The organism is Methanofollis tationis, from assembly GCF_013377755.1.
Lineage (GTDB): Archaea > Halobacteriota > Methanomicrobia > Methanomicrobiales > Methanofollaceae > Methanofollis > Methanofollis tationis.
This window is the reverse complement of record NZ_JABXWR010000001.1, coordinates 1,168,905-1,395,972: the sequence shown is the minus strand read 5'-3', so window position 1 is coordinate 1,395,972 and position 227,068 is coordinate 1,168,905. Positions and strand designations below refer to the sequence as shown.

Annotated in this window: 213 protein-coding genes, 2 tRNA genes and 7 pseudogenes (1 of these 222 running past the window's edge); 115 read left to right on the top strand and 107 right to left on the bottom strand. The window is 61.4% G+C overall.

Annotated elements, in window-relative coordinates:
* The 10 genes from HWN36_RS07220 to HWN36_RS07175 form a co-directional block, all read left to right on the top strand.
* On the top strand, positions 1-575 hold the 3' portion of the coding sequence (locus HWN36_RS07220) for a permease (protein WP_176788733.1). 352 nt of this gene lie to the left of the window's left edge; only the last 575 of its 927 coding nucleotides appear in the window; the start codon falls outside the window, past its left edge; it ends in the stop codon at positions 573-575.
* A gap of 48 nt (positions 576-623) precedes the next feature.
* Positions 624-1,697, top strand: a complete 1,074-nt coding sequence (locus HWN36_RS07215) for a permease (RefSeq protein ID WP_176788732.1) — start codon at positions 624-626, stop codon at positions 1,695-1,697.
* Between the two features lie 7 nt (positions 1,698-1,704).
* Positions 1,705-1,965, top strand: coding sequence for a hypothetical protein (locus HWN36_RS07210; protein ID WP_176788731.1), 261 nt, complete (start codon positions 1,705-1,707; stop codon positions 1,963-1,965).
* Positions 1,962-2,195, top strand: coding sequence for a thioredoxin family protein (locus tag HWN36_RS07205; protein ID WP_176788730.1), 234 nt, complete (start codon positions 1,962-1,964; stop codon positions 2,193-2,195). Before HWN36_RS07210 ends, HWN36_RS07205 begins: the two co-directional genes overlap by 4 nt.
* 5 nt (positions 2,196-2,200) lie before the next feature.
* Positions 2,201-2,659, top strand: a complete 459-nt coding sequence (locus HWN36_RS07200) for a putative zinc-binding protein (RefSeq protein WP_176788729.1) — start codon at positions 2,201-2,203, stop codon at positions 2,657-2,659.
* Between the two features lie 11 nt (positions 2,660-2,670).
* Complete coding sequence (locus tag HWN36_RS07195) at positions 2,671-3,057, top strand: DUF2703 domain-containing protein (protein WP_176788728.1); 387 nt, start codon at positions 2,671-2,673, stop codon at positions 3,055-3,057.
* On the top strand, positions 3,054-4,133 hold the full coding sequence (arsB, locus tag HWN36_RS07190) for an ACR3 family arsenite efflux transporter (protein ID WP_176788727.1): 1,080 nt from the start codon (positions 3,054-3,056) through the stop codon (positions 4,131-4,133). Before HWN36_RS07195 ends, arsB begins: the two co-directional genes overlap by 4 nt.
* Positions 4,130-4,996: a universal stress protein gene (locus HWN36_RS07185; RefSeq protein ID WP_176788726.1), complete on the top strand. Its 867-nt coding sequence runs from the start codon at positions 4,130-4,132 to the stop codon at positions 4,994-4,996. The genes arsB and HWN36_RS07185 overlap by 4 nt, the downstream gene beginning before the upstream one ends.
* Positions 4,997-5,066: 70 nt before the next feature.
* Positions 5,067-6,065, top strand: a complete 999-nt coding sequence (locus tag HWN36_RS07180) for a bile acid:sodium symporter (RefSeq protein WP_176788725.1) — start codon at positions 5,067-5,069, stop codon at positions 6,063-6,065.
* 342 nt (positions 6,066-6,407) lie between these two features.
* Positions 6,408-7,826 carry a transposase gene (locus HWN36_RS07175; RefSeq protein WP_176788724.1) on the top strand — a complete coding sequence of 473 codons (1,419 nt, stop codon included), beginning with the start codon at positions 6,408-6,410 and terminating at the stop codon, positions 7,824-7,826.
* A gap of 748 nt (positions 7,827-8,574) precedes the next feature.
* Here HWN36_RS07175 and HWN36_RS07170 read toward each other — a convergent pair.
* Complete coding sequence (locus tag HWN36_RS07170) at positions 8,575-9,525, bottom strand: IS5 family transposase (RefSeq protein ID WP_176787388.1); 951 nt, start codon at positions 9,523-9,525, stop codon at positions 8,575-8,577.
* Between the two features lie 109 nt (positions 9,526-9,634).
* Here HWN36_RS07170 and HWN36_RS07165 point away from each other — a divergent pair, with 109 nt between their 5' ends.
* Positions 9,635-11,797, top strand: coding sequence for a C25 family cysteine peptidase (locus tag HWN36_RS07165; protein WP_176788723.1), 2,163 nt, complete (start codon positions 9,635-9,637; stop codon positions 11,795-11,797).
* 183 nt (positions 11,798-11,980) lie between these two features.
* Here the strand turns inward: HWN36_RS07165 and HWN36_RS07160 are convergent, their stop codons facing one another.
* The 4 genes from HWN36_RS07160 to HWN36_RS07145 all read right to left on the bottom strand — a co-directional run bounded on the left by HWN36_RS07160 (position 11,981) and on the right by HWN36_RS07145 (position 14,522).
* The gene (locus tag HWN36_RS07160; protein WP_176788722.1) at positions 11,981-12,448 is read right to left on the bottom strand and encodes an Hsp20/alpha crystallin family protein; all 468 of its coding nucleotides are present in this window, start codon (positions 12,446-12,448) and stop codon (positions 11,981-11,983) included.
* Between the two features lie 226 nt (positions 12,449-12,674).
* On the bottom strand, positions 12,675-13,154 hold the full coding sequence (rlmH, locus tag HWN36_RS07155) for a 23S rRNA (pseudouridine(1915)-N(3))-methyltransferase RlmH (RefSeq protein ID WP_176788721.1): 480 nt from the start codon (positions 13,152-13,154) through the stop codon (positions 12,675-12,677).
* A gap of 118 nt (positions 13,155-13,272) precedes the next feature.
* Positions 13,273-14,085, bottom strand: a complete 813-nt coding sequence (locus HWN36_RS07150; RefSeq protein WP_176788720.1) for a hypothetical protein — start codon at positions 14,083-14,085, stop codon at positions 13,273-13,275.
* A gap of 2 nt (positions 14,086-14,087) precedes the next feature.
* A complete protein-coding gene (locus tag HWN36_RS07145; RefSeq protein ID WP_176788719.1) occupies positions 14,088-14,522 on the bottom strand; it encodes a nucleoside deaminase in 435 nt (144 codons plus the stop codon).
* A gap of 285 nt (positions 14,523-14,807) precedes the next feature.
* Here HWN36_RS07145 and HWN36_RS07140 point away from each other — a divergent pair, with 285 nt between their 5' ends.
* Positions 14,808-15,683 carry a PEGA domain-containing protein gene (locus HWN36_RS07140; RefSeq protein WP_176788718.1) on the top strand — a complete coding sequence of 292 codons (876 nt, stop codon included), beginning with the start codon at positions 14,808-14,810 and terminating at the stop codon, positions 15,681-15,683.
* On the opposite strand, the gene HWN36_RS07135 is transcribed toward HWN36_RS07140, so the two are convergent.
* Genes HWN36_RS07135 through HWN36_RS07125 form a run of 3 tightly spaced genes read right to left on the bottom strand, consistent with a single transcriptional unit; the run spans position 15,680 to position 18,049 of the window.
* Positions 15,680-16,186, bottom strand: coding sequence for a hypothetical protein (locus HWN36_RS07135; protein WP_176788717.1), 507 nt, complete (start codon positions 16,184-16,186; stop codon positions 15,680-15,682). The genes HWN36_RS07140 and HWN36_RS07135 overlap by 4 nt on opposite strands.
* Before the next feature lie 13 nt (positions 16,187-16,199).
* A complete protein-coding gene (locus tag HWN36_RS07130) occupies positions 16,200-16,790 on the bottom strand; it encodes a hypothetical protein (protein ID WP_176788716.1) in 591 nt (196 codons plus the stop codon).
* A gap of 11 nt (positions 16,791-16,801) precedes the next feature.
* Positions 16,802-18,049, bottom strand: a complete 1,248-nt coding sequence (locus HWN36_RS07125; protein ID WP_176788715.1) for an AAA family ATPase — start codon at positions 18,047-18,049, stop codon at positions 16,802-16,804.
* Positions 18,050-18,140: 91 nt separating this feature from the next.
* On the opposite strand from HWN36_RS07125, the gene HWN36_RS07120 reads away from it, so the two are divergent.
* A complete protein-coding gene (locus HWN36_RS07120; protein WP_176788714.1) occupies positions 18,141-18,380 on the top strand; it encodes a DUF5654 family protein in 240 nt (79 codons plus the stop codon).
* Between the two features lie 12 nt (positions 18,381-18,392).
* On the opposite strand, the gene HWN36_RS07115 is transcribed toward HWN36_RS07120, so the two are convergent.
* The 6 genes from HWN36_RS07115 to HWN36_RS07090 all read right to left on the bottom strand — a co-directional run bounded on the left by HWN36_RS07115 (position 18,393) and on the right by HWN36_RS07090 (position 22,865).
* Complete coding sequence (locus HWN36_RS07115) at positions 18,393-19,100, bottom strand: hypothetical protein (protein ID WP_218133211.1); 708 nt, start codon at positions 19,098-19,100, stop codon at positions 18,393-18,395.
* Between the two features lie 59 nt (positions 19,101-19,159).
* A complete protein-coding gene (locus HWN36_RS07110; RefSeq protein ID WP_176788712.1) occupies positions 19,160-19,846 on the bottom strand; it encodes a small multi-drug export protein in 687 nt (228 codons plus the stop codon).
* Positions 19,847-19,922: 76 nt separating this feature from the next.
* On the bottom strand, positions 19,923-20,576 hold the full coding sequence (locus HWN36_RS07105; protein WP_343044947.1) for a DUF2284 domain-containing protein: 654 nt from the start codon (positions 20,574-20,576) through the stop codon (positions 19,923-19,925).
* Between the two features lie 35 nt (positions 20,577-20,611).
* The gene (locus tag HWN36_RS07100; RefSeq protein WP_176788711.1) at positions 20,612-21,034 is read right to left on the bottom strand and encodes an adenylyltransferase/cytidyltransferase family protein; all 423 of its coding nucleotides are present in this window, start codon (positions 21,032-21,034) and stop codon (positions 20,612-20,614) included.
* Positions 21,031-21,402, bottom strand: coding sequence for a Mov34/MPN/PAD-1 family protein (locus HWN36_RS07095; RefSeq protein WP_048103886.1), 372 nt, complete (start codon positions 21,400-21,402; stop codon positions 21,031-21,033). The genes HWN36_RS07100 and HWN36_RS07095 overlap by 4 nt, the downstream gene beginning before the upstream one ends.
* A gap of 53 nt (positions 21,403-21,455) precedes the next feature.
* On the bottom strand, positions 21,456-22,865 hold the full coding sequence (locus HWN36_RS07090; RefSeq protein ID WP_176788710.1) for a dihydropteroate synthase-like protein: 1,410 nt from the start codon (positions 22,863-22,865) through the stop codon (positions 21,456-21,458).
* A gap of 99 nt (positions 22,866-22,964) precedes the next feature.
* Here HWN36_RS07090 and HWN36_RS07085 point away from each other — a divergent pair, with 99 nt between their 5' ends.
* From HWN36_RS07085 to HWN36_RS07050, 8 genes are all read left to right on the top strand, one after another.
* Complete coding sequence (locus tag HWN36_RS07085) at positions 22,965-23,630, top strand: PHP domain-containing protein (RefSeq protein WP_176788709.1); 666 nt, start codon at positions 22,965-22,967, stop codon at positions 23,628-23,630.
* On the top strand, positions 23,627-24,433 hold the full coding sequence (gene truA / locus HWN36_RS07080; RefSeq protein WP_176788708.1) for a tRNA pseudouridine(38-40) synthase TruA: 807 nt from the start codon (positions 23,627-23,629) through the stop codon (positions 24,431-24,433). Before HWN36_RS07085 ends, truA begins: the two co-directional genes overlap by 4 nt.
* A 118-nt stretch (positions 24,434-24,551) precedes the next feature.
* Positions 24,552-25,433, top strand: coding sequence for a thiamine pyrophosphate-dependent enzyme (locus tag HWN36_RS07075; protein ID WP_176789596.1), 882 nt, complete (start codon positions 24,552-24,554; stop codon positions 25,431-25,433).
* Positions 25,427-26,533 (top strand): pyruvate ferredoxin oxidoreductase, encoded by a 1,107-nt coding sequence (gene porA, locus HWN36_RS07070; protein WP_176788707.1) that lies wholly within the window; start codon positions 25,427-25,429, stop codon positions 26,531-26,533. Before HWN36_RS07075 ends, porA begins: the two co-directional genes overlap by 7 nt.
* Entirely contained in the window at positions 26,533-27,060 is a 528-nt protein-coding gene (locus HWN36_RS07065) for a 2-oxoacid:acceptor oxidoreductase family protein (protein WP_176788706.1), read from the top strand. Before porA ends, HWN36_RS07065 begins: the two co-directional genes overlap by 1 nt.
* Positions 27,057-27,302, top strand: a complete 246-nt coding sequence (locus HWN36_RS07060; RefSeq protein WP_176788705.1) for a 4Fe-4S binding protein — start codon at positions 27,057-27,059, stop codon at positions 27,300-27,302. The genes HWN36_RS07065 and HWN36_RS07060 overlap by 4 nt, the downstream gene beginning before the upstream one ends.
* Positions 27,303-27,528: 226 nt before the next feature.
* Positions 27,529-28,701 carry a DUF362 domain-containing protein gene (locus tag HWN36_RS07055; protein ID WP_246269868.1) on the top strand — a complete coding sequence of 391 codons (1,173 nt, stop codon included), beginning with the start codon at positions 27,529-27,531 and terminating at the stop codon, positions 28,699-28,701.
* A 61-nt stretch (positions 28,702-28,762) separates the two neighbouring features.
* On the top strand, positions 28,763-29,080 hold the full coding sequence (locus tag HWN36_RS07050; RefSeq protein WP_176788703.1) for a DUF2769 domain-containing protein: 318 nt from the start codon (positions 28,763-28,765) through the stop codon (positions 29,078-29,080).
* A 19-nt stretch (positions 29,081-29,099) separates the two neighbouring features.
* Here the strand turns inward: HWN36_RS07050 and HWN36_RS07045 are convergent, their stop codons facing one another.
* The 6 genes from HWN36_RS07045 to HWN36_RS07020 form a co-directional block, all read right to left on the bottom strand.
* Positions 29,100-30,029: a cation diffusion facilitator family transporter gene (locus tag HWN36_RS07045; protein ID WP_343044990.1), complete on the bottom strand. Its 930-nt coding sequence runs from the start codon at positions 30,027-30,029 to the stop codon at positions 29,100-29,102.
* Between the two features lie 208 nt (positions 30,030-30,237).
* Complete coding sequence (gene argB, locus HWN36_RS07040; protein ID WP_176788702.1) at positions 30,238-31,107, bottom strand: acetylglutamate kinase; 870 nt, start codon at positions 31,105-31,107, stop codon at positions 30,238-30,240.
* Positions 31,104-32,255, bottom strand: a complete 1,152-nt coding sequence (argJ, locus tag HWN36_RS07035) for a bifunctional glutamate N-acetyltransferase/amino-acid acetyltransferase ArgJ (protein ID WP_176788701.1) — start codon at positions 32,253-32,255, stop codon at positions 31,104-31,106. The genes argB and argJ overlap by 4 nt, the downstream gene beginning before the upstream one ends.
* Entirely contained in the window at positions 32,252-32,743 is a 492-nt protein-coding gene (locus HWN36_RS07030; RefSeq protein ID WP_176788700.1) for a CBS domain-containing protein, read from the bottom strand. Before HWN36_RS07030 ends, argJ begins: the two co-directional genes overlap by 4 nt.
* Before the next feature lie 13 nt (positions 32,744-32,756).
* Positions 32,757-33,743 (bottom strand): N-acetyl-gamma-glutamyl-phosphate reductase, encoded by a 987-nt coding sequence (argC, locus tag HWN36_RS07025; protein WP_176788699.1) that lies wholly within the window; start codon positions 33,741-33,743, stop codon positions 32,757-32,759.
* A gap of 60 nt (positions 33,744-33,803) precedes the next feature.
* Complete coding sequence (locus HWN36_RS07020) at positions 33,804-34,715, bottom strand: ADP-ribosylglycohydrolase family protein (RefSeq protein WP_176788698.1); 912 nt, start codon at positions 34,713-34,715, stop codon at positions 33,804-33,806.
* A 180-nt stretch (positions 34,716-34,895) separates the two neighbouring features.
* On the opposite strand from HWN36_RS07020, the gene HWN36_RS07015 reads away from it, so the two are divergent.
* From HWN36_RS07015 to comE, 6 genes are read left to right on the top strand one after another with little or no spacing between them, the layout of a single operon-like run.
* Positions 34,896-35,675: an ATP-binding cassette domain-containing protein gene (locus HWN36_RS07015; RefSeq protein WP_176788697.1), complete on the top strand. Its 780-nt coding sequence runs from the start codon at positions 34,896-34,898 to the stop codon at positions 35,673-35,675.
* Entirely contained in the window at positions 35,672-36,379 is a 708-nt protein-coding gene (locus HWN36_RS07010; protein WP_176788696.1) for a GTP-binding protein, read from the top strand. Before HWN36_RS07015 ends, HWN36_RS07010 begins: the two co-directional genes overlap by 4 nt.
* Positions 36,380-36,982 carry a (Fe-S)-binding protein gene (locus HWN36_RS07005; RefSeq protein ID WP_176788695.1) on the top strand — a complete coding sequence of 201 codons (603 nt, stop codon included), beginning with the start codon at positions 36,380-36,382 and terminating at the stop codon, positions 36,980-36,982.
* Positions 36,979-38,205, top strand: a complete 1,227-nt coding sequence (locus tag HWN36_RS07000; protein WP_176788694.1) for a methanogenesis marker 16 metalloprotein — start codon at positions 36,979-36,981, stop codon at positions 38,203-38,205. Before HWN36_RS07005 ends, HWN36_RS07000 begins: the two co-directional genes overlap by 4 nt.
* A gap of 12 nt (positions 38,206-38,217) precedes the next feature.
* The gene (locus HWN36_RS06995) at positions 38,218-39,489 is read left to right on the top strand and encodes a cysteate synthase (RefSeq protein ID WP_176788693.1); all 1,272 of its coding nucleotides are present in this window, start codon (positions 38,218-38,220) and stop codon (positions 39,487-39,489) included.
* On the top strand, positions 39,482-40,606 hold the full coding sequence (comE, locus tag HWN36_RS06990) for a sulfopyruvate decarboxylase subunit beta (protein WP_176788692.1): 1,125 nt from the start codon (positions 39,482-39,484) through the stop codon (positions 40,604-40,606). Before HWN36_RS06995 ends, comE begins: the two co-directional genes overlap by 8 nt.
* Before the next feature lie 8 nt (positions 40,607-40,614).
* Here comE and HWN36_RS06985 read toward each other — a convergent pair whose 3' ends face one another.
* The gene (locus HWN36_RS06985; RefSeq protein ID WP_246269867.1) at positions 40,615-41,532 is read right to left on the bottom strand and encodes an AEC family transporter; all 918 of its coding nucleotides are present in this window, start codon (positions 41,530-41,532) and stop codon (positions 40,615-40,617) included.
* Positions 41,533-42,244: 712 nt separating this feature from the next.
* Between HWN36_RS06985 and HWN36_RS06980 the strand changes: the two genes are divergently transcribed.
* From HWN36_RS06980 to HWN36_RS06955, 6 genes are all read left to right on the top strand, one after another.
* Positions 42,245-43,219 carry a glycosyltransferase family 2 protein gene (locus tag HWN36_RS06980; protein WP_218133209.1) on the top strand — a complete coding sequence of 325 codons (975 nt, stop codon included), beginning with the start codon at positions 42,245-42,247 and terminating at the stop codon, positions 43,217-43,219.
* Positions 43,220-43,271: 52 nt separating this feature from the next.
* Positions 43,272-44,447, top strand: coding sequence for a glycosyltransferase family 4 protein (locus tag HWN36_RS06975; protein ID WP_281361641.1), 1,176 nt, complete (start codon positions 43,272-43,274; stop codon positions 44,445-44,447).
* A 43-nt stretch (positions 44,448-44,490) separates the two neighbouring features.
* Positions 44,491-45,678 (top strand): glycosyltransferase family 4 protein, encoded by a 1,188-nt coding sequence (locus tag HWN36_RS06970; protein WP_176788689.1) that lies wholly within the window; start codon positions 44,491-44,493, stop codon positions 45,676-45,678.
* Positions 45,650-46,810, top strand: coding sequence for a glycosyltransferase family 4 protein (locus tag HWN36_RS06965; protein ID WP_176788688.1), 1,161 nt, complete (start codon positions 45,650-45,652; stop codon positions 46,808-46,810). Before HWN36_RS06970 ends, HWN36_RS06965 begins: the two co-directional genes overlap by 29 nt.
* 88 nt (positions 46,811-46,898) lie before the next feature.
* Positions 46,899-48,689 (top strand): hypothetical protein, encoded by a 1,791-nt coding sequence (locus HWN36_RS06960; protein ID WP_176788687.1) that lies wholly within the window; start codon positions 46,899-46,901, stop codon positions 48,687-48,689.
* Between the two features lie 209 nt (positions 48,690-48,898).
* The gene (locus tag HWN36_RS06955) at positions 48,899-50,125 is read left to right on the top strand and encodes a glycosyltransferase family 4 protein (protein ID WP_176788686.1); all 1,227 of its coding nucleotides are present in this window, start codon (positions 48,899-48,901) and stop codon (positions 50,123-50,125) included.
* 111 nt (positions 50,126-50,236) lie between these two features.
* On the opposite strand, the pseudogene HWN36_RS06950 reads toward HWN36_RS06955, so the two are convergent.
* The 7 genes and pseudogenes from HWN36_RS06950 to HWN36_RS06925 all read right to left on the bottom strand — a co-directional run.
* Positions 50,237-51,124: pseudogene (locus HWN36_RS06950) on the bottom strand (RNA-guided endonuclease InsQ/TnpB family protein); the annotation flags it as partial.
* Entirely contained in the window at positions 51,081-51,344 is a 264-nt protein-coding gene (locus HWN36_RS12325) for a helix-turn-helix domain-containing protein (protein ID WP_176789248.1), read from the bottom strand. The gene HWN36_RS12325 and the pseudogene HWN36_RS06950, both read right to left, overlap by 44 nt.
* A 50-nt stretch (positions 51,345-51,394) precedes the next feature.
* Entirely contained in the window at positions 51,395-51,667 is a 273-nt protein-coding gene (locus HWN36_RS06945; protein ID WP_176788685.1) for a carbohydrate-binding protein, read from the bottom strand.
* Positions 51,668-51,670: 3 nt separating this feature from the next.
* Entirely contained in the window at positions 51,671-57,145 is a 5,475-nt protein-coding gene (locus tag HWN36_RS06940) for a carbohydrate-binding protein (RefSeq protein ID WP_176788684.1), read from the bottom strand.
* 631 nt (positions 57,146-57,776) lie between these two features.
* Complete coding sequence (locus HWN36_RS06935) at positions 57,777-59,030, bottom strand: nucleotide sugar dehydrogenase (RefSeq protein ID WP_176788683.1); 1,254 nt, start codon at positions 59,028-59,030, stop codon at positions 57,777-57,779.
* Positions 59,031-59,208: 178 nt separating this feature from the next.
* The gene (locus HWN36_RS06930) at positions 59,209-60,507 is read right to left on the bottom strand and encodes a DUF2334 domain-containing protein (protein WP_218133207.1); all 1,299 of its coding nucleotides are present in this window, start codon (positions 60,505-60,507) and stop codon (positions 59,209-59,211) included.
* Between the two features lie 126 nt (positions 60,508-60,633).
* A complete protein-coding gene (locus tag HWN36_RS06925; protein WP_176788681.1) occupies positions 60,634-61,740 on the bottom strand; it encodes an ATP-NAD kinase family protein in 1,107 nt (368 codons plus the stop codon).
* 277 nt (positions 61,741-62,017) lie between these two features.
* Here HWN36_RS06925 and HWN36_RS06920 point away from each other — a divergent pair, with 277 nt between their 5' ends.
* On the top strand, positions 62,018-62,914 hold the full coding sequence (locus HWN36_RS06920; RefSeq protein WP_176788680.1) for a glycosyltransferase: 897 nt from the start codon (positions 62,018-62,020) through the stop codon (positions 62,912-62,914).
* Positions 62,915-62,939: 25 nt separating this feature from the next.
* On the opposite strand, the gene HWN36_RS06915 is transcribed toward HWN36_RS06920, so the two are convergent.
* The 6 genes from HWN36_RS06915 to epsC form a co-directional block, all read right to left on the bottom strand.
* Positions 62,940-64,022 (bottom strand): right-handed parallel beta-helix repeat-containing protein, encoded by a 1,083-nt coding sequence (locus HWN36_RS06915; protein WP_176788679.1) that lies wholly within the window; start codon positions 64,020-64,022, stop codon positions 62,940-62,942.
* 99 nt (positions 64,023-64,121) lie between these two features.
* Positions 64,122-65,285: a glycosyltransferase gene (locus HWN36_RS06910; RefSeq protein WP_176788678.1), complete on the bottom strand. Its 1,164-nt coding sequence runs from the start codon at positions 65,283-65,285 to the stop codon at positions 64,122-64,124.
* Entirely contained in the window at positions 65,282-67,636 is a 2,355-nt protein-coding gene (locus HWN36_RS06905; protein WP_281361640.1) for an NAD-dependent epimerase/dehydratase family protein, read from the bottom strand. The genes HWN36_RS06910 and HWN36_RS06905 overlap by 4 nt, the downstream gene beginning before the upstream one ends.
* A 283-nt stretch (positions 67,637-67,919) precedes the next feature.
* The gene (locus tag HWN36_RS06900) at positions 67,920-69,401 is read right to left on the bottom strand and encodes an MOP flippase family protein (RefSeq protein WP_176788676.1); all 1,482 of its coding nucleotides are present in this window, start codon (positions 69,399-69,401) and stop codon (positions 67,920-67,922) included.
* A 160-nt stretch (positions 69,402-69,561) separates the two neighbouring features.
* On the bottom strand, positions 69,562-70,320 hold the full coding sequence (locus HWN36_RS06895) for a polysaccharide deacetylase family protein (RefSeq protein WP_176788675.1): 759 nt from the start codon (positions 70,318-70,320) through the stop codon (positions 69,562-69,564).
* The gene (epsC, locus tag HWN36_RS06890; protein ID WP_343044946.1) at positions 70,310-70,933 is read right to left on the bottom strand and encodes a serine O-acetyltransferase EpsC; all 624 of its coding nucleotides are present in this window, start codon (positions 70,931-70,933) and stop codon (positions 70,310-70,312) included. Before epsC ends, HWN36_RS06895 begins: the two co-directional genes overlap by 11 nt.
* A 730-nt stretch (positions 70,934-71,663) precedes the next feature.
* Between epsC and HWN36_RS06885 the strand changes: the two genes are divergently transcribed.
* From HWN36_RS06885 to HWN36_RS06875, 3 genes are all read left to right on the top strand, one after another.
* On the top strand, positions 71,664-72,965 hold the full coding sequence (locus HWN36_RS06885) for a glycosyl hydrolase family 28-related protein (protein ID WP_343044989.1): 1,302 nt from the start codon (positions 71,664-71,666) through the stop codon (positions 72,963-72,965).
* A 686-nt stretch (positions 72,966-73,651) separates the two neighbouring features.
* Positions 73,652-76,378 (top strand): carbohydrate-binding protein, encoded by a 2,727-nt coding sequence (locus HWN36_RS06880; RefSeq protein ID WP_176788672.1) that lies wholly within the window; start codon positions 73,652-73,654, stop codon positions 76,376-76,378.
* 476 nt (positions 76,379-76,854) lie between these two features.
* Positions 76,855-78,147 (top strand): phenylacetate--CoA ligase family protein, encoded by a 1,293-nt coding sequence (locus HWN36_RS06875; protein WP_343044945.1) that lies wholly within the window; start codon positions 76,855-76,857, stop codon positions 78,145-78,147.
* Between the two features lie 84 nt (positions 78,148-78,231).
* On the opposite strand, the gene trpA is transcribed toward HWN36_RS06875, so the two are convergent.
* The 8 genes from trpA to HWN36_RS06835 are packed head-to-tail and all read right to left on the bottom strand — an operon-like array spanning position 78,232 to position 85,993.
* Positions 78,232-79,038 (bottom strand): tryptophan synthase subunit alpha, encoded by an 807-nt coding sequence (gene trpA, locus HWN36_RS06870; protein ID WP_176788670.1) that lies wholly within the window; start codon positions 79,036-79,038, stop codon positions 78,232-78,234.
* Entirely contained in the window at positions 79,035-80,207 is a 1,173-nt protein-coding gene (gene trpB, locus HWN36_RS06865) for a tryptophan synthase subunit beta (RefSeq protein WP_176788669.1), read from the bottom strand. Before trpB ends, trpA begins: the two co-directional genes overlap by 4 nt.
* Positions 80,204-80,776 carry a phosphoribosylanthranilate isomerase gene (locus HWN36_RS06860; RefSeq protein ID WP_176788668.1) on the bottom strand — a complete coding sequence of 191 codons (573 nt, stop codon included), beginning with the start codon at positions 80,774-80,776 and terminating at the stop codon, positions 80,204-80,206. The genes trpB and HWN36_RS06860 overlap by 4 nt, the downstream gene beginning before the upstream one ends.
* A complete protein-coding gene (locus HWN36_RS06855; RefSeq protein ID WP_176788667.1) occupies positions 80,767-81,531 on the bottom strand; it encodes an indole-3-glycerol phosphate synthase TrpC in 765 nt (254 codons plus the stop codon). The genes HWN36_RS06860 and HWN36_RS06855 overlap by 10 nt, the downstream gene beginning before the upstream one ends.
* Positions 81,528-82,544: an anthranilate phosphoribosyltransferase gene (trpD, locus tag HWN36_RS06850; RefSeq protein ID WP_176788666.1), complete on the bottom strand. Its 1,017-nt coding sequence runs from the start codon at positions 82,542-82,544 to the stop codon at positions 81,528-81,530. The genes HWN36_RS06855 and trpD overlap by 4 nt, the downstream gene beginning before the upstream one ends.
* On the bottom strand, positions 82,541-83,122 hold the full coding sequence (locus tag HWN36_RS06845) for an anthranilate synthase component II (protein ID WP_176788665.1): 582 nt from the start codon (positions 83,120-83,122) through the stop codon (positions 82,541-82,543). The genes trpD and HWN36_RS06845 overlap by 4 nt, the downstream gene beginning before the upstream one ends.
* The gene (locus tag HWN36_RS06840) at positions 83,119-84,624 is read right to left on the bottom strand and encodes an anthranilate synthase component I family protein (RefSeq protein ID WP_176788664.1); all 1,506 of its coding nucleotides are present in this window, start codon (positions 84,622-84,624) and stop codon (positions 83,119-83,121) included. The genes HWN36_RS06845 and HWN36_RS06840 overlap by 4 nt, the downstream gene beginning before the upstream one ends.
* A 10-nt stretch (positions 84,625-84,634) precedes the next feature.
* On the bottom strand, positions 84,635-85,993 hold the full coding sequence (locus HWN36_RS06835; RefSeq protein WP_176788663.1) for a TrpB-like pyridoxal phosphate-dependent enzyme: 1,359 nt from the start codon (positions 85,991-85,993) through the stop codon (positions 84,635-84,637).
* A gap of 134 nt (positions 85,994-86,127) precedes the next feature.
* Between HWN36_RS06835 and HWN36_RS06830 the strand changes: the two genes are divergently transcribed.
* The 10 genes from HWN36_RS06830 to HWN36_RS06785 all read left to right on the top strand — a co-directional run bounded on the left by HWN36_RS06830 (position 86,128) and on the right by HWN36_RS06785 (position 96,503).
* On the top strand, positions 86,128-86,463 hold the full coding sequence (locus HWN36_RS06830) for a hypothetical protein (RefSeq protein WP_176788662.1): 336 nt from the start codon (positions 86,128-86,130) through the stop codon (positions 86,461-86,463).
* Entirely contained in the window at positions 86,456-88,408 is a 1,953-nt protein-coding gene (locus HWN36_RS06825) for a V-type ATP synthase subunit I (protein WP_176788661.1), read from the top strand. Before HWN36_RS06830 ends, HWN36_RS06825 begins: the two co-directional genes overlap by 8 nt.
* A complete protein-coding gene (locus HWN36_RS06820) occupies positions 88,408-89,853 on the top strand; it encodes a V-type ATP synthase subunit K (protein WP_176788660.1) in 1,446 nt (481 codons plus the stop codon). The genes HWN36_RS06825 and HWN36_RS06820 overlap by 1 nt, the downstream gene beginning before the upstream one ends.
* 6 nt (positions 89,854-89,859) lie before the next feature.
* Positions 89,860-90,459 (top strand): V-type ATP synthase subunit E, encoded by a 600-nt coding sequence (locus HWN36_RS06815; RefSeq protein WP_218133206.1) that lies wholly within the window; start codon positions 89,860-89,862, stop codon positions 90,457-90,459.
* Entirely contained in the window at positions 90,446-91,630 is a 1,185-nt protein-coding gene (locus HWN36_RS06810) for a V-type ATPase subunit (RefSeq protein ID WP_176788658.1), read from the top strand. Before HWN36_RS06815 ends, HWN36_RS06810 begins: the two co-directional genes overlap by 14 nt.
* Positions 91,627-91,938 carry a V-type ATP synthase subunit F gene (locus HWN36_RS06805; RefSeq protein WP_176788657.1) on the top strand — a complete coding sequence of 104 codons (312 nt, stop codon included), beginning with the start codon at positions 91,627-91,629 and terminating at the stop codon, positions 91,936-91,938. The genes HWN36_RS06810 and HWN36_RS06805 overlap by 4 nt, the downstream gene beginning before the upstream one ends.
* Positions 91,935-93,692, top strand: coding sequence for a V-type ATP synthase subunit A (locus tag HWN36_RS06800; RefSeq protein WP_176788656.1), 1,758 nt, complete (start codon positions 91,935-91,937; stop codon positions 93,690-93,692). Before HWN36_RS06805 ends, HWN36_RS06800 begins: the two co-directional genes overlap by 4 nt.
* The gene (locus HWN36_RS06795; RefSeq protein WP_176788655.1) at positions 93,689-95,077 is read left to right on the top strand and encodes a V-type ATP synthase subunit B; all 1,389 of its coding nucleotides are present in this window, start codon (positions 93,689-93,691) and stop codon (positions 95,075-95,077) included. Before HWN36_RS06800 ends, HWN36_RS06795 begins: the two co-directional genes overlap by 4 nt.
* Positions 95,074-95,724, top strand: a complete 651-nt coding sequence (locus HWN36_RS06790) for a V-type ATP synthase subunit D (RefSeq protein WP_176788654.1) — start codon at positions 95,074-95,076, stop codon at positions 95,722-95,724. Before HWN36_RS06795 ends, HWN36_RS06790 begins: the two co-directional genes overlap by 4 nt.
* 161 nt (positions 95,725-95,885) lie before the next feature.
* Positions 95,886-96,503: a LysE family transporter gene (locus HWN36_RS06785; protein WP_176788653.1), complete on the top strand. Its 618-nt coding sequence runs from the start codon at positions 95,886-95,888 to the stop codon at positions 96,501-96,503.
* Here the strand turns inward: HWN36_RS06785 and HWN36_RS06780 are convergent, their stop codons facing one another.
* The 6 genes and pseudogenes from HWN36_RS06780 to HWN36_RS06755 form a co-directional block, all read right to left on the bottom strand.
* Complete coding sequence (locus tag HWN36_RS06780; protein ID WP_176788652.1) at positions 96,504-96,752, bottom strand: eS24 family ribosomal protein; 249 nt, start codon at positions 96,750-96,752, stop codon at positions 96,504-96,506. It lies immediately after the preceding gene.
* A 232-nt stretch (positions 96,753-96,984) separates the two neighbouring features.
* Positions 96,985-97,650, bottom strand: a complete 666-nt coding sequence (locus tag HWN36_RS06775; protein WP_176788651.1) for a ribonuclease III domain-containing protein — start codon at positions 97,648-97,650, stop codon at positions 96,985-96,987.
* 442 nt (positions 97,651-98,092) lie between these two features.
* Positions 98,093-98,425 (bottom strand): cupin domain-containing protein, encoded by a 333-nt coding sequence (locus HWN36_RS06770; protein ID WP_176788650.1) that lies wholly within the window; start codon positions 98,423-98,425, stop codon positions 98,093-98,095.
* Positions 98,426-98,499: 74 nt separating this feature from the next.
* Positions 98,500-100,404 carry an anaerobic carbon-monoxide dehydrogenase catalytic subunit gene (gene cooS, locus HWN36_RS06765; RefSeq protein WP_176788649.1) on the bottom strand — a complete coding sequence of 635 codons (1,905 nt, stop codon included), beginning with the start codon at positions 100,402-100,404 and terminating at the stop codon, positions 98,500-98,502.
* A 70-nt stretch (positions 100,405-100,474) separates the two neighbouring features.
* Positions 100,475-100,735 (bottom strand): annotated as a pseudogene (locus tag HWN36_RS06760) (transposase); the annotation flags it as partial.
* Positions 100,736-100,805: 70 nt separating this feature from the next.
* Positions 100,806-101,933: pseudogene (locus HWN36_RS06755) on the bottom strand (IS256 family transposase).
* A 165-nt stretch (positions 101,934-102,098) separates the two neighbouring features.
* Here HWN36_RS06755 and HWN36_RS12030 point away from each other — a divergent pair.
* From HWN36_RS12030 to HWN36_RS06710, 10 genes and pseudogenes are all read left to right on the top strand, one after another.
* A complete protein-coding gene (locus HWN36_RS12030; protein ID WP_246269864.1) occupies positions 102,099-102,239 on the top strand; it encodes a helix-turn-helix domain-containing protein in 141 nt (46 codons plus the stop codon).
* 39 nt (positions 102,240-102,278) lie between these two features.
* Entirely contained in the window at positions 102,279-102,929 is a 651-nt protein-coding gene (locus HWN36_RS06750; protein WP_246269863.1) for a TrmB family transcriptional regulator, read from the top strand.
* A 9-nt stretch (positions 102,930-102,938) separates the two neighbouring features.
* Positions 102,939-103,276, top strand: a pseudogene (locus tag HWN36_RS06745) (cupin domain-containing protein).
* 74 nt (positions 103,277-103,350) lie between these two features.
* The gene (locus tag HWN36_RS06740) at positions 103,351-103,788 is read left to right on the top strand and encodes a spore germination protein GerW family protein (RefSeq protein ID WP_176788648.1); all 438 of its coding nucleotides are present in this window, start codon (positions 103,351-103,353) and stop codon (positions 103,786-103,788) included.
* A 9-nt stretch (positions 103,789-103,797) separates the two neighbouring features.
* A complete protein-coding gene (locus tag HWN36_RS06735; protein ID WP_176788647.1) occupies positions 103,798-104,457 on the top strand; it encodes a DUF2953 domain-containing protein in 660 nt (219 codons plus the stop codon).
* Positions 104,454-104,723, top strand: coding sequence for a hypothetical protein (locus tag HWN36_RS06730; RefSeq protein WP_176788646.1), 270 nt, complete (start codon positions 104,454-104,456; stop codon positions 104,721-104,723). Before HWN36_RS06735 ends, HWN36_RS06730 begins: the two co-directional genes overlap by 4 nt.
* A gap of 91 nt (positions 104,724-104,814) precedes the next feature.
* Positions 104,815-105,261: a formylmethanofuran dehydrogenase subunit E family protein gene (locus HWN36_RS06725; RefSeq protein ID WP_176788645.1), complete on the top strand. Its 447-nt coding sequence runs from the start codon at positions 104,815-104,817 to the stop codon at positions 105,259-105,261.
* Entirely contained in the window at positions 105,258-105,998 is a 741-nt protein-coding gene (locus tag HWN36_RS06720; RefSeq protein WP_176788644.1) for a metal ABC transporter ATP-binding protein, read from the top strand. The genes HWN36_RS06725 and HWN36_RS06720 overlap by 4 nt, the downstream gene beginning before the upstream one ends.
* Positions 105,991-106,818: a metal ABC transporter permease gene (locus HWN36_RS06715; RefSeq protein WP_176788643.1), complete on the top strand. Its 828-nt coding sequence runs from the start codon at positions 105,991-105,993 to the stop codon at positions 106,816-106,818. The genes HWN36_RS06720 and HWN36_RS06715 overlap by 8 nt, the downstream gene beginning before the upstream one ends.
* Before the next feature lie 76 nt (positions 106,819-106,894).
* A complete protein-coding gene (locus HWN36_RS06710) occupies positions 106,895-108,448 on the top strand; it encodes a metal ABC transporter solute-binding protein, Zn/Mn family (RefSeq protein WP_176788642.1) in 1,554 nt (517 codons plus the stop codon).
* Here the strand turns inward: HWN36_RS06710 and HWN36_RS06705 are convergent.
* Entirely contained in the window at positions 108,445-109,275 is an 831-nt protein-coding gene (locus HWN36_RS06705; RefSeq protein ID WP_176788641.1) for a class I SAM-dependent methyltransferase, read from the bottom strand. The genes HWN36_RS06710 and HWN36_RS06705 overlap by 4 nt on opposite strands.
* 105 nt (positions 109,276-109,380) lie before the next feature.
* Between HWN36_RS06705 and HWN36_RS06700 the strand changes: the two genes are divergently transcribed.
* Entirely contained in the window at positions 109,381-109,560 is a 180-nt protein-coding gene (locus tag HWN36_RS06700; protein WP_176788640.1) for a hypothetical protein, read from the top strand.
* A gap of 119 nt (positions 109,561-109,679) precedes the next feature.
* On the opposite strand, the gene HWN36_RS06695 is transcribed toward HWN36_RS06700, so the two are convergent.
* From HWN36_RS06695 to HWN36_RS06660, 8 genes are all read right to left on the bottom strand, one after another.
* A complete protein-coding gene (locus HWN36_RS06695) occupies positions 109,680-110,834 on the bottom strand; it encodes a COG1361 S-layer family protein (protein ID WP_176788639.1) in 1,155 nt (384 codons plus the stop codon).
* Positions 110,835-111,482, bottom strand: coding sequence for a YIP1 family protein (locus HWN36_RS06690; protein WP_176788638.1), 648 nt, complete (start codon positions 111,480-111,482; stop codon positions 110,835-110,837). It lies immediately after the preceding gene.
* A 42-nt stretch (positions 111,483-111,524) separates the two neighbouring features.
* Positions 111,525-111,890, bottom strand: coding sequence for a DUF2703 domain-containing protein (locus tag HWN36_RS06685; protein WP_176788637.1), 366 nt, complete (start codon positions 111,888-111,890; stop codon positions 111,525-111,527).
* Between the two features lie 105 nt (positions 111,891-111,995).
* Positions 111,996-113,750: a PAS domain S-box protein gene (locus HWN36_RS06680; protein ID WP_176788636.1), complete on the bottom strand. Its 1,755-nt coding sequence runs from the start codon at positions 113,748-113,750 to the stop codon at positions 111,996-111,998.
* Positions 113,751-113,765: 15 nt separating this feature from the next.
* The gene (locus HWN36_RS06675) at positions 113,766-114,908 is read right to left on the bottom strand and encodes a pyridoxal phosphate-dependent aminotransferase (protein WP_176788635.1); all 1,143 of its coding nucleotides are present in this window, start codon (positions 114,906-114,908) and stop codon (positions 113,766-113,768) included.
* Positions 114,905-115,312 (bottom strand): 6,7-dimethyl-8-ribityllumazine synthase, encoded by a 408-nt coding sequence (ribH, locus tag HWN36_RS06670; RefSeq protein WP_004037081.1) that lies wholly within the window; start codon positions 115,310-115,312, stop codon positions 114,905-114,907. Before ribH ends, HWN36_RS06675 begins: the two co-directional genes overlap by 4 nt.
* 53 nt (positions 115,313-115,365) lie before the next feature.
* Entirely contained in the window at positions 115,366-115,827 is a 462-nt protein-coding gene (gene ribC, locus HWN36_RS06665; RefSeq protein ID WP_004037082.1) for a riboflavin synthase, read from the bottom strand.
* Positions 115,824-116,957 (bottom strand): pyridoxal-phosphate-dependent aminotransferase family protein, encoded by a 1,134-nt coding sequence (locus tag HWN36_RS06660; RefSeq protein WP_176788634.1) that lies wholly within the window; start codon positions 116,955-116,957, stop codon positions 115,824-115,826. Before HWN36_RS06660 ends, ribC begins: the two co-directional genes overlap by 4 nt.
* 123 nt (positions 116,958-117,080) lie before the next feature.
* On the opposite strand from HWN36_RS06660, the gene purE reads away from it, so the two are divergent.
* The gene (gene purE / locus HWN36_RS06655) at positions 117,081-117,470 is read left to right on the top strand and encodes a 5-(carboxyamino)imidazole ribonucleotide mutase (protein ID WP_004037084.1); all 390 of its coding nucleotides are present in this window, start codon (positions 117,081-117,083) and stop codon (positions 117,468-117,470) included.
* A gap of 168 nt (positions 117,471-117,638) precedes the next feature.
* Here the strand turns inward: purE and HWN36_RS06650 are convergent, their stop codons facing one another.
* On the bottom strand, positions 117,639-118,796 hold the full coding sequence (locus HWN36_RS06650) for an ISH3 family transposase (RefSeq protein WP_176788633.1): 1,158 nt from the start codon (positions 118,794-118,796) through the stop codon (positions 117,639-117,641).
* A gap of 110 nt (positions 118,797-118,906) precedes the next feature.
* Between HWN36_RS06650 and HWN36_RS06645 the strand changes: the two genes are divergently transcribed.
* Positions 118,907-119,401, top strand: coding sequence for a GNAT family N-acetyltransferase (locus tag HWN36_RS06645; RefSeq protein WP_176788632.1), 495 nt, complete (start codon positions 118,907-118,909; stop codon positions 119,399-119,401).
* 57 nt (positions 119,402-119,458) lie between these two features.
* Here HWN36_RS06645 and thiC read toward each other — a convergent pair whose 3' ends face one another.
* A complete protein-coding gene (gene thiC, locus HWN36_RS06640) occupies positions 119,459-120,739 on the bottom strand; it encodes a phosphomethylpyrimidine synthase ThiC (protein WP_176788631.1) in 1,281 nt (426 codons plus the stop codon).
* A gap of 25 nt (positions 120,740-120,764) precedes the next feature.
* Here thiC and HWN36_RS06635 point away from each other — a divergent pair, with 25 nt between their 5' ends.
* From HWN36_RS06635 to HWN36_RS06615, 5 genes are all read left to right on the top strand, one after another.
* Positions 120,765-121,364, top strand: a complete 600-nt coding sequence (locus HWN36_RS06635; RefSeq protein ID WP_176788630.1) for an MBL fold metallo-hydrolase — start codon at positions 120,765-120,767, stop codon at positions 121,362-121,364.
* Positions 121,361-121,816: a DUF123 domain-containing protein gene (locus tag HWN36_RS06630; RefSeq protein ID WP_176788629.1), complete on the top strand. Its 456-nt coding sequence runs from the start codon at positions 121,361-121,363 to the stop codon at positions 121,814-121,816. Before HWN36_RS06635 ends, HWN36_RS06630 begins: the two co-directional genes overlap by 4 nt.
* Positions 121,817-121,839: 23 nt before the next feature.
* Positions 121,840-122,364, top strand: coding sequence for a flavodoxin family protein (locus HWN36_RS06625; RefSeq protein WP_343044943.1), 525 nt, complete (start codon positions 121,840-121,842; stop codon positions 122,362-122,364).
* Between the two features lie 285 nt (positions 122,365-122,649).
* Complete coding sequence (locus tag HWN36_RS06620) at positions 122,650-122,949, top strand: YunC family protein (RefSeq protein WP_176788627.1); 300 nt, start codon at positions 122,650-122,652, stop codon at positions 122,947-122,949.
* 182 nt (positions 122,950-123,131) lie between these two features.
* Entirely contained in the window at positions 123,132-126,218 is a 3,087-nt protein-coding gene (locus HWN36_RS06615) for an ABC transporter substrate binding protein (RefSeq protein WP_176788626.1), read from the top strand.
* A 4-nt stretch (positions 126,219-126,222) separates the two neighbouring features.
* Here HWN36_RS06615 and cofH (HWN36_RS06610) read toward each other — a convergent pair whose 3' ends face one another.
* The 3 genes from cofH (HWN36_RS06610) to HWN36_RS06600 are packed head-to-tail and all read right to left on the bottom strand — an operon-like array spanning position 126,223 to position 129,133.
* Positions 126,223-127,305 (bottom strand): 5-amino-6-(D-ribitylamino)uracil--L-tyrosine 4-hydroxyphenyl transferase CofH, encoded by a 1,083-nt coding sequence (gene cofH / locus HWN36_RS06610; RefSeq protein WP_176788625.1) that lies wholly within the window; start codon positions 127,303-127,305, stop codon positions 126,223-126,225.
* A 47-nt stretch (positions 127,306-127,352) separates the two neighbouring features.
* Entirely contained in the window at positions 127,353-128,441 is a 1,089-nt protein-coding gene (gene cofH / locus HWN36_RS06605) for a 5-amino-6-(D-ribitylamino)uracil--L-tyrosine 4-hydroxyphenyl transferase CofH (protein ID WP_176788624.1), read from the bottom strand.
* Positions 128,438-129,133 (bottom strand): signal peptidase I, encoded by a 696-nt coding sequence (locus tag HWN36_RS06600; protein WP_176788623.1) that lies wholly within the window; start codon positions 129,131-129,133, stop codon positions 128,438-128,440. The genes cofH (HWN36_RS06605) and HWN36_RS06600 overlap by 4 nt, the downstream gene beginning before the upstream one ends.
* A 106-nt stretch (positions 129,134-129,239) precedes the next feature.
* Here HWN36_RS06600 and HWN36_RS06595 point away from each other — a divergent pair, with 106 nt between their 5' ends.
* The 3 genes from HWN36_RS06595 to HWN36_RS12320 all read left to right on the top strand — a co-directional run bounded on the left by HWN36_RS06595 (position 129,240) and on the right by HWN36_RS12320 (position 130,985).
* Positions 129,240-129,428 carry a hypothetical protein gene (locus HWN36_RS06595; protein WP_176788622.1) on the top strand — a complete coding sequence of 63 codons (189 nt, stop codon included), beginning with the start codon at positions 129,240-129,242 and terminating at the stop codon, positions 129,426-129,428.
* 21 nt (positions 129,429-129,449) lie between these two features.
* On the top strand, positions 129,450-130,400 hold the full coding sequence (locus tag HWN36_RS06590) for an IS5 family transposase (RefSeq protein WP_176787388.1): 951 nt from the start codon (positions 129,450-129,452) through the stop codon (positions 130,398-130,400).
* A 138-nt stretch (positions 130,401-130,538) separates the two neighbouring features.
* Positions 130,539-130,985, top strand: a complete 447-nt coding sequence (locus tag HWN36_RS12320) for a DUF3267 domain-containing protein (protein WP_176789593.1) — start codon at positions 130,539-130,541, stop codon at positions 130,983-130,985.
* A gap of 97 nt (positions 130,986-131,082) precedes the next feature.
* Here the strand turns inward: HWN36_RS12320 and HWN36_RS06580 are convergent, their stop codons facing one another.
* From HWN36_RS06580 to HWN36_RS06565, 4 genes are all read right to left on the bottom strand, one after another.
* Positions 131,083-131,892, bottom strand: coding sequence for an iron chelate uptake ABC transporter family permease subunit (locus HWN36_RS06580; protein WP_176788621.1), 810 nt, complete (start codon positions 131,890-131,892; stop codon positions 131,083-131,085).
* Positions 131,889-132,665 (bottom strand): metal ABC transporter ATP-binding protein, encoded by a 777-nt coding sequence (locus HWN36_RS06575; protein ID WP_176788620.1) that lies wholly within the window; start codon positions 132,663-132,665, stop codon positions 131,889-131,891. The genes HWN36_RS06580 and HWN36_RS06575 overlap by 4 nt, the downstream gene beginning before the upstream one ends.
* Positions 132,662-133,534, bottom strand: coding sequence for a metal ABC transporter solute-binding protein, Zn/Mn family (locus tag HWN36_RS06570; protein WP_176789592.1), 873 nt, complete (start codon positions 133,532-133,534; stop codon positions 132,662-132,664). Before HWN36_RS06570 ends, HWN36_RS06575 begins: the two co-directional genes overlap by 4 nt.
* A gap of 73 nt (positions 133,535-133,607) precedes the next feature.
* Complete coding sequence (locus HWN36_RS06565) at positions 133,608-134,039, bottom strand: metal-dependent transcriptional regulator (RefSeq protein WP_176788619.1); 432 nt, start codon at positions 134,037-134,039, stop codon at positions 133,608-133,610.
* A gap of 100 nt (positions 134,040-134,139) precedes the next feature.
* Here HWN36_RS06565 and HWN36_RS06560 point away from each other — a divergent pair, with 100 nt between their 5' ends.
* From HWN36_RS06560 to HWN36_RS06550, 3 genes are all read left to right on the top strand, one after another.
* Positions 134,140-135,552: a DNA-directed DNA polymerase II small subunit gene (locus tag HWN36_RS06560; RefSeq protein WP_176788618.1), complete on the top strand. Its 1,413-nt coding sequence runs from the start codon at positions 134,140-134,142 to the stop codon at positions 135,550-135,552.
* A 173-nt stretch (positions 135,553-135,725) separates the two neighbouring features.
* Positions 135,726-137,768 carry a sodium-translocating pyrophosphatase gene (locus tag HWN36_RS06555; RefSeq protein ID WP_176788617.1) on the top strand — a complete coding sequence of 681 codons (2,043 nt, stop codon included), beginning with the start codon at positions 135,726-135,728 and terminating at the stop codon, positions 137,766-137,768.
* A gap of 103 nt (positions 137,769-137,871) precedes the next feature.
* Complete coding sequence (locus HWN36_RS06550; RefSeq protein ID WP_176788616.1) at positions 137,872-138,816, top strand: magnesium transporter CorA family protein; 945 nt, start codon at positions 137,872-137,874, stop codon at positions 138,814-138,816.
* Here HWN36_RS06550 and HWN36_RS06545 read toward each other — a convergent pair.
* Entirely contained in the window at positions 138,813-140,270 is a 1,458-nt protein-coding gene (locus tag HWN36_RS06545; protein ID WP_176788615.1) for a hybrid sensor histidine kinase/response regulator, read from the bottom strand. The two genes, HWN36_RS06550 and HWN36_RS06545, sit on opposite strands and share 4 nt — an antisense overlap.
* 101 nt (positions 140,271-140,371) lie before the next feature.
* Between HWN36_RS06545 and HWN36_RS06540 the strand changes: the two genes are divergently transcribed.
* Entirely contained in the window at positions 140,372-140,551 is a 180-nt protein-coding gene (locus HWN36_RS06540; RefSeq protein WP_246269860.1) for a hypothetical protein, read from the top strand.
* 20 nt (positions 140,552-140,571) lie between these two features.
* Here the strand turns inward: HWN36_RS06540 and pdxT are convergent, their stop codons facing one another.
* The 6 genes from pdxT to HWN36_RS06510 are packed head-to-tail and all read right to left on the bottom strand — an operon-like array spanning position 140,572 to position 144,650.
* Complete coding sequence (gene pdxT, locus HWN36_RS06535; RefSeq protein ID WP_176788614.1) at positions 140,572-141,141, bottom strand: pyridoxal 5'-phosphate synthase glutaminase subunit PdxT; 570 nt, start codon at positions 141,139-141,141, stop codon at positions 140,572-140,574.
* The gene (gene pdxS, locus HWN36_RS06530; protein ID WP_176788613.1) at positions 141,131-142,027 is read right to left on the bottom strand and encodes a pyridoxal 5'-phosphate synthase lyase subunit PdxS; all 897 of its coding nucleotides are present in this window, start codon (positions 142,025-142,027) and stop codon (positions 141,131-141,133) included. The genes pdxT and pdxS overlap by 11 nt, the downstream gene beginning before the upstream one ends.
* Before the next feature lie 20 nt (positions 142,028-142,047).
* Complete coding sequence (gene cbiB, locus HWN36_RS06525; protein WP_176788612.1) at positions 142,048-142,968, bottom strand: adenosylcobinamide-phosphate synthase CbiB; 921 nt, start codon at positions 142,966-142,968, stop codon at positions 142,048-142,050.
* A complete protein-coding gene (locus HWN36_RS06520; protein WP_176788611.1) occupies positions 142,950-143,456 on the bottom strand; it encodes a hypothetical protein in 507 nt (168 codons plus the stop codon). Before HWN36_RS06520 ends, cbiB begins: the two co-directional genes overlap by 19 nt.
* A 4-nt stretch (positions 143,457-143,460) precedes the next feature.
* Positions 143,461-143,643, bottom strand: a complete 183-nt coding sequence (locus HWN36_RS06515; RefSeq protein ID WP_176788610.1) for a methytransferase partner Trm112 — start codon at positions 143,641-143,643, stop codon at positions 143,461-143,463.
* Positions 143,640-144,650 (bottom strand): adenylosuccinate synthetase, encoded by a 1,011-nt coding sequence (locus HWN36_RS06510; protein WP_176788609.1) that lies wholly within the window; start codon positions 144,648-144,650, stop codon positions 143,640-143,642. The genes HWN36_RS06515 and HWN36_RS06510 overlap by 4 nt, the downstream gene beginning before the upstream one ends.
* A gap of 164 nt (positions 144,651-144,814) precedes the next feature.
* Between HWN36_RS06510 and HWN36_RS06505 the strand changes: the two genes are divergently transcribed.
* Complete coding sequence (locus HWN36_RS06505; protein ID WP_176787304.1) at positions 144,815-145,942, top strand: IS256 family transposase; 1,128 nt, start codon at positions 144,815-144,817, stop codon at positions 145,940-145,942.
* Positions 145,943-145,970: 28 nt separating this feature from the next.
* On the opposite strand, the gene HWN36_RS06500 is transcribed toward HWN36_RS06505, so the two are convergent.
* The 4 genes from HWN36_RS06500 to HWN36_RS06485 form a co-directional block, all read right to left on the bottom strand.
* On the bottom strand, positions 145,971-146,291 hold the full coding sequence (locus HWN36_RS06500; protein ID WP_176788608.1) for a DUF4405 domain-containing protein: 321 nt from the start codon (positions 146,289-146,291) through the stop codon (positions 145,971-145,973).
* A 280-nt stretch (positions 146,292-146,571) separates the two neighbouring features.
* Positions 146,572-147,732, bottom strand: a complete 1,161-nt coding sequence (locus HWN36_RS06495) for an aminotransferase class I/II-fold pyridoxal phosphate-dependent enzyme (RefSeq protein ID WP_176788607.1) — start codon at positions 147,730-147,732, stop codon at positions 146,572-146,574.
* A gap of 8 nt (positions 147,733-147,740) precedes the next feature.
* Positions 147,741-148,232 carry an Lrp/AsnC family transcriptional regulator gene (locus HWN36_RS06490; protein ID WP_048103555.1) on the bottom strand — a complete coding sequence of 164 codons (492 nt, stop codon included), beginning with the start codon at positions 148,230-148,232 and terminating at the stop codon, positions 147,741-147,743.
* 5 nt (positions 148,233-148,237) lie between these two features.
* A complete protein-coding gene (locus HWN36_RS06485) occupies positions 148,238-149,521 on the bottom strand; it encodes an ORC1-type DNA replication protein (RefSeq protein ID WP_176788606.1) in 1,284 nt (427 codons plus the stop codon).
* Positions 149,522-150,197: 676 nt separating this feature from the next.
* Between HWN36_RS06485 and HWN36_RS06480 the strand changes: the two genes are divergently transcribed.
* Positions 150,198-150,686, top strand: a complete 489-nt coding sequence (locus tag HWN36_RS06480) for a MogA/MoaB family molybdenum cofactor biosynthesis protein (protein WP_176788605.1) — start codon at positions 150,198-150,200, stop codon at positions 150,684-150,686.
* Between the two features lie 5 nt (positions 150,687-150,691).
* Here the strand turns inward: HWN36_RS06480 and cgi121 are convergent, their stop codons facing one another.
* Positions 150,692-151,201 carry a KEOPS complex subunit Cgi121 gene (cgi121, locus tag HWN36_RS06475; RefSeq protein ID WP_176788604.1) on the bottom strand — a complete coding sequence of 170 codons (510 nt, stop codon included), beginning with the start codon at positions 151,199-151,201 and terminating at the stop codon, positions 150,692-150,694.
* A 128-nt stretch (positions 151,202-151,329) separates the two neighbouring features.
* On the opposite strand from cgi121, the gene HWN36_RS06470 reads away from it, so the two are divergent.
* The 5 genes from HWN36_RS06470 to HWN36_RS06450 all read left to right on the top strand — a co-directional run bounded on the left by HWN36_RS06470 (position 151,330) and on the right by HWN36_RS06450 (position 156,517).
* The gene (locus HWN36_RS06470; protein ID WP_176788603.1) at positions 151,330-152,442 is read left to right on the top strand and encodes a glycosyltransferase family 4 protein; all 1,113 of its coding nucleotides are present in this window, start codon (positions 151,330-151,332) and stop codon (positions 152,440-152,442) included.
* Between the two features lie 243 nt (positions 152,443-152,685).
* Positions 152,686-153,675: an SDR family NAD(P)-dependent oxidoreductase gene (locus HWN36_RS06465; protein WP_176788602.1), complete on the top strand. Its 990-nt coding sequence runs from the start codon at positions 152,686-152,688 to the stop codon at positions 153,673-153,675.
* Positions 153,665-154,390 (top strand): nucleotidyltransferase family protein, encoded by a 726-nt coding sequence (locus tag HWN36_RS06460; protein ID WP_246269859.1) that lies wholly within the window; start codon positions 153,665-153,667, stop codon positions 154,388-154,390. The genes HWN36_RS06465 and HWN36_RS06460 overlap by 11 nt, the downstream gene beginning before the upstream one ends.
* 4 nt (positions 154,391-154,394) lie before the next feature.
* Entirely contained in the window at positions 154,395-155,537 is a 1,143-nt protein-coding gene (locus HWN36_RS06455; protein ID WP_176788601.1) for a DegT/DnrJ/EryC1/StrS family aminotransferase, read from the top strand.
* A 2-nt stretch (positions 155,538-155,539) separates the two neighbouring features.
* Positions 155,540-156,517: a GNAT family N-acetyltransferase gene (locus tag HWN36_RS06450; protein ID WP_176788600.1), complete on the top strand. Its 978-nt coding sequence runs from the start codon at positions 155,540-155,542 to the stop codon at positions 156,515-156,517.
* Positions 156,518-156,523: 6 nt separating this feature from the next.
* Here HWN36_RS06450 and HWN36_RS06445 read toward each other — a convergent pair whose 3' ends face one another.
* The 6 genes from HWN36_RS06445 to HWN36_RS06420 all read right to left on the bottom strand — a co-directional run bounded on the left by HWN36_RS06445 (position 156,524) and on the right by HWN36_RS06420 (position 163,761).
* Positions 156,524-158,011 (bottom strand): flippase, encoded by a 1,488-nt coding sequence (locus tag HWN36_RS06445; protein WP_176788599.1) that lies wholly within the window; start codon positions 158,009-158,011, stop codon positions 156,524-156,526.
* Between the two features lie 115 nt (positions 158,012-158,126).
* Positions 158,127-160,307, bottom strand: coding sequence for an ATP-dependent DNA helicase (locus HWN36_RS06440; RefSeq protein ID WP_176788598.1), 2,181 nt, complete (start codon positions 160,305-160,307; stop codon positions 158,127-158,129).
* A 107-nt stretch (positions 160,308-160,414) separates the two neighbouring features.
* Positions 160,415-160,957, bottom strand: a complete 543-nt coding sequence (locus HWN36_RS06435) for a KH domain-containing protein (RefSeq protein ID WP_176788597.1) — start codon at positions 160,955-160,957, stop codon at positions 160,415-160,417.
* 6 nt (positions 160,958-160,963) lie between these two features.
* On the bottom strand, positions 160,964-161,755 hold the full coding sequence (locus HWN36_RS06430) for a serine protein kinase RIO (RefSeq protein ID WP_176788596.1): 792 nt from the start codon (positions 161,753-161,755) through the stop codon (positions 160,964-160,966).
* Positions 161,756-161,763: 8 nt separating this feature from the next.
* A complete protein-coding gene (locus tag HWN36_RS06425) occupies positions 161,764-162,705 on the bottom strand; it encodes a tyrosine--tRNA ligase (protein WP_176788595.1) in 942 nt (313 codons plus the stop codon).
* Between the two features lie 36 nt (positions 162,706-162,741).
* Complete coding sequence (locus HWN36_RS06420; RefSeq protein WP_176788594.1) at positions 162,742-163,761, bottom strand: type II glyceraldehyde-3-phosphate dehydrogenase; 1,020 nt, start codon at positions 163,759-163,761, stop codon at positions 162,742-162,744.
* 76 nt (positions 163,762-163,837) lie between these two features.
* Here HWN36_RS06420 and HWN36_RS06415 point away from each other — a divergent pair, with 76 nt between their 5' ends.
* From HWN36_RS06415 to HWN36_RS12010, 15 genes and pseudogenes are all read left to right on the top strand, one after another.
* The gene (locus tag HWN36_RS06415) at positions 163,838-164,869 is read left to right on the top strand and encodes an acyltransferase family protein (RefSeq protein ID WP_218133205.1); all 1,032 of its coding nucleotides are present in this window, start codon (positions 163,838-163,840) and stop codon (positions 164,867-164,869) included.
* Positions 164,870-164,951: 82 nt separating this feature from the next.
* Positions 164,952-167,057 carry a polyphosphate kinase 1 gene (gene ppk1 / locus HWN36_RS06410; protein WP_176788592.1) on the top strand — a complete coding sequence of 702 codons (2,106 nt, stop codon included), beginning with the start codon at positions 164,952-164,954 and terminating at the stop codon, positions 167,055-167,057.
* Complete coding sequence (locus tag HWN36_RS06405) at positions 167,044-168,837, top strand: CHAD domain-containing protein (RefSeq protein WP_176788591.1); 1,794 nt, start codon at positions 167,044-167,046, stop codon at positions 168,835-168,837. The genes ppk1 and HWN36_RS06405 overlap by 14 nt, the downstream gene beginning before the upstream one ends.
* Positions 168,824-169,414, top strand: a complete 591-nt coding sequence (locus HWN36_RS06400) for an HD domain-containing protein (RefSeq protein WP_176788590.1) — start codon at positions 168,824-168,826, stop codon at positions 169,412-169,414. The genes HWN36_RS06405 and HWN36_RS06400 overlap by 14 nt, the downstream gene beginning before the upstream one ends.
* Positions 169,415-169,461: 47 nt before the next feature.
* Complete coding sequence (locus HWN36_RS06395) at positions 169,462-169,980, top strand: solute carrier family 23 protein (RefSeq protein WP_176788589.1); 519 nt, start codon at positions 169,462-169,464, stop codon at positions 169,978-169,980.
* A gap of 153 nt (positions 169,981-170,133) precedes the next feature.
* Positions 170,134-171,426 carry a LytS/YhcK type 5TM receptor domain-containing protein gene (locus tag HWN36_RS12270; RefSeq protein ID WP_176788588.1) on the top strand — a complete coding sequence of 431 codons (1,293 nt, stop codon included), beginning with the start codon at positions 170,134-170,136 and terminating at the stop codon, positions 171,424-171,426.
* A 39-nt stretch (positions 171,427-171,465) separates the two neighbouring features.
* Complete coding sequence (locus tag HWN36_RS06385) at positions 171,466-172,242, top strand: 4Fe-4S binding protein (RefSeq protein WP_176788587.1); 777 nt, start codon at positions 171,466-171,468, stop codon at positions 172,240-172,242.
* A 123-nt stretch (positions 172,243-172,365) separates the two neighbouring features.
* Complete coding sequence (locus tag HWN36_RS06380; RefSeq protein ID WP_176788586.1) at positions 172,366-173,289, top strand: DNA adenine methylase; 924 nt, start codon at positions 172,366-172,368, stop codon at positions 173,287-173,289.
* 285 nt (positions 173,290-173,574) lie between these two features.
* On the top strand, positions 173,575-173,853 hold the full coding sequence (locus HWN36_RS06375) for a hypothetical protein (protein WP_176787291.1): 279 nt from the start codon (positions 173,575-173,577) through the stop codon (positions 173,851-173,853).
* On the top strand, positions 173,850-174,149 hold the full coding sequence (locus HWN36_RS06370) for a hypothetical protein (protein ID WP_176788585.1): 300 nt from the start codon (positions 173,850-173,852) through the stop codon (positions 174,147-174,149). The genes HWN36_RS06375 and HWN36_RS06370 overlap by 4 nt, the downstream gene beginning before the upstream one ends.
* Positions 174,146-176,869 (top strand): hypothetical protein, encoded by a 2,724-nt coding sequence (locus tag HWN36_RS06365; protein WP_176788584.1) that lies wholly within the window; start codon positions 174,146-174,148, stop codon positions 176,867-176,869. Before HWN36_RS06370 ends, HWN36_RS06365 begins: the two co-directional genes overlap by 4 nt.
* 696 nt (positions 176,870-177,565) lie before the next feature.
* Positions 177,566-178,084 carry a winged helix-turn-helix domain-containing protein gene (locus HWN36_RS06355; RefSeq protein WP_176788582.1) on the top strand — a complete coding sequence of 173 codons (519 nt, stop codon included), beginning with the start codon at positions 177,566-177,568 and terminating at the stop codon, positions 178,082-178,084.
* Between the two features lie 8 nt (positions 178,085-178,092).
* Complete coding sequence (locus tag HWN36_RS06350; RefSeq protein WP_218133204.1) at positions 178,093-178,512, top strand: hypothetical protein; 420 nt, start codon at positions 178,093-178,095, stop codon at positions 178,510-178,512.
* Between the two features lie 32 nt (positions 178,513-178,544).
* Positions 178,545-178,697 (top strand): annotated as a pseudogene (locus HWN36_RS12150) (ATP-binding protein); the annotation flags it as partial.
* Between the two features lie 124 nt (positions 178,698-178,821).
* On the top strand, positions 178,822-179,064 hold the full coding sequence (locus tag HWN36_RS12010) for a Fic family protein (protein ID WP_246270012.1): 243 nt from the start codon (positions 178,822-178,824) through the stop codon (positions 179,062-179,064).
* 314 nt (positions 179,065-179,378) lie between these two features.
* Here HWN36_RS12010 and HWN36_RS06340 read toward each other — a convergent pair whose 3' ends face one another.
* The 5 genes from HWN36_RS06340 to HWN36_RS06320 all read right to left on the bottom strand — a co-directional run bounded on the left by HWN36_RS06340 (position 179,379) and on the right by HWN36_RS06320 (position 190,709).
* Entirely contained in the window at positions 179,379-180,518 is a 1,140-nt protein-coding gene (locus tag HWN36_RS06340) for an IscS subfamily cysteine desulfurase (RefSeq protein ID WP_176788580.1), read from the bottom strand.
* A gap of 214 nt (positions 180,519-180,732) precedes the next feature.
* Complete coding sequence (gene brxL / locus HWN36_RS06335; RefSeq protein WP_176788579.1) at positions 180,733-182,220, bottom strand: BREX system Lon protease-like protein BrxL; 1,488 nt, start codon at positions 182,218-182,220, stop codon at positions 180,733-180,735.
* Positions 182,221-182,232: 12 nt separating this feature from the next.
* Entirely contained in the window at positions 182,233-184,473 is a 2,241-nt protein-coding gene (gene pglZ / locus HWN36_RS06330; RefSeq protein ID WP_176788578.1) for a BREX-4 system phosphatase PglZ, read from the bottom strand.
* A 1-nt stretch (position 184,474) separates the two neighbouring features.
* Positions 184,475-188,629, bottom strand: a complete 4,155-nt coding sequence (locus HWN36_RS06325) for a hypothetical protein (protein WP_176788577.1) — start codon at positions 188,627-188,629, stop codon at positions 184,475-184,477.
* The gene (locus HWN36_RS06320; protein ID WP_176788576.1) at positions 188,622-190,709 is read right to left on the bottom strand and encodes a phosphoadenosine phosphosulfate reductase domain-containing protein; all 2,088 of its coding nucleotides are present in this window, start codon (positions 190,707-190,709) and stop codon (positions 188,622-188,624) included. The genes HWN36_RS06325 and HWN36_RS06320 overlap by 8 nt, the downstream gene beginning before the upstream one ends.
* Positions 190,710-190,876: 167 nt before the next feature.
* Between HWN36_RS06320 and HWN36_RS06315 the strand changes: the two genes are divergently transcribed.
* Complete coding sequence (locus tag HWN36_RS06315) at positions 190,877-192,004, top strand: IS256 family transposase (RefSeq protein WP_176787304.1); 1,128 nt, start codon at positions 190,877-190,879, stop codon at positions 192,002-192,004.
* On the opposite strand, the gene HWN36_RS11810 is transcribed toward HWN36_RS06315, so the two are convergent.
* Both HWN36_RS11810 and HWN36_RS06310 read right to left on the bottom strand, forming a co-directional pair.
* Complete coding sequence (locus tag HWN36_RS11810) at positions 192,005-192,334, bottom strand: hypothetical protein (RefSeq protein ID WP_218133203.1); 330 nt, start codon at positions 192,332-192,334, stop codon at positions 192,005-192,007.
* A gap of 2 nt (positions 192,335-192,336) precedes the next feature.
* Positions 192,337-193,836 carry a hypothetical protein gene (locus HWN36_RS06310; RefSeq protein WP_176788575.1) on the bottom strand — a complete coding sequence of 500 codons (1,500 nt, stop codon included), beginning with the start codon at positions 193,834-193,836 and terminating at the stop codon, positions 192,337-192,339.
* 441 nt (positions 193,837-194,277) lie between these two features.
* Here HWN36_RS06310 and HWN36_RS12005 point away from each other — a divergent pair.
* A pseudogene (locus HWN36_RS12005) lies at positions 194,278-194,477 on the top strand (DUF4277 domain-containing protein); the annotation flags it as partial.
* Between the two features lie 52 nt (positions 194,478-194,529).
* Here the strand turns inward: HWN36_RS12005 and HWN36_RS06300 are convergent.
* Complete coding sequence (locus tag HWN36_RS06300) at positions 194,530-195,657, bottom strand: IS256 family transposase (RefSeq protein WP_176787304.1); 1,128 nt, start codon at positions 195,655-195,657, stop codon at positions 194,530-194,532.
* 270 nt (positions 195,658-195,927) lie between these two features.
* Here HWN36_RS06300 and HWN36_RS06295 point away from each other — a divergent pair, with 270 nt between their 5' ends.
* Complete coding sequence (locus HWN36_RS06295; protein WP_176788573.1) at positions 195,928-197,487, top strand: IS1634 family transposase; 1,560 nt, start codon at positions 195,928-195,930, stop codon at positions 197,485-197,487.
* A gap of 78 nt (positions 197,488-197,565) precedes the next feature.
* Here the strand turns inward: HWN36_RS06295 and HWN36_RS12265 are convergent, their stop codons facing one another.
* Together HWN36_RS12265 and HWN36_RS06285 are read right to left on the bottom strand one after the other, a co-directional pair.
* The gene (locus HWN36_RS12265) at positions 197,566-198,399 is read right to left on the bottom strand and encodes a transcriptional regulator FilR1 domain-containing protein (RefSeq protein ID WP_176788572.1); all 834 of its coding nucleotides are present in this window, start codon (positions 198,397-198,399) and stop codon (positions 197,566-197,568) included.
* Positions 198,400-198,696: 297 nt separating this feature from the next.
* On the bottom strand, positions 198,697-199,791 hold the full coding sequence (locus HWN36_RS06285; RefSeq protein ID WP_176788571.1) for an RNA-guided endonuclease InsQ/TnpB family protein: 1,095 nt from the start codon (positions 199,789-199,791) through the stop codon (positions 198,697-198,699).
* A 106-nt stretch (positions 199,792-199,897) separates the two neighbouring features.
* Between HWN36_RS06285 and dps the strand changes: the two are divergent.
* Positions 199,898-200,431, top strand: a pseudogene (gene dps / locus HWN36_RS06280) (DNA protection during starvation protein); the annotation flags it as partial.
* Positions 200,432-200,527: 96 nt separating this feature from the next.
* Positions 200,528-201,340: a ZIP family metal transporter gene (locus HWN36_RS06275; protein ID WP_176788569.1), complete on the top strand. Its 813-nt coding sequence runs from the start codon at positions 200,528-200,530 to the stop codon at positions 201,338-201,340.
* 13 nt (positions 201,341-201,353) lie between these two features.
* Here the strand turns inward: HWN36_RS06275 and HWN36_RS06270 are convergent, their stop codons facing one another.
* Both HWN36_RS06270 and HWN36_RS06265 read right to left on the bottom strand, forming a co-directional pair.
* Positions 201,354-202,763: an MATE family efflux transporter gene (locus HWN36_RS06270; protein ID WP_176788568.1), complete on the bottom strand. Its 1,410-nt coding sequence runs from the start codon at positions 202,761-202,763 to the stop codon at positions 201,354-201,356.
* A complete protein-coding gene (locus tag HWN36_RS06265) occupies positions 202,735-203,220 on the bottom strand; it encodes a MarR family winged helix-turn-helix transcriptional regulator (protein ID WP_176788567.1) in 486 nt (161 codons plus the stop codon). Before HWN36_RS06265 ends, HWN36_RS06270 begins: the two co-directional genes overlap by 29 nt.
* A 435-nt stretch (positions 203,221-203,655) precedes the next feature.
* Here HWN36_RS06265 and HWN36_RS06255 point away from each other — a divergent pair, with 435 nt between their 5' ends.
* Positions 203,656-205,470: a dipeptidase gene (locus HWN36_RS06255; protein ID WP_343044940.1), complete on the top strand. Its 1,815-nt coding sequence runs from the start codon at positions 203,656-203,658 to the stop codon at positions 205,468-205,470.
* A 240-nt stretch (positions 205,471-205,710) separates the two neighbouring features.
* Here the strand turns inward: HWN36_RS06255 and HWN36_RS06250 are convergent, their stop codons facing one another.
* The 4 genes from HWN36_RS06250 to HWN36_RS06235 form a co-directional block, all read right to left on the bottom strand.
* Positions 205,711-207,003, bottom strand: coding sequence for a serpin family protein (locus HWN36_RS06250; protein ID WP_176788564.1), 1,293 nt, complete (start codon positions 207,001-207,003; stop codon positions 205,711-205,713).
* A gap of 122 nt (positions 207,004-207,125) precedes the next feature.
* Positions 207,126-207,917 carry a substrate-binding periplasmic protein gene (locus HWN36_RS06245; protein WP_176788563.1) on the bottom strand — a complete coding sequence of 264 codons (792 nt, stop codon included), beginning with the start codon at positions 207,915-207,917 and terminating at the stop codon, positions 207,126-207,128.
* 139 nt (positions 207,918-208,056) lie between these two features.
* Positions 208,057-208,779, bottom strand: a complete 723-nt coding sequence (locus HWN36_RS06240) for a class I SAM-dependent methyltransferase (protein WP_218133201.1) — start codon at positions 208,777-208,779, stop codon at positions 208,057-208,059.
* Between the two features lie 204 nt (positions 208,780-208,983).
* A complete protein-coding gene (locus HWN36_RS06235; RefSeq protein ID WP_176788561.1) occupies positions 208,984-209,565 on the bottom strand; it encodes a flavin reductase family protein in 582 nt (193 codons plus the stop codon).
* A gap of 219 nt (positions 209,566-209,784) precedes the next feature.
* Here HWN36_RS06235 and HWN36_RS06230 point away from each other — a divergent pair, with 219 nt between their 5' ends.
* On the top strand, positions 209,785-210,744 hold the full coding sequence (locus HWN36_RS06230; protein WP_176788560.1) for a nucleoside recognition protein: 960 nt from the start codon (positions 209,785-209,787) through the stop codon (positions 210,742-210,744).
* Positions 210,745-210,845: 101 nt separating this feature from the next.
* On the opposite strand, the gene HWN36_RS06225 is transcribed toward HWN36_RS06230, so the two are convergent.
* Positions 210,846-210,920, bottom strand: a tRNA-Glu gene (locus HWN36_RS06225).
* A gap of 169 nt (positions 210,921-211,089) precedes the next feature.
* Between HWN36_RS06225 and HWN36_RS06220 the strand changes: the two genes are divergently transcribed.
* From HWN36_RS06220 to HWN36_RS06185, 8 genes are all read left to right on the top strand, one after another.
* Positions 211,090-212,202, top strand: coding sequence for an OBG GTPase family GTP-binding protein (locus HWN36_RS06220; RefSeq protein ID WP_176788559.1), 1,113 nt, complete (start codon positions 211,090-211,092; stop codon positions 212,200-212,202).
* Between the two features lie 160 nt (positions 212,203-212,362).
* The gene (gene zupT, locus HWN36_RS06215) at positions 212,363-213,166 is read left to right on the top strand and encodes a zinc transporter ZupT (protein WP_176788558.1); all 804 of its coding nucleotides are present in this window, start codon (positions 212,363-212,365) and stop codon (positions 213,164-213,166) included.
* A gap of 1,164 nt (positions 213,167-214,330) precedes the next feature.
* Positions 214,331-214,567, top strand: a complete 237-nt coding sequence (locus tag HWN36_RS06210; RefSeq protein WP_176788557.1) for a FeoA family protein — start codon at positions 214,331-214,333, stop codon at positions 214,565-214,567.
* Entirely contained in the window at positions 214,551-214,784 is a 234-nt protein-coding gene (locus HWN36_RS06205; protein WP_176788556.1) for a FeoA family protein, read from the top strand. Before HWN36_RS06210 ends, HWN36_RS06205 begins: the two co-directional genes overlap by 17 nt.
* A complete protein-coding gene (locus HWN36_RS06200) occupies positions 214,781-215,422 on the top strand; it encodes a FeoB small GTPase domain-containing protein (RefSeq protein WP_176788555.1) in 642 nt (213 codons plus the stop codon). The genes HWN36_RS06205 and HWN36_RS06200 overlap by 4 nt, the downstream gene beginning before the upstream one ends.
* Positions 215,419-216,636 carry a ferrous iron transporter B gene (locus HWN36_RS06195; protein ID WP_176788554.1) on the top strand — a complete coding sequence of 406 codons (1,218 nt, stop codon included), beginning with the start codon at positions 215,419-215,421 and terminating at the stop codon, positions 216,634-216,636. Before HWN36_RS06200 ends, HWN36_RS06195 begins: the two co-directional genes overlap by 4 nt.
* 1 nt (position 216,637) lies before the next feature.
* A complete protein-coding gene (locus HWN36_RS06190; protein ID WP_176788553.1) occupies positions 216,638-217,093 on the top strand; it encodes a hypothetical protein in 456 nt (151 codons plus the stop codon).
* 89 nt (positions 217,094-217,182) lie between these two features.
* Complete coding sequence (locus tag HWN36_RS06185; RefSeq protein ID WP_176789589.1) at positions 217,183-217,644, top strand: metal-dependent transcriptional regulator; 462 nt, start codon at positions 217,183-217,185, stop codon at positions 217,642-217,644.
* Here the strand turns inward: HWN36_RS06185 and HWN36_RS06180 are convergent.
* Positions 217,628-218,746 carry a tRNA (guanine(10)-N(2))-dimethyltransferase gene (locus HWN36_RS06180; protein ID WP_176789588.1) on the bottom strand — a complete coding sequence of 373 codons (1,119 nt, stop codon included), beginning with the start codon at positions 218,744-218,746 and terminating at the stop codon, positions 217,628-217,630. The two genes, HWN36_RS06185 and HWN36_RS06180, sit on opposite strands and share 17 nt — an antisense overlap.
* 66 nt (positions 218,747-218,812) lie before the next feature.
* On the opposite strand from HWN36_RS06180, the gene HWN36_RS06175 reads away from it, so the two are divergent.
* The 4 genes from HWN36_RS06175 to HWN36_RS06160 all read left to right on the top strand — a co-directional run bounded on the left by HWN36_RS06175 (position 218,813) and on the right by HWN36_RS06160 (position 222,486).
* Positions 218,813-218,887: transfer RNA gene (locus HWN36_RS06175), tRNA-Arg, on the top strand.
* A gap of 67 nt (positions 218,888-218,954) precedes the next feature.
* Entirely contained in the window at positions 218,955-221,159 is a 2,205-nt protein-coding gene (locus HWN36_RS06170) for a DUF3160 domain-containing protein (RefSeq protein WP_176788552.1), read from the top strand.
* Between the two features lie 27 nt (positions 221,160-221,186).
* A complete protein-coding gene (locus HWN36_RS06165; RefSeq protein ID WP_176788551.1) occupies positions 221,187-222,023 on the top strand; it encodes a geranylgeranylglycerol-phosphate geranylgeranyltransferase in 837 nt (278 codons plus the stop codon).
* Positions 222,024-222,063: 40 nt separating this feature from the next.
* A complete protein-coding gene (locus tag HWN36_RS06160; protein ID WP_004038071.1) occupies positions 222,064-222,486 on the top strand; it encodes a hypothetical protein in 423 nt (140 codons plus the stop codon).
* Here the strand turns inward: HWN36_RS06160 and HWN36_RS06155 are convergent.
* Genes HWN36_RS06155 through HWN36_RS06140 form a run of 4 tightly spaced genes read right to left on the bottom strand, consistent with a single transcriptional unit; the run spans position 222,461 to position 225,946 of the window.
* Positions 222,461-223,132: a DUF116 domain-containing protein gene (locus HWN36_RS06155; RefSeq protein WP_176788550.1), complete on the bottom strand. Its 672-nt coding sequence runs from the start codon at positions 223,130-223,132 to the stop codon at positions 222,461-222,463. The genes HWN36_RS06160 and HWN36_RS06155 overlap by 26 nt on opposite strands.
* A 24-nt stretch (positions 223,133-223,156) precedes the next feature.
* On the bottom strand, positions 223,157-224,182 hold the full coding sequence (gene mtnA, locus HWN36_RS06150) for an S-methyl-5-thioribose-1-phosphate isomerase (RefSeq protein ID WP_176788549.1): 1,026 nt from the start codon (positions 224,180-224,182) through the stop codon (positions 223,157-223,159).
* Complete coding sequence (locus HWN36_RS06145; RefSeq protein ID WP_176788548.1) at positions 224,179-225,462, bottom strand: FAD-dependent oxidoreductase; 1,284 nt, start codon at positions 225,460-225,462, stop codon at positions 224,179-224,181. Before HWN36_RS06145 ends, mtnA begins: the two co-directional genes overlap by 4 nt.
* Positions 225,455-225,946: a gamma carbonic anhydrase family protein gene (locus HWN36_RS06140; protein ID WP_176788547.1), complete on the bottom strand. Its 492-nt coding sequence runs from the start codon at positions 225,944-225,946 to the stop codon at positions 225,455-225,457. The genes HWN36_RS06145 and HWN36_RS06140 overlap by 8 nt, the downstream gene beginning before the upstream one ends.
* Before the next feature lie 30 nt (positions 225,947-225,976).
* Here HWN36_RS06140 and HWN36_RS06135 point away from each other — a divergent pair, with 30 nt between their 5' ends.
* The gene (locus tag HWN36_RS06135) at positions 225,977-226,435 is read left to right on the top strand and encodes a phosphopantetheine adenylyltransferase (RefSeq protein ID WP_176788546.1); all 459 of its coding nucleotides are present in this window, start codon (positions 225,977-225,979) and stop codon (positions 226,433-226,435) included.
* A 141-nt stretch (positions 226,436-226,576) separates the two neighbouring features.
* Here HWN36_RS06135 and HWN36_RS12315 read toward each other — a convergent pair whose 3' ends face one another.
* Complete coding sequence (locus HWN36_RS12315; protein ID WP_369334316.1) at positions 226,577-226,753, bottom strand: ferredoxin; 177 nt, start codon at positions 226,751-226,753, stop codon at positions 226,577-226,579.
* Between HWN36_RS12315 and HWN36_RS06125 the strand changes: the two genes are divergently transcribed.
* Positions 226,752-226,970: a V-type ATP synthase subunit D gene (locus HWN36_RS06125; protein ID WP_176788544.1), complete on the top strand. Its 219-nt coding sequence runs from the start codon at positions 226,752-226,754 to the stop codon at positions 226,968-226,970. The genes HWN36_RS12315 and HWN36_RS06125 overlap by 2 nt on opposite strands.
* Positions 226,971-227,068: the final 98 nt, after the last annotated feature.

Below are 227,068 nucleotides of genomic sequence, written 5' to 3'. Positions count from 1 at the left end.
CGGCCGTATATGCCGTCATCACCTTCTTCGCGGCCCTCGTGCTCGCCACCCTCCTCGCGAGGCTCGGCTTTGCCCGCTCTGTGAAGGAGGTAACCGTCGAGGGGATGGCGGCGGCGCCGGCGTGCGGGTGCGAGGGGGGCACCTTTGCGGAGCGTCACGGCCCGCGGCTCTCCGCCGCCCTGAACTTCGCCGTCTCGCTCTTCCGCCAGGTCTTCGCGTACCTCGTCCTCGGCGCCGCCATCGGGGCCTTCATCTACGGTTTCGTCCCGGCCGACCTCATCGTTTCGGTCGCCGGGCCTGACAATCCCCTCGCCATCCCCGCCGCCGCCCTGATCGGCATACCAATGTATATCAGGGCCGAGACGATAATTCCGATCAGCGCCGTCCTCCTCCAGAAGGGGATGGGTGCCGGGGCGGTGATGGCCCTGATCATCGGCGGCGCCGGGGCGAGCATCCCGGAGATCACGCTGCTCTCGGCGATCTTCGAGCGGCGCCTGGTGGCGGCCTTCGTCGTCACCGTGCTCGGTATCGCCGTCCTTGCCGGGTTCGCCTTCGGCGTCATTCTCCCGGCATAAAAAGAGAAGGAACACACCTCACCTACCAACAGCACAAGAGAGAAGATCATGATAGACATCCTCATTGATTCGCTCCTCATGGGGTGGGAGACCCTGCTCGGCTACCTCGCCGAGCACGTCCTCACCTGCCTGGTCCCGGCGTTCTTCATCGCCGGCGCCATTGCGACGTTCATCAAGAAGGACGCGATCCTCAAATACTTCAGCCCGGACGCGAAGAAGAGCGTCGCCTACGGCCTCGCCTCGGTCTCGGGGACGTTACTCGCCGTCTGCTCCTGCACGATCCTGCCGATGTTCGCCGGGCTCTTCAAGCGGGGCAGCGGGATCGGGCCGGCGACGACCTTCCTGTACGCCGGGCCGGCGATCAACATCCTGGCCATCGTCTATACGGCGAAGGTGCTCGGCTTCGACCTGGGGCTGGCGCGGGCGGTCTTTGCAGTCATCCTGGCGATCGTCATCGGTCTTGTCATGGCGGCGCTCTTCCGCTCGCACGACGTCGAGACGCGGAAGAAGATGGCGGCGATGCCGCAGGTGCCCGCAGGCGGCGGGGAGGAGCGCCCCCGCTGGGTCGTCCCGGCGTTCTTGGTCATGCTCGTCGGGATCCTGATCGCCGGCACCGCCCAGGCCGACTGGCTGATCAAGTTCCCGGTCATCTACGCCCTCACCCTGGGCACGGCCTACCTGCTCATCTACTTCTTCGAGCGGGACGAGGTGACTGAGTGGGGCTGGGAGACCTGGGACCTCACGAAGAAGATCTTCCCGATCCTGATCGTCGGCACCTTCGCCCTCGGCATGCTCGCCTATTTCCTCCCGCCCGAGACCTTCGGCCCCTTCTTCGGGACGAACTCCCTCCAGTCGACCCTGCTCGCCTCGGTCGTCGGGACGATCCTGTACATGCCCACCCTGCTGGAGGTGCCGGTGATCGGCACCACCTTCGGCTACACCTCGGGCGTGATGGCCGGCGGCCCTGCGCTCGCCCTCCTCCTCTCCGGGCCGAGCGTGAGTCTGCCCTCGCTCCTGGTGATCTCCCGGATCATGGGGCCGAAGAAGACCGCCGTCTATGCAGTGCTCGTGATCGTCTTCTCGGCCCTCGCGGGGTTCGCGTACGGCCTGATCCTGGGGTGAAGGAGATATGGCAGAACGCACAAAACCATGCTGCGCCGCCGAGGCGATGCGGCGCATCAGGCAGATCGAGGTCGGCGGAATCGTCGTCGGCCTCGCCATGCTCGACGACGCCATCGACGAGGTGCGGGGGATGCACCTCGCCGGCGCCGACGCAATCGCCGAAGAACTCATGAAACAGATCAAGGTCTACAACTACGTCCCCCGTGCGGCCGAAGCGGCCTACCGGACGGCCCTGCTCGGGGAGTACGAGAAAAAGGTGAAACCATGAAGATTGAAATCCTCGGAACCGGATGCATGAAATGCAAACGCCTGGCAAAGAACGTCGAATCTGCGGTCGCGGAGCTCGGGATCTCCGCCGAGATCGAGAAGGTGGAGGATATCACCGCCATCATGGACCGCGGCGTGATGCTGACCCCGGCACTGATCGTCGACGGCGAACTGCGGGTCTCGGGCCGGGTGGCCGACGTGAAAGAGCTCAAGGAGATCCTGCAGGGGTGACGGGCATGGCAGATCAACCCACCTGCACCTGCGGCGGCGGCGAGGCGGCCGGGCAAAAGCGGATCATCTTCGCCTGCTCGGGCGCCTCGAATGTCGGCGAACTCTCGAACGCCGCGGCGGTCGCCCTCACGAATGAGGGCTTTGGGAACAAGGCCTGCACCGCCTCACTCGCCATCAGGACGCCCTCGGTGATGAAGAAGGTCGAGGACGCCGACGAGATCGTCGTCATCGACGGCTGTCCGGTCGAATGCGCCGGGAAGATCGCCGCAGGGGCGGGCATCGAGCCCGACCAGCACATTGTGGTCACCGAACTGGGGATCAAGAAGATCGGCGATATGACGGTCCATGAGGACGACCTTGAGAAGGTCGTTTCGGCGGCCTGGGAGGGGAAAGGAGAGAAGAAGCCCGCCCCTGAAGAGAAAAAGCCGGGAAGCGGTGGCTGCGGCTGCGGCGGGGGCTGCTAGAGGAGGGGAGAATGGCCGGCACCCTTCTCGTGGAATGGCGGCACATCGGCGAGAGCGTGGATGCGACCTGCGAACGGTGTGCGGCGACCGGGCGCACGCTCAATGAGGTCGTCGCCGCCATCCGCCCGGTGCTCTCGGCCCGGCGGATCAGGGTGCGGGTGACCGAGACGGTCCTCCCGCCTGAACGGATCGCCGAGTCCAACACGGTCCTCTTCAACGGCATCCCCATCGAGGACCTCCTCGACGAGGTGCGGGTGGAGATGACCCCCTGCGCCTCCTGCTCCTGCATCACCGGGACCGAGGCAGATTGTCGGGCGATCGTCTGCGGGGACGAGACCCACGAGGCCCTCCCCGCCGACCTGATCCTGAAAGCCGCACTGCGGGTGGTGGAGCCATGACCGAGCGCCGCCTCTCCACCTTCGAGAAGTATCTCACGGTCTGGGTGGCGCTCTGCATCGTGGCCGGGATCGCCCTCGGCCGCGCCGCCCCGGGCGTCGCCGTCGCCCTCGACTCGTTTTCGGTCTACCAGGTCTCGATCCCGATCGCGATCGCCCTCTTCTTCATGATGTACCCGATCATGGTGAAGATCGACTTTGCCGAGGTGCTCAGGGCGGCCCGGACCCCAAAACCCGTCGCCCTCACCCTCTTCATAAACTGGGCGGTCAAGCCCTTCACGATGTACCTCCTCGCCACCTTCTTCCTGGGATACGTCTTCGTCGGGTTCATCCCGGGGACCGAGGTGCTCGCCGACGGGAGCACCGTCGAACTCTGGCGGAGCTACGTTGCCGGGTGCATCCTCCTCGGGATCGCCCCGTGCACGGCGATGGTCCTGATGTGGAGCTACCTGGCGAAGGGCAACGACGGCCTCACCCTGATCATGGTGGCGATCAACTCCCTCACGATGCTGGTGCTCTACGCCCCGCTCGGCGGTTTTCTCCTCGGCGTGAACGCCATGCCGATCCCCTGGGAGACGATCCTCCTCTCGGTCTCGGTGTACGTCGCCCTCCCGCTTGTCGCAGGCTACTTCACCAGGAAGTGGATCATCGCAAAGAAGGGGATGGCCTGGTTTGAGACACGGTTTTTGAACCTGCTCACCCCGGTCTCGATCGTCGCCCTGCTCGGCACCCTGGTCCTCCTCTTCACCTTCAAGGGCGAGGTCATCGTCGAGAACCCCCTGACGATCCTCTGGATAGCAGTCCCGCTCTTCATCCAGACGGTGCTCATCTTCACCCTGGGGTATTTCGTCCTGGCCCCGAGGATAGGCCTCCCCTACCGGGAGGCCGCCCCGGCCGGGATGATCGGCGCCTCGAACCATTTCGAGGTGGCGATCGCAACGGCGACGATCCTCTTCGGGCTGGGGTCGGGGGCGGCGCTTGCGACGGTCGTCGGCGTCCTGATCGAGGTGCCGGTGATGCTGATGCTCGTAAAAATCTGCCTGCGTACGCAGGGAATGTTCAGGAGTGAACCAACATGAAGATGGACTCAATGCTTGTCCCGCTGGAGATCCACGGTGCGGCCGCCGCGATGGCGCCGGCTGTGGAGGAGATCGCCCGTCTCGGTGTGGAGCGGGTGGAACTGCTGTACGTGATCAACATCCGCGAGACGGCGGGCGATCCCGGCATTCATGCGCACGACCGCGAGGTGATGGATGGGTGGAAAAAACGCCTGGAGACCTGCGGCGTTCCCGATGTCGGGGCCGAGGTCGTCGCCGGCATCCCCTGGATCGAGATCCTGGAGCGGGCAGAGGCGAACCCGCCGTCTCTCATCGTGATGGGCTCGCACGGCCGTTCTCTGATCCCTCGCATGCTCCTTGGGAGCCAGACTGAGAACGTCCTCGCCCATGCAGCGGTGCCGCTCCTGATCCTCCGCCTGGCCGTGATGAAGGAGGGGGACCCGACCGCCTGCACCCTCACGACCGATCGGATCTTCCGCCGGGTCCTCTACCTGACCGACTTCTCCGGGGATGCAGAGCGGTGCATCCCGTTCATCGAGTGGATGGCCCGGGCGCGGCCCGAGCGCCTGGTGATCATGCACGTCCAGGACACCCGCCGCCTCTGGACAGCCTCGCAGGAACAGATCTCGGAGTTCAACCGGAAGGACGCCGCACGCCTCGCCGACCTGAAGCGGCACTTCGAACCCCTGGGTATCCCGCAGGTCGTCACGATGCTTGTGACCGGCAACGCCATCGACGAGATCCTGGGGGTCGAGGAGACGTTTGAGCCGACGCTCATTGTCATGGGGGCGAAAGGGCGACACAGCGCAATTCGGTCCCTCCTCGGCGGGGTGACCGGGGCGGTGGTCCACGGCGCACGGGCGCATGTGCTCGTGGTGCGGTAACAATCGTCAACGACCGTATGGTGGCGGCACTATGACCTTAAAAAGAGCAGTCATGAGATATGCGGAGTTCGTGAGAGAACACTACGCGATTATCATCATCTCCACCCTTCTCATTGCGATCGCGGTCGGCCTGGTCTCTTCCGCACCGGGCCGGTTTCTCCAGCAGTACAGCGTGCTGTTCATCGTGATCATGATCGGGGCAATGGGCTTTTCCATCACTTTCAAGAGCCTCAGCGCCTCGCTCAAGGAATGGTGTGCACGCTGCCTCTCGCTCGGGCTGGTGTTGAATTTCCTCTTTGCACCGTTCCTGTGCTGGCTCCTTGCACTCCTGTTTCTCCAGGAATATCCCGATTTTGCCGTTGGCCTCGTCCTTATCGGTGCGGTCCCCTGTGCCGGTATGGCCATGGTGTGGACCGGGCTGCTAAAAGGGGATCTCCCGCTCGCGACGGTCATCAATGCGGTGACGATGGTTCTCGCACCCTTCCTCATCCCGGTGATCATGCTCCTCTTTGCCGGCAGGTTCGTGGTTATTGATACGACTGCCATGTTCGTCCAGGTATTCCTCACCGTCCTCCTGCCCCTCCTTATCGGCATATCCCTGCGGGAGATCCTTGAATGGAGATCCTGTGCTCTGAAAGGCCATGATAAATCGCGGGGGCCGCAGCACGACCGGGAGAGAGCAATAAACGTGCAGCACATCCTCCCTGTCATGTCTGCCGTCTCCGCGACCATGGCCGTCCTGCTCATGTTCATGGCGATCAACACCAGCGTCCCGCTCATGGTCAGGAACGTCGCCGCCATCGTCCCGCTCGCCGCATCGACCATCCTCATCTTCCCCATCCTGTTTGTCTCGGCTTATCTTCTGAGCGTGCGGCTCTTCCCGCATTCCCAGAACATTGCCCTCACCTATTCGGCCGGTATGAAAAATCTCCCCATCGCCATCGGGATAGCGTCGGTCAGTTTCGGGGGACTCGCGATGCTCCCGGTCGCGGTCGGGTTCGCGTTCCAGATGCTGACCGCGGTCGTATTCTACCAGATATACAGGAGATCGGCCCCGAACGTCGGGTGAGTGGAAGGCAGAACAAATGTATATGAGTGCAATAACCGTTCCCGGGAACGACGGCGATGTAGCCCGTACATCGCAATCCGCCCCTCGTATCTCACGCCATGCATGATCTCCCCCGGTCAACGCAACACGATCCGGGATCTGGCGAGGCGATATGCCGGGCTCCCTGTCCGATTCCGCCCGGGGGCCGCCTCTCCACCCCTTCAAGACGATTGCGTTACAATTCTTTTTGAACCCAAACACCGCATGATTTAGGGCACATACTCTCCCCTATCCGCTTCTTTTCCAGAACGCCCCCAGCAGGATGGAAAGATCTATATATTATATTCCCTAATATTGTATCATATGGACGAGTGGGCTCGCGGGTGGCTGGAAGACCAACGCCGGAAGGGCGAGAAGTGCCTTGAGATCAAGTACATCCAGGACAAACCCTACGTCTACCGTTCGACAAGCGTCTACGACAAAGCGAGCAAATCCCCCCGGAAGGTGAGCACGTACCTCGGCCGGCTCACGAAAGATCATGGCCTGGTACCCAAAGGTGCGCGAACGCCAACCATCCAGCCCTGCACCATCCACGAATATGGCAACGCTGCCCTGCTGGAAGAAGAGTCCAGTGACCTTCTCCCCATCCTGAAAGACGCCTTCCCGGGCCACTGGCAGGAGATCGTCGCCCTCACCTTCACCCGGATCTCCGGGTACACGCCGCTCTCCCGGGTCAATGATGCCTGGGAGAAACTCAATAACGGCCTTGAGATCGCGCCGTCCTGCGATCCCCGCGCTCTCTCGCGTACGCTCACCGCGATCGGCGGCGATCGTCATGCCCAGCAGCAGGTGTTCCAGTACCTCTCCTCACAATCGAACCGGCTCATCTACGACCTCTCGTTCATCTTCTCTTCCTCCGACACCGTAAACCTGGCAGAGTTCGGCTACAACGCTGAAGGGGTCTGGCTGCCCCAGGTGAACATTGCACTCTTCAGCGCCATGGATACCGGCCTTCCGGTGATGATCCGCGCCCTGCCGGGTTCGGTCAGGGATGTCTCGACTCTCGTTGGATCCCTCGCCGAGATCGCAGCACCAGGAGGCATTCTTGTCCTCGATCGTGGATTCGTCTCGGAGAAGAACGAAACAGCCCTGATCGAGGCGAAGATCCCGTTCGTCCTCCCGCAACGCCGCAATAGCACCAGGTACGAGATCAGGATCCATCTCACCGACCACTTCTTCTACCACAAACGGCTGATCCATGCCGGTAAAAGGGAGATCGACGGACTGACACTCTATCTCTACGAGGATGCCGACCTGAAGGTCGAAGAGGAGAAGACCCTCTACCGCCTGCTGGAGGAGGGAGAGATCGATCGGGAAGCGCTGAACGTGAGGCTGAAGCGTGCGGGCCGGATCCTGATCCTCTCCTCGGTGAAGGCGGAGCCCCAGGAGATCTACCAGATGTATAAGTCGAGAAACCTGGTCGAGGACCATTTTGCTGCGTTCAAGAGTTTGATCCAGGCAGACAAGCTCTACCTCCGGGACGCAACGGCGGTGTTCGGCCATGTCTTTGTCGGGTTTCTCTGTCTCTATCTCTACTGCCGGATCCTGAACCGGATCAAGAGGGCGGGGATGACAGCGCACCTGTCACCGCAGGGGCTGCTGCTGAAACTCTCAAAGGTGTACGCGGTGGGAGCGGGGGAGGAGAGACGGATCACCGAGGTGCCGAAGGGGGTGCGGAAGATCGCGGAGAAACTGGAACTCGATATATTCCCTAATGCTTGAGGAGTTTGGGTTATATATACTCCAATCACGAGTGTCGGTGTACGGACGGCCCCATCGTTTGTTCTTTGGCATGAGGGAATGACGGGGCCTCCGGCATATTCTATCTTTGGGTGCGGTAGTGGCACTTATGCAACACAGCAAAAATTAGCGAAGTACTGGGCCCAGTTTCAGAAATGAAAAGAAAATATCAGACCGAACGCCATGAAACCTGGCCAAAATCTCTATCTGCCGACCAAAAGGAATGGCCGGCACCCTCACCGGCACCTGAAGGCGCCTTCAGGAACTCGGAATTTAAACCGGGCGCCTTCTCCCGGTGTACCGGTCTCCCTGATATCGATACCCGTGATCGCCAGGATCTCCCTGGAGAGAAACAGCCCAAAGCCGGTGTGGGCGTAGTGCTCCCGCGTGAATGCTCGATCTGCCCGCCCACATCAAGGACCAGGAGAGCGAAATCCACATGATCGAGAGAGAGAGGGCCATATCATGGCCGGATGCTCCGGCCTCCCGGCCGGGGTCAGACATATCGAGAGGTAAGACGAACTGCTGCATCGTATGCCGGAGAAAAAGTTCACACGGCCAGGGAACAGGGGCATGCGCCAGAGAAGCATGGATGATAAACACCAGAGAATTGCGATTAACTCCTCCCTGCCATCAGATACTCGCTCCCGACTGCCCTCTTCCCCTCGCTGTTCAGCCGTTTCCTTCCTGAACCCCTGCATTTAGAGGGTTTTTTGGATTTTCTCGAGAGCTATCGCTCGGCAGCTTGCGCTTTGAGGGTAAGAAGTTGCCTGAAGTTGAAATTCATGCAGGAGAAGATGTTCTTGACGTGCACTCTGGCAACCGTCGTGACCATGAGGTGGCCTGCATGGAACACCCGCTTGATCACGGCAAACGGTCGTTCCACCAGCGATCGTGTTCTGCTGATGGCCTTGTTCCGCCGGTTCTCCTTGATGGAGAGGGGATGGTTGCGAACGGCCCGGTGCATGGTCTTGTCCATAGATGCCTGCGGTTTCACCCCAAAATAGCCTTTATCGCGATAGACCGTCTCACCTTCCCGGGAGAGATCGATCCTGCTGTCATGGAGTGACGCCGTGGTGGTCTCAATCCGGCGGATCAGCTGACTGTCCTTGTCGAGCAGGATGTGAAGTTTGTACCCGAACTGTGACTTCGAGCCCTTCTTGGCCCAGGTGCCGTCGCGGCTGCGCCGCGTCTCTGCCTGATCTCCCCGGGGCGTGCCGGCAGGAGCATGCCCGGGATCGGCGGTGATGAACGTCGCGTCCTGCATGACACCGCGTTTGATGGCGAGCCCTTGTACTTCGAGTTGCCGCTGGAACTCATCCCAGATCGCGGTATCCTTCCCGGTTTGCGCCAAGCGTTCCCGGAACAGCCAGACCGTCGACCGATCCGGAATGGTTTCCGGATATCCCAGGAAGTGACGGAACGAGATCCGGTCGGTCGCCTGACGCTCCAGTTCGGGGTCAGACAGGCCATACCACTGCTGAAGCACCAGCAGCCGGATCATCAGAACGACGTCATAGTTCGGACGGCCGCCTCGCCCCTCGGCGTTGGTGTAGAGGTCAGCAAGGAGAGGGCGGAAGGCATCCCAGTCGATCAGACCGCTGACCTCACCCAGCCGATCACCCAGAGCTGCAAGGCTGGCATATTCGTGGTGGATCGCGAAATTGGTAAACGTGCTCATGGGAAAAAGGTCGATCCGGGACTATAAAGTACTTTGGGTGAGGTGGGGTTGTTCGAAATTCTCTGAAATCATGAAGATAACAATTCTGAAATCAGGCAGTTTATGGATAATGATCATCGCGGGCATCCTCCTTTTCGCCTTCTCCCCGGTGTCCAGCGCCGTCACCGGGAGCCAGCCCATTGTCCAGGAAAGGAGCGAGTCCGCAATGTTCAACGACAATGAGTCTCTGCCCGACCTTATGGTAACAAACATCTCCTGGCTGCCGGAGAACCCGCGGGCCGGCGACAGCATCGCCTTCGCCGCGGTCGTCAGAAACAACGGACCGGGATCCCTGGTTCCGGCCCGCCTCGGTGACATCTGGTTCTTCATGCTCCCGGGGATCGAGTTCTCCATCGACGGCGGCGATGCAGTCTACGGCGGGGGCTACGCCATATACCGGCGTGACCCGGTCGACCCGGGCGAAGAGTTCACCATCGGGGCGGCCGAGTACTGGAACGCCACGGCCGGGGTGCACTCCGTCACGGCAACCATCGATTACGCCGAAACCTTCGAGGAGGCCGACGAGACGAACAACGCCTTTAACGCCTCGCTCACCGTCGACAGCGGCATCCCGACTGAGGCGTTCGACCTCCTGATCCTGACGCCCGGTGAGTTTGTCGATGCGCTGGAGCCGTTGAAGGAGCATAAAGACCGGACCGGCATTGCGACGGCGATCGTCACCCTCGAAGAGATCGAGCGGCAATACACAGACGGGGACCAGCCCGAGCGGGTGAAACGCTGCATCGACGACTACTGGAAGGGAGCGGGGATCGTCTACGTCATGCTCGTCGGGGACTGCGACCGCTTCCCGGTCAGGTACGTCAAGGCCTACAACACCGAATGGGGAACGAAATGGTACCCCTCTGACCTCTACTACGCCGACCTCTATGATGAAACGTATGACTTCGACGACTGGGACAACAACGGCAACGGCATCTATGGAGAAATGGACTTCGACGGCTTCTCGGAGCAGAACCTCACGAAACTGAACCTCGATGGGATCAACATGTACCCCGACGTCATGGTCGGGCGGGTGCCGGCCTCGACGGCCGACGAGGTGGCGACCTACGTGGAGAAGGTGATCGACTACGAGTTTGCGGCCTACGGTTCTGACTGGTTCGAGCGGGCCCTCTGGCTCGTCGACGGCGACTTCGGTGACGCTGACAAGAAGGACCGGCTCGACGGCTATCTCGCCGACTTTACGATCGTCAAGCCCTACGAAGACCCACAGTGGTTCTCGCATGCCGATATCAGGGACTACCGGGCCGGCGTGATCAACGCCACGGTGAACGAGGGGGTCGGCTTCGTCAACTACTTCGGCCACGGCAGCCCGCTCGCATGGAGCTGGGTCTTCGACCAGCAGCAGGGGTGGACCGACGTCACGAACCTGACGAACACCGACCGGCTCCCGGTAGTGTTCGCCGTCTCATGCTATACGGGCAGGTTCTATTTCGACAACGGGATCAGTTCCTGCATTCCCGCAGACTACTACCGCACGGCAGCCGACACCGAGTGGAGCAGCACAGCGAAGGTGGCCAACCGGCCCGAGCCGATGGCGATCCAGCCCTCCGGGTACGACAGAGAGTCTCTGGCCGAAGAATTCCTGGTGAAACACCGGCAGGGGGCGGTGGCGTACGTCGGCTGCGTCGATCCCATGGAGTACGGCGGGCAAGACCTGGACAAATACTTCTTCGAGGCCTATTCGGTCGGGTGGAAGCCGCCGAAACTCGGGTATATGTGGTACTATGCCCAGAGGCAGTGGATGGACACAGTCGACCTCAGGTCGTACTACGCCTATATCCACATGCACAAGGTGATGCTCTTCGGTGACCCCTCCCTCAGGGTCGGCGGGGTCTCCTCCTTCCAGCCCGAGGACTTCGCCGGCACCTATGCGATGAACCATGACGGCTGGAAAGGCACGCTGGTGCTGACCGGACCAGGCGGGGACTACATCGAGGGGATGCCGAATATCAAGGGGACATACATGGGCCAGGACGGCGCGGAGCACGAGGTCTACGGCTACGTGCGGACCGACACCTATCCCCTGTCAGCCGAGTGGGGGCCAGACTACAAAATAGAGTTCTCCATCGACTTCGCCGACACCTTCGACGAGAGTGACGACCAGCGGTTCGAGGGCCTCCTCTTCACACAGACAAAAGAAGCGATCGCCGGCACGACCTGGTGGCACGACCGGCCGTTCGGGTTCTACGCGATAAAGAACGGGTCTGAATGAGTCCTGGACCCGGGAGATCTTTTTTTACCGGCGGCGTCCGGAGAGCAAGGAGAAGAGGTCCCGCAGGAGGCGGGACCGACACGAGCAATAAGAGAGAACAGCCGGTGCGGACCGAGGGAATCAGAACGCCCCGGGCCGGAAAGAGCCGTTCCGGGGGAGAGGGAGGGAGAGACGGGCTCGACCCTACCCGTACAGGTCGCCGGCCTCCATGTCCGACTTGAGTCCAAACGAGATGTCAAGGACACCGTTCCTGAACGAGGTCGCCTCCACCTCGAGGGGAACCTCGGGGAGGGCGACGGCCCGCCGGTAGCGCCGCAGCCCGTCCAGGGCGTTGATGACCAGGGTGGAGCCCTCCTGCCAGGTGCGGACGTGCTCCCGGGACATGCCGGGCAGTTCGGCGGTCACCACGATCCTGCCGCCGACCTCCACCACCTCGACCACCGGCTCGCTGATCTCCCCGGACTCCTCGCCGTCGATGGGATGCGCCGGCGCCCAGGTCGGCGGGAGGACATGACAGTGTCCGTCCCTGACGAGCAGGCGCACGCCGATGGCGACGGGTTTGTCCTCGGTGTCTTCCAGCGCCCGAAGCACCATGCTTTTCAGGTAATCGGTGAGCGCCCGGAAATCCTCGTCTGGAATTTTGTCGATCATGTGCTTACCCCGTCCAGGGTGCGTGTATTCACAACGTCCCCAGGTACAGGTTTTCGGCATCCCGGTAAAACCATTGTGGTGGAGGCACTCCGGGCCGGGAAAAGAGAACGGGCCGGAGGGCAGCGATGGTTGGACGGAGATTTAAGACATCCCGGATAGGATTAGAATTATAATATGGACGTAATTTTATTACGAAACCCCGGATATCCAGGATTCCCCGATCGGATCATTTATGGTAGGGCTCCCCGCGCATGATCCGAAAGGCGCGGTAGACCTGCTCGAGCAGGATCAGCCGCACCATCGTATGCAGGAATGTCATTCTGGAGAGGGAAAGACGTACGTCGGCCCGGGAGAGCACCGCCGGCGAGAGCCCGAGCGGGCCGCCGATGACGAATACGATCTCTCCTTTTCCAGCGATCTCCCACCCCTTCATCCGGGAGGCAAGGTCCTCGCTCGACCACATCTCGCCGGCGGCGTCGAGGGCGACGAGGAGGGCGCCGTCTGGAACGGCGGCAAGGATATGGTCGCCCTCGGTCACCTTCACCTGCCCTTCTTCGGCCGCCGAGGCGCGGTTCGGCACCCGTTCGTCCCGCACCTCGACGATCCTCAGGTCCGCATAGGGACGGAGGCGTTTTTCGTATTCGGCAATTCCCTCGTTGATATACCGATCCTTCACCTTTCCCACGGCAATGACACTGACCTGCATCCAGCCACCTCAAGGAGGATAGGACTCCCCCTCACCTGTATAGGTCATCTGTCCTGAAATAGAGATGGGCCGCCGGTCTGAAGAGGAATGATTCAATAGCGGCTGGAAAGCCAGAATATCAGATCCGCCCCTTCGTGCACCAGATCCAGCCGTCTTCGTCAGACCTGAAGAAATGGTTCTCGCTGCAGCGTGCCCGTTCCATCGCCGCCATCGAGTAGTGAGCGTCCACCCGCCCTCCGGCGTCCCTGATCACCGAGGCCATTGCTCCTGGCGTGTAGACCGAGAAGGGCGCAAGCCCACAGGCCTCCCTGATAGAGCCAAAGACGCTGCGGGGGAGCGAGCGGCGGCGTGGGGCGACCATCTGGCAGGGGGCGAGATACTCGACGACAACGACATTTTTGCCGTTGCCCGAACAGAACGAGCTGATCATCCCGCCCAGCTCCTCCCGCCCGAGATAATAACTCACTCCTTCCACGACCAGGATCACCGGCTCTCTCCCGCCATAGCGGGCCAGGGAAGGCGCCGTAATATCAGCCCGGACGCAGGCGATCCGTCCGGCAAGGTCAGGGGCGACCTGCTCGTAGAGGGCGTGCTTCTCCTCCATACCCGAGATATCGATCTCCACCACGTCGGTGACGCCGTCGGGATACTCTTCGAGGACCTCCAGGGCAAGAGGGCTCATCCCTGCCGCAGGGATCACGATCCGGCAGGGCTCGGGCGATCTGGCCAGTTCCCGGCCAACAAGACGGGAGATCTGATGTTTACGGTTGAGGATCACCTCGCCGTACCACGGGCAGACCTCGTCGCATCGTCTGAGCAGATCCTCACCCTTCGAGAGGTCGAGTTCATCAAAAAAATCTCTGATCCTGCCGCCGTCGTACAGCGGGGACGCCCATGCCATCACCAGTGCAGCAGTGGCGTCGAGTTCCATCCTCAGAGTTCTCCGATATCCTCGTTCCAGAGGTCGCCGTGCCCGGCGATAAACGCGGCCATCATCTCGTAGCATTCGGGCAGGTCGAGGTCGACCACCTCGACGCCGTGCTCCTGCAGAAACGAGCGGGCGCCGGCGAAGTTTCTGGACTCGCCGGCCACCACCCGCGATATTCCGAACTGCACCACCGCCCCGGCACAGAGATAGCAGGGCATCAGGGTGGAGTAGAGCACGGTGTCGGCGTACCGCCCGACCCGCCCGGCATTCCTGAGGCAGTCGATCTCGGCGTGGAGCACCGGGTCGTCCTGCTGCACCCGCCGGTTATGCCCCCGCCCGATCACCCGACTGTCCCTGACCAGCACCGACCCTATCGGGATCCCGCCTTCTGCGAGCCCTATCTTCGCTTCAGAGAGCGCCGCCTCCATGAACCTATCCATATGCATACCCTCCAGAAGACTACTCGTAGGTGATCCGGCAGAGGACGAAAGCCCGCACCCCCGTCCGGGACGGAGTACACAACCGGGGCTTATCCTCGCCCCTCTGCGGATAAAAGGCGAGATTCCCAGGACTATATATCCTCGCCCGAATACCAATTCACCTATCCAGCCTGATCGCACAAGAATTTATACTCTTGGAATTGTCTCCGCACACATGAATAGAAAACTATCTAACCTCCAGGATCAGATCGCATACTGAGTGATATCATGCGGATGAATTACGCCATGATTCTTGGTATCATGCTCGTTGCGGGCATGATTCCCCTTGCAAGCGCCCAGATCGGCGGCGATATCGGCTATTACGCCGTGCACTGCAACGTCGACGGGGCGAAGGTCTACTTCGACAACGACCTGAAAGGCGAGATCAAGGACGGCCGCCTCCTCGTGGAGGTCTATGTGACAGGCACGCCGTACACCACGATCAGCGTCGAGGCCGACGGATACGAGACCTACACCACCAGGATCGTCGAGCACCCGGCGAAGGGCGAGACCATCGACATCACGGCCACCCTCCAGCAGGCGCCGATCGGCGGCGACATGGGGGCGTACCTCGTGACGTGCAACGTCCAGGGGGCGCAGGTCTACTTCGACAACGACTACAAGGGTTCGATCCAGAACGGCGAACTCCTGGTGAGCGTCTACACCACCGGCACGCCGTATAAGACGATCAGCGTCCAGGCCGAGGGATACGAGACCTACACCGCAGCGATCACGCAGTACCCGGCGAAGGGCCAGACCGTCACCATCGCCGCCACCCTCCAGCAGTCCCCGATCGGCGGCGACATGGGTGCATACCTGGTGACGTGCAACGTCCAGGGAGCGCAGGTCTACTTCGACAACGATTACAAGGGCATGATCCAGAACGGCGAACTCCTGGTGAGCGTCTACGTGACAGGCACCCCGTACCAGACGATCCGCGTCCAGGCCGACGGTTACCAGACCTACTCTGCATCGATCACCCAGTACCCGGCGAAGGGGGAAACCGTCACGATCGCCGCCACCCTCACCCCGGTGACACAGAAGGCCCCGCTCTCGCCGCTCTCTGCCCTCGGTGCGCTCGGCGTCCTCGGTGCGCTCCTCGTGCTGCGCAGGAAGAACTAACTCTTTTTTTCAAAGATACGTCCGAGCAGGGGGCGCCCGAGCCGCTCGATCTCGGCGTCGAAATAATCGATCCACTCGGCGACGAGGGCTGCCTGTTTCTGTTCCCGCATGAGCGCCCCCTCGAGGGCGGCGATCCGGTCGAGAAGGGCGCGTTCCCGCGCCTCCATCTCCCTGCGGAGGGCCTCGATCTGCTGTTCCTGTCTGGCGACGACGTCCTTGAGGTCGCGGGCATCAAGGTAAGCCTGCGTCACCGGCGACGGCGCCGGGGCCTCCACTGACGCCGTTTCCTCGACCGTCTCCTCAGGCCGCCTGCCTTCACGGGCCGCCTCGGCGCATTTTCTGGCGGTCTCGACGGCTTTCGGGGCGTACAGCCTGACCGGCCCGATGCTGCGGTACGGGAAGAGGTCAGGGTATTCGGCGATATATTCCCTGACCTCGTCTTCCTTGAGGCCGGCGAGATCGGCGATCTCTGAGGGTTTGAGATGGTCCTTTCCTGGGGTCATGGCATCCAGCAGATCATCCTATGCCCCGGCAACTGGAAAAATCTGGTGATTTCTCTCCTCCGGCCGTCAACCGATCGCCGTCAACGAACCAGTCCATGAAAAAACGAAACGAACGGTTCTTTTTCCGCGCCAGGGCGACGTCATACTCTTCCAGGATCGCCTGCATGAACTCGATCCTGGAGATCCCCTGCGGGATGAGGGATCTGAACACCTCCTTCGTGATCCGGTCGGTCCGCCATGACGGGACACAGACACCGAGGCGGGCGGCCGCACCCTCAGAAACCCCGGCAAGGTACCACCCCTCGATCTCCGGGACGACGATGACGACCATCTCCGCATCCATCGCATGCCCGAAACGGTCCAGGGTCTCCTGCACCCTGAGGCGTGCATAGGGCGTCCGGTCGAGATCCCTCACGAAGATATAGGCGTGGCCACCTTTTCTGACCGCATGGATCAGGTTTATCGTCAGCTGCCGTTTTTCGCAGGCATATTTCCATATCCGCATCTCATAACCCCTTTCGGCAAAGAGGGGGCGCACGATCCTGGAGAAAAAGCGCTCGTCGTCAGGGCCCTCGAGGAGGACGTACAGGGGGGAGGCGGTCATCCTGATCAGCCTCAGAGGAGATCCTGAACATAGAGTTCGTCGATCCCCATCGTCTCCAGGAAGACCTCGAGCTCCTCCCGCTCTGCCGGGCGGGTGACGGCCGAATATCCGTCAGGGTCCCGCCTCAGGAGGAGAATGTTCTGCATGCCGGCGTATTTCACGACCTCGGGGTGGTGGGTGGTGATGAGGATCTGGCGGCCGCGGTGCTCGGCGACGTCCTGCATCATCGATACGAGTTTTGCGATCAGGTTCGGGTGGATGTTGCGTTCGGGCTCCTCGATGATGACGACCGGTTTGTCCTCGAAATAGAGCAGGGCGACAAGCGCCGTCAGGTTGATCGTGCCGTCCGAAACCAGGAAGGAGGGGATCGCCCTGCCGGCGTACTCCTCCTTTAAGGTGGTGATGAGTGATCTATCGGTGACCCGCTCCACCCCGATCTCCCTGATGAAGGGGAGGAGTTCCTGCACATGCGCCCAGGCCCGGCGCCGCCGTTCAGGGTCCGAGAGGATCGCCCTGAGCACCACGGCCAGGTTGCCGCCGTCGCGGTCGAGGTCGGCGCGGCCCGAGATCTCGGCCGCATGCTTTGCAAGGCGTGGGTCGATGTCGTAGTGGCCGATGTCCCGGAAAAAGTTCCTGATCTGGTAGACGAGGGGCGAAAATGACGGATATATCACCGGGTTCTCGAGCATCGACTCGTCCAGGGCGAGGGGAGCGGTGGCGAGAGGGGTGCAGTCGGGCTCAGGGGCCATGCCCTGCGGCGCCACGGTGCAGCCGACGCCGCCGTCCACCGACCGGGACAGCCTGATCTCCCCCGCACCCAGGGAGGAGGAGAAGCCGTTGCCGTCCACCAGGTGGTAGGTGCAGGCGGCGGCGATCTCCTCAGAGGCGATCGTGCAGGCGGCGGCCGTGCAGTGGAGGGAGAGGGAGTAGGTGCATGAACCGACGACCGCCTCGACCACACGGTCCCCGTCCCGGAAAAACCTGACCCGGATCGGTGCTGCGCCGGCGTCAAGGGAGACGGCGATCTCCGTCGTCTCCGCGGGGGCAGCCCTCAGGTTCCTGACATATTCCCCGCCCCCCTGGAGAGAGACGGCGTTGGCAAACCCTTCCCGTGCACAGTCGGTGAGGAAGGAGAAGATATCGACAAAGTTCGATTTTCCCGCGGCGTTCGGGCCGATGATCACGTTGAACCGGCCGAGTGTGACCGTAGCGTTGCCAAAACTCTTGAAATTCCTTATATCTACCCCTGCAATCCTCATCAGACACCCTCGATCGAATATAGGGGTCAAAGAATAAGAGGGCTTGGGCGCACTGAAAATATATTAATAGGAGGATATTGTATCCTGCCATATGACGTTCTACGAAGAAGTGCTTGAAAAAATTGCGGCCCTGATGGCCGCAGCCTTTGGACTGGTTGCCGCACTGGCATGGAACGGAGCAATACAGGAGTTCTTCAAGCAGGTGTTCGGAACGACTGAGAATCTCTCTGCACAACTGATCTATGCGATCATCGTGACGATCATCGCTGTCCTCGCCACCATTCTGATCGCGCGCGCGGTGTCAAAGGCGAAGGGAGAGAAAACGGAGTGAGGGACGTTCCCCTCACTTCCATATCCATCCAAAAAGCCCTTTTTCCGAGATCTCTCCCTCGGCAAGCTCCCTGAGCCGCTCCTGCTCCTGCTCCATCGCCCTGATCTGCTCCATCAGCAGGGCCCCGGTCTCGTTGTCGCAGGTGCAGTTCTCAACCAGGCGCTTCATCTCCCTGACCTGTTCCCGGCTCCTGTTGAGGTCTGCAAGGATCGTCCCGGCCGCTTCAGTGTCACCGCCGAAGAAAAAGCGCCCCAGCCCGGCATTCTGATGGATCTGCTCCTCGGCCTGGAGCCTGGTCGCAAGCGAGTTGTTGTACTCCCGGGCGATCGCCGAGACGTTCTTGCCGATGCCGCCGTCGAGGTCGCCGAGGGCGAGGAAGGCGTGGACAGCGGTACGAACGGCGTTCTGGTTTTTCCACGCCGCCTGCGCAGGCCCGCTGAGGCCTTCGGCCCTGGCTTCATCTTCGGCCGAGGTCTGGTTGATCCGGTCTCGCACCTGCTCGTGGAGATGCTTCTGCTCTTTTTCAGCCGTCCGGTTCTGGACCGGCCCGGCCGCATCGTCAGGAGTCGCTCCGCCGTTTCCGCCCGCACTGCCATTACCGTCCACTATACGTCCGCTCTTGCCCTGGTCGCCCGCCGCTGCCGCATATGCAGGGCTCGCCAGGAGGAGGACGATCAAAATCAGCGCCGCTGTCCGCTTCATCATCTCATCACCGAACATCTCTCTGAGCCCGGGGAGATATGAATATTCTGAACCCCGGAGTTCTCCATTCGATCGGCTCAAAGACGCATATACTGCAGATACCGCCGCCAGATCTGCACCATCACGACGATTGCCAGCGCCACCGCCGCCAGCGCACCGGCGCCCAGGGCCGGGCTCTGCCTGAAGAGGGCGAGGACGGTGCCGGCGCCCAGGGCGATCCCGAAGCTGCTGATGGCGCTGCCGATCAGGACGCACCCCACCGCGCCCGGGATGCCCATGCCCAGGATCCGCCCGAGTATGGTGGCGTTTACCCCGCCCGATCCCTGGAAGGGGACGATCACAAAGATGATGAGGCCGACGAAGGAGAGGCGTTCGAGCCAGGGGCGCGCCTTGACGAAGGCCTGGCCTCCCTCCATGAAACGGCCGACGAACGGCCCGAGAAGCGGGATGCGGAGGACAAGGTCGAGGTTGAGGGCGACGAAGAGGGAGCAGCAGAGGTCCATGACGAGCGTGCTCGATGCGATCAGCCACCAGGGTTCGCCCAGGAGGAGCCCTGCCGGGATCACCGATTCCTTGCCGGCCGGCGGGAGGAGGTAGGCGAGGATCAGGCCGCCGAGCAGGAGGAACTCGGGGTACGGCCTGGTCAGGAACAGGGCGAGAAAGAAGAGGACGGCGAGCCCGACAGGAATACCGAGCCTGGCCGCCCGGTCAAGCGTGGGGTCGGCATGGAACAGGGTTTCCTGAAGGGCGGGGGGTCTGATCATCTCAGATGATTTTTCGCTTCGTTCCCATATCAAGCAGCGTATCCGATGCCGTCGATCTGGGAAAAAGCGGCCGCTTCTACTCGATGAGGACCAGAGCCACCGAGGTGATCTTCCCGTGGACGATCTTGCCGTAGGCCATGTTCTCGCAGGGGATCGTGGAGAGCAGCCATCCGACGCTGCGGGCGGTCGCAAAGACGTCCATGCCCGCGGCCTCCATGCTCGGGCGCATCACGTCCGCATGCCTGCAGAAGCGTTTCGCGGCGGCGTCGACCGGGCCCTCGGTCTCCTCGGGGATGCAGGTCTCGCAGAAGATGCAGGGGTAGGCGCCGAACCCGAAGGCCTTGTAATAGCCGTCGAAGAAGGCGACCTTCTCAAGGGCGTGGACGGTGCCGTTCACCCAGACGATCAGGTCGCGGAAAAAGGCGTGGAAATCGTCAGGGATATCGCCCGGCCCCAGGTCAGGGTGCGCAGGGTCGCCGTCGAAGCGAAGGAGGAGCCCGGTCTCGTAGCCGGACAGCATCTTTCGCGTCTCGTCGGGCGTCGGGGCATAGGGCGGACAGGAGAGATGTTTACCATACCCCTTGCAGCCGTAACGGCACTTGAACCTGACCCAGTCGGCGACCACTACCTCTGACGCACGGATCGGCGCCGCCGCCGCACCTCGCCCTTCTGCACACCGCGTGAGTTTCTCGATCTCAGCCTTCAGCCCCTCCCCCATGTCAAACCACACCGCCCTTACGGCAGAGGAGAGGATAAGATTTTGGATCAGGGCTGACGGCGCCGGGCGAGGATCTCCGCCACGATCCTGGACGAACTCGAAAGAGGGCCTTCGTAACTGCCAATCCTGACCACCCCGGCGCGAAGGCCGCGTATCTCCAGGGCACGCCGCAGGTCGTCCTCTCCAAAGAACTGGTTGAAGCCCAGGGTGATCACGTCCGGGTCGATCTCCCGGATCGGCGCAAAGATGTCGGCACTGTCGCCGAGACGGGCGTGGTCAACGGGTTTTAAGGCCGCCACCATGGCGAGGCGCTGCTCCTCGGGGATCACCGGCCGCGGTTTATGGCGGACATTGGCGTCCCGCGCCACGATCACGTGGAGTTCGTCGCCGAGTTTCTTCGACTCCTCGAGGTAGAAGAGGTGGCCGGGGTGGAGGATGTCGAAGGTGCCGGTGGCGACGACCCGCTTCATCCGATCACCTCGATCTCGTAGGGCTCGCCGTTCGCCGTAAAGCAGGCCCAGTCATCCGGGCCGTAGGGCGCCCCGATGATCAGGTGGTAGCGCCCGGTGCGGGGGAAAAAATTGAGGTCGGCGTCCGATGGCCACAGCACGCCGTTCGGGTGCGAGTGGGCGCTGCCGGCTTTGTGGGTGCCGAGCGGGAGCATGTCGACAAAGATGCTCGCGCTCTCTTCGGTGCTTGTCGTGCCCGGGACCAGGTCGATCTCGCTGATGACGCCGTCCACCTCCCTGAGGATCGCCGCAAACTCGTACGGGTGGTTTTCTGCCCCGAGCCTGAGGAGGAGGTCGAGGAGGTCGGCGGAGATGCCCCTGATCTTCATGTGTGCATCCATGTTGTGGGCCATGCGCAATGAATGATTGGATCGCACCCCGCTCAGAACCGGCCGTCCTGCACGTAACTTCGCCCGAGGAGGAGAGCGGTCTCGGCGCGGGCGAGTTCCCGGCCCAGGTAGGCGGCGTGGTCGAGACGGGAGACGCATCCGTTCTCGATGAGCGCCGCAGCAAGATCGGCCGCCGTCCGGCCCCAGAAAACCCTTCCTTTATGCCCGACCAGGATCCAGCCGCCTTCGATCGCGATCCTGAGGTTTCCTGCCGGGTCGGGAATGAACCCCTCCGGCGCCGGGAGGACGTCCAGGCGTTCCCCTTCGGGACCGGGCTCGCGGCGGCGGCGTTTCTCCTTGAGCACGAAGAGATCGATCCCGAGGTCTTTTGGGTACGGGTGGTCGCCCATCACGGCCATCATCTCGGTTGCCCGCCGCATCTCGGCGACCGAGCCCCGCGTCTTGTCAGAGTGCTCGCTTGTAAAGATCACCGCCGCCCCGACCTCATGGGCGCAGGCGGCGAGAAGGGCGTTCGCCCCGACCGAGTCGGCGTCCAGGAGTTCGACGACGTTTCCGGCCCCGAAGAAGAGGGGGCGGGAAGCGCCTGAGAAGTTCCCGAGAGAGGCGACAAATCCCGAGCCCGCTGGTTGGAGGAGCGGATCGGCAATCAGGGCGGCTATCCCGGCCTTCTCGGCCGCCTTCAGGTTGGCGTCAAGCCCGGCCTCGCCCGGGACGATCACCGCCGCGGCGCCGGCCGCCGCCACGTCATGGCCGATGGCGGGGATGTTGCCCTCGTGGAGGGAGAGAATCAGGTCGGCCCGGCAGAGGGCGGCGCCGATCAGGGCCGGGTCCTGAGTGTCGGCCGCAAGGGGCCGGTCGATCCCGTCGAGCGCCGCAAAACACCGTTCCACATCTTCAGGGGTGGCGTCGAAGCCGAAGCCCAGGTCGACGATGTCGGCGCCCCGCCTGAAATACGCCTCGACCGTCTCCCGCAGGGCCGGGTGGCGGTGGGCGTCCATGATCTCGGCGAGCACCTTGATCCTGGACCCGCCGCCGATCTTTGTGCCCCTGATCACGAACTCTGGCTCCACCTTCTCCTCGACTTCGGCAAGGCGCCCGAACGCGGCCTCGCGCCGTTCGGCGGCGAAGAGTTCGTCGGCCGGGACCGTCCTGGAGAGCGGGACCTTTCCGGCGAGGGGGAGAATCATCCCGAGGTCGGCGGCGTGCCTGGGCCCGCGGTAGACGGGCACCCCGGTCTCCTCCTCCACAGAGGCGAACGAGGCCGTCGACATCCCGGAGACGATCACCATGTCGTAATCTCCCATCGAGATCATCCTTTTCAGGTCGGCCGGGGTCAGAAAGGCGGCGATCTCGCCGGCGACCACAACCTCGGCATCATAGCCTGCGGCGGCCTTTCTGACGATATCGGCGGTCAGGGAGCCTGTAGGGAGGAGGATACGCATGCAGTTTCCTTCACCGGAGAGGGCATAAGTCTTGGGGGACCGGGGTGGCATCCGGATCCGTCAACCTCTTCACCTTCTGAGGCTGAATGTCTATCCAGAATGTTGCGGTGCGATCTCCATATCCACACCTCGTTCTCCCGCGACGGGGAGAGCAGTGTCGAGGACGTGCTCAGGAGAGCCGAAGCGGTCGGGCTCGACGCCATCGCGATCACCGACCACGACACCACCGACGGGGCCCTGCACGCCCTCGCCTGCAGGAGCCGGGTGATCGTCATTCCGGGAACGGAGATCTCGACAAAACAGGGGCACCTCCTCGCCCTCGGAGTCACCACGGCCTTCCCGAAAGGGCTGGACTTTTTCGAGGCAGTGCGGCGGGCGCGATCAGAGGGGGCCGTCCTCATCCTCCCCCATCCCTTCCACATGTGGCGGCACGGCGTCGGGCGGAAGCTGAAGGCCGGGCTCTCCATGGTCGATGCGATCGAGGTCTTCAACAGCCGCTACATCACGGGAACAGCGAACCAGAAAGCGGCGCTGGTCGCCCGAAAACTCGGAAAACCCGGCGTCGGCGGGAGCGACGCACACCACGCCCGCTTCGTCGGCTACGGCTACACCCTGGTCGATGCCGAACCGGACGCAGCCTCGATCCTCAGGGCGATCAGGGAACGGCGGACCTCGGCCGGCGGGCAGATGACGCCGATCAGTTCGTACACCAGGCAGTCCCTGAAGAGTTCCTGGAAGAGGATCCAGGCGCGGATGCCGAAATGAGGCTGGCGTTTCGGCTCGGCTACTACGGGGAGAATTTTTTCGGCTCACAGGTCCAGGCCGAGGTGAGGACCGTCGAAGGCGAGGTGATCGCCACCTGCCGCCGTGTCGGGCTCTTCGACGATCCAAGAGCTGCCCGCTTTGCTTTTGCCGGGCGGACCGACCGAGGGGTCAACGCCGTCGGGCAGGTCTGCGCCTTCTCGACCGAAGAGCCCGAACGGGCGGTGACCGCCCTGGGGTTCGAACTCCCGGGCGATATCTGGACTACCGGGTGGGCGGCGGTCCACGACGGGTTCAGCCCGCGAAAAGAGGCGCGGTCCCGGACCTACCGCTACTATTTTTCCGAAGAGTTCGGGGACGTCCCGGCGATGGACGAGGCCGCACAGGAGTTTGTCGGGGAGCACGACTTCACGCGGTTCTCCAGGCAGAGCGAGCGCAGCCCGATCAGACGGGTGATCTCCGCCGGTGTCCGGGAAGAGGACGGTTTCTGCGTCTTCGAGGTGACCGCGGAGAGTTTTCTCTGGAACATGGTGCGGTGCATGGCCTGGAGCCTTGCGGCGGTCGGGCGGGGTGAGATGAGGGGGGAGGAGATCGGGATCCTCCTCCAGCGTCAGGGAGAGCGGCGGGTGCCGGCCGCACGGCCGGAGGGGCTGATCCTCACGGATGTCGATTACGGCTTCCCCTTCACTCCGCTCCCCCCCTCGCCGAAGGCGACGTCGGCCCTCGAGGCCCGATGGGAGGAATTCAGGCTGAAAGAGCGCGTGAACGGCGCCTTGCTCGAGCTGAGCCGGGATTTCCAGAAATGATCAGGGGACCGCCGGACCAACAAAGCCAAGTCTCTCTGGTTACATAGTAATCTAGAAGAGCACATCGGCAAATGTAATGATCGATAATGATTAATTTACACCCGAGGAGTTGAGCACCATTTCTGAAATTCCAAAAGAGGAGTACCTCAAACCGTGCACAGCGGCGTGTGCGGGGTGCAGTTCGTCTCTCTGCCTCCGCTACGTCCTGAAAGCTGCAGGACCCGACACCGTGCTGGTCATACCGGCCTGCTGCACGAGCGTGATCCAGGGGATGTACCCGAACACCGCCTTCAACGTGCCGGTGTACAATATCGCCTTTGCAGCCGCCGCCGCGTGCGCCTCAGGCATGAGCAGGGCGTTCCGGAGCCAGGGGAAGAAGACGAACGTCATCGCCTATGCCGGCGACGGCGGGACGATCGATATCGGCATCCAGGCGCTCTCAGGCGCATTAGAGCGGGGTACCGACTTCCTGTACATCTGCTACGACAACGAGGCCTATGGGAACACCGGCATGCAGCGCTCAGGAGCGACGCCGCTCGGCGCGCTGACCACGACGACGCCGGTCGGGAAGACCGAGTTCAAAAAGGACATCGACGCCATCGTCGCCGCCCACAACCCGCCGTACATGGCGACGGCGTCGAGCGCCTATCCCCTCGACCTGTATAAGAAGGTGAAAAAAGCCCTCTCCATACCGGGCCCGAAGTTCATCCACATCCTGGCGCCCTGCCCGCCGGGCTGGCGCTATGACTCGGACCGGACGATAGAGATCGGGAAACTCGCCGTGAAGACCGGGATGTGGGTGCTCTGGGAGCGCGAGTACGGGAAACTCACGGTCTCCGGCCCGTCGAAGACCGCCATGAAGAAACCGCAGCCCATCGACGAGTACATCAGGGCGCAGGGACGGTTCAAGGCCGCAACCCCGGCACAGATCGCCGAACTCCAGCAGGCGGTCGAGAAGAACATCGAACGGATCAGAAAGGAGGAGGAAGGGATATGCTGACGATCGCAACCGGAAACAAGGCCGTCGCCGCGGCGGTAAAGGAGGCGAAGCCTGCGGTCGTCGCCGCCTACCCGATCACGCCGCAGACCGAGATCATCGAGCAGATCGCAAACTACGTCGCCACAAAGGAACTCGATACCGAGTACATCCCGGTGGAGAGCGAGCACTCGGCGATGGCCGCCTGTATCGGGGCGGCGGCTGCGGGGGTGCGGACCTTCACCGCTACGAGTTCCCACGGCCTGCTCTACATGCACGAGATGGTCCACTGGGCGGCCGGCGCCCGCCTCCCTATCGTAATGGCGAACGTGAACCGCTCCCTCGGGCCCGGCTGGAACATCTGGGCCGAGCACACCGACGCCTTCTCGCAGCGGGACACCGGCTGGCTCCAGGTCTTCGTCGGGACGGTGCAGGAGGCCTACGACGCCACCCTGATGGCCTTCCGGATCGCCGAGGACGAGCGGGTGGTGCTGCCGGTGATGGTGAACCTGGACGGGTTCTCGCTCTCGCATATCATGCAGTCCCTCGAGACCGTCGAGATCGGAGACTTCATCCCGCCGCACCACCTCACGCACGCCCTCGACGTCGAGAACCCGATGGGCTACGGCCCGATGACCGGGCCGAAGGACTACTTCCGCTTCCGCTGGGACATCGAGCGCTCGATGCGCGATTCGAGAGCGGTGATCGAGGAGACCGAGGCCGAGTTCGCAGCGCGGTTCGGCCGGAAATACGGCCCGACCGAGGACTACTGCTGCGAGGACGCCGAGGTCGTCGTGGTCTCGATGGGCACCCTGGGCAAGGAGGCCGAGGTGGCGGTCGACGTCCTGAGAAAAGAGGGCGTGAAGGCCGGGTCCATGCGGCTGCGCTGGTTCAGGCCTTTCCCTGACCTCGACCTGAAGGGCAGGGAAGTCGTGGTCATCGACCGCGACTACTCCTTCGGTTTCGGCGGCGTGGTGGCGGCCTCGATCCGGGCGAAGACCGGGGTCGAGTGCTACAACGTGATCGCCGGGCTCGGCGGGCAGGAGGTCACCTACGACGATATTGCGGAGTTCGTGCGGACCCGCCGGATCGGCGAAGAGCAGTGGTTCGGGGTGAGCGAATAATGTACGAGATCAGGATTCATTCCCGCGGTGGACAGGGCGGCGTGACCGCAGCCCGCCTCCTCGCCCTCGCCGCATTCAGGGACGGCAAATACGCCACTGCGTGCCCCTTCTACGGGGCCGAACGCCGGGGAGCGCCGGTCGTCTCGTTCGTGCGGATCGACGACGTACCCATCAAGGTCTACTCGCAGATCAGGAGCCCGGACATGGTCGTCGTCCTGGACGCCACGGTGATGGACACAGTGGACGTCCTCCAGGGGCTCAAGCCAGGCGGCACTGTGATCATCAACAGCGAAAAGCCGCATGAGTTTCCGGGGTTCGCCTCCTATCACGTCGATCTCACCGGGATCGCCCTCGCGGAGAACCTCGCCATCGCCGGGACGCCGATCGTGAACACGCCCTTCCTCGGGGCGGCAGCAAAGATCGGGCTTGTCTCGGTGGAGTCGGCGAAGCAGGCGATCAGAGAGATGTTCTCGGACGAGCGGAACGTGAAGGTGGCAGAGGCCGCCTACGAGGAGATGGTCATATGAGAGAGAGGCTTGCCCTGAGCAAACCGACGAAAGGCGCCTGCGGGTTCACCGGGACCTGGCGGGAGTTCCGCCCGGTCGTGGACCGGGAGAAGTGCAACCAGTGCGGGATCTGCCAGATCCACTGCCCGGACGGCGTGATCGACGAGGAGCTCAATATCGATCTCGACTTCTGCAAGGGCTGCGGCGTCTGCGCGAACGTCTGCCCGAAAAAGGCAATTGCAATGGTCAGGGAAGAAAAATAACCTCTTTTTGTTCTTCACTCTCTGAGGCGGGCAATCTCTGGAGGCCGGGGCGATCTCCCCACGCTAAGCCGCTAAGAAAGAGAGTCAAGATTACATCTTCGCCTCTTTTCGCGGCTTCGCGTGAAATTTTTCCCTGAGAACCACGAGAACATCCTGAAATGCTCCCCGCCCCCGATTGCGCCCCATCGCATATATCAGAGCGGCGCAAAAACAGGGAGGGATGATGATGGAGAAACAGGTGGGTCTCGTCCACTGCCGCCGCTACGACCCTGAAGAGGTCGACCGTGCGGTGGAGCGGGCGATCGGGCTCGTCGGCGGGATCGGCGCATTCGTCCGGCCAGGCCAGCGGGTGCTCCTCAAGCCGAACATGCTGATGGGGGCCGAACCTGCAAAGGCGGTCACCACCCACCCGGCGGTGCTCGGCGCCGTCGCCCGCCTCCTCTCGGCCCACGGCTGCACTGTCGTCGTCGCCGATTCACCGGGCGCCGGGACGCGTTATACGGAGAAAAACGTCCGGCGGGCCTACGAGAAGTCCGGGTTTGCGGCGCTCTCGGCGATCCCGGGGGTCACCCTCTCGACCGACACCGCCTCGCGCACCGTCTCCTACCCACAGGGAACGGTGATGAAACGCTTCGCCATCATCGAGGAGGCGCTTGCGGCCGACGCCGTCGTCGTCGTCTCCAGGGCGAAGACGCACCTCTTCACCGGCTACACCGGGGCGACCAAAAACCTCTTCGGGATCGTGCCCGGGCTTGAAAAGCCGGTCTTCCACGCGAGGTTCAGGAACCCCGCGGACTTCGCCGGGATGCTCCTGGACCTCAACGGCTGCGTCACGCCGGCGCTCCAGATCATGGACGCCGTCGTCGGGATGGAGGGCGACGGCCCGATGTCAGGAGAGCCGCGGCCGATCGGGGCGATCCTCGCCGGCGCCGATCCGACCGCCGTGGACGTGGCGACGATCAGGCTGATGGGCATGGACCCCGCATCCATCCCCACGGTGGCGGCGGCGGTGGAGAGGGGACTGATCAGACCGGACTTCGGCGACGTTCTGGTCGTCGGCGACGACCCGGCGGCGGTGACCGTCCCGGACTTCAGGCGCCCGTCCACCGGGAAGGGGCCGATGAGGGCGTCGTGGATCAACAGGATGGTCCTCAGGTTCATGCAGCGGAGGGGCACAGACCTCCGTCCGCTCCCGGTCCCTGACCCCTCCCGCTGCACCGGGTGCGGGCGGTGCACTCTCACCTGCCCTGCCGCCGCCGTGCGGATCGAGGGGGGAAAGGCGGAGATCGACCATACGAAGTGCATCCGCTGCTACTGCTGCCACGAGATGTGCACCTTCGGGGCGATCGATCTGCGGCAGGGGCCGGTGGCGAGGGTGCTCTCGGCGCTCCTCAGGTAAAGGCAGGCATAGGGAAACAATTATATTCGACCATGAATGTTTCTCTTCCGGGGGAAAGAAAGTGGACACCTTTGAGACGACGCTCCAGGAAATGAAGAAGATGGCCCCGGAAGAGCAGAAGGCGGTCATGGAAGAGAAGAAAGCGATGTGCATCTGCCCGACCTGCCCGTCCTACACGACCTGCGCAAAGAATGGGAACGAACTGATGTTCTGCGCCACCGGGAAGAGTTTCATGTGCATTCCCTACGAGAAGGAGTGCATCTGTCCGACGTGCCCGGTGGCAAAGGACATGGGCCTTAAATATTCGTTCTTCTGCACGAGAGGGGCGGAGAAAGCGCAACGCTACGAGAACACCCTCTGGGGATCGAAGATGGTCTGATCGACCGTCGAAATCCCGTTCATCCTTTTTCTCTCCGGGCGTCCTCCGGCCCGTTCAGACGGCAGATCGAGGAGCAGTGCGCACACTCGGCCGTGCAGGGTTCGACCCGGATCGTCACGTTCGCTCCGGTAAACTCGGTCCTGATATCGGACTCGAGATGTTTTACGATATCGAAGGCCCCTTCAATGCTCGATCCCTTCGCCACGACGAGATGAAGGTCCACGAAGCGGTCAGAACCCGAGCGGCGGGTCCGAAGGGCGTGGAAATCGACGCACTCCGAATAATGCTCGCAGATGATCTGCCTGATCCGCTCCTCCTCCTCGGGCGGGAGGGCGTGGTCGGTGAGGTCGGCGAAGGCCCGCCGCGTCAGGTCCCACGCCGCCTTCATGATGATGAAGGCGACGCCGAGGGCGACGACGGCGTCGAGGTAGACGAGCCCGGTGATCCTGATCAGCAGGAGCCCGCCGAGCACGGCGAGGGAGGTGTAGACGTCGGTCCGCAGGTGCCAGGCGTCGCTTTCGAGAGCGATGGACCCGGTCTCTTTCGCCACCCGCATCAGCCTCGCGGAGACGTACCAGTTCACCGCGGCGGAGAGGCCCATCACCGCCATGCCGATCCCGAGAGACTCGACTGCAAGGCCTCCTTCTCCACCGAGGAGTTTTCCGAGCGCTTCCCTGACGATCAGGGCGGCGGCGACGAAGATCAGGATCGCCTCGACAAAGCCGGAGAAGTCCTCGAACTTCCCGTGGCCGAACCGGTGGCAGTCGTCGGCCGGCTCTTCGGCCTTGCGTATCGAGATGAAGGCGATACCGGCGGCGAGGAGGTCGATCCCCGAGTGGATCGCCTCGGAGATGATCCCGACCGAGCCTATCGCAAGGCCGACGGCGAGTTTCGCCACGACCAGCACGGTGTTCGAGAGCACCGAAAGCCGGGCGGTGCGCTGTTTTATCGAATCGGATCTGTCGGTTTCCCTGCGAATGATATCACCAGGATGGGGCGGGCGCCGCCCGTCGATAACCGTTATGATATGCTCCCTGAGGGGAAAGGATTTGCGATCCTCCCGAACCTGACCGGCAACGTCTCCCGCCTAATATGATGCAGCCCGATGCCCAGGAAGAGGCAAACGCAAAAAAAGGGTGGGGATCTCCCCCCATCCCTCACTCGGTGATCATCGTCCCGACGCCGGCGTCGGTGAAGAGTTCGAGGAGGATCGTGTGGGGCTTGTTCCCGTTGACGATATGGGCGTGGGGCACCCCGCCGCGCACCGCCCTGACGCAGGAGCCGATCTTCGGGATCATCCCCTCGGAGATCGTGCCGTCGGCCATCAGGTCCTCGGTCTCGGTGACGCGGAGACGGCGGAAGACCTGCGTGCGCTCCTTGTCCATCACGCCGTCGACGTCGGTGAGGTTGATCAGTTTGAAGGCGCCGAGGGCGACGGCGATCTCGCCGGCCGCCGTGTCGGCGTTGATGTTGAGGCTGCGGCCGGCCCGGTCGATGGCGATCGGGGCGACCACGCCGATATAGTTGTTCTTCAGCAGGGTGTCCAGGATCTCGGGGTTGATCCGCTCGATCTCGCCCACATAGCCGAGATCGACCTCGTGCTCCTCGTCGCCGATCACCACCCGCTGCATCCCGATCTTCTTCGCCATGATCAGGTTGCCGTCGTTGCCCGAGAGCCCGACGCCAAGGGCGCCACACCGGGCGACCAGGGAGACGATGCCGTCGTTGATCTTGCCGACGAGCACCATCTGGGCGATCTCCAGGGTCTCGTCGTCGGTGATCCGCAGCCCGCCGACGAACTTCGGCTCCTTGCCCAGGGCCTTCATCTTCTCGGTGATCTCAGGGCCGCCGCCGTGGACCAGGACGACCCGCATCCCGACGTAGTGGAGGAGGATCGCGTCCTTGATCGCGTTCATCAGCACCTCCTCGTCGACCATTGCGTGGCCGCCGAGTTTGATCACGATCGTCTGCCCGTGGAACTGCTGGATATAGGGCAGTGCCTCCATCAACACTTCTTCGCGCTTCATGTGGTGTACTTCCCGTTGATCTCGACGTATTTCTCGGTGAGGTCGCAGCCCCAGGCCGTGGCCGAACCCTCGCCCTCCCCGATCGCGAGGGTGAAAACGACCTTGCGCCCGTGCATCGCCGCCTTCGCCCGCACCAGGTCTGAAACGATGACGCCGTCCCTGACAAGGGGCGTCTCGGCCTCGCCCTCGCCGATGGTGAGGGAGACCGTATCGGGGTCGAAGCGGACGCCGGCGCGCCCTGCCGCGGCGATCACGCGGCCCCAGTTCGGGTCCTCGCCATAGATCGCCGTCTTCACGAGGGGCGATCCCACAATCGTCCTGGCGACGGCCTCGGCCGCCTCCTCATCTGACGCACCCGAGACCCGCACCTCGAGCATCTTCGTCGCACCCTCGCCGTCGGCGGCGATCTGCTGCGCAAGCGAGGCGCAGCATGCCTGGAGAGCGGCGGCGAACTCAGCCTGCGGCACCCTGCCGGCGGCACCCGTCGCTGTGCAGAAGGTGCAGTCGTTCGTGCTCTCGTCGCCGTCCACCACCACCCGGTTGAAGCTCCGCCGCACCGCCAGCCGAAGGGACGCCTGCAGGTCGGCGGCGCCGACCTCGGCGTCGGTATAGATGAGGCCGATCATCGTGCCCATATTCGGGGCGATCATCCCGCTCCCTTTGCAGATCCCGCCGACCGAAAAGCCGTCGGCCTCGATGAGGGCGTGCTTCTCCACCAGGTCGGTGGTCATGATGGCGCGGGCCGCCGCTGTCTCGGCCGCGGCCGAGTGTTCAAGGAGCGGGACGACCTCTTTGCACTGTCGCCCGATCCGGTCGAGGTCCAGGTACCGGCCGATCACGCCGGTGCTGGCGATCCCGATCCGGTCGGCCTCGATCCCGAGGGCGCCGGCGGCGATCCGGCTCATCTCGACAGCGTCCTCGTAACCCTTCTTTCCGGTGTAGGCGTTTGCACACCCGGAGTTCACGACGATCGCCTCAAGCCGCCCGGCCGCAATACGCTCGCGCATCAGGTTCACCGGGGCGGCAGAAACGAGGTTTGACGTAAACGTCGCCGCAGCCGTGCCGCTCGCACGGATGATGGCGAGGCCGTACTTCCCCTCTTTGACGCCGGCCGCCTCGACGCCCTCGATGGCGCAGATACTCCTCATTCCGCCCCACCTTCCTCTGAGAACGAGGCGCCGAGACCCTGCACGATGTCCCGGCGGGCGACGATCCCGACAAGGCGGCCTTTTTCGACGACTGGGAGGCGGGCGACGCCCTCCTTCAGCATCAAGGCCGCCGCACGGTCGATCTCCTCCTCAGGGGAGATGACGATCGCCGGCATCGTCATCACCCTCCGCACCTTCACCTCGCCGACATCTGAGAGCGCCGCCCTCGTCTTCTCCCAGTTGATCGCCTCCCGGATCGGCACCTCGATGAACTCCAGGGGGGAGGGGAGCCAGAGATCGCTGGAGAGATCGCCGGTCTTGAGCAGGGCGAGGATATCGGCCTCGGTGACCATACCGACCACCCCGTTCTCATCGACGACAGGGAGTCCGCTCACATTGTGCCGCCGCAGGAGCGACGCCGCCCGGCGCACCGTGTCCTCGGGCGAGACGGTGACCGGGTCTACAGTCATGATTTCACGCACTTTCATCTAATTCATCTCCTTACGGGAGGCACGGGGGCACTTTCAGCCCGTCATTTTCGGTATAGCCGCACATGATGTTCATATTCTGGATCGCCTGTCCTGCAGCGCCCTTGACCAGGTTGTCGATCGCCGAGACGACGACGACCCGTTCGCCCTCACTCTCCACCCCGATGTCGCAGAAGTTGCTCCCCCGCACCGCGGAAAGCGTGGGCTTCTGGAGGCGGACGAAGTACTCGCCCTGATAGAAGCGGCGGTAGAGCGCCTCCACCTCTTCCTGCCCCATCGGCTCTTTCAGGATGATGTGCGCCGTCGTCAGGATCCCGCGGTTCACCGGGACAAGGTGCGGCGTGAAGAAGCAGTGCGCCGTCGATCCCAGGGCTGCGAGCTCCTGCTTCATCTCGGCGAGGTGCCGGTGCGTCGTCCATTTGTAGGCGTTCACGCCGTCGGCCACGTTCGGGTAATGGGTGGTCGCCGAGGGGTTGTCTCCCGCGCCCGAGACACCGGTCTTGGAGTCGTAGATCACGTAGGCCGCCTGCCTGGCGAGCGGCGCGGCCGCAAGGATCGCACCCGTAGGGAAACACCCGGGATTCGAGACAAAACGGGTCCCACGCACCGCGTCGCGGCGGAGCTCGGGGATGCCGTACGGCGCCTCGAAGTAGTCGGTGTGGGGGACGCCGTAGACGGCCTCGAAGGTCGCCTTTGGCAGCCGGTAGTCAGCCGAGAGGTCGACGACCCGCGCCCCACCCTCAAGGAGAGCGCCGGCGTAGTTCATTGCGGCCGTGTGCGGAACCGCCAGAAAGACGAAGTCAGCGTCGATATCCCCGGGCGCGGGGTTTGAGAAGGCGAGATCGGTATAGCCCCGCAGGTGCGGGTGCTGGGAGGAGACGGGACGGCCCTCCAGTGCACGCGAGGTCGCCGTGACCACTTCAGCCTCAGAATGAGTCTGGAGGAGGCGGATCAGTTCACCGCCGGCATAGCCCGACGCCCCAACGATTGCGACATCCATACAGGAGATATACCGGAGAAAAAACTTAATGCTTTGCCGGTCGGGGGGGGAAGACCCACCTCAGGCAGGTACGGGATGCGATGCGGCGTCGAAGAGCAGGCCGGCCAGGCGATCGATCCCCTCCCTGTTCTCAAGCCCTGCGAGCAGGTCGGGAGGGAGCGCGCTCACGCCGAATTTCGCACCGATATAGGCCCCGCAGATGAAGGCGATCGTGTCGGTGTTCCCGCCGATGTTCGCCGCCACGTACAGGAGGTTTGCAGGGTCGCTGTACCGCCCCATCAGGAAAAAGGCAATCGGAACGGTCTGGTAAATGGAGACATCGCTCCCGATGGAGGGAAGGGCGCCTTCAAGGCTGATCCCCTCCTGTTCGAGCCCGAGAGCACGACCGATCCGCCTCCCGAGTTCGGGGTCCTCGGCCGCCGCACAGCGCACCGCCGCGGCGAAAGGTTCCCGTTCGCCGTGGACGGCGCCGGCGAGGAGGGAGGCCACTGTCACCGCCCCGGCGTGGGCGACCGGGTTCGTGTGCGTGACCGAGCAGGCCTTCACCAGGCGGCCGGAGCGCTCCACCGGGTCGCTGTACCGGAGGGCGAACGGCACGGCAAGGGGGATGCACCCCGAGGTGTCGGAGCTGACGCCGCTTTTTTCGATCCCGCAGGTGAGGAGATGTTCGCAGGCCGACATCACCGAGCCGTCCGGGAAGCGGAGGTCGTCCTCCATGCAGAGCCTCGCCAGATCGGCGGCATAACGCTCCTCCGAATATTCTCCGGCGGCGAGGAGTTCTGCGACCAGGAGCATGATCTGGGTGTCGTCGGTGTACTGTCCGGGCTCCAGGCGGGCGTTCGGATGCCATTTCCAGGCCCGGCGATAGCCCTGGTACATGTGGGAGAGGTTCATCGCCGCACTCTCTCCCGGCATGCCGAGTGCGTCGCCGATAGCGGCCCCGAGCATGCAGCCCCTGAAGCGGTCCAGCATTAATCCCGTATGGAGTGGAGGAGAAGATAAGCCCTTCGAAAAACCGGGAGGGAAACCACCATACATAATTTGAGATTCAATTCCCCTTTTTGTCCAATAATAGTGAATACTAAGCACAAATGTATCGTAAAAATATGACAAAAAGATACACTTATCTGCAGAGGGCACGCATCCGCGTGCATGTACCCGGAGATCACCGAGATCACCGTTCTCCCGGGGAGGGACAAGAACGGCATGCAGGAGACCTTCGATCGGATCGTGATCAGACCCGGTGAAACGCTCTCCATCGTCGGCCCCACCGGATCAGGCAAGAGCGCTCTTATCGGCGACATCGAGATCTTTGCCAGGGAGGACACGGCCACCGGCAGGACCGTGCTGGTCAACGGGGGGATGCCACCCGAGGACCTTGTGCGAGATCCATCAAAAAAACCGGTCGCCCTGATCACCCAGAATACGAAGTGCCTCGCGGATCTCTCGGTGCAGGAGTTCCTCTCGATGCATGTGCGGTCGAGACGGATTGAGCGGGAGGGGATCGTCGCCGAGACGATCGCCCTCGCAAACGAGTTCACCGGCGAAGAGATCACCGCCGGTGCACGGATGACCGCGCTCTCGGGCGGCCAGACGCGTTCGCTGATGGTTGCCGACGCCATCACGATCGGCAACACCCCGATCATCATCCTGGACGAGGTCGAGAACGCCGGTATCTTCAAGCACCGGGTGATCGAGACGCTCAGGGCATACGGAAAAGCGGTCATCTTCGTCACGCACGACCCTCTCGTCTCCCTGATGTGCGACCGGCGGATCGTGATGCGCAACGGCACCGTGGCAAAGATCATCGAGCGCGACGGAGAGGAGGAAAAGGCCCTTGCCGCCATCAGAAAAATGGACGGGATCCTCTCTGCCCTGAGAGAGCGGATCCGCGCCGGCGAGTCGATCACCGAAGCCGCATTCGCCTCATGAAGCTGATCGTCATCGCCGGTCCCCCCTCGGCGGGCAAGACGGCGGTCGTCAGGCAGATCGTCCGCAACCTTCAGGCGACGGCGGCGATCGCCTACCTGAAGATCGATGTCGTGCGCGCCTTCGAGGACGAGGAACTCAGGAAGGAGTTCGGCATCCCGGCGCGGAAGGTCTATTCAGGCGACCTCTGCCCCGACCATGCAGGCATCATGGTGATGCGGGACGCGATCGCCTGGGCCGCCGGCGAGGGCGCCGATATCCTGATCGTCGAGTCGGCCGGGCTCTGCCTCCGCTGCTCGCCCTACCTCACGCAGTCCCTCGGAATCGTCGTCATCAGTGCGGTCTCGGGCACGCACGCCCCCCTCAAGATGGGCCCGATGATCGCCCTCGCCGACGTGGCGGTGGTCACCAGGATCGACCTGGTCTCGCAGGCCGAAAAGGAGGTCTTCCGCGAGCGTATCCTTGAAGTGGCGCCGGGGATCGAGATCGTCGAGACAAACGCCCTCCAGGGCACCGGCATGCGCTATCTCATTCGCCGGATCGAGGAGACCGGGGATATCGAGGACGAAGATACGATCGAGGTCCGCGGCGTCCCGCCTCTTGGAGTCTGCACGATCTGCGTCGGGAAGAAGGAGATCGGGTGGCAGCGCCACTTCGGCGTCGTCAGGAAACTCGACGGCGCCGACTGGATCTTCAGGGGGGAGTGAATGGCCTGGCATCCCCCCGGCAAGAACTGCGGGCTCTGCGGTGCAAAGACCTGCCGGGCGTTTCTGGAGATGGTCGCATCAGGAGAGCGGTCGTATCCTGACTGCCCGTTCTATCAGGAGATGGGCGGTGAACAGGCGGCACAGGACCATCGCGATATCCTCGGCAACGCCTATGACTTCGTCCTCGATCCCGTCCCTGGCGAGCCCTCGGCGCGGAAGATCGTCCTGCCGTTCCGCCCCGACCTCGTCGAGAGATGGGGGATCGCAGAGGGCGAGATCGTGCTCGGGCGCCCGATGGGGGCGGGGTGCCCGGTCCAGCACGTCCTGAGGGTGATCGACGCCAACCCGGTGACCGGCGTCCTGACGACCCATGTCGTCGGCCCGGCCTTCTCGCGGGGCGCCACCTGTCACGACGTCCAGGCCTACCATATGATCGGTTTTGAAGGGATTGCCCGGACCGTGCGCCGCCCCCCGACCTTCGGGATGCGCCAGCGTTTTCTCCCGGGGTTCTGCATGATGGCCCTCACCCACACCGGCGTTACCAATATGGTGATCGAGCGCCCAGAAGGGCTCTTGATCCGGGTGGAGGATATCAGACTATGAAGACAGTCAGGGAGATCGGGGAGCGGATCAGGGGCGGAGACGCCGTCGTGCTCACCGCCGCTGACCTCAAGAGACGGATCCGGGAGGGGGAGCGGTTGACGCCCGGGGATGTGGACGTGGTCACCTGCGGCACCTGCGGGGTGATGTCGGGCACCGCGGCGATCTTCTCCCTCCCGGTGACCGAACCAGGAGTCTTTTCCCGCGCTGAATCAGTGCGCCTGAACGGGGTCCCGGCGTTTCCCGGCCCCTGCCCGAACGAACGGCTCGGCCTTGTCGACCTGATCGTCTACGGGACGGCGCAGGCCGGGCCCCGCTATGGCGGGGGGCATCTTTTCGCCGATCTTGCTGCGGGAAAGGCGATAGAGGTCGAGGTCGCCGCCGGTGGAGCAGCGTACGCAAGAACGGTCACCATCGACGAGTGCAATGCCGCACGGCTGTTTACCACGAGGAGCGCCTTCAAGAACTATACCGCCTACGTGAACCGGGAGCACTCCGTTGTCAGGACAATCTTCTCGACCGGGGGGCTCCTTGGTCCCTGCAGGGAGGCCTCGGTCAGCGGTTGCGGGGAGATCAACCCGATCGAGAACGATCCCGCCCTGCGGTTCATCAGGCCCGGGAGCCGCGTGCTCGTGAACGGCGCGCCCGGCTTCGTGATGGGAGAGGGCACGCGTTCGTCGGTGGAACGCCCGAACATCATGGCCTTCGCCGAGATCAGGGAGATGGATTCCCGTTACTGCGGCGGGTTCGTCACCTCGGCAGGGCCCGAGTGCATCACGGCGATCGCAACGGCGATCCCGGTCCTCGACCGGGCGGCCCTCGATGCGCTCTCCGTGCTCGACGAGGGGATCCCGTTGCCGGTGGCCGACATCAACGACCGCCGGCCCTTCGCCCTTGTCGATTACGGCCAGATATGGCAGGGCACCGACCGTCACGTAGCCTACGATATCGCCGCCTGCGCCTTCTGCGAGCACTGTGCGGCCGGGGCGGTCTGCCCGACCGGGGCCTTTGTGACCGGGAAGGGGATCGATCCCGGCCTGTGCGTCTCCTGCGGCGCCTGCGCCTCGTCCTGCACCGGCGGGGCCGTAGAGGCCGACCTCGGCGGGATCACCGTTGACGGTGTGAGGGTCCCGATCACCCTCCGCCAGTCAGACCGGAACCGCGCCGAGGCACTCTGTGCAGACCTCAGGGAGAGGATCCTGGACCAGAGATTCCCGATACCATGATGGAGAGATGATATGCGACCCTATACCCTGCTCTGCCCGGACTGCGGGCAGAGAATGGAAGACCACTACACCCTGTCCTGCCCGGCCGGGTGCAATGCCCTGGTCCGCACCGTCTACCGGAGGCGGACCCTCGACCTCAGAAACGAACCCGGCATATTCCGCTTTGCAGACTGGCTTCCGGTCGAGGGGACAATCGCCTCGCCGGCCGGACCGGTCACCTACCGCTCGGAGGGGCTTGCCCGGGACCTCGGGATGGAGAACCTCTGGATCGGGTTTTCCGGCTACTGGCCAGAGCGGAACGCACAGATAGCGACCTGCTCGTTCAAGGAGCTCGAGGCCCTGCCGACGGTGGTGCGGATGAAGGAGACCGGGAGGGGGACGCTCGTCATCGCCTCGGCCGGAAACACCGGGCGGGCCTTCTGCCAGACCGCCGCCGTCACCGGGATCCCGGTCGTGGTGGTGGTGCCGTCGGCCGCCGCGGAGAGGCTCTGGACGACGAGAGAGACGGAGAAAGTCTGCCTGGTCACGGCGGACGGCGACTATTCCGACGCCATCGCGGCTGCAAACGATCTCTGCACGCATCCCGGCCTCGTCCCCGAGGGCGGGGCGAAAAACGTCGCCCGCAGGGACGGGATGGGCACGGTGATGCTCGACGCCGCCGTGACGATCGGGCAGATCCCCGATCATTATGTTCAGGCGGTCGGGAGCGGGACCGGCGGAATTGCCGCATGGGAAGCGGCGATGCGGCTGATCGGCGACGGGAGATACGGCAGCGCCCTCCCCCGCCTCCACCTCGCCCAGAACGCCCCCTTCATCCCGATGGTCAGGGCGTGGCGGGCAGGACGGCGGGAGATCATCCCTGAGACCGACATGCGGGATGCGCGAACGGCGATCGCTGCCGTGTACGCTGATGTGCTGACCAACCGGAACCCGCCGTACGGGGTGGGCGGCGGCGTCTTCGACGCCCTCACGGCGACCGGTGGGGCGATGTATGCGGTGGAGAACCGGGATGCCCGCGACGCGGAAAAGAGGTTTGTCGAGGAAGAGGAGATCGATCTCGATCCGGCCGCCGCCGTTGCGGTCGCCGCCCTTATTCAGGCGGTGGAAACCGGGGAGATCGATCCCCATTCGACCGTCCTGCTCAACATCACCGGCGGCGGCTACGAACGGGCGGCCGAGGACCACGATCAAGTCGTCGTCAGGCCCGCTTTTCACATCGCCGCAGGAACAGGGGCAGACGATATCGTCACCGACGTTCTCTCGTGGGTGAAGCGCCATGCATGAAGAGCGCGTATGCGACCTGCTGAAGGCGTCCGGGATCGACCTCGCCCTCACCCTCCCCTGCGACCGGGCCGGCGACCTCTGCTTCCTCCTCCCCGGGCGGATCCGCACCGTCGGGCTGAACCGCGAGGAGGACGGGGTCGGCATCGCCGCCGGGGCCGTCCTGGCAGGGCTCAGGCCGGTCGTCGTCATCCAGAGTTCAGGCCTCGGGAACATGCTCAACGCCGTCATGTCCCTTTCGGTCACCTTCGGTCTTCCCCTGCCGGTCCTTGCGAGCTGGCGGGGGGTGTACAGGGAGCAGATCCCGGCGCAGGTCCCGTTCAACAGCCGCCTGCCCGCCCTGCTCGACGCCCTCGATATCAGGCACACCGAGATTATGGATGCCGCGGACCTCGGGCGGATAGAAGAGGTGATCGAGGACGCCTTTGCACACGGGAGGCCGCATATCGCCCTGATCTCGCCGCGGGTCTGGGAGGGGGAGAAGTGCACCGCAGGCTGCAGGGAGGGGCCCGGCCGGGCCAGGACCTCGGCCCTCACCTACCGGCGCGAGATCCCTGAACCCTCGATAGCGAGGTACGACGCAATCCAGGCGATCGTCCCGCACCTTGAGGATGACGCCGTCGTCGCCAACATCGGCGTCCCGAGCAAGGAACTCTATGCGGCCGGCGACAGACCGCTCGCCTTCTATATGCTCGGCTCCTACACCCAGGCATCGGCCGTCGGCCTCGGGATCGCCCTCGGGACAGGACGGGGTGTCGTGGTGCTGGACGGCGACGGGAGTCTCCTCGGCAGCGCCGTTCTCCCGGTGATCGCCGCCGAAGCGCCTGAGAACCTCACGGTCGTCTGCCTGGACAACGGGGCCTTCGGGTCCACCGGCAACCAGCCCACCTGCGCCGCCGCCGGGGTCGACCTTGAAATCATGGCGCGGGCCGCGGGATTTACGAGGACATGGAAGGTATCAGACCAGCAGGGCATCGAAGAGGCGATGGCGGCCGCAGCAGGGGGCGGCCCGAACTTCATCCATGTGATCATCAGGCCGGGAAACGCCGCCGTGCCAAACATCCCCCTCTCCCCTGAGGCGATCAGGGACCGGTTCATGGCGGCGATGGAAAAGCCCTGACCTTTTTTTCAGACCAGCACCGTCGTGATCAGCGGAATCGTCACGAGTGAGCAGATCGTCGAGACAAAGACGACCTGCGACGCCAGCCGCGCGTCGGCGCCGTATTCCTCCGCGAAGATCGAGGTGTTTGCGGCGGCCGGCATGGCGGCCAGGGTGATCAGCACGCCGAAGATCAGGGGGTCGGCGACAAAGGGGTGGAGAAGGAACCAGAATACCACCGGAACCAGGAGGAGGCGGACGAAACTCGCAAGAGCCGTCCGCCAGTTCCCGATCATCTCGCTGGCAGGGAAGGTGGCGAGCAGCGCCCCGACGATAATCATCGCAAGGGGCGTGGTGACGTTCCCCAGGATCTCGATCGAGTCGATGAAGGGAGAGGGGATCTCCACCGATCCAAGAAAGAGAAGAAACCCGATCACCGACGCCACGATGCCGGGGTTGAGCAGCATCCGCGGGTCGAACCCCTCGCTCCGCCCTCTGGTCATCATGGCGATGCCCACCGAGAAGACGAGGATGTTGAAGACCAGATTGAAGATGGCGACAAAAAAGAGCGCATCGCGCCCGTAGATGGCGCCAATAAGGGGGAAGCCCATAAACCCGACATTGCCGAAGACGACGGCGAACAGGTATACCCCCTGTTCGCGTGGTGATCTGGAGAGTGTCCGCGAAACAAGCCAGGCAAAGGAGAAAGAAAAAATATAGAGAATGCCGGTGAGGATCAGCAACTCCCCGGTTTCAGCGAGGCGGGTCGAAGAGAAGGGCACCTGCATGGAGGCGATGATAAGGGCCGGAATGGTGACGTTGATGAGGAACCCCGAGATCTTCCTGGTTGAGTGCCGGTCCAGGATGCCGGCGGCAAGGGCGATATAGCCGGCGGCGATGAGCAGGACCAGAACAAAGATCTGGTCGGCCACGGTCAGAAACTCCATCAGCATCCCGTCCATCCAGAACAACCCCGTCTGTCCTCAAAGATGAGCCCTCATCACCCATTACCCTTCTGCCTGAAGGGAGGAGGGGGCAGGGCTCTGGAGCGTTCCACTCTCCAGAACACGAAGTGACAGAACCCGGGAAAACTCCCCAGATGAACCGTACAGGACGATGGACAGGGTGAAAAAAAATACAAAATGTTTGCAGCGAACGGATCAGAGCAATCAGAGCAGAGATGTCGGATTAATCAAATAAGAGAGTTAAAACATTGCATCAGCACACAAATGAGAGATTGTCTAAAAAAGCAGCGGGTAGATGCGAACAAGGAGCGGTAGAATCGAGATCCTGGAAATTTCAACCGTTATCGCCATTGATCGAGATATAATGAGGCATTATTTATATTATTAATGATTTAATCCCAATGCGGCTCCAGAACCGATTTTTAGATTCAATAACGTGCAAATATTTATATACGAGATGGTCGATTAGGGTTCAGGCTCTACACCTTACGGCTGAGATCGTCCGGGGGGGACAGATCATGCTGATGAGCAGAGGCAGCAGTTCGCGCCTTATGAGGAAAATAAGGACCTCTGCTGTCGGAATACGGTTTCATGCGTAGATATACCGCAGGAAAACCCTATCATAGCGCATCATCCGCCAGTACCCCCGGAAAATCGTCAAATCATTGATTGGTATCATGTCGGGGGATCACGAATGATGAAAACAGAAGCGACAATACAGTTTCATAGGGACAGCATACCCATAGACCTGGCGACCTACAAATCATCTGCCTGGGAGGGCCCAAAACGTACGCTTGCGGCGATTCCCTGTTACAACGAGGCAGTCACCATCGGGTCGATCATCCTGAAAGCCCGGAAATATGTCGACGAAGTCCTGGTGGTCGATGACGGTTCCTCCGACGACACCGCCGAGATCACCAGAGCTGCCGGCGCAGTTGTCGTCTCGCACGAGAAAAACAAGGGCTACGGAGCGGCGCTCAGGTCCTGTTTCCAGTACGCAAAAGAGCACAACATCGACCAGATGGTGATCCTGGACGGTGACGGGCAGCACGATCCCGCCATGATACCCGGGTTCCTCGCCTCTCTTGCCGGGGAGAATGCAGACATCGTCATCGGCTCCCGTTTCATGCAAAAGAGCCAGAACATACCGGGCTACCGCGTTCTGGGAATGAAAATCCTCGATCATGCCACGGCAATGGCCGGGAGCACCGGGGTGACCGACTCGCAGAGCGGCTACCGGGCGTACAGCCGCAGCGCGATCGAACGGATCAAGATCACCGGGGGCGATATGAGCGCCGGATCGGAGATCCTGACACAGATGGCGGAGAAGGGCCTGAAAAGCGTGGAGATCCCGATCACCGTCAGATATGATCTCGAAAACACCTCTTCACAGAACCCGGTCGTGCACGGTATCGGCGTGCTCACCAACCTGATGGGAATCATCTGTTACAAACAGCCGATGCTCACGTTCTGCCTCTTCGGGCTCATACTTGCCGGCGCCGGCATCGGCGTGGGAGCGTGGGCATACTCGACGTATTCGGCGACCCTGATATTCCCCTATCTGCAGTCGGTGCTGAGCGTATTTTTGAGCATCACCGGGCTGCTCCTGATCACCTCAGGGCTCACCATCAATACGCTCGTCCAGATGATCAGGGCAAAGGAGTCATGATCTCTTTTTGAAAGTGGCTTTGTGACCAGAACAAAAGAGGGGGGGGGAGTACATGGAGATATTACGGGTTGCAAGCGACCTCTATCCATACATAACAGGAGGAAATGCGATTCATGCCCATGAGATGTCTGCAATGCAGGCTGAAATGGGACACCGGGTGACGGTATTCACCCTGCCGCCGCGCCAGAAAGCGGCACCGGAGCTGGCCGAAGGCTACGTGCGTGTCGAGTACCCCGTCTCCTTCAGGGTGCTGGGCAACTCATTCAACCCGCGGCTCTTCGTCGACCTGATGAAGGGGAGAAAACATTACGACATTATCCATGCGCACTCGCACCTGTATTTATCAACCAATTTCTGTGCGGCCGTCAAAAAGTTCGGGTCCGCCCCGCTGATCATCACAAATCACGGCATCATGTCCAGCAGCGCACCGGAGTGGGTGAACAACGGCTACATGAGAACGCTCGGGCGGGCAACCCTCAATGCCGCCGACCGGATCATCTGCTATACCCCGCTTGAGAAGCAGAGGTTCGTCGATGAGTTCGGCATAGACCAGGATAAGATCGAATTGATCCCGAACGGGATCGATCCCGGGATGTTCTCCCCGGCACCACACCCGGCCGGCGACGGACGGACGGTCCTCTTTGTCGGACGCCTTGTTCCCGGAAAGGGGGCTCATTTTCTCATCGAAGCGGCGCATATCCTGAGAGAGCGCTACCCGGATCTGAAGTTCGTGCTGGTGGGGGACGGCCCGGGAAAACCTGAGATAGAAAACCTGATCGCACACTACGGGCTGCGGGAGAGCGTTTCGCTCAGAGATTTCTCCCGGTACCATGAGATGCCCGAGATCTACCGGCAATCGTCCATATTCGTCCTGCCGAGCCTGTACGAAGGTGTGCCCAAGACGATGCTCGAAGCGATGTCCTGCGGGCTGCCGGTGATCCTCTCGGATTTCCCTCACCTGAAAGATATCGTCCAGAACGCCGGCCTGATGTTCCCGAAGGGAGACGTCCGGGCCCTCGTCGAGGCGGTGGCAACAGTTCTCGAAGACGAGAACATGGCAAGAGATTTCGGCAGAAACGGCAGGTACAAGGTCATTAACAACTATTCATGGAGAAAAACCGTTGAGTTGACCTGCAAACTCTACGAAGACACCCTCGAGTCGATAAACCTGAGGAGAAGAAGGAAGTTGCCGGGAATCTTCGGGTACCACGTTCCTGAACACGAATGATGGAACCGCTCCTGTCAGTTCATCCTATCCGGAGGTTGCAGAGATGAGAATCGGATATTTCACCCAGACCTTCCCGTACAAAAACCTTGAGACCGGGGATCTGACAGAGCCCTATATCGGGGGCGGCGTCGAGATGGTGGCCTACCATCTTGCCCGCCAGATGGCGGCACGGGGGCACGAAATCTCGATCTTCACCACCGCCATCGGGTCCGATACGGTCGTCGAGGACTACCCCGGCATCACCGTCATCAGGTACGGCAGGCGTTTTTCAATCGGGCACAGTCCATTCTCCCCGGGAATTCTTTACAGGCCGTTTTTTTCAGGGGTGAGGCCGGACATCGTCCACGCACATATGGGCAACCATCCTGCACCCCTGATCGGATGCCTCTATGCCGGGAGAGAGACGCCGTTTGTCGTCACCTATCACGGGGATTACTCGGGTGGTTTTGGCGGTCCAGGCCGCCGCCTCGGCGTGTACCTGCAGAACACAGTCCTCTGTAAAAAACTGCTCACCAGGGCCGACGCGATCATCGCCCTTTCAAAGGAGCAGTCAGGCCAGTCCGATTACCTCAGGGATTTCCACAGCAAGATCAGGCATATCCCGAACGGTGTCGCCATCGAGGATTTCTGTACGCCGTACTCGAAGGCCGAATGCATACAGCGTCTCGGACTCCCGGAAACAGGCAGGATCGTCCTTTTTGTCGGAGGACTGACACCGGTGAAAGCACCTGACGTGCTGATTAAGGCGATGAAGTATGTCGTTGAGGAGTTCCCCGACGCATACCTGGTCTTCGTCGGAGACGGCCAGATGAAAGGAGAACTCGTCAGGCTATGCCGGAGTTCCGGCGTCGAGGACCGTGTCAGGTTCGCGGGGTTCGTCACCGAAGAGGAGAAGACCCTCTATTATAATGCAGCCGAGATATTCGTTCTTCCGTCTGTGCTGACCTCGGAGTCGTTCGGCATCGTTCTGCTCGAAGCGTCGGCCGCATCCCTCCCTCTTGTCGTGAGCGATCTCGAATGTTTCAGGGCGATCGTTGAAGAAGGGTATAACGGGGTGTGCGCACATTGCGGTGACCCGGCAGATCTTGCCGATCGGATCCTCTCTCTCCTGAAAAACGATGAGGTGCGTGATCGCATAGGAAAAAATGCAAGGGAGAAAGCAGAGGCGTTTCGCTGGGAGAAAGTTGCGGAGATGACAGAGGATGTCTATTCAGGACTCATCGGCGGGTGAAGCAGTGGAACGCCGCACCATCGGTGTCCTCACCTTCCCGATTGCACAGGCCGGCACCATTCCGCTCTCGCACCTCATGGAGATCACCTGCTCCCTCTCAGGGGGTCGGCCCTCCCTGATCACCGGCAACGACGGCTACACCGCATTTTCCGGCGATGAACGGTTCAGAACATTCGGTATATCCCACGAAGAAGCGAAAGGACCGATCGCAAGGACGATCGGATTTCTCACGACCCAGATGAAGATCTCGCGCAAGGTTATGCAGATCAGGGACGTGGACGTATGGATCTTCTTTATCGGCGGCGATCTCCTGCTGCTGCCGATGCTGACCGCACGAATCCTCCGCAAAAAAGTGCTCCTCATGTTTGCGGGATCGGCGATCGAAAAGTCCCGGAGCTCGGGAGGCAGATTCGGGCATACGATCAGGGCGCTGACCTGCCTCACATCGACGCTCGCCACCGGGGTCGTCCTGTACGCCCGCGGCCTCATCGAGGAATACCACCTGGAGCCCTTTGAGGCAAAAGTGCATATCGCCCACGAGCATTATATCGACTTCGGGAGGTTTCACCTGGAAAAAAGTATGGGTGGGCGCGAACCGCTGATCGCATTCATAGGAAGGTTCAGCGAGGAGAAAGGGGTGAGAAATTTCGTCCTGGCCGTTCCGTCAATTCTGGAAGCACTCCCTGAGGCCAGGATCCTGATCGGGGGGAGCGGCCCTCTCGAGAGCGAACTCCAGGAGCAGATCGCGGCCCTGAACCTCCAGGACCGGGTGCGGCTCGAGGGATGGATCCCGCATGAGAGACTTCCGGAATACTTAAACAGGATCAGGCTAATCACTCTGCCATCCTATACCGAGGGGCTCCCCAACCTGATGCTTGAAGCGATGGCGTGCGGAACGCCGGTCGTTGCCCATGCAGTGGGCGTGATACCCGAGATTGTACAGGACGGCCGGACCGGTTTTATCATGAACGACAACTCCCCCGCGTGCATCGCAAAGAACGTGATCAGGGCCTTTCGCCATCCCGACCTCGAAACAATCGCAGCAAAGGGCATGCATCACATAGAAAAGGAGTTCGGTTTCGAAGCCGCAGTCCAGAAATGCTCCATGGCACTGGAACGAATGTGCGGGTGATATCACGGCGCTCGATCTCTCTCGATTCATCAACCATGTTGACCGGAACCTGGCGATCCTTGGTGTCGTCGGCTCGATCCTCCTCATCGTGTACGTCATGGAGAACATCGGCAGGGTGATTTACGGACTGGTCGGCGTATTCACCCTGATATCCTGCCTGATATGGCTGGTGATCCGAAAGCGCGCCGCCCTGCCCGTGCACCTGGAGGAGCATCGCCGGCCTTTGATCGTCCTGTTCTCCCTCTTCTCGATCCTTCTGGCGGCAAGCATCCTGGCCCTGCATTTCAGGCCTGAACTCTATGAAAGACCGCTCCTCTATTTCATCGTGACCGCGGCGATCGCCGGCATCATCGCCCTCGAAGCGCTCATCGCCCCGGAACGATATACGGCTCCGATACTGATCCAGACAGTTCTTCTGGGCCTGAGCATCGCATGGTCTCAACTCCTGATCTTTCCCGGCCTTCTGGGCGTCGATCCCTGGTTCCACCGTTATTTTACCCTGGATCTGATAGGATCGGCGTCCATACCCGCGGGGTTCAGTTACTCAAGCCTGCCGGTCTTCCACCTGATCATCGGGACAAATGCCATCCTCACCGCCACAGACTACAAGATCGCGACGATGCTCTCTGTCGGGCTCGGACAGATCATCTGCATACCGCTTTTTCTCTTTCTTCTGGGCAAATCCCTTTTCTCCAGCAGTAAGGTAGGTTTGATGGCGGCACTGCTGGCGACGCTTGCGAATCACCAGATTTATATGAGTTACTGGTCCATCCCGAACGGTCTCGCCGCGATATACGTCCTGACCATCCTTTTTCTGCTCTTCAAGACGCGGAGGGAACAGTCGAAAGTTCCCTATCTTCTCTCGATCGTGGCAATGGTCCCCCTGATACTCACGCATACGATCGGGGCGCTCGGGCTGGTGATCCTGCTGCTGCTCGGGGAGGGATTGTACTATCTCTATAACATTCTCAGACCGGAGGACCGCGGCCCCGTATTTTTGCGTATCGCATGTGCATTCACCATCGGAATGTTTTCATGGTGGATGTACGCCTCAAAAACATTCGGCACTCTCGTAAAACTTCTCGAGTGGGGATTTAACAGGGACGTTTTTGTCGGTGAGATCAGTGTGACAACGAATGTCGCCATGGTTCCGCTCTCAGAACAGATATTCAATAATATCGGGCTCTTCCTCTTTTTCGCCCTTTCTTTCATAGGCATCTTCTATATTATCTCAAGAAAAAGCCATCATGCCTGGATATTTGCTTTTATCGCACTCACGCCACTCTTCATAGGTTTTATCTCCCTTGTATCGGGCCATTCGGTCATAGAGCACAGGTGGTGGTATCTCTCCCAGATCCTGCTCGCCGTACCCCTCGCCGTATCAGTGCTGCTGGTAGCGGCCGGGACAGAGAAGAAAGGGGGGGGGATCGTCGGGAAAACCGTCATGTTCGCACTGGTCTGTGGACTGGCATTTATGATGATACTGAGCCCGCCAGCAAACGTGGACAACAACCTGTTCTCCCCGAACAGTGCCACAAGAGCTGCGTTCACCGATTCAGAACTTCAATCGACGATGACGATCACCGGCATGGCTGAGGGGAGGATCGGCACGGATTTCTACTGGAACAGTATCTGTACTCTTCTTCTTGACGCCCGCACCATCTCGATCGACCGTGCGCTGCAAAGCAGCGATTTCCTCGTGACCGGCCTTCACCTGATCCTCATCAGGGACTACATCGTCCACGAACCATTCATCCTTTACAAGTATCCCTATCGGATCACGTATGATCCCGGCCCCAGACTCAGCCAGCAGGGCTTCGACATGGTCTATGACTCCCGTTCGGTCAGGCTGTACCATTCAGAAAAAACCGGTTCCTGAAATACCTCAAGAACGTAACTCCAGGATATGTACGGGGTGAGGGGGATCATCAGATCAGCCATCTATACGATGGACTCACCATTGCAGGACTTAGAGGGCTGAGAAGGAGAAAATTGGCCGAAACATGCTGATTAGTTCGTCGGGAGAGACGTGCGAGAGAAGGCAGAGATAGAAAGACATATATGTCACTAAGGGACGATACCGGGAGTATGCACCTGCACGTGTGCATGCTGCTGGGCTTTAGATATAGCAGGATCATGAGGGTCGTCCCCCAGATCGAAATCGCCAGTTATATTACTCACTTCGGGCACCATGTCACCTGGATCCTCCCTTCTGAGGAGAGCGACGAGTTCCAGGAACGTTCCTACCATAACATCAGGCTCTTTGTGATCCCATGCCGGTTCAAAACGGGTGTGATGCATCCTCTATCGAAAGTGCTGTACGCCCTCAGGATCGTCAGGTTCGTCCTGCAGAATGTCAGATCCAAAAATTATTCCCTGATATTCGTCCGTGACGGCACATTCAATGGCCTCCTCGCCCTCTATCTTAAAAGGAGACACCATATTCCACTCGTTTTTGAGATGTCAAACCCGATAGAGCAGAGAGCGCTGATCCACAGGACCTATTCCAGGTTTCCGCATTTCAGGGCGGTCACAGGTATCCTTGACCGGCATCTCACGATGCATATCCTCAAGAATGCGGACCTGGTGCTGCCGACGACAAAATGGATGGCAGATGATTTTTCCGCGAAGGGCATTGCGAGAGAGAAAATGCTGCCATACCCGAACGGCGTCGATCTCGAACGGTTTTCTTGCGGTGCTGGAGAGAGGATCAGGGCAGAGCACCGCCTCGGCGGGCAGGCAGTATTCGTCTATGTCGGGACGATGGACCGGGAGCGGGATCTTACTATCCTGATCAGGTCGTTTGCGCGTGTGCAAAGGCAGATAGCCTCGGCAAGGCTCCTGATGGTAGGAGACGGAACTGACAGGGGGCGTCTCGAGGAGTGCGCGTGCGATCTCGGTGTTGACGGCGGGATCGTCTTCACCGGGAGAGTCCGTCCTGAGGAGATCCCTGACTATATCGACGCCGCAAATGCAGGAGTCTCCATCATTCCCCCGCTGGACGTGTATAAACTCAGCTCCCCGATAAAAATGCTTGAATATATGGCGATGGGCAGGCCTGTCGTGGCGAACGAAGAGATACCCGAACAAAAAGAGGCGGTTGATGCAAGTTGCGGTGGCGTTCTGGTGAAATACGATCCCGAATCGATCGCCGCCGGGATGCTGAGGTTGTGCGAAGACCCCGTGCGTGCAGGAGAGATGGGAGAGAGGGGGAGGGCGTGGGTGGTGAAGAACAGGTCGTACGAGGCGATGGCACGCCACCTTGAGGAACGGTATCTGGACCTGAAGAAAGGGAGTGCGACGTTCCCGGATTGAACCCAAGAAAGAACAGGGACGGGAGGGGCGTGAGGGGTTTGAAAGCCCAGCCATGCAGGATCTTCACGAGATGGTGACTGCTCCCCCTCCTCTCGTCGGGGGCATCCTGGGTTACCCCTGAGATTGCAGCCCCAATCTCATAATGTTGATCGCCGCGTTCTGGTCGCGATCCATCACCAACCCACAATGCGGGCAGGAATGAACACGATCAGAAAGTGTCTTTGCGACGATCATCCCACATCTGGAGCACATTTGAGACGGGTTTCTGGGGTTCACCAGGATCACGCGTGAGCCAGCATCCTCCGCTTTGCTCTCTGCGATCGTGATAAACAGATTCCAGGCAACATCTGCAATGCTTTTTGCCAGATAGTGGTTATTCTGCATATTCTTGACGTTTAGATCCTCAAACACAATCGTGCCAAAACGATCCACCACCTTCCGGGAGGTCTGATGAGCAAAATTGAGCCGTCTATTGGCGATCCGTTCGTGGACGTGTGCGACGATCTTCCGGGCTTTCTTCCGTTCAGGAGTTCCTTTCTCTGCCTTCGAGAGTTTCCTCTGTGCTTTCGCAAGGGCCTTCTCGTCGGTGCGGAAGAACCGCGGGTTTTCGATCTTCTCTCCGCTTGAGAGTGTGGCAAAAGACTCAAGCCCGACATCGATCCCGACTGTGGTCTCCTTCTGCGGTGCAGGCGTGGGATCGTACTCGACCGAGAAGCAGGCATACCACTTTCCGGTTGCTGAGCGTCGGATTGTAAGGGTCTTGATCGTCCCTTCGACCGGACGGTGGAGGACGATCCTTACATCTCCGATCTTTGAGAGATGAAGACGATCGCCATCGAGTTTGAATCCATACTGCGGATACGTGATACTGTCGTATCGGCCTTTCCCCTTGAACCGCGGGTATCCCGGGCTCTCCCCTGCCTTCACCCGCCGGAAGTACGCTTTGAACGCAAGATCAACGCGCATCTGGACATTCTGAAGAACCTGAGAGTGAACCTGGTTTAGATCGGGTCGTTCTTAGATCGGGTCGTTCCTTTTTCCATTGGGTCAGGATCTTGTTGGTTTCATAGAGAGAAATGGAATGCTGTTCCTGTTCCCACGCCTTTTTTCGCAATGCGAGCGTATCGTTATAGACCCATCGACACATCTCAAGCGTCTGCTCAAGGAGAGGAGCCTGAGACTTTGTGGGATAGAGTCGATACCGATATGCCTTAAGCATTGGGCGGTTATGTGTCTTAATACGTAATAATGGTGTCGGGGGGACGGCATTCATCCCCCCACTGAAGTGGGGGGCATTCTGCCTGTTTTCTTCGTAAAGTAGTTGAGGTCGGGATCGCCGGTGAATACGAGGGTCAGGACATGGACGCCGGCGGAGAGCGTGCACGTCCCGCTCACGGTCGTATAGGTGTTCCAGGATCCCGTGGCCGGGATCGGGATCGTGCAGGCGTCGAAGCCGTCAACCCGGAGTTTGATCGAACTCCCACTATAGCGCGAGGCGGCCCGGAACGAGGCGGTATAGGTCCCGGGCGTCTCGACATTCACGGTTTAGCGCAGCCATTCCCCGGTTGCAGTCCATCCCACATTGTAGCCTTCTTCTGATTTGCACACCTGGACGTCCACGTCGTCAGTCCGGTAGGCCCCGCCAGAGTTCCCGGACGTCGTGTCGTAATACCCGACGCCAGAACCCCCGGTGTTATAGTCCTCGGCCTGGATACGGCCGGGGAGAGACGGGTAGGGGCTCGGGGTCGGAGTCGGGGTCGGCTCAGGCGCCGGAGTCGGAGTCGGCTCAGGCGCCGGAGTCGGAGTCGGCTCAGGCGCCGGAGTCGGGGTCGGCTCAGGCGCCGGAGTCGGGGTCGGAGTCGGAGTCGGCGTCGGTTCAGGCGTCGGCGTCGGGGTCGGGGTCAGGGTCGGCGTCGGCGTCGGCGTCGGCGTCGGGGTCGGAGTTGGAGTCGGGGTCGGTGTCGGGGTGCTGGCAGCTACAAAATCCATATAGGAGATATCAGGGTCGCCGGAGAATACGAGGGTCAGGACATGGACGCCGGCGGAGAGCGTGCACGTCTTGCTCACCGTCGTATAAGAACTCCAGGAGCTCGTGGCCGGGACCGCAAACGTGCAGGCGTCAACACCGTCAACCCGGAGGGTCATGGAATTCCCGGTATACGGGGAGGCGACCAGGAACGAGACGGTGTAGGTACCGGACGTCTCGACATCGACGGTGTACTTCAGCCACTCGCCGGTCGCAGTCCAGCCCACGCTGTAACCGCCGTCAGCAGAGCACACCTGGAGGTCCACATCGTCACTCCGGTACACGCCGCCGCGGTTGCCGGATGTCGTGTCGTGATACCCGACGCCCTCACCACCGCTGTTATAGTCCTCGGCCTGGATACGGCCGGGGATGGAGGGATAGGGGACCGGCGTCGGAGTGGGCGTGGGTGTGGGTGTGGGTGTCGGGGTCGGGGTCGGCGTCGGGGTCGGCGTCGGCGTCGGCGTCGGGGTCGGAGTTGGAGTCGGGGTCGGTGTCGGGGTGCTGGCAGCTACAAAATCCATATAGGAGATATCAGGGTCGCCGGAGAATACGAGGGTCAGGACATGGACGCCGGCGGAGAGCGTGCACGTCTTGCTCACCGTCGTATAAGAACTCCAGGAGCTCGTGGCCGGGACCGCAAACGTGCAGGCGTCGACACCGTCAACCCGGAGGGTCATGGAATTCCCGGTATACGGGGAGGCGACCAGGAACGAGACGGTGTAGGTACCGGACGTCTCGACATCGACGGTGTACTTCAGCCACTCGCCGGTCGCAGTCCAGCCCACGCTGTAACCGCCGTCAGCAGAGCACACCTGGAGGTCCACATCGTCACTCCGGTACACGCCGCCGCGGTTGCCGGATGTCGTGTCGTGATACCCGACGCCCTCACCACCGCTGTTATAGTCCTCGGCCTGGATACGGCCGGGGATGGAGGGGTAGGGGGCCGGCGTCGGAGTGGGTGTGGGTGTGGGTGTGGGTGTCGGCGTCGGGGTCGGCGTCGGGGTCGGCGTCGGCGTCGGCGTCGGGGTCGGAGTTGGAGTCGGGGTCGGTGTCGGGGTGCTGGCAGCTACAAAATCCATATAGGAGATATCAGGGTCGCCGGAGAATACGAGGGTCAGGACATGGACGCCGGCGGAGAGCGTGCACGTCTTGCTCACCGTCGTATAAGAACTCCAGGAGCTCGTGGCCGGGACCGCAAACGTGCAGGCGTCAACACCGTCAACCCGGAGGGTCATGGAACTCCCGGTGTACGGCGAGGCGACCAGGAACGAGACGGTGTAGGTACCGGACGTCTCGACATCGACGGTGTACTTCAGCCACTCGCCGGTCGCAGTCCAGCCCACGCTGTAACCGCCGTCAGCAGAGCACACCTGGAGGTCCACATCGTCACTCCGGTACACGCCGCCGCGGTTGCCGGATGTCGTGTCGTGATACCCGACGCCCTCACCACCGCTGTTATAGTCCTCGGCCTGGATACGGCCGGGAATGGAGGAGTAGGGGACCGGCGTCGGGGTCGGGGTCGGCGTCGGTGTCGGGGAGCTGGCAGCCACAAAATCCATATAGGAGATATCAGGGTCGCCGGAGAATACGAGGGTCAGGACATGGACGCCGGCGGAGAGCGTGCACGTCTTGCTCACCGTCGTATAAGAACTCCAGGAGCTCGTGGCCGGGACCGCAAACGTGCAGGCGTCGACACCGTCAACCCGGAGGGTCATGGAACTCCCGGTGTACGGCGAGGCGACCAGGAACGAGACGGTGTAGGTACCGGACGTCTCGACATCGACGGTGTACTTCAGCCACTCGCCGGTCGCAGTCCAGCCCACGCTGTAACCGCCGTCAGCAGAGCACACCTGGAGGTCCACATCGTCACTCCGGTACACGCCGCCGCGGTTGCCGGATGTCGTGTCGTGATACCCGACGCCCTCACCACCGCTGTTATAGTCCTCGGCCTGGATACGGCCGGGAATGGAGGAGTAGGGGACCGGCGTCGGGGTCGGGGTCGGCGTCGGTGTCGGGGAGCTGGCAGCCACAAAATCCATATAGGAGATATCAGGGTCGCCGGAGAATACGAGGGTCAGGACATGGACGCCGGCGGAGAGCGTGCACGTCTTGCTCACCGTCGTATAAGAACTCCAGGAGCTCGTGGCCGGGACCGCAAACGTGCAGGCGTCGACACCGTCAACCCGGAGGGTCATGGAACTCCCGGTGTACGGCGAGGCGACCAGGAACGAGACGGTGTAGGTACCGGACGTCTCGACATCGACGGTGTACTTCAGCCACTCGCCGGTCGCAGTCCAGCCCACGCTGTAACCGCCGTCAGCAGAGCACACCTGGAGGTCCACATCGTCACTCCGGTACACGCCGCCGCGGTTGCCGGATGTCGTGTCGTGATACCCGACGCCCTCACCACCGCTGTTATAGTCCTCGGCCTGGATACGGCCGGGGATGGAGGGATAGGGGACCGGCGTCGGAGTGGGCGTCGGAGTGGGTGTGGGTGTCGGGGTCGGGGTCGGGGTCGGAGTTGGAGTCGGGGTCGGGGTCGGGGTGCTGGCAGCTACAAAATCCATATAGGAGATATCAGGGTCGCCGGAGAATACGAGGGTCAGGACATGGACGCCGGCGGAGAGCGTGCACGTCCTGCTCACCGTCGTATAAGAACTCCAGGAGCTCGTGGCCGGGACCGCAAACGTGCAGGCGTCAACACCGTCAACCCGGAGGGTCATGGAATTCCCGGTATACGGGGAGGCGACCAGGAACGAGACGGTGTAGGTACCGGACGTCTCGACATCGACGGTGTACTTCAGCCACTCGCCGGTCGCAGTCCAGCCCACGCTGTAACCGCCGTCAGCAGAGCACACCTGGAGGTCCACATCGTCACTCCGGTACACGCCGCCGCGGTTGCCGGATGTCGTGTCGTGATACCCGACGCCCTCACCACCGCTGTTATAGTCCTCGGCCTGGATACGGCCGGGGATGGAGGGGTAGGGGGCCGGCGTCGGGGTGGGCGTAGGCGTCGGGGTGGGCGTAGGCGTCGGGGTGGGCGTGGGCGTCGGGGTGGGAGTCGGGGTTGGCGTGGGTGTCGGCGTCGGGTTCGGCGTGGGCAGCAGCGTCTTCAGCGCCTGATACCATTTCCCCGAGATCAACTTCTCTCCCGCGGTGTTCGGGTGGCAACCGTCGAAGGTGTGCACAGAAGGATCAAAGCCGGTCCACTGGTCAACCACGATCACCGGGGATCGGGACGTCGATTTTTCCGCCGCCATTGTGGGTATCCGGTTATTGAAGACGATGACATTGTTGTGGCCGGCCTCGTTCGCGGCAGGATCATCCTGATTACCCGGGATGATCTTTGCTACAAATATCTTCACATCCGGGTTGTCGGCCCTGAGAACGTCGATGATCTCTTCGACTCCGTCGATGAGCTGATCAAGGTACCACTTGTCCTTCACCGGATCGATCGACCATGTCTTCCAGAGGAGATCGTTCGTGCCGATGTGCAGGAGCACATAATCGGCCTTATACTCCAGAACCCAGTCGGAAAGATCCCCGACAGCAGGGTGACCGGTATCGCCGTACAGGATCTCACCGATGCGGTATCCCCCATGGCCCTCGTGATCAGAGTCGAAATCCGAGTACAGAGGTGGATGGCACTCCATCGTCACACCGTAGCAGGTGCCGACCATCACGTCCTCGGTCGGGCTCTGCGTATATCCCCCATTATAGAGCGCATGGCAGAGCCAGTAGCGGTAGCTCGCGCTCCCGTCAAGGGCTGCGGTGATGGAATCGCCGAGCGGCAGGATACGGTATGAGACCGTGGACGTCGCAAGAGTGGAACTCAGGGAGAGCGTCGAGGTTTCGGACACATCGGAGGATACCCCGGCATCATAACCGGCACGTTTCGGGATGTCGTCCTCCCAGACCCGGCCAGGCACTTTATACATCTTCGAGGGAGCCATGAGGGCCACTCGATCATAGGCGGGCGTGTCGCCGACCTGGACAGGCGTGTCGCGGATCCCGTCGCCGTCTTTATCCTGACCACGGTTGCTCTCTCCCCAGTAGTTGCCGATATGGCCGGTGTAATCAGCGCCGGCATACCTGTACACGATCTCATCGGGAGATTCCCACTGGTCTTCTGGGCCTTTATCTCTGGCTTTGGCATTCAACGTATCGTCGGCGGAATCGTTCATGAAGATCCGGTCCAGGGAATCATCATTATTATCATCATCGTCGTCTGAGTCTCTACCTCTGGAGCCGGCGTTCAGGGTATTGTCGGTGAAATCGTTCATGAAGATGCGGTTTTGAGAATCCCCCACCACGATCCCGACGCGGCAGTTGTGGACGGTATTTCCAACGATCCGGTTGCAGGAGGAAGACCGGGCATCGATCCCGGCTCCACCCTTGTTTGCATCAACCGTATTGCTGTAAATATAATTGTCAGCCGTTTTTACAACAGATATCCCGCCCCCGGTAACGGCGTTATTCTCTATGATGTTATCATAGGACTCTGAAAGGACAATGTCGCCATCCAGTATCGTATTCCCGGAGATGACGATCTTTGTCCCGCGGAATACCCGGACACTGCTCTCCTCCAGCGTGTTGCCGGTGATCTCTGTTCCTCCGCTTCTGACACCAAGATTGATATCACCGCCTTCAATGATGTTGTTCCTGATCACATTCTTGCTGGAAAGCACCTTTATTGCTGCATTCGAGGTCCCTGAACCGGGTTTTCGAACGGAAAAACCCTCGAAGGTAACGCCGTCTGAGAGGATGGTTACAACACTCCCTTTTCTTCCACCATCGATGGCAGGAAGACCACCCCCGCTGTCCACGCCCCTGAGCGTCAGCGGAACGGCGATCTGCAGCGGGCCCCTATAGGTGCCGCTCTTCACCTCGATGACGTCCCCGGGGGACGCCGCATCCACAATATCCTGGAGGTTGTCACCGTCAGAGACAACCCGGGCGTCCCATCCCTGTACTCCCGAAGAGAGCAATGCCAACAAAAGGATAGACACTATTGATAAAAATCTCCCATTCACACTCATCCGCACACCTGCCCGACAAAATACGAATATATCCGAATATACCGCCATAAAATCCACGGATTTTCCTGTAAATTATTTCATACGCGCTCATCGACGACAATACACATACACCCCGCATCCACTGTGCAGGCCCTGAAAAGCAATTCGTTCGGGATTTTTCTCTGCATATGCCCCCTCCTCAAAAAGAACGGGAATCGTCAGGCAAAAATCTGCAAAAAAATCCACCCTCAGGTAGCGATCTTCTCCTTTTCTTCATACTCCCCCCCCATCTACACCGGGTAACTCTATACAACAATATTTAAATATATCGCTGGGTCCGGGCAGGAGGACAATATGCAAAAATGGCTCTGTTGAATGCTTCCTACAACCCGTAGATATTGCCCAATTATCGACGGAAGTACTTGATATGACCCCTACCAAGAGCTTTTCAACAGAGCCGCAAAAATAGCATTCACCCGCGTGACTGCAATGACCACGGGTCACTTACCCCCGCAAGATAAAAGAGTATTCACGGACGATATTCCCCCCACTAAAAGGGGATGAGTTTCTGCCTGCTCTCTTCGTGAACAGCCGCTACAGGAGAGAACTACAGCCTCCGGTAATACACCTTCTGCATATCGGGATCGCTCTCGTGGAAGAGGCCCTTGAGATCGATCAGGACCGACCGACCGTTCAGATAGATGCTGAGGTCCTGGACAGTCATCTTCCTGAACTGCTCGTGGGCGACCGCAGCGATCACGCAGTCAAATTTCCCCTCCATCTCGTCCAGCGCCCTGACCCCGAAGGCTTCCACCTCTTTCCTGCTCAGCAGAGGGTCGTAGCCATAGACATTGACGCCGAAACTCTTCAGTTCCTGCACCACCTCGCGGACCGGGCTCTCGCGGGTGTCTGGAACATCCTCCTTGTACGTCAGGCCCATGATAAGGGCATCAGATCCCTTTATCAACTTTCCAACATCATTAAGGCCCCTTATCGCCATATCAGCCACATATTCGGCCATATGATCGTTGATCGCCCGCCCGGCAAGGATCACCTGCGGGTGATACCCGAGTTCTTTCGCTTTATACACAAGGTAATAGGGGTCGACCGGGATGCAGTGCCCGCCGACAAGACCGGGATTGAACCTGATGAAGTTCCATTTTGTGGAAGCGGCTTCGAGAACGGCCTGCGTGTCCATGTTCATTTTGTGGAAGATGATCGTGAGTTCGTTCATCAGGGCGATGTTGAGGTCCCGCTGGATGTTCTCGATCACCTTTGCGCCCTCTGCCGTCCTGATGTCCTTCGCCCGATAAACATTGGTGATCAGTCCGTATAACGCTGATAGGGAGGCCGTCGTTTCTTCATCCATACCGGAGACGATCTTGGTGATCCGGTCGAGCGAGTGGGCCTCGTCGCCCGGATTTATCCGCTCAGGAGAGTAACCGATCTTAAAGTCGACACCGCACCTGAGCCCTGACTCCTTTTCCAGGATCCCGCAGACCAATTCCTCGGTCACACCCGGATACACTGTCGATTCGAGCACCACGATCGCTCCCGGTTTCAGGTTTTTCCCGACAATCGAAGCAGCGGACTCGACATAATAGAGATCCGGTTCTCTGGACTTTTTCACCGGCGTCGGGACGCAGATCAACACAAAATCGGCCTCCCTGATAAGAGAGGGGTCGGTCGTGAAGGTGATGGCGTCGTTCTTTTTCTTGAGTGAAGCGATCTTCGCTCCGTCAACGTCGTAACCGATCGTCTTTAAGTGTCGGGAAAAGGCTTCTGCAAGAGGAAAACCTACATATCCCAGTCCGACTACGCAAACAGTTTTGTCTCTGATATCATCTGGTACGTGAACCATATCGTCCCCCCGGACCAACAGGGAGATACTCAAATTAATATATAAATATTTGTATTATGTGGTGGCCGGATGCGGCAAAACTATGCCTGATAAAACATCCTGCAGAACATATACCCGAATCTAAACTCCTCTAAGAGTTCAATAGAGGCAGGGATGATAAAGAACCCTCTTTATTCATTCAGTATCCCACGGCGTAGAGATGGCCGCGCTCACCATAAAATCTATATAGAGGGCCTATCTTCTCCACGGCGCACCTGACCTCAGTCTCTCCCGGGGAGAGATCGATCACCACCACCGCTCCGTCATCGGCCCGGTCAGATCTGAAGGTGAGGGTATGGTTGTACCGGCACGCCTGCAGGTCGACATAATAGGTGGTCTCGTCGATCTGTCCGGTCCTGATCGCAGGTCCGTCGAGATGCCAGGCGGACGCCTCCCCGAGGGTCATAAACGCTACCCCTTTGTCCCCGAGGTATTCTATCACCCTCTCGAACTGCTCTGTTCTGGTGGTATTGAGAGTCCCGTCATCGTTAAGAAATGTCCAGTCATGCAGGTACAGGAGATAATACTCCTCAGAAGAAGACTCGAACTCCTCGAAACTCCGGGTGAACTCCTCGAAACTCCGGTGGGACACCATCGTGTATCCGGTCTCATACTCGAAACTGCTGATAAAATTGGTCAGATAACACGGATAACCAATCATATCGGTGATGGAGGTATAGCCAAGCATTCTGGCGGCACGGGAGGTGTCAGCATTCCCGCTCCCCTGTGGGGGCACGAAGGATACCGGGCGGTAGTCCAGCGTCTCCGTCATGATGGTGGTGCTGCATTCGATCAGCCTGTACTGCTCATCATACGGCAGGGGAAAGAACGCCTCATGCGCATACCCGTGGGTCGCAAATTCCACACGGTTTCGATCGAGCGTATTCAAAAAATCGACAGTATCAGGGTTTTCAGAGAGGTGCGCCGGGATTATAGAAAGGGTGATGCTGATGTCTTTCTCCTCTGCAAGATCGGCAATCCACCGGAGAGAGGACAGGGAGGTATCGGCACCGATATCGTCGTCCCGTATGATGACTTTCTTCGCATAAAAGGGGTTGTCCTGGTCCATGGAGGCCATCATCAGATACCCGGTTTCCAGATCCTCGCTCCATTTCGTATGGAGCAGGGCCGTCTGGTGGATCAGTGCATACGAAGTGAGGGTCAGCATGCCGGCAAGAGATACCACCAGAAGGATAAGAATCACGGCTTCCACCTTTCTGAGGCCGGCCGGCCCCTGCCCCAGAGATCTTTTCCTGGCAGCGATGAGCAGGAGCCCGAGAGCGAAGAGGATCGTCCCGGGAACCAGCAGCAAAACAACGATCCCGCAGAGATCCAGGTGCGGGAAGGTGCCGGCAAAACCCGGGGCTATACCGGCGACGGCAATGATGAAACCCGCCAGAAAAAACCCCCGATAGAATCGGCGGCGATCACCCATCATCCTCCCTCCCTGTTTTCGCCAATATATATGCTTTTTGAGGCATGCAGATCCTGCATGAGCCAGACCGAAAAACAAGAAAATTGACAATATTCAACGTTTTTTATTTTTTCATAGAATATGGACAGTTCACCTCAGGCCGCGCCGTCCTCCCTGGCCGGCGAGGGGCAGGCGGCAGGCGGCATGGTAGCCGCAGATCACCTGTATGCTCTCACCAAAGGCGGCGTCGAGCGCCGCATCCCCGGTGTCCACAAAGAGAAGAGGAGTGGCTGCACATTTCTGCGGGGTCGCCACCACGATCACGTTTTTGGGGCCTGCGGCACGGACGACCGCAGGGCTGATCTGCTGGGTCCCCCGCCCCAGCACCGAGCCCTGAGCCCCTATGGGGCTGACGATGATCCGGCAGCGCCCGGCCCTACCCACATGGGCAAGAAGGGTGCGTTCGTCTGCATCTGCGGCCACAACCCGGCCGTCCCTGATCACATCCACGCCGAGGAGCGTCTTTGGAAGGCCGAGGGCCCGGGCGATCGCCGCGGTGGTGCTGCCCGCACCGAGAACGGTGGTGCCGCCGCTCAGGATCAGGTCGGCCATAAACCGGGCGATGCCGTCGATGGCCGCAGACTCGTCCCCGGAAATAACCATCTTTGAACCCTGCACCAGCCCTCTCAGGGTCGGAGTGCGCACCACGGCATGGAGGCGGGCCCGCAGCTCTCCCCTGCGGTAGGCATCCTCGTCGATATCCATCACCTCAGCCTCCCGCAGATCGAAGGCGCCGGTGAGGATGGCGGCGACCTCCCCGGGCCTGAGCGCAAAGACCCCGGAGAACATCTTTACACCGGCAGGAATGCCCAGGATCGGGGTCTCACCCGCGGCTGCCGCCACGTCCCGTGCCGTCCCGTCCCCGCCGCAGAAAAGGATGATATCAGCGCCATGCGCCACAAAGGCACGGACAGCGCCCATGGTATCGGCGGCAGTGGTCCCGTCGGCTTCAGGCCGATAGACGACCTGATAGTCGTATATCCCGGCCTGCTCAAGGGCGTCGGCACCCATCGGCGCGGCAGAGGTGACAAAGCGGATGCCTGAACCCCGCAGAGGAGCCAGCGCTTCGACCGCACGCTCACGGGAGACCGGCACGGCCCCGCGGCGGGCGGCTTCGGCGACCATCCCGTCGGTGCCCTTCAGGGCGACCGTGCCGCCGAGACCTGCAACAGGGTTGAGGAGAAAACCGACCAGCATACCTATCTCTCTCCCGGGGGAGCGATGAAGCCTTCGCGGCAGGATCGTCGGGCCTGCCCTCTCCTCTTCGTGCAAAAACGGGCCGGTTGAAAGTCTGCGATATGGTTATATAGTGGCACTGTCCTATCCGGGGAATTGACCGTTGATACGCGATATGCCGCCAGAAATCGGCGGGCTCCAGCAGTCGGAGAGGGAAGATAGCATGTGTATGGAGGGGCACAGTGCAGGGTGCGAGAATGCGTTATCGGATCTTTCAGAAACGTCGTTAAAAGTCTCTGTGGTCATCCCCCTCTACAACAAACGCCCCTATATCGAACGGACAATCCGCTCCGTCCTCTCCCAGACCATTCAGGACTTCGAGATCGTCGTCGTCGACGACGGGTCGCAGGATTACGGCGCCGATATTGTCAGAGCGATCGACGACCGGCGCATCCGCCTGATCAGTCAGGAAAACCGCGGCGTCTCCGCCGCAAGAAACCGCGGGGTGCACGAGGCAACTTCAGACTTTATTGCATTTCTGGATGCAGACGACGAGTGGAGGCCCACCTTCCTCGAAACGATCCTGAGACTGCGGATGCGCTATCCTGGAGCAGGGATCTACGCAACCGACCGCATAAACTGCAGACCTGACGGCAGGATGAAACCCTGCCGCTATATCAGGATCCCGCCGGCTCCTTGGGAAGGATTGCTGCCAGGATATTTCATCACCGCAGGGTCTTCAGATCAGCCGATCTGCTCCTCTGTGATTGGCATACCAAAACAGGTGCTCGAAGAGGTCGGAGGGTTCCCGGCGGGGGTCAGGATCGGGGAAGACCTCATCACATGGTTCAATATCGCCCTGAAATACCCGATCGCCTTCAGCAGGGAGATCGGTGCGGTCTACCACATGGAAGCTGAAAACCGCACCGATAAACAGGCCAGGGACAAAACGTGGAGACTTAACCTGATAACGAGAGTAGAGGAGGCGATCAGGAACGGCGAGGTGCCCGTGGAAAAAATAAGCGAGGTGCAGGAGTATCTGGCCGTCTACCAGATCGGCATGGCATGGCACTATATACGCTCGGGCAAGACCGGAGAAGCGCGCACTATCCTATCCAGGTGCAGGACTGAACTGCTGAAAAGGGATAGGAGGGTGATGTATTTCCGCACATTTCTACCGTCACCGTTCAGATGATCCACCGGAGCGCCGGATCACGCCTTCACGGGCGTTCATCGGCATATGTGACGGTATACTCCTCTCCTGGATATGCAAGCGGGAATTGATCGACGCCTGATGATTCTCCTACCATATAGGCATCTTCAAGAACGCCGTCCCCGTCCATGTCAGTGCCGGTGTGGTCATCCCAGTAATTGCCAGGAGTGCCGACAAATGCGGAGCCGTTGAAGAGGTACGTCACCGGATCCGGAGACGACCAGAGATCGCAGCCTCCGGAGAGATCAACCGATGCAACGTGTAGCGTATTATTAACGAAGGTGTTCAGATAGACCTGGTTGGCAGACTCACCTGTCCTGAACCCGCACCCGCAGCCCCTGATGACATTGCCCGCAATGATGTTGCAGAACGATCGCCGCACATCGAAAGCGCACCCGTCAGGGTTGTCCGAGATCGTATTGTTGAAGAAGGCGCCGTCAACGACGTTCACCAGCGTGAGCCCCCCCCCGGCGACTAGATTGTCCCTGACCATCAGGTCATAGGAGCGGTAGAGTGCAAAGCTCCCGTTCAGGAGGGTATTCCCGCGAACGGTCAGGACCGTACCGGACATGATGGTGATATTTCCGCCTTCCAGGACGTTGTCGCAGATCGAATTGCCCCCGTTGCGGACCGGCAGCATGATATCCCCACCGATGATCGTGTTGTTTGAAATGACATTCCTGTCCGAGAGGACCGTGATGCCAGAGCCGTTCATCACAAACCCGTCCAGCGATATGCCGGTGCCCGAGAGTGTGAAAAGACTCCCGGAACCGTTGCCGCACACCACCGGCATTCCACCGCCGGTATCGATCCCGCGGAGTTCCAGCGTCCTGTCCACATCCAGGGTCTCATAATAGGTGCCGCTCTCTACCAGCACCCGATCGCCGGGGTTCGCCCGCGCCACCGCCTCTCCGATACTCCCGCTCTCGTTGACGATGTGGACCGTGGGGGTACGCACCACGATCTTCTCCTCAAAAAGAGCCGGGTCCAGAGTTTCATCGACAATCTGAAGATCCTCTGCATATGCCGCCGGTGTCAGGCAGAAGAGCAGCATCACACCGACAAGAAGCAGTCCCCCAATTGCTTTCATGCTTCCTCCTCATCTCCGAGGATACACCTGTGCATCACATTATTTATACCCATCGCGCAGCCGGCGAGGAGAGAGAAGCGCCATTCTCTGCCGTTACAGTCAATTGAAGCGTTCAAACACGTTTTTAAGAGTCAGTGCGTTCGCATCGTACGAGAAACACTCGTTGAATTTTTTTCTGGCCGAAATACCCATCTTCTTCGCGATATCCGGGTTGTCCACGATGAAACGGACGGCGTCAGCCAGTCTGTCCGGGTTTTCAGGCTCCACAACCCACCCGCACCCCTCAAGGATCTGCGGGAGCGACGAGACCGCTGTGGCAATGATGCTCTTCTCCATCGCCATCGCATCAAAGATCTTTGCCGGAACCTGCCCGGCCGTCGCATCGTTTTTCTGCTGCGGGATCACCGCCATATCTGACATCGCAAGAAACTCCGGGATCCGTGCAAAGGGTTGCATGCCATATGCCAGAAATCGCGGGCCGAGGACCTGGCTGGCGTGCTCGGCCAGCGCCTGGCAGTACGGGGTGGCGTCCATCCCGACGATGGCGAGCGTCACATTCCGGTCATCGAGACGGCGAACCGCTTCGACAAGAGTCTCCATACCTTTATGCGGCCTCGGACTCCCGAGAAAGAGGAGGACCGAGGTGTCGGGATCGATCCCGAGGCCCTCCCTGATACGAGCCCGGTCATACCCGGACGGCTGGAACAGATCAGCATCCCTGGCGTGCCAGACGATCTCACCGCCGTATTTTTCCTGAAGAAACGGACTTGAGACGGTGATGCTGTCCGCAGCTCCGATCAGGCGCTCGCAGACGCCGCGCCCGAGGACTGAACCTATCTGAAACGGGTAGAGGGCGGAGTAGCCGAGAAGCCGCGCTCTTCCGCCCACGGAGAGGGCGCGGATCTCCTCGTTCATCAGCCCCGTGTCCCAGTCGTCGATGTCGAGGACCAGCGGCGTCTTTCTGGCGATCCTGGCCAGAAGGCCAGCCCCGAAACTCGTAGAAAGGGGTTTGACCGCATAGACGACGTCGCCGTCGGCCATCTCCCCGAGGGTGCGGAGATGGGTGCGGAGGTGTACCGCACCCCTGACCGGGAGCGCTCTGCGGGGGACGCTTGTATCATCGGCAAGCGGCTCCCAGATCCCGCCGTCGAGGACCGGACCGACGATCTCAACCTCATAATGGCGCATGAGCATCTTTCCGAGCAGATGCGCACGTGAAAGGACGTTCTGCGACAGGTTCGGCACCAGTATCGAGATCTTCACAGGAATACCCCCGGGCGTGCCGTCCCCATCATTGCCGTTTCTCCCCGCCCCCTGCAACAGATCTCAGGATCTCTCATGATGCCCTCCAAAACCGGTGAATTCCAGCCAGCGCTCCGTGAGGTCCATCCCCTCGGCGAGTTCGAAGACCGGGACGTAACCGAGGAGTTGCTGTGCCTTATCGATCGAAACCTCGGTCTTTGCCTGATAATACCTGATCTCCTTCTCCGAAAGCGGCACCACCGGCAGATCGCGGCACACAGGATCGCCGGGATCAGGCCGTCGCCTCTCTGAGGCGAGTTTTCCCCGCGTGTTCTGATGGACCGGGGGAGGAAGGGGCGGCACCGACCGGTCAGGCAGGCGGTTGCAGGCGAAGAGATCAGATCGCGGAACAGGCCGGGATGCTTCGTGAGGGCGGTACCGATCTCCCCGGGAACCCTCAATGCCAGCCTGACAGGATTCTGGTCTTTCCGGGATTTATTCAGGTAGCGTCCGGCCTCTTCGGCGGTCATGGAGACCGTTGCCGCCGCACCGATCATCTTCTCGTAGAACCCGAAAAAGTCCTTCCAGGTGACGGGACGCCGGGCAGAAACGAGAAACGCCTCACCTGCCGCCTCCTTCCTGACAGCCGCAAGGATCATCGCCTGTATGACATCGTCCACATACACCGCATTGCAGAATCCGTCGCCGTTGTTCACCAGGATCATCTTCCCCCTGGAGAGTTTCTGGATCGGCCCGCAGGTCCATGCCGGGGCGCCCGGACCGTAGACCACCGCAGGCTGAACAACCGATACCGAAAGACCGTGCCTTCGTTCATGGTCAAAGACCAGACCCTCGGCCTCGCGTTTTGAATCGGCGTAGACCTCATCAGAGCGTTGCCTGGGGGCTCGTTCGTCAAGTCTGCCGTCAGGGGTCTGGCCGTACACCGAGAGGGTGCTGACATGGACCACCCGCCCGACACCCCGCTCGCGCGCCGCCCTGAGCACATGCTCGGTTCCCTGCACGTTCACCTGCCGCCGCTGTGCCGGCGTCCCCCCCTTTCCCTTCGCGCAATGGAAGATCCCATCAAAGCCCTCGGCGGCCCGAAGAACGGCCTTGTAATCGGTGACATCGCCGGGGACCATCTCGATCGGAAAGCGTGCGATATGCGATGCCCTGGTGAAATTGCGCACAAGAGCCCTGACATCGGCGCCGCAGTCCCGGACCAGGCACTCGATCAGGCGCCCGCCGATAAACCCGGTGCCGCCGGTGACCAGAACTTTTTTGTTTTTAAGGAGGCAGGCATCTCCGGCCCTCAGGAAGACCTGCGGCGCCCAGGGGAGATCGAGGGGTTGCCGGCGGAGATAACACTCTTCGATCAGCGCAACAGACCGGCGCCCCTCCTCGCCGGTCACCAGCGGTTTATGCCCGTTTCTGGTCGCCCCGACCCAGTCTGAGAGCTGGTCGCAGAAGAGGCAGTGCGGGATCGGGAGGGCGGCGGACGCGGCGGGATCCTGCCTGACCGTTGTGCCGGATACGCCGATATCATCCCCCTCAGGGAAAAATGAGAGACGGTTGCCTTCCAGATCGATCTCCACCCATCCCTTCTCGCCCCTGATGATCGCGGTGTTGCGAAGATTGCGCGTACGGCTAATTTCAACCGTTCCTTCGGCACCGCACCTCATCTTCAGGTTGAGCCTGCAGTTGGCCTCCACCCCACCATAGCAGTCATCGTGGTACTCCACCGATTCGTAATCCCCGAGCCACCAGAGGAGGGAGTCGAGCGTATGAACTCCGACATCCATGAGCACGCCGCCCCCTGCCGCCTCCCGCCTGAAGAAAAAGTCCGATGCGGCAGGCCAGCCAAAGACATGCCCCTCCCTGATGTCGAACGAGGTGATCGTTCCCAGGGCGCCGTTGTCGATCAGGTTTTTCACCAGGCGGTGCGAGTCGAGAAAACGGCGCATCAGGCCGACGGCGAGTTTAACGCCGTTTTCCTGTGCGGCCGCGATCATCAGGTCGCATTCGGCCGCGGTGAGGGCCATCGGCTTCTCCACCAGGACGTCCATCCTCTGACTCATCAGTTCGACAGCCGCACGGGCATGGAGAGCGTGAGGCAGAGCGATGATCGCCGCATCGGCCTTCCCCCTGATGAGGCGGTAATCGTCCATCACCTCACCGACCCCGAATTTTTCGGCCAGGCTGCGGGCACGCTGAAGATTTCGGTCCACCAGCACCGTCACCTCGACGTTCCTGCACCTGGACACCGCAGGAAGGTGGTTCAACTCTGCAACAGCACCGCACCCTATGACTGCTAGTCTCAATGGCGTGAATACCCCCCTGTATGGTATATGGTGTATCGGTGCTCCTGCCATTGCCATTTCTCGTATATGAACGTTCTTCTCCTATCCGCTCCCGTCATGAAGCAGGAGCCGTTAAAAGATGGGGTGTTATCAGAAATACTCCAGAGTGTCCGGGAAAAATCTGATCGCCAGCGGCGAGGGGACACATCCTGCATGCGGTGCCCGAAAGGAGGCAGCCAGGAATACCCTGCCGCACAGGATATAGGGCCGCCAGATGAACAGATGTTAAGAGGACGCATTTTTACCTCAGGGGCCGCGTACGCCGCAATCACCCGGGAGAGAAGGTGAGAGAGATTCATTTCGGCGCCCTTATCTGGTTCGGCCCGACAGAGGCGCCGACGATATGCCGGATGACCGATTTTATCTCTTCTACAGACCTGCTGTCCACCACCATGATCACAGCGGTGTAGACCATGACCCCGAGGACGATCGACGAGACCAGGGAGACGCTCTCTGACATATACCGCCCGCTGAAGCTCAGGAAGAGCCAGACGGCGGCGACCATCACCCCGGAGCCTATGGCGGCCGGGTGGACCGCACTGACAATAGCGGCATATTTCAGCCCGATGAGACGGTTGGCAATGGTCTGAATGACAAAGAAAAGACCGCAGAACGCCAGCGTGATGGCGGCGGCAACACCGGTGATCCCGAAGGTCATCCCCAGATATATCGCAAGAGAAATGATGGAGACAGAGAGGATCTCATATCTCACATAGAGGTCGGGCCGGCCCTTGCCCATCAGGACCGGGTTCGCGTTGGCTTCAACGGACTTGAGGATCCCGTACACGGAGAGGATCTGCAGGGGCAGCACCATCGGGACCCAGTTCTCTCCGATGGCGACCGGGATGAAGACCGGTGCGACGACGGCAAGGCCGGCGAGCATGGGAAACGTCATCAAGGAGGTGTAACTGACCGTCTTGAGATAGCCAAGCCTGATCTGTTCGTTGTCGTCCTGGATCGCCGAGAAGGCCGGGAAGGTCACCCGGCCGATGATCCGCGATATCCGCCTGAACGGAAAGACCGCCATCTGGAAGGCAAGAGTGTAGAGGCCAAGAGAGGTTGCGTCAAGAAACTTTGCGATGAGGAGGTAGTCGATATTCGTGTCGATGTAGCCGAGGATCTGCGATCCCATCGCGTTCTTCCCGTAGCCGAAGAGATCCAGGAAACTCTCCCGGTCCAGGGTCCTTGACGGCCGCCAGGGGCAGAGCACCCACAACAGAGCAGAACTGCCAAGGCTCGCCATCACCGAGCCCAGGACAAGGCTCCAGACACCATAGCCGAGGACGGCCAGGATCAGGGAGGCGATCCCGGCTATGCCGGCCGTCCAGATCTCGGTGATGGCGACCTTCTTGAAATCGATCCTCTTCATCAGCATGGTCCTGTGGACGATGCCGAACGAGCCGAAGATAAAACTCAGGGAGAGGACGACGACGATCGACCGCAGCAGGGGTTCGCCGAAGAACCCGGCGATGAACGGAGATGCGAGTACGGCCAGGGCAAAGAGGATGCCCCCCAGCATGAGGCCCACCCAGAAAGCGGTGGAGAGGTGCTTCTCTGTGATCCCTTTTTTCTGGATGATGGCGGCGCTCAGACCGATGTCGTTGACGGTCTCGATGAACATCGTGAAGACGAGCGCCATGCCGAGGAGGCCGAAGTCTTCAGGAACGAGAAGGCGGGCCAGCAGGATCTTTACGAGAAACTGTAATCCCTGGGATACCACCTGCGATACGCCTGACCAGCTGATCCCCCTGACGGTCTGGATTTCAAGACTTATCAAAACCCCCCCATGCACCATTCTTCCGGCACGCCGTCCAGAGAGGGGTCGGCGCCGGCAGATAGGTTTCGAGCAGAGTAGAGAGGATGATGATATTTAAGTGTTGTGCCATTGCCGGAGTGGCAGAGGAACGGGGAGAAGATTATTTTGCTTTGAGAGAGGGTTAGTTCCTGATTCCAGACAGCATACGTGCTTTTCTGGAGAGACGGTCACTGAGCGGCGGGGCGATCATCCGGGAAAACGCCTTTGTGTCCTGATCTCTTGTAACCCCGAACCGGCTGATCCCGTAGAGATCCGACCCTGCGGCAGTGCGGGGATTTACTTCCAGGGCACAGGCATACCCTGCCTCCCTGGCGGCGAAAACCTCTCGTGGAGAATATTTTCCCCAGGGGTACGACAGGGAGAGAAAGGTCTCTCCAAACCTGATCAGCGTCTCTCTTGAATCGTCCAGCTCCCTGCGGAGCGCCAGGGTGTCGAGTGTGGGAAGGTTTGCATGCGAATGAGTGTGACTCCCGAGCCCGATCCCACGGGACCGGATGGAGAGCACGTCGTCTTCATCCATCAACCGTGTATCGGGCGAGTGCTCGTTGAACCTCGCCTTCTCCCCGAGCATCCCGGTGACGAGGAAGACGGTGGCCGGGACACCGAACGCTTCCAGCACCGGGAGCGCCTCCTCGACAAAGTCCAGGTAACCGTCGTCGAAGGTGATGACCGCCTGCATCCTGACACCCGGATCGCTGGTTTTAAGCCCTTCCACCAGCGTGGGGAGCGGGACGATATCGTAGCCCGCATCCAGAAGCCACTCGATCTGCCCGGAGAAAGCCTGCCGTGAAACGGCAAAAGGATCAGAAGGGGGGGTCCCGGTGATCGAATGGTACATGATGACGATCGGACCCGGGAGGTGCCTGATCTTAAAATTCATCGGATTTTCTCCCTATTTTATCGCCCGAATGCTCGAATGCATGCTGTCGCTCCTTTTTCAACAGGGTCGGATAATTGTCGTGCACCCTCCCGACCACCCGCGCCGGGACGCCGGCGGCGACGGCGTTTTCAGGGATGTCAGAGAGCACAACGGCGTTTGCACCGATCATCGCATTGTTCCCGATCGTCACCGGACCCAGGATCTTCGCACCGGCCCCGAGCATCACGTTGTCGCCGATCGTCGGGAACGTTCTCCCGTTCTTTCTCTTCCCGGGCACCTGCCCGAGGGTGACGCCCTGGTACACGGTCACATTTCGCCCGATCTTCGAGGAGTAGCCGATGACGATGCACTGGGCATGGGGGATGAAGAGACCGGCACCGATCTCCGAACCTGTGGAGATGGAGATCGCGTTTAAGATGCGGTTGAGTATGTTCAGAAGCGGGAGGAAGAACCCGGGATTTTTTTCTCTGGTCTTCCTCGCCAGGCGGTAAAAGAAAACGGCCCTATAGCCCCTGTGCATGAGGGCGTATCTGAGTACGATATACCCGGACCGTATGCGCCCATAGGAGGCGGCGGTTTCCGGTCGCCTGAGATAGGGCAGGAGATCCTGCATATAAATGGACCCCGGGCACCTCTCCACCGTCGCGGTACCCCCCTCATGAACCCATGCTGCCGCAAAACCCTGAGAGGTGTCCGGGTAGCCAGCACACTCTTCCTCCATCTGCGGAGCACTGCCACGCCTCAAAACCATAGAACTCGGTCTCCGTATCTGCTCAATTATCAGCCATCATCCACTTTTCAGACAGATGGGGCGACAGGGATTCCACCCCGCCCCATCCTATGATGCCGCTGGACGATCCTTTGCGACCCTGTTTACCTTCCGCCGGCAACCCGACGATCGCCGGCATCGTAGCCACCGACAGACGCCCGCGTGTCAGTGCAGGCATCCAACATATAATAGTTTCCCATGTGCCCGGAGTCCGGGAAGATAGAACCGGACAGAAAGGGAGAGAGACCGTCCAATCTCTCCCCCAGCCAGAGTCTCTGCGTTTCTGTTTTTCCGTTCATCCCCGACCCCTTCTCTGCACAGCCGGTTCAGACGACGGCCCCGAGGGTCTGGGGTCCGATCTCCCGACCGATCCCGGGAGCGACCTGAAAAGCGGGATTATCCGCCCACCTATCGCAATCAGGCAGGCGAACCTGTGGAGAAGGGCCGTTCCACCACCAACCGGATATATCAGGACATGAGTATAGGGAGTCATACCAGAGAGACGGCACCCATGACCCGGTCGATAGCAACCGTTATATTTCTCGTCGTCACGGCAGGCATCTGTTTGATCCAGGTGACAGGCGCCATGACGCTCTACGTAGCCACCGCTGACAGTTCGCCTGAAGAAAAACGATATGCAGATCGTCTCTGCGACGGGGCCGGGGATCAGATCGAGATACAGAAAGCGATAAACGATCTTCCTGGAGAGGGAGGCGAGGTCGTTCTCCTCTCCGGACACTTCAGGTGCGATGAGACCATCAGGCTCCGCTCCGGCACCGTGCTCTCGGGGAAGGGCGCCGGCATCACCGTGCTCAACTTTACCAGAGGAACGATCTATCTCAGGGACATCAGGGGCGTGGTGGTCAGGGACCTGGGCACGACCGGTAGCGGAGCGGTATGGATCTACAACAGCAACGCCGTTCGCGTGCGCAACGTCTCCGCTACCACCGATACCTCTGCACACGGGGCATTCTGGATTTATGCGCACAACGCCGTCGTCGAAGATATCGAGTTCGTCAACTGCACCGCCCTCAACTGTTCACGCCACGGTTTCATCAACAACGGCGAAGGGACGACGAAACTGGTGAAAAATGTCAGGTATATCAACTGCACAGCCATAAATTCCGGGCTGTTCGAGCGTTACAACCCCTGGTCCACCGGATTCGATCTTGCAGAGAACAGTGATCTCGAGGACTGCGTGGTCAGCGGGTGCCTGGCCGAGGGATCCTGGGAGTCGGGGTTCCATATCGAGAACAACCCCACGAAGATCAATGTTCTGATCGAAAACTGCATCAGCCGCAACAACGGACAGAGGGAAAACGCCGATTTCGGTGCCGGTTATCTGATATCGGGCGATGTCACCCTGAAGAACTGCATCTCCGAGAACAACAGACGGGGATATTATGTGGTAACGGCCCGGACGCCCGGACATCCGGTGATCACAGACTGCATGGACCGGGGTTCAGGCCAGAGTTATGTGCTGAAAGATACGGCAGAGATCCGTATCCAGAATAGTTCAAGCATAGATGCCTCGAACATGGGCATTTCAGTCATCAGATCAAAAAATATCACGATAAGCAACTTTACCCTTAAAAACGCCGCACACGAGAATATCATCTGTCATTCCCTCGGGATACCCCTGCAGGAGTCCGAAGCCGGATATTATGAACTTCAGAACATTGGAGGGATGTACAGTTGCGGCATAAGCGTCGAAATGAGCAAAAATGTGATGTTTTCTGGAACCATCGCAGGAAACGAATCTGAAGAGCCAGGGACGCCGGGATCCGTGATCAGAAGGGGCGTCATCGCAACCATAATCGGCTCAATAGTGCTTTATTTCGCGTACCGCACATTAAAAAAGATTAAAAATATATGATTACCCATTTAAATTCCCAAATAACAACAGATGGCCTAAATTTAACTGCTTATTAGAATGTATGATATCCTGAGAAGCGAAAAGAGAAACAAAAATCCAGAAATGGTCAAAATATACTAAAAACATCATAACACGAAAAAGTGCTATTTTCGTCATTGCAATGATTTGTGAGGGCATATCAGAGATGCAACATTAAAAAATAAATTCAAATATATAAATTATATGCAGACCGCATTATAGCACTATAGGCGAATTATATTAAATGAAAAAAAAAATATGAGATAGATTCTATTATCCTGCGCGAGAGGATACAAGAACGGTTGGTACCATAACGCATTCAAATAGATAATATCAATTTAATTAACTAAAATGACCTTAAAAAAACACATATCAAGATAATAGAACATTAATAAAAATTTTTAAAGGATTAAGACATCAAAAACCAATAAAATTTCAAATCATATGATTAAATCGACAAATTAGAGTTAAAAGACCATATTAAACAATATTTTTGTAAAACTAAATTGTTATTGGCCTTTTATCTGTTAAAAAATCAAAATATAATGCTAAAATCAATGAATAGAAATAGAAATATTTAAATCAAGATTGTATGAAAATAAATGTGCACGGGGGGGGAGGATGAAAATAGAGGAATTGATATGGGGATCAGGCCAACGCTAAAACTGTTGTTTGCAGCACTCATGCTCGTCTGTCTCGCACAGGCAGCCAGTGCGGCAACGGTCCATGTCGCTGCAAGCGACAGCACGGCTGAACTGAAAAGTCAGGCTGATTATATCTGCGACGGGTATAATGACCAGGTAGAGATCCAGGCGGCAATCAACGCACTGCCAGCCAGCGGCGGCGAAGTGGTCCTGGCAGAAGGCAAATTCAGCCTCGGATCATCTGTCACGTTAAAGTCGAACACTGTTTTGAGAGGAGCAGGAGAGGAAAAAACGATCCTGACATTCTCATCAGGCAGAGTGGATATCTCAGGCGTGCAGTATGTCACCGTCGGTGACTTCAAACTCCTCGGGACTGGAGCAATTTTCATCAAGAACGCAAAGCACATCACGGCCGAGCGGATCTATGCGTATGACATCTCCAATGTCCAGTGGGGCGCCTTCCAGGTAAGAGCGGACGGTTATGTCACCGAAGACATCAAGCTGATCGACTGCACCGCCGATTACATTGCACGTCACGGATTTGTGAACGACGGGACCAACGGTGGCCTGATAAAAGATATGCAGTTTATACGCTGCAAGGCGCTCAGCTGCGGTCTTCACAACAGGATCGCGTCAGAGTACGGCACCTGGGTGACCGGCTTCGATATCACGGAGACCGTCGACATCGAGAATGTCCTGCTTGACTCCTGCGTCGCGGACAACAACTGGGAATCCGGTTTCCACATCGAGTACTTCCCCAAAAAGACCAATGTAACATTCAAAAACTGCCTTTCCACAAACAACGGCAGGGTAAAGCAGTACTCAACCGATGAGAAGATCTGGATGGCCGGCTACACCGTCTCCGGTGACGTCACCCTGATCAACTGCACGGCCGAGAACAACATGAAGGGGATCTTCTTCAACACCGGCCACTGGGTATCTGGCGGCGTATTTGTCGACGTCCCTGGCACTCCGAAGTTCTTCAACTTCCATGATGTCGGCTCCAACATCGGCCTCTACATGCTGGGTGCACGCAGAGGCGTGCTGGAAAACTGTGTATTTGAAAACTCGGAGACCTACGCGATCTATGACTACAAGTCGTGGGGCATCACGTTCAACAACTGCGATTTCGTGAACCCTGCGGGGGTCAAGGGCGTCTACATCCAGAATGTTGTCGCAAACTCACAGGACTGGAGCGGCGTGAACCTCATCTTCGATGAGAATTACCAGTACAACCCGGGTCAGGAACCAACCCCTGTACCAACCCCTGTACCGACGCCGGAACCAACGCCGGTTCCAACCGAGCCCCTGGCAGTGCCGGGGATCGTCGCTGTAGAGCAGTATGACGCCGGCGGCGAGGGCGTCGCATACCACGACACCACCGCAGGCAACCAGGAAAACACCCTCAGGACCGATGACGTCGATATCGTCACACGGCCATGGGACGACGGTTACCTCATCGGATACATCGACGAGGGCGAATGGATCAACTACACCGTGAACGTCGAGGAGGCAGGCGTCTATGACGTCGAGTTCCTTGTCTACGCAAAGAACGCAGGAAGAACCCTCACCCTTGCGATCGACGGTGAAGAGGCATGCACCGTCGAGGTCCCGGCAGAAGGGAGCTGGACAATTCCGCTGAAACCGACCGCACAGGTGACCTTCCCGACCGCAGGCGAGCACGTCGTCACCCTGACATTCGCAGGCGGGGACATGAACGTCGGGTCCATGTCGTTCGCACTCGCAGGACCGGTCCCGGAGCCGACGCCTGAACCAACACCAGAACCGACGCCTGAACCGACGCCGGTGCCAAAAGACGAACCGGTTTCTCTTTCGACACCCCTACCCGGCATCGTCGCTGTAGAGCAGTATGACGCCGGCGGCGAGGGCGTCGCATACCACGACACCACCGCAGGCAACCAGGAAAACACCCTCAGGACCGATGACGTCGATATCGTCACCCGTGCATGGTACGACGGCTACCTCATCGGATACATCGCCGAGGGCGAGTGGATCAACTACACCGTAAACGTCGAGGAGGCAGGCGTCTATAACGTCGAGTTCCTTTTCTACGCAAAGAGCCCAGGAAGGATCCTCACCCTTGCGATCGACGGGGAAGAGGCATGCACCGTCGTGGTCCCGGCAGGAGGATCCTGGACGACACCCCTGAACCCGACCGCACAGGTGATCTTCCCGACCGCAGGCGAGCATGTCGTCACCCTGACATTCACCGGCGGGGACATGAACGTCGGGCCCATGTCGTTTGCACTCGCAGGGCCAATCCCCGAACCGGCGCCAGAAGGTATGATGGTACTGCCCGGCATCGTCGCGGTCGAGCAGTATGATGCCGGCGGCGAGGGCGTCGCATACCACGACACCACCGCAGGCAACCAGGAAAACACCCTCAGGACCGATGACGTCGATATCGTCACCCGCTCATGGAACGACGGCTACCTCATCGGATACATCGCCGAGGGCGAATGGATCAACTACACCGTATATGTCGAGGCGGCCGGAACATATGACGTCGAGTTCCTCGTCTACACGAAGATCGGAGGCAGAACTCTCAGCCTTGCGATCGACGGAGAAGAGGCATGCACCGTCGAAATCCCGGCAGGAGGAACCTGGACAAAGCCGCTGAAGCCGACCGCACAGGTGACCTTCCCGACTGCAGGCGAGCATGTCCTCACCATGGCGTTTGCAGGCGGAGACATGAACGTCGGTCCCCTGACCTTCGAACGCAGCAATTAAAGCACCATACCGGCCTGCACCCGGGACAGCAGGCCGGTCCAGACCAATTTTTTTCTGCCTGAGAGGGCCGGGCATGACTGCAGAGCCGGGATGCCGGGAGCAGTTACGCCCCGAAATCATGGCCAGCCCGATTTTTCTCCAGTATTCTTCTGATTTTCCCCGGATACCCGGAATATATCCAGACTATAATCCGGCACATGAGATACCTTTATATATTCATTGCATATTACTGCTCATCGTCTGGCGGGGGGGACGCGGGGCCGGGGAGGTATGATTGAGAGTGCCGAACGCATCTCTGCCGACGGGCGGCAGGTGCGAGCACGGCCGGACATGCTCCTGAAACGGCAGAAGATATCGTCCTGATAGACCCAGAAGAAACCATTCCAGGTTATGTCGAAATGAGCATTCGGCGCAGGACGGTTTTTCCCCCCACCACGCAATCCTGGCGGCATCGGGGCCGGGAAGAGGTGATCAGCGTGAGCAATGTCAGAAAACTCCTGTATCTCAGACGGGCGATGCGGAATCAGTGGCTGAAACGGAAGGAGATCGAAGAGATCCAGAGGCGCATGATGCGGGGGATGATCGTGCACGCCTATGACAACGTGCCCTTCTACCACAGGAAGTTCAGAGAGGCAGGAGTGATCCCCGATGATATCCGGACCGTTGAAGATCTCCGGAAAATACCGATAACCACAAAAAAAGAACTCAAAGAGAATTTTTCCGACCTGATCGCCCGCGGGGTCGATCCCTCCTCGTGCTGGATGCCCAGGACCAGCGGATCGACAGGGATACCGCTCAAAGCGGCCTATGGGAAGAGAGACGAAGATTATCAGAAGGCGATTGCACTCAGGCCGAACCTTGCGTGCGGCCAGAATCTCCGGGATCCCTGGGCGGTGCTCACGGCGCCCCACCACATCCTTGACAAAAAACACTGGTTCCAGAAGCTCAGGTTTCTCTCACCCTCTTTTGTCAATATATTCGCAGACCTGCAAGAGCAGATCAGGCTTCTCGAAGAGATGCAGCCGCGGGTCATCGACGGATATCCCTCGGCGCTCTACCTGCTGGCACGGGAGATGAAGCGGACCGGCAGAAAGACGATCAACCCGGAGATCATCTTCAGCACGGCCGAACACCTCTCGCCCGAGATGCGGGAGGGGATCGAATCCACATTCAGGATCAGGATGTACGACCAGTTCGGGTGCGTCGAGATGGGGCGGACGGCCTGGGAGTGTCCCGAACATGCGGGCTACCACATGGACATCGATGCGGTGGTGATGGAGTTTCTCCGGGACGGCGAGCCGGTCGCTTCGGGCGAGCGGGGAGAGATCGTGTACACCGGGCTCTACCACTATGCGATGCCGCGGATCAGGTACGCTGTCGGCGATGTCGGGGTCCCGACCGACGAGGAGTGTCCCTGCGGGCGGGGACTGCCCCTGATGAAAGAGGTCGAAGGGCGATCGGACTCGTTCATCCAGACGCCTGACGGGAGGATCTATCCCCAGATGACCTTCTGGGCGATCATGAGGACGTTTGCGCACGCCGAAGAGATCGCACAGTTCAGGGTGATACAGGAGAGAACAGACGCCATCACCGTCCCGGTCGTCAGGGGCAAAAATTACCGGGAGGGGATCGACGAAGAGATCAGGAGGCACATCGTCGGCGTGCTGGGCGATGACGTGAGGATCACGGTCAGCCCGGTCGACGAACTCCCGCGGGATCCCACCGGCAAGGTGAGAACGGTGATCTCCCATGCGCAGATCCAGTGGTGACCTGATCCCGACACCAATTTCTCTTTTAGAACGATGGACTCTTCTGCATCTTCTCTTGCGTGGATCCGATCACCATAAATGCATCTAAAGCGCCCCAGATCGCCGGGCCGCCACAGCCATTCCGGCCACATACGCCCTCAAAGCCGCCTGCATCGCCGCCGCGTCGCCGCCGTGCTCCCCGATGATCCTGACGACGGCGCTGCCCACGATCGCGGCGTCGGCCCCGGCGTCGGCGATCGCCCGCACGTGCTCGGGCCTGGAGATACCGAAGCCGACGGCGACCGGGAGTGAGGCGGCCGAACGGACGGCAGCGATCCGCCGGGCGATCGCCGGGTCGAGGCTCTCCCGCACGCCGGTGACTCCCTGCACCGAGACGAGGTAGAGGAACCCGCTCGCCAGACCGGCGATGAGGGGGAGGCGCTCAGGCGGGGTGTTGGGGGCGACCAGGAAGATCCGGTCGAGAGCGTGCTCCCGTGCGGCGGCGTCGAAGGCACCGGACTCCTCTGGCGGGAGGTCGGTGATCAGGACGGCGTCCGCCCCGGCGTCCCGCGCCTCATGGCAGAAGCGTGCGTCGCCGCGGACATAGACCGGGTTGTACGAGGTCATCAGCACGATCGGGACACCGGAGCGCTCCCGGATCGCCCGCACCAGGGCGAATATTTTATCGGTCGTCATCCCGCCGGCGAGCGCCCGCACGTTCGCCTCCTGGATCACCGGGCCGTCGGCGATCGGGTCGGTGAACGGGATGCCGATCTCCAGGATATCGGCCCCGCCTTCCACGATCGCCATCGCCGCCGCCAGGGAGGTCGCGGGATCGGGGTCGCCGCCGACGAGATAGGCGACCAGGAAGGGGCGCTTCGCCCCGGCGAAGGCCCCCGCGATCCGGCTCATCGCCGGCCCCCCATGATCGCCGCCACCCCTTCGACGTCCTTGTCCCCCCGGCCCGAGAGGTTGACGACGAGAATGTCGTCCCTCTCCATCTCCTCCGCCGCCTTCACTGCCTGCGCCACCGCATGCGACGACTCCAGCGCCGGGACGATCCCCTCGCGCCTGGAGAGGAGGGAGAACGCCGCCAGGGCCTCGTCGTCGGTGACGGCGGTGTACGCCACCCGGCCCGCGTCCTTGAGCATGCTGTGCTCCGGCCCCACGCCCGGATAGTCGAGGCCGGCCGAGACCGAATGCGTCTCCAGCACCTGGCCGTCGGCGTCCTGCAGGAGATAGGAGAGCGCCCCGTGGAGCACTCCTTTCGTGCCGGCGCAGAGGGTCGCCCCGTGCTCTCCGCTCTCGAGCCCCCGCCCGCCAGCCTCGACCCCGATCAGCCTGACGGGGTCGTTCAAGAAGGGGTGAAAGATCCCGATGGCGTTCGAGCCGCCGCCGACGCAGGCGATTATGGCGTCGGGCAGGCGCCCTTCGGCGCGGAGGATCTGCGATCTCGTCTCCTCCCCGATCACCCGCTGGAAGTCCCTGACGATCGTCGGGTACGGGTGCGGCCCGACCACCGAACCCAGGCAGTAGTAGGTCTCCCCGGCGTTCGTCACCCAGTCGCGGAGGGCCTCGTTGACGGCGTCCTTCAGGGTCCGCTGCCCGGTCGCAACCGGGATCACCCGCGCCCCCAGCAGTTCCATCCGAAAGACGTTCAGCCGCTGTCTCGCCATATCGGTCTCCCCCATGTAGACCTCGACCGGGATGCCGAGGACGGCCCCGGCGATCGCCGTGGCGACGCCGTGCTGCCCTGCCCCGGTCTCGGCGATGATCCGCCGCTTTCCCATATGCTTCGCAAGGAGGGCCTGCCCCAGGGCGTTGTTGGTCTTGTGCGCCCCGCCGTGGAGGAGGTCCTCGCGCTTCAGGTAGACCCGGCACCCCAGGTCGGCGGAGAGGTTCCGGCAGAAGGTGAGCGGGGTCGGCCTCCCGGCAAACTCCGCAAGATAGGTCTGCAGCTCCTCCTGAAACCCGGGATCTGCCTTTGCCGCTTCGTACGCCGACGCCAGTTCCTGCAGGGGGGCCATCAGGCTCTCCGGGACGAACTGCCCGCCAAACCCGCCAAACGATCCTGCGTTCACAGGGGGACCCCCCTGCACGCCATGACACACGCCTTCATTTTATCAACGTTTTTTATGCCGGGGCTGTCCTCGACACCGGACGAGACATCGACGGCGTACGGCCTGACTGCCGCAACCGCCGCACCGATGTTCTCCGGGTTCAGCCCGCCGGAGAGAATGACCGGGAGGGGCGAGGCCCGCACCAGGGCCTCTGCCTCCCGGAGGTCGCAGTGCATGCCAGAACCCCTGCTCCCGTCGAGGAGGAGGGCATCGAACCGGCCCGCCGGGATACGGGCGTCCCCGACCCCCCTGATCACCCGCACCCAGGCCGGGACGTCGAGGTCGCAATAGACCTGCACGGCGGTCGGACGGAGAGCGAGCATCGCCGCAAGATCGGCCTGGTCGTCGGTGGCCGAGACGCAGACGCGTGCGGTGAAGGGCCCGAGTGAGGCGAAGATCGCCGCCGCCTCCGCCGGTGTGACCGAGCGGGGGGAGTCCGAGAACATGACAACGCCCACGGCGTCCGCACCCGCCGCCTCGGCGGCGAGGGCGTCACGGACACTCGTGATCCCGCAGATCTTCAGGCGCATACGAGCCTCCCGAGCCGCCGGGCCGGATCGCCCGAAACCATCACCGAGGAGCCGATCAGGAAGGCATCGCAGTATTCCCTCAGCGCCCGGATATCGCAGGGCCAGACGACACCGCTCTCCGAGACCAAAAGCCGTTCCTCGCCCGCAAACAGGGGGGAGAGACGGACGGTGGTGTTCAGGTCGATCGTCATCGTGGCGAGATCGCGGTTGTTGATCCCGATCAGCCCGGCCCCGGTGGCGAGCGCCGATCTCGCCTCGGCGGCGTTGTGGACCTCGACGAGGGGTTCGAGCCCCAGGTCAGAGGAGAGGTCGATGAATGCCCCCAGTTCCGGGCCGAGCACCCCGGCGATCAGGAGGACGGCGTCGGCGCCGAGTGAGGCCGTTTCGTATATCTGCCGCTCGTCGACGATGAAGTCCTTCCTGAGGATCGGGACATCCGCGACCGGCCTGATACGCTCGATGTTCTCCGTGCTCCCGCCGAAATAGAAGGGCTCGGTCAGCACCGAGAGGGCGACGCAGCCCCCCCTGATCAGGTCTCCGGCGAGAGTCTCCGGCGGGTCGAACCGCCGGATCGCCCCGCGGGAGGGCGAGGCGTATTTCACCTCGGCGATGATGGCGTTGTGCTCGCCCGCCGACCTGATCGCCCCGGAGAGGCTGTGGTGCGTGCGGTGCCGGGGAAGAAGATCCATCTCCTCCACCGGCCGCAGGGCGGCGACCCGGTGGCGGGTGCGGGCGACGATCTCGTCCAGGATCATAGGGCGCCCCCGCTCGCCCGCACCAGGGATTGGAGTTTCCCGAACGCCCTTCCCGAGTCGATCGAGCGTTCCGCAGCGCTGACGCCGTCGATCAGCGTCCGGCTCTTTCCGCCGAGATATATCGCCGCTCCGGCATTGAGGAGAACGGTATCGCGGGCAGGGCCATGGGCCCCGGCCAGCACCTCCCTGAGGATCGCCGCATTCACGGCGGCGTCCCCGCCCCGCAGGTCGTGCAGGGAGGCCGGGCAAAACCCGAAGTCCTCGCACCGGACTTCATAGGTCAGGACCGTCCCGTCCCGCAGTTCGGCGACGGTCGTCGGCCCCGTGGTGCTGATCTCGTCGAGCCCGCCGCCGTGGACGGCCATCGCCCGCTCCACGCCGAGATCTCTGAGCACCCCTGCCACCGTCGTCACCAGTTCCGGGGCGTACACCCCGACGAGCTGCGCCTGTGCGCCGGCAGGATTTGCGAGCGGGCCGAGGAGGTTGAAGATCGTCCTGATCCCGATCTCGCCCCTGGGCCCGGCCGCCCGGCGGAGGGCCGGGTGGTAGGTGGGGGCGTAGAGGAAGACGATCCCGATCTCCTCCAGGACGGCCTGCGCCCGCCCCGGCGTGAGAGCGAGGTCGATGCCGAGCGCCGCAAGGACGTCGGCGGAGCCGCACCCGCTCGATACGCCCCGGTTGCCGTGCTTGACGACCGGGACACCGGCGCCGGCGGCGACAAAAGCGGCTGCCGTGCTGATGTTGAAGGTCCCGGCCCGGTCGCCGCCGGTGCCGCAGGTGTCGACGAGGGGAGAGGCGGCCCGAGGGGCGATGGCGACCGAAGCCGCCCGCATCGCCTGCACGCATCCGGCGATCTCGGGCACCGTCTCGCCTTTCATCCGCATTGCCGTGAGAAAACTCCCGATCTGCGCCTGGGTCGCACCACCCTCAAGGATCTCGCGCATCACCGCACCGGCCTCTTCGGCCGTGAGATCGCGGTGACCGACCAGCGCCGTGATCGCTTCGGCGATCATCGGGCGACCCCCTGGCTGAAGAGGAAATTTCCGATGATCCGGTCCCCCTCCCTGGAGAGGATGCTCTCCGGGTGGAACTGGATCCCCTCGACGGGATAGTCCTGGTGGCGCACCCCCATCACGTAGCCGTCGTCCAGGCTCGTCGCCGTCACGGCGAGAGCGTCGGGCAGGCTCGCCTGATCGACGATCAGGGAATGATAGCGCGTCGCCACAAACGGGTTCTCGACGCCGCTGAAGATCCCCTGACCGTCATGGCGGATCAGTGAGGTCTTGCCGTGCATCAGCCGATCGGCCCGCACGACCCGGCCGCCGAAGGCGGTGCAGATCGCCTGATGGCCGAGGCAGACCCCGAGGGTCGGGATATCCCGGCAGACCGTCCTGAGCGCTTCGAGACAGAGCCCTGACTCCTCAGGAGTGCCCGGGCCGGGCGAGAGGATGATCCGATCGGATTCGATCTCGCGGAGCACTGATGCCGGGGCGTCGTTCTTTACGACGACCGGATTGCCTCCGAGCATTCCGACCTGCTGGAAGAGGTTGAAGGTGAAACTGTCGTAGCAGTCGATGATCATGACGTTCATGGCGATTGCCTCCCGATCTCGATCGCCCTGAGCATGGCCCGGGCCTTGTTTTCTGTCTCTTCCCATTCTCTCTCGGGGACGGAATCGGCGACGATCCCGGCACCGACCTGCACGGAGGCGGTGCCATTCTCTACGACCACCGTCCTGATCGCAATGGCGCATTCGAGACTCCCGTCAAAGCCCGCATACCCCACCGCACCGGCATAGACGCCGCGCGGAGAGGGTTCCACCGCCTCGATGATCTGCATCGCCCGGATCTTCGGGGCGCCCGAGACCGTCCCTGCGGGAAAACAGGAAGCGAAGGCGTCGAAGCAGTCGTAGCGGTCATCGAGCCTCCCCTCGACGACCGAGACGATGTGCTGGACATGGGAGTATCGCTCGACGTCCATGAACGAGACAGGCCGCACCGAGCCGTACCTGCAGACCCGGCCGAGATCGTTTCTCGCCAGGTCCACGAGCATCGTGTGCTCGGCCCGCTCTTTCTCGTCGGCGAGGAGTTCTCGGCCCAGTCGGTCGTCCTCATCGGGTGTTTTGCCCCGCGGCCGGGTGCCGGCGATCGGCACCGTCGTCACCGTCCCCTTCTCCACCCGGACGAGCATCTCCGGGCTTGCGCCGGCGATCTGCATCCCGCCGAAGTCGAGGTAGTACAGGTACGGCCCGGGGTTCATCGCCCGCAGGGCGGTGTAGATCGCAAACGGATCGGCCGGGTAGTCGCAGTCGATCCGCCGCGAGACGACGCCCTGGAAGATCTCGCCGGCGGCGATCTCCTCTTTCACCCTGACGACGGCAGCCTCGAACGCCGCCTGCGTCATCGAGGACGAGAAGACCGGAACAGCGCCAGGGATGGAGAGAGGAGGCGGGGCGGACGAACGGTCACGGGCAGCGACTGCCGAGGCGATCCTCCTGATCCGCTCCTGCCCCTCCTGGTACGCATCGGCCGGTTCCCGGCCCCCGCCCGCGATCAGATGGGAGACGATGAACATCCTGCCCTCAAGGTGGTCGAAGACGATGGTGTCCCGTACGAGCATGCACCTGATCGCCGGGGCGGACCTGCCCTGGCGGCGCTTCACCTGCGGGTAGAGGTCGTGGACGAGGTCGTAGGTGAAGCAGCCGACAAAACCGCAGGCGTAGCGCGGGACGGCGACAGGCGTCGGGGAAAGCCGCTTCAGGGCCGAACGCATCTTCTCGAGAGGCGTCGATCCTTCGGGCGAGCGGGCGACCCGGAGATAGGGCTCGTCCCCGCGGATCACGTCCTCCTCCCCGAGCGAGAGGGAGAGCACCGGGTCGATCCCGATCACCGAGAAGCGTGCGGTCCGCTCGCTCCCTTCCATCGACTCCAGAAGAAATCCCCGCCCTTTGCAGAGCCTCGAATAGAGATCGGGTGGGGATATTCCAGGGAGGGCGTGCTCGCAGCAGAGCGGGACGAGAACCGGGCCGTCCTGGCGCTCTGCAGTGACGCAGAACTCCTCAAAAGAGGGGGTTATGGTGAAGGCATCATCCATTCCACCGGCATCACCCCACCTTCGGCAGATGTGAGAGCGATTCCCGGATCAGGTCGGCCGGGTACTCGTAGTCGATGAGACGCCCTGCAAAATACGCCTCGTAGCTGGAGAAGTCGAAGTTGCCGTGGCCGGAGTTGTTGAAGAGGATCACCCGCTCCTCGCCGGTGCGCCGGCACTCGAGGGCGGCGTCGATCGCCGCTTTGACCGCATGGGCTGATTCGGGGGCGACGATGATCCCCTCGGTCCGCGCAAAGGTGACGGCGGCCTCGAAGACCTCGTTCTGGTGGTAGGATGAGGCGCCGACAACGCCGTCATGAATGAGTTTTGCCACGAGGGGCGAGACCCCGTGGTACCTGAGGCCGCCCGCGTGGATCGCCGGCGGGACGAAGTCGTGGCCGAGGGTGAACATCCGCATCAGCGGCGTTAAGCCGGCCACATCCCCGTAGTCGTAGGCATAGAGCCCTTTCGTCATCGTCGGGCATGCGGTGGGTTCGACGCCCAGGATCTCGGTCTCAGGGTGCTTCCCGGTGATCTTGTCCCCGGCAAAGGGGAAGGCGATCCCGGCGAAGTTGGATCCGCCGCCGACGCACCCGATGACGGTGTCCGGGTATTCGTCGACCATCGCCAGCTGCTCGCGGGCCTCGAGCCCGATCACCGTCTGGTGGAGGCAGACGTGGTTGAGCACGGAGCCGAGGGCATAGTTGGTGTCAGACCGTCCTGCAGCGTCCTCCACCGCCTCTGAGATGGCGATGCCCAGGGAGCCCGGGGTGTCGGGATGCTCCGCCAGCACCTTTCGCCCGGAGGCGGTGCGGGGGCTCGGCGAGGGGAAGCACTCGGCGCCGTAGACCTGCATCATGCTCTTCCGGTAGGGCTTCTGGTCATAGCTCGACCTGACCATGTAGACAGTGCACTCCATGTCGAAGAGAGCGGTGGCGAACGCAAGGGACGAGCCCCACTGCCCGGCCCCGGTCTCGGTGGCGAGACGCTCGACACCGGCCTTCATGTTGTAGTAGGCCTGCGGGATGGCGGTGTTGGGCTTGTGGCTGCCCGGCGGGGAGACACCTTCCCACTTGAAGTAGATTTTTGCCGGCGTCTTGAGGTGCTGCTCCAGCCTTCTCGCACGGTAGAGCGGGCTCGGCCTCCAGAGACTGAGGATCTCCCGCACTTCGTCCGGGATCGGGATCGAGCGCTGCGTGCTCATCTCCTGCCTGATCAACTCCATCGGAAAGATCGGAGCGAGATCCCCGGGCACCACCGGCTTTCCGGTTCCAGGGTGGAGCGGCGGGTCGAGAGGCGAGGGCAAATCGGCCTGAATATTGTACCACGCCTTCGGGATTGCATCCTCGTCGAGGAGGATCTTGGTCTGCATACCATAGCATGGGCGTTGTCTAAATATATACATTGTTGCATCATGTAGCACATTGAAGATCGCCGGATATCGTGCGAGCCGAAGAGAAACACATAAATGACCTGACGGTTCAGGCTCGTTAGGGTGTTATAGAGATGCCCTTCCATGAGATCGAACTCGTGAAGCGGGCTGAAGAGGAGGCCTTCGCCCGCATCGCCAGGGCGCGGGAAGAGGCCGGCGTCAGGCTGGAGCGGGGGCGCGAACGGGCGGCAGCGTCAGCGGCAGCAGAGCGCCGCCACGCCGAGGCTGAGGCCGCCGCCCTCGTCGCCGCCGCCAGGGCCGGGGCCGCGGAGGAGGCAGAGCGGATCAGGGCTGGGGCGGAGAAGGAGGCGACGAGGATCCAGAGGGCGGCGGCCGGACGCCTCGACGACGCCGTCGCCTTCCTGGTGCGGGAGGTGACCGGCGGTGTTGAGACCGGCACGGATGCGTAGGCTGACCGTCGGGGTGCACACCGGGGCGTACGAGCCATGCATCGCCGCCCTCCAGGAGGCCGGGGCCGTCGAACTGGAGGCGGCCGGCGATGTGGATGGACTGCAGGGGCTCATCAGCCCCCGCCCGCGGTCTGAGCGGATACCGGCGATCGCCACCGAGCGGGCGCGCCTTGAGCGGTGCATCGAGGCGCTTGAATCCATCCTCCCGGAAACAAACCCGATCAGAGAGATCTTCTTCCCGACGACGCCGTCGCGGGTGCCGGTCGCAGTGCGCGGTGCGGACGCCGTCCTTGCAGACGCCGGAGGGCTGCACGGGGTGATCGAGAGGGTGCTCGCCCTGAAGACAGAAGACGGGGCGATCGCCGGGAGACTCGAACGCATCGATGAAGAGGAGGAGATGCTCGGATACCTCCTCCCCTTCGGGATCGACCTCGCATGGCTCGGATCCTCCCGCTTCCTCGAGGTCAGGGCCGGGACGATCCCGGCCGGCGAGTGCCGGGAGATCGAGGCGTACCTTGCCGGGCATATGCCGGATCTTGCCGCGTGGTTCTGCCTCTGCGGGATCGGCGAAAACCCCACCGTCGCCCTCACGACCGCCCATCCGACGGCGGCGGCGCAGGTCGACGCCGTCCTCAGGAAACTCGCCTTCAGGGAGTTTGCCCCGGGGATACAGGAGGGGGCGCCCGAAGAGGGGCTGGCCAGGCTTGCAGGGGAACGCACGGCGCTTCTCCGGAAGCGTGAGGAGATCGTCGCCGACCTCACGGCGATCGCCGCCGGGCACCTCACGGCCATGCGGGCCCTTGCCGAAGAACTCGCGTTTCTCAGGGAGCGGGAGGAGGCCGCCAGGCTCATGGGCGGCACCGCCGGTATGACCGTGCTCCACGGGTGGGTCAGGGAGGACGAGGCCGACGGCGTCGCATCGGTCTGCGAGCGGGCGACGGACGGGCTTGCCTTCTGCATCTTCGACCCGCCCGGCGAGGATGCGCCGGTCGCCTTCGACCATCCCGGCTGGCTCGCACCCTTCGGCTTTCTCACCGCCACCTTCGGGACGCCGGCATACGGCAGCGTCGATCCCACCCTCTTCCTCGCCCCGGTGCTCGTGCTCACCTTCGGGATCATGCTCGGCGACGCCGGCTACGGCATCCTCCTCGCCCTTCTCGCCGCTCTCGTCCTGAGAGGGGCCGGACGGACGCCGGGGACGGTGCGGGATCTCGCCCTTGTACTCTTCGCCTGCGGGATCTCCGGGACGATCTTCGGCGTCCTGATGGGCGGGTTCTTCGGCGATCTCCTCCCCCGCCTCTTCGGGATACAGGCGCCCTTCGCCGTCATCGAGCCGCTGAAAGACCCGATCGCCATCCTCCTCCTCGCCCTTGCGATCGGGATCGCCCACCTCAACCTCGGGCTGGCAATCGCCGCCCGCGAACACCTGCGCACCGGAAACCTGCGGGAGATGGTCCTCTCCGAGGGAGTCTGGTTCGTCATCCAGCCCTGCGCCGCCGTGATCCTCCTGACCTTCTTCGGGTGGGGCACCTTCCCCGGGCCCGCCGTCGCCCTTGCATGGGCCGGGGCCGGGCTCGGCATCGCCGGGGTGATGATCGGCGAGGGGCCGCTCGGGTTCTTCTCGCTCACCGGTTTTCTCGGGGACTGGCTCAGTTATGCCCGTATCCTGGCCCTCGCCCTCGCCACCGGCGGGATCGCCATGATGATCAATATCCTCGCCGGGATGATCGCCGCCGTCCACCCGGCCCTCGTCGTCCTCGCCGTCGTCTTCGCCGTGGCCGGGCATGCGGGCAACCTGGTGCTCCAGGCCCTCGGCGGGTTTATCCACGCCCTCAGGCTCCAGTACGTCGAGTTCTTCGGGAGGTTCTTCAGGAGCGGCGGCCGGCCTTTCAGGCCGTTTGCGGCCAGGCGGACTTTCACCGAGGTCACGGGAGGGGATGAGTGATGGCGGTCGATGCCGGGCTCGTCCTTGCCGTCATCGGGGCCGGGCTCGCCGTGGGGCTTGCCGCCATCGGCTCAGGGATCGGTGTCGGGATCGCCGGGGCGACCGGCGCAGGCGTGATCGCCGTCAGGCCGGAGAAGTTTGGAAAAGCGATCGTCTTCCAGGCGGTGCCGCAGACCCAGGGGATGTACGGCCTCCTCGTCGCCGTGCTCATCCTCCTCTCCACCGGGGTGATCGGCGGCGGCACCGAGGGCGTCCCCCTCCCCCTCGGGCTGGCGGCCCTGGGCGCCGGTCTGGCCGCGGGGATCTCAGGGCTCTCGGCGATCGGGCAGGGGATCGCCGCATCGGCCGGCATCGCCGCCACCGCCGAGCGCGACGAGGCGATGGGGAAGAGCCTGATCTTTGCGGTGATCCCGGAGACACAGGCGATCTACGGCCTTCTCGTCGCCATCCTGATCATGGCGTTCACCGGGCTCCTGACCGGATCGCCGGTGGCCACCGAGGCGACCGGGCTCGCGGCGATCGGCTGCGGGCTTGCCGTGGGGATCGCAGGGCTTTCGGCGATAGGGCAGGGGATCGCCGCAGCCGCGGGAACGGCAGCGGCGGCCGAGCACGAGGGGAGTTTTGGAAAAGGGCTCGTTTTTGCAGTGATCCCGGAGACGCAGGCGATATACGGGCTCCTGGTCGCCATCCTGATCATGGCGTTCACCGGCATGATCGCCGGCGATCCGGTCGGCGACATTGCGATCGGTTTCGCGGCGATCGGGTGCGGTTTTGCCGTGGGGCTCGCCGGCATATCGGCGATCGGGCAGGGGATCGCCGCCGCTGCGGGATCGGCGGCCAGCGCCGAGCACGAGGGGTCCTTCGGGAAAGGACTCGTATTCTCGGTTGTCCCTGAGACGCAGGCGATATACGGCCTCCTCGTCGCCATCCTGATCATGGCGTTCACCGGCATGATCACGCGGGACCTCACCGCCACCCTTGCTGCGGGCTTCGCCTCGATCGCCTGCGGCTTCGCCGTCGGTTTTGCAGGGATATCGGCGATCGGGCAGGGGATCGCCGCATCGGCCGGGATCGCAGCCACCGCCGAAAAAGAGGAGATGTTCGGAAAAGGGCTTGTCTTCACCGTCATCCCTGAGACGCAGGCGATCTATGGCCTCCTCGTCGCCATCCTGATCATGGCGTTCACCGGCATGATCACGCGGGACGTCACCGCCACGGCAGCCGCCGGGCTTGCCGCCATCGGCTCAGGTTTCGCCGTCGGTCTCGCCGGGCTCTCGGCGATCGGGCAGGGCATGACCGCAGCCTCCGGGATCGGGGCGACTGCGCAGCGTGAAGGGGCGATGGGGCCGAGCCTGATCTTTGCCGTGATGGCCGAGACCTTCGCCATCTTCGGGCTGCTGGTGGCGATCCTGATCATGTTCGGGATCGGGCTCTTCGGGGGCTGAACAGGAATGGGCGTGGACGAGATCATCGAACGTATCGGCGCCGACGCCGCCGCGGAGGCGGAGGGGATCCGCAGGGAGGCCGAAGCCGGGGAAGAGCAGATCCTCAGGGACGGGCGGGCGGCATCCGAGAGAGAGACCGCAGAGATCATGGCCGAGGGAAGGCGTGAGGCGGCCAGGCAGCGGCGAAAGGAGATCGCACAGGCGCGCCTCTCGGCCCGCGCCCGCCTCAGGGCGTGCAGGGAGGCGGGCATCGACCGCGCCTTCGAGGAGGCCGAACGGCAGATCGCCGCCCTCAAAGACTCAGACGACTACCCGGCCGTCCTCAGGAGGCTCATCCTCGAAGGGCGCGAGGTCGTGGGCGGCGGCCCCATCACCGTCCTCTGCCGTGAAGAGGAGAGGGGGGCAGTCGTCGTCGCCTGCAGCCGGATCGAAGGGGTCACCATCGCACCGCTCAAGGACGACGGCCCGGACGGCGGCGTTGTTGTGCTTGCCGGACGGTCCAGGTGCGACCAGCGTTTTTCTTCCAGGATCGCACGGATGCGGGAGGGCCTGACCGGAAGGACCGCTGCAATCCTCTTCAGGGAGGATCGTCATGACCGCCCTTGAGGAGATCGCCGTCGCCGTCCTCTCCGGGGCCAACGGCAAAGCCATGCTCGTCGCCGGGCTCTCCATCGCCGTCATGGTGGCGGTGATCCTGGCGGCGTCGGCCGGCTATTTCAGGATGATCCTGAACATCGCTCTCTTTGCCCAGCCCGACGCACGGGTCCGGGCGATCGGCAACCCCATGATCGGCAGGGAAGGAGTGAGGGAGGCGCTGGAGGCCGGAAATCTCCACGACCTCTTCGAACGGTTTGCCGCCCTCGGGCACCGGATGCCGGCCGGTACGGGTCTCGACGGCCAGGAGGCGGACCGGCTCGTCAGGGTGCACCACTACGAGGCCGTCATGCGCCTGATCGAGAGCGTGCCTGACGGGGTCAGACATTTCTTCGTGGCATACGCGGCGATGATCGGCACCGGGGAGGCGGCGGCGATCGTGGCGGCGAAGGGGCGCGGCCTCTCCCCCGCCGCCATCGAAGAGCGCGCCGTTCCTATCGGGGCCCTCACGCCCGAGCGCGTGAGAAAGGCGGCGCATGCCGGGAGCGAGGAGGAGGCGATCAGGAGGATGGCGAAGGCGCCGTTCGGCCCCACCCTCGCCCGCGCCCATGCCGCCGCCGCAGGAGACACCGCCGTATTTTCAGCGCTTTCTCTCGCCGCCGCCCTCACCAAGATGGGCGTGGCCGCACGCGGGGTGGACATCTCTCTCTCGCCGCCGGTGGTGGAGACCGCCGGCAGAATGGTCGACGCCGCCAATCTCCGCGCCCTCGTGCGGGCCAGGGCATCCGGCACCGGGCGGGAGGCGGCGGCACGCCACCTGATCAGGGAGGGCGGCTTCGAGGTCACCGGGGAGCGGCTGCTCCATGCCGAACGGGCGGGAAACCTCGCCGACCTGGTCGCCGCCGTCGAGGGGACGCGCTACCACCGGTATCTCGCCGCCCTTCCCGGGGCGGTGCAGGATGGCGACGCCGCCGCACTGGAAACGGCCCTCGACCGGTGCATCCTGGACGCTGCCCGGGGGATCGCCAGCCAGTACCACCTGGAGAGCGGCCCCCTGCTCCGCCATCTCGTCGCACTCGGCTACGAGGCGCGGAATATGAGAGCGATCGCCGTCGGCGTGGCGGCCGGGGCGCCGACCGAGGAGATCGAACGGGTGCTCATCGTGGAGGAGACAGAAGCATGAGGATTACAGCAATCGGAGACCGCCCCATGGCACTGGCATGCAGGGCCGGCGGTATCGCCCGGGCGGTCGCCTGCGCCGATGCAGAGGAGGCCGAACACGCACTGACAGGAGCACTCGCAGAGAAAGATATCGGCGTGATCCTTGTGCTCGACCGATACCTCGCCGCCATCCCCGGGCCGCAGATCCCCGGGGTCTACCCGGTGGTGATCGGGGTCCCCGGGCCTTCGGGCCCGGTGCACGGGGAGGACACTGTCGCCAGAGCGGTGAGGAGAGTAGCAGGCAGGGGTCTACCCGGGGTGAGCGGGTGAGCGGGCGGATCGTCAGGATCACGGGCCCCGTGATCGAGGCCGACGGGATGCGGGGCGGACGGATGTACGAGGTGGTCAGGGCAGGAAACGCCGCCCTGATCGGGGAGATCATCGGGCTTTCCGAGGACGTCGCAACGATCCAGGTCTACGAGGACACCACCGGGATCGCACCCGGCGAACCGGTCGAGCGGACCGGCGCCTCTCTCTCGGTCGAACTCGGCCCCGGCCTGCTCGGCAGGGTCTATGACGGCATCCAGCGCCCCCTTCAGGTGCTAAGGGACGAGATGGGTGATTTCATCATCAGGGGGGCCTCCCTGCCCGCACTGGACAGAACGCGGCGGCACGAGTTCACACCGCAGGTACAGGCCGGAGGGACGGCAACGCCGGGCACCCGGATCGGCACGGTCCCCGAGGGGCGGTTCACCCATGCCGTCCTGGTGCCCCCGGGGGTCGAGGGGACGTTTCTCAGGATCGCACCGCCCGGCGCCTACACCATCGACGAGGGGATCGCATGCGTCAGGACCGCAGGAGGCGAGGAGGTGACCCTTTCCATGCTCCAGCACTGGCCGGTGCGGGTGGCGCGGCCGATCCGGGAGAAGCTCCCCCCCACAGAGCCCCTGATCACCGGGCAGCGGGTGATCGACTCGTTCTTCCCGATGGCCAAAGGAGGGGCGGCCGCGGTGCCCGGGCCCTTCGGAGCCGGGAAGACCGTTGTCCAGCACCAGCTCGCCAAATGGTCTGATGCCGACATCATCGTCTATGTGGGCTGCGGGGAGCGGGGGAACGAACTCGCGGACGTGCTGCGCCAGTTCCCGGCCCTCGAAGACCCCAGGACCGGCGAACCCCTGATGGGGCGGACGGTGCTCATCGGAAACACCTCGAACATGCCGGTGGCCGCCCGCGAGGCCTCGGTGTACACCGGGATCACCATCGCCGAATACTACCGGGACATGGGCTACGACGTCGCCCTGATGGCCGACTCCACCTCCCGCTGGGCCGAGGCGATGCGGGAGATCTCGGGGCGGCTCGAGGAGATGCCGGGCGAACACGGTTATCCGGCCTATCTGGCCTCCAGGCTTGCGGAGTTCTACGAGCGGGCCGGAAGGGTGCGGCCCCTCGGCCCCGCAGAGACGACCGGATCGATCTCGGTGATCGGGGCGGTCTCGCCGCCGGGCGGCGACTTTTCAGAGCCGGTCACCCAGAACACCCTCAGGATCGTCAAGGTCTTCTGGGCCCTCGACGCCGATCTCGCCCATGAACGACATTTCCCGGCGGTGAACTGGCTTCTGTCCTATTCCCTCTACCTCGACGCCGTCAGGGAGTGGTGGGAAGAGCACGGAGGGCCGGACTGGGACCGGGTGAGAGCCGACCTGATGGCGATCCTCCAGAAAGAGAGCGAACTCGAGGAGATCGTCCACCTCGTCGGCCCGGACGTCCTGCCCGAGGAGGACAAACTCACCCTCCTCGTCGCCGGGATCGTCAGGGAGTCGTTTTTGATCCAGTACGCCTTCGACCCGGTCGACACCTATTGCCCGCCGCAGAAGCAGTACCTGATGATGAGGCTGATCATGGATTACGCGGCGGCAGGACGGGCGGCGGTGGGGAGGGGCGTCTCAGCCGCAGAGGTGGGGGCGCTGCCCGTGACCGGCATGCTCTCCCGCCTGGGTTCGGTCCCGGCCGCCGATTTCCCGGCGTTCTTCGGGGAGGTGGAGCGGCGCATCGAGGAAGAGTTCGGCAGGGGGGGGAGACCATGACCTCGCCGTCACGGGAGTACACCTCCGTCACCATGGTCGCCGGGCCCCTGATGGCCGTCTCGGGCGTCGGTGACGCCGCCTACGGCGAGGTGGTGGAGATCCGCCTTCCGGATGGGGAGCGGCGCCTGGGGCAGGTGCTCGAAAGCCGCCCGGACCTCGCCGTCGTGCAGGTCTTCGGGGGGACGCGGGACCTGGACACCGAGGCGACGTCGGTCAGGTTCACCGGCGAACCCCTGCGCATGGCCGTCTCGCCCGAGATCCTCGGGCGGGTCTTCGACGGTGCCGGAAGGCCGGCGGACGGCGGCGGCGCCGTCATCCCGGAGGAGGTGCGGGAGATCTCGGGCGCCTCCATCAACCCCACGGCGCGGGCCTTCCCGCAGGACTGCATCGAGACCGGGATCTCGGCAATCGACGGGATGAACACCCTGGTGCGAGGGCAGAAACTCCCGATCTTCTCGGGCGCCGGTCTCCCCCACTCCCGCCTCGCCGCCCAGATCGCCAGACAGGCGCGGGTGCTCGGGGATGCCGAGGAGTTTGCGATCGTCTTCGGGGCGATGGGGATCACGAGCGAGGAGTCCAGGTTCTTCCTGGAGGCGTTCGAGGAGACCGGGGCCCTGGAGCACGCCGTGATCTTCGCCAACCTCGCCGACGATCCCGCCATCGAGCGGATCGTCACCCCGCGTTGCGCCCTGACGGCGGCCGAATATCTCGCCTTCTCGGAGGGGATGCACGTCCTCGTGATCCTCCAGGACATCACGGCCTACTGCGAGGCGCTGCGGGAGGTCTCGGCGGCCAGGGAAGAGGTGCCGGCCCGCCGGGGATACCCGGGCTACATGTACACCGATCTCGCCTCGATCTTCGAGCGGGCAGGGCGGATCAAGGGAAAGAAGGGCTCCATCACCCAGCTCCCGATCATCTCCATGCCGGACGACGACATCACCCACCCGGTGCCCGACCTCACCGGCTACATCACCGAGGGGCAGATCGTCCTCTCGCGCGACCTCCACCGGAAGAGTGTGTACCCGCCGATCGACGTCCTTCCAAGCCTGTCCCGCCTGATGCCCGGCGGCATCGGAAAGGAGAAGACGCGCGAGGACCATGGCGCCGTTTCGGACCAGGTGTATGCGGCGTATGCAAAGGGCAGGCGGCTCGAAAGCCTGGTGGCGGTGATCGGGGAGGAGGGGCTCACGCCAACAGACCGCCTCTACCTCGACTTCGCCACACGCTTCGAACGGGAATTCGTCGGCCAGGGGGCGGCGGCCGGGCGGACGATCACCGAAACCCTCGACCTTGCATGGGGTCTGCTCTCCCGGTTCCCGGACGACGAACTGAAACGGATCGATCCGGCCCTGATCGCCGCCCATGCGCGGAGGGAGAGGACGTGAGCCGGCGGATCATACCGGGGACCCGCCCCACCCGGATCGAACTGCTGAAGATCAGAAAGCGGATTGTCGTCGCAGAGAAGGGGCACGAACTCCTCCAGGAGAAACTCGACGCCATGGTGCTGGAGTTTTTCCGGCTGCAGGAGGAGCGGGAGCGACTGAGGAAAGCCGCAGAAACGGCGTTTGCAGATGCGTATCGCCCGCTTCTCCGGGCTGAGATGACCATGGGGGCCAGAGACCTCGAAGACGCCCTCGCCCTCACCGCCTCCATCGGTGAGATTGCGATGGGGCGGCGGACGGTGATGGGCACGGCGGTGCCGGCGATCCCTCTCCCGGAACGCCTGCGCACGGCCGAAGAGCCGGGTTATCCCCTTGCGGCGCCGGGCGCCTCCCTGGACGAGGCCTGCCGCCGCTGCGAGGAGGCGGTTGCGGCCGCCCTGGTCTGCGCCGAAGCAGAAGGGGCGATGACCCGGCTTGCAGACCAGATCGTCACGGTCAGGAGGAGGACGAACGCCCTCGCCTATATGCTCATCCCATCGCTCCGCGATACGGCCGCCTATATCGAGGACTACCTGGAGGAGATGGAGCGGGAGGACCTCTACCGGCGGAAACATACCAAATCCCTCCGCAGGGAGGAGATGAAGGTATGAGCGGGGAGGACCTCTCGCGCATCTTCCTGCTGGTCCAGGCCGCCGGGGCGATCGCCCTGATCGCGGGGGCGATCGTGTTGGTTTTCGTCTGCGTCCACTGATCCGGGGATGGCCGTGCGCCGGCCCCTCTCCTTATCTCATCTCCCGTCCCATACATACCGATGGACGGCATCATCCCGGCCCTGATCATCGGGTTTGTCATCGGCCTCTCCGGAGCCCTGGCCCCGGGCCCGACCCTGGTGGCGACGATCAGGGGCTCGCTCGATCACGGGTGGACGGCCGGCCCGCGCGTCGCCGCGGGTCATGCGGCCGTCGAGGCGGTCCTCGCCCTCGCGATCGTCGCCGGGCTTGCCGCTGCGGCCGATAGCGTGGCCGTGCCGGTCGCCGTTGTCGGCGGGTTGGCCCTGATCCTCTTCGGCGGGCTCACGGTGCGGGAGAGCCGGACCGCCGTGCTCGACGCCCCCGGAGAAGCGGCATCGGGCAGCCCCTTCCTTGCCGGGGTCGTCACGAGCGCCGCAAACCCGTACTTCTGGCTCTGGTGGCTCTCGGTGGGGAGCGGGCTGTTGCTGGAGGGGCTGGCGGCCGGAGCGGCGGTCGCCGTCGCCTTCATGATCGGCCACTGGGCCTCGGACTTCGGGTGGTTCGGGCTGGTCGCCGCCGGGACGGCGGGTGGAAAGACTGTCCTCTCGGTCAGGCAGTACCGCCTCGTCCGCGCCGCCTGCGGGGTGTTCCTGATCCTCTTCGGGGCCTCGTACCTCTGGCGGGCCCTTCCGGCGTGATCACCGCTCCCCGGCCTTCATCGCGGCCGGGTCGTCGTATATCCTTCCCTTCCCCCGGATCTCACCTTTTTTCGCCCGCGGGCTCAGGCGATCGAGGGCGATCGCCGCCGGGTCGACGCCCGAGATCAGGGCAAGTTCAGCACGCACCTCATCCCGCGACGGGATGGCGCCGGAGAAGCGGGCGACGAACTCCAGATCGATCCTCCTGCATGCCTCGTTGCGCTCGTAGCGCGGGAACTCGATGTCCATGCTCTCCTCTCGGCGGGAGGGGGGAAGAGCGTTGGGGCGAGAGACAGAGGAGAAAAAAAGAGATCGGATTATCCGGCAACGGCCGGGAGGATCGAGACCTGGTCCTCCCCCCGCACCGGGGTCCCTGCGGCCGAGGGGTACTGCACGCCCCCGGATACCAGGCCGGGGCCGTTCAGGAGCAGATCAATATATCATTGACAAGCCCATAAAATAAAAGATATACGATATACTCTCACGGCGCAAGGAGGCGGGCGGCCCGTGCCACCCCTTTGAGCCCGCACTGGAGGAAGACGATCCCGAGCACGGCCTCGACCAGGGTGCCCTTCACGTGATCGCAATCGCCCTTCTCCACCGGCGGGTCGAAGTGGACCCGGTGCTCGTACAGCCCCCAGCGGTCGCAGAGCCGCGCCATATTCACATTGCTCTCATACGCCTTCCGGCGCTCTGAGAGCAGCCCGGCATCGGCGAGGCGCGGGCTCCAGATCTCGGGCAGGACCCCGATCTTCAGGGCCGCATCCCCGATCCAGGCGAGGGTCTCGGCCGCTTCAGGGAGGCGGGCCATCTCGGCGAGGGCAGTCGGGGAGAGGGCGCATCTGCCGTCCCTGAAATGGGCGTTGATCTCGGAGAAGAGGTTTTTCGTGGAGGGCTGGAAGAGGGCGAGGAGGAAGATCTCGTCGTTCTCGATGGAAAAGCCGAGGTCGCGCTCGACGGCGGGCATGACCACCAGCCGGACCGAACCGATCTGCCGCAGGATCTCCTCCACCGAGGAGAGCCAGCGTGCGGTCAGGGCCTGCTCTCTCCCCCCGGGGAGGGCGGCCGCCTTCCGGGCAAGCCCGTCCCTGAGGGCGGCGAGGTTCTCTTCGACACCGACCCGGTGCCAGCGGAGCGTCTGGTGCATACGCCTTCTTCTGGACGGAAAGGGCATATCTCTTCCCATTCGCCCTCCAGGGAAGTGCCGGGCAAAATTATTTTATAGTACATGCACAATAAAAATCTGCCTCGGGGGGGATCGTGACCGGACAGATGCTGCCAGGGTGCGATCAGCCCGACGGTCGAAACGGCTGAAGACCGAACGGGCGAAAACGAGAGCGCATCAGGGGGCCGAACAGACACCCGCTGAAGATAGGGCCGCAAAGACCAGAGCCACAGATCTTCTCCGGCAAAAGAGATGTGGCGGCAGAGAAGGTCTTTGAACGGCGCCGGCCTATCTTCACAGGGTTCGATGCCATGAGGGCCCGGTTCCGGGGCCGAAACGGCTGAAGGCCAGGGACAGAGAGGGCGTATCACGGGGCCGAACAGAATACCGGGGACCGCCCCGGGGCACGTTTTTGAAACCAATTTCACTCGAGGATCATCACGAGCAGCATCTTGAAGGGCACCCGGGCAAACAGGGCGTGCGGAATTGTTGCCGGCATGATAATCATCTCGCCAGCGGCGAGGGTGTACGGGCGGCCCCCGACGGTGATCTCCGCCTCGCCCTCCAGGACCTGGACCACCGCATCGTAGGGCGCCGTATGTTCAGAAAGGCCCTCCCCGGCATCGAACGCAAAGGCCGTGATCGTCCCTGCCTTCTTCGTGACGAGGGCGCGGGAGACGACCGCCCCGTCCTGATAGGCCACGAGCGCCCGCGGATCGATCACCGATTCGGCGAGCGCATTTTTCTTCCCTTCCATACTCAGCCTCTTCACGGCGTGCGGATAATGCTTCCTCCCCTGAAAAAAAAGGAGACCTGTGGTCTCCTCCCTCTTCAGATCCCGAGCCCGGTCCTCTTCTCCTCGATATGGGCAAGGATGCCCTCCGCGGCGGCCGCAGGATCGGTCTCTAAGGCCAGGACGCCGCCGGTGATCCCCTTTAACTCCTGCGTGAGCAGGCGGACCAGGGACGGGGCGCCGGTCACCGTCGGCACCGGGTTCACGTAGGTGTACAGCCCGTATGCCAGGGCGAAGATGGCATCGATCGTCGCCTTCTGCTCCATGTACTCGGGCGCCACGGCGGCGACCGGGAGGTCGGGGACGGCCACGCCGCCCAGAGCCTCGCCGACGGCGGCGATGAGGTCGGCAAGCCTGCCGGTGTCGGTGCAGGTGCCGAATGAGAGGACCGGCGGGACGCCGATGGCGGCGCAGACCTTCTTCAGCCCGGGCCCGGCCTTTGCGGCGGCGTCGAGGTTGCACAGCCCGGCCACCTGCATCGCCGCATTCCCGCAGCCGAGCGAGAGCACCAGGATGTCCCGTTTGATCAGCTCCTCTGCAACGGCGACCGAGTGGACGTCCTGCCCCGAGTCCCGCAGGGTCGTGCACGAGACAAGCCCGGCCACGCCCCTGATCGATCCCTCCTTTATCGCATCAAGCAGGGGGCCCAGGCTCCCCCCGAGCGCCGCCGTGATGCTCTCAGGGGAGAACCCGACCACCGCCTTCCCCACCGGCAGCCCGGCGATCGGGGTGACCCGCTCCCGGCGCTCCCTGAAGTTTGCAATCCCCATCTCCAGGAGGGCGGCCGCCTGCTCCCTCGCAGATCGCGGGTCGTAGTCCATCCGGTCGCTAACGCCCTCGAAGGCGACGAGGTCTGAGACCGGGACGATCGTGAACCCGAACCTCTCTGCATACACCGGGTCGAGCGGGAGCGAGCAGTTCATATCGGCCACGAAGACGTCGACGGCACCGGTGGCGAGCACGGCCTCCTGCATGATCCAGTTGCCGGTGTAACCCCAGAAGACCTCGTCCATCTTCAGGCGCTGGACCATCTCCTGCCCGGTCTCGATGTTCGCGATCACCCTGATCCCCTTCGCTCCGGCTTCATGGGCCCGCTCCTGCCATTCGGGGTTCCGGGCCAGGTCCACCAGGGCGAACCCGAGGAAGGGCTCGTGACCGTTGGGGAGGATGTTCACGTAATCAGGATCCAGGACGCCGAGATCGACACGCATCCAGTGGGGCCTGGGCGTCCCGAAGAGGACGTCCTGAAGGCTCTCGAGCACCAGCTGGCTCTGGTAGGCCATCGCGATCGAAAGACGCATCGCCTTTTTCGCCAGGCTCACAAAATATCCGTCCACGTTGGTGAGAGAAGACCCGGTGGCGAGCATCATCTCGCCATAGATCCCGCCGGGGAAGATCCCGAGATTGCGCCAGACCTTCTTCCGCTCTGCCGGGGCGAGGAGATCGACGATCAGGCTCTCTTCATGGGACTTCCTGGCGAAGTCCTCCTCCAGGAATGCGCAGAGGTCCAGGGCCAGTTCGTCGGCGGGAACGGCGGTGTTGAGACCGAGACGGGCGGCAAAATGCTTCAGTTTCGCCAGATCGGCTATCCTGAAGGGCGAGGACCCGAGAGCCGTCTCCCGCAGGGTGCGGATCGTCTGCTCGCAGTGATAGTGGTAGGTGGCGGCCCCCATCACGTTGCGCAACAGCATCATCCGCATCGCCATTCCGTCGGCCGAGATCCCGCAGACGCCGCGTTTGTCCTTCTCCGCATCGGCCCGGCAGGGGCCGTTCGAGCAGAAGTCGCACCGCACCCCGCCCATGCAGAAGCGGCAGCGCTGGTCGGGATCGGTGCCGAGGCCCTGCGCCTCGTACCGGTCCCAGACATTGGAGAGCCCCATCTCGTGGAGCTGTCTGTACACCCTCTTTACCGATTCATGGTGTGATATCCGTATATCTTCCATGCCATTCACCCCGGAGCGGGTAGTGTTTCAGATCTTCTGTAATTCGTCTGAGCCCTGTCTCCTTGTTTGATCATTCCCCCTCCATCGTCAAATATCTTCTGCCGGTCACCCACTCCTCATTGATGTCCATCAGGATGGATCCTGCCAGCCTGAGGAGTGACTCTTCATTGGGAAAGGCCCCTACAACTTTGGTTCTCCGTTTCAGTTCCTTGTTGACTCTTTCCATCATGTTCGTCGTTCGGATCCGCTTTGCGTGCTCTTTCGGGAACGCCGTGTAACTCATAAGTCCCGGGATGAATCTCTCGATCGTATTGGCCGCTTTCCGATATCCTCGTTCGTTCAGATCATCGGTAGTGTTTCAGATCTTCTGTAATTCGTCTGAGCCCTGTCTCCTTGTTTGATCATTCCCCCTCCATCGTCAAATATCTTCTGCCGGTCACCCACTCCTCATTGATGTCCATCAGGATGGATCCTGCCAGCCTGAGGAGTGACTCTTCATTGGGAAAGGCCCCTACAACTTTGGTTCTCCGTTTCAGTTCCTTGTTGACTCTTTCCATCATGTTCGTCGTTCGGATCCGCTTTGCGTGCTCTTTCGGGAACGCCGTGTAACTCATAAGTCCCGGGATGAATCTCTCGATCGTATTGGCCGCTTTCCGATATCCTCGTTCGTTCAGATCATCTGCAAGCTGCTGAAGTCTTTCCTCGTCCCCATATGCCTCCTTCAAGGACTCAGCAACTTCTTTCTGATGTTTCCGTGGAATATTCTTTAAAACCGCCCGGGTGCAATGGACCGAGCACATCTGCCACGATGCGCCGAGGAAGGCGGCTTCCGCCGCCTTCTGGATCCCGGCATGACCATCTGAGACAACCATCTTGACACCCACCAATCCTCGTTCTTTGAGGTCTTCGAACAATCCCGACCAGAACATCTCATTTTCACAATCAGTGATTCTGGCTCCCATGATTTAGCGGTAGCCATCCATTCGAACACCGGCGATCACCAGAAGAGCTTTGGTGATGTAGCGTGGTCCCTCTCTGACTTTGTAGTACGAAGCATCCACAAAGAGATAGGGAATCTCCTGTTCAATAGGCCTCTGAAGGAATGCATGGACCTGTTCATCGAGGTCCTTTGCTATCCTGGATACTGAAGCAGGAGAGAGTTGTTCGATGCCAAAATGAGCAACAATCTCCTGGATCCGGCGGGTTGAGACTCCCTGAAGGTAGGATTCAAAGATAGCATTCTCAAGAGCCTTCTCAACCCGGGAATAGCGTCCAAATACCTGTGTTTCGAAGGGGAACTCTCGGAATTGTGGTTTCTGGAGGATCGTTTCTCCATATCGGGTTTTTAGAGAGCGCTTCTTGTAGCCGTTTCGGTGAGCCTTCCGCGCATCGGTTCGTTCATACTGCTCGGCTCCCGCCTGGTGGAGGGCTTCGAGCAGCATCACCTGGTTGAGGAACCAGGTGATGAGGGTCTTCATGCCATTCTCATTATCGGAAAGATAATCTTCGATTAACGCTAAGGGATCCATGGCCCTGTTTCTCCTTTGTCCAAATCTAGGTTGGATTCAGGGCCAAATTATTTTTACAGAAAATTCGTTACACTATCGGAGCGGGATACCGGCGACGGCCAGACCCCTCCGGCATCAGCCTCACGGCAGGAGAACATAAATCTGTCGTACCCGCAATAGTGACATATGGACCAGATCGTCCGGGACCTTGTCGCCCTCGGCATGAAGGAGTACGAAGCAAAGGTGTATGCGGCCCTCGTCGGGATCGGGGAGGGGAACGCCCGCGAGATCCATATCGCAAGCGGCGTCCCCCGCCCCCGCGTCTAAGACATCCTGGAGGGGCTTGCCGGGAGGGGGTTTGTCGAGGTGCGGCAGGGCTCCCCCCTCCGCTACCGCCCGGAAGAGCCCGGCGTCGTGACGGCAAAACTCAGGGGGGCGCTCGAAGGAGCGGCCGACCGGGCGCTCTCCGGCCTCGATGAGTTGCGCCTCGAGGCGAGGCCGACGCCCGCCCCGATCTGGTACCTCGACGGGGAGTGGAGTATCCGCCGCCATCTCGAATCCCTCGTCCACGGCGATTATGCCGCCCTCACGGTCGTCTGCATGCTCAGGTCAGGGCCCGGCGAGTACGCCGCCCTCCTGTCTGAGGCGGTCGGGCGACATACCGTCGAGGTGGTCTTCCCCGAAGGAGCGGCGCAGGCGTGCCCCGAAGGCGTCAGGGTCACGGTTGCCGGAGAGTTCTGCCCCTTTTTCCAGGAGAAGATCTACGGGAAGGTCTTCTCCCGCCCGATCGATCACGAGGGCTCGGTCTTCTCCCTCGAGTACATCTTCATGGCCGACGACGAGGAATCCCTGATCGTCTATACCGAGAACGGGAGGCGTAAAGGCGTGATCATCACCCTCCCGTTCATCACCTGCGTCCAGCACCAGCTCGCACGGAAGATGATCGCCGGAGGCCGTGATGCCGCCGCAGCCCCGGGCCAGAAGATATACACGGGAAAAGAGAGAGTTCACACGTAGGTGAGAGAGATGGATGCCAGAACTGTCGGCGAACTGCCGAAGGAGAAAAACCCGCACGGCGTGGACGTCAGGAAACTCTACGACACCGAGAACGCCGTGATCGTCCACATCACCCTGCAGCCCGGCGAAGGGCTCAAACGGCACATCACCCCGGTGGACGTCGCCTTTTATGTCCTCGAAGGGCGGGGAGTCGTCGAGATCGGGGAGGAGCGGCAGGAGTGCGGCCCCGATACCCTCATCGAGAGCCCGGCCCGCATCCCGCACCGCTGGACAAACGAGAGCGACGCACCTTTCAGGGTGTCGTGATCAAGGTGCCGCGGCCGACCGACTCGACGCGGCTGCTGTGACCGCCTGTTTCCTCCACCGGAACGGCACCACGTATTTATAGGGGCGCGGTCAATCAGGCAGCGTGGTGAGATAGATGACAGGCGATGAGATGATCAGAGCAACAGCGGAGGAGCTCCGCAACTTCATCAGCGCAAAGGCGATCATCGGCGACCCCCTCGACCTCGGGGACAAGGTGGTCTTCTCGATCGCAACCTTCGGCTTCGCCTTCGGGGCCGGGGCCGGGCGCGGAAAGGCAGAGGAAGGAGAAGGCGGCGGTGAGGGCGGCGGTGAGGGCGGCGGCGCCGGCGGCGGGGTCAAGCCGATCGCTCTCCTGGTCGTTCACAAGGACGTCAAAGGGCCCGAAGGCGTGCAGATCTACTCCCTGACCAAGAAAGGGCAGCTCTCCGAGATCATCGAGACGGTCGGCGAGACGCTGCCGTCCGTGGTGGAGCGGGTCGGCGGCAAGGTGCTCGAGATGAGGAAGGCCTGCGCCGGAGAGGGGGAGAAGGCGCCGGAAGAGCCTGAGAAATAACCGGAGATCATGGGCGGCGGCGACCTCCCGGTACTCCTTTTTTTCCTCGCACTCCTAGCCCTGCCCCTGTACGCCCTGCTCCTCGTCCCGTTCGAGATCCGTTTTTCCGGTGGCTATGAAGCCGGGGAGGTGCGGGGGTTCTGCGCCTTCTGCTGGGCGGTCGTCTCGTTGAGATTATTATGGACGGAGGGCGCCCCATCTGCGGAGGTCGCCCTCGGCAGGAGCGTGCTCTTCTCAACGCCCCTCGGAGGGGGGGAGGAAGAGGCGGAGAAGAAGACCGGGGAAGAGGAGGAGACTGCCGCAGGGCCCGGGGCCAGGAAGGTGCTCGCCGCCGCCAGGGCGGTGCTCCCGGGTGTTCTCAACCTGCTGGGATATACCCTTGCACGCACCCGGATCGCCTGCGGGCGGATCCGGTTCAGGGCCGGGCTGGACGAACCCGCCGACACCGGGATGCTCTACGGGATCGTCCAGGCGGTGAACGGGGCCCTCATGCCGACCCCGTTCTCGATCGTGATGGAACCCCTCTTCGACGGCGGGGAGGCCGCCGGGCGGGCCGAAGGGCGGGTGCTGATCGAGCGCCCCCTCACAATCCTGATCGCGGCGGCGCTCTTTGCGGTCTCGGCACCGGTGCGGACCGCCGTCTGGCCATTGATCCGGGGTGAAGCATGAGGGAGGAGACGGTCGTCGAAGCAGGCGAGGCACGGGTCGCGGCCGGGCGGGCGATCGTACCGATCGTGAGGACGCAAACGATCGTCGCCGGACCGGGACTGTTTCTCACGGCTGAGCTGATCGGGCTCGTGATCGCCGGAGAGGGATGGGTGCGCCTGTTCTCCTGCGGGGTGGCGGAGGTCCCGGACGACATCGTTGCCAGGGCGGTCGGGCGGGCACGGGAGGCCCTTTCGGTCACTTCGCCGGGCCAGCACGGGAGGAAATGACTTTTCCCGGATAATCATTAAAAAATCTACCTTAAAGCACACATAGTAACAATATTAAAAGTTTTTATAGCATCATTGCTGATCTTGCTTTATGGAACATCAAGCATCATGCCACTATATGAACCTCGACCGCACCTTCACGGTCGAAGACCTCGCCGCATTCCACAGCCACCTCGGCCCGTACATCGTGCTCGGCTACCGTATCGGGAGGTTTGCACGCGAGCAGATCTGCAAAGACCCCTTTTCTCTCAAGGCACGGGTCTTCTGCACCACCATCCCGCCGCAGTCATGCCTGGCCGACGGCGTGCAGCTCGGGAGCGGGTGCACCCTTGGCAAGCGGAACATCGAACTGATCAGGAGCGACGACGTTTACTGCGAGTTCGAGAGCGACGGCAAAACCGTCAGGGTCGTCCCGGCTCCCTTCTTCCTGCCCCCCCGCGTGGAAAACGACGATTATGAACGGCAGATCGAGGAGTACGCCGAAAAAATGTACTACCTCCCGGACAGCGATCTCTTCTCTGTCGAGCGCCTGGCATGACCGCCGGCACCATCGAACTCTCCGGGGTTTCCACCGCTTACGAGGGCTCTGACCTGCCGGTGATCAGGGGGATCTCGTTTTCCATCGCGGCCGGGGAGTTTGTCGTCGTGGGCGGGCCCAACGGTGCCGGCAAGACGACGCTGCTCGAGACGATCAATGGCATGCTCCCGATCACCAATGGACAGGCGACAGTCTGCGGCCTCGATGTGGCGGCCCATGGTACCGAGGTGAGAAAGCGGGTGGGCTACGTGATCCAGAACTTCGCCTTCGATCCCCTTGCCCCTTTCACCGTCGGGAACGTGGTGATCATGGGGCGCTACGGCCTCCTGGGGTATGGCCGGCAGCCCCGGGAGGAGGACCATCGCGCCGCCGAAGAGGCGATGCACCTCCTGGGCATCGAAGACCTCGTCGACCGACCGATCGGCAAGTTATCCGGGGGACAGCAGCAGAAGGTGCTCATCGCCCAGAACCTCGCAAAAAAACCCGAGATCCTCCTCCTGGACGAACCCTTTTCGAACCTCGATCTTTTCGCCCGCTCCTTTGTCGGCGAGATCCTCACCAGCATCGCGGAGGCCGGGTGCACGGTGGTCATCGTCTCCCACGCCTTCGACGCCCTTCCCGGGCATGATATCAGAATCCTGGCGATGAACGAGGGAAGGATCAGCATGGACGCCCACTGCCGCGGGGACGAGGTGGAGGAGCGGATCAGGCGCCTGCCGGGGGCCGTCCATGCTTGAATTCCTCATCCAGAACAATATCATCTGCCATGCGGTGGAGGCGATGCTCTTCGCCTCGATCGCCTGCAGCATTCTCGGCGTGATCATCACGCAGATGGGCATCTCGTCCATCGGGTTCACCATGACCCATGCCGCATTCGCGGGGGCGTCGGTCGGGATCTTCTTCGGCGTCGGCGGGACGATGGCGGCGATCCTGGCAAGTCTGCTCATCGCCACCATAATCGGTCCGCTCTCCGAGAAGGCGCGGATGTCCACCGACACGATCCTGGGCATTCTCTTCGGGATGATGATGGCGATCGCCATTTTCTTCGTCTCGTACATGCAGTACCTGGGCACTGCGGTCAACGCGAGCGCCCTGCTCTTCGGCAACGTCATCTCCCTCTACCGGGAGGAGATCTACGCCCTTGCCGTCATCTCCGTTCTCGCCATCGTGTTTGTGGCGGTTTTTTCAAAGGAGATCACGGCGATCATCTTTAACCGGAAGATCGCCGAGGCCGCCGGGATCAGGGTCAGGCCCATCTATTACGCCCTCCTCTTCATGATCGCCATCTCGGTCTCGCTCTCCCTCAACATCATCGGCGGGCTCCTTCTCTATGTCTGGCTTGTCACCCCGGCAGCGATCGCCTACCAGTTCTGCACCACGGTGCGCGGCCTCTTCCTCTCAGCCCCGCTCATCGCCGGGAGTGTCAGCGTGGCCGGGGCGTGGATCGGGCTCCAGTATTCCCTTCCGGTCGGCCCCCTCACGGCGGTCGCCTTCAGCGCCCTCTTCCTGGTGGCGGTGCTGATATCGCCGAAGCGGCGGGTGCCGAAGGGGGCCTGAGCCAGAGATCATAGATGCAAAATTCTATCACATCAATTAGTAAAATTTATTAATTTTTTAACACTAAGGTAGGCTCATGCTCAAATTAAGTACCATATGCGGGATCGCACTCTCGCTTTTCATCCTCTGTTTCTGCAGCGTCACACCCGTAGCGGCCCTCGACGTGGTCGCCACGACGAGCGTGCTCTGGGACCCGGCGCAGGCGATCGGCGGCGAGCACGTCGAGGTGATCTATGTCGCAGACCCAAGCATCTGCCCGCATATGCAGGGCGATGTCATCGACGCACGCATCCAGATGAACAGGGACTTCATCGCATCTGCAGACCTTTTCCTGGCCTACGACTCTTCGATGGACAAGGCGATCGTCATGCCGGCCATACAGGACTTCATGCAGGCGAACGGCTATGGCACCGTCACCTGGACCGTGCCTGCGGCCGCAGACTGGAACACCCCGGAGAAGGCGAAGGTGCTTGCCGAAGATATCAGGGATATTCTGGTCGCAGCCGATCCGACCAATACGACTTCGTATGAGGCGAGATACAACGCCTACTGCGACACGATCGATGCCGCAGACATCACCGGGGGCGATCGGGCGCGGGTCGAAGGGCAGGACGTCGTGGTGATGGTCTGGCAGCGCGAGGCCGCCGAGGCATGGCTTGGCCTCAACGTCGTCAGCATCTTCGGCCCTGAGTTCTATATGGGCGGACAGTTCACCCCGGCAAAGATCGTCGACGACATCAATGCAAACCCCGAAAAATACCGGAACGTGAAATATGTCATCGAGAACATGCAGTCGGGCGAGCTCGCGAAGGGGATCGAGGAGGCGCTCCATGACAGGGGGATTGCCGCCGACCGCGTTATCTTCACCAACTTCCCGAAATCCCTCCCTGGCGTGGAGTCGATACCGGGCGTGCTCGAGCACAACAAGGAGATCGTCATGGCCAGCCCGAACACCGGCGGCGGAGACCGGGAAGACAGCCCTGCAAGCCTCGCCACCAGCCTTTCTGCCGGAGAAGAGACGGAGTTCTCCTTCGAAAACGGCGTTCTCAGCCGGATCGTCCTGGTCCCGGAGGAGGACATGGCATCGGTCGTGATGAATGTCCAGGTGTTCGCTTATTTGCCGGGCGGGACGACGGCGCCGGAGAACGCCACCTATCACTACCTCGACATCTCCCCCACGCCGGCCCTGAGTGGAGGATGCAATGCCACGATCGAGTTTACCGTCGGGAACTCATGGATGACGGCGCAGGGCGCCGGCCCTCTGGACATCGCCCTTCTGCACTGGCATAACGGCGCATGGGAGCGGCTGACGACTGAGTACCTCGGGACAGACGATGACGGAACTCACCATTACCGGGCCTTCTGCACCGGTTTTTCGCTGTTTGCGATCACGTACGCGGCAGGAGCGGCCGTCGCCGCCGAGATCGAAACCACACAGCAGACCGTCACGCCGACGACTGATGCCACGGAAACGGTGAATGTTGCAAAAACGACCACAGCGACATCGTACACCCCCGCCGCCACCCCGGCGAAAACCGGAGCAGAGGCAACCACCCCGCAGCCCGCCCCCCTGCCGATCGCCCTCGCCCTCGGGGCGCTCGTTCTCGCCGCGGGGCTGAAGTGGCATTAACGCTCTTCTTTTTTCCACCAGATATGGGCGAACCTGGACCGGCCCCGCATGACAGGCCCCTCTTCCCCGCATTCAAGCCAGCCCTCAAGGGCGTTTGCAAGGACCTGCCGCTGCCGCTCGTCCACCGCCGAGAACCGCGGCGCATAATACGAGAGGGCATCCTCCAGACTCGAAAAGCGCCGTTCTTCGGTGAAGGCGTGCATCGTGATCTCGGGACGGCGCCCCGTCTCCTCAAGGAGGCGGAAGACCACCCAGGCCTTCGGCACCGGACGGTACCGGGCGCCGTGGAGGGCCGGCCAGAGGGCCATATACCGCCGCTCCCATGCCGGCGTCCCCGCATGCCAGAAGATATGCACCGACCCCGCGGCGACCGCCTCCATCTTTTCGAGGGCGGCGGCGAGATCGGGCATCGCAAGCGAGAAGGAGGAGATGACCACGTCGTACGGGGGATCGAGGTCCAGGCCGGGGTCCTCCCACCGCCCCTCCACGACCCTGATATTTTCAAGCCCCGCCTCAGCCGCCCGCTCCCGCAGCACCGCCGCCATCCCGGCGGCCGGCTCGACGGCATCGACCCGCCGCACCAGCCGTGCGATCGGGAGGGTGAGGGTGCCTGGCCCGGCGCCGATATCGAGCACCGCGTGTTCCGGCCCGAGGGGGAGGGCGGCCAGGCACTGCTCCACCCGATCGCTCTCTCCGACGCCCCGGTCATAGCGGCGGGCGGTCTCTTTCTCCTTCCAGAGTGCGCCGCCGCTCACGAAGCCCGGGCTCGACCGGTGCGCCGCCAGCCGCACCCGCCACACCCTGTTCCAGTCGATCCCGGCATCCATGAGAGAACAATCGTCCCTGAAACAGAAAAAACCGACCGTGCCTGCCGGGGACGGGCGCAACGCTCATATGGTGCTTCGAACAATGGAACCCCTGGTGAAAAGTCCATGGACAGGACAGGTATTGGAATGGTCGTCGCAGGGCTGGTGCTTGCCGCCATCGGCATATACGGCATTATGCTCCTCCCGCCTGAAGTGGTCGCTTTCCTCGTCGGCCTCGTCGAACTCGCCGTCGTCATCGTCGGCCTCGGGCTGATCGTGATCGGGGCGGTCATGGCAAAAGACTGATCGTCCGGGCAGTATGGGAGGATGGGGGCCTCTCCTGCACCACCTCTATGAAAAAATCGGTTCTTCGTCCTTAGACAGAGGGGAACCCCCGGGCACACAGGAGCAAAGAGCAAAAAAAGTTATTCAGGGTTCTGTTTTGCCTTCTTCCACGAATAGACGATGACGCCCCCGACCGCCACGACCGCGAGAAGGATCAGGGCGATCGCCCATGCCGGGAACGATCCGCTCTCCCCGGGGGCCACCGTGCCGGTGGACCCGATCGAGATCGGAATGGTTGAACGGTAGGCGTTCCCGTCCTCATCCTTGTATTCGATGACGAGCGGGACCGAGTCCGCATCTTCAGCCGTGAAGGTGACATCGAAGCTCGAGAGGTCGTCGGGGTCGAGAGAAGCGACCGGATAGACCCGGTTCGGCTCGACCGGGACGGCCGGGGCGCCGACGGTGATCACGACGGCCTTCGCCACCTCAAGGCCGGCATTGGTGACGTCGCCGCTCGCCCGGTAGACGCCGCCCTCCCTCGTCACCTCGATCCCGGAGACGACGATCTCGGCCTGTTTCTTGTCCTCAGAGAAGGTGATCGGGAGGCGAGCAGAGGTGCTCCTCTGGTTGTTCCCGTTGCGGTAATCCACGTTCAAGACCAGATCGGTCTCCCTGGACGGCGTGATCTCAAAGGAGACCTCGGCCATACCATCAGGAACGAGGGCCCCGGCAAACACGCTCGTCGGTGTGCTCACGATCCCATCCCCCAGGGGCACAATGGTGACGCCGTTGATCTCGCCTGAGCGCGGGTTGCTGACCTTCACCTTTATCGTCGCTTTTTTCCCCTCGGCGAAAGAATCTGGGCGCTCCATGACCGATATCCGCGGTTCGGTGCTCTCCACCTTCACCGTGACCGGGGACCGGAGCGAACCGGCGTCCCTGAAATCGATCACAAACGGCGGGTAGAATATCCCGTCCCCTGTGGACGCCCGCACCGTAAACGTGAACGAGACCTCGTTACCCGGGCCGATGGAGCCGAAGGTCTGGTAGGGGTTGTCCAGAATGACGATGTTTCTCTCCGTGAACATCCTGGCGCTTCTGAGGGCAACGCTCTCATCGGCGGTGTTTTTCACCGTCACCGTCACCGTCGCCGCATCGCCGGGCATGAGCACGGCTGGGTCGACCGAGAACCCGGTGACCGTGACGCGTGCGGCGTTCTCCTGGGGGGTGGCGCCGGAGACGACCCCTGCAAGCAGGAGGACAAAGACCGCACAGAACAGCAGGCATCTTTTCATTTATATAACTCCCAGAGATACTATCTGATAGATAATATATATCCCCACCGGCACGCCCACCGTGATCGCCGCGTTTTTCAGCGTGAGATTTCTCGCATGCTTCATGCCGAAGATCCAGATGTTCGCGCTCCAGAGGAGGAAGACGATCGTGATCCCAACGACCGCCGTCATCATGGGAGAGTGCGTGACCGTCGCCTGGAACGCCGTCACCGCCGCCGGATCGGTGAAATCGATCTGGGGGAGGGTGACGGACGAGGTGAACTGCGCCGTCAGGACGAGAGAGATCGCCGAGGAGAGGGCCGTCGGGACATAGCCGTAGCCGGTGAACTCAAGGGTTTTTTTCAGGCTCCCGCTCCCTTTGAACACGGACGAAATCGCATAGAAGATAATGGCGACGACCACCCAGCCGATCAGGGAGAAGATCGGCGTGGCGACCGCTCCTGCGACGGCGATGATCCCCATGATGCCCTGCGCCTCCGCGGGGAAGGCCGGGGTGAGCATGTTCGTGATCAGGTATGCGGCGATCCCGCCGATGATCCCGGTCACGAGCACGAGGGCTGCCGGCAGCATCAGGTCAGGCGCACGATCCGCCATTTTCCGAAAGAAGGCGTCAGGATTGAGGAGAACCTCAACGATCGGATGACTCATGAAGATCACTCGCGCGGGGCGCGCATATATACCATCGGGTCGTCAGTCCTCGAGGGCGAGCAGGACCGCCTTTCGAAAGATGATCTCGGGCACGACATAGCCGGATCGCACCTCCCCTTCATACGCGCACTCAGGGTGGCCGAGTTCCTCCATCCGGGACGGCCCGGTGCAGTAGCGCTGGGCCCCGGCGGCCTCGTCGATCAGGTCGGCAAGAGGGGCGCCGTTGAACCAGACGCCGGCCCCTTCATCGGTCTGCTCCACCTTCACCTGGACAGAAACCCCATTTTCTTCGAGAAGAGGAATGATTTCCCTGAGCAGATCAGGGAGTGACCGATCGGTATCCGACGAGCGGTACGGGCAGAGGGCGGTCCCGACCCGCCGCCAGAGCAGAACAAACCGGTCCTTCATTCCCCACCACTCCGCATTCTCTCGTTCATGGAGGAGATCTTGTCCGGCACCCAGATGAACCGATCCCCTGGAGCATCCCCACAGGGCCCCGCAGGCACAATTCCTTCAGTGCTTCCTGAGGAACTCACGCACCTTCTCGGACGCGATCCAGCCGCGATCGAGTTGCGTGATGATCCCGTCGATGATCTCTGCCTGCTCCAGGATCCGCTCCTTTTGCTCCTCCTCGCAGTAAAGGTCGGCGACACCGACGATCACGGCGAGCGGGTTTCTGATCTCGTCGCCCAGGGTGGCGAACTGCCCGATGTTCCGGTCGATCTGCGCAAACGCCTCGGAGCGCATCCTCTCCATCTGTTTGCGCTCGGTGATCTCGCGTGCCGCCCCCTGCATCCCGATCACCGTGCCGTCCGCATAGAGGGGGGCGGCGTTGATCTCCAGGTAGCCGCTGGCACCGTCCTTTTTCAGGAAGAGTACCTCCAGCCCCTCCAGGCTCCCCCCACCGGCGACAGCGGAGAAGGCTTCGGCGCAGCGTTCATGATCCGCCGGATCGGTCAGGTCCACAGAGGATCTCCCGAGCAGGTCCGCGGGCTCGTAGCCGGTCACCCGGAGGACCGAGGGAGAGAGATAGGTGAAGCGGCCCCCGATGTCCGTAGAAAAAATGATGTCGAATGAACTTTCGGCAATGCGCCTGAACTTTTCCTCGTTCTCCTGCAGGATCCGCTCCGAGCGCCGCCTCAGCCTGATATGGGCGACCAGGAAGACGACGGTGATCGCAAGGGTGGCGATCGCAAACACCCCGGCAACCGCCACGCTCCGGTCGACCTCGATCAGCCGCGACGGCCTGTTGATCACGGCGCTCCCCCCGGGCAGAGAGGAGCCCTCAAGACCGTAGCGCTGGAGCTGGCGATAATCAAAGACATAGCGCCCCTGCAGGTCGGTCTTCACCGGGATCGCCGAGGCCGGTTCGCCGTCGAGGATGCGCAGCCCCATTGCGGCGGCCGCCTCCCCCTGCTCTCTCCCGAAGAGGATCTTCCCACCGACGATCCCGTGACCAAGATAGAAGTCCCACACCCCGTAGACCGGGACGGCCGACGCCGCGGAGATCGGACCGGCGACGTCGGCATATTCGTAGTACGTCCCGTCGGGGCTGCGGTAGTAGGTCATCAGCAGGACGATCGTGTCGTCCTGAAGGTTCTGCACCGTCTCCTCGATCTGGTCCAGGGTCGCATCGCCCGAGTAGGTGAAGGTCAGGCGACCGGCATAGCGGTCCGCGGCACCCTGGAGGATCCGCAGGTTCGAGATCCCGGTCTCGGTGGCGTCGTTCACCACAAAAACATTCTTTATCCCGGGGTTGAGGAAGAGGGCGGCGTCGAGGGTGCCGTCCACGTCATAGACCTCGACGATCCCGGTGCAGTTCTCCCAGCCTTCGAGATCGGCCTCGTCAAAATAGTTCAGGCCGCAGAATACGACCGGGACACCGGGAAAAAGGGAGGCGTGACGGTCCTGGAGGAAATGAAAGGCGTAGTCGTCCAGACAGATGACGAGGTCAAACGTGACTCCTGCAAACTTCTGTCCCAGAATGGCCTCCTCCCGGTCCCCGTAGCCCGCATCGCCGAGACGGAGGGTGTCCATGTACTCGACATAGAGGTCGATCGGCGTTTCGGCGGTATCGAAGACCGACCTGGCCCCCCCGGTCATCTCGTCGGTCCAGGAGAGGCCCTGGTGGTAGGAATGGAGAAGAAGCACTTTTTTTGCGGGCTGCTCTGCTGCAAGCGCCGGGACTGCGAGGGAGGAGAAAAGAAAAATGAGGAGGATGAGAGCGAGAGAACGGCACCTATTCCGGGACGGTCCTTCTGCTCTCATCTACTACCTTCTCAATTATCCGCTCTTTTTCCAGGCCCGTATCCGGCGCATCGCCTCTTTCAGCGTCGGCAGGGAGGCGGCATAGCTGACCCGGATCCAGCCGGGCGCATTGAACGCCGCCCCCGGTGTCGCCGCCACATGGGCATCGTTCAGCCATGAACGGGCGATCTCGAGGTCGTCGCCCTCCACCCGCACGAAAGCGTAGAAGGCGCCGTCGGGCGGGGCGACCGCATAGCCCATCGAGGTGAACTCGTCGAGCATGTACATCCGCCTGGCCTCGAACTCTTTGCGCATCGCCTCGACACAGGACTGGTCGCCTTTCAGGGCCGCAACACCGCCCCACATCACGAAGGTCGCCGGGTGGGAGACCGAGTGCTGCTGCACCTTCGCCATCTGGCGGAGGACCGGGAGGGGGGCGACCGCATAGCCGAGCCGCCAGCCGGTCATCGCATAGGCCTTGGAAAAGCCGTTGACCGTGATCGTCCGACCGGCCATATCGCCGATCGAGGCGAGGGAGATGTGCTCTTTCCCGTAGATCAGTTTCTCGTAGATCTCGTCGGAAAGAGCGAGGAGGTCGTAGTCCTCGCAGATATCGGCGACGAGTTTTAAGGACGCTCTCGAGAGCACCGTCCCGGTGGGGTTCGAGGGGCTGTTGACGATGATCATCTTCGTCCGCGGCCCCACCCGTTCGAGAATTCTGTCGTCGATCTGGAACGAGGGCTCCTTGAGGGCGTGGTGGACGACCCGGCCCCCGGCCATCTGGACGCAGGGCTCGTAGCTGACCCACGAGGGATCAGGGAGGACCACCTCGTCGCCCGGGTTCAGGCAGGCCTGCATCGCCTGAAAGATGGCGTCCTTCGCTCCACAGGTGGCGATGACGTTTTCGGGGGCGCAGGGGATGTGGTTCTCGGTCCGACATTTCTCTGCGGCGGCATGCAGGAGTTCGGGGATCCCGTTCGAGGGTGCGTAATGGGTCTCGCCGCTGGCAAGGGCGTCGCAGCAGGCCTGTACGATGTGCGCGGGCGTCGCAAAGTCGGGTTCGCCGATCGAGAGGCCGATCACGTCGATCCCCTCCCGCTTCATCCTCTTTGCGGCGTCCGAGATCTCGATCGTCGCCGAGGGGGCGACGGCGCTGACCTTCTCCGAGAGGGCCTTCATTCCAATCTCTGCACCATTTTTACGGCTGATTCAACGGCGCGCTTTGCGTAATCGATCCGCTCGGTGGCCTCGAGGCGGGTCATGCCCGGCCCCGAGATCCCGAGGGCGACCGGCTTGCCGTACTCCAGGGAGAGGTCGATGATCTTCCGGGCGGCGTGCTGGACGACGATCTCGTCGTGCTGGGTCGCCCCCTCGATGACGCAGCCGATGGTGACGACGGCGTCGATACCGTCCTGCTTGAGCAGCTTCTTGATCGCAAGCGGCATGTCGTAGGCGCCGGGCACATAGATGCAATCCGCCACCTCGGCGCCGAGAAACTTCGCATGCTCCCGCGCCTCGATCTCCATCATATAGGTGATGTCGCGGTTGAACTCCGCGACCACAAATCCCAGTGTGATTGCCATGATATAACTCCTCGAATTGATCCTGTCTCTGTTCTTTCTTTATTCTGCCGGTATTACTGCCTCGCCGGGCCGGCGTCCTCGAAGCCCTGCCGCTGCCCGGTGCCGGCCTGGCGGGTGAGCACCTGGGGGCGGAGGATGAGGTTCACGGCGTTTTCGGCGTGCTCCCGCGCCCGCCGCTCCGCGAGCCATGCGAGTTCGCGGTCGTTTTCAGCCTCGTCCTCGTGGACGAAGACCTCGATGATATGCCGGTTGGTCATCAGCTGGGCGAGCATCAGGCCCTGCGAGGCTTCGTGGGCGCACATTTTGTCTTTATCTTTGCCGCCCGGCATGCCGAGGGCGACGACGATGTCGCAGCCCCGCTCCTCGATAAGCTTCTTGCAGGCGACCGGGAGGTCCTTGAAGCCCGGAACGGTGTAGCGCTCGATGGCGACGCTGGCGTGCTTGCGCAGCTCGTCGACGACGAAAGCGCCCATATTGACGCGGGCGAAGGTGGTGTCGGCGACCCCGATCTTCATGCGTCGAGCACCTCAGCCGCCGCCCCGACGCCGTCACCCATGCCGGCGACGCCGGCCTTCCTGAGTGCGTGCTGGACTGCTGCAAGGGTGGCGAGGATTTCTGGAGCGCTGACCGCACCCATCGAGCCGATCCTGAAGATCTTCCCCTTGAGGTGGTCCTGGCCGCCGGCGATCTCGATGCCCATCCGCTTGACGGTGCCGCGGAGGGCGCTGTCGGTGACGCCTTCGGGCATGGCGACGGCGGTGACGGTGTTCGAGTAGGCGTGGACGGCGTCGAGGTGTGGGAACATGGAGAGGCCCCAGGCCGAGACGGCGGCCCTGACCGAGGCCGACATCCGCCGGTGCCGGGCGATGCGGGCGGCCATGCCTTCTTCACGGATGATCGCCATCGCTTCGGCGAGGGCGAGGAAGAGCGGGACGGCCGGGGTGTACGGGGTCTCCATCGGAGCCTTCTTGCCGTTCTTGCGGTAGGCGGCAAGGTCGAGGTAGTACGGGCGGTCCTCGGCGATCCGCTCCCATGCCCGGTCGGATACGGCGACGGCCGCAAGCCCTGCCGGGGCGGCCAGGCACTTCTGCGAGCCGACGATGGCGATGTCGACGCCCCACTCGTCGGCGAGCACCTCATCGCCGCCGACCGAGGTGACGCCGTCCATGACAAAGAGGGCGTCGTGTTTCCGGGCGAGTTTCCCGACGTCCTTCGCCGGGTTGAGGATGCCGGCCGAGGTCTCGTTGTGGACCATCGTCACCATCTCGACACCGCCTTCGAGGGCGGCGGCGAGGGCGTCGAGGTCGAGGGGCGTGCCCCAGGTCGATTCGACCGCGGTCACGTCGCCGTAACGCTGCCCGAGGTCCCGGAGCCTCTCGCCGAACTTGCCGTTGACCAGGGAGGCGATCCGCTTCCCGCGCCCGAAGTTGGCGACGGCCGCTTCCATGCCGGCGGTTCCCGAGCCGCTGATGATATAGACCTCGTTTTTCGTCCCGAAGCATTCTTTCAGGACCGCAGCGCAGTCCGCGTAGGCGGTGCCGAATTCAGGACCGCGATGGTTGATCGCCTGCCGCATCATTGCCTGCCGCACCCGTTCCGGCACCGGCACCGGCCCCGGCAGCATGAGGAGTCGTTCGTTTTCCATAAAGATCAGCGTGTACTGGTGCATCTTCCGGGGCAATGTAGGTTTTCATGGTGGGGCGCGGGCGTAGGCTCTGGCCCTGACAGAAGACCTAATCCCACGACCGCACAATACTACAGATCAGTTATGCCCGATGTTGCAGTGATCACAGGCTCGAACTCAGACAGTGCGATTGCCGAAAAGGCGGTACGAGTGCTCGAAACCTACGGTCTCTCCTATGACGTCCAGGTGATCTCGGCCCACCGCGACCCTGACCGCCTCGACGACTATATGCGCACCTCGGATGCGAAGGTCTTCATCGCCATCGCCGGGATGGCGGCCGCCCTCCCCGGCGTCGTCGCCTCGAAGACGAAACGCCCGGTGATCGGGGTCCCGGTCTCAGGCAAACTGATGGGCGGGCTCGACGCCCTCCTCTCCATCGTCCAGATGCCCAAAGGCGTGCCGGTCGCCTGCGTCGCCGTGGACGGCGGAGAGAACGCAGCGCACCTGGCCGCCCGCATCCTGGGCGTCGCATGAAGACCCAGCCGACCATCAGGAACGGTCCCGTGCTCCTTGCCCCGCTGTGCCCGGAAGATGCCGGGCGCATCGCTCTCCTTGCAGGAGACGACGCCGTCGCCGACACCAGTACTTCTCTAATTCCTTCCTCCCTCTCATTTCATTCAACGGCGTTTCTCGCTCCCTTTCCTAAACAGGATACCTTAACACAGGAATGGCTCTGGCACCCCTCATCGATGTGCGGATCGCCTCCCAGATTATGCACATGAAGGAGCTGAACCGGAAGCCGCGCACCTCAATGGTTTGTGGTCCCTGTTTCACGGGGGAAAAGTGCTTCCAGAGTATATCGATCCAGATATTCTTGAGGAGGAACGATATTATGGCGTAGAGATACCGGATGACCGGGTTTTTTGTGCTCGTACGGGGTTTCACCTGGTTGCGCATCCGATAGGACGATTCAATCGAGAACCTGGACCGATAGGTCTGATGGACCCGATGGGGATTCCACCGGAGGTTTCCCACGACGTAACCCAGATTCTCAACGCCGCGCTTACCCCGTTTTCCTTTTGCATACTTCACGGCAATCGCAATCTTCAGGACCAGCACCGGTTTTCCGTGCATCCGATATTCAGCATACCGGGAGTGGGTTCCCTGGAGGACTTGTTTCATCCTTTTCCCGTGTTTCCTGACAGGAACGATGAACGGCACCTGGACGTCCATCAGAAACCCGAGCACCTTCCGGGTGTAGAACTCCCGATCCAGGCAGAGAACTTCGATGCGAAGACCGAGTTCAGTGATCCGATCGAGACATTGCGCGATGTATCCGACCTTCGAGGTATCCCGGCGCACCGGGAACACGGCCAGCGTCATCTGCCGGTTCCTGGTGGTCACATACAGAGTGATGTAGGAATAAAACTCATTTGTTGACTTTTTACGCTTACTTCGCACGATATAGGCCTCATTCTCCTCATCGGTTGACCCGTAGTACGGATCGTTGGTAAAGTCAATCGCAAACTGATAGGCGTACCCAGGTTTGAGGACGTGGTGCATATGGGTGGTGAGGATCGAGGTGTTATTCTGTTCCAAATCGGCCATATCGAGCTTTTTGAGGTGGTAGCGAACGGACGTTTCGCACGGTACCCGATCCAGGATGTGGGTGATTGAGTGAACTGACTGATTCATTACAGCCATGCCGACCAGAGAAGAAATCAAGTCCGTTTGAGTGAGTTTTCCCTGAATGGGAATGGTTAGATGCTGATCCAGTGCCGAAACAACAGGGGCGCAACAGTCTTTAGGTTTCAGAATGTTGCTCTTTCTGCAGGTCACCCTCGATTTAGGTAAAGGCATGAGGGGAAGCCTGCAATCTATATAGATCTTTCGATTTTGGGCGGGCTTCGGGCGGTAGAGGGGGATTTGGGGTTTCTAAAATTAGCGAAGTACTGGACACGGCGGTCCTCATGCCCCATCCCTATTCCGAGGGAGCGGCAGAGGCCTGGATCGCGGAGAGCGCAGCAGGATGGAAGGCCGGGTGGGGCGCGGCCTGGAAAGTTACGAGGACAACCGACGGCCTTCTCGTAGGAGAGGTCGGAATAACGATGGATACGGAAAACCGGAGCGCAGAACTCGGGTACTGGATCGGGAAGGACTACTGGGGCAGGGGCTATGCCACGGCGGCGGCGTGGGCCGCAGTGCAGTTCGGTTTTGAGGAGATGGGAGTCCACCGCGTCCACGCCTCCTGCCTCAGGCGGAACGCCGGGTCGGCGCGGGTGCTGGAGCGGGCCGGGCTGCAGTACGAGGGGTGCCTGCGGGAGCATCTCCTCCACCGGGGACGCTTCGAGGACCTGCTGCTCTTCGGGGCGGTGCGAGACGGGGATCTGGGCCCCGCAGAGAGGGAAGGCGGAGCCTGCTCCTCCCGGGTGTGTTATGAGAAACACCTGCGGTGTCTTTCGTAGAGCCCCCTGAAAAAAAGAGAGAATCGGGCACTCCGGCGGCGAGGCCGGGCGGCCGCACTATTTTTCCCGTTCCCCGAGGATGTCCCGCACCATCTTCACGGCGCAGAGATCGCCGCACATCGAGCAGGTCTCCAGGTCGCCGTCGCGCTCATGGATCGTTCGGGCGTGCTCGCCGTACATCGCCGCCTTAAACTGCTCCTCCCAGTTGAGCCGCCGTCTGGCCTCGGCCATCTTCAGGTCGGCCCTGGCATGGGCGCCTGCACCGAAACGGACGATGTCGCCGGCATGGGCGGTGATCTTTGCCACCCGCGTCCCCTCCACGATGTCGTCGATGTCGGGGAGGGCGAGGTGCTCGGCCGGCGAGACCATGCAGAAGAAATCGGCGCCGTGCATGGCGGCGACCGCAAATCCCATCGCCCCGACGACATGGTCGTAGCCCGGGGCGACGTCGGTCACCAGGGGCCCGAGCAGGTAGAGGGGCGCACCGTCCGAGACCTCTTTGAGCATCTGCACGTTGTAGCCGACCTGGTCGAGGGGCATATGCCCGGGCCCCTCGATGAAGCGCTGGACGCCGGCCGCGAGGGCCCGCTTCGCGAGGCCCCCCAGGGTGACGTACTCGGTCACTTTCGCAAGCCGCTCGGCGTCGTACAGGCAGCCGGGGCGCATCCCGTCCCCGAGGGAGGCGACGACATCGGCCTCAGAGAGGATCTCGAGGAGGTAGTCGTACTCGCTGTAGAGCGGGTTCTCCTCGCCGGTCGCCGCCATCATCGCCACGTGGAAGGCCCCGCCCCGCGAGACCACGCCCATCACCCGCGGGTCGAGGCGGAGGGCCGAAAAGGCGGCCTGGTTCACGCCGCAGTGGAGGGTGAGGAAGTCCACGCCCTGCCTGCAGTGCTCCCTGATCACGTTAAAGAGGAGATCGGAGGTGACTTCGGCCGCATTCCCGGCCCGCCGCACCGCCTCGTAGATCGGGACCGTGCCCACGGGAACGTCGAGGGCCAGGATCGCCTTGCGCATCGCCGGGAGATCGCCCCCGGTGGAGAGGTCCATCAGGGTGTCGGCACCGTTCTCCAGGGCCGCCTGCGCCTTCCTGATCTCGAGGGCGGGATCGCAGCGCTCCCCTGAGGTGCCGATGTTCACGTTCACCTTGATCCGGCAGCCCTCGCCGATGGCGGAGAGGCGGTGCGGACGGCGGGGGTTGGCTGCGACCGTGATCCGCCCCCTCGTTATCGCACGGGCGGCCTGCCGCGGCGAGAGCCCCTCGTCCCTCGCCACCACCTCCACCTCAGGAGGGACACCTTTGAGGCACTCCTTGATCAGGGTTTGCATAACACACATCTATCGGGAATCCTTATTATTCTGCATGCCAGTCGTGTGGTTGCCTGGAGAAGGATATTTCGCGAACAGTTATATCTTCGGCGGGGTGCTCGTCGACGCCGGGGTGACGCCGCTGGCGCTCGCCCGGCACGCCGACCGGATCGAGAGCGTCGTCCTCACCCATACGCACTACGATCACATCGCGTACCTCAAGGAGATCAAAGCGCTCACCGGGGCCGAGGTCTGCGTCCACGCCTTCGACGCCGCCGGGCTCTCCGGGGAAAGGGCCAGCCTCGCCCCGATGTTCGGCGCCCGCCCCCCGATGACCGTCCCGGACCGTATCCTCGAAGGCGGGGAGCGGATCGGCGGCCTGGAGGTGATCCACACCCCCGGCCACACGCCGGGCGGCATCTCCCTGTACAGCCCCGAGGAGCGGGCGCTCTTCTGCGGGGACATCGTCTTTCCGGGCGGATCCTTCGGACGGTTCGATTTCCCGGGCGGCGATCTCGATGCGCTCACCGGTTCGATCGACCGTCTCGCCGCCCTGGACGTCGAGGCGCTCTACCCCGGCCACGGCGAGCCGGTCAGGACCGGCGGGATCCGCCACATCAGGGCGGCGGCCATCGCCGTGCGGGAGATGCGGTGAAAGGGATCTACTGCCTCGTCCTCAGAAACGGGGCATGCGGCCTTGAGGTGGGAAGGCTCGGACCGGCCCATTTCAGAGAGGGCTGGCACATCTACGTCGGTTCGGCCCTCGGCCCGGGCGGACTTCCCGCCCGCGTCGGCAGACATTTCAGGCTCGCCGCCGCAAAAGACCGGGCTCCGCGCTGGCACATCGACCGCCTCCTCCTCTCGCCCGCATTCAGCCTCGAAGGGGCGGTCTGCGGCGGCACCGAAGAGAGGCTCGAGTGCCGCCTCGCCGGTGCGATCGGCCGGGAGGGCGTGCCGGGCTTCGGGTGCACCGACTGCGCCTGCGATTCGCACCTCTTTTACCGTTCTGACGACCCATTTGATGAGATAACACGGGCCTTCACCGCGATTGGCATCTCTGCCGTAACCAGAAAGACCAATAAGGGGGAGAGTGATCTCCTGATATGAAAGTGCTCGGCATTTCTGGGAGCATGAGAAAGGACGGCAACACCGCCCAGATCGTGAGATATATCCTCGCAAAGGTGCAGACGGCCGGGATCGAGACCGAGTTCGTCTCCCTTGCAGACCGGGAGATAAAACCGTGCACCGGCTGCGAAAAGTGCAAGGAGACGAAATGGTGCGTGATCGAGGGAGACGACTGGAGCGCCATCGCTGAAAAGATGCTCGAGGCCGAGGTGGTGGTCCTGGGTTCGCCGACCTACTACTACGACATCAACGGCCAGATGAAGAACCTCATCGACCGGACGTATTCCTTCTACCACGACCGGAAGCTGGCCGGCAGAAACGCCGTCGCCGTGACGGTCTGCGCCGACCGGGGCTGCGAGCGCTCGCTTGAGACGATCGAAGGTTTCCTGAACACCCACCAGTTCTCCTATCTCGGGCATGTCTGCGGCAAGGCCTATCTCCCCGGCGAGATCATGACCGACGCCCGGGCGGTCAGAAAGTCAGACGAGGCCGCACGGAAGATCATCAACCTCCTCCAGCCTCACGACTAAAAAGGCACCCCAATCTACATCAAAATGCTGACCTAACCCAAAAAAAGCACCTTTTTTATTTTAAGGTCAGAAAATAGGTGGAGCAGAGAAAAATCCCGAAGGAGAGAAGAAAGCATGGATCGAACCGCCCGCCCGGAGATGCATTACTGTGCCATTGCCCTGTCCGTCGTAGTTATCGCTCTCTTGATCGCTGCCATCCTGCCTGACGGTATTTTTACTGCAGCACCCCCTGTGAATGACGCAAGGACAAATCCATTGATATATGCCGGAGACTCACCCGAAGGTATGGAAGGCATCAGGATCCCCCTCACAGAGAAAGAGGCTGAAGGCTTTGTCGTCCCCCTCGGCCCGGCAAACCTCGTATTTGCAAAGACCGATCGCGGGCTCGTCGGCTGCGGCGCCTTCGATGTGGCGGCGCTGGAGCGGTTCGGCTACCCGGCGGCACGGGTGCGACCGGCAGAGGGGTCATCGATCCGCGACCTCGACGACCTCCTCGCCGGCATTATCGCCGTGGCAAACGAACCGGCGGCAAAGAGGGGTATCGCACCGGGCATGACCGGGAGAGAGGCCCTCGAACTCCTCTGAAGGTTCAGGCCATCGCACGGGAAGACCTGCGCCAATCGAATGAGAACAGATACATGGATCAAAGAGAAACCTGAACACGACCATTCCAGCCGCGTGGAGGAGTTACTATCGAAGGTTCCGGGAAGAAGGGGTTCGTTGCCGCCCTCCTGCTGCTCTCTCTTGTCCTTTCGGCCTCCGCTGCGGTGCCCGACGACACCAGGACCGTCCTGCTCCTTCTCTCCTATAACCAGGGTTTTGCGTGGACCGACGACGTGGTGGACGGCGTCATCTCCGTCATCCCGCCGGACGCCGACACCGATCTCCGCATCGAGTACATGGATACGAAGCGGGCGAGCGGAGACGAGTACTTCGAGCACCTCTTCAGGATCTACCAGACCAAATACCGGACCGACACGCCCGACGTGATCATCGCCGAGGAGGAGGACGCCTACCTCTTCTTAAAAAAATACCGGGACGACCTCTTCCCGGACACGCCGGTCGTGGTCGTCGGCCTGAACTGGCGGGAGGACCGGCAGGCCCCTGAACTTCCCGACGCCACCGGGGTGATGGAGGACTACGAGATAGCGCGGACGATCGATCTCGCCCTCGCCCTCCACCCCGAGACCGGGCACCTCGTCGTCATCAACGACAACATCTCGACTGCCGGAAAGGAAAACGACCTCATACTCCAGACGGTCCTGCCCGCATACCGGGAACGCCAGCGCCTCGAGGTGATCACCCTCAGCGGCCTCGCCGCCGAAGACCTCTACCTCGCCCTGGAGCGCCTCCCCACCAGAAGCGTCGTCCTGCTCCTCACCTACAACCAGGACGCCGAAGGGCGGATCTTCACCTACGACGAGATGGTGGAGCAGATCACCCGCATGACCGACGCCCCGGTCTACGGCATCTGGGACTTTTATCTCGGCAAAGGGATCGTCGGCGGCTACATGACGCGGGGGTTCGAGCAGGGCGCGGCGGCCGGCGAGATTGCAGCCGAGATCCTCAACGGCACCCCGACGGCGGCGATCGCCCCCGTGGTGGCGCGGCCGCAGGCGGCGATCTTCGATTACCGTCAGCTCGAAGAGCACGGCATCCCCATCTCGGCCCTGCCCGAGGGGAGCGTCGTGATAAACAGGCCGGAAACGAGCATCGAGGTCCCGATCCAGACGGTGTACCTCTCGGTCGTCGCTGCAACCCTGCTCACCGCCCTTCTCGCCGGCCTCGTCCTGATGAACAGGCGGCTCAAGGGTGTACAAACGAAGCTGAAGACCAGCGAAGAGCGGCTTTCCGCCGCACTTGCCGCCACCAACGACGGGGTGTGGGAGTGGGACCTCACCGACAACCGGGCCTATTTCAGCCCCTCGTATTACCGGATGCTCGGCTACGAGCCCGGCGCATTCCCGGCGTCCTATGCCTCATGGGAGGCGCTGCTCCATCCCGACGACAGGGAGCGGGTCAGGGGCGAGATCAAAGCCGCCGTCTCCAGGAAAGACGCCGATTTTCAGGTCGAATTCCGCATGCTCACCCGTGAAGGCAAATGGAAGTGGATCCTGGGCCGGGGACGGGTCGCGGCGTGGGAGGGCGACACCCCTCTCAGGATGGTCGGCACCCATGTGGACTTCACCGGGCGCAAACGGGTGGAGATCGAGCGGGAGGTCTCCCGCAAAACCCTCGAAGAGCAGGTCGCAAAACGCACCGCCGAACTCGACCGGGCGGTGAAAAGCCTCAGCGACGAGGTCAGGGACCGGAAGGCCGCCGAGTCCAGGCTTGCAGACGGGAAAGAGCGGCTTGCAGTGACCCTGCGATCGATCGGGGACGGCGTGATCGTCACCGGCACAGACGGGCGGATCGAGATGATGAACCGGGCCGCAGAGGAGATCACCGGGTGGGCGATCGAGGAGGCGCGGGGAAAACACCTCGCCTCGGTCCTCAGGATCGTCGACGAACTCAGCCGGCAGCCCCGTGACGACCTGGTGGCGCAGGTGATGAGGGAGAACGCCATCATCGAGCTCCCGCGGGAGACCGTCCTCGTCATGAAGGACGGGGCCGAGCGGGTCGTCGCCGACTCGGCCGCCCCGATCCGTGATGCAGAGAGCCGGATCACCGGCGTCGTCATCGTGTTCAGGGACGTGACCGCAGCCAGAAAGGCGGAGGAGGAGCAGATCCAGGCACAGAAACTCGAGTCCCTCGGCCTTCTTGCAGGCGGGATCGCCCACGACTTCAACAACTTCCTGATGGGGATCCTGGGCAACATCCAGTTCGCCGCCGAGGGGATGGAGGAGGGCGATATCAGGCTGAAGTATCTCAAAGACGCAGAGGCGGCACTCTTCAGGGCACGGGACCTGACGGCGCAGCTCCTCACCTTCGCACGGGGCGGAGCGCCGGTCAGGCGCGCCCGCCACCTCGGGGAGATGATCAGGGAGACGGCCACCTTCACCCTGCGAGGGTCACGGTCGAGACCGTCCTTCGATATCCCCGAGGACCTCCTGCCGGTGAACGTGGACCTCAGCCAGATCGCGCAGGTGATCGGAAACCTCGTCCTGAACGCCGCACAGGCGATGGAGGGAGGCGGCATCGTCACCATCTCTGCGAGAAACGTCGATCTCGGCGAGGAGACGCCCGTGCTCAAGCCCGGGAAATATGTCAGGGTCGAGGTTGCCGACACCGGGACCGGCATCCCGCCCGAGGTTCTCCCGAAGATCTTCGACCCGTATTTCACCACAAAAGCCGGCGGGCGCGGGCTCGGCCTTCCCAGCTGCTTCTCCATCATCAAAAAGCACGACGGCTGGATCGATGTGCGCTCCGGGGTGGGTGCCGGGACGACCTTCTCGGTCTACCTCCCGGCGGCCGAGGAAAAACCCGCCCCCGAGGAGCATGGAGAGGCAGAATCCGAAGAGACGCCGTGCCCCGGCCGCGTCCTGATCATGGACGACGAGGAGGCGATCAGGGCGGTGATGAAGGCGATGCTCACCAGAAAAGGGTTCTCTGTGGACACCGCGGAGGACGGGGCCGCCGCCCTCGAACGCTATAGAAAGGCGATGGAAGGAGGAGAGCCCTATGACGCCGTGGTGCTGGACATGACCATCCCCGGCGGCATGGGCGGGAAGGAGACGATGGAGCGGCTCAAGGAGATCGATCCGGCGGTGCGAGCGATCGTTTCGAGCGGCTACTCGCAGGACCCGGTGATGGCCTCCTATGCCGACTACGGGTTTGCAGCGGCGCTCCCGAAACCCTACCGGATCCAGGACCTCGTCGACGCCCTCAACGAGATCTGCAGGAAGGGGCGGTGAGAGATCACCGCACGGCCCCGTACAGGGTCGTGCGCTCCCTGAGGGGGCGGCCGAGATCTTCTGCGATCCGCCGCATCTCCGCGGGGTCCAGGTAATCGGTCCCGGTCGCCCCTGCCCCTTTCGATATGCTCTCTTCAAACATCGTCCCGCCGAGATCGTCGGCGCCGGCTATGAGAGCGATCTGCGCCATTTTTGTCCCGATCTTCACCCACGACGCCTGGATATGGACGATGTTGTCCAGGAAGAGGCGGGAGACCGCATACATCAGGAGGTCCTCCCGCCCGGTCGCACCGGCCCGCGCCCGCCCCGAGGTGTAGATGGGGGTGGTCCACGGGATGAACGAGAGCGGGACGAACTCGGTGAACCCCCCGGTCTCGTCCTGGATCTCCCTCAGGATCGCAAGGTGGCGGGCGCGGTCGGCGGCAGTGTCGATATGGCCGTACATGATCGTCGCCGTCGAGGGGATGCCCATCAGGTGCGCCTCCCTGACGATCCTGACCCATTCTGCAGTCCCGATCTTACCCGGACAGATCTCTTTGCGCACCCCGTCCACCAGGATCTCGGCGGCGGTGCCGCAGAGCGACCCGAGCCCGGCTTCCTTCATCAGGCCCAGGACCTCCCGGGTCGAAAGCCCGCTCTGCCTGGCGGCATAGGCGACCTCCTGCGGGTTTGAGGCGTGGATATGCGCCGCCGGCGCCTCCTCCCTGATCCGCCGGAAAAGGTCGATATAATCGTCGGCCGTGAAGTCGGGGTGGAGGCCGCTCACCGTGCAGATCTCGGTGACACTGCGATCCCGCGCGGCCCGCAGGCGGGAGAGCACCTCGTCGGGCCCGTGGAAATATGCGTCGGGATCCCCGATCTTCCGGCAGAACCCGCAGAAACCGCAGGAGTTTATGCAGATGTTCGTCAGGTTCAGGTTCTGGTTGCGCACATAGGTGACCGCCTCGCCGGCCCGTTTCTTCCGCACCTCATCGGCGGCGGCGGCGATCGCCCACACCTCCCGGCCCCTGGCGGAGAGAAGGGTCAGCGCTTCGGCTTCGGTCATCCGGCGACCGGCGAGGATCTCGTCGAGCAGCGCCCGTATCATGTACCAGGTGCTTCTGCACTCACCCTATAAAAGAGAGAGGGAGGGGCTCAGGCCCGTCCGTAGGTGGTCGTCCGCTGCACGAGCGGACGGCCGAGGTCCTCTGCGATCCGCCGCATCGCCGCCGGGTCCAGGTAGTCGGCCTCGTCGGCGCCGGCAGAGACCGTCACCGCGTCGGCAAACATCGTCCCGCCGAGGTCGTTCGCACCGGCGAGCAGACAGACCTGCGCCATCTTCGTCCCGACCTTGCCCCAGGAGACCTGGACGTTCTGGAAGTTGTCCAGGAAGAGGCGCGATACGGCAATGAGCAGGATGTCCTCCCGCCCGGTCGAGCCCGGACGGGCGATCCCGGCCTGGTAGAGGGGGGTGTGCTGGTGGATGTACGGGAGGGTGACCAGCTCGGTGAACCCGCCGGTCTCGTCCTGGATCTCCCTGAGGATCCCGAGGTGGCGGGCGCGGTCGGCGTCCGACTCGTACGAGCCGTACATGATCGTCCCTGACGACCTGATCCCCATCAGGTGCGCCTCCCTGATGATCCTGACCCAGTCGGCCGTCCGCACCTTTTTCGGGCAGATCACGTCGCGCACCTCGTCCACCAGGATCTCCGCCGCCGTCCCCTGGAGGGTCCCGAGCCCGGCGGCCCTCAGGCGCTCCAGCGCCTCGACCGTCGGGATGCCGCTCCGTTCCGCGGCAAAGAAGACCTCTTCAGGGCTGCAGGCGTGGATGTCCACATCGGGGAGGACCTCCCTGACCCAGCCGATCATCTCCTCGTAGGACTCCATGGTGAAGGCCGGGTGGACGCCGGAGAGGAAACAGACCTCGGTGACCCCGCGCGCCCCCGCATTGCGGGCCTGCGCCTGCACCTGCTCTTTGCCCAGCATGTATGCGTCGGGATCGGTCGCTTTGCGGCCGAAACCGCAGAAGCCGCAGAGGTTCTTGCAGATGTTGGTGATATGGAGGTTCTGGTTCAAAACGAAGGTGACCGCATCGCCGGCCTTCTGCTCCCGCACCTCGTCGGCGGCGGCGGCGATCGCCCAGATATCCCGGCCCTTCGCGCCGAGAAGCGTCAGCGCTTCCCCTTCGGTCATCCGGTGGCCGGCCAGCGTGTCAGAGAGCAGCGTGCGTATTCTGTCTGTCATGGTCGTCTCTTCCTGCTATCGTTATCCGTCTCTTTTTTCCGTCTCTCGCTCAGGTAGTCCCAGAGGATCATCAGGGCGATCAGGGCGACCGCCACCTCGAGCAGGTGGAGGGGGAGATACCCGATCACCGGGATCGCAAACAGGGCCTTGCCGACGATCCACTCCTCTTTCACCGGTTCGATCTGCCCGAGCCCCGGATAGGCGACCACCTGGTCGGGGACCGGGTTGTTGTCGCCCCAGGTGATATACCCCTCGTGCGGCGCCGTATAACCGAGGTTGAGGCCGTTGAGGGTGTCCACCGTCTCGCCCCCCTCGACCCGCATCATGGCGCGGTGGATGATCGGGTGGACCGAATCGGCCCCGTTGGGCCGGTAGATGATCACGTCCCCGTATTCGTTGTATTTCATATACCCGGAGACCTGTCCATCCTCGAAGGTCTGGAGAGCCCCGAAACGGTCGGGCGCCACGACGAAGACGAGGTCGCCGACATTCATGTTCGGGACCATGCTCTCGGACTCGATCGCCACCACGGCGGGCCAGATGCCTGAGACGAGGAAGAGGACGAGTGCGATCACCCCGACGACCGCCACCGCCCAGAGGACGTCGCGGGCGATGGAGACGATGGGGTGCTGGCTCTCCCTGAACTGCTCGATCAGGCCGGGTTTCGGTTGGAGAGACGGTTTATCCGACATCTGTATGGTGATGGTGGGAACCTGGATCTGATATAAATATGGGAACGATCCTGACCGGCGGCATGATAGGTCGGGAAGACGCACCTGACCGGAAGAGATGCTGCATATGCCGGGGAGTTCAAGGGAAGAAGGGTCTATCGACCTGAAAGGCTACCGCAAAGAGAAGACCATCGACGTTTCCGGAGAGGCGTCCCTTCTCCTCACGGCCGGATCGTTCGTCCTGTTTTTTGTCTCTGCAGCCGCCGTCCTCCTCGAGAATTTCGAACAACCCCACCTCACCCAAAGTACTTTATAGTCCCGGATCGACCTTTTTCCCATGAGCACGTTTACCAATTTCGCGATCCACCACGAATATGCCAGCCTTGCAGCTCTGGGTGATCGGCTGGGTGAGGTCAGCGGTCTGATCGACTGGGATGCCTTCCGCCCTCTCCTTGCTGACCTCTACACCAACGCCGAGGGGCGAGGCGGCCGTCCGAACTATGACGTCGTTCTGATGATCCGGCTGCTGGTGCTTCAGCAGTGGTATGGCCTGTCTGACCCCGAACTGGAGCGTCAGGCGACCGACCGGATCTCGTTCCGTCACTTCCTGGGATATCCGGAAACCATTCCGGATCGGTCGACGGTCTGGCTGTTCCGGGAACGCTTGGCGCAAACCGGGAAGGATACCGCGATCTGGGATGAGTTCCAGCGGCAACTCGAAGTACAAGGGCTCGCCATCAAACGCGGTGTCATGCAGGACGCGACGTTCATCACCGCCGATCCCGGGCATGCTCCTGCCGGCACGCCCCGGGGAGATCAGGCAGAGACGCGGCGCAGCCGCGACGGCACCTGGGCCAAGAAGGGCTCGAAGTCACAGTTCGGGTACAAACTTCACATCCTGCTCGACAAGGACAGTCAGCTGATCCGCCGGATTGAGACCACCACGGCGTCACTCCATGACAGCAGGATCGATCTCTCCCGGGAAGGTGAGACGGTCTATCGCGATAAAGGCTATTTTGGGGTGAAACCGCAGGCATCTATGGACAAGACCATGCACCGGGCCGTTCGCAACCATCCCCTCTCCATCAAGGAGAACCGGCGGAACAAGGCCATCAGCAGAACACGATCGCTGGTGGAACGACCGTTTGCCGTGATCAAGCGGGTGTTCCATGCAGGCCACCTCATGGTCACGACGGTTGCCAGAGTGCACGTCAAGAACATCTTCTCCTGCATGAATTTCAACTTCAGGCAACTTCTTACCCTCAAAGCGCAAGCTGCCGAGCGATAGCTCTCGAGAAAATCCAAAAAACCCTCTAAATGCAGGGGTTCAGGAAGGAAACGGCTGAACAGCGAGGGGAAGAGGGCAGTCGGGAGCGAGTATCTGATGGCAGGGAGGAGTTAATCGCAATTCTCCCTCGTATATACGCTGGTCACCGGCACGGACTCGTTCACCTTCACGGCGAGCGGCCCCTCAGATCTCCTGCCCATCCTCGCCCTGATCCTCCTGGTCCTCCTCGTCGGCGTCCTCCACGAAGGTCTCCACGCCCTGGCCTACCTCCTCCTGCACCGGCGCCCGGTCTTCGGCCGGGGGAGGAAATCTCTGCTCCTCTCCTGCTCCTGCTCGGCCGACGGGGCGTACACGCGGGGCGAGAGCGTCATCGTCCTCACGCTGCCGTTCGTCCTGATCACGGCCCTCGGCCTCGGGGCGATCGTCCTCGCCCCGGCATGGGGGATCGCCGCCCTCGTCCTGGTCCCCCTCAACGCCGCCGGGTCGGCCGCCGACCTCTATGCGACCGCGGCGCTTCTCCGCTCCCCGGCCGAAAGCCTGGTCCTCGAGGAGGGAGGGGCCATGACACTCTTTGTGCCGGAATAAACAGAGGGGCCTTCGCACATCCCCGGGGGTCAGCCTCAGGCGTGCCAGTCCACGCACACGAGAGGCCGCGAAGGGCCATAAAAAAGAAGGACGCCCCTCAATCCCGGGGAAAGAGCGTCCGCACCCCCATCACCGCCCCGTAGACGCCGGCGGCGACCAGGATGATTGTCGCCCCGGACGGGACATTGAAGAGGTAGGAGAGGACGATCCCGCTCACGGTGAAGACCGCCCCGAGGGCGACCGCGAGGGCCATCATCAGCCCCAGGCGGGAGGAGAACTCCCGCGCGATCGCCGCCGGGATCGTCAGCAGGGCGATCACCAGGATGATCCCGACGACCTGGATGAGCATCACCACGGTCAGGGCGACGAGCACCAGGAGCAGGAGCGAGATCCGCTCCACCGGGAGGTTCATCACCCGCGCGTACTCCTCGTCAAAGGTGACCGCAAAGAGGTCCCTGAAGAAGAGGGCGACCACGATGAGGATCACGGCGACGAGGGCGCCCATCAGGACGAGGTCTTCCCGCGGCACGAGCAGGATGTTCCCGAAGAGATAGCCGAAGAGATCGGGCGCGAAGCCGGGCGTGAGGTAGACAAAGAGGATGCCGAGCGCCATCCCCGCGGCCCAGACCGCCCCGATGATCGTGTCGAGGTTCTGCCGCTGCCGCAGGGAGAGTTCGCCCATGCCGAGGGCGACGGCGACGGTGAAGACGGTCGCCGAGAGGATCGGGTCGAGGCCGAGATAATAGCCGAGCCCGATCCCGCCGAAGGCGGCATGCGAAACCCCGCCCGAGAGGGAGACCATCTTTCTTACCACCACGTAGGTGCCGATCACCCCGCAGGCGACGCTCGCAAGCAGCCCGGCAATCAGGGCGTTTCTGAAAAACTCATAGGCGAATACAGAGATCACGGCCGCTCCTCCCCTTCGTGCTCTCCCACGACGCGGTGGGGAAGACCGTGGGCGATCAGGTCCACCGGGCAGCCGTATGCCCCTTTAAGCATGTCGCCGGTTATTTCGGCCGTATCGTGGGTGAATATCCGCCGGTTCAAGCAGGCGATCTTTGTCACGCGCGAGGAGAGGACGCCGACGTCGTGGGTGACCAGCAGGACGGTCATCTCTTCCCTGAGCCCGACAAGCAGGTCCAGGAAGTGCTCGCCGGTCGGAGCGTCGACATAGACGGTGGGCTCGTCCAGGATCAGCACCTCAGGATCGCCCACCAGGGCGCGGGCGATGATCGCCCGCTGCTGCTGCCCCCCGGAAAGAGCGCCGATCTCCTGGGCCGCGAGGTCGCCGATCCCCATCGTGGCCATCGCCCGGTCCGCAGCAGCGCGGTCTTCCTGCCCGTAGCGGCGGGGAAAATTCCTGATGTGCCCGAGCCTGCCGGAAAGCACCATCTCGCCCACGGTGACCGGGTACGAGAAGTCGAAGGTGCGGTACTGCGGGACATAGCCGAGGAGGTGGCGCCGCTCGACGGGCGTCCCGCCCAGCACCCTGACCGTCCCTGCGGACGGGCGGATCAACCCCAGGATCACCTTCAAAAGGGTGCTCTTCCCGCCCCCGTTCGGGCCGATGACCGCATAAAAATCGCCTTTTTCGACCCTGAAATCGACGTCCTCCAGCACCGGACGGCCGCCCAGGGTCACCGAGACGCCCCTGACGTCGATGACCGGGTCCCCGCTCATACCGCCCCGCCGAACGCCGCGGCGACGTTCCTCATGTTCGCCGTATAGTTCTCTTCAAGCGGGCTCACCAGGGCGACCCGGCCGCCGATCGCATCGGCGATCACCCGGGCGCTTTTCGTGGAGTACTCGGGCGAGGCAAAGACGACGGTGATATTCTCCGCCGTTGCCTGGACGATCAGCCGTTCGATCCCCTGCGGGCCGGGCTCTTTTCCCTCGTCCTCGATCGGAATCTGGACAAGCCCGTAGTCCCGCGCGAAATATGCCCAGGACGGGTGGTAGACCATGATCGCCTCGCCCTCGCGGCCCGCGAGAGAGGCGGCGATCCCGGTGTCGAGGGCCCGCAGTTCGTCGAGGTATCCATCGCGGTTCGCCTCGAAATAGGCGGCGTCGGCCGGATCGATCGCCACCAGACCGGCGCAGATATTCTCGACCATCACCGCGGCGTTTCGCACCGAGAGCCATACGTGCGGGTCTGTGCCGCCCTCCTCCTCGTCGCCGGAGAGGAAGGTCAGGCCCTCCGAGCAGTTGACGACATGCATCCCCGGGTTTACCCCGGCGATCTTCGCCATCCAGGCGCGCTCGAACTCGATGCCGGAACCGACGGCGGCATACATCCGCACCTCTCCGAGGGCCGCCATCTGCCCGGGCGTCAGCTCGTAGGTATGCGGGTTTGCGCCGGGCGGGACGAGGACCATCACGTCCACCCGCTCCCCCCCGATTGCCCTGACAAATTCGGCCTGGGGGGGGATCGTCACGGCGACCGGGATCGGACCGTCTTCGGCCGGGGCCGCGCCGTCACCGAGGCAGCCCGCCGTCACCAGAAGAAAAAGCACACCGATCGCAGACAACAGCCATTGCGCCGTTTCCATCTTCTCCACACCCATAATTTGGTACGTATCTAAATTATCCCTGCAACCCGTAAATAGGTTTTTGAGCCCATAATCAACCGGCATCGGGGCAACAGGCGAGATCGTGCTCGATCGGGCCGCAGACGCTCTGGACCGGGTGCCCGAGGGATGCGCAGATCCGGTCGACGAGGTCCTTTGAGACCCGCCCTTCCAGCATGTTCGCCTCCCTGCACGCCTCCGCGGGCGTCAGCCCGAACTGGCTCAGGGCGAGAGAGAGCAGACGGTGGCGGCGGACCAGGAAACGGGCGTATCGCTCCCCCTGCGCGGTGAGGGAGACGCCGTGATAGGGCGTATGCTCCAGATACCCTTCATCTGCAAGGGCGAGAAGCATCTTCGTGGCCGTCGAGGGGGCGACGCCGACCCTCCGCGCGATCTCGTTTGTCCGGGCGCACCCACCCATGATGCCGATGATCTTCAGGTATTCGGCCTTCCGGCCAGGGAGTTCGAAACCGCTGATCTCCTCCATGCGCCGTAGTGCGCCGGCCAGAGAGTTAAATTTTCCCCCACCCCAAACCTCGCGGCCCCATCCGCAAGGATCATGAGGCTCGACCGCCAACCTGATCACAATGCTCTGCGAGGATGAGATCGTCTCACGGTTCCTTGCCACCAGCCTGTTCGTCTCGCCCGAGGTGGTGGCCTACATACAGGAGCAGGACGACCCCGGCCTCATCGACCGGATCATCGCCGGGACGCCCGAGGGCACCGTCGTCGTCTCGCCCGAGTGCATTCCCGCCCTCAAGAAGGTGAGGGACGGCACCCGTTTTCTCGCAGACCCGGTCTGCGAGGTCCTCGCCGGCATGGAGAACTCGGCCGAGAGCATCAGGGACTTCGAGGAGTACATCACCTATTTCCGCAACCGTTTCACCCGCCTCTCCACCTTCATGCGGGGGCGGATCCAGCCGGTCCCGATCGAGGCGCTGGCCCGGACCGGACGCTACCAGGAGGAGGAGGTCTCGTTCATCGGCATGGTCTCGAACGTGCGGAGTACGGCCAACGGCAATAAGATGGTCGAGGTGGAGGACCCCACGGGCACGATGCGGGTGCTCTTCAACAAGTCCAGGGACGGTTTTGCCGAGGCCGAGAAGATCCTGCCCGACGAGGTGATCGGCGTGCGGGGCAAACTCTCGCAGGACGGCAACATCTTTTTCGCCAACACGCTGGTCCGCCCCGACATCCCGCTCTCGAACGCTCCGTACCGCTCAGAGCGTCCGGGCCGGGCGGTGCTGATCTCGGATATCCACGTCGGCTCAGACACCTTCCTCGAGGACGAATGGCACCGCTTCGCCGACTGGATCTCAGGCCGGGAGGATATCGGCTACCTGGTCATCGCCGGCGACCTCGTGGACGGGATCGGGATCTACCCGGGCCAGGAAAAAGAGCTCGTGATCAAGAATATTTACCAGCAGTACCAGGCGCTCGGGGAGATGCTCGCGGCCCTCCCGGAGCGGCTGACGATCGTCATCTCGCCGGGCAACCACGACGTGGTCAGGGGCGCCGAACCGCAGCCTGCGATCCCGCCGGCGTTCAGGACGGGCTACCCGGCAAACTGTGTGTGGGTCGAGAACCCGGCGCTCGTCTCCCTGCAGGGCGTGCGGGTGCTCATCTACCACGGGCGTTCGTTCGACGACATGATCGGGACGATCCCGGGCGCCTCATACAACCGCCCCGCGGAGATCATGGAGGAGATGCTGAAACGCCGGCACCTCGCCCCGATATTCGGGATGCGCACCCCGATCGCACCGGGAAAAAAGGACCCGCTCATCATCGACCCGGTCCCGGAGGTGCTCTTCACCGGCCACGTCCATATCAGCGGGATCAAACGCTACCGGGGCGTGCTGATGATCAATGCCGGGACCTGGCAGTCTCAGACCGCATTCCAGAAACAGATGAACACCGTGCCGACACCCGCGCAGGCGGTCGTCCTTGACCTTCAGAGCCTTGAGACCGAGATCGTCGATTTTCTGACTCCCGGATCCTGATCGTGCGGGCGCTCCTCCTGGCAACGGAAACTTCCGGCATCCTGCGGCGATGCGGAAGAAAACGATCAGATCATTCGAATCGCTCTATTTTTATTATTGAAGGGGCACATAGATAGAGAATCAAAAAGCCGGGATCCGGTGCTGTCAACCAGAACCCGGGGGAAAGAAAAAACATGGATGCAATCGTCTATCTGGCACCTATATGTGCTCTCTTAGGCCTTCTTTTTGCAGGGTACTCATTCCTTGCAGTTCGAAAAGAGGGAGAGGGCACTGAGGTGATGAAAAAGATCACCGCGGCGATCCACCACGGCGCCATGGTCTACCTGAACAGGCAGTACCGTGCCATCGCCCTGTTCGTCGTGGTCCTGGCCATCGTCATCGCGGCCATTCTACCGAACGGCGTTCTGACCGCAGCATGTTTCGTGCTCGGCGCCGTGCTCTCGGCCACCGCAGGATACATCGGCATGTTCACCGCCACGAGCGCAAACGGCCGGACCACCAACGCCGCACGCCGCGGCATCGCCGAGGCCTTCAGGGTCTCTTTCGCCAGCGGCTCGGTCATGGGCATGTCCGTCGTCGGCCTCGGGCTCTTCGGGCTCTCCATCGCCTTCATCGGACTCTCAAACTTCCTTCCGGGCATGGACGAGTACACGATTGTGAACATCCTCGCCGGGTTCTCTCTCGGCGCCTCCTCGATCGCCCTCTTCGCCCGTGTGGGCGGCGGCATCTTCACCAAGGCCGCCGACGTCGGCGCTGACCTCGTCGGCAAGGTCGAGGCCGGCATCCCCGAGGACGACCCGAGAAACCCCGCGGTCATCGCGGACAACGTCGGCGACAACGTCGGCGACATTGCCGGTATGGGTGCAGACCTCTACGAGAGCTACGTCGGCTCGATCATCGCCACCATGCTCCTGGGCGCATCGACCGCGGCGGTCTTCTTCCCGAACGTCTCCCTGATGAACGTCATTCTCTTCCCGGTCGTCATCGCCGCCCTCGGCATCGTCGCCTCGATCATCGGCTCCTTCTTCGTCAGGACCGACAAGGCTGAGTCCAGCGCCATCCACATGGCCTTCAACAAGGGCCTGCTCGTCGCCCTCGCCCTGGTGGTCGTCGCCACCTACTTCGTGACGAACGCCATGCTCGGCGAGTACGGGTTCGGCGTCTTCGTCGCCACCATCTCCGGTCTCGTCGCCGGTTTCCTGATCGGCCAGATCACCGAGTACTACACCTCTTTCGAACGCAAACCGACCCTTGAGATCGCGAAGTCCTGCCAGACCGGCGCCGCCACCAACATCATCACCGGGTTTGCAAAGGGCATGGAGTCCACGGTCTTCCCGGTCATCGTCATCTCCATCGCCATCTGGATCGCATTCACCTTCTCCGGCCTCTACGGCATCGCCGTTGCGGCCGTCGGCATGCTCGCAACCCTGGGCATCTCCCTCGCGGTCGACGCCTACGGCCCGGTCGCCGACAACGCCGGCGGTATCGCCGAGATGTCCCACCAGGACCCCCATGTCCGCGAGATCACCGACACCCTCGACGCCGTCGGCAACACCACCGCCGCCATCGGCAAGGGTTTCGCCATCGGCTCCGCGGCGCTCACCGCTCTCGCCCTCTTCTCCGCATATGCCTTCGCCATCAGCAAGGGCGGAGAGACCATCGTCATGGACATCCTCCACACCCCGGTCTTCATCGGCCTTCTGATCGGCGCAATGCTCCCCTTCCTCTTCTCGTCCATGACGATGATGGCAGTCGGCAGGGCGGCGTACGAGATCGTCGTCGAAGTCCGCCGCCAGTTCAAGGAGATCAAGGGCCTCATGGAAGGCAAGGCCGAGCCGGACTACGAGTCCTGCATCGCCATCTCCACCCACTCGGCGCTCAAAGAGATGGTCGCACCCGGTCTCCTTGCGATCGTCGCCCCGATCCTCGTCGGGCTCGTCCTCGGTAAGGAGGCGCTCGGCGGCCTTCTTGCAGGCTCCCTGGTATCCGGCTTCATGCTCGCCATCACGATGGCGAACGCCGGCGGCGCCTGGGACAACGCAAAGAAGTACATCGAACAGGGCCACTACGGCGGCAAGGGCTCGGACGCCCACAAGGCCGGCGTCACCGGCGACACCGTCGGCGACCCGTTCAAGGACACCTCAGGACCGGCCATCAACATCCTCCTGAAGCTGATGTCCATCGTGGCGGTCGTCTTCGCCCCCCTGTTCCTCTAATTTTTTCTTTTTTTCTGCGACCGCCGTCAGGCGCAAACACCTTCATCTCTGATCAGAACAGAACCCTATGCGCAGGAAACGCTTTCCTGCAGGGGATACTTCCATGCTTCAGATTTTCAAGACCCGACAGAACGGAGGGGAGACATTTATCGAGGAGCTCGACACCGTCGAGCCGGGAGCATTGATCATCTGCACCGCACCTGACGAAACCGAGATCGCCCGTGCCGCCGGGATCATGGGGATCCCGACCGAAGACCTGCGGGCGGCGCTCGACGAGGAGGAGCGGCCCCGCATGGAGACCGAAGAGGGGCGGACCTTCATCCTGATCGACATCCCGATGCGGATCGCCGGAGAACCCGCGGGGACCTACTCGACGATCCCGCTCGGTATTGCGATCAACGACGAGTATATCCTCACCATCTGCCTCCAGGAAAGCCCGATCCTGCAGGACTTCATCGCCGGAAAAGTGAAGACCTTTTACACCTTTAAAAAGACGCGGTTCCTCTTCCAGATCCTCTACCGGAGCGCCTTTTATTACCTGAACTTTCTCAGGCAGATCGACAAGCGCTCGACCGAGATCGAGAAAGCGCTCCATATATCCCTGCGCAACGAGGAGTTGATCCTCCTGTTGAACCTGGAGAAGTCCCTGGTCTATTTCTCGACCTCTCTGAAGAGCAACGAGGTGGTGCTCGAGAAGATCCTCAGGTTCAAACCGGTCAGGATGTTCCCGGAGGACGAGGAGCTCCTGGAAGACGTCATCATCGAGAACAAACAGGCGATCGAGATGGCGAACATCTACTCGAACATCCTCTCCAGCACGATGGACGCCTTCGCCTCGGTGATCTCGAACAACCTGAACATCGTGATGAAGTTCCTCGCCTCGGTGACGATCGTGCTGGCCGTGCCGACGATGATCGCGAGTTTCTTCGGGATGAACGTCGGCATCCCGCTCAGCGAGAGCCCGATCGCTTTTGCGATCATCGTCGGGACCTCGATGGTGATCTCGGCCGTGCTGGTGCTGGTGCTGATGAAAAAGAACATGATCTAAGGGTTGCGATACGCCCCCTTCGGCACGGAGAGCACAAACCGCGCCCCTTCGCCAGGTATGCCCTGCTCGCGGATCCCTATCCCGGTGAGGTCGAGCACCTCTTTTGCAAGGAAGAGCCCGAACCCGGTATGCTGCCCGATACCCCGCGCAAAGATGTTTTTTTTCTGCGCGAACGGGACGCCGACACCGTCGTCGGCGACGACGATCTCGCCGCAGGTTTCCCTTTCGACAAACGAGACCTCGATCCGGCTCACCCCGCCGCCGTGGCGGAGGGCGTTTTCAAAGCAGTTGAAGAGCACCTTCTCAAAGAGGGGGTCGGCGAAGACCTCCAGGCCCCCGGTGGCGACCGAGAAGGTAATCCCCCGGAAATCAAGCCCCTCGGCGGCGCGAGCGGCGACTTTCCCCACATGCTGCCAGCGCGGCTCCATCACGCCGAGGTCGGCGTAGAGCCTGGTGAACTCCACTTCGCGGCTGATCATCCCGACGAGGTCCTGTATCTTTCGAAGGGTGTCGCGCTGGAAGGGCGAGAGCGACCCGGTATCCAGCATCAGCCAGGTGTAGCCTGCAATCGCCGTCACCTGGTTGAGAACGTCATGGCGCGTGATCGAACCGAGAAGGTTGAGTTTCCGGTTCGCCTCCCGCAGCGCCTCCTCGGCCCGGCGCCTGGCGGTGACGTCCTGCGAGATGCCGGTAACGCGGCTGACCTGGCCTGAGGGATCGTCCCGGTGGGCCCGGCCCATCGAGAGGATCCACTTCCACGCACCGTCGTCGCAGCGGAAACGGTACTCCACGGAAAAAGCGTTTTCCCTCCTGATCCCATCGACGATCGCATCCATCACGCGCCCCAGGTCGTCGGGGTGGAGGCGGGCCTGCCAGGCGGCGAGATCGTTCTCCGAGACAGCGCCTGCAGAGCCGATGATCTCGCCCCAGCGGCGGTTGTAGGTGATCGTCCCGGTGGCCAGGTCATAGTTCCAGACCGCCAGCCCCGCCCCGTCAACGGCCAGGGCGAGCCACTCCTCGCTCACAGAGAGCGGGCCAGGAGGGCTCTCGCTTAACCCTGCCAGGGCGATGGCGCACCTGACCGCATGGAGGAGCTCGGCGCACTCGGCAGGGGTACACTCGCCTTTTCTCACATAGAACGACGCTCCGGCATCTATGGCCTCCTCGAAGACCGAATCCCGGCTTTTTCCGGTGTAGAGGATGAAAGGAACGGTGACGCCCCGCGCCCGCAGGGCCCGGAGAAAGGCGATGCCGTTCATGCCCGGCATCTGCTCGTCGGAGACGATGGCGGCGCACCCGATCCTGCCGACGAGGGAGAGGGCCTCTTCCGCGGATGACGCCCTGATGCAGTCATACCCGCCGGTCACCTCGAGATATCCCCCTGCCCGCTCCAGGACGACCGGATCGTCATCGACGATCAGCACCCTGGCCGTCCCCCCTGCACGCGCCCTCATCACACCGAGAGAGCGCGGCCACGAATAAATAACTGGCGGCAGGGCCCGTTCAGGGAGGGCGCCCCTCAAAATAGATCTCCATGCCGGGCCCACAGCGCTGTATGCAGGACCTGCTCGCCCCCCTTCTCTACGCTTTCACCACGCTCTTCGTCATTCTCGACCCCCTGCTCTCGGTGCCGATCTTCGTCTCGCTCACCGACATCATGGGCACGGTGCCCGGGATGCTCCTCGCGGCGATCGCCGTGAAGATCATCATGGACGGGATCGTCGGACTGCTCTGAAAAAAAAGATGCGCCCGGCCTTACAGCCCGGCAAGAAACAGCCGGTGAAGCCTGAGGTCGCCGGAGAGTTCGGGGTGGAAGGAGAGCGCCATATGCTTCCCCTGCCGCACCGCAACGATCCCCTGCGGTATCCTGGCGAGCACCTCGACGCCCGGGCCCGCGGCCGCCGCAACCGGCGCCCTGATGAAGACCGCGTGGAAGGGGGCTTCAAGCCCGAGAACGGCGAGGTCGGCCTCGAAAGAGTCCTTCTGCCGCCCGAAGGCGTTTCTCTCAACCGTGATATCGACGATGCCGAGAGGCAAAAACCGGGTGTCGTTGATCGTCGCGGCGACGATCACCATCCCGGCGCAGGTGGCGAAGATCCCGCCCGTAAAGGAGCGGATCGCCTCCCGGAGTCCGTTTTCACCGATCAGGCGGGCGATCGTCGTCGATTCCCCGCCCGGGATCGCGAAGGCGTCGCAGCCGGCGAGGTCGGCGGCGGACCTGACCTCCACCACCTCGCCCTCGCCCCCGAGGGCATCCAGAAACGCCCTCACGTGCTCGGATACGTCCCCCTGCACGGCAAGGACGCCGACCTTCTTACCAGCCACGTTCCTGGAGCCTCTCCTCGTCTTTGAGTTCGTGGACGTCCAGGCCCTTCATCGGGTCGCCGATGCCGCGGCTCACCGCGGCGATCACCTTCGCGTCGGTGTAGTGGTGGACGGCCTCGACGATCGCCTTCGCCATCTTCTCCGGGTTTGTGGACTTGAAGATCCCGGAGCCGACGAAGACGCCGTCCGCGCCCATCTGCATCATCAGGGCGGCGTCGCAGGGGGTGGCGATCCCGCCGGCCGAGAAGTTGACGACCGGGAGGCGGCCCCGTTTCGCCGTCTCGGCGAGGACCTCGTACGGCGCCTCGATCTGGCGGGCGCGGGCCCGGAGTTCCTGCTCGTCCATGCCCTGGAGCTCGCGGATCTCGCCGCCGATCGCGTGCATGTGCCTGACCGCCTCGACGACGTTGCCGGTGCCGGCCTCGCCCTTCGTCCTGATCATCGCCGCGCCCTCGCCGATCCGGCGCATCGCCTCGCCGAGGTTCCGTGCGCCGCAGACGAACGGGACGGTGAACCGGGTCTTCTCGATATGGTATTGCTCGTCTGCCGGGGTGAGCACCTCGCTCTCGTCGATCATGTCGACGCCGATCGACTCAAGGACCTGGGCCTCGACATAATGGCCGATCCGCACCTTGCCCATCACCGGGATGGAGACGGCGTCGATGATCTCGATGACCTTTTCCGGGTCGGCCATGCGCGCCACGCCCCCGGCCTTCCTGATGTCGGCCGGTACGCGCTCGAGGGCCATCACCGCGACGGCGCCCGCATCCTCGGCGATCCGCGCCTGTTCGGCGTTCACCACGTCCATGATGACGCCGCCCTTCTGCATGGACGCGAAGCCCCGCTTCAGGAGCTCGGTGCCGTACCTCAGTTCCTCAAGTTTCATTATTCCTACCTATTGGGCGGTCATGCCAATAAAAATAGTGCGATGATGGCAGATACCGCAAATATCAGCGTTATTCCACGAACGGACGCGATTATATCGTTTCCACCCTCTGCAAGGCTCCGCTCGCCGGGTCCGATCGCATAGATACCCCGTTTGCAGAAGCGCACCCCGACACCCCCGGCGACCACCGCCATCGGCCAGCCGCCGTTGTAGCCCGGCCTTTTCTTCCGGTCGAGGTGGAGCGCCTGCCACGCCGGGGCGAACCGGCCCTTTACCCCGAAGTAGAGGAGGCCGATAAGGGCGGTGAGCCTGGCGGGGACGAGGTTTGCCAGGTCGTCGGCCCGTGCGGCGCACCAGCCGAGCCTGATCCGCTCGTCGGTGTAGCCGAGCATGGCGTCCATGCAGTTGAACGAGCGATAGAGGGCTGCGGCCGTCAGCCCGAGGCCGAAGGGGGCGAAGACGGCGAACCAGAAGAGCGGGGCGACGATCGAGTCGGAGAGGTTCTCGGCGACCGACTCGTAGGCGGCCGACCTGATCTCGTCCGCGGAGAGGGCCGAGGTGTCGCGCGAGACGAGCATGCCGGCGGCCGTCCGCCCGGCGTCCAGGCCCCCGCCGGTGAGCGCCGCCTCGACCGAAGCGGCGTGCTCCTCCAGGGAGCGCCAGGCGAAGACCGCCTTCAGGAGGAAGGGGGCGAGCACCAGGAGCAGGAGGGGCGGGGCATAGTGCTCGACGAGATAGAAGGGTGCGGCGAAGAGACAGGCGGAGACCGCCCAGAGAACGACGCCCGCCGCCCGCTGGAGGCGCACCGGATAGCGGCCCGGCCTGCCCCACCAGCCCACGAACCTGCCGAAGAGGGCGACCGGGTGGAGGGGCGTGCGCGGGTCGCCGAAGAGCCGGTCAACGACGAGCGCCAGGGCGAGGGTCAGCGCCGCAAAAACCATGCGGCAATCACCCCGAGGATCAGTACGACGAATGCTGCGGCCTCGAAGAGGAGGACCCCGGTGCCGACGTAGATGATAAAGAGGAGGGCGGCGACGATGACGATGGCGAAGGGCACCACCGGGAGCTGCGGGGGCGGGGGGAGCGGCTGCGGCGGTTCTTCCACCGGGGCCGGGCGCTCCCTGACGGCGACCTTCAGGCCCGAACGGTTCGTGCCGTAGCCGGTGATCACCGTGATCGCAAACATTCCCGGAAAGACGTCGTCCCTGATGACAACCGGCACGTCTGCCAGACGCTCAAGATAGAGATTTTCATGGAAAAAATCGGTGAACCGCGCGGCGTCGGCGGTGGAAAGGGTGAGATGGAGGGGCGAGCCCTCGTTTTTCAGTTTGAGGACCAGGGTGTCCCCGGCATGGACCTCGACCGATTCGGGCAGGTCGATCGAATTTATTGAGCGTGTATTGAACCGGATCTCACAGGGAACATCCATAGTATTAGTCCTTGTCGGTCTGGGGGAGGAGGTTTGGTATGCCCTCCTTGATGGGGTATGCGACGCCGCAGGCGGCGCACCAGAGCGAGCCCTCGACGATATCGTCGCCGGTCTCCTCGTCGACGCGCAGGTCGAGGTCGCCCTTGCAGACCGGACAGCAGAGGATGTCGAGGAGCGAACGCCTCACAGTTCATCCCTCAGGTCGATGATCTGGGTGAGCTCGGGGCCCGTGGAGATCAGACCGATCGGGGCGCCGATGTCCTTCTCGGCCTGTTCGAGGAAGGCGATCGCCTTCTCGGTCAGGCCGTCGTACGAGGTGGCGCCGAAACAGGCCGGGTCCACGTGGTCGATCCCGGTGATCGCCGCGATCGTGCAGCCGTTGATCATCGCCGAGTACCGGGCCATCTTGCCGTCCCAGCCGCCGATCCGCCGCTGGCGGTGGGTGACGGTGCCGAACTCCTTGAACCCGAGGGCGTCGGAGGCCTCGGCATTCATCTCGGTCTGGAACGGTCCCTCGCCGACCCTGGTCGGGTATGCCTTGAAGACGACGACGACGTCGTCGATCCTGGTCGGGCCCACGCCGTTGTCCGCGGCGATCTGCGAGGCCGAGGTGTCCTTGCTCGTCACGAAGGGATAGGTCCCGTAATACAGAGAGATCCCGAAACCCTGCGTCCCCTCGAGGAGGACGTTCTCGCCGCGGTCGATCGCCGCGTTCACTTCGGCGGCGACGTCGATGATGTAGGGGGCGAGTTCAGGGACGTCCTTTGCCTGCCTGGAGGTGCGGAGGACGCGGTCTGAGTTCGCCGGGCCGCACCCGGTCCCGGTGGACCCGATCTTCTTCGAGAGGTGGTCGCTCGCCTTGTCACGGGCGATATGCTCCTCCTCGATCACGCCGCAGCGCCCGTCCACAAAGATCCTGCCGCCGACGTCCAGGAGTTCGACCTCGCGGAGGAAGACCCGCGGGTCCACCAGGACGCCGCTGCCGATGCAGAGTCGCGCATCCGGGTAGACGAACCCGGACGGGATCATCCGCACGCCATAGTTTTTGTCGCCGACCATCACCGTGTGTCCGGCGTTCGGGCCCACGCCGCCCCGGGAGATGATCGATGTGTGGTCCTGGTGGGCAATATGGGCCACAATCTTGCCTTTTCCCTCATCCCCGAAAAATCCGCCGACAATAATCGTACACGCCATTGCTATATCATGTAATTTGGGGTGATACTTGATGATAAAAGTATATCATCGGGGTTTGCTCCCCTCACTCATTCTCGCATCTATCACGACAGTGTAACGAATCTTCTGTAAAAATAATTTGGCCCTGAATCCAACCTAGATTTGGACAAAGGAGAAACAGGGCCATGGATCCCTTAGCGTTAATCGAAGATTATCTTTCCGATAATGAGAATGGCATGAAGACCCTCATCACCTGGTTCCTCAACCAGGTGATGCTGCTCGAAGCCCTCCACCAGGCGGGAGCCGAGCAGTATGAACGAACCGATGCGCGGAAGGCTCACCGAAACGGCTACAAGAAGCGATCTCTGAAAACCCGATATGGAGAAACGATCCTCCAGAAACCGCAGTTCCGAGAATTTCCCTTCGAAACACAGGTATTTGGACGCTATTCCCGGGTTGAGAAGGCTCTTGAGAATGCTATCTTTGAATCCTACCTTCAGGGAGTCTCAACCCGCCGGATCCAGGAGATTGTTGCTCATTTTGGCATCGAACAACTCTCTCCTGCTTCAGTATCCAGGATAGCAAAGGACCTCGATGAACAGGTCCATGCATTCCTTCAGAGGCCGATTGAACAGGAGATTCCCTATCTCTTTGTGGATGCTTCGTACTACAAAGTCAGAGAGGGACCACGGTACATCACCAAAGCTCTTCTGGTGATCGCCGGTGTTCGAATGGATGGCTACCGGGAAATCCTGGGAGCCAGAATCACTGATTGTGAAAATGAGATGTTCTGGTCGGGATTGTTCGAAGACCTCAAAGAACGAGGATTGGTGGGTGTCAAGATGGTTGTCTCAGATGGTCATGCCGGGATCCAGAAGGCGGCGGAAGCCGCCTTCCTCGGCGCATCGTGGCAGATGTGCTCGGTCCATTGCACCCGGGCGGTTTTAAAGAATATTCCACGGAAACATCAGAAAGAAGTTGCTGAGTCCTTGAAGGAGGCATATGGGGACGAGGAAAGACTTCAGCAGCTTGCAGATGATCTGAACGAACGAGGATATCGGAAAGCGGCCAATACGATCGAGAGATTCATCCCGGGACTTATGAGTTACACGGCGTTCCCGAAAGAGCACGCAAAGCGGATCCGAACGACGAACATGATGGAAAGAGTCAACAAGGAACTGAAACGGAGAACCAAAGTTGTAGGGGCCTTTCCCAATGAAGAGTCACTCCTCAGGCTGGCAGGATCCATCCTGATGGACATCAATGAGGAGTGGGTGACCGGCAGAAGATATTTGACGATGGAGGGGGAATGATCAAACAAGGAGACAGGGCTCAGACGAATTACAGAAGATCTGAAACACTACCTCTATCACTTTTTCCCGGGAAAAGGCAGCGTCCGATATTCCTGAAATACGGGATATGGAGCAGGGTGTGGACGGCCATCAGGGCGAGGAAGGCCATGCCGGTGATCTCGTGGAAGTCCACCCAGTCTGACCGGGCGACGCCGAGAAAAACATTCAGGGCGGCGCTGCCGGTGCCGCCGCGCCATCCGGGGCCCCCCGAGGGGAGGACGAAAAATAGAACCAGGGACGATAGGGCGACGATAACGAATGTGACGAGCATCGCAAGGTCGACGATCGCATTCACCTGTCTCTTCTGCATGGGGAGGAGAGGGCGCACCGCGATATTATACCATTCGCCCTTATCCAGAAATGCAAACGGTCCGCCGGTGGAAGTGTTCCAGATGAAATGAAAGGGTAATGAAACCTACGGCAAATCCTCCCTCCACAGGGGAGGATTCGCGCGCGATCCGATCCCGCGAATATCTCCAGAGTTCCAGTGGAAATAAAGGGGTTATCTGGCTGCCGATTGTCAGACAACAGGCACATCCGGCCCTGCCGGGATCAAAAAAATTGTTTCCGGGAAAATGAGAAAGAGGGGATCACGGCAGACCGGCGATGAACGCCCCCATCCGCTCGACGGCCAGGGAGAGGTTCTGGCGGCTCGTCGCATAGGAGCAGCGGATATGCCCCTTCCCCGAGGCGCCGAAGGCGCTGCCGGGAACAACGGCGACCTTCTGCTCCTTGAGGAGGCGCTCGGCAAACTCCTCGTCCGAAAGGCCGGTCGTCTCGATCGATGGGAAGGCGTAGAAGGCGCCCTGCGGCAGGTGGCAGGCGAGACCGATCCGGTTGAGACCCTCCACGAAGAGGTTCCGGCGGAGGCGGTACTCCCGCACCATCTCGTTTTTGTTCTCTTCGGCCTGCCTGAGCGCCGCATGGGCGGCGATCTGCCCCATCACCGGGGCGCAGAGCATCACGTACTGGTGGATCTTCAGGGCGGCGTCGCAGATCGGCCTGGGGGCGCAGAGGTAGCCGATCCGCCACCCGGTCATCGCATAGGCCTTGGAGAAACCGTTGAGCGTGATCGTCCGGTCGCGCAGGTCGTCCATCGAGGCCGGCGAGCAGTGGGTGCCGTCGTAGGTGAGCTCGGAGTAGACCTCGTCAGAGATCAGGAGGAGGTCGTGGTCGACGATGATGTCGGCGATGGCGCGGTAGTCGTCCCTCCCCATCACCCCGCCGGTCGGGTTGTTCGGGAAATTGAGCACCAGGGATTTGGTCTTTTGTGTGACGCGCTCCATCAGGGCGTCGGGTGTCACCCTGAAGCGGTCCTTCTCCAGGCAGGGCAGGGGCACCGGCACGCCGCCGGCCAGTGTGACGCAGGGAGCGTAGCTGACATAGGCCGGGTCCAGGACGATCACCTCGTCGCCCGGATCGGTGACGGCCCTGATGGCGATGTCGGCCGCTTCGGAGACGCCGGTCGTGACGATGATCTCCTCTCCCGGAGAGTAGGAGAGGCTGTACTTCTGCTCCAGGTCGAGGGCGAGCGCCGCCAGCAGGGGCGGGTATCCCCGGTTCGAGGTGTACGAGGTGACGCCCTGCTCGATCGAGTAGATGCCTGCCTCGCAGACATTCCAGGGGGTCACGAAGTCAGGTTCGCCGACGCCCAGGGAGACGACGTCCTGCATACCCATGCAGAGATCGAAAAATTTTCTGATCCCCGAAGGGGGGATCACCCGCGCCCGCTCTGATACGAAGTCCCGCATCGTTCACCTCAGAAGGAGTACGGCAGACGCTCCCCCGCCTCGCGCTCGTCGTACGGGGTGCCGTTCTCCTTGTAGGTCTTCATCACGAACTGGGTCGTCGTCTCCCTGATCCGGTCCATCGGGGCGATATGCTCGGAGACGAAACGGGCGATCTCCTGCATGTTCTTCCCCTTGACCAGGAGGATGAAATCGTACCGGCCCGAGACCAGGCGAAGGGCCCTGACCTCCCTGAAGCGCGCGATCCGCTCGGCGATCTTGTCGTAGCCGAAGTCCCGCTCGGGCGAGACCTTGAGGGCGATGATCGAGCTCACCTCGTCCCTGCCGGCGCGCTCCCAGTCGACGACGGCGGCGTACTTCCTGATGATCCTGGCCTCTTCCATCGCGCGGATCCGCCGTTCTACGTCTTCGACCGTGAGCTCTACCATCGTCGCCAGTTCGCCGGGAGGCACCTGGCTGTTTTCCTCCAGGAGATGGAGGATTAAGAGATCTTTTTCGTCCATTGTTATCACCGGAACGAGGCCCTCAGGCGGTTGAGGTCGACCTGGGCAAGGCGGTCCTCAGAGAGTCTGGGATCCTTCGCGAGTACTTCCTGTATCTTTTTGGTGTTGGTGTCAAACCACATCTCTTTTGTCCTTCCGTACCGCCCTTTGGAGACGACCCGGGTGTTGATCACCCCGAGCATGTTCAGTTCGGAGATGAGGTCGGTGATCCGGCGGTGGGTGAGGGGATCGATGTCAACGATCCGGCTGACGTCCCGGTAGACCCGGGTCACCTCGCCTGAGGTGAAGATCTTCTTGTCCATCTCTTCGAGCAGGAGCATCGAGTAGAGTACGACCTTGCTCTGGGTGGGCAGGGTGGAGATGCACTCGATCATCGAGTCGGTCTCGATCTTTTCGAGGGCCATGCGGACGTGCTTCTCCCCGACGCGCTCGCCGTTCTCCCTATCGGCAAGTTCGCCCGAGACCCGCAGGAGGTCGAGAGCACGCCTGGCGTCGCCATGCTCCTGCGCGGCGAAGGCGGCGCAGAGCGGGATGACGCCCTCGTCGAGCCCGCCCGCCATGAAGGCCATCTGGGCGCGCTGGGTGAGGATGTCGCAGAGTTGCGGGGCGTTGTACGGCGGGAAGACGATCTCCTCCTCTGAAAGGGAGGAGAGGACGCGGGGGTCGAGGAAATCGGTGAACCGCAGGTCATTGGAGATCCCGATCATCGAGACCTTCGACGACCTGAGGTCTGAGTTGATCCTGGTGAGGTTGTACAGGGTCTCGTCCCCGCTCTTCTTCACCAGTTTGTCGATCTCGTCGAGGACGATGACCAGCACCCCTCCAGCTGCTTCGAGCTGGTTTTTCAGTTCGGTGTAGACCTGATCGGTCGGCCACCCGGTCATCGGTATGTGCGCACGCGCCTTGTCGCTCGGGGTCGCGTCGAGGTCCTCGAGCCCTTTGGCGATCTGGGCGAGCACCCGGTACTGGGTATCGATCACCTCGCAGTTGAGGTGGACGACCTTGCACCCGGTGGACATGCTCGCGGCCACCTTCTCGAGTTCTGCCCCGACATACCTGACGCTCGCGGTCTTGCCGGTCCCGGTCTTCCCGTAGATCAGGATGTTCGAGGGGGTCTCGTTCTTCAGCGCCGGGGCGAGGATCGATGCGATCGCATCGATCTGGGGACGACGGTGAGGGAGGATCTGGGGACGGTACGAGTGGCGGAGAACCTCCCGGTTTTTGAAGATCCGGTTGTTCGAAAGGAACTTCTGGAAGAGGCCAAAGGACGGAGTTTCATTCTCAGACATGGTATCAGCCGCGGGTGTTGAGGGGGTCGGGTGGGCAGGAATAGAGATCATGTGGGGTGTGGAGATATAACCCCTTTGTTTCCATTGGAACCTGCTTATAAAGGTGATCAGAAGGGCGCAAAAAAACGGGAAATTCTTCGAGATCGGTGCCGCGATCCGGGACCCCTTTATTTCGACTGGAGCATGTGGAAAACAGGTGACCTGTTTTTCTTTACCACAGTGAAAACAGCTTGTTGTAGGTTTATCCACTGATACTATAAATCTTCTCTGATCTCAGGACAGAGATCGCGATCGATCGCGGATCCCGATCAGAGCAATAAGGCCAGATCGCGATCGATCGCGATCCCCGGATCAGGGGAGAGCGCGGATCAGGGATCAGAGCGATCTGGATCAGAGCGATCTGGATCAGAGCGATCTGGATCAGAGTGATCCAGGTCAGAACGATCCAGGTCAGAACGATCCAGGTCAGAACGATCCAGGTCAGAACGATCAGGGCGGATCGCGATCCCCGGATCAGGATCACCGGGAGATCCCCCTATGATCCCCACCTCCAATCCCCCTCCTCCTCTCCACCCGTTCCAGTCGAAACAAAGGGGTCGGGGATCGCGCCCTCCCACCACCCCCGCGGCGCAAGAGGTATCATACGGGAGGATCAACACAGGAAGAAGGAGATATCATGAAACAGGAGCATCTCAAGGAGATCCCGATCAGGACGGCGGTGATCACCGTCTCCACCACGCGTACCGAGGAGACCGATACGAGCGGGCGGGCAATCCGCGACCTGCTCGCCGGGGCCGGGTACCAGGTGAGCGTTTCGGCGATCGTGAAGGATGATATCGGGGCGATCCGCTCGATTCTCGCGCGGACTCTGCCCGAGGCGGATGCGGTGATCTTCAACGGAGGGACCGGTCTCACCCCTGACGACTGCACCATCGAGGCGATCGAGCCCTTCTTCGAAAAGAAGATGGAGGGGTTTGGCGAGCTCTTCAGGATGCTCTCGTACGGGGAGATCGGGACCTCGGCCCTGCTCTCGCGCGCGGCCGCGGGGATTGCCGGTGGAAAAGCGATCTTCTGCATCCCGGGATCGACCGGGGCGGTAAAACTCGCCACCGAACAGATCATCCTGCCCGAGCTGCGGCACATCATCTCGCACGCGCGGGGATAAGCACTTTAACGGTTCACTTCGAGGAGGGCGATCCGCTCAAAGACCAGGGGCCTGATCCGCCCGCCTGCGGCGGCGAGTTCCTCCGCGGTGATCGCATAGCGCTCCATCAGCCGCATTTTTTTTGCCCCGTCGATCTCCTCCCAGTCCCCTTCGTCCCAGTGGACGGTCCTCTCAAGGGCCTCCGCGGCCGCGGGTGCGGGGGGGCAGATGCAGACATAACAGCGGTTCTCCCCCTCGTGGAGGCCGAGGTCCATCGCCACCCGGCACTGCCTGGTCCCAGCCGCATAGAGCAGGGCCTCCATCTCGAGGCTGTTTGCGATCGCCCGGCCCTCGCGCCAGGAACGGACCGCATGGCCGACCGCCTTCCTGGCATGCCCCTTTCCGGCGATTTTTTCGGCGTCGAAGAAGATGATATGCGTCCCGGTCGCCCCGGCGATCTCCCTGACGCTCTCTAAAAAGGCGGGGAGCGAGGGGATATCGACGATCCCCTGCCTGATCTCACACTCGTGCTCCATTGATCTCTCCTCTATGTGTGCCTGAAGGGTATAAGGGGATTTTTCCGGCACCTCCGTACCGGGATCCGGGGCGGCCCCTTCTCCAGGCACCGCATCATTTATATACCGGATGCTGCGAGATGGCCACGATGAAGATCTCCGTCCTCTCGATGTACTGGAACGAGCCGCGGGGCGGGGGGATCAATGCCTATGTCATGGGGCTGGTGACGATGCTGCGGAACCGCCATCCTGACAACTCGGTGGACGTCCTCTTCGTGGAGGGGGAGGGCGATCCCGCAGGGAGGGTCAGGCCCGGCGCCCTGGGGGAGATCGTCGGGACCGCCCTGCACCTCCACCGCCTCTCCCCTGACGTGATCCATGTCCACGACAGCATCGGGCTTCTCCTGGGGGCGGCCCTCTACCGCTCGGTCCTGGGCAGAGGGGCGGTGGTCTACACCTTTCTCACCGAGGTGAAACGCCCCACCCAGATACAGGACCGTCTCCTCCGCCTTTTCGGGAGGCACCTGTACTGCTGGGGGATTGGCCGGTGTGCGTGCGTGACCTTCGTGAGCCAGGATCTCCAGACGAAGATCGCCGCCGTCTATGCGATCCCGATTGCGCAGCCGACGGCGATCACCTACCCGGGCGTGGAGGCGCGGCCTGTCCTCCCCGGGAAGATCCTGGAGTTCCAGGAGCGGTTCGGGATCGCCGACGGCGATATCGTCCTCCTCTCCCAGGGGGTCACCGTCAACCGGTTCAAGGCGAAAGGGACCGAGGAGGTGATCGCCGCCGTCGCTCTCCTGAGAGGGGAATATCCCGGCATAAAACTCGTTCTGACCAGGGACGGGAGGTTCAGGCCAGATCTCGAGAGATATGCCCGGGCGATCGGGGTCGCGGACGCCGTGGTCTTCACCGGGGACGTCGACGACCCCTTTGTCCCGCTCGCCCGCGCCGATCTCTACTGCCATATCACCCTGGCCGACGGCCTTCCGATCGCCCTGCTCGAGGCGATGGCGATGGCAAAACCGATCGTTGCGTCGCGCACCGGGGGCATACCCGAGGCGATCGCCGACGGCGAGGACGGTCTGCTCGTCGAACCGCGTGCCGAGGCGATCGCGGCGGGGATCAGGCGGGTGCTCTCTGATCCGGCGCTTGCAGAGGCCCTGGGGAGGCATGCACGGGAGACTTCCCTGGAACGGTTCGGGTGGGCCGATCGCTCCGATCTTGTCGCCGGGATCTACACCTCCCTGAACGGTCGCTGATCATCCCCGGGCTGCGAAAGATATATTTTTATATTATTGTTGATATCTCTGCCACTGTCAGATGAATTTGCCTTTCATTCGTCTATAAATGATGAAAAGAGCGTTTGATACTCATTATCCCGGAGATTTCCAGACAGACCTGAGGGGGAGAGATGGGATTTCTCACGTAACGGCGTTATCTGCCTGATACAGCGCCCGAATGCGCCTGGTAATCGTGAAAACTACAATCAGAAGGGGGGTCATATGGACGTGGGCAGCAGCACAATTTTTCTCACCGGAGCCGGCGGTTTTATCGGCAGCCATCTCACCGAATATCTCGTCGAACAGAACGCCACCGTAAAGGCGCTGGTGAAATACACCTCGCGATCTGACCGGGGGATGCTCGAACTCCTCCCTGCGGAGACGATGCGATCGGTCGAGGTGATCCCCGGCGACCTGAAGGACGGGGACGCCATCAGGCGGGCCACCAGGGATGTGGACGCCATCGTCCACCTCGGCTCGATCATCTCGGTGCCCTATTCCTATCTCAGCCCCAGGGAGACGATCGAGACCAATATCCTCGGCACGTTAAACGTCCTCTCTGCGGCCAGGGAGAACGGCGTCGGGCGGGTCGTCCACACCTCGACGAGCGAGGTCTACGGCACCGCCCGCTCGGTCCCGATCGACGAGCGCCATCCCCTCCAGGGGCAGTCGCCGTACTCGGCGAGCAAGATCGGGGCGGACAAGATCGCCGAGAGTTTTTTCTGCTCTTTCGACCTCCCGGTCGTAACCATACGCCCGTTCAACACCTACGGACCGCGGCAGTCGGCGCGGGCGGTGATCCCGACGATCGTCACCCAGGCCCTGACCGGGAAGGAGGTGCGCCTGGGCGCCCTCGGCTCGACGCGGGACTTCACCTATGTGGGTGACCTGGTCCGCGCCTTCGCCCTCGCCCTCGCCGCTCCCGGCGTGGTGGGCGAGACGATCAACGTCGGCTCGAACTTCGAGATCTCTGTCCGGGATCTGGCGGAACGGATCCTCTCCCTCTGCGGGAGCGATGCGGCGATCGTCACCGAGCCCGTCCGCCGGCGCCCGGAAAAGAGCGAGGTGGCGCGGCTGTGGTGCGACAACACCCGCGCCCGCGACCTGCTCGGCTGGGCCCCGCAGACCTCGCTCGACGACGGCCTGAAGGCGACGATCGCATGGATCGCCGGGAACATCGAGATGTATCGGCCGGGTGTCTATGTCAGGTGATGCGATGGTGAAGGCGGTGATCCTTGCGGGCGGGAGCGGCACCAGGCTCAAGCCCTATACGACGGTCTTCCCAAAACCCCTGATGCCCATCAGGGAGAGGCCGATCCTGGAGATCATCCTGCGGCAGCTCCACACCACCGGCATTGACGAGGCGGTGATCGCCGTCGGCTATCTTGCCGAGCTGGTCATGACCTATTGCGGCGACGGGTCGCGCTTTGGCTGTCCCGTCACCTATTCGCGGGAGGAGAAACCTCTCGGGACGGCCGGGTGTCTGGGGCAGCTGAAGGAGCGGCTGCTCGAGACGTTCCTGATGATGAACGGCGACGTGCTCACGACCCTCGATTATGCCGCCTTCCTGGAGTATCACCGGAGCCACGGCGGGATCGCCACCATCGCCCTCCACCGGCGGGAGATCCCGATCGACTTCGGGGTGGTCGGGATAAATGGGCAGCACCGGATCACTGAGTACACTGAAAAACCGACGCTCTCGCACCTGGTGAGCATGGGGGTCTACGCCTTCGAGCCCCGTGTGCTGGACTATATCGAGCCTGAGGCCTACCTCGATTTTCCCGACCTGATAAAGAGCCTGATCGCAGAGGGAGAGGAGGTGGTCGGCTACGTCTATGACGGCTACTGGCTCGATATCGGCCGGGTGGACGATTATGAGCAGGCGAAGGCGGATTTCGACGTGATCGCTCCGCGTCTTGGGATCTGATCGCATGGGGTGGACGGTTCCGCTCTCAGACGTCTCACTTTCCGCGGAGGAGATCAGGGCCGCAACCGCCGTCCTTGCCTCGGGCTGGCTCTCCATGGGGCCGGTGACCGAGGCGTTCGAGCGGGCGTTTGCCGACTACCTCGGGGTGACGTATGCGTTTGCCGTATCCAGCGGGACCGCCGCCCTGCACCTGGCCCACCTGGCCGCCGGGGTCGGTCCGGGCGACGAGGTGGTCGCCCCCTCGCTCACCTTCGTCGCCACCGCAAACGCCGCCGTCTACTGCGGGGCGACCCCGGTCTTTGCCGATATCGCCGGGACCGACGATTTCAACCTCTCTGCCGACACCATCGTCCCGGCCCTCTCCGGTGCGACGCGGGCGATCACCGTGGTGCATTACGGCGGATACCCCTGCGATATGGCGCCGGTCCTGGAGATCGCGGCGGAGCGCGGCATCCCGGTGATCGAGGACGCCGCCCACGCCGTCGGAGCGTCATATGCCGGCAGGCGGTGCGGCACCATCGGGGATATCGGCTGCTTCAGTTTTTTTGCGAACAAGAACCTCCCCACCGGGGAAGGCGGGATGATCGTGACCGACAACGAGGCGTATGCAGAGCGGATCAGGGCGATGCGCTCCCACGGGATGACCACCCTCACCTGGGACCGCCACCGCGGCCATGCCCGGGCGTACGATGTCGTGGACCTCGGCTACAACTACCGGATCGGCGAGGTCGCATCGGCCCTCGGGCTTGCCGGGCTTGCGAACCTGGACCGGGCGAACGCTCGCAGGGAGAAGATCGTGGAGCGCTACCGCCGGCGCCTGCAGGAGATGCCCGGGCTTTCGTCCCCGTTTGAAGGGGCGCCGGGCCGGTCTGCCTGCCACCTCTTCCCGGTCCTCCTCCCCCCGGAAATACCGCGGGAGGGAGTAGCGGCGGCGATGCAGGAGGCGGGCGTCCAGACGAGCGTTCATTACCGGCCCGTCCACCTCTTCTCCTATTACCGGCAGCGGTTCGGCGGAAAGAGAGGCATGCTCCCGGTGACCGAGGATGTCGGGGACCGCGAGATCACGCTCCCCCTGTACCCGGGCATGGACGATCCCACGGCAGAGTACGTGATGGACGCCCTGGCGGCGGCGGTGGGACGGCGGTAGGCATGCAGGTCGCATGGGACGATCAGATCTCGAAGAAGAGATGGACCTCGATTGTCGGCTCCTCGGAGCACACCTATTTCTTCCACACCCCCGAATGGGCCGAGATCCTGCAGGGGACCTTCGGCCACCGGATCGCCACGCGGCTCTACGAGGTGGACGGCATCGAGGTGCTCATCCCGATGGTCGAGAAGAGGACGGCCCCCTTCCGGGCGTACGCCTCGATGCCGCACGGCTATGGCGGGGTATTCGGGGCCGAAAACCTCTCGCCCGGGGCCCTCTCCCGGATCTTCCGGAGCATGGTCGGCGGGCGCTCGGTCGGCTTCACCCTGCACCTCCCGCCGGGGGCGACGATCCCGGTGAACGGCGATCGCATGATCCGGCGGTGCAGGAACGCCTGGACCTCGGCGCATCTGCTTTCTCTCGACCGCCCATGCGAGGACCTCCACGCCGGCGTCCACCGGGAGATCAGGCGCCAGGTCAGGACCGGCGAGAGGCGTTCGGTCGTCGTCGAGCACCCCGACGGGATCGAGGGATATCGCTCCTATTACTCGCTCTACGAGCAGCGGTCGAAGGAGTGGGGCTACCGGGTCCCCGAGTACCCCTGGACGCTTTTTGAGCACCTCTGCCGGTGCGGTGCACCGCACGTCCGCCTGCGGATCGCGGAGCGGGAGGGCACGCCCGTCGGCGGGCTGATCACCTTCGAGTACGGCGATACGGTCTTTTGCTGGGGTCTTGCCGTGCCCATGGCCTCCCGGCATCTCTACCCCACCCACCTGATGTTTTTCGACCTGATCGAGGACGCCTGCGAGCGGGGTTTCTCCTGCATCAACTTCGGGGCGAGCGGTCCGCTCGCCGGCGTACGGAACTTCAAGGAGCGTTTCGGGGCGCGGGAGATACCGACAGAGGATTACTGCGTCCTCTCCGGTATCGGGGATCTCTGGTGGCATCTCAGGGGCTATCCCCTATCCCCGTTTCTCTAACCGTTTTTAGTGCCCGGGCACCCGGGCTGCGACGAGCGCCCCCACCCTCCTGAGCGTGCCCCGCTCCTCTCCGGTCAGGACGGCGGTGTAGAGGAAGCAGCAATAGAGCCCGACGAGGAGGGCGGTCAGCGGCACCGGGTGGACCAGGGCCCTGAGCAGGAAGAAGGCGCCCAGCAGGACGAGCACGGCCGGGAGGACCTGGCGGTAGGGCGCAAGGTCGATCCCCACCCCGAAGACCCGCCGGAGGATGACGATGAGCATCCCGCCGAGAAGGACGAAGGAGCCCGCCGTCCCGATCGCCGCTCCCATGACGCCGAAGACCGGGATCAGGGCGGCGTTTGCGGCGATGTTCGTCCCGGTGACCGCCAGGTTGATCTTTGACGAGATGTCCGGGCGGTCCATCGCCGTGACGGCGGCCCCGATCGCCGCCATCGGCCCGAAGGCGATCATCCCGAGGGCGAGGACCGTGAGGGGCGGGACGGCCGGGAGAAATGCGGGGCCGATCAGCACCGGTATGACCTCGCCGGCAAGGCAGATCATCAGGACCCCGGCGACCGAGAGGATCATCAGGGTGTATTTGACGGTCCTGTTCATCAGGGTCTCGATCGCATCGGTCCGCCCCAGGCTTTTGTATTCGGCGATCGCCGGGAAGGTGACGGCCGAGACGGCCATCGGGAGAGCGAGGAGGATCGACCGCGACAGGGCGATTGCCATCGCATAGACGCCGACGTCGGCGTCGTCGAGATAATAGCCCACCATCAGGGTGTCGGTGTAGGTCATCACCGAGTAGAGGATGCTGGCCAGGAAGACCTGGGCCCCGAACGCCAGCAGGCGCCTGCTGACCGCACCGTAGTCCCGGGTGCTCACCTCCAGGCGCCCGGCGGCGACCGAGGCCATCAGGAGGAGGATCCCGGCCTCGGCGACCACCACCGAGAGGGCGGCCCCGTTCACGCCCCATCCCGCACTGAGGAAGAGGACGTTCATGCCGACCAGGAGCAGGGACCTGAGGAGAGAGCGGAGGGAGTAAGCCTTCATCTCGCGCATGCCGTTGAGGACGCCGAGCAGGGTGTTGTTGACGACGAAGAGCGGGACCGAAAGGGAGATGATCCTGATCACGCCGGCAAGACCCGGCATCGAGAAGAGGGCGGCCAGGAGATCCGAGGAGACGAAGAGGGCGACCGCAAACAAAACCCCGAGTGCGGCGCCGTTGATCAGCCCGGCCGTGACAAATGCGTTCACAGCTTCCCGGTCGCCGCCGGAACCGGCGACATACCTGACCATCGCCTCGGGGATGCCCAGGCAGGCGACCATTGAGACGAGCGTGGTGAGGATGAGGGCGAGGGCGTAGAGCCCGTACTCGGCGACGCCGAGCCAGCGGCCCAGGATCACCGTGAGGAGAAAACCGAGACCGAGGGCGGCGATCTGGCCGGAAAACGTCCAGCTGACGTCGAATACAAATTTTTTCGCCTCCTGGTTCGGTCTCTCTCCTCCCATCCCTCGTCAGAAAAAGGTGCCGCCTGGATCCCTCTCCCGGCCTCCTGCACACCAGCTCCGGGTAGGTGTATTTATGCTTTTTGGCAGGGGGCGGCGGGCTCCCTGAAGACCCCTCTCACTCCTCGTCGCCGCAAAAGGCGCTGAGAAACGCCTGGCGGCTCCGCGGGGCCTCGTCCTTCTCCGCCGGTGCGGTCTTCCCGCCGCCCTTTCCCTGGACCTGGGCGAGGACCGAGGCGGCCGTCCGCTCCCCGAGCACGGGGACGAGCGCCCCGATACCGGCGGCCCTGATCTCTTCGGGTGTGGTCAGGCCGGCGTTGAAGAGGCGGCGAGCGCGGACCCGGCCGATGCCGCGGAGTTTGATGAGCGGGAGGAGCTCCTTTTTGATCCCGTGCTTCACCCTGATCTCCAGGTCGGCGATCGGTTGCGCGAACGGCCGTTTGAAGAGGGAGGCCAGGCGGGAGGCGGCGTGGATCAGCCAGACCGCCGTCTCGACCTTGTTGTGGATGTCGCCGGGGCCGACGTTGAAGCGCTCGCAGATCATCGCCTCGGTCACCTCCTCCGACCAGTTCAGGAGGAGCATCGCCGTCTTGACGCTGCAGAAGAAGGCCTGCATCTCGTCGTCGCCATAGGGCAGCCCGGTCCAGAGTTCGTCGATGTGCTCGTCGATGAAGCGGTAGACGACCTCGTAGTCGTCCTTGCGCAGGTAGAGGGTGAGCATGTCCGGCGTTCTGGCGAGGGTCTCGAGCAGCCCGAGGTCGGCGAAGTCCGGGGCCTTTGCGAGGGCGTCGACGATCGTCTCGGCGCTCCGCGGGTCGATATAGAGCCTGGAGACCAGGGTCCCGTACTCGGTCGCCTCAAGCCGGTCGCCGAGGGCCGTGACCATCTCCTTATCGCAGAGCCAGTCGATCACCCGCTCGATCGTCTCGTGGATCGTGGACCGGCGCCCCTGGTGCTCGTAGGCGTAGAAGGTCCGGTCCATGAAGGCGAGCACATCCGGGCGGGAGCGGGAGAACCCGGTGGCGATGAGGGAGAGGACGTGGGAGCGCAGGGCGTTCTCCGCATTGCACTGCGAGGCGATCTCCTCGGGCGGGGCGTCGATATAATTTTCAAACAGGTCGTTTGCGCCATCGGCGCTCTTCGCGATGAGCACCGCCTCGCCGTACGGGTCGAGGTGCGGTCGGCCGGCCCGCCCGGCCATCTGCTTGTACTCCCCCACCGGGATCGGGGCCATCCCGCCGTCGCCGAAGCGGAGGTAGTCGCGGATCACCACCCTTCGCGCCGGGAGGTTGAGGCCGGCGGCGAGGGTCGGCGTGGAGGAGATCACCCGGATCGACCCTTTTCTAAACCCCTCCTCGACGATATGGCGCTCTGCCGAGGAGAGGCCGGCGTGGTGGAAGGCCGCCCCGTTCCTGACGCAGAGGGCGAGGGTGCGGCCGAGATCGGTCTGGGCTTCGTGCTCGATCGCCGCCGCCGCCGTATCGAGGGCGGGCTCGGAGAGTTTGAGCCCCCCGGCCGCCCGCTTCGCAAACGCCTCGGCGTTCCGCCGGGAGGAGACGAAGACCAGGCACTGCCCGCCCTCGGCGACGGTGTCCAGCACCAGGTTGAGGTCGTCGTAGCGGGACTTCCCGGCCACGGTGCGGTCCTCCCGCTCGGCAAAATGGATCGCACCCTCGAAATAGACGCCCTCCCGCAGGTCCACCGGGCGCCACTCGCTCGTGACGAGTGCTGCGTTCAGCCACCCGGCAAGGGCGCCGGGGTTGCCCACCGTCGCCGAGAGGGCGATCACCTGCATGCCGGGGTTTTTCATCAGGAGTTTGGCGATCACCATCTCCAGGGTCGCCCCGCGGTCGGGCGAGCCTATCAGGTGGCACTCGTCCACGACGAGAAGCGTGATCTCCGAGAGCCAGGGGGCGCCGTTTCGCAGGAGCGAATCGACTTTCTCCGAGGTGGCGACGACGATATCGTTTCTCCCCAGGTAGGCGTCGGGCCGGTCGAGGTCGCCGGTCGCCACCCCGACCTTTGCCCCCTTTCCCGAGAAGTCCTCGAACTTCTCGGATGCAAGGGCCCTGAGCGGGACGATGTACAGGCACTTCCCGCCGTCGGCGATATGGCGGTGCATCACCATCTCGGCGACGATCGTCTTGCCGCTCGCCGTCGGGATGGCGCAGAGGAGGTTTTTGCCCTCGAAGATCCCGGCCGCCACGCAGGCCTCCTGGGGCGGGTAGAGGTTTTCGATCCCACGCTCCGCATAGCGCGTTTTAAGGGTTTGTGGGAGGGGAAGGTCAGCTACCTTCATATGAACCCCTTTGTTTCCACTCGAAAATCCGGCTAGCACCCATAAATCTCTCAAAATATAGTTTTTAGTGGATATCCTGTTCCACCGGAAACGGTGCGGCGCACGCCCTAGTAGTAGTAGTCCAGGATATTTTTTTCCTTCTCTTCGCGCCGCTTCTTCTCCAGGAAGGAGAATACTGCCTCGTGAGGAACGCCGTTGATCAGCATGTCGATGGCGGTGCGGGCGTTCTTGAGCTGATCAGGCAGCCCGATCATCGCCACGGTCTTGCCCTGCACCGAGAGCTCGATCCCGGCCATGTTCTCGATCTGCTCGCGCGCCCGTCCGGCCTTGCCGATGATCCGCCCGCGGAGGCGCTCCTGCTGCTGCGGCGAGGGCTCGATCCCGGAGAGGTCGATCACGTCCAGGACCAGGTCGTCATCCTCAAGGAGGATGAAGGCCCGTTCCGGCGAGAACCCCCGGCCGATTGCGGTGACGACCTCTGCCGCCCGCAGCGCTCCCACCGGGTCCTCGCCCTCGACCTTCACCAGCCCTTCCTCGCTGTCGATGGTGATGGCGGCGCCGGTCTTCTCTTCGAGTTTCCTCTTGGTAAGCCCGCCTTTTCCGATGAGGGAGCCCACTCTGTTTGTCCCGATCCTGATTTCCTGTATCATCTCTCTTCACCGATCCCTATCCCCGAGCCGTTTGATCGCCCCGCCGGTTACCTCGCGCATCAGCGCCTCCTCGTCCTCGACCTCGCAGAGGGCGGAGAAAAACCGGTTGACGTTCCTGATATCCCTGATCAGAAAGGTGCCGGCGTTCGGGTGATCGCGGGTGACCGCCTGGCCCATATCGATGATATAGGGTTTGTCCTGCCAGAGTATATTGTATTCACTCAGGTCACCGTGGACGAGCCGCGCCTCCTGGTAGAGACGTTTGATCTCGTCGACCACCGCACGGTAGGCCGTCGCCGGGTCGGAAAGGCCCACCGAGCGGATCTGCGGGGCAGGGACGTCGCCTTCCCCGATGAACTCCATGATCAGGATGTTCCGCTCGAAGGCATAGGGTTCGGGGACCGGGACGCCGGCCTCCCGGGCGCGCCTGAGGTTTGCGAACTCCTTTTTCGTCCAGGTGAAGACGATCTCCTTGCGGCTCCGGCGCACCGAGGCGAAGCGCGGATCGCCGAGGATGTACTCGGCCATCGCCTTGAAGTTGGCGTTGCGTATCCGGTAGATCTTGATCGCCACCGGCGCACCCTCGCGCTCCCCGATAAAGACGTTCGCCTCTTTTCCGGTGGAGATCGAGCCGCCGACAGCCGATATCTTCTTCCGGTGGACAAGGCGGTACAGGGCGAGGAGGGTCTCCTCGTCGAAGACCTCCCCGCGCACCTTGCGGGTGTTCTCGTCTTTGATCCGGATGCCCATCTCCTCGAGCTTCCGGTCGAAATCCTTACCTTCCCTGTCCTTTGCCATGATCGTCCTCACGCCACGGCGTCGTGCACGCCGGCGAGCATCTCGACGAGATAGTCTGCGGTCATCTTCTTCAGGTCGAGGGGGTGCACCTGGCCGGCGCCGTAGGCGGCCTCGACGGCCTCGTACGAGGTGAAGGCGAGGTCGCCGCCGAACTTCTCTGGCCGGCTGAGGTTCACCGTCTCGAAGCGGGGGAAGATGTGGTACTTCAGCACCTGGAGCACCGGGTTCTCCTCGATTTCAGGCGGGCAGAAGGCCTTCTTCATCTTCGCCCTGATATCGTCCTCGGAATCGGCGACCGAGATCAGGTTGCCCGCCGACGAGGACATCTTCTTCCCGTCCAGGCCGTTGAGGATCGGGGTGTGGATGCAGACCGGGGAGGGGTAGCCCATCGCCGGGAGGTGCTCGCGGGCGAGCATGTGGATCTTCCTCTGGTCGATCCCGCCGACGGCGGCGTCGACGCCGAGCATGGCGATATCGGCCATCTGCATGATCGGGTAGACCATCTGCGAGACGGCCGGGTGGTCCATTCCCCGTCCGACCTCGTCCATCGAACGCTTCGCCCGGTTCACGGTCACCTCCTGCGAGAGCTGCAGGACGAGGAGTTCATAGTCCGGGTGGAGCTGGAGGTCGGTGCCCATCACGTATTTTGCGCCCTTGAGGCCGAGCGCCTCGAAGCAGCGGCGGTTGTACTCGGCGGTCTCCCTGACCTCGTCGAGGGTGCCCTTGTGGTTTAAGAAGGCGTGGAGGTCGGCAAGCAGGACGGTCACCTCGAACCCGGCCTTCTGCAGGTCCATGAGTTTGTTCACGGTCACCAGGTGGCCGAGATGGATCTCTCCTGAGGGCTCGTAGCCCGCATAGACCGATCTGGCGGGCTGGTCGAGGAGAGCCCGCAGCTCCTCGTCGGTGACGATCTCTACCGTGTTGCGCGTGGCAAGGGAGTATGGATCCATAAAAGAGAGTTGGGTGGCGGTCAGGATTAATCCTTCTTAGAGGGCGGTAAATCCGAGCGCCCGGTTCGTCATCTCGATCGATACGGCGGCCTCGTCGACGACGTTCATCATCGCCCTGATCGCATCCACGTTCTCGACGACGACGTCTGCCTCCTGGTGGATCGCCTGGAAGAGGAAGAGCTCCCGGCCGACCAGGCCGATCGAGTCGGCGAAGATGGCGCTCTCGTAGAGGTCGGCGCGCGGCCGCCCGAGGTCCTGGGCGTACTCCCGGAGTTCGGCGGTGCTCGTGATCCCGGTGCTGGCCCGCACCAGCCCCATTCTCGGGTGTTTCTCGATGATCGCCAGGATCTCCTCCTTCGTGGCGTCGGACTTCAGGTCCATCTGGAGGGCGTGCATGTGCATGAAGGTCGTCGGGACGATCATCGCCATCGTGGTGATGTCGATCTGCGGCAGGACGGTCTGGACGTCAGGGCCGTGGTGGCTCGGCACCTTCACCGGGTTGAGGACGATCGCATCGACCGGCCCCTTCTTGATCTCGCCGGGGTCGGAGCCGCGGCGGACCATCGTCGCCCGCACCCGCCCGACGCCGTAGCGCTCGTCCATCGCCTGGATGATCCGGCACAGCCCGGTGGTGTTGCAGGAGACGACCCTGACGAACTGCCGGTTCTTTGCCTCGTTGTAGTTGCAGGACGAGCAGAACGAGAACCCGGCGACCTCGTGGTCCTCGCCGCCCTGCCAGATCGCCTTCACGCCGTAGAGTTCGTAGAGTTTCTTGTTCTTCTCCCCGATACCGCCGGGCGTGGCGTCCACCACCACGTCGGCGTGCTTGATCATATCGGTGACGTCGCCGGCGATCTCGAGGCCGGCGTCCTCGAAGGCCTGGCGTTTGCTCATCTCGGCGATGTAGAGCGGGTAGCCGCGTTGCCTGGCGACGTAGGCCTCGGCGCTCGGCTTGGTCTTGGAGACGCCGACAACTTCCATATCAGGCTGAGCAGCGACCGCATCGGCGACACGCTTGCCGATGGTGCCGTATCCGTTGATTGCTACCTTGATCATGCAGAGCTTCAGTAAGAACAGAAATAGATAAAGGTTCCTGACGGTGAGGTCTATATTCCCTGCCGTCCATCCCCTGATGACGATGCAGACTCCCCCGCGGCATGGAAACAACTTCGACATCATCCGCCTTGCAGCGGCCCTGGTGATCGTGGTCTCCCATGCGTATGTCCTGCAGATCGGCTACGCCGCGATGCCGGCCACGGCCCCCCTCCTCCTGGTCGGCTACGCCGCCCTTGCCGCCCTCTTTACGATCAGCGGCCATTTGATCCCGTTGAGCTGGCTCGCTCAGCCCGACGCCTCCCGGTTCTTCTGGAAACGCTCTCTCCGGGTGCTTCCCGGCCTGGTCGGCGCCGTCCTCTTCACCCTCTTTCTCATCGGCCCGCTCACCACCACCTTCTCCCCTGAAGGATATTTCTCCGCCCTGTTCTCAGGGGCGGTCGCCACCCTCCCCTTCTTCGAGGACGGTTCGACGCTCGGGCTCTTCGTCGCAAACCCGGTCTCGTTCGTGAACGCATCCCTCTGGACGATCCCGGTGGAGTGCACGATGTACGTCCTGGTGGTCGTCCTCGGCCTCCTCGGGGTGCTCAGGAAAAAATCCGCCCTCCTGGTCCTGATCGCCGCCAACCTCATCCTCTGGCTCGCCGTGTACCACGACCCCGCCCTCTCGAAGGTGCGCTTTGCCCTCTACTTCCTGATCGGGGCGTACCTCTCGATCCACCACCCGCACCTCCGCTACGACGGCATGACCGCCTTCTTCCTCGCCCTGGCCCTGGTCGCCGCCGCCGGCACGCCTCTCTGCTCGTTCCTCGCCCTGGTCGCCATCCCGTACATCGTCCTCTGGTTCGCCGGTCTCCCGGTGCCGGCCCTCAACCGTTTCGGGACGCACGGGGACTTCAGCTACGGGGTGTACATCTACGCCTACCCGGTCCAGCAGACGATCGTCCTCTTCCTCGGGCCCTCTCTGCCCCTCTGGACTTTCTGCCTCCTCTCGATCGGGATCACCTTCCCCTTCGCCTATCTCTCCTGGAACCTCATCGAGAAGCGGGCGCTCGGGCTCAAGCAGGTGGATCTCAAATCGGTGCGATCGGCGCTTCTCTCCCCGGACTGAGGGCGTATATCGAGTCTATAGCGTCTCAATAGTATATATCGGCGGGAATATTTTTTAAGGAGGATGCCGTGATCCTACCGTGATGATCGGGCCGGAGGATGCACACGCCGTGCATGACGGGAAGGAGGGGTGCGATCTCCTGGACCTCGACGCTCCAGGGCTCTATATCAACCGGGAACTCTCCTGGCTCTCGTTCAACCGCCGGGTGCTCGAGGAGGCGCAGGACCCCGCCCACCCCCTCCTCGAGCGGCTGAAGTTCCTCGCCATCTGCGGGAGCAACCTCGACGAGTTCTTCATGGCCCGGGTCTCCGGGCTTTTGCGGCAGGTCGAGGAGGGGGCCCTCGAGACCCCGCCCGACGGGATGACGCCGGGGGAGCAGCTCGCCGCCATCCGCACCGCCGTCCGCTCCCTCTACCCGGCCTATGCGCACTGCTGGGAGGACGACCTCCTCCCGGCCCTGGGGGCCGCCGGGATCGCGATCGCCCGGGTGGCCGATCTCGACCCCTCTCTGCGGGCGGCCCTGCGGGAGACCTTCGAGACCTCCATCCTCCCCACCCTCACCCCGATGGCCTTCGACGCCGCCCGACCTTTCCCCTTCATCTCGAGCCTGGCCCTCTCCCTCGCGGTCGTCGTCAGGGACGGCGACGGCTCCTCCCGCTTCGCCAGGGTGAAGGTGCCGGTCGGGCTCTTCGGCCGGTTCTCCCCGGTGGACGCCCGCTCCTTCGTCCTCCTCGAGGATCTGGTGGCGGCGAACCTCGACCTCCTCTTTCCCGGGATGGCGATCGCCGGGGCCTGGGCCTTCAGGGTGACGCGCGACGCCGAGATCGAGGTTCAGATCGAGGAGGGCTCAGACCTCCTCACCGCCGTCGAGGAGGGCGTCGCCCACCGCCGCACGGCCGACGCCGTCCGCCTGGAGGTCGCCGCCGATATGCCTTCCGATCTCGTCTCCTTCCTTGCCGGGCACATCGGGCTCCTCCCCGAACAGGTCTATGGCTCCCCGGCCCCGCTCGCCCTCTCCGACCTCTGGAGCCTCCACGCCCTCGACCGCCCCGACCTCAGGGACGCCCCCTTCCTGCCGGCCGTCCCGCCCCTCCTCGACCCCCCGGAGGCGGCGGCCGAACGGCTGCGCCGGGAAGACCTCCTCCTCTACCACCCCTACGACAGCTTCGCCGCCTTCGTCAGGTTCCTCTCCCACGCCGCAGACGACCCGGCGGTGCTGGCGATCAAGATCACCCTCTACCGGATCGGGGCGGACTCGCCGGTGCTCGACGCCCTTCTCGCCGCCCGGAAGAACGGCAAACAGGTGACGGTCCTCGTCGAACTGAAGGCGAAGTTCGACGAGACCGAGAACATCTCCTGGGCCCGGACCCTGGAGCGGGCCGGGGTCCACGTCGTCCTGGGCCACCCGCGCCTGAAGGTGCACGCGAAGGTCTGCCTGATCGTGATGCGCCACGACAGCGGGATCCTGCGGATCGTCCATCTCGGCTCGGGCAACTACAACCCGGTGACGACCCGCATCTACGGCGACCTCTCGTATATGACGGCCGATCCCGCGATCGCCGAGGACGTGGGCCACCTCTTCAACGCCCTCACCGGCTACGCCCGGCCGCCCGGCTACAAACGGCTCCTGGTCGCCCCCGACCACCTCAGGAACGGGATCGTCGCCCGGATCAACCGGGAGATCGAGCGGCACCAGACGCACGGCGACGGCTCTATCGCCTGGAAGATGAACGGCCTCCTGGACGGGGACGTGATCAGGGCGCTCTACCGCGCCTCCCGCGCCGGCGTGCAGGTGGACCTGCAGGTGCGGGGGCTCTGCGCCCTGCGTCCCGGCGTCCCCGGCGTCTCGGAGAATATCCGCGTCCTCTCGATCGTCGGGCGGTTCCTGGAGCACGCCCGGATCTATTACTTCCACAACGGCGGCGAGCCCGAGGTGCTCCTGGGCAGCGCCGACATGATGCCCAGGAACCTGAACCGGCGGGTCGAGGTGCTCTTCCCGGTGCCCGACCCGGCGATCGCCCTGGAGGTGAAGCGGATCTTCGATATCCATTTCGCGGACACGGTGAAGGGGCGGTGGCTCTGCCCCGACGGGACCTATCTCCGCGCCCGGCCAGAAGGCGAGACCGAACCCCTCTCCTCGCAGGACTGGCTGATCACGAACAGGGGGGTCTGGCATGGCAGGACCTGACCCCGGCTACTGCCTCTTCGGCTCGGGGGTCCTGGGGAAATACGCCGAACACCTTGCCGCCGAGGCCGAGGGCGTCCGCACCGCCGCCGATATCGAGCACATCCACCGGATGCGGGTCGCTTCCAGGCGGCTGCGGGCGGCCCTCCCGATCTTTGCCGAATGTTTCGGGAAGGCGACGTACCGGCGCTGGCGGCGGGAGATCAGGGAGGTGACCCGCGCTCTGGGGGCGGCGCGGGACGCCGACGTCCAGATCGAGTTTCTGCGCTCGTACCTGGAGAGCCTTCCGCCCGCCGCCACCCCATTCTCTACGGAAGGCGCTCCCGCACTCGCCCAGCCGCCGCACGGGCGCCTCGTCCCCGGCGCCATGGTGCGGATGCACCGGCCGTCCCCCCCGCCCCTCCGCACCGGCGTCGAGTGCCTCCTCCTGCGGCTCTCGCAGAGGCGGGCGGCCCTCCAGCCGGCCGTGGCGGCGGCGATGGACGACCTCGAGGCGGCCGGGACGGTCGGCGAGATCGCGGCGGCCTGCCGGGAGGGGATGGCGGGCACCGGCGTCCATTCAGCCTATGCCTTCGAGCAGGCGTTCATCCACATCTCCCTCTGCCTGGACGACCTCTTCTCGCACGCCGCCTCCGTCGCCGACCCGGCGGCAAAGGAAGAGCACCACGCGATGCGGATCGCCGCAAAGCGCCTCCGCTATACGATGGAGACCTTCGCCCCCCTCTACCCGGGGGAGTTGAAGAGCGAGATCGCCGCCCTCAAAAAACTGCAGGACTATCTCGGCGACATCCACGACTGCGACGTCTGGGCGGCGTTCCTCCCCGTCTTTCTGGAGGAGGAGCGGGAGCGGTGCCGCACCTATTTCGGGCACGACGGGGTGATGGCCGCAATCGAGCCCGGCATCCTCCACCTTGGAGAGGAGCGGGTGGCGCGGCGCCGGGCGCTCTTCGACGATTTCGCCGTCTACTGGGCTGAACTCGGGAAGAGCGGCTCCTGGCGGGGGATCTGCGGCCCGGTGAAGATCGCCCTGATCGGCGACGTCCACGCCAACCTCCCGGCTCTCCAGGCGGTGCTCAGGGACGCCCACGAGCGCGGGGCGATCGCCGTCCTGGACGCCGGGGACGCCGTCGGCTACGGCCCGTTCCCGGAGGAGACCGTCGAGCACCTCCGCAGGCAGCGGGTGCTCTCGGTGATCGGCAACTACGACCGGCAGGTGCTCGCCTCCCGCGGGAAGAAGAAGGGCCTCCCGAAGGACCCGGAGAAACGGCTCGCCGTTCTCTGGGCGTACGAGCACCTCTCGAAGGAGGGGCGCTCCTCCCTCGCCTCCCTGCCCGAGCACCGCCGCCTCGCCCCGGGCGGCCGGCGCATCCTCCTCTGCCACGGCAGTCCGGATGCGATCGACGAGTACCTCGACGGCGACACCCCGGCCTCCCGCCTGGCAGAGATCGCCCGGACCGCCGGGGCGGACATCGTCGTCTCGGGCCATGCCCACCGCCCCTCGGCGCGGGAGGTCGGCGGGGTCTGGTTCGTGAACACCGGGAGCGTGGGCCGCCCTGACGACGGCGACCCGCGGGCGTGCTACGCCCTCCTCCAGACCGAGCCCTTCTCGGTCTGCCACCTCCGGGTGCCCTACGACGTCGACCGCACGGTCGCCGCCGTCCTCGAGGGGGGCCTCCCGCCCTCGTTCGCCCGGATCTTTCTGGAGGGGCGGTCCCTCGACGCCCTGGACCGCGGGGAGGTCTCGGTCTCCTGCACGGTCGAGGAGGACGATGAAGAGGGATGAGGTCGCCGCCTTCGCGGCCCGGTACGATCCCGACCCGCCCCATTCCCGCCAGGTGGAGCGTTTATCTCTGCTCCTCTTCGACGCCCTCGCCCCCCTGCACGCCCTGGGCGAGGGGGCGCGGGCGGTCCTCTCCTCCGCCGCCCTCCTCCACGACATCGGGTGGGTCGGCGGGGTGCAGGGGCACCATAAACGCTCCTGCCAGATGGTCATGGAGGACACCGCCCTCCCCTTCGGCAGAGAGGAGCGCACCCTCGTCGCCCTGGTCGCCCGGTACCACCGCCGCGCCCTGCCCGCGAGAAAGCACCCCCTCTTTGCCGCTCTCTCCCCGGAGGACCGGGCGAGGGTCTCCGCCCTCGCGGCGATCCTCAGGGTCGCCGACGGCCTCGACGTCGGCCACGCGGGCGCCGTCGCCGACCTCGCCTGCACCGTCGGGGAGGAGGCGGTGACGGTCGCCCTGACCCCCTGCGGACCCGTGGACGCCGAGGTGCGGGCGGCTGAGAAGAAGGGCGACCTCTTCAGGGCGATCTACCGGAGAGACCTGGTGGTCCGCCCCCGCGAACAAAATGAGCAGGTATAACTCCGGCGCACGCGCAACGTCCCGTGAATAAGCACCGGGAGAGGTTCATGGACGCCGGAGACGTTTTTGCTGGTTTTAAGACTCTATTTCAGGGCGTCCAGATCCTTTTCGTCGCATTCGGTGCGCTCGTCCTCGTCCCCCTCCTTACGGGGCTGGACCCGGGCGTCGCCCTCTGTACCGCCGGCATCGGGACGCTGATCTTCCAGGCGGTGACCGGGATGAAGGTGCCGGTCTTTCTCGCCTCCTCGTTCGCCTTCGTCCCGGCGATCACCTGCGGCGTTGCGGCATGGGGCGTGCCCGGCACCCTCTGCGGCCTCGCCGCCTCGGGTCTGCTCTACGTGGCCCTGAGTTTTGTCGTCAGGGTGTTCGGCAGCGGGGTCGTCACCAGGCTCTTCCCGCCGGTCGTGGTCGGCCCGGTGATCTGCGTCATCGGCCTCTCCCTCGCCCCGAGTGCGGTGGGCATGGCGCTCGGGCGGTCAGGCGGGCTGCAGGTCGTCCCGGCAGAGACGGCCCTGTTCATCGCCGGGATCTACCTCTCCACCCTCTTTCCGGCGGCCCTCTCCTAAGACCTCTTTGCGATCTGCACCCTGGCCCTGGTCTTTTGCCTCCTCCTCTCGGGCTCGTACGCCCTTTTCGAGCGCCTCACCGCCGCCTTTGCCCTCGCCCTCTTCGCCGGGATCGTCTACACCCTCGTCGCCGTCCCGCTCCCGTTCGGGGAGGTGGCGGCCGGGTTCGTCCCGGCGATCCACGACCACCTCCTCCCGGAGACGATGGCCCTGATGGGCGCGGTCGGCTCGGGCCTCAACCTCCTCCTCTACTCGGTCTGGCTCCACAGAAAAGTCGGCGACCGCCACGGCGAGGCGTATTTTAAGGCGCACATGCAGAGCATCAACCTCGACCTCGTCCTCGCCTTCGTGCTGATCGGGCTTGCGGCCTTCGGGTTCTTCGCCCTGGGCAGCGCCGCGGCGGCGGTGCCCGACGCCGTCAGCGAGGATCTCCTGGAAAGCCTCGCCCCGGTCCTCGAAGGCGTGCCCTTCGCGATGGTCGTCTTCCTGGTCACCGGCTACTTCACCCTCTTCGGCGGGATCGCCGCCGGGATACAGGGCCGGGCCGGGGCGATCACCTCGATCCTCCGCTCCACCGTCCTGACCGGTCTTTCCGAGAAGACGGTCTACCGCGGTATCGTCCTCGTCTTTGCGGCGCTGATCCTCATCGCCACCCGCATCGACGACCCGGCGGCGGTGATCAGGGCGGTCTCGTCCGCCTCCTCGATCATGTTCGGCGTGATGGGGTTCCTCCTGATCTACGTGGACGGCAGGCTTCCGGCCTATGCCCGCGGTTCGAACCTCTGGCTCGTCGTGATGGCGGCCGGGAGCCTGCTCTTTCTGCTCGTGGCCCTGCTGCGGGAGGAGACGATCCTCGAATACGGCATCCCCCTCATGGAGCGGATCGCCGTGGTGACGCTCGTCATCTATCTTGTCGCCCAGTCGAAGACGATGCGGGACGTGATCCGGTGGCGCGCCACCCTCACCGACCGGGTGTGGCTCGTCGTGATCTTCGGCATGCTCTCGGTCTACGGCACCTTCCGGGGGATCGATGCCGGCGGCTACCTCGTCAACTTCCGCGACCTCGGGCCGCTGATCGCCGGTCTCCTGGGCGGGCCCCTGGTCGGGGCGTGCGCCGGGGCGATCGGCGGCTTCTACCGCTACGGCCTGGGCGGGTGGACGGCCCTCCCGTGCTCGCTGGCCCCGATCGCCGCCGGGATCATCGCCGGGTATGCCTCGCGGCGGTGGAAGGGGCGGCCGACCTACCTCAGGATGGTCGCTCTCTCGATCGTCGTGGAGGTCGTCCATATCGTGGTCCTCGTCCCGCTCCTGACGCAGGCGCCGCCCGACGTGCTGATCGCCACCGTCAGGACGACCCTTCTCCCGATGATCGTGACGAACTCCTGCGGGCTGATGCTCTTCCTGTACGTGATGCGGGAGCAGGGGCTCGCCGGAGAGGACGACTGAGGGCGCGTTATATCCGGGAGGCCGTCGAGGGGATCGCGTATGAGCGGTGACCTGAAAGCGGCCCTCATCGAGAGGTGCAGGGCGATGGAGATCCCCCTCGTCGGGGTGGCCGATGTGCGGCGGTGGGAGCACCCGCCGTTTTTACCCTGGATGCCGGAAGCCTTCTTCCCGCAGTCGATCGTCCCCGGCGCCCGGTCGGTGATCGTGATCGGGCTGCCCATCCACCTGCCGGTGATCGAGACGACGCCGTCGATCTGGTACCACGAGCTCTACCGGACGGTGAACACCCTCCTGGACGGCTACACCTACCGGATCGCCGAGTTCCTCAACGAAGAGGGCTACCCCTCGGTTTCTGTGCCGCGGGACGGCTACGGCGGGATCGACGTCCTCCTCGACCGCCCGGTCGCCTTCTTCTCCCACCGCCACGCCGCCCTCCTCGCCGGGCTCGGGACCTTCGGGGTGAACAACATGCTCCTGACCCGGAAATACGGCCCGCGGGTCCGCTTCGGCTCGGTGATCACCACCGCCGCGATCCCGCCCGATCCCCTGATCGAGGAGGACCTCTGCACCCGGTGCATGGCCTGCGTGCAGGGGTGCCCGGTCCGGGCCCTGGGCGGGGAGGATTATCCGGCCGGGCTGACCGACAAGCGCGCCTGCGCCGAGAACAGCGCCCGCCTGAGCAAACGCTCCCTCTCGCCGTGCGGGATCTGCGTGAAGGTCTGCCCGGTCGGGGAGGATATCGACCTCTACGGCAGACGGGACGCCGCCGCCCTGGAGCGGGCGGCCGGGCACGTGCGGTCGTACGGGTCGCGGTGAAGGGCTGTTTTTAGACGCGGGCACGGGGTGCGCCGGCGGTCATCCCGGCCCCCTTCGCTAATGCTAAATTCTCTCAAACCAAACTATCATGGGTTCAAAAAACCAGCAGAGCGCAGATTTACCATGCCGAAGGCTGACGCACGACCGTTTCTCAAGTGGGCAGGCGGAAAGACCCAGCTCCTCGACGCCTTCACCGAACGGATCCCGGAGGGACTGGCCGACGGTGAAATCACCACCTTCGTGGAGCCGTTTGTCGGCGGGGGTGCGGTGTTTTTTCACTTCAATACCCTCTTCCCCTTTGAGAAATGCCATATCTTCGACGTCAACGAGGAGCTGGTGCTCGCCTACAGCGTCGTCAAGAGGGACGTGGACGCCCTCATCGAGGACCTCTCCGGCATCACCGAAGCGTTCCTGGCGAAAGACGACGAGGGGCGGCGGGATTATTTTTATGCCGTCCGCACCGAGTTCAACCGGACGAAACAGGATATCACCTTCAAACGCTACGGGAAGGCGTGGATCTCACGGGCGGCCCGGCTGATCTTCCTGAATCGGACCTGCTACAACGGCCTCTTCCGGGTGAACTCCCGGGGGGCGTTCAACGCCCCCTTCGGGCGCTACAAAAACCCGCGGATCGTGTACCCGGAGGTGCTGCGGGCCTGCGCCGCGGCGCTGGAGAACACGGAGGTCCATCACGGCGACTTCGAGCGGTCGTTCCGGTACATCAATAAAAAATCCTTCGTCTACTTCGACCCGCCCTATCGGCCCCTGAGCGCCACCGCCTCGTTCACCGGGTATGCGAGGGGCGGGTTCGACGACGCCGGGCAGGAGAGGCTCGCCGCATTTTTCGCACGGTGCGACCGGCGGGGGGCGAAGGCGATGCTGAGCAACTCGGACCCGAAAAATATCGACCCGGAGGACGATTTCTTCGACCGCCTCTACGCGAAGTTCACGATCGAGCGGGTGCCTGCACGGCGGATGATCAACTCGGACGCGAGGGGGCGGGGGGAGATCACCGAGATCGTCGTCACGAACTATCCGGGCAGGTGAAGGGCTCCTTTTTTCCCGGGTAAGGTCTGCCGGCGCGCAGGCCCTCGCCATGCCACTATGCGCCGCCTGTTTCTTCTTTCGACCTCGATATGCGCCATGAAGCCCTCCACGGCCGTTCAGCCCCCGCCGCCGCAGACACATTCACCCCGCCCCGTCAAAAGAAGCGCATAAATACAATGATTTTTCTCTTTCACCCTCCGTTGCTTTCATTTATGCCGGTTCCCGCCGATCAATCTCTTGATGCGGGCCGCCCGCTGCGGCGGTTTCGCACCGGAGAAAAAAACCATGAGAGAGAACCATGCAGAACCCCCGGCCACGGAGCGGGGATGGGTTGAGAAGGAGAGAGGCGGCAGCCCCCGGACCGAATCGTGCGCCAACACATGTTCAGGGAGGACCGCCGGAAGGAGAGCGATGAACACCGCGGAGCCGGTGCCCCTGTACCTGGTGCCGATCGCGATCGCCGGGGAGATCCGCCGCTTCGGCGGCGTGATCTCCGAGATATATGTCCGCCGGACCGGGCGGCACTGCTATGCGATCGCCGTGGTGACGCGGGAGGGGGCATGAACGCCACCCTCCGCCTGGGCTCGGACGATGCCCTGTATCTGCTCATCGGGTCGATGCGCTACCGGATTGCCGCCGAGGACCTGCGGGCCCTCCTCTTCTATGGCCGGGCCGTCCCGGTGACCGGGGAGGGGACGGCGATCGCCGGGCACGCGGCGGTGAGCCCGGGCGGCCGGGCGGTGCGGGTGTTCACGGTCAGGGGCCCCTTCATCGTGCCCCTGGTGAGTTTCCGCCGGGTCGTCACCGGGGAGGCGGCCTCGGCGCCGCTGTTTCCGCTCGTGCCCGGGGGGTTCCTGTGATCAGGCAGGCCCTCGCCGCCCTGTTTCCCGCGGGCGGCGTCGTGGAGGTCAGGGCGCTCGCGGACCGGTTCACGCACTCGGGCTACTTCGACGATCTGGCGAAGTGCGCCGAGGCCGCCGAGGCCCTGGACGCCGACCCCGAGGTGCGGGGGATCTACGTCACCCTCAATGAAGTGAACCCGGCCCTGCTCGCCCGGCGGGCGAACCGGGTGAAGATGCGGCTGACCAGGAGCGATCCCACCACGGCCGACGCCGACATCGTGCGCCGGCGCTGGCTGCCCGTCGACCTCGACCCGGTGCGGCCGAGCGGGGTGTCGTCCACCGGGGCGGAGCACGAGGCGGCGCTCGCGAAGGCCGACGAGATCGCCCTCTGGCTCGCGGAGCAGGGCTTCCCCGCGCCGATCCGGGCCGACTCGGGGAACGGGGCGCACCTGCTCTACCGGATCGACCTCCCGAATGATGCGACGGCCCTGGTGAAGGGCGTGCTCGCCACCCTGGACGCCCTGTTCTCGGACGAGACCGTGACGGTCGACACCGCCAACTCGAACGCCGCCCGGATCTGGAAACTCTACGGCACCGTCTCCCGGAAAGGGGACCACACGCCGGAGCGGCCGCACCGGCGATCAGCGATGCTCCCGGCGCCCGGAGAGGTGAAGACGGTGCCGGTCGATCTCCTCGGCCGGATCGCCGCCCTCCTCCCGGCCGAGGCCCCGGCGCCCTCGAAGGGGGCCGGGACCGACCTTGCGGCATGGCTCCGTGAGCACGGGATCGGCGTGCGGAGCAGTAAACCCTGGCAGGGCGGCACCCTCTATGTGCTGGAGGACTGCCCGTTCTCCGCCGCCCATCACGACGGCGCCTTTGCGATCCAGTTCCCCTCGGGAGCGGTCTACGCCGGGTGCCACCACGCCTCCTGCGGCGGCGGGGTGCAGCGGTGGCCCGAGCTGCGGGCGCGGCACGAGAAGAAGAAGGAGGCGCCGCCCACGCCTCCCCCCCCGCCCCCGGCGCCGGCATTCAGGGAGAAAGCCCTCGCCATTCTCAGGGACGGCGATCCCCTCGCCTTCCTCCTGGACACCTTCAATCGGGAGCACGTGGGCGACCGCACCGTCGCCGAGTGCCTGGCGATCTCGGTCGCCTCGCAGTCGGTGGAGAACACGAACGGGCTGCACGTCGCCATCTCGGGCAACTCGGGGAAGGGGAAGAGCCACGCCTGCACGGCGATGATCAACCTCCTCCCGGAGACGGCCAGGCTCACGGGCACCGTCTCGAACAAGGCGCTCTACTACCACGACAGCCTGCAGCCCGGCACCGTCCTCCTCTTCGACGACGTCTCCCTCTCCGACGACCTGCAGGAGGTCCTCAAGTCTGCGACGGCGAACTTCAGGGAGCCGATCGAGCACCGCACCGTCACCGCCGACCGCAAACTCCAGGTCTGCCGGATCCCGGAACGCTGCGTCTGGTGGCTCGCGAAGGTCGAGGACCCGGGCGACGACCAGGTGATGAACCGGATGCTCACCGTCTGGATCGACGATTCGAGAGAGCAGGACGAGCGGGTGCTCCAGCACATGAAGGAGGCGGAGGCGGTCGGGCCGTCGATGGGGGAGGACGAGGACGTGCTCACCGCCCGGGCGCTCTGGGAGGCGGTCAGGGAAGAGGTCCTGCCGGTCCGCATCCCGTTTGCGAGGGCCATCCACTTCTCGGCGGCGCAGAACCGCCGGAACCCCGGCATGCTCTTCGACCTGATCAAGGCCCGCGCCCGCCTCTTCTTCCTGCAGCGGGAGCGCGACGGGGAGGGCCGGGTGCTCGCGTCCCCGGAGGATTTCGCCGCGGCGGCCCGGCTCTATGGCAGCCTGAACGGGACGGCCGGCGGGCAGGAGACGAAGCTGACGAAGAACGAGGCGGCGGCGCTGGAGACGGTGGCGGCGATGGGCCTCCGGGTGTTTACGATCAGGCAGGTGCAGGAGGCGCTCGGTGTGACCTACCAGCAGGCCTACAGGGTGCTGCAGGGGCACGAGAGGAGGGGACGGACCTACGCCGGGCTGCTGGAGAAGTGTCCGGCGGTGAGCGTGGTCAGGACGACGGTGAGCGAGGGCGACTGCGGGGTTCCGGTGAAACGGCACGAGCTGCACTTCCTCTTCGATCCGGTGCGCTACCGGCAGTGGACGGCAAATACCGGGGTCTGGCTGGACGACGATCCTGATGACGACACTTTCGACGGTTTTCGACGGGTTATCACCTCCGGTCGAAAAGAGCGGGAGGGGCGTGATGATGCCGGATCAGGAATTGCAGACGGATCAGATGATCAATGTACGTACATAACTACCTCTTTTCACCATTCTGAAGAAGCACAGAGAACGGGTGGCGAGGGCGGAGGTATGGGTGCGGGTGCCTGTGGTTCACGGTCTGGTGAAAGTAGTTTTTCAAAACGGCGGAGCGATGGCGAAACGTCGATGTGCGCAAGGGATGGGCCCGGATCCGTTTCCGACGCCGGTCGAAAGGTGTCGAAGGGAGGTGAAAAGGTGAAACTGCGGTCAGGTGTGCTGCCCCTCCCCGGCGTGCTGGACCACACGGAGTTTGCGCGGGTGAAGACCGATCTTGGCCGGTGCTGCGTGTGTAATGAGGGGCGGGCGGTGTACCGGTCGGGGGACGGGCGGGTGCTGTTGTGCGAGAGGTGTTATGCGCGGGTGGTGAGGGCGTGGAATGAGGGGAGGGGGGTGGGGTGATCCACTGGGCGATCCCTGGCAGGCGCCGAGGGTGGTGAGGGCGGTGAATGCGGGGAAAGGGGGGGAATGGTCTGGATAATGGTCTTCTAGTTTTAAATCAGGTGGACTCACCATATGTCGCCCCTTTAGACAACTATAGATGAAAGTGTGTTCCGGCTGTTGGGGGCTTGGAATCAAGTATCATGGCGGCAATTAATTGTTGAATTTCGATAGCGGGGTCAAATATAAATAATATGGAATTCTTATTTCTCAAAGACCTCCATGTCGTGCGGACTCACCGAAGAAACCCTCTTTATTCTTAATATCCTCGATAAAAACAGAAATTTTAAGTCAGCTAGTGGATATCATTCAGAAAAATTGAAACATTTGTATATTAGAAAATTTCCAGGCCCCGACTGCCTGTCTTTTAAAGATGCAATAAAAATACTTCTGAAAGAAGGATACATTACAAAAATCAAGAAAAAGGAAGACAAATACTATATTTCTGACATCAATAACGCGAAATTAGCACTGCATAACCATGGATTTACTACCCTCCAGGGCCTGTAACAGTGACCATGGGAACAATGCAAAATATTTTTATCAGATGTGATAATATGAGTTATCACCACACAGTATGTATGCATCTGTCTGCATCGTCACCATTGCAGGGTGACTGAATGGACCGATTGATCAAAATCTAACATTGAGATAGATATGACTCGTCCCTTTGAAGGGGTGTTCGGGAACACCTGTGAATTAAGACTTCTCGAATTCCTGTTGCCACTCGATGGCATGGCGTTCAACATCACCGAACTCTCGGAAGAAGCAGGCGTAAGCCGGGTCACGGTCGGGAGGGTGGTGAAGAAGTTTGTTGAATGGGGCATCCTCACCGCCACCAACGACCGTATCCCCCAGTACTCCATTAATCCGGCGTCGCCGATCGTCCGGTCACTTGAGATCATGAACAATTCGTTGATCGGTCGGATGCTTGGTGACGAAAAGGTCCAGGAGATCCGGGACTATATCCGTGAGCACACCCCTGCGGCCAGCGCTCTGGAAATGGATACCTCAAACGACCCTGCATGGCCGTACTGCCCGGAGATGCCAGAGCCCGGTATCGGGTGGGGAGCGGGAGACCCGTGCGGCGCCAGCGGCTCCGGCCCTCTCTACCCCATCTCTCCACCTGCAACGGCAGATGACTACAATAACGAATTTCCAGGATATATCCAATAGGCGGTTAAATGATGTCACGGGATGATTTCTTCAGAAAAGAACTGGTCGCAGAGTTGCGGCGTGTAGAATTATCTATGAGAAGGGAGGAGAAGGTCGAGAAAAAGATCTACTATCTTTCCGCAGCATACGGGATCACCAGCCGCACACTCAGGTATGCATTTACGGAAGACTATCTGCTGGCGGATTTTGTTCTGAATACCTCCTATAACGGACTGATGGAACGCTACAAACGCATCCGCTCGGGAGATGCAACGGTCGAACTTCAGCCGATTCATTTTGAACGCATCCAGGACGGCCTGAAGATGCTTGCAGATGCGTTTGAATCCGGCGATTCAATCCTCCTTTCTCTGGAGCAGATCCTGGCGGCGATGTATGCAACGACCGGGCCGGGGAATTACCTGCGTGAGAAGGGGCTTTTGAAACTGTAATTCCTTTTTTTGTTCTGCCGCAGACTCTTGAGGTGTGGAATCCGGGGCAGCTGCCGCCCCCGCTCACGCCCGAGGGGCTCCGTGTCCCGCATGCGTCGATCCCGCACAATCCCCTCCTTGCAGAACCGCTGTTTCTGGCCCGCTATATCGAGAAGGCCGGCACCGGCACCCTCGATATGATCGACCTCTGTGAGCGGGCGGGTCTCCCGTCGCCGACGTTCAGGCAGGAGGGCGGGCAGTTTGTCCAGGTGCTGTGGAGGCCGAAATCATCTCTGGACATAACCAAGTCGGGACCAAGTCGGGACCAAGATGGACCTGGATCAGGAGAGTGTCAAGGTTCTGCGTGCGTGCGTGGCCGAGCGGTCCATGGTCGAACTCCTGGCGGTTGCCGGCAGGACGAACCGCACGAAGTTCAGGGAGCAGGTTATCAAACCACTGCTCGATGCCGGTTTTATTGAAATGACCGTCCCGGAGAAGCCGAGAAGCAGCAAACAGAGATACCGGGCGACGGCGAGGGGGCGTGCCTGGCTGGATGAGAGGGAGAGGCGGTGAAGGGGCGGCAGCGCAATCCAGATATTGCCCATGTGGGTTCTGTTGAATTGCACATGGGTCCGGGAAGAGGACTCGAGCATACTCCATGAAATGTTTTCCATGGTAAACCTCCTATTAGGGTCATACCATTTTTCTCGAACGATAATCGGGCAACATCCGGGGGTTGTGGGAAGCATTTCAACAGAACCCGGTTTTGAGAATTCAGGAAACGGGGGTTCTATACTGCGGATGGTAGGATTCATACCGAAGATATGAAACGTTACCCGCCACCGTCTCCATCTGGGGAAATTGGGTTTCCCAGAGCGATCTATAGACTAAAGGTTATCTATTATTTTTGCGTAGGCATCGCAAACAGCCTTTACAATGACCTTCGCCTCATCTGCGGTGTTATATCTACCATATGAGATGCGGATGGCCGACTTTGCCTGCTGTTCGGATAGCCCTAACGCAAGAAGCACATGTGACGGCTCGTCTTTGCCAGAGGTACAAGCTGAACTCGTAGACACGCAAATACCTTTCAAATCGAGTAGATGCATGAGCGATTCACCTGAAATGCCATTAAAACCAAGATTGACGGTGCCGGGTAGACAGGATTTGGTATCTCCATTGACCCTAACAGAGGGTATCTTTTCTTTTATACCTTCTACTGTAACTTCAACCATTGATCTTAATCGCTTTGCCTCCTCAGCCATTTCGCTAATGCTTTCCTCGATGGCGAAACCCGCCGACACTATTCCAGCAACATTTTCTGTTCCGGCGCGAAGCCCTCGCTCTTGTTCACCACCGAATAACAACGGTGGCAAGTTTAAGCCTGATCGCTTGTACAGGATTCCCGTTCCTTTAGCCCCGTTGAACTTATGGGCAGAAGCGGTTAAGAAGTCGACTCGTAGGTCATCAACATCGACAGGAATGTGACCGACGGCTTGCACCGCATCGGTATGGAACAGGATATCTTGTCCTTTAAGGAAGGCACCAATCTGAGTAATCGGTTGAATTGTTCCGATTTCGTTATTGGCAAGCATAATCGATACCAGTTTTGTGTTATGCTTTATTGCCGCCTTAACATCCTCAACCAAAACTCGTCCCGTATTATCGACGGGTAGGAAAGTGACCTCGACGCCACTCTGTTCAAGCGCACGGCAAGCGTTCAGGACAGAGTGATGTTCAATGGTTGAGGTTATGATGTGAATCGACTCGTTGTGGTAAGTTTCTGCAACACAGCGAAGTACCCAACTGTTCGCTTCCGACCCCCCGGAGGTAAATGTGATTTCTGACGGCTCTGCGCCGATGGCCGCCGCAACTTGTTTCCGAGCATGTTCTACGGCGCGTTTGGCTTTTACTCCAAGCGAATACTGGCTGGATGCGTTTCCGTATTGCTCGCGTAAAAACGGAAGCATCTGCTCAAATGCTCGGTCGGAAATCCGAGTTGTCGCGGCATTATCAGCGTAAATCACGGTATCATCACCTCAGAATTGTTTGCAACCTTGCTCCTTAAATTCCTCAACCTTGGCGAGCAAGAACTCAGTGTCTACTTCCAAATACTCAGCAAGGCAGTCAAGGCAATAGAATCGCTTGGAGTTCATATCGAGCAATTTTTTGGTTAGCCCGATTTCGTTTTTGCTCAGGGCTTTTTTTCCGCATACATAACAGCATTTCTTTTCCACACAATTACTCCACTTCTTCAGGGTCAGGTCTGACGCTGAACGCAGGAATGTCTTTCCCGCGATACTCAACATCAAGCTTTCCCAATTGGTATTTAATCGTATTCCGCATCTTTCGCGCTCTGTCGAGACAATAACGCTTGAATTCGCGGGCAGTTATGTCGTTTGCGCTACGGACATGCGGGAACAGCAATTTTAAATATGCCGTGGCAATGCGCTTGACCGCCTCAGTATCGCGGGTATCTGCCGCTTCAGGAACTTCGATGAGTTCATCTACGATGGCGCGATAACTCATATCATCCCGCAGTTCGTGCATAATCGAGCAGAAGTATTCGGAATTCAACGCCCACCCAGCAATCTTGAGGTCGTCGTTCATTCGTGGAATATTCCAACCCTTAATAAAGCCATGGAAACGCTCTATTAAAGCTGATTCGTGGAAAACAGACGGCAGTTCCTTAAACATATTGCCGAAGCCGTCCTCATCCATCGTTTCTTTTTTGATGTTGCCGCAGAGGATTACGCCCGCCTCAGCAGTCCCCTCATAGTTCCCGACGGTGAAAATCCCTGATTCAAGGTAACCCTTCAAAGCCGCGCGCATTTCATCCACATTTGTGAATGAAATGGTTTGCACTTCGTCAAGTGTTATGAAGTCGTTACCGAACACCAAGCCCTCAGCACGCTTATTCTGGTCGTAGAACATTTTCGCGCGGCTCATAACCCCACCGCTCGAAAGCCACCCGAACCGGCTAACGCGACCGAACAGATATGACTTACCGGTTCCTTTCGGGGCAAGTTCGATGAGGTTCAGCCTTTTTTCAATGAATGGCAACAAACGGGTAAGCATCGTGAGTTTCTTTTCTTCATCGCCAAGATAACCACTTGCATTGTAGTCTACTGCGCCAAGCAGGACATCAATCCACTCCGCCGTGGTAAACTCACGTCGCGCGTCCTTGTAGTAGTCGATATCAATCGTGTAGGGGCAGAAGGTCTTAAAACTCGTCAACTTGATTTTGCCCCTGTTTGCGCCCTTTGCCTTGTTTTTTGAAAACTCCATGTCGTAGTCATCGGGTGGACGATAGCCGATTTCGACCATTCCCCAAGTCTCGCGGCTGCGCACCAGGTCATCCTTACAGGTTTGCCAAACGGAGTCCTCGATGATGGTGTCTTTACTCGTCAGCCCGAAATCGGGCAAAGTAAACGACACCTCCCCTGTTTTGATGTCGATATCAACCGACACCTTGGCAAGGAACTTCACCCGCTCGTGTTCAATTACCACCTGATTCTTTATAGCAGTCCAGTCATCTTTGCGCGGTAAGTAAGTCCGCACAAAGCGAACCAACTCGTCGGAGTCGAAGTGGCCGTTCTCGTCCTCGAATTTCTTTAAGAGCCAGTCACGCATAAAAGAAGGCAGGCTCAGAGCGGAGAAGAAGTTGCTTTTTTTAAGATCCTTATACACGACCATCTCGTCAAAGCAATTTCTCAGTTTCTCAACCATCAATAGCACCTCCTAAAACAAGTCATCAAAAGCGTCATTGACTTTGCCGCTCTTGCCTTGCGCCTTAATCATAACTTTGCCAACCAGGTTATCGCCTGCGTAAACGTCCGCCGGATATTCGCCCGCCCGTTTTGTGTCGGGCAGCTTTATGGAGTAGTGATTTGCATCTATCTGCGAAGCCGAATAGGGCTTCCCATTTAAAACAACGGAAACATCCTGTACCGGCGAGTTAAAGAACAGATTAATCTCCGTGCCGGTGCGATAATCTACGGTCACGACCTCATCGACCAGTTTGACCGTTACGCTTCCGTCTTTCAACGACAATTCAATGATAGGAACGACAACCTCTTCTAATGACGCCCCGCCGTGAACTTCCACATTCGCAGCGCGACCTCCCTTGAAGCGACCGTAATCGGCAAGCACGAGATATCCGTTCCCCTCTGCGGCAAACGGAAGGTCATAAGGCTTGAAAATCTCACAGCAGCGCCCCGAATGTTCGCCTATGGTATCGGTATCGTACTTTTCTTCTTTACGCCGCAGAACAGCAAGCCGTGATGCGCCGTGGTCGCTTACAATCAGGAAGCGTGTACAATGCCTAAGCGCAAGTTCCGTAGCCGCTTTGTCAATCATCGCCGCTATTATATCCAACTCTTTAGCAAGGTGGATAGGCAGCTCATTGTTGGTGAAGTTATAACCGCCCGCGTCGCTGTGTTTAGTATCATCAAGTTCATCGTTCTTTTCCTTACGGCCTTGCCACGCATTGAAAAAGTCGCGGTTGATAGATGTTATTGTCGGCAGTTCCGCACGGGCGATATGAACCCGAACCGATAGGCCACGTTTTTGAACTAGAGCTTCAATTAAGCCTAAGTATTCAACGCCGAGTGCATCGAGCCAATACAGGAAAGTGTCACTCTTATCCACGCTGTCTATAATTTCGTTCCGCGTAGGCAGTCGGTTGAATTGTCGTGCGAGGGCAAGTTGATCGACTTTTTCCAAAAAGTCATTTTCAAGCTCGTTAGACATCTTTTGCCGTTTGTACGCCTCGAAATACTCAGTTAGCAAGTCCGCCATTTGCGGACATTTAAAAACATATTTCTTAAGATAAGCCGCCAATGCGGGATAAATGCCCTCAAGTCCCGGGATTAAGCCGTTTTGTGAAAGCCAAGCGATAATTTCTTCGCGCTCGACCCTTGTGCCGTCAGTCAGCTTATAAATGCTTTCAGACACTACTTGCCGATTGTTCACTACGAAGTCTGCGATATCCGACTCAGGGAACTTTTCAACTAGGGCTTTACGCTCCCGATAATACGATGAAAACCGTTTGTCGGTATGCGGGATTTCGATAATTGCGTTGAGAATGTTTGAAACGAAATCCTCAAAGCGATTCGTCTTATCCAGAACGAATTGAAGGTATCCGTTTTGCAATATGTCAGCCTTACTCTTCAAACAGATAAAATAGAGCCAGTTGCAGTAATCGCTTCCTGCAATGCGAGCGTAGAAATCGGACTCCAGATTATTGCCAAGACCATGTTTCTCGAACACCTCGTCGAGTGAACTGTTGCTCTGGTTGAGTTCTGCCAGCAACTCCGCCCAACGAGCGTCGCTCCCGCAGGAACGCGCCAAAGCAAAACCCCTTGTGGAGAATTTAATGCCATCATACGCATTGCTGATTTGGTGTACGGTGAATATTGCCTTCTCGAGATTGACTGCTGTATTCACGACAACACTTCCGCACCGACCATCTTCAAGTTCCGCAAGTAATGCTTTGAAACCCGATAAAGCCGGCAATCCGACAGATGGGGCGGCAAGGGTAATTGATAAGTCACACTCCGCATTATTAACGACGTTGAACCGACGGCTATCAAAGCGAGGGTCGGCCTGTAACGCGGCAATCTGTGAGGCAAGCCCTCGCAGGAGCAACACAACTTTTGCACCGCCGACATTCAGGTCTTTCAATCGCGACAGAGTACGAGAAGCTTCATCAGGCCCGCGGAGTGCGAGGTATTCACCAAGCCCCGTCACAACAAACTTCTTGCTTCTTGCGTTTACATCAGCCGCTTCGATATAAGTGAGCAGACCGTCGATATCCGGCAATTTATCATCGCTACCGCAGAAACTGCTCATCTGTACAATATCAAGACCCAACATCGACAATTCGTCAATGACGACCTTGTACTGACCGTCGCTGATAAACAGGAAATATGGCGTCTTAACGGAAGATGTCAGGTATTTCTTTACCGAATCGATTTGCATTCTATTTCCTGCTTTCATTCGCCAGTATTTCAATGCCGACCGTAATGCTGTCCTTGACAAGCCGTTTGAGATATTGCTTTAACTGGGCATCGTCCATCTCATCGATTTTCAGGAGGACCCTGTCGCTGCCGCCCGCGTTGTACTCGGCTTCGGCAAGTCGCTTCACCTTGCTCTTAACGCTCGGATTATCACGCCAATCGTAAGTATCGACAGAAAGATGATCTAGGGTATCCCTTACCTTATCGAGGTCTGGAAGCAACGCACTGTATTCGCCAACGATATCCCGGTTGAATGCTGTGTTCCGCTTGTCATCATCCGAAAGGACATCAAACAGCGTAGTGGATTCCAAGAAAGCGAGAGAAGCTTTTATTTCGGCATCTGTTCCCCCATTGCGGTTAAGGGTTTCAAATGCCTTTTTAGCCTTCTCATACTCAGCCTCGGAGACACAGCATAGGATGGGCGTCCTGTAGCGGCTCGACCATTCGAGCGGATTTTTCGTTCCCGTCTTGTCTTTCCACAAGCGGAAGAGTTGCGACTTCAACTGGTTCTTTCGGAATTCTTCGGCAGCCTCTTTCACTTTGACGTTACAGTCGGTTTTCGGCAATTCAAACAAGCCTGTTTGCAACTTGCATTTAATATCGGCAATATCGTCATCACTCAGGTCTTCAAGGTACGGCTCATAAACCTCAGCAAAGACGCGCCTGTCGTTGCTCAACAACTCCCTGATTTCCGCACCGTGCGCCACAAGTTCTGAATGGAATGCCTTTAACTGTTCGGGCAATATGTCCTCTTGCTTGCAGATTTTCAAGAGCGTGTCGAGGGATTTTGCCAAAGCAGGGTACTTTGCCCGTAAAGCATCGCATGAGATGCCGATGAACTTCAACCGTTCGCGCCACTCTTTGAACGCTTCCGTCAAGGAATGGGCCGAAACGTTCAGGATGGCGTTGCTCTCTTTGACTACGCTATATTCGGTCAGCAATTTACGGATTTCGTCCTCGCCGGTCTGTTTATCCCACAGGCACGAGTGCTTCACTCCGAACAGGCGGGAAATATCGGTGAGTATATTGTCCTCAGCACCAATTGCCGTGGCAAGTTCTAGGACCTTACCCCCTTCAAAGGAACGGAGATATTTGCGCATACCTTCCTGGCAATTTTCACCTGTGAGCAATGCAAACAAGTTATCGGCGAGGGATGGTTTTGCAGACGCAATCTTTCCGATCTCGACTGCTTTTTTGTGAGCCTCGTTGCCTTCCTTTTGAACAAGTTCACTGTACTTCTGAACCACATCGAAGATGCCGACTGTATCCACTTCTTCAAGACACCATACAGGCAAATTCAGTCCGCGCATTTTGGCAGTTACCGCAATAGCTGCCTGGCCCGCAGATGAACACGAATTAGGCTGAACACCCCACGCCTTTTCGGTGAGTTCGTAAAACGCCATTTCGTCGGCAGTCATTTTTACGATGTAGGTTGGTTTCGGGGATTTGCCGATGTAGTTACCCAACATCTCTGCAAGTTTGTCCTGCGTCATCTGCTCGTGGCCGCCGGATGAATCGCTGTAACGATATGGTTCGCTGCCGTACTCTTTCAATAAAAAGCCTGCAATGAACGCCGAGAGATTGCAAGGAGCAAAACCGTAGGTATCCTCAAGGAAGTCATAGATTTCGCCGATTGAAATTTGCCCGTCGCGATCAAACGCGCTTTTAATGTGTTTGTCGACTTCAACCTTAATTTTCGAGATCGGTAAGGAAGAAGTTGTCGGGCTTTCCCAATAATTATCAATCTTCCATACAGTCGGCAAAACATGTTTTTCAACGCCGCCAACAACACCACTGGCGACTTGCGTAATACCTGCTTTTGTCGACTGTTTCATAGCCGGAGTTATCTTCAACTGGCTTTCCGTGAGTCCCCTCGCAAAGTCGAATGCATACGGGAATTTTGTCGTAACAATCGTCTGAAGAACGCTTGCCACGCCTGGACCGTTTCCGAGTTTCTCGCCTTCCTGATTGGCATGGGTATATACGATAAACTGACCGTTGTAGATACGGTTTCTCCAGTCCGGGTCTAAAACGCGCTTTGCCTTATCTGAATTATCCCTCGACGGGGTGTTGAGGCTTCCCTGGTAGTACATCGCCATTGCAGTAAAGTCCACGTATTGTTCAAACGCTTCGGAGCCGAGTGGCGTGGAAAGCGCATCGATGAACACGATCTTTTCGTATTGCTTATCGGCGACCGCTGCTCTAAGAGTCTTTCGGAAGGTAGCCGCCTCTGCCTCATCCTTGGCAAAGGCGATAACGGCGTGGAAATTCCACCCCGTGGTTTTATCGCGGAGGATATTGATATTACGTGTAAAATCTGCGGCAGTCACGGGGGTGATTTTACCTGTACCCGGCTCCGACTCAAATCGCAGACGAAGAGCGGGAGAAAGTGATAAAACGGTAGAAAGTCCACCCTCGGTCACCAATTTCGAGGTTGTACTGTTTTGTCGTACGTTTTTCTTGTGTTCGTCGATTTTGGCTTGGTCTCCCGCAAGCACGGCAGCCGCATAAACATATCGTCCGCCGCCTATCGGATTGGAAACGAGGATGCCTTTTTCCCTAAGCCCTTTCGCAAGATTGGCGGATTTGGTTCCCTCCAGGTCAGGTATGCCCTCAAAGGCATAGCTGAGGTTCTGATCGGTCGCTTTGAACAGATCAATCTCGCCGCGGAGCCGCTGGTCAATCGCCTGCATAATGAGGATAGCTTTCAGAACCGCTTTCTCATCCTCACGCAAATTCTGCTGCTGCGGAAAGGTATCCAGTATCAGGCGAATGTCTGATGTGAGGTTATCCCGGCCTTTCTCGTAAAAAAAGTTCCACAACAGATCCACCGTAAGAAGTGGATGGTCGTCAAAAGGACCCGTATTTTCAATGAACCATTGGAACGCCTTCACATCATCCGTGTTTGAGGACTTGATGAAGTCAAACATACTTCTCTGATTGGACTTGAAAGCGGAGGCTATGTTTTTGAGGAGCAATGCCGCCATCGGGTGGAGCGGCATAATGTCCTTCATCACTTGCGGATTATCAATATTCGCCACAGCCATAACTTTAGAACGGGAGATATTTGTTCGGCTTCCCAAGTCGCCATCAACCAATGTATCCCAATCTGTCTTAGCAACGGGCTTCACATTGAAAGCGTGTCCGATGAGTTCGAAAGCGATGTTGTCCGGCAATTTAATATCAACAGTAATAAATCGGTCGCGTATTTTTGCCCAAGTCGTGTCAGCGGTCGTGAACAAATGCCCGGACTCATGTGTAACGACGATGAAATAAAACGGCTTCAAATTTACTAATTCGGCGAGTTTCTGGAATTCTGAAAGGCTCTCGCGGTTGTTCCTGAAATAATCGGAGAATTCGTCCCAAATAAAGATGATTTTTACATTGTTGCGGTCAATAATGTCGATCAGCCAGGCGATAAGTCTGTCTGAATCAATGGTCAGCGCGGTTATACCCTCTTTATCAGCAAGCCGGAAAATGTTGTCCATCAGCGTCTTGACCTCGCCGCCTTTGCGAAGGGCGTCCAGCACCTCGTCTGTGGAGGATTGACTAAACAGAGCTGCCCATTCCGGTTTTTTCAAAAGTGCGTCAAAGAACAGTTTGTGCGAGGGTTCTTCAATCCAAGCGATGACGCTCTCTTTGAGTGTATTCTCTCCGGCGTAAAGGTTCGCAGAGACCAACGAAGCCTTCAGGGTTTCCTGAACGGCCAAGAACAAGTCGCGGGGAGAGTCGATCATACCCGAGGCGTAGCGATAAGCGGTCACGATGCCCTTTTGTTTGTGACCGATGAACTTTTCGAGCAGGTCGCTTTTCTTTTTCAGCGGCTCATATCTGTCCCAATATGCGCGGAGTTCATCCTCCGGCACTTCGAGAATCTTTTTCAGGGTGTAAGCACACTGGGACTTGCCCGTGCCGTATGCACCCTCAATCCAGAGGGAACGCTTCTCCTGTCGCGCCAAAACACGCTCCATACTGTTCAACATTTCGATGAACGTGTCGTGTGGGTAGGTACGCGTCCAGAAGTCCGGACTAGCAGCAGCGATGGCGGAGTCATTGACCTGAGGAAAATATTCTTCGTCAATGTCGAAATATTCCCGGTATTTATTGCTATTAGCCATTTGCTGCCTCCTCCTTAAACAAGTCCAGTACATCTTGGGATGACTTGTCTTTCGCAAGTGTTATCTTCTCCAGGTCATGCGTGAACGACGCGGTGATGAACTCAGGGTATTTTGCTGACAGCCCTAAAAGTATGGGCGTCATATCGTCGCGGTCAAGGCCGAAGATGCGTGTAGGGCTTATTCCGTCGCGGTCGATGCTGTCGTTTAGGAGTGTAGCGAGCGTGAACTCTTTGTAGTCGTTGCACTTCTCCGCAAATTTGAACAAGCCATACAGGACCACACGCGGATCGCCCACCGAGCATTTTGTGCGGACGAGGTCGCCGTCTTCAGTGACAAATCCCCAGTGTAGGCTCGTGCCGAGCGGTGTTTCGACCAGACGCTTATAGGATTTGGCGATTGACTTAGCATCTTTAGGCTTGATATCAACGGCTGTCAGCATGTCTTCGACGACCTGACGTGCATAGGGTCTGCCGACATCAAGATTAATGACATACCACTCCATCTGTGGGTTTTCGGCGACAAGGTTGATAAGAATCAAACCTTGTGCAGTGTCTGTTTCCCAGCCGATCTGTGAAATGAACTCTGCAAACGGCGTGAAGTGGTTCTTCTCATTTAAGGAAGCATCCCGAAGGAAACGCCTGAACATATCGAACATCATCGGTCCCAGAGTATGTTCCGAAAAGAACGCATCCTTCAGTCCAAAGAATGATCGCAACCACTCCGGCTTCGGAGCGTGGTCGGCGAATGAATTTAGACTTTTCATTGGTTTTCCTCCTCCCTGTGGATGGCGTAACGAATGAAACAATAGACAGCCGCTATCGATTGCATGGCATTCGTGACACCGAATACAGTTGTTTATTCTGACTTTGCCATTGACAAAACTTATACATCCATTTCGGCAGTTCGTTTCGCAAACTCGACAACCTTTGCAATACGATGCTTTTCGGAATACTTGCCGGAATATCTTCCCAAATGCAGGTCTGTCTTTCAGTACAACTTCGGGTATCGTTACAATATACCCGTTCTTTGTTGCCTTAACAGAAAATCGTATGCATTCGCCGTCAAATTGGACGTAGTAATCACCGTTTTCACCGTGTAAATCTCCAAGTGTTTTTATCCATTCCAGCCAGTCGGAATCAGGGGCTGTAATGGTTATTTTCAGAATCCCGTTTGTAGTTTTTTCAATACATCGGAACGTATTGTTCGATAACTCACGACCATTCTTTCTTGCGTTCCAACCGCCGTTTAGGATATACGATTCAGTGTTGCTTTTCTTTCGCTTGTCCTCGTCATAGGTGTTTTTAATCAAATTGATGTAGCTGTCGATCTCTTTCGGGTAACTTGCTCGCCGCAAGTAGTCACTTGTGCCACCCGACATAGGGCAAAACAAACATCCGGCACGACCGTTACCCTTTTTATAGGCCTCGTTAATCAACAAATCATTTGCATATATATATAGCCATACCTCCGCGGATGTCCATTCAAGTATTGAGTTATGGCTAAACTGACCCTTTTGCTTTGCCCCATAGTTTTCGTACTTGTATGTACTTCGAGCAACGCTCTCCTGCGCCCGAACTCCAACAAAATCAAGACCAATAAAATCTTCTTTGCCGGTCACTTCTCTCAGTTTCAACGTTTGCGGGGTGCTTTTATGCACCGAGCAACACCAACGTAATGCGCGGGATGGGGGACCGAACAGTTCCCACGATTCTTTCGGGTTAAGGTGGGATTTGGCGACGTAAAACGGTATTTCGTCCTTAACACACTGCTTTTCTGTTTTCCTGATGACCTCGTAGGTGTCTGGAAACTCCATGCCAGTGTCGCCAAACACCACAACGAAGCTGCCTTTGGGCAGGGCTTTCTTTACAAGGTCGAGTAGGACACAACTGTCCTTTCCGCCCGAAAACGCCACGTGGAAGCAGTCGAGTTTGTTCTTGTATTTGGTATATATGGCCAAGATTTTTTTGACCGTGGTCTGCTCGATGATTTCAAGCATTTCACGGTTTGCTTCGACCATCGCAGCAACATCAACAGGACGCAGGGAGTTACCGTTCGGCTCAGGGTTGACAATGCTGAACACATTGCCTTTTTTATCAATAAAGGACGGATTTTTATCCGGTGATTCGCAGAGTATCTTCTGGGTTGCCTTGCTGTTTGGAGTTTCTCTGTAGATAGTGTAACGAATTTTCTGTAAAAATAATTTGGCCCTGAATCCAACCTAGATTTGGACAAAGGAGAAACAGGGCCATGGATCCCTTAGCGTTAATCGAAGATTATCTTTCCGATAATGAGAATGGCATGAAGACCCTCATCACCTGGTTCCTCAACCAGGTGATGCTGCTCGAAGCCCTCCACCAGGCGGGAGCCGAGCAGTATGAACGAACCGATGCGCGGAAGGCTCACCGAAACGGCTACAAGAAGCGCTCTCTAAAAACCCGATATGGAGAAACGATCCTCCAGAAACCACAATTCCGAGAGTTCCCCTTCGAAACACAGGTATTTGGACGCTATTCCCGGGTTGAGAAGGCTCTTGAGAATGCTATCTTTGAATCCTACCTTCAGGGAGTCTCAACCCGCCGGATCCAGGAGATTGTTGCTCATTTTGGCATCGAACAACTCTCTCCTGCTTCAGTATCCAGGATAGCAAAGGACCTCGATGAACAGGTCCATGCATTCCTTCAGAGGCCTATTGAACAGGAGATTCCCTATCTCTTTGTGGATGCTTCGTACTACAAAGTCAGAGAGGGACCACGCTACATCACCAAAGCTCTTCTGGTGATCGCCGGTGTTCGAATGGATGGCTACCGGGAAATCCTGGGAGCTAGAATCACTGATTGTGAAAATGAGATGTTCTGGTCGGGATTGTTCGAAGACCTCAAAGAACGAGGATTGGTGGGTGTCAAGATGGTTGTCTCAGATGGTCATGCCGGGATCCAGAAGGCGGCGGAAGCCGCCTTCCTCGGCGCATCGTGGCAGATGTGCTCGGTCCATTGCACCCGGGCGGTTTTAAAGAATATTCCACGGAAACATCAGAAAGAAGTTGCTGAGTCCTTGAAGGAGGCATATGGGGACGAGGAAAGACTTCAGCAGCTTGCAGATGATCTGAACGAACGAGGATATCGGAAAGCGGCCAATACGATCGAGAGATTCATCCCGGGACTTATGAGTTACACGGCGTTCCCGAAAGAGCACGCAAAGCGGATCCGAACGACGAACATGATGGAAAGAGTCAACAAGGAACTGAAACGGAGAACCAAAGTTGTAGGGGCCTTTCCCAATGAAGAGTCACTCCTCAGGCTGGCAGGATCCATCCTGATGGACATCAATGAGGAGTGGGTGACCGGCAGAAGATATTTGACGATGGAGGGGGAATGATCAAACAAGGAGACAGGGCTCAGACGAATTACAGAAGATCTGAAACACTACCTCTCTGTACTCGTTGCACGCATAAGCAAGGCGTATCTCAGGTGCAGTATAGGGATTACCGCCCTTTAACATAGCCACAAGGTTACCGCGATACCAGTAGTAATTAGACTCCGCCCACAGATATGGATAGTCGGTCTGCTTGTCATACTTCCAATACTTATCAAAGCCCAGCACGTCCAATTCGGGTGCGTAAACAGGGCGGGGCTCTTTTGAGAACCCCGTCGGCGAGGAATTAAGGAGTATTCCGCCCGTTTTCTTGTCGTAAGTATACGAATACATCTTCAATTCCTTCTTTCTCGTATGACTTTCGCCTTATCTATGATTTCGCCAACTTTGGCGGTTGTGCTTCTGCCCGTGTACCCGTTCTCGTACAGGAACTTGCCGACGACGGTGCTCTTTAATGGGATGTCGGCATTCGCTACAGCATCGGTCATAATCTCCGTGTAGTTCATCCTGCAACTTTTGCGGATGACCGCTCCGGCATTCCGCGAGTTGGCTGTCGGGGTATCGAAGCGAAACCTCTGACTGAAGCGTCGACAGTAGCTTTCAAGCAAGAACAAGTTCCACTCCTGCCCGCAGTCGGGGAATGCCCCAAAGGTCGTGAATGATTTAAGCGGAAGATAGTCTCCCTTAACAAACAACTCGATAGCTTCATCGATCATATCAGCGTTAAAGTGAACATGCCTGTCTGAAACATAGGTGTCTTTATCGATACGAACCAGAATGGTGTTGCCCGCCTCCATAGGTATCCGACGGCGAACCTCGCCTGTCAGTTTCTTCTCGAAGTTCAGCAAGTCGTCAAGTGAACATTTGTCGATAGTTTGGCAGTACTCTCTCATGATGCTCAGCGCGTCAAAAACATCGCCTTTGCGCGTGACGATTTTGCCTTTCTTGTCGAACTTGTCCGACAGGCAGATGCGGTAAACAGCGTTATGAACCGCCGTAATGGAAAGTTCGTAGTTGCGCTCCTCGATTTCTCCGAAAGGCAAGTCTGTAATTGAAACATAGCCGCAAGCGTTGCACTTTCGCGCGGCGGCTTCTCGGATTGCTTCCCGTTCCTCGTCGGTGATGTCGATTCGGCTGACGTGCGAGAAGATCTCTACGCTACTCCAGATGAAGTTGCCGTTCTGACCAAGGGCGTATTTTATCCGGTCAAGAGGTATGTACTGTAACCGTTCAGCGAGTTGCTTATAGGTCAGCAGTGCATCGTCGCCCCACACGCGGAGGATCTCACTCTCAAGAACGGCGAAGGCGGAAGCATCTGTATAGCCGAAATAGGTCTCCGTGAACGACAGTTTTGGGAACAGCATACGGAGTATGCTAATAAGTATATCTTCGGAGACCACGCTTGCCCCGAACAGCCAGTTCTCGTTCTTGGCATAAAACTCAGCAAAGAATATGGCTCGTGCGCCGTCGGCGAAGTATTCCTCCACTAGCTCCCGGATTCGTTCTTTTGTCTGAGCCGACACGGCGTAGACTTTGCCATCGAAGGTAGTTCCGCAACCCGCGATATAACTTTTCAGTTCCTCGTCAGGCAGCAAGATTTCCTCGCCCCAATCTTCTGCAGCAAAAGACCTAAAACGCGCCAACTCAATCGGTGAGTTAATCCGAAGTCCATTTGCAAAGTGCTTTGAAAGGATTTGCACCAGTTTGTCGATGAATGTCTGTTCGAGTATGGTAACGTGCGAAAACGATGCATGGAGGGTTTCGTCCCTCAGCTCAATTCGATGTGGGAATACCTCCTCGAACAGAGGGGGATCGCCGTCGGTATCAAGTTTCATCCGTCAGCTCGATTCGATGTGGGGCTACCAGCGACACACTTCTTATATCTTTGTTAGCACTACCAAACTTAGAAATCGATGCTTCCATATATTTAATTTCGGACCTCATACTGACAGATCGTAAAAACTCCTCGTAGTTATTCAATGCTGCAGTATACATGTAATGGTCGTCCGCATTCTGGATTAAAGATGGTGGATAGAAGATGAGCTGTAAATATAATCATTTTATTACGATTTCATTAGACATTATATAACTGTTTTCATGTAACTGCCGTGTTGAATAACTCTGGTCACCCGACTGCAAAAGTGAAGACGAAGGTCGCCTCTGTCGGTCTTCCATCCCATCTTTCGCAGGAAATCCCCTACTTCCCCGAATTATCAAACCGCAATATACTTGTAATTTCAGGAAAAACCTCTGATGTGCCATCCTCTCCTGACTTCATCGAAGGCTCCAACATCTCGATCGGCCATCTCGGGCTCGTTGCCGGTGCCTTCGACACCCTCGGCATCGCCCCGGTTATCGACCGTGCCATCCCCAAAACGCGGCAGCATCATCTCACCCATGGAGTGTAGTCAAGGCCATGGTGCTCAATGGTCCCGGGTTTGTAGAACGGTGTCTCTATCTCTACCCAGCCTTCTTCGGTAGTGTTTCAGATCTTCTGTAATTCGTCTGAGCCCTGTCTCCTTGTTTGATCATTCCCCCTCCATCGTCAAATATCTTCTGCCGGTCACCCACTCCTCATTGATGTCCATCAGGATGGATCCTGCCAGCCTGAGGAGTGACTCTTCATTGGGAAAGGCCCCTACAACTTTGGTTCTCCGTTTCAGTTCCTTGTTGACTCTTTCCATCATGTTCGTCGTTCGGATCCGCTTTGCGTGCTCTTTCGGGAACGCCGTGTAACTCATAAGTCCCGGGATGAATCTCTCGATCGTATTGGCCGCTTTCCGATATCCTCGTTCGTTCAGATCATCTGCAAGCTGCTGAAGTCTTTCCTCGTCCCCATATGCCTCCTTCAAGGACTCAGCAACTTCTTTCTGATGTTTCCGTGGAATATTCTTTAAAACCGCCCGGGTGCAATGGACCGAGCACATCTGCCACGATGCGCCGAGGAAGGCGGCTTCCGCCGCCTTCTGGATCCCGGCATGACCATCTGAGACAACCATCTTGACACCCACCAATCCTCGTTCTTTGAGGTCTTCGAACAATCCCGACCAGAACATCTCATTTTCACAATCAGTGATTCTAGCTCCCAGGATTTCCCGGTAGCCATCCATTCGAACACCGGCGATCACCAGAAGAGCTTTGGTGATGTAGCGTGGTCCCTCTCTGACTTTGTAGTACGAAGCATCCACAAAGAGATAGGGAATCTCCTGTTCAATAGGCCTCTGAAGGAATGCATGGACCTGTTCATCGAGGTCCTTTGCTATCCTGGATACTGAAGCAGGAGAGAGTTGTTCGATGCCAAAATGAGCAACAATCTCCTGGATCCGGCGGGTTGAGACTCCCTGAAGGTAGGATTCAAAGATAGCATTCTCAAGAGCCTTCTCAACCCGGGAATAGCGTCCAAATACCTGTGTTTCGAAGGGGAACTCTCGGAATTGTGGTTTCTGGAGGATCGTTTCTCCATATCGGGTTTTTAGAGAGCGCTTCTTGTAGCCGTTTCGGTGAGCCTTCCGCGCATCGGTTCGTTCATACTGCTCGGCTCCCGCCTGGTGGAGGGCTTCGAGCAGCATCACCTGGTTGAGGAACCAGGTGATGAGGGTCTTCATGCCATTCTCATTATCGGAAAGATAATCTTCGATTAACGCTAAGGGATCCATGGCCCTGTTTCTCCTTTGTCCAAATCTAGGTTGGATTCAGGGCCAAATTATTTTTACAGAAAATTCGTTACACTATCCCTTCTTCTCGGATATCGCCATAGAACATCTTCTTGGTGAAGGCGTGCCTTCGAGAATCTCACCGCCCTAGGGCACCCACCCTGAGTTCCCGTTTTTTAAGCGCATTATAATTGTATTTTAACTCCTCTATTCTTCGTTCGCCCCACCAATCAAAAGATTTTAATATCTATAATGCGCTTATTAATTAAGCATATGAAACCCCTCACCCGGATCAAACGTATCAAAGGGAAGGAGTACTGGTACGAAGACACCCCCTACTACGACCCCGAAACAAAGCAGATCCGGCACAAATCCCGATATCTCGGGAAAAACATCGACGGAAAACCCGTCAAAGTACGGACCGAAACCGCCGGTGCATCCATCGCCTCCGTCCCCACAAACGCCTATTCTCACGGTCCGTTTCTGCCTCTCCTGGCAATCATCAAGGACCTTCACCTGGACGATTATCTCTCATCATTGACAAGCGAGATCGAAACAAACGTCATTTTAGCACTCTCCATGAACCGGGTCGTGCGGCCGCTGGCCATGCACCTGGTCGCGTCGTGGTACGAAGATACCTCCCTCTTCCTGACAAAACCGGACCTCCCCCTCTCCAGCCAGCGGATCAGCGAACTCCTCTTCGAAATCGGTGAAAGCGGCGTTCCCGACGCTTTCATGACCTCCCTCCTCAGGGGCATCGGTACCGACTCAACCCTGATCTACGACATCACCAGCCTGTCAAGTTACTCCCGGCTCATCCCGCTCCTCGAACACGGCTATAATCGAGACGGCCTGGACCTGCCGCAGATCAACTTCTCACTCATCTTCGACACCGAGCATGCGATTCCGGTCATGTACGATATCTATCCCGGCAGCATCGTCGACGTTGTCACGCTGAAGAACACCGTCCACAGGCTCGGCGCGCATGGCATCCACAATTATACCATGGTCCTGGATCGCGGATTTTTCAGCCAGGGAAACCTGGAGGAACTCCTTCAGGAAGAGATATCCTTTGTCATTCCAGCCCCACTCACCCTCAAACAGGTGAAGGAAGTGCTGACGGAAGCACAGCGGGATCTCGAAAGCCCGCAGTACCTGCAGATATATCAGCAGGATCCGATCTTCGTGAAACCCGTTACCCTGACGATTCAGGGAAGTGTGGTTTTTGGATTCTGCTATTATGATCTGAAACGAGAGCAGACGGAACGCAACCTGTTCTACATTCGCCTGCATGACCTTAAAGCGAAACTCGAATCGAGTCGGATTCCCGGGTGGCGCAGGCCTGAAGAAGTATTCAAGGAGCGGGCGGGAAAGATGGCGAACTACTTTTCATGGCAGGTGGTCGACAACCGATTCCAGGTTGAGATCCGGAAGAATGCGGTCTCGCAGAGAGTAAACCGAATGGGAAAACAGATCATCCTCGCCCACAGTTCGCTCGACTGGCAGGAATGTCTCACGGTGTACCGGGAGCGCGACGCGGTGGAGAAGGCGTTCCGAACGTTGAAACAGGACATTCAGGTGATGCCCCTCAACGCGAAGAACGAGTCTTCGATGAAGGGATTTCTGTTTGTGACCTTCATCAGCCTGATCCTGAGGATGCGGTTGTTGAAGTGGATGAAGGAAACGGGGCTGATGGAGGACTATACGCTTGAGGGGATGCTGCTGGAACTGGCCAAGATCAAGAAGATCAAGCTCGCCAATGGTGAGATTATGGTGACGGAGCTCTCGCGGAGGCAGAGGACGATCCTTGAGAGGTTGGGACTATGTGCTTAATTTTCGGGAAGTCAGGACGCTCGGCGAATATTCAGCGGACTGATGAATAAAAAGGGTTTCTGACGAATCTGTCGATTTTCAGGCAGGATAGAGCGAAAATTCCTCTGAAATATCTTTATAATACGAAAAAAGCCGCTCTCCCCAGGCCAGGGCCTTTGTGTCGGTGCTGAAAAGGTCGCTTGAGATGTCGTATTTCAGGCTCCCCCTCAGGCACATCCCGAAGGAGAGGAAGGAGTCGGTCACCGTCAGCCCGATGAGGAGGGGGGCCGGGGCCACATAGAGTCTGAAGTGCCGGTGCTCCAGAAGCGCCTCCATCTTTTTCCGGAACGGATCGTTCCTGAGTTCTTCTGCAATTCTGGCGGTGACCACCATCTCTACGGGCACGCCCGCCTGTATCTTTGTCCCGAGGGCATCGGCATGGGGATGGCTCATAAACGAGGAGATGATATGGATCCACGATGCGTCTTTCATCATCTCGAAAAAATACTGGATGACTGAGAAGATATCTGCATCTGAACTCTCCACGATCTCTGAATCGGCGAGGTCGCCGATGTCGCAGAGAAAGGGTTCCGGTATGGCTTCAAGATAATGCGAAGACCAGAATTTTGGGTTTTTGTCAAAAAGAATCGTTGATCTCAGGTAATCCTGGATCTGCGACGAGAGCACCTTTCCCTGAGGGGTCAGGGCGTAGCCGTCGTTGCGGCTCTCGATATAATGTCTCTCCTCCAGGAACCGGATCCTGGGGAGAATCGACTGCGAGGTGCTTCCGGTAACGCTGCGGAGATCTGCGAGGGTTTTGCTCCCTTTCCCCAGTGAGAGCAGGATCTGCAGAAGAAGCCGGGATCTGAAGATCCTCTGGACGGTGTCGTGGTGGCGGGCAAATATCTCCAGGGTGTCCATCGTATCGTTCACGGATCATCTGTTTTTGAGGGTTAATCATTTTTGGATTTTGTTTTCTGACCGGACCCCCTCGTGCCCGGGGCAGTATCTCACTCCTCTGTCCCGTCTATTCCTGTCGCAGGAGGGTCTCAGAACACCTGCCCGGCCCACCTTTTTTGCATTCGTTCCCGCAGCTCTGGCGTCTTTCGCCGGGCCGATCCCTTCCCCCTCTCGAAACCTCTATCTTGCTGGTGCGTGAGTATCACGTGTTTTCGGGGGGAAACACAGATGGGTGACTGCTCCCCCGACTGAAGTCGGGGGCATCCCGGGTTACCCCTGAGATTGCAGTCCCAATCTCATAATATTGATCGCCGCGTTCTGGTCGCGATCCATCACCAGCCCGCAATGCGGGCAGGAATGGACGCGATCAGAAAGTGTCTTTGCGACGATCATTCCACATCTGGAGCACATTTGAGACGTGTTTCTGGGGTTCACCAGGATCACGCGTGAGCCAGCCTCTTCCGCTTTGCTCCCGGTGATCGTGATGAACATATTCCAGGCGACATCTGCAATGCTTCTTGCCAGATAGTGGTTCTTCTGCATATTCTTGACGTTTAGATCCTCGAACACAATCGTACCGAACCGATCCACCAATTGACGGGAGGTCTGATGAGCAAAATTGAGCCGCCTGTTGGCGATCCGTTCGTGGATGTGCGCGACGATCTTCCGGGCTTTCTTCCGTTCGGGAGTGCCCTTCTCTGCTTTCGAGAGTTTCCTCTGTGCTTTTGCAAGAGCCTTCTCGTCGGTACGGAAGAACCGCGGGTTCTCGATCTTCTCCCCGTTTGAGAAGGTGGCAAATGACTCCAGCCCGACATCGATCCCGACTGTTGTCTCCTTCTGCGGTACAGGAGACGGTTCGTACTCGACCGCAAAGCAGGCATACCATTTCCTGGTTGCTGACCGCCGGATCGTGAGGGTCTTGATCGTCCCTTCGATAGGTCGGTGGAGGACGACCCGGAGATCCCCTATTTTTGAGAGGGTGAGGGTGTTCCCGTCGATTTTGAAGCCATACTGTGGATACGTGAAACTGTCGTATCGCCCTCTTCCCTTGAACCGGGGGAATCCTGGTTCTTTTTCTCCTGCTTTTACGCGCCGGAAGAATGCTTTGAAGGCAAGATCCACGCGCATGGAAACATCCTGCAAGACCTGAGAATAGACCGTGGAGAGTTCAGGACGTTCTTTTTTCCAGAGAGGGATCTGGCGTTTTGACTCATAGTAGGAGATAGAACGCTGCTCCTGCTCCCATGCGTTCTTTCGCATTGCAAGCGTCTCGTTGTAGACCCACCGGCATGTCTCAAGAGTCTGCTCAAGGAGAGTAACCTGAGACTTTGCGGGAGAGAGTCGGTAACGGTACGCTTTAGGCACAATATCATTGCAGGTAAGATTGAACTATAATGGTATCGGTGGACGGGCTGTATCCCGCCATTGAAATGGCGGGGATTAGCCCTGACTTGATCCTAAAGTTACGCGACAGATGGTGGAGGACGCAGGGGTCGATGTCGATCACCTCATCGAACTGCTGGTGAAGAACGCCGCGGCCGAACTGACCACCTATTATTATTACACGATCCTGCGGGCGAACCTGATCGGGCTTGACGGCGAGACGGTCAAGGAGATCGCAGAGACCGCACGGATCGAGGACCGGAACCATTTCGAGGCGCTCGTGCCCAGGATCTACGAACTCGGCGGCAACCTTCCAGAGAATATGGTGGATTTCCACAATGTCTCGGGCTGCCCGCCGGCGAGCCTGCCCGCTGACCCGACCGACACGATGGCGATGCTGAAGGTGCTGGCCGAGGCCGAACGCTGTGCGGTCAGGCAGTACACCCATATCTGCAACCTGACGGCCGGCAAGGACCACCGGACCTATGACCTCGCCCTCTCCATTCTCAATGAGGAGATCGAGCACGAGTCCTGGTTCTCTGAGTTCATGGGCGAGGGGCCGTCAGGGCATTTCCTGCGGAGAGGGGAGACCTCGCCCTTCGTCTCGAAGTTTCTGCGGTGAAGAGGGGGGGGTCGTGAGGGTGCACCCCGCCCTGTCCCCTGCGCCTTTTTATCTATCAGAGGGTGACCGGGCGGTCGCCCGCCGGGGACATCATCCATGATAGAATCGTTTCAGGCCCTCAATCCGGCACTGCAGGCGCTTCTTGCGGGCATCTTCACCTGGGGAATGACGGCGTTCGGAGCGGCGGCGGTCTTTCTCAGGCAGGAGATCGACCGGAAGGTGCTCGACTGGATGCTCGGCTTTGCCGGCGGGGTGATGATCGCCGCCTCGTTCTGGTCCCTGCTCCTCCCGTCGATCGAGATGTCCTCGGGGAGCGGGCTCCCCGAGTGGATCCCGGCCGCGGCCGGTTTTCTCGCCGGCGGTCTGTTTCTCAGGGGGATCGGCATGGCCCTGCCCCATCTCCATCCTGGTCGGCCCTCAGGGGAGACTGAAGGGCCGACGACATCCTGGCACCGGCTCACCCTCCTGATCCTTGCCGTCACGATCCACAACATCCCTGAAGGGCTTGCGGTCGGGGTCGCCTTCGGGGCGCTGGCGGCCGGTCACGAGACGGCAAGTCTTGCCGCCGCCTTCGCCCTCGCCCTCGGGATCGGGATCCAGAACTTCCCTGAAGGGATGGCGGTCTCCATCCCGTTGCGGCGGGAGGGGCTCACGCAGATGAAGAGTTTCTGGTACGGGCAGTTATCCGGCGTTGTCGAACCGGTCGCCGCCCTGTTCGGTGCGGTGGCGGTTATTTTTGCCGCCCCGATCCTCCCGTACGCCCTCGCCTTTGCTGCGGGCGCCATGATCTTTGTCGTCGTCCAGGATGTCGTGCCCGAGTCCCAGATGCATGGCAATGCCGACCTTGCCACCATGGGCGCCCTGGTGGGGTTTGTGGTGATGATGGTGCTGGACGTTGGGCTGGGGTGAGAGGAAAAAAAGGTTATGCGGTGTGCGGGCCATTCGCGGTGGCGATGAGCCTGGCGATATAAAGCCGCGCCCAGAGGTAGCCGACGATCCCGCCGAGGATATCGCCTGCGACGATCCCCCACCAGACCCCGGCCTCTCCCATGCCCATCGGGATCGCGAGGGCCCAGGTGAAGAGGGTGATGAAGAGGAGGTTTCGCAGGACGCTGATCGCAAGCGAGGTCGTGCCCTTTCCGGTCCCCTGGAAGATCGAGCCCGACATGATGCCCGGCGGCACAAAGGGGTAGAAGAAACACATGATCTGAAGAAAAACGACGATCCCCGGGGCGAGGTGGGCGCTTTCCGGCGAGTAGGTGAAGATGAGGGCGATCTGCGGGGCGATGAGCCAGGTTATGGCGCTCATTGCGATGGCAATCACCACGCCGAGCCCGACCGAGAAGGTATGGACAGTCTTGAGATGTTCGTATTTTCTGGCGCCGTACGCCGCCCCGCCGACCGAGACCACTGCGGTGCTGATGCCGACGAAGGGGATGATCGCAAACATCACGACCCGCCACCCGGTCGTGTAGACGGCGACGGCGTCGGTCCCTGAGATCCCGACGAGGAGGGCGTTGATGATGATGGCAAGGGCCGACATCAGGAAGAACTCGAGGCTTGCCGGCAGGCCCACTTTCAGGATGTCGATGATGGTGCTCAGGTCGGGCGAGAACACCCGCCGTGAGAGGGAGACATAGGTGTCCTTCCTCACAAAGAACCAGAAGAGGATCACCACCGAGACGAGGGCGATTGAGATGACCGTCGCAAGGGCCGCACCGGCGATCCCCATCCCGGCCCCGTAGATGAGGATCGGGTCCAGGACGATGTTGATGATCGATGAGGCGCCCATGGCGTACATCGTCCGCGTCATGTCCCCCTCGGCCCTGAGGATGGCGTAGGCGATGTTGGTGAAGAGGACGAAGACGGTGCCGGTGAAGAGGGTCTGCCCGTACACCGTTGCAAGCCCGGCCGTATCGCCGGCGCCGAGGAGGACGGCGACCGGGCCTGCGAGGAGGATGAGGGGGAGGGTGAGGGCCGCGGAGAGCACCAGAGAGAGGAGGATGGCGTGGACTGCGGTGTTGTCGGCCCCTTCTCTGTTCCCGGCCCCGATACGCCGGGCGATCGCGGAGGTGACCCCGGCCCCGAGGCCGACGGAAAGCCCCATGAGGATCATGAAGACCGGGGTCATGAACCCGACGGCGGCCAGGGCGTCGGATCCGAGGCCCGCGACCCAGATCGCATCGACCAGGTTGTAGGTCGACATCAGGAGCATGGCGGCGATCATCGGGACCGAGAGTTTGAGGATCGCCCGCTTGGGGTCGCCGGTGAGGAGGGCGACGCCCTCTGTTGTTCCCGTCCGCTCAGAGGGTTCTTGTCCAGTGTTCTGCATAGTCGCTGTCTCCTGTTGCCCGGGTCATGGTGAGGCTGTTGCGTGCGATTTTCCTGAGGAGTGTCTGCATTGTGAGGCGTTCGTCTCCGGTGAGTCCGGCGCAGATCTCTTCCTCCCACTGCCGATCGATCCTGACGATCTCGGGTACGATCCGCTCTCCTGCATCGGTGAGAGCGACGAGGACTGCGCGACGGTTTCCGGGGTTGACGGTGCGGCTGACATATCCGGCGTCCTCGAGTTTCCGGACGGCCCTGGCGATGGTCGCCTTGTCGACGTGGAAGCGGCGGGCCAGGGTGTCCTGGGTGATCCCCTGTTCGTGCGCGAGGTGGAGGAGGGTGAAGAGTTGCCCTGAGGAGAGGCCGAACTGTCTCATCCGCTCGTCGATGACGATGTGGTGGGTCCGGTGGATGATGGAGACAAGGGCCCCGAGGGGGACGGTCTCGCGCGGCTGGTACATGGAGATCAGGTTTGGCGCCCTGGAGGGATAATGGTTGTGCGCGCAACTGTTGTGTGTGCAACCCTGCCTGCCCTGACCACCAGATATATCTCCCGGCCGCGACTATCTGCCGTCCGGGGTGAATCTGCTATGACTGATGGCCAGAGAGGGCCGCCCGGGCGGGGGCTCGGGCGGCGGGGGGTGCCGCCTGAAGCATGTATATGCCCGTCATGCGGCGAGGAAGTGTCAAAGACCAGGGGTGTTCCCTGCCGGGAGATGAAGTGCCCGAAATGCGGGGCGGTGATGGTAGGGAAGTGAAAAATGGCCTGTACCGGTCCGGGGCTGTGAGCGAAGGGTCAAATAAACACTCTTTTTAATCGGTGGACGCCTCATTTTTGTATGGATCCATTGTTCGTCAGATCGCAATTGTGTCTTGTAACGATTTTCTTCGCACTCGTGCTTTTTCTTTTATCTGCACCCGTATCGGCGTGCACGATCTTTGCGGTGACGCCCGGCGCCTCAGAGGACGCTGCCATGTATCTCGGCCACACCAACGACGGCGTCGGAACCGACTGGCGGAACATCGACGACATCAGCGTTACCTCTATCCCCGCGGCCGATCATCCGGCCGGGGCGAAGAGGCCGGTCCTCTTCGATCCTGACAGCGGATCAGACGCCGCTGGAAACAAAGACGGAGACGCTTCTGGGTGGATCCTCGGCTCCATCGATCAGGTGCCGCACACCTATGGCTACTACACCGCCTCCTACGGGATGATGAACGAGCACCAGCTCCTGAGCGCCGAGTGCACCGACTATGCCAGGATCCAGCTCGATGCAGAGGAGGGCAGGAGGATCTTTTACTCCTCGGAGCTCTCCAATGTGGCTCTTGAACGCTGCCGAACAGCACGGGAAGCCATCGAACTGACCGGCGCCCTCATCGAGACCTATGGCTATTACGGGACCGGCGAGACGCTCATCTTTGCCGACCCGGAGGAGGCGTGGGTCATCGAGATGTGCTGCAGCCCGTCGGGCACGGGCGGTCTCTGGGTCGCGGAGAGGATACCGGACGGCGAAGTTTTTGTCGCGGGCAACGAGTTTCGGATCCGCACGGTCCGGGAGGGCGACCCTGACATGCTGTATGCGCATGACCTCTTTGCAATCGCTGAGGACTACGGGCTCTGGTCACCCTCAGACGGGGCGTTCGACTGGCTTGAGGTGACGAGTTACGGTGAATACTCTCATCCCTACTATTCGCTGATGCGGGTCTGGAGCATCCAGAACAGGCTCGCCCCCTCGCTGAACCTGAACCCGTACGTGCAGGACTCGTATACGGACGCGCTGCCGTTCACGGTCGCACCCGACAGGAAGGTGAACCTCACCACCGCCCTCTCCCTCTTCAGGGACCACTATGAGGGAACAGCCTTTGACCTGACCGGAGGGATCGCCGCAGGGCCGTTCGGGAACCCGTACCGCTCCCTCGGACCCGCCGATGCGCACACCGATTTCCAGAACGAGACGTTCATTGAGGTGCGTGCCGGTGCGAATCCGCGGCCGGTATCGGCGATATTCTGCAGTTACAGCTATGTTGCAGAGGCGCGCTCCGGTCTCCCTGACCCGGTCGGCGGCGTGCTCTGGTTCGGTCCTGCAATCGCATATGAGACGGTGTACGCCCCGATCTACGCAGGTTCTGAAAATCTCTCGCGCTCATACACGTCCGGGACGAGGACGGTATACGACCCCGATGCCGCCTACTGGACATTTGATTTTGTCACGAACTGGGCGATGCTCAGGTACGATGCGATGATCGAGGATATCAGATCAAAGCAGGCCGAACTTGAAGCAGAATCGATCGAACGGGTGCGCCAGACCGACGCTGAAGCGACCGCCCTCATCGCAAAGGGGGACGAGGCCGCTGCACGGCGTCTTCTCACAAACGTCACCGTTGCACGGGGAGACGAGATCATCGAGGAATGGCAGGATCTCTCGAGGATGCTGATCGTGAAATATGCAAACGGGCTGATCACCGACCCCGGGACCGGGGCGGTGGATGAACCCGGGTATCCGGGATGGTGGTATCAGGCAGCCGGATACCAGTACGGCCCGCGAGTCTATGACCTCGAGAACCTCCGCGCCACCGAAGGTCTGAACTATACGGGCAGAAGTGTATGGGTTCGGGAGAACGCCTCGTTTGAGGAGATCCTGGAACTGATATCTCTGTCCCTGCCTCAATCACAGGTCTGTGGGGCAGCAGGCCCTTCCGGTGAGGTCTGATCGAGTTTCAGGAACCCTCACCCCAGGTGCGAAGAGATGGTACAAGAAAATGCGAAGGTCGCCTCTGCCCGGGGGTTGCACCCCCGGACCCCCGCGCATGATTGCCCCTGGATATGCGGGGACGGGCCAGGCGAAGCATCTGTTGATGAGAAAACGGGATAAACGAGTCGGATTTTGGCAGGGCCAGCGGTCGTCACCGTCCTCACCCTGCGAAAAAAAGGTGGAGCGCTGCCCTGGGCTTCAGGGGCTGACCGGGTCCATGACCCGCCCCATGAAGAGGATCGCCCCGGTATCGTTCTCGACAATGCAGAAGATGAACGGATGATCGGCCCTGAAGACCGGCGTCTCATCCCCGCCGAGCGAGGTCTTCATGTTGATGATCACCCCGGTGGCGGCGGCTGCCTCGGTGCCCTCCTCGTTCACGTCCACAAACGCCTTGTGGACGACGCTGCTGACGAACAGATTCTGTGTGCCGTCCATTCCCGAGAGGTCGGCGGCGTCGGTGAAGGCGGTCGGCATCCCCATCGCAGCAAGCGTCCCGGCCAGCGGGTATGTCGTCCCAAGCGAGAATTTCGGGAAGAATACGTTCACGCGCTGCTCGGTCAGGGATTGCCGCAGGTCGGCAATCTTCTGTGCGTCGAGCGACGCCTCGGCTGCCTGGAGGTCCTGGGGGAGGATGACGAGCATGGAGAGACCTGTGCCGCTCTCGTGGGCATAGGGCATCTCGAGCACCTGGAGGTCATCGGTCTCGGCATAGCCGTAGATCGCCTCTTCGTCGGTCCGCTGCATCATCGGGACGCGCACGCTCTCGCCCGGCCCTTTCCAGAAGGGGGCCTCGACCGTGTTGTTCTTTTCGAACTGCTTCACCCACGTCCCCTTGAAATAGATCGCGTTGGTGATCACCAGCCTGGTCATCGGACTGATGGAACCCTCGGGCAGGAGGTTCTTGATCAGGTCGTTCGTCTTATCCTCCACCCAGCGGTTGATCGTGGCGCGCGACGCCTCGGGCTGGGTGGTGAAATCGAGGTTGGTGACGTTCGCACCATAATAACGCCCGGCGGTCTCGATGTAGTCAGGGAGGAATGAATAGGTCTCCTCAGCCCACAGGGCGTTTGCCGTCCGCAGGGTGTATCCGGCATCCGCGCTGTTGATCCTCGCATCGATCGCCATAAACCCTTCCCGGCGAGCATCGGCGTCTGCCGGGAGATGGAAGACCGTCCTGATCTCATCGGCGGTCCTGTTGCGGGCGCCCTCGCAGGTGATCGCAAGGGCAGACGAGATGCTGTACGGCGAGAAGAAGAGGTTTTCTTCTGTGTACGCGGGATCGTTTCTCAACTGCTGATACAGGTCAAAGGCGAACCGGTTGTTTCCGGCGGCCACGCTGTCGTTTTCCCCGGCCTCCGGGATATCCTCCCCGGCCGGAGGCGTGGGCCCCGGAGATGCCGCATCCTGAACCCCGGTGCATCCGGCAAGGACTGTGGCGATGACAACCACCGATGCCAGGAGCACGAGGCCGGCACGATTCTGTTTCATGCCCGCTCTTTTGGCGTGCTGATAGATATTTCTGGCGTTCACTACGAATTTTTTCGAAGGTATCATTTTTGATGCGTCGGGTATCTGGACGGCTCTGCTGGAAAAATGAGGGGTTTGTGGGATTATGAGGATACGTGCCGCTTCAGGATCTCCTCGTAGGTGCTCGTCCCGGATTGATTGTCGCCGGCTATCATCGAATCGAGTCCCTGCTGGAAGAGCGCCACCACCGGATCAGGTGTGTTTCGGTTGAACGCATAATACAGGTCATAGCAGTCGAGGGTATAGACCGGTTCCATGAATGAGGCGGATCCGGTGGCTTTTCTGGCAGCGATCGTTCCTGCCTCCTGTCCGTAGCACCAGAGATCGATCCGGCCGTCCTGAAGACTTTTGATGATCACTGCAGGATTCTGGTCGGCCAGCATATTCTTCTGCGGGACACCGAGGGCCTTCAACTGTCCGATCGCCGCATCGTTTGTTACGACGCCGATAGTGTAATTCTTCAGGTCTTCAGGTCCGTTTATGGTGATGCTGGATGATTTTGGGGCGAAGAGCACCATTTTTTGTGTTGCAAACGGACCTGCCCATTTGAAATCCGCTTCTCGCCCGGGCAGTCGGGTGATGGAGAAAATAACGGTATTCGGTGTTGATAGTGCGGTGTTGTAGGCCTCGTCCCATTTCATCATCCGGATCTTCCCGGCAGGGATCGGCGTTCCGGCATCTGCGGCGATCTCCTTGAGGATGTCCACGGCAATCCCGGTGACGCTGCCGCTGTCCATGTAGTTATAGGGGGGATAGTCCTCGGTCACATAGGTCAGCGAGGAGAGATCCGCCCCGCCGCCTGTCCCGGTACATCCGGTGGAGAGGATGAGGGCCAGGCAGAGGGCACCGAACGGCAGCAGCACTCTTGATTTCATCGTGGGATGTTATTCGGTTGGATATTAATGATTTGTCATTTTTATCTTGTGGGGCGGAGCGACTTTTTCACGATGTTCTCACGGTTCGAGCACCCTGACATTCCGCTCCGCCCTGAAAGCCCCCGCAAGTTAAAGAAAGTTAGATGGGTGAATCCGCCCTCTCCCACCACATCTTCACCCGGGTCGAATGTCCGGGCACGATGACGGTATCCCCGTCTGTCCGGGCATGACTGCTCAGGTACTGCCTGAGGATCTCCCTCTGCTCATCCGTCTCGACAAAGCACCGCGAGCCAAAGTGGTTGACCGCCTCAGCAAGGTCTGCAAACCGGTTGATGTGCCTGAAAGGGAATACCTCGATGTTCGGGTAGATGGCCATCGAATACAGCACGTTGTAGATGATGTCGCATTTTGGAGAGGGGATGAACGACGATCCATGGAGGAGAGGCCAGAGTTCCCGTGACATCGCGTCCCACGACGTTTCCCCGGCAAACCAGTAGATATACACATAGCGGGAGGACGCCTCCTCCAGCTTCCTGATGGCGTCTCTGATGTCGGGAACGTCAAGAGAGTAGGACGCAAAGACGATATCATACGGCGGGCTGAGATCCTCCGCGACGCTGGTGTCCTCCCACCGTTTCTGTACAACATCGATGTTGCCGATCTCCTCCTCACCGTTCATCTCCTCAAGAACCGAGCACATGCCCTCTGAGGGCTCAACGGCTGTGACATGGTCGACCTGCCTGGCGATGGGAATGGCAAGGGCGCCCGGACCTGAACCGACGTCGAGCACACGCGATGAGGGCGTTAAGGGGAGATCTTTCAGGGTCTTCTGGATCCGTTCTCCCTTATTCTCCTGAGCCATTCTGTAGAATCTGCGGGCTGCATCTTTTGTATCCCAGAAACTTGCATCAGGGGAGTTTCTGTTCGCCTCGTTGTGCCTTTTCCGCTGGTCTTTCCATACATCATTCCAGTCAATTGATTCCATGCATATCTTTCCTTTTTATGATGGTGATGATCTCGAACTGTCCCTGTACACATCTTTGCTACGGCTGATTCCAGAGGCCGATCAGGGTTTCCTGATGAACATCTCTGCGTAGGGCGCGAACCGCCCTGCATCGACCGGACGGGTGTAGCGAATGCCGTCGTTGCTGCAGACCATGGAGAGTGGCCGTGCGGATTCGATGTCGATATCTCCTTTTCCGGTAGCGTAGCGGTCGTTCACCTCAAGGTGAACAACTTTGCCGATGACCAGGGCGTACTTTTCCCTGAGGATCTCTTCAACGAGCTGGCATTCCATCCACGCGACCGATCCTTCGATGCCGGGAGGGGCGACGACGGTGGAGGGGCGGGGCGTGAGGTTTGCCTCAACGAACTCGTCGATCTCGGGCGGGTAATTCCGGGCGCAGATCATCACCTCTTCGATCATCGTCGCCGGCGGCACGTTGACGACGAACTCGCCGGTCTCCCTGATGTTGTCGAGGGTATCGCGCCGCAGCCAGGAAGCAAGGACGATCTCGTCGAGTGGCCGGAGAATCGGCGTTATGTTGCCCCACGGAGCGGCGTTGCGGATCCCGGACTTCGAGATCGTGGAGATCAGCACCACGGGGAGCGGCAGGACATTTTCGCGTTTGTGCGGTGGCAGTTGCATGATTTATACTATTTTTTACGGTATTATTACCTTTTCATTCGAAAATAATATTTTGTGTGCGCATGCCTCCTGGATGCTCGCGGGCGTCCCCGGCTGATTATTACAATTACTCAAATTAATTCTTACTTTGTGTAATTTTTATTGCCTGAAACAAGCATTGAATGCCTTTCAGGTATATGGTTATCACATCTCCCCCGCGCGACAGCGTTTTGAAGAGCCATGTACGACAGTATCATTCAGGCGGTGACGCTGGCAGTCGATCTGCTCGGCGAGATGGTCCCGATGATGGTCGTCGGCGTCTTTCTCGCCGAGGTGCTCGTCGCCCTGAAGGTTGCCGGGAGGATTGCAGTTCTCTCCCGTCCGCTAACCACATTCGCCTGCCTCCATGAGGAATGCGGCACCCGTTTTCTTATGGCCTTTGTCTCGCCTCCTGCCGCCAATGCCATGCTGGTGGATTACCCTACGAAGGATATTATCACGAGACGCGAACTTGTCCTCGCTGCCGTCATGAATTCGTTTCCGACGGTCGTTATGCACTGGCGCTACCTCATCCCGGTCTACATCCCGCTTCTCGGTATCCCTGGTCTCATCTATTTCGGTCTGCTGATGCTGGTAGGGCTTGCAAAGACCGCGGTCATCATGGTCGCCGGGCGGGTCGTCCTCACACCCCCTCCACCCGTTCAGATCCGGTCTGTGGAGGAGCCGGTTGCTGGTTCGTTCCGTGACGCTCTGCGGGAGGCAGGTGCCTCTTCCTGGAAAACCCTGATACGCCTGCTCAAAGTCACCGTCCCCACTATCGTCATCGTCGCCTTTCTCATCAACGCAGGTACATTCGAACGTCTTGCTGAGATGATGCAGGGGGCAGGCGGTTTCTTCCCGGTCCCCCCAGAAGGCTTTGCCATTATCGCTGCTCAGTTCGGTAGTTTTGTTGCAGGTGCAAGCGTCGCGTCTGCCCTGCTCGCTACAGGGGACATGACCTGGCAGGAGATCGTTCTTACCCTGCTCGTCGGCAACATTCTCACCAGCGTGACCCGGAGCATCCGCTGGCTCGGATCATCCTATGTGGCGATATTCGGTATGTGGACTGGAACAGAGATCATGCTGATCTCAATGACGCTCCGGAACGGTATCATGGCGGTGCTGGTCGTCGTGCTGGCGTATGGCCTTGGCTGGGGATAATGGCGCTGTTCCACGCTGGGGGCTGGAGCCAACGGGAATTGCTTTACGACAGAAAAGAAACCTGAACAGATGCGATTGGGTGAATTGAGTTCAAAATCGGATGCTGCTATGGGGATTCGAACCCCAGTCGCAGGAGTGAGAGTCCTGCATGATTGGCCGGTCTACACTATAGCAGCAATGCGCACCTGAGTGCTCTACAATATTGGATATGGACGTATTTAACCATTCCTCTCTGCGCAGCCCGATCAGGCGCTGCCCGCCCCATCGAGATCGAGGGCGCGCAGCACCGGGATGCGGTTCCCTATCCACGATCCTTATGTAGTCAGGCTTACAGATCTATGAGGAATGAGTGGTCTTGAAGATGAGATCAAGGAGATCGAAGACGAGCTCCAGCGCACCGTGTACAACAAGGCCACATCCAAGCACATCGGACGCCTGAAAGCCAAGCTCGCCAAGATCAGAGACGAAGCCGTACAGCGGGCGATGAAGTCCGCCGGCTCCGGGGAAGGGTATTCGGTCAAGAAGTCGGGCGACGGGACGGTGGTCCTCGTCGGTTTTCCGTCGGTCGGCAAGTCCACGCTCCTCAACCAGCTCACCGGGCAGGAGAGCGAGGTGGCGGCCTATGCCTTCACCACCCTCACCGTCGTACCCGGGATCCTGGAGCACAAGGGCGCAAAGATCCAGATCCTGGATATCCCCGGGCTCATCGCCGGCGCCGCCATGGGCAAGGGACGCGGTAAGGAAGTCATCGCCGTGGTGCGGAGCGCCGACCTCATCCTCATCCTCGGCGACGTCTACAACGGGCGGCATGTCGATGTCCTGATGAGGGAACTCTATGACGCCGGGATCAGGATCAACAAGCCAAAACCCGACATCACCATCAAAAAGAGCGGCAACGGCGGTATCAGGCTCAACTATGTCGGCGACGAGGCTCTCGACATCGAGGAGGTCAGGTCCATCCTCGCCGAGAACAAGATCATGAACGCCGACGTCCTGATCAGGGGCAATATCTCGCAGGACGATTTCATCGACGCCATGATCGGAAACCGCGTCTATATCCCGGCCTTCATCGCCATCAACAAGGTCGATCTCGTCGATGCAAAGACCCGTGCCGAGATCGAGGGCGAGCTCACCGACCGGTTCGGCGAGACGCCCTATATGATCTCGGCGCACTCGGGCTACAACGTCGATGCGCTCAAGGACGGGATCTACAATCACCTCGGCTTCATGCGCGTCTACATGAAGCCGCTCGGCGGTCCGGCCGACATGGAGGAGCCGCTGATCGTCCGCTCAGACTCGACGATCGAGGACGTCTGCCGCCGGCTTCACCGCGACTTCGTGGACAAGTTCAGGTATGCAAAGATCTGGGGTAAATCCGTGAAGCACGACGCCCAGCGCGTCGGGCTTCAGCACAAACTCAAAGATCAGGACATCGTGACGATCGTCACGCGGTTCTGAACTCCTGTCGTTGATATTTTTCAGGTGATGGGGGGTGTTCCCCATCTCTTTCCTTCTCTGCCGTCGGCGCCGGAAGGATCAGGTGTTCGCGTTTTTTTGCACGCCCCCGTGAGTATTAAAGCAGAGCAGAGATACATGAGCATGTCCGCCGGGAAAAGGTATGATCGATCCTGATACTGTCGCCGTCGCCTTCGGGCTGACGCTCATCGCCGGGCTTTCGACCGGTATCGGCAGCCTGATGGTCTTCTTCACGAAAAAAACAGGTACGCGCCTTCTCGCTTTTTCTCTCGGTTTTTCCGCCGGGGTGATGATCTATGTCTCCTTCACCGAACTCCTGCCGGCGGCGCATGCGGCGGTCGGCGCTTCATGGGGCGGTGTGCCCGGTCCATGGGCGGTCACGCTTGCTTTTTTCGGGGGGATTGCATTCATCGGCCTCATCGATCATCTTGTTCCCTATCCCCAGAACCCCCACGAGGCGCGGCGGGTAGAGGAGGCGGAGGGCGGGGCGGACGCAGGCCTCTATCGCACCGGCTTATTCACCGCACTTGCCATCGCCATCCACAACGTCCCTGAGGGGATGGCGACCTTCTACGCCGCCACGGCGGATCTGCGGATCGGCCTCTCGATCGCCGCGGCCATCGCCATCCACAATATCCCTGAGGGCATCGCCGTATCCGTGCCTGTCTACTGCGCCACCGGGAGCAGAGCCAGGGCGTTTCTCTATGCTCTCCTCTCGGGGCTTGCCGAACCTGCAGGCGCCCTGATCGCCTTTTTCATCCTCCTTCCCTTCTTTTCGGCGGGTCTTCTGGGCCTGCTGTTCGCCGGTGTTTCCGGGATCATGGTCTTTGTCGCCCTGGACGAACTCCTCCCTGCGGCCCGGGAGTACGGGGAGACGCACTGTGCGATCTACGGCCTGATCGCAGGGATGGCACTGATGGCCGTTGTGCTGCTGGCGACCGCGTAGAGGACGAAATACGGTTCTGGATCGCTGGAAAAGTCTGGCAGGAGGGGTGGCGGATCGGCCCGGCGTTGGTGCGCGGGTGCGCTGGAGATCGGCGTTCACCCGCATCTTTTTCGGGCATGCCAAACCCCTCCAACAATCTTCGGGAAGGGTTCAACCCTGCCGAAACGCCAGGATGTATCTGTTCACATGAGAACAGGAGAACACCTGCACCGGGCCGGGTTGGCATATGCCGTCGCGGCCGTCCTCGACGATCGGACCGTCGGGGAGAGGACGGAAGGAGAAAAAATCTGGCTTGCTGCTTCCCCTGGCACAGGGGTGATGGGATGAGCACGAGATCGACGATCAGAGGTGCGGGCAATCCGGAAAAACTGGCCCGGCTCCTCGGACTGATCCCGGATGCAGCAGCAGTCCCGGAGTGTCGCACGGGAACCGAAAAAGTGCAGGAAAAGGTGATCTGCTAGGAGGATATGCTCCCGTTTTTCCCTGGAAAACGACACGTACCACACAATTTCCACCTCTCTCGATAGTTCTTCGGACGGGCCGGCAAACAACTCCACGCACTGCCGCCGGCTCACGATATCCTGTTTTTTTGGCGCTGTTGAATCGGGCATGAGTCCGGGAAGGCGACTCAAGCATACCCCATGAAATGTTTTTCATGGTAAACCCTCGTGCCGGGTTTGATCTCTCTCCTGTAATCGCAGGGAGGGAGTGCGGATCCCCCGCCTTCCCCATACTGCCTGCCGGGGGTTTCACCCCCCTGACCCCCGCACACGATTAGACCGGGGAAGGCAGCACAGGAGCCTGAATGGCCACTCCCATCTCTCCCCCCAATCGCAGGTCTATGGGGCAGCTGGCCCCCCGAAACCGGCACGCCGATCACCTGCTTTTCGTCCCAGAAACACTCCCCGCCTCTAAAAATCGCGGTCTTTCGCGCATGATTCCCCGGGTCGCCTGAGGGGCGTCAGATGAAGACGTCATGGCGACCCACACAAACGAGCGAAGAGCCTGTTTTCTGCTCCACCCCTGATGTGCGCCCATGCTTCGCGCGCACCGTTCGGAAACATCAAAATTTCCGAATTTTTTTCGGTCGGCCGAGCGGTCCCCTCATACCTTTCGGCTCCGCTTTATCCGGGCCGAAGAGGCCACCTATTCCCTGACCAGAGCATGCAACTGACAGAATGTGGTATCGGTGAAACGGTGCGGGTCGTTGCCGTCATGGGCTGCGAGCGGTTCAGGAACCGCCTCGCCCTGCGGGGGATCGCCCCGGGACAGATCTGCACGGTCGTATCGGCCGCCTGTGGTCCGATCGTCCTGGCCGTCGACGGCGGCACCCTCGCCCTCGGCCGCGGTATGGCCGCACACATCACTGTTGAGAGGAATATTGATGAAAAAAGCAATTAATGATCTTGAATACGGGGAAACCGGAATAATCGTTGATATCCGCGGTTTCCGCCGGGAACTGAACTCCCTCGGCATCAGGACCGGTAAAACCGTGAAGATGATCACGCGCCAGCCGATCAAAGGGCCGGTCGTCGTGATCGCAGGCGATGTCGAGGTGGCGATGGGGTGCGACCTTGCTGCAGGCGTCTTCGTCGATATCAGGGAGGGAGACCGATGAGTCTGCGCGATCGTCTCTTCTCCCGCCCCCGTTTGGGTGTTGAGGTGCCAGAGGGGGAGCGGACGCTCCTTCTCATCGGCAACCCGAACGTGGGAAAGAGCGCCCTCTTCAACCGCCTCACCGGGGGCAGCGCCACCGTCTCGAACTACCCCGGCACCACCGTCGACGTCACGCGCGGCAGCCTCGTTGCGGACCACCAGGCCCGGGAGGTGATCGACGTCCCCGGCGCCTACTCGCTGGAGCCGCGCGACGCCGCCGAGGAGGTGGCGGCCCGCATCGTCGGGGAATATCCCGACGCCGTTGCACTCGTCGTCCTCGATGCCACCCGGATCGAACGGGGCCTCTATCTCCTCCTCCAGGTGCTCGAACGCGGCATGCGGACCGTCGTGGCGGTCAACATGATCGACGCCGCCCGCGCAAAAGGGATCATGGTCGACACGGCGGCGCTCCAGCACCTCCTGGGCGTCCCGGTCGTCTCCACCGCGGCGACGACCGGCGAGGGAACCCGTGATCTCGTCGGCATCCTGCATAAGGCGCAGGTCGCCGATCTTCCGGCTGTCCGGGACCGTGTTGCCGGAAAAACCCCCGAGCCGCCGGCAAACCTCCCGGGCTGCGCCGGGTGCGGGAGGTGCCGATGACCGCACTGTCCATGGACGAGCGCTGGAGCCTTGCCGATGCCATCGCCGGCCGGACCGTCAGGACCGGCGTGTTCAGGAGGACGCTCTCCGACGCCCTCGGTGACCTCACGATCAGTCCGCTGACCGGGATCCCAGTCGCTTTTGCGGTGCTCTATGCGTTCTGGAGCATATTTTCCTCTTTTGCCGGCGACCTGGTCACCGACGGCTTCATGGTCAAACTCTTCGATGCCCACTGGCTCCCCTGGCTCCAGAGCGTCTGGCCAGACCCGCAGAGCATCCTCTACTTCCTCTTTGTCGGGGACCCGGCGGCCGAGAACTGTTTCGAGGCGTTCGGCGTCCTGACCTCCGGGCTCTTCGTCTCCATCGGCGTCGTCCTTCCGGCAGTCTTCATCTTCTACCTCACCATGACGGTGCTGGAGGACTCGGGCTACCTCCCGCGGCTTGCCGTCCTGGCCGACACCCTCCTCCACCGGATCGGCCTCCACGGCTATGCGGTCGTCCCGATGATCCTGGGGCTCGGGTGCAATGTCCCGGCGATCACGGCGACGCGGATCCTGGAGACAGACAAACAGCGGTTCATGATGATGACGCTGATTGCGATCTTCATCCCCTGCGGGGCGCAGCTCGGGATCATGCTCGCGGTGATCCCCGAATCCGTCGGTCTGGTGATCCTCACCCTGCTCGTCGGCTTCGCCCTCTTCGGGTTCATCTTCAACCGGCTCCTCCCGGGCGAGAACCCCGAGATCCTCATCGATGTCCCGCCGTACCGCCGGCCGATGTTCGAGAATGTCTCCCGTAAAATGAAGATCAGGACGATGGGCTTCCTGCGCGAGGCCATTCCTTTCGTGCTCCTCGGCGTCCTGCTCGTCAACGTCCTCTACCTTCTCGGCGTGATCGGCTGGCTGAGCAGCGCCCTTGCACCGGTCTTTGTCCTCTGGTTCGGGGTGCCTCCCGAGACCGTCGGTCCGCTGCTCGCCGCCTTCCTGAGAAAGGACCTCGCTGTCGCCCAGCTCTCCACGATCCCGATGACGGCGTACCAGATGTTCGCCTCGGTGATCCTGGTCTCGATCTACTTCCCGTGCGTGGCGACCTTCGTGATGCTGCTCAAAGAGGGATGGAAGTTCCTCGGCGGGGCGATGCTTGCCCTGATGACCGTGGTCTTCCTCTACGGCGGGCTGATCCATCTTGCCGGCATGCTGCTGGGGGTGGCCTGAGATGAGCGGAAAGATGGCGCTCCGCGCCGTTTCGGTCGTCGCCGGGGCCGCTGCCCTCCTGCTCGGGCTTGCAGATATCCTGGTCTGGATCGGGGGGAGCGGCCCGTTCGAGGTCGGTCTCATCGAGATCGCCGGGGACGATTTCTTCCGCTGGGCATGGGGCGGGGCGGTCGTCGCCTGCGGCGGCCTCCTCCTGATCGGGGGCGGTCTCCGGGGCGCAGGTCTCGAATGGCGGGCGCGCGCCCTCCTTGGGGCGGTCATGGTCGGCCTCGTTGCCGGCTGTGATATCTTCGGGATGATCTGCACCTCCATTCCCGCCGGGGAGGAGTCCGGGGCCTTCTTCAACTCGTTTGCCGGGTTTATCGGCGGGTTTGCCCCGCCGTACACGCCGGCCGTTCTCCTCCTCCCCCTCATGCTGGCGATCGCCTTCTTCCTCCTGAGGGAGGAGGCGACATGAGGGACCGTTCCGACCCTGATCATTTATGCGGCAGGCGGTGCAACAGTGATGCGATTGGCGGGCCGTTCAGGCACCGCCGCGGGAGAGCGATGGCACCGGGAAGATGCTGCGGCCGCGGGCCGCTGAGCAGGAAGATCGAGGACTACCTGGAGGCGATCCTCTGCGTGGCGCGGGAGAAGGGGTATGCCCGGACCTCTGATGTGGCAAAGGAACTCTCGGTCTCCCCTTCCAGCGTTGTCGAGATGTTCCAGAAACTCGGGCAGATGGGGCTGGTCACCTACCGCCGGTACGAGGGCGTGACCCTCACGCCCGAGGGCCGGTCGATCGCCGAGGTGATCGCCTTCAGGCACGAGACTCTCAAGGGTTTTCTCTCCCTGATCGGCGTTTCTGACCGGGTCGCCGGGGAGGACGCATGTTTTATGGAGCACGAGCTCCACAACGAGACGATCGAGCAGGTTAAGGGCCTGGTCGAGTACCTGGAGTGCTCCCCCTCGTTCAAAACAGAGTTCGAGGCTTTTTTAAAGACACGGCAGTTCAAGCGGGATCGGTGATCGCCGCCTCGATCGCCGCGAGCGGGGCGTCGGTCCTGATCCCGGTGCCCTCGTAATGCGTCCGCGTCGCCAGGTAGCCGCCGCAGCGGAGGCGCTCCAGCACGATATCGATCGCCGGCGGCGAGGCCCTGAGCGTCTTTGCGATCCGGTGGTAGTCGTAGAAGGTCGAGGTGGGGAGTTCGTCCCTGAGGACGGGCAGCAGCCGCCCCAGGTACGACGCCGTGCCGAGCGTCATCTCCGGGAGCAGCGCCTCCATCGCCAGAAGGGTATCGGGGTCGTTCACCGCCCCGAGCCAGAGGGGGCCGATCGGTCGCAGGGCCGTGCCGCAGCAGGGGCAGACGCCGGACTCTGACAGGAGGCCGGTCCTTTCTTCGCGGTAGAAGCAGCCGGTGCACTGCATCACGTACCCGATCCGGTCGAGTGCCTGGTCGGCGTTCTTCACCCGCGGGCGCGTCCTGAGGTGGAGGCGGACAAAGTGCTCGTGGGCAAAGCAGAAGAGCGGTTCGATGCCGCGGTCGTACTTGATCATCTCCCGCGCCACGAAACCGAGGAGGATGCGCAGCCCGACCTCGCCGTGGTACTCCGTGTTCATCGGGCGGGCGAAGTAGCGGCGCATCCCGGCCTTTAAGTGGGCGCCGCAGAGCGGGGCGGTGTCGGTCGCCGTGACGAAGAGATACCGTTTTGCGCTCCGGCAGGAGGCGTCCACGAAGGGCGCGGGCGTCCCGAAGGGGTCGAGGTCGACGGCGTCGAAGCGCCTGGTGCTCATCAGGGCGTTGGCGTCCTGGCAGGTCACCTCGATCGCCCCGCCGATCCGTTCGGCGTTCGCCCGGATCTCGGCCGCGGCTGATGGATCGATGTCGTTGATCGTCACGGCGATCCCGGTCTCGTGGGCGACCCGCAGCCCCCGCACCCCGGTCGCCCCCATGGCGTCGAGGTAGTCTGAAGGGTGCACGGCGGCGAGGAAGAGCACCGTCCCGTCCCGGTTCGCCTCCATCTTCCGGTTGTAGAAGATCGGGGCCGATCCCGGCGGGAATGCCGCTCCCTCGTCCTGAACCGGTGCAAAAAATGTTGTCTTCCCCTCGGTGACCGGCAGGCGTTCCATCGTGCCAGAAAGGTGGCCTCTCACAAACCTTAATACCATCTCAACGACCACATTACTAGAGTCCCGGGGCTTGTGGCCTAGCCAGGACATGGCGTCAGCCTCCTAAGCTGAACGCCGGGGGTTCAAATCCCCCCAAGCCCGTCCTTTTTGCTACGAAGATCTTCGCAGTCATCTGCATCTTTATCACCTGCTGTCTCCATGCTGGGGTATGGAGTGGACAGTGCTGATCCTTGCCGTCGCCGCCGTCCTGCTGACGGCCGGGTGCACCGGCGGCGGCGAAGAACCGCCTGAGAACGATTCCCCGCTTGCGGCAGGCGGCAGCGCGGTGAGCGCGCATTACCGATCCCTTCCCCTCGACCTCACCCCGGCCTCGCCGTCCTATCGCCTCCCCCTCGACCCGGAGAGCGTCTGGAACCGGGGGGCGGTGGCCGCCGGCCTCTCTCTGGACCGGAACGCGACCGCCCTCCTCGAACAGAACGGGTTTGTGACGATCGAGAACCCCTTCAACCCGCGGGAGACCGACATGGTCAGGCCGTACACCGTCCTGAAGGAGCGCGGCATCCCGGTCTTCGTCACCGCCGATTCGGTCCTCCACCTCTATCACATCCAGTTCGACGAGACGATGCGGACGATCGAGGAGGAACAATTTTATGACGACCTGTGGACCCTCGACGCCGCCCTGCTCGACGCCTCGATCGAGACCGCGGCCACCGCCGAAGGGCAGGCGAGGGAGGCGGCCCGGCGAAACGCCGCTTATTTTGCCGTGGCCCTCGCCCTTCTGGCGCCGTCCGCGGACGGGGATAATACGGGTTTTTCCCCGGAGGATGCAGTGCGCTATGCGGCGCCGTCCGCACTTCCGCCCGCCGCCGTCGACGAACTCGCCCTGATCCGGGCCCGCGCCGGTCTGGCGGAGAGCCCGATCTTCACCTATGCCGAGGACTACTCGCAGTACCTTCCGCGAGGCCACTATACGCGATCCGCGCGGCTGGAACATTATTTCCTGGCGATGATGTGGCACGGGCGGATGACCTTCCTCCTCACCGGCGGTGACGAGGGCTCGATCGTCAGCGCGGAGGAGGCGGCGGTCCAGACGGCGGCCGCCGCCCAGATCGCCGCGGCGCTCGAGGCCGACCCCTCCCTGATGGCGCGCTGGAACCGGATCTACGAGGTCACCTCTTTCTATGCCGGTTATTCCGACGACCTCGGTCCGCACGAGTATATCGAGGCGATGAAGGGGGCGCACGGCGGGGTGAACCGCACCCTCGCCGCGGACAAGACCGCCCTCCTCCAGGCGGAACTCCGCACCCATCCGCCCCCGGCGATCTCCAGCGGCACCGGCTACCGTGCCGTCGGCAACGAAAAAGAGGGGCGCAAGGCCCTCAACGCCACCATGGGTTTCAGGCTCATGGGCCAGCGGTTCGTTCCCGACTCGTATGTCTTTTCCGAACTGGTTTCCCCCTATACCGGCGCCTTCACCGGGATCGGCGCGCCGTTCACCCTTGTCCAGGGCGAGCGGGCGATCCCGACCGCCCTCGACCTCATGGCCCTCCTGGGCTCTGAGCGGGCCGCCGCCCTTCTGGACGCGGGCGGGGACAGCCGGTATCTCCACTATGACCGGGTCTACGGGAGGCTGGAGGGGGAGTTTGCCGCCGTGAACGAGAGCGGGTGGAACAGGAACCTCTACTGGGGCTGGCTCTCCTCCCTCCGCCCGCTTCTCGCCACCTTCGGGGACGGGTATCCAGCCTTCATGCAGACCCCTGCATGGCAGGAGAAGGAACTGACCACCGCCCTTGCCTCGTGGACCGAACTGCGCCACGACACGATCCTCTATGCGAAGCAGAGTTACACCTCTGGCCGGGCGATCTCGGTCAAACCTGAGGAGCAGGCGGTCCCGGGGTATGTGGAGCCGGTGCCCGGGTTCTACACCCGCCTCCACGCCCTCACCGCGATGACGCGGGAAGGGCTTGCATCCCTCGATGCCCTCGACCCGGTCTCGGAGCGGCGCCTGCAGACGCTGGAGACGACCCTCGATCGCCTCACCGCCATCTCGGTGCAGGAGCTGGAGGGCAGACCCCTCACCGCCGCCGATCACGCCTTCATCAGGAATGTCGGCGCTCTCCTCGACGGCACCCTGACCGGCGTCGACGACCGGGCAAAGACGACGGCGATCGTGGCCGACGTCCACACAGACCCGTACCATGACCTCGTCCTGGAGGAAGGGGTCGGCTACACCGGCCTCGTCGTCGTTGCCTGTCCGGCGCCCGACGGGTCGGTCACCCTCGCCGCCGGCCCGGTCTTCTCGTACTACGAGTTCACCGTCCCCCTCGCCGGCCGCCTCACCGACGAGGCCTGGCAGGGGCGCCTCCGGCAGGACCCGCCTGACCGCCCCTGGTGGACCGCCGGCCAATCTTGAAATACCCTGCCGTCGCATTTTTTTAAAATGCACGGCTATCTTGCCATCACCCGGCCGACAAACGCCATCGTCGCCGGGCTTGCCGGCGTGCTCGGCTCCCTCATCGCCACCGGCACCCTCGTCCCGGAAGCCGCCGTAGTGATCGGGATCGTCGCCCTCGTCACGGCGGCCGGCAACGTCGTCAACGACTACTGTGATGCCGGGATAGACGCCGTCAACCGGCCTGACCGGCCGATCCCGGCGGGCACGGTCTCGCTGAGGGGTGCGCTCGTCTACGCGGCGCTGCTTTTTACCGCCGGCAACCTCCTCGCCCTCCTCACAAACCCGCTCTGCCTCGGGATCGCCCTTTTCAACTCGGCGCTCCTCGTGCTCTACGCCGTCCGGCTGAAGGCGACGCCGTTTCTCGGCAACCTCGCCGTCGCCTACCTCTCGGCCTCGATCTTCCTCTTCGGCGGGGCGTTCGCCGGGATGGACGGCCTTCTTGCCACCCTGCCGGTGGCCGGCGTCACCTTCCTTGCGATGACGGCACGGGAGGTTCTCAAGGACGCCGAGGATATCGAAGGGGACCGTGCCGGCGGGGCGCGGACCCTGCCGATGATCGTCGGCGTGGACCGGAGCGTCGGCATCGCCTTCGTCTTCGCCCTCGCCGCCGCCCTCCTCTCCATGCTCCCGGTCTTCTGGTGGTGGAGTCTGCCCTATCTGGCGGCGATCGGCCTGCTCAACGCCGGGGTGCTCTACCGTTCCCTCGCGGTGCGGGGGTGCACGACGCCCGCCTGCATCCGCCGCTCCGGTGTCACCGCCACCCTGAAGAAGGGGATGTTCCTCTCCCTCCTGATCTTCACCGCCGCAGCACTCCTTTCCTAAATTTTTTAATGGTGGGGGTGCATGATCGTAGTGGTATTATATGAAGGTCTATCAGAGCGGAGACACCTATATCGCCCCGAAAGGTTCTTTTTTTGACGGGAATGTCCACATACCCGGGGACTTTATCGTCCCGCCTGAGACCCATATCTGGGGGTCGCTCGACGTCGACGGCCGGCTCGAACTGGGCGCCCTCTCCACGGTCGGCAAGGATGTGCGGTGCAAGTCCGGCGTCATCGGCCGGAGCGTCAGGATCAAAGGGGCCCTTTCGGTCGGGGAGAACGTCACCATCTCGGACAACGTCATCGTAAAATCGGTCGCTGCCGGGGGCGACATCATTCTGCGCCCGGGGATCAAGGTCGGCGAGGTGAAGAGCGACGCCACGATCTATGTCTACGGCAGGATCCTGAGCACCCGGCTCATCGGCAGAAATGTGAAGGTCATCGGGAATCAGGCAAACCAATAACGGCGATATCCCGCAGCTCGTGCCAGTCGAGGAGGGTCTCGACGCACCCGTCTTTCAGGGTGACGACCCCCATCCCGACAACGCCGGCCCGGTCGCAGAGGTCGAGCCCCTCTTTTATCTCCATCAGGCAACCGACGCCGATGATCGCTTCGGGCCGGTATTTTTTCATCATTCTCTTGATGAGGGTGGAGCCCGGGGCGATAAAGATGCGATATCCCATCGCCTCATAACTATCGATCTCCCGGCCGATATCGCAGCGGCCGCAGCGGCGGCAGACGAGCCCCTCGGGGGTGAGGTGCGCCGGGCACTCGGCCGACCGCAGGCACTGGGGCAGGTATATCGCCCGCTTTTCGACCGGGATCTCCTCGAACTGCTTCAGGCTCATCGTGTTGTGCAGCCGGATCGAGAACTTGATGAGGTCCTGGTCTTCAAACCCGAAGAACTTGCAGATCCCCCTGACCATCCCTTCGAGGAAGACCATCCCGCTGTTGATGAGCCGCGGAAAATAGACTTTCCCCCGCTGGATGGAGAGCGTCATGATGAAGATGAGGGCGAGGGATGCGACGAACATGCCGAGGATCAAAAAGACCGTCACCTCGCCGATGAGGAACATCGCCTGCGTCCAGAGCGGGGAGTCGAGGAACATTGCTACACTATTCGGTGGGCCCATTTATATATGGCGGAGTCGGGGCATGGGGTCGTATGGCGGCAGCAGAACCCCGATTTCCGTAATGATCCCTGATACGAGGTCGAGCGGGGTGGCGTCGAAGGCGTAGTTCGTGCACCCGACGCCGTCCGGGACGGTCTGTTTCCCGTTGAAGGCGGCGACTTCGTCCCGGCCCCGCTCCTCGATCGTCACGTCGGTCTCGGATCGCCCCGGGTCGAAGGTCGAGAGGGGGGCGGCCACGTAGAAGGGGATGCCGTGGTGCCGGGCGCAGACGGCGTGCATGTAGGTGCCGATCTTGTTGAAGACAGCGTCGTCGGTGATCCGGTCGGCGCCGACGACGACGCAGTCGATCTCGCCGCGCCGCATCAGGAAGGCCGCCGTCGCGTCGGTGATCACCCGGACCGGGATCTTCTCTGCGGCGAGTTCCCAGGCGGTGAGGCGTGCGCCCTGCAGCAGGGGCCTGGTCTCGCAGGCGGTGACCGAGACCGTCTTCCCGCCCTCGACGGCCGACCTGATCACCCCGAGGGCCGTCCCCCAGGTGGCGCAGGCGAGGGCGCCGGCGTTGCAGTGGGTGAGCACCCGGGCGTTCTCGGGCAGGAGGGCGGCGCCGTTCGCCCCGATCCGGCGGCAGGTCTCCTCGTCCTCCCGTGCGACGGCGTCGGCTCCTTTGACCGCCGCCTCTTTTCCTGCCTCGATAGAGCCGGCCCCTCTGACCGCCGCGAGCACCCGGTCGATCCCCCAGCCCAGGTTCACCGCCGTCGGCCGCGTGCCCCGCAGGGAGGCCGCGGCCGCCGAGACCTCTGCCAGAAAGGCGTCGAGATCCTCCTCTTCGCTCTGGATCGCCGCAAGGGCGACGCCGTAGGCCCCGGCGATGCCGAGGGCCGGGGCGCCCCTCACTTCCAGGCGGCGGATCGCTCTTGCCAGACGTTCGATATCGGTGCACTCGACGATCTCAAGCCTTTGTGGCAGGAGGGTCTGGTCGATGAAGCAGATCGTCCCGCCCACCCGCTCGATCGTCCGCGGGATCATGGCCCGGCCCGCAGGGCGTCGGTGTACGCCCGCATCGCCGCCGCCCCGCCCATCGCCACGGAGTCAGGGATATCCTTTGGCGCCACCGCGGTGCCGGCCACGTAGATCCCGGGCCGGATCGTCGCCACGGTGTTCATCTTCTCGTCCTGCGTCTGGACGAACCCGGTCTTCTCCAGGGTGATCCCGAGACGTTCGGCAAGCGCCTCCATCCCTGCCGGAGGCTGCATCCCGACCGAGAGGACGACGAGGCCAGGGTGGAGGGTCTCCACCTCGCCGGTCTCAGAGTTCTCGACCTGCAGCTCGATGCCGCCGTTCTTCTGCGCGATCTCGCCGGGCAGCCCGCGCAGGAAGCGGACGCCCATATCCCCGGCGCGGTTGAAATACTCCTCGTAGCCCTTGCCGTAGGCCCTGAGGTCGATGTACAGCACCGTCACGGCGATCTCGGGGTGGTGCTCCCTGATCAGGATCGCGTTTTTCACCGCCGCCATGCAGCAGACGCAGGAGCAGTACGGCCGGTCGACCTGCATGTCCCGCGAGCCGACGCACTGGAGAAATACGACGCTTTCCGGGAGGGTGCCGTCGGAGAGGCGCCTCATCTCCCCGCCCGTCGGGCCGCTCGCATTGATCATCCGCTCGAACTCCAGGCTGGTGATCACGTCGGGGATGCTGAGGTACCTGAGGTTTCCCTTCTTTCGCGGGTCGAAGGTGCCGTAGCCGGTGGTGATCACGAGGCTCGCCGCCTTCACGCTGAATTCTTCTTCCCGGTCCTCGTCGTCGTGGAGGACGGCCTCGCGGCCGCAGGCCTCGTAGCAGAGCCCGCAGTCGATGCAGTGCTCGGCGTCCCGGATCGTGACGTTCGGGACTGACTGGGGCATCGGGCGATAGATCGCCTTTCTCACCCCGATCCCGGCGTCGAAACGGTTGTAGACCTCGACCGGGCAGACCTCGGTGCAGTCGCCGCAGCCGTTGCACCGCTCATCGTCCACGTAGCGGGGGTGGCGGCGCATCCTGACCGTGAAGTCGCCGACCTCGCCCTCGACCCCGGTCACCTCGGTGCAGGTGTGGACGGTGATCAGGGGGTGGCGCTCCACCTCGACCATCTTCGGGGAGAGGATGCACATCGAGCAGTCGTTTGTCGGGAAGGTCTTGTCGAGCATCGCCATGTGCCCGCCGATCGTCGGTTCCCGCTCGACGAGGTGGACGGCAACCCCGTGCTGCGCGATGTCGAGCGCCGCCTGGATGCCGGCGATCCCGCCGCCGACGACGACCACCTCAGCCACGCCGATACCTCCCGGCCATCTCCATATAGACCCGGGCGTTCTCCCTGATCCCTTCGCGCCCGGCCTCGTCGACCTGCCTGACGATCTTGCCCGGGACGCCGAGCACCACCGAACCCGGCGGGACGACTTTCCCCTCGGTGACCACCGCACCTGCGCCGATGATCGAGCCCTCGCCGACGACCGCCCCGTTCATCACGATCGCCCCCATGCCGACGAGCACCTCGTCTGAAATGGTGCAGCCGTGGATGATCGCCCCGTGCCCGACCGAGACCATATCCCCGACGATCGTCGGGTGGCCGGCCGAGCCGTGGACGGTGGCGTTGTCCTGGATGTTGGAGCCGGCGCCGATGACGATCCGGTCGCGGTCGCCCCGCACCACGGCGCCGAACCAGACGCCGGATCTCTCGCCGATGGTGACGTCCCCGACGAGCGTGGCGTTTTCCGCAATGAAGACCTCATCGCCGATGCGCAGATTGTGGTTCATACTAATAGTATTGGTAGCCCATGACTATGAATGAAGATTATGGTGGGGGGCACCTTCTCTCCCCTGCATGCCGGCCATAAGAAACTGATATCGCGCTCATTTGAACTTGCAGGCCCGGAAGGAAAGGTGGTGATCGGCCTCTCCTCAGACGCCTTCGCGGGGAGGAAGAGCCACCCGGTGATGCCGTACGAGGAGCGGCTGGCGGCGCTGGAGCGGTATGTGCGGAGCCTTCCCGATAAGGTCCGCTGGGAGATCGAGGAGCTGAACGACCGTTACGGCTCGGCGCTCGAAGCGGATTTCGATATCCTGGTCGTCTCTGAGGAGACCCTGCCGGTCGCCCTCGAGATCAACAAACTCCGCCGGGCGAAGGGAAAAAAGATGGTGGAGATCTACCAGATCGCCTGCGTGCTCGCCGAAGACGGACGGTGGATCTCGTCCACCCGGATCATCAGGGGCGAGATCGACGAGGCCGGGCACCTGATCGGGTGAGGGTGTCAGGTCTTTTTCGACGTGCTTTTCTGACTCTGGTTTCGGCCGTCCCCTCGAGGATTATGATTTTTAAGGGCGTATCCCAATGGCCAATGGCGAGGCCCCCTCTTTTCTTTGACGGGAATGTGAAAGATGCTCCCCTTACTCTTCCACTGAAATAATTTCAACCGGGCATGCGGCAGCTGTCTCCTGTACGCAGGCCAGATCGTCGTTTGGCACTATTCCGTTTCCGAGATCGCTACCCATCTGGAATGCCTCGTGGCTACGCCTCTTCCCATCCCCCTCATCAAATCCTCGCTCCCTCCCGCCCTCATCGATGAGCCATTTCCTCGCGGGAACCCTGCACTATCAGGGGCTCGCGATCAAGCGCCGGATCCGGCTCGCTGAACAGGGGCACCAGATGCTGAAGATGAAGCGCGAAGCCCTGATTCTCGAACTGATCCGCATCGCGCATTTCGCAAAGGATGCCTGTCAGACCATCAAACCGGTCCGTCGGAGCGACAATCCCTGTCGAATTTCCAGGAGAATTACCTGAAAAGGGGTCAATCAGTACTCGCTACGGACGGTGGTTGGATCCGGGATCCCGCATTTCAAAAAAAACTTGAAAAGGTATTAATATACCTTTAGCCAATC

Excerpts from the sequence above, each read along its gene's own strand:
- HWN36_RS07215 (WP_176788732.1), top strand. The coding sequence starts at position 624 with ATGATAGACATCCTCATTGATTCGCTCCTCATGGGGTGGGAGACCCTG.
- HWN36_RS07210 (WP_176788731.1), top strand. The coding sequence starts at position 1,705 with ATGGCAGAACGCACAAAACCATGCTGCGCCGCCGAGGCGATGCGGCGC.
- HWN36_RS07205 (WP_176788730.1), top strand. The coding sequence starts at position 1,962 with ATGAAGATTGAAATCCTCGGAACCGGATGCATGAAATGCAAACGCCTG.
- HWN36_RS07200 (WP_176788729.1), top strand. The coding sequence starts at position 2,201 with ATGGCAGATCAACCCACCTGCACCTGCGGCGGCGGCGAGGCGGCCGGG.
- HWN36_RS07195 (WP_176788728.1), top strand. The coding sequence starts at position 2,671 with ATGGCCGGCACCCTTCTCGTGGAATGGCGGCACATCGGCGAGAGCGTG.
- arsB (WP_176788727.1), top strand. The coding sequence starts at position 3,054 with ATGACCGAGCGCCGCCTCTCCACCTTCGAGAAGTATCTCACGGTCTGG.
- HWN36_RS07185 (WP_176788726.1), top strand. The coding sequence starts at position 4,130 with ATGAAGATGGACTCAATGCTTGTCCCGCTGGAGATCCACGGTGCGGCC.
- HWN36_RS07175 (WP_176788724.1), top strand. The coding sequence starts at position 6,408 with ATGGACGAGTGGGCTCGCGGGTGGCTGGAAGACCAACGCCGGAAGGGC.
- HWN36_RS07170 (WP_176787388.1), bottom strand. The coding sequence starts at position 9,525 with ATGAGCACGTTTACCAATTTCGCGATCCACCACGAATATGCCAGCCTT.
- HWN36_RS07165 (WP_176788723.1), top strand. The coding sequence starts at position 9,635 with ATGATCATCGCGGGCATCCTCCTTTTCGCCTTCTCCCCGGTGTCCAGC.
- HWN36_RS07160 (WP_176788722.1), bottom strand. The coding sequence starts at position 12,448 with ATGATCGACAAAATTCCAGACGAGGATTTCCGGGCGCTCACCGATTAC.
- rlmH (WP_176788721.1), bottom strand. The coding sequence starts at position 13,154 with ATGCAGGTCAGTGTCATTGCCGTGGGAAAGGTGAAGGATCGGTATATC.
- HWN36_RS07150 (WP_176788720.1), bottom strand. The coding sequence starts at position 14,085 with ATGGAACTCGACGCCACTGCTGCACTGGTGATGGCATGGGCGTCCCCG.
- HWN36_RS07145 (WP_176788719.1), bottom strand. The coding sequence starts at position 14,522 with ATGGATAGGTTCATGGAGGCGGCGCTCTCTGAAGCGAAGATAGGGCTC.
- HWN36_RS07140 (WP_176788718.1), top strand. The coding sequence starts at position 14,808 with ATGATTCTTGGTATCATGCTCGTTGCGGGCATGATTCCCCTTGCAAGC.
- HWN36_RS07135 (WP_176788717.1), bottom strand. The coding sequence starts at position 16,186 with ATGACCCCAGGAAAGGACCATCTCAAACCCTCAGAGATCGCCGATCTC.
- HWN36_RS07130 (WP_176788716.1), bottom strand. The coding sequence starts at position 16,790 with ATGACCGCCTCCCCCCTGTACGTCCTCCTCGAGGGCCCTGACGACGAG.
- HWN36_RS07125 (WP_176788715.1), bottom strand. The coding sequence starts at position 18,049 with ATGAGGATTGCAGGGGTAGATATAAGGAATTTCAAGAGTTTTGGCAAC.
- HWN36_RS07120 (WP_176788714.1), top strand. The coding sequence starts at position 18,141 with ATGACGTTCTACGAAGAAGTGCTTGAAAAAATTGCGGCCCTGATGGCC.
- HWN36_RS07115 (WP_218133211.1), bottom strand. The coding sequence starts at position 19,100 with ATGTTCGGTGATGAGATGATGAAGCGGACAGCGGCGCTGATTTTGATC.
- HWN36_RS07110 (WP_176788712.1), bottom strand. The coding sequence starts at position 19,846 with ATGATCAGACCCCCCGCCCTTCAGGAAACCCTGTTCCATGCCGACCCC.
- HWN36_RS07100 (WP_176788711.1), bottom strand. The coding sequence starts at position 21,034 with ATGAAGCGGGTCGTCGCCACCGGCACCTTCGACATCCTCCACCCCGGC.
- HWN36_RS07095 (WP_048103886.1), bottom strand. The coding sequence starts at position 21,402 with ATGAAGATCAGGGGCATCTCCGCCGACCTCCTCGACCTCCTCCTCAGG.
- HWN36_RS07090 (WP_176788710.1), bottom strand. The coding sequence starts at position 22,865 with ATGCGTATCCTCCTCCCTACAGGCTCCCTGACCGCCGATATCGTCAGA.
- HWN36_RS07085 (WP_176788709.1), top strand. The coding sequence starts at position 22,965 with ATGTTGCGGTGCGATCTCCATATCCACACCTCGTTCTCCCGCGACGGG.
- truA (WP_176788708.1), top strand. The coding sequence starts at position 23,627 with ATGAGGCTGGCGTTTCGGCTCGGCTACTACGGGGAGAATTTTTTCGGC.
- porA (WP_176788707.1), top strand. The coding sequence starts at position 25,427 with ATGCTGACGATCGCAACCGGAAACAAGGCCGTCGCCGCGGCGGTAAAG.
- HWN36_RS07065 (WP_176788706.1), top strand. The coding sequence starts at position 26,533 with ATGTACGAGATCAGGATTCATTCCCGCGGTGGACAGGGCGGCGTGACC.
- HWN36_RS07060 (WP_176788705.1), top strand. The coding sequence starts at position 27,057 with ATGAGAGAGAGGCTTGCCCTGAGCAAACCGACGAAAGGCGCCTGCGGG.
- HWN36_RS07055 (WP_246269868.1), top strand. The coding sequence starts at position 27,529 with ATGGAGAAACAGGTGGGTCTCGTCCACTGCCGCCGCTACGACCCTGAA.
- argB (WP_176788702.1), bottom strand. The coding sequence starts at position 31,107 with ATGAAGCGCGAAGAAGTGTTGATGGAGGCACTGCCCTATATCCAGCAG.
- argJ (WP_176788701.1), bottom strand. The coding sequence starts at position 32,255 with ATGAGGAGTATCTGCGCCATCGAGGGCGTCGAGGCGGCCGGCGTCAAA.
- HWN36_RS07030 (WP_176788700.1), bottom strand. The coding sequence starts at position 32,743 with ATGAAAGTGCGTGAAATCATGACTGTAGACCCGGTCACCGTCTCGCCC.
- argC (WP_176788699.1), bottom strand. The coding sequence starts at position 33,743 with ATGGATGTCGCAATCGTTGGGGCGTCGGGCTATGCCGGCGGTGAACTG.
- HWN36_RS07020 (WP_176788698.1), bottom strand. The coding sequence starts at position 34,715 with ATGCTGGACCGCTTCAGGGGCTGCATGCTCGGGGCCGCTATCGGCGAC.
- HWN36_RS07015 (WP_176788697.1), top strand. The coding sequence starts at position 34,896 with ATGTACCCGGAGATCACCGAGATCACCGTTCTCCCGGGGAGGGACAAG.
- HWN36_RS07010 (WP_176788696.1), top strand. The coding sequence starts at position 35,672 with ATGAAGCTGATCGTCATCGCCGGTCCCCCCTCGGCGGGCAAGACGGCG.
- HWN36_RS07005 (WP_176788695.1), top strand. The coding sequence starts at position 36,380 with ATGGCCTGGCATCCCCCCGGCAAGAACTGCGGGCTCTGCGGTGCAAAG.
- HWN36_RS07000 (WP_176788694.1), top strand. The coding sequence starts at position 36,979 with ATGAAGACAGTCAGGGAGATCGGGGAGCGGATCAGGGGCGGAGACGCC.
- HWN36_RS06995 (WP_176788693.1), top strand. The coding sequence starts at position 38,218 with ATGCGACCCTATACCCTGCTCTGCCCGGACTGCGGGCAGAGAATGGAA.
- comE (WP_176788692.1), top strand. The coding sequence starts at position 39,482 with ATGCATGAAGAGCGCGTATGCGACCTGCTGAAGGCGTCCGGGATCGAC.
- HWN36_RS06985 (WP_246269867.1), bottom strand. The coding sequence starts at position 41,532 with ATGGAGTTTCTGACCGTGGCCGACCAGATCTTTGTTCTGGTCCTGCTC.
- HWN36_RS06980 (WP_218133209.1), top strand. The coding sequence starts at position 42,245 with ATGATGAAAACAGAAGCGACAATACAGTTTCATAGGGACAGCATACCC.
- HWN36_RS06975 (WP_281361641.1), top strand. The coding sequence starts at position 43,272 with ATGGAGATATTACGGGTTGCAAGCGACCTCTATCCATACATAACAGGA.
- HWN36_RS06970 (WP_176788689.1), top strand. The coding sequence starts at position 44,491 with ATGAGAATCGGATATTTCACCCAGACCTTCCCGTACAAAAACCTTGAG.
- HWN36_RS06965 (WP_176788688.1), top strand. The coding sequence starts at position 45,650 with ATGTCTATTCAGGACTCATCGGCGGGTGAAGCAGTGGAACGCCGCACC.
- HWN36_RS06955 (WP_176788686.1), top strand. The coding sequence starts at position 48,899 with ATGCACCTGCACGTGTGCATGCTGCTGGGCTTTAGATATAGCAGGATC.
- HWN36_RS12325 (WP_176789248.1), bottom strand. The coding sequence starts at position 51,344 with ATGCTTAAGGCATATCGGTATCGACTCTATCCCACAAAGTCTCAGGCT.
- HWN36_RS06935 (WP_176788683.1), bottom strand. The coding sequence starts at position 59,030 with ATGGTTCACGTACCAGATGATATCAGAGACAAAACTGTTTGCGTAGTC.
- HWN36_RS06930 (WP_218133207.1), bottom strand. The coding sequence starts at position 60,507 with ATGATGGGTGATCGCCGCCGATTCTATCGGGGGTTTTTTCTGGCGGGT.
- HWN36_RS06925 (WP_176788681.1), bottom strand. The coding sequence starts at position 61,740 with ATGCTGGTCGGTTTTCTCCTCAACCCTGTTGCAGGTCTCGGCGGCACG.
- HWN36_RS06915 (WP_176788679.1), bottom strand. The coding sequence starts at position 64,022 with ATGAAAGCAATTGGGGGACTGCTTCTTGTCGGTGTGATGCTGCTCTTC.
- HWN36_RS06905 (WP_281361640.1), bottom strand. The coding sequence starts at position 67,636 with ATGGCAGGAGCACCGATACACCATATACCATACAGGGGGGTATTCACG.
- HWN36_RS06895 (WP_176788675.1), bottom strand. The coding sequence starts at position 70,320 with ATGAATTTTAAGATCAGGCACCTCCCGGGTCCGATCGTCATCATGTAC.
- epsC (WP_343044946.1), bottom strand. The coding sequence starts at position 70,933 with ATGCAGGATCTCCTGCCCTATCTCAGGCGACCGGAAACCGCCGCCTCC.
- trpA (WP_176788670.1), bottom strand. The coding sequence starts at position 79,038 with ATGAGCCGGATCGCGGGGGCCTTCGCCGGGGCGAAGCGCCCCTTCCTG.
- HWN36_RS06860 (WP_176788668.1), bottom strand. The coding sequence starts at position 80,776 with ATGCGCCTGAAGATCTGCGGGATCACGAGTGTCCGTGACGCCCTCGCC.
- HWN36_RS06855 (WP_176788667.1), bottom strand. The coding sequence starts at position 81,531 with ATGATCCTGGACGAGATCGTCGCCCGCACCCGCCACCGGGTCGCCGCC.
- trpD (WP_176788666.1), bottom strand. The coding sequence starts at position 82,544 with ATGATCGCCGAAGCGATCACGGCGCTGGTCGGTCACCGCGATCTCACG.
- HWN36_RS06845 (WP_176788665.1), bottom strand. The coding sequence starts at position 83,122 with ATGAACGTCATGATCATCGACTGCTACGACAGTTTCACCTTCAACCTC.
- HWN36_RS06840 (WP_176788664.1), bottom strand. The coding sequence starts at position 84,624 with ATGGATGATGCCTTCACCATAACCCCCTCTTTTGAGGAGTTCTGCGTC.
- HWN36_RS06835 (WP_176788663.1), bottom strand. The coding sequence starts at position 85,993 with ATGCAGACCAAGATCCTCCTCGACGAGGATGCAATCCCGAAGGCGTGG.
- HWN36_RS06830 (WP_176788662.1), top strand. The coding sequence starts at position 86,128 with ATGCCCTTCCATGAGATCGAACTCGTGAAGCGGGCTGAAGAGGAGGCC.
- HWN36_RS06825 (WP_176788661.1), top strand. The coding sequence starts at position 86,456 with ATGCGTAGGCTGACCGTCGGGGTGCACACCGGGGCGTACGAGCCATGC.
- HWN36_RS06820 (WP_176788660.1), top strand. The coding sequence starts at position 88,408 with ATGGCGGTCGATGCCGGGCTCGTCCTTGCCGTCATCGGGGCCGGGCTC.
- HWN36_RS06815 (WP_218133206.1), top strand. The coding sequence starts at position 89,860 with ATGGGCGTGGACGAGATCATCGAACGTATCGGCGCCGACGCCGCCGCG.
- HWN36_RS06810 (WP_176788658.1), top strand. The coding sequence starts at position 90,446 with ATGACCGCCCTTGAGGAGATCGCCGTCGCCGTCCTCTCCGGGGCCAAC.
- HWN36_RS06805 (WP_176788657.1), top strand. The coding sequence starts at position 91,627 with ATGAGGATTACAGCAATCGGAGACCGCCCCATGGCACTGGCATGCAGG.
- HWN36_RS06795 (WP_176788655.1), top strand. The coding sequence starts at position 93,689 with ATGACCTCGCCGTCACGGGAGTACACCTCCGTCACCATGGTCGCCGGG.
- HWN36_RS06785 (WP_176788653.1), top strand. The coding sequence starts at position 95,886 with ATGGACGGCATCATCCCGGCCCTGATCATCGGGTTTGTCATCGGCCTC.
- HWN36_RS06780 (WP_176788652.1), bottom strand. The coding sequence starts at position 96,752 with ATGGACATCGAGTTCCCGCGCTACGAGCGCAACGAGGCATGCAGGAGG.
- HWN36_RS06775 (WP_176788651.1), bottom strand. The coding sequence starts at position 97,650 with ATGCACCAGACGCTCCGCTGGCACCGGGTCGGTGTCGAAGAGAACCTC.
- HWN36_RS06770 (WP_176788650.1), bottom strand. The coding sequence starts at position 98,425 with ATGGAAGGGAAGAAAAATGCGCTCGCCGAATCGGTGATCGATCCGCGG.
- cooS (WP_176788649.1), bottom strand. The coding sequence starts at position 100,404 with ATGGAAGATATACGGATATCACACCATGAATCGGTAAAGAGGGTGTAC.
- HWN36_RS12030 (WP_246269864.1), top strand. The coding sequence starts at position 102,099 with ATGGACCAGATCGTCCGGGACCTTGTCGCCCTCGGCATGAAGGAGTAC.
- HWN36_RS06740 (WP_176788648.1), top strand. The coding sequence starts at position 103,351 with ATGACAGGCGATGAGATGATCAGAGCAACAGCGGAGGAGCTCCGCAAC.
- HWN36_RS06735 (WP_176788647.1), top strand. The coding sequence starts at position 103,798 with ATGGGCGGCGGCGACCTCCCGGTACTCCTTTTTTTCCTCGCACTCCTA.
- HWN36_RS06730 (WP_176788646.1), top strand. The coding sequence starts at position 104,454 with ATGAGGGAGGAGACGGTCGTCGAAGCAGGCGAGGCACGGGTCGCGGCC.
- HWN36_RS06725 (WP_176788645.1), top strand. The coding sequence starts at position 104,815 with ATGGAACATCAAGCATCATGCCACTATATGAACCTCGACCGCACCTTC.
- HWN36_RS06720 (WP_176788644.1), top strand. The coding sequence starts at position 105,258 with ATGACCGCCGGCACCATCGAACTCTCCGGGGTTTCCACCGCTTACGAG.
- HWN36_RS06715 (WP_176788643.1), top strand. The coding sequence starts at position 105,991 with ATGCTTGAATTCCTCATCCAGAACAATATCATCTGCCATGCGGTGGAG.
- HWN36_RS06710 (WP_176788642.1), top strand. The coding sequence starts at position 106,895 with ATGCTCAAATTAAGTACCATATGCGGGATCGCACTCTCGCTTTTCATC.
- HWN36_RS06705 (WP_176788641.1), bottom strand. The coding sequence starts at position 109,275 with ATGGATGCCGGGATCGACTGGAACAGGGTGTGGCGGGTGCGGCTGGCG.
- HWN36_RS06700 (WP_176788640.1), top strand. The coding sequence starts at position 109,381 with ATGGACAGGACAGGTATTGGAATGGTCGTCGCAGGGCTGGTGCTTGCC.
- HWN36_RS06695 (WP_176788639.1), bottom strand. The coding sequence starts at position 110,834 with ATGAAAAGATGCCTGCTGTTCTGTGCGGTCTTTGTCCTCCTGCTTGCA.
- HWN36_RS06690 (WP_176788638.1), bottom strand. The coding sequence starts at position 111,482 with ATGAGTCATCCGATCGTTGAGGTTCTCCTCAATCCTGACGCCTTCTTT.
- HWN36_RS06685 (WP_176788637.1), bottom strand. The coding sequence starts at position 111,890 with ATGAAGGACCGGTTTGTTCTGCTCTGGCGGCGGGTCGGGACCGCCCTC.
- HWN36_RS06680 (WP_176788636.1), bottom strand. The coding sequence starts at position 113,750 with ATGAGAGCAGAAGGACCGTCCCGGAATAGGTGCCGTTCTCTCGCTCTC.
- HWN36_RS06675 (WP_176788635.1), bottom strand. The coding sequence starts at position 114,908 with ATGAAGGCCCTCTCGGAGAAGGTCAGCGCCGTCGCCCCCTCGGCGACG.
- ribH (WP_004037081.1), bottom strand. The coding sequence starts at position 115,312 with ATGGCAATCACACTGGGATTTGTGGTCGCGGAGTTCAACCGCGACATC.
- ribC (WP_004037082.1), bottom strand. The coding sequence starts at position 115,827 with ATGAAGATCGGGGTCGCCGACACCACCTTCGCCCGCGTCAATATGGGC.
- HWN36_RS06660 (WP_176788634.1), bottom strand. The coding sequence starts at position 116,957 with ATGGAAAACGAACGACTCCTCATGCTGCCGGGGCCGGTGCCGGTGCCG.
- purE (WP_004037084.1), top strand. The coding sequence starts at position 117,081 with ATGCCCGATGTTGCAGTGATCACAGGCTCGAACTCAGACAGTGCGATT.
- HWN36_RS06650 (WP_176788633.1), bottom strand. The coding sequence starts at position 118,796 with ATGCCTTTACCTAAATCGAGGGTGACCTGCAGAAAGAGCAACATTCTG.
- HWN36_RS06645 (WP_176788632.1), top strand. The coding sequence starts at position 118,907 with ATGCCCCATCCCTATTCCGAGGGAGCGGCAGAGGCCTGGATCGCGGAG.
- thiC (WP_176788631.1), bottom strand. The coding sequence starts at position 120,739 with ATGTGTGTTATGCAAACCCTGATCAAGGAGTGCCTCAAAGGTGTCCCT.
- HWN36_RS06635 (WP_176788630.1), top strand. The coding sequence starts at position 120,765 with ATGCCAGTCGTGTGGTTGCCTGGAGAAGGATATTTCGCGAACAGTTAT.
- HWN36_RS06625 (WP_343044943.1), top strand. The coding sequence starts at position 121,840 with ATGAGAAAGGACGGCAACACCGCCCAGATCGTGAGATATATCCTCGCA.
- HWN36_RS06620 (WP_176788627.1), top strand. The coding sequence starts at position 122,650 with ATGGAAGGCATCAGGATCCCCCTCACAGAGAAAGAGGCTGAAGGCTTT.
- cofH (WP_176788625.1), bottom strand. The coding sequence starts at position 127,305 with ATGATACGGGCGCTGCTCGACGAGATCCTCGCCGGTCGCCGGATGACC.
- cofH (WP_176788624.1), bottom strand. The coding sequence starts at position 128,441 with ATGACAGACAGAATACGCACGCTGCTCTCTGACACGCTGGCCGGCCAC.
- HWN36_RS06600 (WP_176788623.1), bottom strand. The coding sequence starts at position 129,133 with ATGTCGGATAAACCGTCTCTCCAACCGAAACCCGGCCTGATCGAGCAG.
- HWN36_RS06595 (WP_176788622.1), top strand. The coding sequence starts at position 129,240 with ATGCCGGGGAGTTCAAGGGAAGAAGGGTCTATCGACCTGAAAGGCTAC.
- HWN36_RS06590 (WP_176787388.1), top strand. The coding sequence starts at position 129,450 with ATGAGCACGTTTACCAATTTCGCGATCCACCACGAATATGCCAGCCTT.
- HWN36_RS06575 (WP_176788620.1), bottom strand. The coding sequence starts at position 132,665 with ATGAGCGGGGACCCGGTCATCGACGTCAGGGGCGTCTCGGTGACCCTG.
- HWN36_RS06570 (WP_176789592.1), bottom strand. The coding sequence starts at position 133,534 with ATGGAAACGGCGCAATGGCTGTTGTCTGCGATCGGTGTGCTTTTTCTT.
- HWN36_RS06565 (WP_176788619.1), bottom strand. The coding sequence starts at position 134,039 with ATGGAGGAGATCAGCGGTTTCGAACTCCCTGGCCGGAAGGCCGAATAC.
- HWN36_RS06560 (WP_176788618.1), top strand. The coding sequence starts at position 134,140 with ATGCTCTGCGAGGATGAGATCGTCTCACGGTTCCTTGCCACCAGCCTG.
- HWN36_RS06555 (WP_176788617.1), top strand. The coding sequence starts at position 135,726 with ATGGATGCAATCGTCTATCTGGCACCTATATGTGCTCTCTTAGGCCTT.
- HWN36_RS06550 (WP_176788616.1), top strand. The coding sequence starts at position 137,872 with ATGCTTCAGATTTTCAAGACCCGACAGAACGGAGGGGAGACATTTATC.
- HWN36_RS06545 (WP_176788615.1), bottom strand. The coding sequence starts at position 140,270 with ATGAGGGCGCGTGCAGGGGGGACGGCCAGGGTGCTGATCGTCGATGAC.
- HWN36_RS06540 (WP_246269860.1), top strand. The coding sequence starts at position 140,372 with ATGCAGGACCTGCTCGCCCCCCTTCTCTACGCTTTCACCACGCTCTTC.
- pdxS (WP_176788613.1), bottom strand. The coding sequence starts at position 142,027 with ATGAAACTTGAGGAACTGAGGTACGGCACCGAGCTCCTGAAGCGGGGC.
- cbiB (WP_176788612.1), bottom strand. The coding sequence starts at position 142,968 with ATGGTTTTTGCGGCGCTGACCCTCGCCCTGGCGCTCGTCGTTGACCGG.
- HWN36_RS06520 (WP_176788611.1), bottom strand. The coding sequence starts at position 143,456 with ATGGATGTTCCCTGTGAGATCCGGTTCAATACACGCTCAATAAATTCG.
- HWN36_RS06510 (WP_176788609.1), bottom strand. The coding sequence starts at position 144,650 with ATGGCGTGTACGATTATTGTCGGCGGATTTTTCGGGGATGAGGGAAAA.
- HWN36_RS06505 (WP_176787304.1), top strand. The coding sequence starts at position 144,815 with ATGGATCCCTTAGCGTTAATCGAAGATTATCTTTCCGATAATGAGAAT.
- HWN36_RS06500 (WP_176788608.1), bottom strand. The coding sequence starts at position 146,291 with ATGCAGAAGAGACAGGTGAATGCGATCGTCGACCTTGCGATGCTCGTC.
- HWN36_RS06495 (WP_176788607.1), bottom strand. The coding sequence starts at position 147,732 with ATGCGGGACTTCGTATCAGAGCGGGCGCGGGTGATCCCCCCTTCGGGG.
- HWN36_RS06490 (WP_048103555.1), bottom strand. The coding sequence starts at position 148,232 with ATGGACGAAAAAGATCTCTTAATCCTCCATCTCCTGGAGGAAAACAGC.
- HWN36_RS06485 (WP_176788606.1), bottom strand. The coding sequence starts at position 149,521 with ATGTCTGAGAATGAAACTCCGTCCTTTGGCCTCTTCCAGAAGTTCCTT.
- HWN36_RS06480 (WP_176788605.1), top strand. The coding sequence starts at position 150,198 with ATGAAACAGGAGCATCTCAAGGAGATCCCGATCAGGACGGCGGTGATC.
- cgi121 (WP_176788604.1), bottom strand. The coding sequence starts at position 151,201 with ATGGAGCACGAGTGTGAGATCAGGCAGGGGATCGTCGATATCCCCTCG.
- HWN36_RS06470 (WP_176788603.1), top strand. The coding sequence starts at position 151,330 with ATGAAGATCTCCGTCCTCTCGATGTACTGGAACGAGCCGCGGGGCGGG.
- HWN36_RS06465 (WP_176788602.1), top strand. The coding sequence starts at position 152,686 with ATGGACGTGGGCAGCAGCACAATTTTTCTCACCGGAGCCGGCGGTTTT.
- HWN36_RS06460 (WP_246269859.1), top strand. The coding sequence starts at position 153,665 with ATGTCAGGTGATGCGATGGTGAAGGCGGTGATCCTTGCGGGCGGGAGC.
- HWN36_RS06455 (WP_176788601.1), top strand. The coding sequence starts at position 154,395 with ATGGGGTGGACGGTTCCGCTCTCAGACGTCTCACTTTCCGCGGAGGAG.
- HWN36_RS06450 (WP_176788600.1), top strand. The coding sequence starts at position 155,540 with ATGCAGGTCGCATGGGACGATCAGATCTCGAAGAAGAGATGGACCTCG.
- HWN36_RS06445 (WP_176788599.1), bottom strand. The coding sequence starts at position 158,011 with ATGGGAGGAGAGAGACCGAACCAGGAGGCGAAAAAATTTGTATTCGAC.
- HWN36_RS06440 (WP_176788598.1), bottom strand. The coding sequence starts at position 160,307 with ATGAAGGTAGCTGACCTTCCCCTCCCACAAACCCTTAAAACGCGCTAT.
- HWN36_RS06435 (WP_176788597.1), bottom strand. The coding sequence starts at position 160,957 with ATGATACAGGAAATCAGGATCGGGACAAACAGAGTGGGCTCCCTCATC.
- HWN36_RS06430 (WP_176788596.1), bottom strand. The coding sequence starts at position 161,755 with ATGGCAAAGGACAGGGAAGGTAAGGATTTCGACCGGAAGCTCGAGGAG.
- HWN36_RS06425 (WP_176788595.1), bottom strand. The coding sequence starts at position 162,705 with ATGGATCCATACTCCCTTGCCACGCGCAACACGGTAGAGATCGTCACC.
- HWN36_RS06420 (WP_176788594.1), bottom strand. The coding sequence starts at position 163,761 with ATGATCAAGGTAGCAATCAACGGATACGGCACCATCGGCAAGCGTGTC.
- HWN36_RS06415 (WP_218133205.1), top strand. The coding sequence starts at position 163,838 with ATGACGATGCAGACTCCCCCGCGGCATGGAAACAACTTCGACATCATC.
- ppk1 (WP_176788592.1), top strand. The coding sequence starts at position 164,952 with ATGATCGGGCCGGAGGATGCACACGCCGTGCATGACGGGAAGGAGGGG.
- HWN36_RS06405 (WP_176788591.1), top strand. The coding sequence starts at position 167,044 with ATGGCAGGACCTGACCCCGGCTACTGCCTCTTCGGCTCGGGGGTCCTG.
- HWN36_RS06400 (WP_176788590.1), top strand. The coding sequence starts at position 168,824 with ATGAAGAGGGATGAGGTCGCCGCCTTCGCGGCCCGGTACGATCCCGAC.
- HWN36_RS06395 (WP_176788589.1), top strand. The coding sequence starts at position 169,462 with ATGGACGCCGGAGACGTTTTTGCTGGTTTTAAGACTCTATTTCAGGGC.
- HWN36_RS06385 (WP_176788587.1), top strand. The coding sequence starts at position 171,466 with ATGAGCGGTGACCTGAAAGCGGCCCTCATCGAGAGGTGCAGGGCGATG.
- HWN36_RS06380 (WP_176788586.1), top strand. The coding sequence starts at position 172,366 with ATGCCGAAGGCTGACGCACGACCGTTTCTCAAGTGGGCAGGCGGAAAG.
- HWN36_RS06375 (WP_176787291.1), top strand. The coding sequence starts at position 173,575 with ATGAGAGAGAACCATGCAGAACCCCCGGCCACGGAGCGGGGATGGGTT.
- HWN36_RS06370 (WP_176788585.1), top strand. The coding sequence starts at position 173,850 with ATGAACGCCACCCTCCGCCTGGGCTCGGACGATGCCCTGTATCTGCTC.
- HWN36_RS06355 (WP_176788582.1), top strand. The coding sequence starts at position 177,566 with ATGACTCGTCCCTTTGAAGGGGTGTTCGGGAACACCTGTGAATTAAGA.
- HWN36_RS06350 (WP_218133204.1), top strand. The coding sequence starts at position 178,093 with ATGATGTCACGGGATGATTTCTTCAGAAAAGAACTGGTCGCAGAGTTG.
- HWN36_RS12010 (WP_246270012.1), top strand. The coding sequence starts at position 178,822 with ATGGACCTGGATCAGGAGAGTGTCAAGGTTCTGCGTGCGTGCGTGGCC.
- brxL (WP_176788579.1), bottom strand. The coding sequence starts at position 182,220 with ATGGTTGAGAAACTGAGAAATTGCTTTGACGAGATGGTCGTGTATAAG.
- pglZ (WP_176788578.1), bottom strand. The coding sequence starts at position 184,473 with ATGCAAATCGATTCGGTAAAGAAATACCTGACATCTTCCGTTAAGACG.
- HWN36_RS06325 (WP_176788577.1), bottom strand. The coding sequence starts at position 188,629 with ATGGCTAATAGCAATAAATACCGGGAATATTTCGACATTGACGAAGAA.
- HWN36_RS06315 (WP_176787304.1), top strand. The coding sequence starts at position 190,877 with ATGGATCCCTTAGCGTTAATCGAAGATTATCTTTCCGATAATGAGAAT.
- HWN36_RS11810 (WP_218133203.1), bottom strand. The coding sequence starts at position 192,334 with ATGTATTCGTATACTTACGACAAGAAAACGGGCGGAATACTCCTTAAT.
- HWN36_RS06310 (WP_176788575.1), bottom strand. The coding sequence starts at position 193,836 with ATGAAACTTGATACCGACGGCGATCCCCCTCTGTTCGAGGAGGTATTC.
- HWN36_RS06300 (WP_176787304.1), bottom strand. The coding sequence starts at position 195,657 with ATGGATCCCTTAGCGTTAATCGAAGATTATCTTTCCGATAATGAGAAT.
- HWN36_RS06295 (WP_176788573.1), top strand. The coding sequence starts at position 195,928 with ATGAAACCCCTCACCCGGATCAAACGTATCAAAGGGAAGGAGTACTGG.
- HWN36_RS06275 (WP_176788569.1), top strand. The coding sequence starts at position 200,528 with ATGATAGAATCGTTTCAGGCCCTCAATCCGGCACTGCAGGCGCTTCTT.
- HWN36_RS06270 (WP_176788568.1), bottom strand. The coding sequence starts at position 202,763 with ATGCAGAACACTGGACAAGAACCCTCTGAGCGGACGGGAACAACAGAG.
- HWN36_RS06265 (WP_176788567.1), bottom strand. The coding sequence starts at position 203,220 with ATGTACCAGCCGCGCGAGACCGTCCCCCTCGGGGCCCTTGTCTCCATC.
- HWN36_RS06250 (WP_176788564.1), bottom strand. The coding sequence starts at position 207,003 with ATGAAACAGAATCGTGCCGGCCTCGTGCTCCTGGCATCGGTGGTTGTC.
- HWN36_RS06245 (WP_176788563.1), bottom strand. The coding sequence starts at position 207,917 with ATGAAATCAAGAGTGCTGCTGCCGTTCGGTGCCCTCTGCCTGGCCCTC.
- HWN36_RS06240 (WP_218133201.1), bottom strand. The coding sequence starts at position 208,779 with ATGGCTCAGGAGAATAAGGGAGAACGGATCCAGAAGACCCTGAAAGAT.
- HWN36_RS06235 (WP_176788561.1), bottom strand. The coding sequence starts at position 209,565 with ATGCAACTGCCACCGCACAAACGCGAAAATGTCCTGCCGCTCCCCGTG.
- HWN36_RS06230 (WP_176788560.1), top strand. The coding sequence starts at position 209,785 with ATGTACGACAGTATCATTCAGGCGGTGACGCTGGCAGTCGATCTGCTC.
- HWN36_RS06220 (WP_176788559.1), top strand. The coding sequence starts at position 211,090 with ATGAGTGGTCTTGAAGATGAGATCAAGGAGATCGAAGACGAGCTCCAG.
- zupT (WP_176788558.1), top strand. The coding sequence starts at position 212,363 with ATGATCGATCCTGATACTGTCGCCGTCGCCTTCGGGCTGACGCTCATC.
- HWN36_RS06210 (WP_176788557.1), top strand. The coding sequence starts at position 214,331 with ATGCAACTGACAGAATGTGGTATCGGTGAAACGGTGCGGGTCGTTGCC.
- HWN36_RS06205 (WP_176788556.1), top strand. The coding sequence starts at position 214,551 with ATGAAAAAAGCAATTAATGATCTTGAATACGGGGAAACCGGAATAATC.
- HWN36_RS06200 (WP_176788555.1), top strand. The coding sequence starts at position 214,781 with ATGAGTCTGCGCGATCGTCTCTTCTCCCGCCCCCGTTTGGGTGTTGAG.
- HWN36_RS06195 (WP_176788554.1), top strand. The coding sequence starts at position 215,419 with ATGACCGCACTGTCCATGGACGAGCGCTGGAGCCTTGCCGATGCCATC.
- HWN36_RS06190 (WP_176788553.1), top strand. The coding sequence starts at position 216,638 with ATGAGCGGAAAGATGGCGCTCCGCGCCGTTTCGGTCGTCGCCGGGGCC.
- HWN36_RS06185 (WP_176789589.1), top strand. The coding sequence starts at position 217,183 with ATGGCACCGGGAAGATGCTGCGGCCGCGGGCCGCTGAGCAGGAAGATC.
- HWN36_RS06180 (WP_176789588.1), bottom strand. The coding sequence starts at position 218,746 with ATGGAACGCCTGCCGGTCACCGAGGGGAAGACAACATTTTTTGCACCG.
- HWN36_RS06170 (WP_176788552.1), top strand. The coding sequence starts at position 218,955 with ATGGAGTGGACAGTGCTGATCCTTGCCGTCGCCGCCGTCCTGCTGACG.
- HWN36_RS06165 (WP_176788551.1), top strand. The coding sequence starts at position 221,187 with ATGCACGGCTATCTTGCCATCACCCGGCCGACAAACGCCATCGTCGCC.
- HWN36_RS06160 (WP_004038071.1), top strand. The coding sequence starts at position 222,064 with ATGAAGGTCTATCAGAGCGGAGACACCTATATCGCCCCGAAAGGTTCT.
- HWN36_RS06155 (WP_176788550.1), bottom strand. The coding sequence starts at position 223,132 with ATGTTCCTCGACTCCCCGCTCTGGACGCAGGCGATGTTCCTCATCGGC.
- mtnA (WP_176788549.1), bottom strand. The coding sequence starts at position 224,182 with ATGATCCCGCGGACGATCGAGCGGGTGGGCGGGACGATCTGCTTCATC.
- HWN36_RS06140 (WP_176788547.1), bottom strand. The coding sequence starts at position 225,946 with ATGAACCACAATCTGCGCATCGGCGATGAGGTCTTCATTGCGGAAAAC.
- HWN36_RS06135 (WP_176788546.1), top strand. The coding sequence starts at position 225,977 with ATGAAGATTATGGTGGGGGGCACCTTCTCTCCCCTGCATGCCGGCCAT.
- HWN36_RS06125 (WP_176788544.1), top strand. The coding sequence starts at position 226,752 with ATGAGCCATTTCCTCGCGGGAACCCTGCACTATCAGGGGCTCGCGATC.